The sequence below is a fragment of the Rhodonellum sp. genome, from assembly GCF_030656585.1.
Classification (GTDB): domain Bacteria; phylum Bacteroidota; class Bacteroidia; order Cytophagales; family Cyclobacteriaceae; genus Rhodonellum; species Rhodonellum psychrophilum.
This window is the reverse complement of sequence record NZ_JAUSPP010000018.1, coordinates 1-163,864: the sequence shown is the minus strand read 5'-3', so window position 1 is coordinate 163,864 and position 163,864 is coordinate 1. Positions and strand designations below refer to the sequence as shown.

Below are 163,864 nucleotides of genomic sequence, written 5' to 3'. Positions count from 1 at the left end.
CTTGTACAAGGCTAAATTCAATCTACCGATAGATTCTGGTCAGAAAGAATATTACGCGGCCATCGCTTATTGATATTCCATTTTTTTCCAAAGGCATTGATTGCCAAGGGGGAACCATCCATTTGAAGCAATCAAATGATATAGCCTTTTCTTTTTAGAATGGTTTCAACAAATTTCTTATCATTGTCAGAATTGAAAATCTTAAAGGGAAGGTGAATAAATTGTGCTTTAGACATCGTTAAGATGTAGGCATCCTTGGTGATTTGGGCACGTTTTATCATTCCCCAATTGATCGGCATTCCCTGTTTTACATTCAGCTTCATCAGAATCTGCCTGCTGTCAATTTCATATGCCAATTTTTCGAACATCACCTTGTTTTGCTCCATTTGGGTCACGCCGGCAAACTGGATTACCCAGAAAAGGAGATACAACACATAGGCAAGGATGGCCATGCTTATCCACCACCAGGAAGCTATCCAAAAATATCCGCAAGCAATCGCAACAGCAATAAGAATCACCCACCACTGTTCCTTGAGGACATTGGTAAGTCCCATCTTGATGTAAGTGCCGGTTTCTAATTTATATCTTTTGGTTTTAACTATCATTATCTTAAAATTTCAGTGCGCAAATATCCGATGATATCGCCTATTTAACAAGCCAAATGCAAATCCGTTGCTTTTTTTTTCATTTTTCAAAATCAATATTTGTTATAAACAGTTAATACATTGACTTATAAATACATTTGTATTAAATTACTTCAAAATCGTTCACTATGAGTAGCCTAATCGTTGATCTTGTGCTGTGTGGTATCGCGTATGTCGTGCTCATCTACTTTGTCGCTACCATGACTAGAGCGAGAATCCAAAGGGGAAGAAATCGAAACGATGATGGGGATGGCGGAATAGAAGATTTCACACCTCCAAAAATAGACCTTCCGCCTGGCGTTATTTGGCCTTCGGACATCCCGAAAAGGAGAAAACAAACGGAAATTTTCTGAAAGGTCAATTGCATTTGTCACAAATCCCTTGGATCAAAAGACTCGTCTCCTTGTTTATATAGCCCTTTGGCAATGAAATTTTTGGAAGGATGGCTTCTTCGATACAGATTGTTTTTCCACATTTTTCACATTTAAAATGTACATGATCGTGGTCATGTGAATGCTCGCCGTCAGATGTATGGGAACAAAGCGCATATTTAGTGGCGCCACTGTCATCCATTACCTTATGGATCAAATCATTCTCCAAAAAGGTTTTTAAGGTTCTATATAGGGTCACCCGATCAAAATCCTTTTTCAAAACCTCCTCAAGATCAGAATGGGAAAGTGCGGATTGTTTTTCCAAAAATGTGTTCAAAACTTCCTTTCTGCAATTGGTGATCCGAAGGTGATGGTCCTGAAGAATTTTTAAAGGGGTTAAAGCCATGGTTTACTTTTTTTTCGATTCCTGTAAAAATATGGATAATTTTCACTTCTCGTTGATTTCACAAACAAAAAAAGGGCAAGATGAATTCATCCTGCCCTTTTTGTTTTATGGAATTGAATTATTTTGGTTCCAAGACCATTTTGATTCTTTCTAGGGTATCTTCCAAATGTAGCTTGGAAAGCCTGTCAGATGTTCTTGGGATAGCAGCAGTTATTTGTCTTTGCAAAGTCTTCAACTCTCCTCTTGCCATCGGTCTGATGTCAGACTGGGAAGCATTGATCTGTGGACCTACAAAACCTCTAAACTGGGCGGGCACATTTGGCTCATTGCCGGTCAGCAACAATTCCAAACGTTCTAAATGCGCTCTTTGCAAGCTTCTCCTGTGTACATCAATGGTCCTTCCGGCAGCCAATTCCGTCCAAATCCCCGCTCTAAGATCATCAAATAGCTCGATCATGGTGTAAGCATTCTTGCCGCTTATTGCCTCGTTCTCAATGACTCGGCCCAATCTCCCCCATTCCAAAATACTGTTTAGGTTATTCACCTGCACTGCTCTTACTCTTTCCAAAGCGCCAAAATCACCTATCTGAGAAATGATTTTCTCATCCATCAGCCATTTTGGTGTCGCGAACAATTCCTTGTTCAAGAATGTCACGGCTTCTTTTTGAGTGGCCTTATCGGTGTGCGTATACACCGCTTCGTTTTGACCTGACGATTTGAAGATTTCATAGACACCACCTACATTGGTTCTGACATGACCCATATAGCGGTTGTATTGGCCTATCACCTGTCCATACATCTCGTTCAAATCACTGTAGTCCTTGTAAGGCTTATCTGCTTCAGATACCCACTCATTGAGATTAGGAAGAATCCTTTTCAGGTTATCGATTCCATAAGTGGAAGCTTTCATGGCATTATCCCCTAAGTCTTCACTTTGGGTACTCGGGTCATAGTTATTTCCCTGACGACCAAATCGGTAAACAGGATCTCCATTTTTGGCCAAAATCCATTGATCCAAAGTAGCCTGCTCCTCTTCCGGTGTCTTGGCATCCAAAATAGGACGATATCCCCAGCTGATGGAGTATTTGTCATAAGGGCCTACATCAGGCATCAGACTCACGCCTTTGTCATCAGGCTGTGCAATGTAATTGAATCTTGCATAGTCCATGATGGACGGTGCAGTCCCAAATTCATTTGTGAAGGTAGCGGAACGCAAAGAGTCCACTGGATAGGCATGTGAAGACCCAAAATTGTGGGGCAAACCCAGTGTATGTCCCACTTCATGGGAAGAGACAAACCTGATCAGTCGGCCCATTACCTCGTCTTTGAATTTAACGCCTCTGGCTTCTGGGTTAACGGCTGCAGTTTGGATAAAGAACCAATTTCGCAACAGATTCATCACATTGTGATACCAACCAATGTCGGATTCCAGGATCTCCCCAGATCTAGGATCGGATACGTGAGGTCCATAAGCATTCTGAATGTCTGAGGCAAAATACCTGATGACTGAATATCTGGCGTCTTCTGCACTCCAAGTGGAATCCTCTTCAAAAGTCGGCGCATCCTTGGCCGTGATGGCATTTTTGAATCCTGCTTCTTCAAAAGCTGCATTCCAATCTTCTACGCCTTGCTTCAAGTAAGGTCTCCACTTTTCTGGAGTTGCCGGATCGATATAATAGACAATCTGCTTTTTGGGTTCAACCAATTCGCCTCTTTTGAATTTGTCGTAATCTTCTTCCTTCACCTCGAGTCTCCATCTGTCCAAGTAGGTTCTTTTGGTGGCCTTTTGCTCATCCAAGCCAAAGTCCACAACGGACCTGCTGAACCAACCCACTCTTCTGTCTGTCAGTCGCTGCATCATCGGCTCCACCGGCAACAACACCATGGAGGAGTTCATTTCGACAGTGATCGATCCTGTGCTTCCATTGGAAGGCGGATCAGTCGCGATGTAAGTCATGACATATCTAGACTCGATATTGATCGGATAGGGACTGATTCTTTCTATATAAGATCGGTCTGTATCCAATCGCGTCACTTTGAATTCTGTCCGGCGATTTTTTGGCAAGCCAAGCGCCTGAACATCTTTGGAAAACAAATCCGTAACCTCAATGACCACTCCATTTCCGTCTTTTGCCTTGGCTTTGACGTCAAATTTCTGAAGGATCGGTTCCAAATTTGAATTTCTTACTGCCTCAAAAATTGGAAGGGAATCAGCTGCCGTATTGCTGTAGGAAACAACCTTCAAGAGGATATTGTCTCCATTTTGATCCCATCTTACCATTTGTGTATTGGTTCTTTCTCCTCCATACCCAATTCCGTCTGCGGTCTTGGCAATGGTGGTGACCACAAGCATTTCCCTGCCGATAAGCGTGTCAGGGATTTCATAATAATATTTCCCCTCAACTTCATGGACTTTGAAAAGTCCATCATGTGATTTTGCCTTATTGGTAATCACCTCTCCGTAAGGCTTTGGTCCTGGCTTGGCCTGAGCGGCTGGCCTTGGAGCTGGAGCTGCAGTTTGGGCAGGTGCGTTTTTGGCATCCTTTTTCTTTTTCCTTTGTCCAAATGCATCTTCGGCGAAAAGCATGCTCCCAAGCATCAGTACTCCAACTAAGCCCTGTTTTAGTTTTATTTGGGTAAACTTCTTCATAATTAAATTGGTTGACATTTTGTTAATCTTTGAAATTAACCCAGATTTCAGAGGTTTTATTAATCCAAAAGGATGAATTTTGATAAACGGTGCTCATCTAAAATAAAAGGCGGATACAACTCATGCAGGCATACGACATTATCATCATTGGAGGAGGACTTGGAGGGCTGATCGCTGCGCACCAACTCGCCAAAAACAATAGACGTGTACTCTTGATCGAAAAGAAGGGCTATCCTTTTCACCGCGTTTGCGGAGAATATATTTCCAATGAAGTCCGGGAATTTTTGTTGAAGGAAAACTTGTTCCCCTCGGAATTTGGCCCATCTGAAATCCATAAATTCAGGTTGACTTCCATCAAGGGCAACATTGCCGAAATGAAATTGGATCTCGGTGGCTTTGGCATCAGCAGGTATCAATTGGATCTCTTCCTTTACAAAAAGGCAAAGGCCATGGGCGCCGATTTCTTATTGCAGACCCAAGTGGAGGACATCAATTATTCGGAAACGGAAGATGGATTTACCTTGAGCCTAAGTGATGGAAATACTTTGGTCTGCAAACATGTCATCGGAGCATTTGGAAAACGATCCAAAATGGACAAGTCGCTCGATCGGGAATTCATACGAACGCGGTCACCCTTCATCGGTGTTAAATACCACATCAAAACCGATCACGAACACGACATGGTGGCCCTCCACAATTTCGAAAATGGCTATTGTGGCATCAATCAAATCGAAAATGGCATTTTCAATCTCTGCTATTTGGGTTCCAAAGACCAGCTCAAGGAACATGGAAGTATCCAGGAGATGGAAAAAGCCATCCTTTTCAAAAATCCGCACCTCAAGTCAATTTTTGAAAACAGTGACTTTCTTTTCGAAAAACCCGAGGTCATCAACGAAGTGAATTTTTCACCCAAAAATCCCGTAGAAAACCATCTGCTGATGGTCGGGGATGCAGCAGGATTGATCACCCCCTTGTGCGGGAACGGCATGGCCATCGCCATCCACACCGGAAAACTCGCCGCCGAAGCCATTCTCCGAAACGAAAACCGAAAAGCCATCGAAACCCAATACGAAACCGACTGGAACTCCCATTTCAAAAACCGGCTTTGGCTGGGTCGAAAAGTCCAGCAATTATTCGGTTCCAAAATCGTATCGGAATTTTCTGTGGGCATGATCAAAAGTTCCCCCTTTATCGCCCACCAAATCATGAAGAGAACACACGGAGAGATTTTTTAGGCGAGGAAAAAAGTGCTTGGCTCCAAACATCTATTTTCTGAATCCAAAAGAAAAATGACCGCATTGACACCCATCCCAATTCCATGGATGGCACAGGAGCAGAGGACGAAAATAGAAGTTCCTGGTACTTCATATTTTAACCGGAAATATAAATCAGGTTTCGAAATGGAATTGAAACTGAAAGTAAATCAGGCTATTGGGAAAATAAATCCCGATATCAATAAGGTGAAGTTAAAAATAGCCGAACAAATGGCTCTCTACAGACAAAAAAGCTCAGTTTTCGCGGTTAAAACCTTGAATACCGAGCTTTTTTTGGTTGAAACCGTTTTCCGGACCCAATCTTCAGCAAAATTTTTGGACCCAAATCATCAAAGAAATTTCACCTTTAATGGATTGGCTTCCAATCATCAGGACGCGTTCTTCTTGTATTTCCCCCAATAATAGGCAGGGAAAATCAAAGCCCTCAACTTCCATTCATTCTTTTCATTGACCGTCAGGGATTCATCCTTATGGACCGCCCTATACATGTTTCCCGCAAGCAGCGAATGCGCCATCAAGAGGAGAAAAAGTACCGCGTAGACAATTAATTCCGTCATCGTTTTTCAAATATCAAAGAAGCCCAAGTATCTTTTGTTTTTTTGGCTTGGAGATCCAAACCATATTTTGCCGCGGCGTTTTCAATGTCCACGATATCATGTTCATAAAATCCGCTCAAAAGAAGCTTCCCTTTGGATTTGACCAAAGTCCCGTACACCTCCATTTCATCCAAGAGTACATTTTTGTTGATATTGGCCAATACGATGTCGAATTGGCCTTGTGGATTGACTTCACGAATGGTACCAAGACCCATTTTCACGGAGTGCATGTCATTCAGTTCAAAGTTTTCATTCCCGTTGTCCACACACCAATCATCGATATCAAAAGCCTCGATTTGCTCCGCACCAAGCTTAAAGGCCATGATGGCCAAAATACCCGTACCAGAACCGATATCAATGACCCGCTTTCCCTGATGATCCACGTTCAATTGATGCGAAAGCATCAGATAAGTGGTGGCATGGTGTCCCGTACCAAAAGACATCTTGGGATTGATGACGATTTCGTGCTTCACACCTATTTTGGGCGCATGAAAGGATGCCCTCACATACACTTCGTCTCCAATGGAAATGGGATCATAATGCTTTTCCCATTCCTCATTCCAGTTGACTTTGGCCATCATGCCTTCCTTCACGAGGATGGATGCGGCTTCGACATATTGGTCGATGACGGCTTGATAAGCCTCCCGATCAAAAAGGTCTTCGGCGATATAGGCATCGATCCCTTCGTCTGTCTCCAGAAAGGAATCGAAGCCAACTTCCGCCAATTCTGAAATCAGGATTTCCCGATATTCTTCCAAGCAGGAAATTTTAAATTCCAAGTATTGCATTTAGAAGGATTTGATGATGTCCAAGAAGTCCCTGGATTTAAGCGAAGCTCCGCCGATCAATCCGCCATCCACATCGGGCTTGGAAAAGATCTCTTTGGCATTCCCGGGGTTGCAGCTTCCACCATAAAGGATAGAAATTTCGTCGGCTGCTGCTTGTCCGTATTTGGAGGCAAGGTGTGTTCTGATGGCAGCATGCATTTCCTGTGCCTGATCCGAACTCGCAGTTTTACCAGTTCCGATCGCCCAAATGGGTTCATAAGCGATCACGATTTTTGCAAAATCAGTTGCGCTCAATCCAAAAAGGCTTTCTGTCAATTGTTGTTTCACATATTCCTCATGCGTTCCTGCCTCTCGGATATCCAAGGATTCACCACAGCAAAAAATAGGCGTCAGGCCATTTTCCAATGCCTGTGTTAATTTTCCGGTCAGTAGTGCACTGTCTTCCTTGAAATATTCCCTTCTTTCGCTGTGACCGATGATCACAAAAGTGGATCCGAAAGAAGCCAACATGGATGCGGAAATTTCTCCGGTATAGGCACCTGAAGTTTTGTCAGAGCAATTTTGGGCACCCAAAAACAATCCTGCTGTATTGCCGATCAATTTCTTGACAGGGTGCAGGTGAACATAAGGTGGATTGAGGACAACGGAAACATCCTTGATGTTTTCATCCCGGATCATATTGACAATTTCGGAGGTGAGCTTTTGGCCTTCTTCAAAATTCAGGTTCATTTTCCAGTTACCGGCAACAATATTTTTACGCATGATGGCTAAAGGTTAGGTGAATAGATTTGATTAAAATAACTGATAAAGTTACTTTGGGCTAAAATTACACAAAATGTCCTACCCAAGAAAAGATTATGACTCCGATGCACCCAAAAAGTACTGGTCTCTCGAAGAGGCGAAGCTAAAAATCGCCTCTTATTGTGCCTATCAGGAAAGGTGTCAAAAGGAGGTTCGGGAGAAACTTCATGAAAAAGGGGTCTATGGCACTCCTGCCGAGGATCTGATCGCGGAAATGATCACGGAGGGTTTTTTGAATGAGGAGCGTTTTGCCCAGTCTTTTTTTAGGGGAAAATTCAGAATGAAAAAATGGGGAAGAAATAAAATCCTTCAGGAATTGAAATTCCGCCAAATCAGCCCCAATTGTATCAAATCCGGTTTGAAAGAAATCGAGGAGGATGAATACCTGGAAACCCTCGACCAGCTGGTCGAAAAAAAATGGAATTCCATCTCGGAAAAGGATCTTTTTAGAAAAAAGAACAAGGTTTTCCAATATTTGATCGGAAGGGGCTTCGAATCGGATTTGATTCAGGAAGCCATGGTCCGGCACTTGGAAAACCAATGATCACTCGATCATCTCTGAAACGATTTTTGCTGAGAGCAAACAAAGGGGGATTCCACCGCCGGGGTGCACACTTCCCCCACAGAAATATAGATTCTTGATGTCTGAGGAGAAATTGGCGTGCCGCATAAATGCCGCAAACCGATTGTTGGAACTGTTGCCGTAAAGCGCACCATTCGCACTTGATGTCTTGCTCTCGATCGTCCGGGGCTCTAGGATCTCCTCTACTTCGATCAGGCTTTCGATATCTGTTTTGAGGACGCGGTTTATTTTATTGACGATGTTTTTCCTTGCTTCCCGAATCACGGCGTCCCAATCCTGTCCTTGATTGTTGGGTACATTGATCATCGTGAACCAATTCATGCTGTCCTTGGGCGCATCATCAGCCTTGTGCACCGAAGTGATGTTGATATACACTGTGGGATCTTCACTGATGGTTTTGTGGGTGAAAATGTGCTCAAATTCAGTTTTGTAATCTTCGCTGAAAAGGATATTGTGCAATTCCAATTCCGGAAAGACCTTCTTTATTCCCCAATAAAAAATCAGTGCAGAACTGGATTTGGTTTGATTCAAAAGCAGTCTGGGTTGTTTTTCTTTTTTCAGGATAGTCTTGTAGGCATTGACCATGTCCATATTGTTGACCAGCAAATCCGCAAAATGTTTGGTTCCATTGACGATTACCCCAACGGCCCTTTTTTCCTGTACCAAAATTTCCTCTACTCTGGCATTCATGTGAAAGGAGACTCCGAGACTTTCCGCAAGGCGATACAGACTCATGGTAATGTCGTGCATCCCTTTTTTGGGAAAGAATGCCCCGATGTTAAATTCCAGATGGGGGATGATATTCAGGGTTGCAGGCGTTTCATAAGGGTTGGATCCATTGTAGGTAGCATATCTGTTGAAAAGCTGCACCATTTTGGGATGGTCAAATTGTTTCTCATTGGCCCGGTTCATGGTGCTGAAGATGCCCAATTTCCCCATTTTCAGGTAGGATTTCATGGCGTCTTTATTGGTCCAGGTCCCGAATTTGTGCAGGGATCTTTGCATGAAAAGCGGGGAAAGACGATCATAGATGTAGGCGGACTTTTCTAAGGCCTTCCGGATATTTTCGGCAGGTTCTCCCAATTTTGCTTCCACTTCCTTCCCAAAGCGGTCAATGTCCGCATAGGCCTTTACCTGTTTTCCATCCTCCCAAAAATAATGGCAGGCCACTGGAAGTCTGATGTAATCAAAATGTTCCCGCGGTTGCTTTCCCGCCAGTCTAAAAAGGTCATCTACTTGCTCCGGCAAGGTAAAAAGGGAAGGGCCGGCATCGAATCGATATCCTTGGAGGGTTATTTCCGACAATTTCCCGCCCGGATAGGTATTGGCTTCATACACTTCTACCCGATAACCCTTCAGGGACAATCTGATCGAAGCGGCAATTCCCGCTATCCCGGATCCGATGATGATGGCTTTTTTATTCATTGATTGAGAAAACACTGGATTTGGCTGAATAGTTTTTGAATTAATTATGAACCCTAATAACCAAAAAGATATCCGTTAGAATAATTTCCATCATGGCCTTTTGGGGTAAATATATACGTGTTCAAATTCGAACAACCTGGCGCAATATCTAATTATTTTTTGTTAAAATTACTTGAATCAACCATTGAGCGAGAAAAAAAATCTCGAAATATCATTTTTTTTTAAAGTATTTTTCTAAGGTAAAATTTATATTTTATCATGTTAAATATCAATTACTACCTAAAGAGCCGGGTTTTAGTCAATAGAAAATGCACTGATGAATTACACCATGTATCCACCATTTTTTATTTTAAAATCATTAAAATGCTTTTTGTATACAACTTATTGCTTTTTGTGTTTACATTTGAAGATGTTTTTTAACAACCAAAAAATCAAAAGTATGACAAAAAGCCCTTTCGTTAAAGTGACCACCGGGTTGTGGACTTTAGCAATTATCATTTTTATGGTTAGCTGCAGCCAATTTGAAGCTATGGAACCAACAATGGAAAATCAAAGTGATGAAGTAGCCCGCAATGGCAACAACTTCACCAATATGATCAACGCCCGGACTTCCACAGGAATGGTCACTCCTGTATTGTGGGAAGGTCCTCAGGGAGGTAACGCCGAGTGTGGAGACACAGGAACAAATTATGCATTTAGCTCTTCGAGAAACAATACTCCCTTCAGTGATGCTACTGCTTGGCCAGAAGGTTTCACGATTACGACTGACGGTAAATTGGTGTCATGGTCTTACATCGCTCCTGCCGGCATGTGTGTTGATGGCGTATCCTTTATTGTTAAGGGAGGTGATGCTGCTAACATTTATACCTATGGCCCAGATATCTATGGAGATTCCGGACTTGCTTCTCCGATGAATTCCAGTGGTGGACCTGCGGATTTGAGTAACTTGACAGTTTGCTTCAATTTGAGAGAATGCAAAACCATAGAAGAACCATGTTACAAAGAAGAAACAGCTTGGTCTTTTGGTGCTAAATATGTAACCAAAGGCAATTGGGCTACATTTACGGAATATGCGGATGGAAAAACAGTTGATTTATTTGCAGGTCAATCCACCAAAATCGGAACTGTAAGTTTTGTAGATGCAGGAACAATGGTGAAAATCACGATTCAATTGAATGAGATGGGTGCTTTCCAAAACGTGGCAGAAAATATTAAAATCCAAGGATATGTTTCAGCACCTAAAGCAAATCCAAATCCAGGCTTGTTCACTTCACACAAGGGTCAAGCAGCTGGAGACAAATATGAGATTGAAGTTTCCAAAGCCAAATTCTATGGTATTCACGTGGATGCTGCTAGAATTGTGGAATGCTCTATAAACTGAATCCAATCATACAACCAATAATGTACAAAAAGGGAGACTTCTGAGAAGTCTCCCTTTTTCTGTAATCTATTCTTCTGGATATCCCATCAAAAAGGGTTATCATTTTTATACTTGATAAAGCCATCGGAAAAAATTTTGAGTTGAAATCTTCTTTTTCATCACAAATTGATTTTACAATACCCCTTTTCTGCGATCGAGCAAATCCATTTTATGCGGAAGAACTAACCACCTGTAATCCATTATTTTACCAAAATCAAATGATTTCTTTGGGAAGTCAAGAAAAACAAAAATTTATGTAAAAATTTTACTTCGAGAAAATATTTTACATAAAACTGGTATTTTGTTATTTATTTAGAATTTCTAATATTTTTTACCAACATAATAGAAGAAAAACATTAAGATAATATATAGTTTTTAAATCTATTTTTCTGCATTTCAAATACATATTTTTTGTTTTCACATTACCTTTTTATATTGAAGAGGTAATTATTCCATTTTCAAAATCTTTTTAACAGAATCCTTTATGAAAAAACAATTCCTTAATCCGTTCCGAAACGCCCTAGTCGTTTTGATGTCCTCAGCCCTGCTATTTTCCTGCAGCCAAACTGAATCTTTTGAAACAGCCGATTTGAGCGAAGTTCAATCGAGAATTCCAGTAAGTTTTAAAAGCCTTAATCCCAATGCTAGAGTCGGAACAGGCTATGATGCATGCGGAACTCCTTTGACTGCAAGACTAATGGCAGGTCAAAAAACTCCAATTGGAGAAGTGACTGTATTTAATGATGATACAGATTTTTACGTTACTGTAAGTATCGAAAAAGGAGACGGATTCGACAATGGTGATTGGTTCCTTCAAAATATACAAATTTACGCAGGCCAGACCTCTATTGATTTTGTTTCAAAAGGCAAAAATAAAATAGTTAATCCTGCTCCAGGTAAATTTCCAATCAATGAAGTTGTTCCTATTGACTTTAATGTGGCAGATCAAGAATTCACTTATAAACTTACTATTAGCGATGAATTAAAGGATATGGGTGAATTTGACGTTGCTGTTCACGCTGATGTTATCAATGTAACTGAGTTTAATGCCGATAGAACTGAAGCGATATCCTATAAAAAAGAAGGAGCATGGGCCGAAGGACAAGCATTCAACTCTGACGGTAAAGGGAATTGGGCAATGTTTATGTCCTATACCATTCAAGACTGTGCTGTTGATTGTACTGATACTTGGTTCAGAAGTGTTACAAGAAGTAATAATGGTGAGGGTACTGAAGATTTCGAATCTGATCTATTCATGTTAATGGATGGAACCAATGTAGTAGGTAAAGCAACTTATCAAAGGTCTAGAACAAATACAGGACCAGATCCAATATATAAGATTGAAGTCAAATTTGAAGTTCTTGATACCGAATATTCATTTGACGAATGGGGTGCCTTCTACAGCGCTACTACTATTTCCGGCTTAAATCGAGATAGTTTTAATGATATTAGAGAAACAGAAACAGGTGGAACCATCACGTTTACTAACATAACCGGATCAAGTTATAATTTAGGGCTATATGCTAAAATTACTGGAAAATGTAAATAAATTTTCCTAAGAAGGCGATTAATTTGATAGCCTATCTTTTATAATTGGATATGAATATTTTAGAAGGCCCGAGGTTAATACTCGGGCCTTCTTTGATTTTATCTTACCCAATCTTCTCAAAAACCCTCCTAAAACTACACGCCTCGCTCAATCTGGCATGCAATTCCGAAATCGGAACCCTTTCCTGAGCAGTGGTATCCCTGTGTCGAATCGTCACCATATTGTCTTCCAATGTCTGGTGATCGACTGCAATACAGAATGGCGTACCGATCAAGTCCTGACGGGTGTAGCGTTTTCCGATTGAAGCGGCTTCTTCATAGATGATATTGAAATCATATTTCAATGTTTCCACGATTTCCTTTGCCTTTTCCGGCAAGCCATCTTTTTTCACCAAAGGCAAAATGGCCGCTTTTACAGGAGCAATGGCAGGATGAAACTTAAGATAAGTCCTTTGCTTTCCGTCCACTTCCTCATCCACAAAAGCATTGCAGAAAGTCATCAAAAACAATCTGTCAGCACCGATGGAAGTCTCGATCACATAAGGGATATAATTTTGGTTGATCTCTGGATCAAAATATTGCTGTTTCTTCCTTGAAAATTCTTGGTGCTGCTTCAGGTCAAAATCGGTTCTGGAGTGTATTCCTTCTACTTCCTTGAAGCCAAAAGGGAATTCATATTCAAGGTCCATCGCTGCATTGGCATAATGGGCGAGTTTTTCGTGATCGTGCTTCCTGATTTTATCCTCGGGGATCCCGAGAGCCAAGTGCCATTTGACACGGGTGGCTGCCCAGGTTTTGTACCAGTCCATTTCGGTGCCTGGTCGGACAAAAAACTGCATCTCCATTTGTTCGAATTCCCGCATGCGGAAAATAAACTGACGGGCAACGATTTCATTTCTGAAGGCCTTGCCAATCTGGGCGATGCCAAAAGGGACTTTCATCCTTGCGGTTTTCTGTACATTGAGGAAATTGACAAAAATCCCCTGCGCCGTTTCCGGTCTCAGATAAATCGTGGTGGTATCCTCCGCCACAGAACCCACCTGTGTAGAAAACATCAGGTTGAATTGACGCACTTCTGTCCAATTGCTCGTACCACTGATCGGACAAACAATCCCCTCATTGACGATCAGGTCATGGACGCCCGCCAAATCTTCCGCTTCCAAGAGTTTCCCCATGGCTGCCAACAAGGATTGGGCTCTTTCAAGATCCCCGGATTTCTCATAACCGGCAGCTTTGTCCTCAATAAGGACATCGGCACGGTAGCGTTTTTTGCTATCCTTATTGTCGACCATCGGGTCATTGAAACTGTCGACGTGACCAGATGCTTTCCAGGTGGTGGGATGCATAAAAATCGCTGCATCAATCCCCACAATATTGTCATGGAGGCGGGTCATGGATTCCCACCACAGACGCTTGAGGTTATTTTTCAATTCTACCCCATAAGCGCCATAATCATAAACGGCTTGCAAACCGTCATAAATCTCGGAGGAAGGGTACACAAAACCATACTCTTTGGCATGGGCGATAATATCTTTCAGTTGCGTATTTTCCGCAGTCGTGTCATTTTTTGCCATGGGCGCAAAATTAAAGAAACTATTTCACATGATGCCAAGAAAAAGCCTGCAATTCAGGATGCAAAAACAGAACTTATTTTTAATTCATTCGTTTCAAAAAACCATGTGATTGCCTAATCCTCTTCTAAAACCAAAAAATCCATTTATGAAACAAATCCTACTCTTGCTTTTCTTGGCCCTTGTTTCCAGCCAAACCACTTTTGCCCAACTCCAGAAAGGGAATTTCCAATTGGGTGGTGCCGTAAATTTCAACACCTGGGAGTCCTCCAGTTCACCAGGAGACCCCAATTCCTTCCAAAATTCTTCGCGAAACTTCTCCGCAAATCCTAGTCTCGGGTACTTTGTCACCGATAAATGGGTGCTTGGGATGAGTTTCAAGTTCAACAATGGAAGCAGAGAAGTCCGCTATAACAGCCCAAACTTAGCAAACACAGATTTTAAAAATGAAACTTGGGGTACGGGCATATTTGCAAGGAGGTACTTTCCGATTCATGAAAAAATGGCCTTTTTTGGCGAATTCCAGTCCACTGTCGATTGGAGGACAGAGGAGAATTCAATAGCGTTCCAACAGGGGCTACTCACGAATTCAAATTCCTTCAGGGGTTTCAACAACACTTTGTTTGCGGGATTGTCATTTTTTCCCACCAAGTGGATTTCGGTGGAAGCCTCTGTCAATCCCATAGGATTTGGGGTGTCTAGAAACACTGCCGAGAATACTCCCGGTGTGGAGGAAAAAAGGAACAGCACCTTCTTCAACATGGGCGTCAATACTTCCGCAGTTTTCTTGGGTTTCAACTTCTTCTTGAACCGAAAATGAAAAAATCACTCTTGTTCATCTTCATTATCATGATGGCCATTCCTTATAGCGGGATGGCGCAGATGGAAAAAGGCTCCTGGATGCTTCGCGGAAAATTTGGTTTGAATTATGAAAGAAATAATACAGACATCATGAGCACCCTTCCGAATTACCCAAACCAACCCGATATTGTCGAATCGGTTCCATCTATGGAGATATCACCGGGTGTAGGCTATTTTGTTTCCGAAAATCTTGCCCTTGGCATTGAGGGAATGTATGGAAGAAGTCGGGGAAGATTTTCCAATTCCTTCTCAGAAACCACCAAATTGATCACTAATACCTTCGGTATCGGATTGTTTGTTAGGAAATATGTTCCCCTTAATGACAAAATTTCTTTTTATATGGAAGCAAATGGTGGAAGGGATTGGGAGAAGCCCTTCGGGAAAAATGAGGCCGGAGAGAAGTTCAATTCCATCAAATCCAATTCGGTGAGACTAAACGGCATTCTGGGTTTTCAATACCTGATCACCAAAAACATTGGGTTGGATGTGTATTCCAATCTGATCCGATACACCTCAAAGAATACCATTGACTTAATAAGGGATGAAAAAATAGCGGCTGAAAATCAATTGAGCCTCAATTTGAATTCTCACTTTGGGATAGGACTTAACGTTTTTTTCTAAATCAAAAAATCCCTCAAATCCGACGAATCGGATTTGAGGGATTTTTTTATCTAAAAGTGTATTTTAAACCCAAGCCAGCTCTGAAATAATTACTTCTTTCATCCCGGAATATTGGACTGGCTTCCATCAGAAAACCGAAGTTTTTGGCCGCGAATGGCTTCACCAACACGCCTAAGGGAATGCCAAGATAAAAACCATCCCGATTGCCTTCTTGCCCCAAATGAAACCCACTGTAGAAGTTGACCTCATCCTTTTGGATAAAATTGTATCCGAAGGTACCCTCGATTCCTACATTGCTACCAGTGGATACCCTTGCCTCGCCGAATATTTTGTTGTCCGGATCGGTGCCGATGGCGACGAAGGTAGCAGAACTTAGTCTATAAACTCCCGCACTGACCTGTGCCTCTACGTGATAAGCTGCGCCAATAAAGAGCAGCAGTGAAAAGAGTATTGCCTTTTTCATAAATAATAAGCTTTGATTAAGCCCAAAAAAAGACAAAGACCAAGCCAAAATCAAAATTTTCGATATTTACCAATTCATTTCTTCCTGTGAGACCCTTCTTCCGCCTGTGTTACTGAGGAATGCAGCCTCCAATATTTTCAAAACCAAAATCGCTTCTTCCATTTTTACGGAAAGTGGACTTCCCTTAGAAATAGCATCTGCCACGTTTTGGTAGAAATGTCGGTAATCCCCTCTTTCTGTTGGCATGGGAACTGTTTCTTCTTCGAGGAAAAGTGTTCCCCAAGCCTCAGGCTGTTCCATTCCCCAATCTTCTCCTTCGGGCAACTGTCCAGCCTTGAATGCCTTCTCCTGTACGTCCAGGCCATATTTGGAATAGGATCCTTTGTCACCCAAAACCAAAAATTTTGGCAGCACGGCGTTCATCATCACACTGGCGGTCACGCGTGCTTTGATCCCCTCATACATCAGAGTGATGTCAAAGAAATCATCTGCCATGGCGCCTTTCCTCTGTTTGAGAATTTCGGCATAGACCCATTTGGGCTTTCCGAGAAGCAATATGGTCTGATCCACGAGATGTGTTCCTAAATCATACGTAATGCCGTTTCCTGGAACATCTTTTTCCCGCCAATTGTCCACGATATTGGGCCTGAACCGATCAAAATGGGATTCGAAATGGACGATTTGGCCAAGGGTCTTTTCTTTCAGCAATTTTTGGATGGTTCTGAAATCCCCATCCCACCTTCGGTTCTGAAAAACAGAAAGAACAAGGTTCCGTTCTTTTGCCAAATTGTCCAATTCGATAGCTTGTGCTGAATTCAGGGTCACTGGTTTGTCCACGACCACGTGCTTCCCATGTTCGAGTGCAGTTTTTGCTTGCTCAAAATGAAATTCATTGGGCGTCACAATGACAATCAAATCCACTGAATCTGAGGCGAGCAGAGCTTCAAAGGTTTTGAAAATTTGGACTTGAGGATATTTCCCCTTTGACTTTTCTTGGCTTCTTTCCACCACGGCGACCAATTCAAGGTCCTTGCAAACAGAAATCAAGGGAGCGTGCATTTTTTCCCCGACGGAACCAAAGCCGACCAAGGCAGTTTTGATTTTATTCATGTTTTTTTTAATTATTAGTTGTCAGAGATTCATGTCCATTGCCATCCTTACCAATTCGATGACAGAGCTTACTCCGAGTTTTTTGTGGATTTTTTTTCGATGGGATTCCACGGTCAGTGGACTGAGGTGAAGTTCTTCGGCGATGTCCTTGTTGATTTTACCATCTATGATCATCTTGAGAATCTGCAATTCTCTTTTTGTCAATTTGAATTTTTCCTTGAAAGAATCTCCATAATAGACATCATCACTTTGAAAAAGTACTTTTTGGAAATTCATTACATGGGTATTTTCCATGACCTCGCGGATGGTATAGATCAATTCATCAGGATCTGCATCCTTTAGGATATAAGCACTTGCTCCTAATTTTTGGCATTTTTTAAAAAGATGTTCATCATCATACATGGACAAAACGATGATTTTGGACTTGGGCTTTTTTACTTTGACTGCTTGAATCACACCCACGCCGTCCAATCCCGGCATGTTGATGTCGGTCAGGATCAAATCATAAGGATTGTTTTCAACAAAACTCACCAGATCCAATCCATTCTCGAAGGTGGCAATTACCTGAAAATCCTCCTCCTCTTCCAAAAGGCTTGCAATCCCCTTGGCAAACAATTTATGATCGTCTGCTAATACTATCTTTATCATTTTTGTCATAACGAATGGAAAAGATAGGCTATGCAATCGATAATGGCAAGGTTAGTTTTATTTCGGTGCCGGTTCCTCTTTTCGTTTGAATGACCATTTCCCCACCAATAGTCTCCATTCTTTTACTGAGATTGAACAAACCCAAACCTGAGGAAGGAACGGAAAGATCAAAACCATTTCCATCATCTTTGAACGTGAGTTCGAGGCAATCTGATGTATTCACCATGGACACCAGGATAAGTTGCGCTTCAGAATGTTTCACGGCATTGTTCAGGCATTCTTGGAAAACCCGGATCAAAACCAATTTTTTTTCCTTGATCAACTTTATTTCCTGCCCTTCCACCTTGAATTGTGTTTTGCAAAATCCTATTTGATCCAATTTATTGAGTTCTTTTTGAAAGTACTCTCGCAAGCTTATGCCCTCGACCCAATCTAAATTCAGCGTCTTGGAAAGTGCCCTTACTTCCTTGATGACCATTCCGATCAAATGGCGGCCTTCCTGAATTTTCTCGGGTTTGGAACTGCTCAGGTTCAGTTTGGTAAGTGAAAGCAACTGACCGATGTTGTCATGGAGTTCTCTTCCAACGTATCCCAAGGTTTCTTCCTGGATTTCGAGCTCCACATTGAGTATTGTTTTCTCATATTCTGCCTGAAGGTTTAGGATCTTCTGTTGATTTTGAACCTGTCGCTTCCGATGGATGACAACTATGATGACAATAAAGGAAACCATAAAGAGCATCAAAAAAAATCCCAAGAGGATGACTACAAACAGGTCCTTACCGTCTTTTTCCATTTTATGATTTGTCCAGTGAAATTGTTGTTTAAATTACCAGATAAAAATGATTGCTAAAGATATAATTTTAAAAACAGAAAATTTATTTTTACCTCATAACTATTGTTTTAAACCTTTACAACAAGAAAATCAAAAAATTCAAAAAAATGAAAAGCGCCTATGCTAAAAGCGTAGGAAAAGGAAATCCTGAATTGGACTTTCATGGAAACCAGATCAATTTGGTTTAGCAGAAAAAAAGTAGCGTATCTTCTGGAAAGTACGGATCAGGAAGGAGGCGGTATCAGGATAATTTTTGGGCCAGTATGACGAAAAAAACCATACCTAAAGAGCTCTCACGTTTGAAAGAAAACCTAGTGGGTAGGTTAACCGTGGTGCTGGCATCCTGTTAAAAAAATGAGATACCTGGTCCTTCCGGCTTCTTTTAAAATGGGGGTTCTTTGTATCCCCCTGAATGTAATCCGGGCCGGATTCCCCTGTTTCGGGATTTAGAAAAACGAAAATCAGCGAAGGTGAACTGATATTCTCTTAGGCTTATTAAAAGCAGTTATTTATATTAACAAAGGAGGGAGGATTAACTTCCTCCCCTTTTGCCATTCCTTTTAACCCGTTTTTTTTTTGCACTTCCAATTCCATTCAAGAATTACTTAATAATCATTCTTTGTTTATTGTTTTTGACTTCACCATATCGGTACTACACCTTATTCTCCAATTAGTCTGATTTTCTTGCAGTTTCAACACCCCTTAGGAAACCTACTGCATGATTCGGTTTGAAGTGCTGTTCTTCAAATAACACTCATTTTTCAATTATTTGAAAATGAACATGATTCATATCACCAGGGAAAAATTTCAGGTCATATCTTCTTAAAAATCTAATTTATTGATTTTTGTAAGTCCTGCTAAGAATTACGAATATGAGAAAATTTACCTATCTCATTAGCGAGGTAAAGACTCTTGTTTTTCCTTAAAAATCAAAGGGGCATAAAAAGCAAGCCCCATAACCAGGTACATTGATACACTAATAATTCGGTTTAAATTGCGAATCTGAAGCATTAATTCCCGGTCCATTTCAAAAATCATCCTCATGGAGGAGAAATACAGGAAGGAACAGGAATAAAAAAACAGAATCATGGAAACAATCCAAAACATCGGGACACCCAGCAGGTTCTTTTCGGCGTACCAATCTTTATAAAGGATTCCGTAAAAAAAATAAATACACCATCCGATCAACACCAAACTTCCCATGGCAAAGGAATAAGTCTGAAAAAATAAAATTGATTCAATAAAAAACGAGTTGATAAAGCCCCAGGCAACAAACAAAAGGCCTGAAATTAAAATGATTTCTTTGATTTTTCTTTCTTGAAAAATCAAAGAAAAGAAATAGAGCAACAACAGCGTTTCCGTATAAACAAAAATGAGATTAGCATAAACAGAATTATTGATTCCTCTCCTGGCTATATTTAAACCAACTATTTCCCATACAGCTATCATCACCAGCACCCAAAAAATGATCAGATGCGGTTTCCGATAAGCATGGTTCTTGATGAAGAATGCAGGCAAACTCAAAAACATTCCCAATAAAACCCCATAATGATACCAGGTAAGATACTCCATTCCTACGTATCTTGTGGTTTACAATCCGGGGGGCAAATTGTTCCTCCGTTTTCTATCCCTCCACCAGATCTCGATGGGGAGAAACCTTCTTCCTTATTGGAATCCGGTAAGGCAATGTCTTCAAAACCCGCCTCTGTTTTGTTGGAAGCCGCCAGGGCAAGAGAAATTCTGCCTATATACTCCTCCCGGTTTTTCCGGTCCTTAGGCAGCATCTCTATATTATTTTCATCATACTGGCCGAAATACATTTTAATGCCTCCTGTTTGAGGATCCGTCATCGCCAAAAGTTCTTCAATGACCGCACGATCGAACCAAACCCAGTTCGATTGCTCCTCAATGTCTCTTCCATTTTTACCTTTTCCTTTTATGCATTTTTTGACAGATTTGTCGTAGGCTTTCCTGAAAAGTTCCAGTTCCTTGTGGTCCATGGCTTTTTTTTTCCGAATATACTTTATTGATCCATTATAGACAAGCCTAAAAAACGTGAAACATATGATTTTATGTGTTGAAATTGATTTTTTTGCTTGTAAAATACGGGATAAAATAAGAAAGTCCGAAAAACAGGTACATTATTCCTGCCAGAAACCGATTCAATGAACCTAACATCTTGATCGATTCAATTACTTGTTCAGGAAAAAATTGAAACATCCCGAAGAAAATGGTTGCTTCCAGATAAAAGAAAAGCATCCCTACAACGATCCAAAAATGGGGTAGACTGATGAGGAGTGAGTCGCTGAAAATCTCAAAATTCCAAACCTTCACCAGGAATCTTAGACAAAGAAATATGATAAGGGCTGAAAAAGGAAGCAAGGAATAGAATTGAAAAACGCTGGAAATGGATTGAAAAAAAATAGTGTTGATCAAACCCCAAATCAGAATGCCATAAGTGATGTTCTCGATTATCTTTTTGAAATTTGAATTTCTCTCGATTTTCCAGAAATAAAACAACAACAGCATCGATTCAAGATAAACCCACCCAATATTATACAGCAGTGAATTGTTGATTCCCTTTGAGGCAGTATAGGCCCCTAAGAATTCCATTGAAAAAACCAATCCAAGAATGCCCAAAATTATTATTTGGGTTTTATCCTGATTTTTAGTTTGAATGCCATAAAAAACGAAGGCGGCAACCAAACTAAAGCCTATTGAAATAAGATATAGATTTGAAATCATCAAGCGTACTTTTGTTACGATTGAAAGATAGGCTTTTATGAAAACGAAAAAAATACCCTGAACAGGGTATTTTTTTCGTTTATTGCCAAAATCTCATAAAAAAAAGAGGGTTTGTAGAAACAAACCCTCTTTTTTTCCAATTATTTCAAAGTCTAAACAGCCTTTTTTGAAAGTTCGGCTTTGGCTTCGCTTTCCATTTCACGCTTCATCAAATCCACAACCACAGGAGTTGCTATGTAGATGGAAGAATAAGTTCCTACCAAGACACCGATAAATAAAGCGAAGGAGAAGCCCCTCAATACTTCACCACCGAAGATCAACAGGACAATCACCACGATCAAGGTGGTCGCCGAAGTGATCAAGGTTCTGGCCATGGTTTGGTTGATGGCATCATTAAACATCTTCACAAGTTTGGTAGTACCCCTGTTCTCAATGTTTTCCCTGATCCTGTCAAACACGATCACGGTATCATTGATCGAATAACCTACCACAGTCAGCATCGCAGCGATAAAGACCTGGTCAATTTCGAATGTCGCGCCAAATGCACTTGCGATGGCAAACGCTGCAACCACGAAAAGAATATCGTGAATCAAGGCGATGATGGCCGCAAGCGAGAATTGCCACTTACGGAACCTCAACAAGATGTATAGGAAGATGGCCACCAAGGCAAAAAACATGGCCTCAGCAGAAGATTTCTTGATATCATCTGCCACCGTTGCTCCCACTTTGGATGAACCGGTGATACTGAATTGATTGTCCTTCATGGTGCTGACATTGTCTGTATACTGCAGACCTGTCACTGTAGCAATCCCTTCTTTGATTTTGTTTTCCACTTCGGTATTGGCAGCGTCATCGTCTTCATTGATGAGGTAGGAAGTGGTTACCTTCAGGATATTGTTACCCCCATAGGTTTTGACTTCAATGGAACCGTCAAATTCACTGTCCAAACCAACTTTGAGGTCAGAGGCTACTACTGGCTCGGAGAACTCCACGATATAATATCTACCACCCGTAAAATCAACACCGAACTTCAATCCACTGATCAATGCAATCGCAAGACCGACAATGATGATTCCGGTAGAAATCAGGTAAGCAACCTTCCTTTTGCCCAAGAAATCAATATTCAAGGATCCAAAAAGGTTTTTGGAGAATGGAGTGGTGAAAGAAATCTTGCTTTGATCACCCTTTTTGGTCATCCAATAGACAATTACTCTTGTAATGAATACAGAGGAGAAGAAAGAGCAAACGATACCGATCATCAAAACGATCGCAAAGCCTTTTACAGGCCCTTGACCTAAAGCGTACAGGATGGATCCTGTCAGGAACGTGGTTACGTTGGAGTCAAGAATAGCACTGAATGCCTTGCTATAACCTTGGTTGATGGCAGCCATAAGGCCTTCTCCATTTTTGATTTCCTCCTTGATCCTTTCAAAAATCAAGACGTTTGCATCAATGGACATCCCTATCGTCAAGACAATACCCGCGATACCTGGCAAGGTCAGCGCAGCACCCAATTGGGCAAGAATACCCAGAATAAAGAAAATGTTGAATATCAATGCTGCAATTGCAACAAAACCGCCTTTGGCATAATAGGCTACCATAAATAGCACCACCAATACCAAACCTGCCACCATGGAAATCACACCTTGTTTTTGTGCTTCTTTACCCAAAGTTGGGCCGATGATGGCCTCTTCTACGATTTTGGTCGGTGCTGGAAGGCTACCGGACTTCAGGATATTGGCAAGATCTTTTGCTTCTTCCATCGTGAAGTTACCAGTGATCTCGGATTGCCCGGATGGAATTTCACCCTGCACGTTTGGTGCAGTATACACATAATCATCCAAGACTACGGCAATCCTTCTGCCTGTATTGTCGGCAGTCAATTTTCTCCATTTACGAGCACCTTCAGCATTCATCTGCATGCTTACCGCAGGGCGGGAAGTCTGATCCAATACCTGTCTTGCATCCGTCACTACGTCTCCCTCAAGGGGTGCTTGGTCGGAAGAACGGCTCACTTTAATTGCAAAAAGCTCCAACAATTCAAGTCCGTCTGCTTTCTGCGGCTTCACTGCCCAAAGGAATTTTACATCCCGAGGCAAAACAGCCTTCACATCTTCTCTTGCAAAAATCCTATTGATAGCAATCGTATCCCTGATGTCATAGACCAAACCATAATTGGCTTTGGTCAAAGAAAAGATAGGGGAAACCTGCGAAGAAAAATCATCAGCCGGAACGGTCTGGGAAAGTTGTTTTTCCAAATCAGTGGAATCACTGCTTTCCGATTCCACAGCTTCTGCTGGGGTTGTCGATGTGGCTTTTTTGCTAATGGCTTCAGTCACCAGTAAACTGTTGGCAGCTTCCAATCCAGGCAAATATTCACCTGTTTCTGCCACTTCCCAAAATTGCAGCTTGGCCACGCCTTGAAGTAGATTCCTTACCCTTTCTGGGTTATCCACACCTGGAAGTTCAATTTGAATTCTTCCAGAACCTTGAATTCTTTGAATATTGGGCTGGGAAGTACCGAAACGATCAACCCTTGTTCTCAAAATGTTGAAAGAACGCTCGATCGCATTTTCAACTTCCCCATCAATGATGGAAAGGATTTCACTGTCGGAAGATTCCAAGGAAATCCTGCCTCTGTTCGCAGCAGTTGCGAAAATGGTATTCAGGTTTTTTCCCGGTGCTTTGCTTTTCCAAGAGTTGTAGAAGATATCCACAAATTTCTGGTTGCTGGTTTTGGCAAATTCCTGGGCTTCTTCCAAAGCGGCATTGAAGGCGGGGTCTTTGCTGTTTCCTGAAAGTCCTTTTACGATTTCAATAGGCGAAACCTCCAGGGTTACGTGCATTCCTCCTTGAAGGTCAAGGCCAAGACCCAATTCCGTTTCCTTTATTTCCTGATAAGTATATTTTGCACCCAAGAAACTATAGACGGGCTGTCTGTAGATAGAATCCAGATACGATTGTTTTTTGGAAAAGTCAACGTTGCCGACTTCATCCGTAGCGTAGTCCACAGCATCTTGCTGGATTCTACTGGATACAAATGTGAATGACAGGTAATACAGGCAAAGCGCTGTAATGATTACTGTCAAAAACACAATAATGCCTTTGTTTTGCATATTATAATTAAGTTTGGATTGGTTTTTTAATTGAACGCATTCGATTTTCTCATTGCCGAGAAACAATAAAACTCACTGGAAAGAATCAGGGAGCATTGGGTGAAATAATTCTCTCGAAGAGAATTTTCAAAAATGGATTGGTGAAAGGTGTACTGCTTGGAACCTCAAAAGAAATTTGAGAGGCCAAGCTGATGTTTTCGTATATCAAATAAAAAATTTGCTGGGAAAGTGTGGTCACAAATGGCACCACCGCATCCACTGCTACATTGAGGAAGGTTTGTGCATCTGAACTCGCATCCGGATCTGAAGACACTTCAACCGAAGCCGAAGCTGTGGCATCTTCCTGAGGAAAGTATTCCACCCCTGAAATCAGGCTACAAAACAGCAACACCATCATTAGGGTGATGCGTTGTTTCCAAAGGGTTTTATGGTCCTCAATTTTGTTCATGGGCTGCAAATATAGAAAAATTTAATATTTTAACATGACAAAAGTATAAAAAATCTCTTTCCGGAAAAATCAAAAAGGCGGGATTTCAATCCGCTTATAATCAATTGGTTAAATCACAAACCCAATTTTGATCTCAGGTAGGTCTTGATCACGTCTAGGGCTTTGTCGAAATTGTGGTTGTTGGTGACAATGAGATCCGCATCATGTTTGAAAGGCTCAATGTACTTTTCGTAAGTGGGCATCACGTGCTTTTCATAGCGATAAAGGACATCATCCAGGTCATATCCCCTTTCGACCTTGTCCCTTACAATCCTTCTTTTGAGCTTGATGTATTCCTTGGCATCAATAAAAACCTTCAAGTCCAACAAATTTGCCAATTCAGGATAATACAAGACAAATATCCCCTCCACTACGACCACCGGTGCGGGTGCAAATTCGAGTATTTTCGGCTTTTTGTTCGGGTTGTTAAAAGTGTATTCCTGTCGAAAAACAGACTCACCTGCTTGTATTTTTCGGATATCATCGGCGTACTGCTCAAAATCGATCGAATGGGGAGTGTCAAAATTATGGACCCCTTTATCATCCACCGGTTGCAGATGGCGTGCTCTGTAATAATTGTCCTGCGAAATCAGACAAACCTGATTGGGTTCAAAGGAATTCAGAAGCTTGTCCAAAAAGAGCGTTTTTCCAGAGGCACTCCCTCCCGTGATTCCGACAATAAATGGTTTATTCATTGGGCACAAAAGTAAGGATTTATTTTAAAAACCTTGATAAAGCTTGCACCGCGATGCCTCTATGGCTGATAATGTTTTTTTCCTCCATGCTCAATTCTGCAAATGTCTTTTCGTAACCCTGTGGTTTAAAGACCGGATCATAGCCAAAACCTCCTGCACCTGTCCTGATTTCGGTGATTTCACCCTCCGCAATCCCTTCAAAGGAATATTCTTTTCCTTCCAAGATCAGCGCAATAACGGTCCGGAACCTGGCCGAACGATTTTCTGTCCCCTGCATTTTTTCCAACAATAAATTGACGTTGCGTTCATCACTTCTGGGTTCGCCCGCAAATCTACCGGAATAAACCCCAGGTGCACCGGCCAAGAAGTCCACCTCCAAGCCAGTATCGTCGGCAAAGCAATCCACCCCATAATGCTCTTTTACATACCTGGCTTTTTGAAATGCATTGTGGTCAAGGGTATCTCCGGTTTCCGGCAATTCTTCCAGACAGCCGATTTCTTCCAATGAAACGATCGTGAATGTAGCCCCTAAAGCAGCCTTCACTTCTTCTATTTTTTTCTTGTTGTTGGTCGCAAAGCAGATTTTCATGAAACAAAATTAGGGTTTTTTTTCTTGGAAAGACTCCCTGGCAAAAATGGATGGAAATGGATGGAAATTTTTACATTTGAAAAATTCAAAACACAGGCATGAAAAAAATCACGGTTTACTGCGGATCCAATAAGGGGAAAAATCCAGAATACGCCCAAGGCGCAAAAGAACTCGCTCAAGAAATGATCAAAAGAAATCTTTCCTTGGTTTATGGCGCCGGGAATGTAGGACTGATGGGCGTGATCGCAGATGAAATGTTGAAGGCCGGCCGGGATGTCATTGGCATTATCCCCCAAAAACTCGTCGACATCGAAGTTGCCCACAGGGGATGTACCGAGTTGATCGTGGTGGAGACCATGCGCGACCGAAAATGGCTGATGGCTGAAAAGGGAGATGGCTTCATCGCCATGCCGGGAGGAATAGGCACATTTGAAGAACTTTTCGAAATCATGACATTGAATCAACTGGCCTATATCAGCAAGCCATTGGCTTTATACAATTACAATGGCTATTACGATAAATTGATCGATTTTTTGGAACATTCAGCCGCTGAAGGATTTCTGCACCAAGCCCAAATGGATTTGTTGATTGTATCCTCTGATCCAGGAGAAATTTTTGACAGAATGTTGGCTTTTGAGCCAAAACACAGTGAAAAATGGGAAGTGAAATAAAATTGATTGTAAAAAAGATTGTTGGAATCTGGACCTCTTTGGAAGTCCAGATTTTTTTTTCGACAAGAGAATGGTTTGTCTTACAAAACGGCCTCGACCATTCTCATCAATTTTTCGAGCCAATCAGCATCCACTTCATCAAAGTCATTGAGCTGATCGCTGTCAATGTCCATCACCAAAAATACTTTCCCCTCCTTGAAAGCCGGCAAAACAATCTCAGAACGGGAAGCCGAACTACAGGCAATGTGTCCCGGGAATGCATCCACATCCGGAACCAATTGGGTTTTTCCCTCTTTCCATGCTGCACCACAAACGCCTTTCCCCAATCCGATCCGGGTACAGGCCAAGGGCCCCTGGAAAGGGCCGAGCACCAATTGCTCCCCTTTGACCAAATAAAAACCTACCCAAAAAAAACCGAAAGCCTCTTTCAAGACGGCGGAAATATTGGCAAGGTTGGCGATCAGATCCGTTTCGTCTGAAATCAGCGCTTCTATTTGTGGCAGTATGGCCGCATATTTTTCAGCCTTGTTGGCAGCGGTAGGAATGAATATTGATTCTGACATATGCGTTAACTTTTGTAAAAAACCCGGAGGCGATCCCCCATAATTTCACTTTCTAGATGTTTATGCTTTAAAATTGCCGGTGCAGGAATCCCTCCTCCAAAACTGGCAACACCAGTAAACACCCTTGCCTCGTCCCAAAGTTCGCTTTCGATAAATTTGCCCAGCAAATAACTGCCTCCTTCCACGATCAAGCTCTGAATATTTCTGCTGCGGAGATCTTCCAAGATCTCCGAAATCTGAAATCCATCCTCCAACTTCACATATTCGAGGTTGTCGAAAGTCTCATTCTTTAGGAAATTGTAACAGATAGTGGCTTGGCCTTGATCGAAAAGAGCCAAACTTTTGTCCAGTTCAAGTTTTTTGTCAATGACGATTCTCAACGGATCTTTACCGTCCCAGTCCCTTACATTCAATTTAGGATTGTCATATTTGGCCGTGTTGGTACCCACCATGATGGCGTCTTCTTCGGCTCTCCAGCGATGTACCATTTGTCTGCTGTAGGGATTGCTGATCCATTTGGAATCAAAATTTTCTCTGGCCACAAATCCATCTTGGGACTGGGCCCACTTCAGGATCACATAAGGCCGCTGTTTTTCGATAAAAGTAAAAAACCGCCTGTTTTGAAAACGGAGCTCTTCTTCCAAAACCCCTGTAATTACCTCCACTCCAGCGTCCTTCAATATTTTAATCCCCTTTCCCCCTACCAATGGATTGGTGTCTACGGCACCGATCACCACTTTTTTTACTTGCTTTTCCACCAAAAGATGGGCACAAGGAGGGGTTTTTCCCCAGTGGGCACAGGGTTCCAAGGTTACGTAAACCGTGGATTCCGTCAATAGCTCTTGGTTTTGGACCGATTGGATGGCGACGACTTCAGCGTGAGGGCCTCCATAATATTTATGATAACCCTCTCCGATGATTTCTTCCCGATGGACAATGACACAGCCGACCATGGGATTGGGACTGACAGTTCCCAAACCCCATTCCGCAAGCTCCATGGCCCTTCGCATATGAATTTCATGTATTTTCAAAGGAGGGGAATTAAGGTTTTATTTTTTCAAGGGTTATGTTTCCCAAAGCGGTTGATTTTCCCGGAACGGCTAGGACGGAGTCCACTTTCACCTGTTTATAGGAAACGTCGGTCGGATGAATAAGAAGAACATACTTCCCGTTCAATCCTCGGAAAAGAAATTTTCCGGCATCAAGGGAATCTACGCTTGTTCTTATCGTGTCAGAATTTTGGATCGCAAAGAGAATCGCCTTGAGACCTCTTGGAACCAAAGTCCCACCGATTTCTCCTGTTTCAAGTTTTGAAAAAGCCTTGATTTTTGGATTGATGGTTCGGTTTATTCCTGACCCAGCTGCCGCACTTGGATCCAGGTTTAGATCCAAATAATAGTCATGGGAAATTCCTGGGGACAGGTTAAAGTTTCCGGAAACAGAAGGGGAAGCCCCTTCGGAATCCTTAAAAACCAATGGGGTTCTCACTCCTTTCCTAAGGATGTAATTGTCGGTTCCCAGCTTTAAGGTCATTTTGGTGATGGCGCCCAGCATAAACTCTCCCCTGCCGACCAAGAGTTGATTGCCCGCGAGCAATGCACTCAGGTTGACCTTTTTTTCGGAAGGCGTATAAGGGAGAAATTCCGGATTGGCATTGTCTTGGCCTCGTGTACCCGTGACCTGGACTTCGACTCCCAATAACTCCACCCAAATTTCTTCAAAGGAAACCGTGGAGTCGACCAAATAAATGTTGACAAGTGCCTTGGACCTTTCTGCATCTTCTGTGGTGCAGGAATTGAAAAGAAAAAAGAGGATAAAAATGGAGAGCAGCTTGTTTTTCACAGTCCAAATTTATGAAAGAATGTCAAATTAGACCACAAATTTCAAAAGCCTTGAAAAAAATAACCCTCGGATAGATATCCGAGGGTTCTGTATTTTGTTATTTGGTACTCAAATTCACCGTGGAAATTGTTTTGGTCTCTCCCAAAGTGGTTTGGACCGGTGATATCACCAACTGCTCATAAGGGACTTTCGGGTTGATGACAACAATGTAATTCCCGGCCTTTAGGCCTCTCAATTTGAAGTAGCCATTCTCATCCGTAAAAGTAGAAACCGTATCCTGTCCCACAATTCCCAAAATGATGGGATCGGCATTGAGTGGCAAAACGATTCCCTGAATCCCAGCGGATCCTTCAGCGATCACCCGAATGACGGGCTTAAGGATATACTGGCCGGAGTTTCCGGCTTTCACTATGGATTTTCCAGCATCAAAGTCCAAGACAAGGTCATGGTCCACTCCTGGCTGCAATTTTTGGCTGATTTTCAATTTCAAGCCGCTTTGCTGGGCGCTAGGGGTTTTCAATTCAATTTTTTTGCCATTTTGAATGATATAATTATCGGAACCCAACACCAATCTAATCTGGGAAATTTCTCCTGAGGGCACTTCAACTCCACCTAGGAAAACGTCATTGTTTCCAACTAAAGAAAGAAGGTTGATTTTTTGGTTTTCACTTTGTTGATTGATATTGATCCATGCCGCATCATTCTCTTCCTTTTCTCCTTTGAGAAGAAGTTTGACAGCAAGCACTTCTACCCATACTTCATCATAGTCGGCAGGAGCATCTACCATATAAATGTTGACTTGGGTTTTCCCCTGTGGGGTGTTTGAATTTTCTGAATCGCAGGATGCCGCCAAAACAAGGAGCATGATGCCTAAAGTTGCATTTTTGAGAAGGTTTTTCATATTGTTGGTTTCATTTGGATGATCGAACTTTTTACCGCCAATATTGATGCCACAAAAAATAAACCTCTATTTTTTCCCAAAAGATTCTGCCATTATTTCCCAGCTTTAGTATTTTTGGCGATGATGCAATGGGAAAAGTTATTGGCCTTGGGAAGATTTGATCCAAAATACCCCTCAAAACCGGGTAATGATCAATTCAGGAGTGAATTTGAGAAAGATTATGATCGGATTATTTTTTCGGCCCCTTTTAGAAATCTCCAGGACAAAACACAGGTATTCCCCCTTCCCGAAAATGACTTTGTCCATACACGGCTCACCCACAGCCTAGAGGTATCCAGTGTGGGAAGGTCTCTGGGGAAATCCGTTGGCGAATACCTCATCCAGAAATACCCGGTCTTGGGAGAAAACCAAATCAGCTCCTCTGATATCGGCTCCATTGTGGCAGCAGCCGCTCTCACCCATGATATTGGAAACCCACCATTTGGCCATGCGGGAGAAGACGCGATCTCGGATTTTTTCAAATTCCATCCCTATGGAAAGGTATGGAATGAACACCTCAAACCCGAACAATGGGCTGATCTCTGCAATTTTGAGGGAAATGCCCAAGGGTTTCGCATGTTGCTGTCGAATATCAACGGACTGAAACTTTCCTTTGCCACCTTGGCGGCATTCACCAAATACCCCAGACCTGCTCTTGTTTCGGCAAAAGACCCAGAAAGAAAAAGCCAAAAGAAATATGGTTTTTTCTCGGATCAAATGGAGGATTATAAATACCTCACCGAAAAACTCAGCATTTCAAGTTGGGGAAACGGCACCTGGCACAGGCATCCCTTGGCCTTTTTGGTAGAGGCTGCGGATGATATTTGCTACAGCATCATCGATCTGGAAGATGGCTGTACCTTGGGTTTGGTCAGCCTTGAAGAAAGTGTTGCGCTTTTGGCCGAGATTCTTGGAGACCGTTTTGATCCAAAAAAACTGGAAGGTTATCCCGCGAATTCCCAAAAACTCGCCATTCTACGGGCAATGGCGATCAATCAGTTGATCCGGGAATGTGTGGAAGCCTTCAAATCCAATGAAGCCGAAATGCTTCTTGGCACATTTGACCGCGCCTTGACAGACATTATTCCCTCCAGTGAATCCCTTGCCAAAATCTCCAGGATTTCCATTGAAAAAATCTACCGCTCCTCTCCCGTCTTGGAAAAAGAGGCTGCTGGTTTTCAGGTCTTGGATGGACTGTTGGAGGTGTTTTCAAAAGCGCTTAACCATAAGTTTTACCAAACGGATCTGTTTTCCGGAAAAGACAAAAGCATCCTGAGACTGCTTCCGGAAGGTTTTCCTTTGGAAGGTTGGGAATCACACGTAAACCCTTATCCCATGCTGCGTGCCTTGGTCGATTTCATTTCCGGAATGACCGATAAGCATGCCCTCTCCTTTTACAGAAGGGTAAAAGGAATCGCCTTGCCGGGCGTATAAGTAATGATATTTGGTTGAAACCTTAAGGTCAAAATCTGAATACCCCGAAAAGGAATTGTAGGGGAAATGCACAAATGCGCAATCGGGAGTACAACTCTATGGCTGTGACACGGAGGATCGTTTTAAGGGGCCAAATCCCACTTTCTTTTGCGTATTTGTCGGCATCAATCGCTTGCTTGCAGAGACCCCACGCATCATTTATCAACCCATTTCACCTAAAACCCGAAATAGGCATTGGTTTTCCCAATGGGGTTGAAACTGCAAGAAAATCAGACTGTCCAAAGAACACCCCCTATTTCCATCACGATGAAGTCAAAAATTGTGAACAACTGACTGATTACTAGGCAATTTTGGGCTGAAATAGAATTGGTAATGCAGAACACGGGTTAAACAACCAAAATCTCTTAACTTTGTGCCTGCTTTTGAAAGGGTTCTTCTTTTCCTGATGAATTGATGGGAAAGATGACCAAGTCAAATAAAATCACGCCGCTTTGCTCCACTGGGGGATTTCCCAAGTGCCATTGGTGGTCAAATCAATGAAACCCTACTGAAAATCGTGAAAAAATACCAGGAGTTCAAACAAGTAGATTACCCCGAAATAGGGGAAAGTGTTCTTCAATACTGGAAAGAAAACAACATTTTTGCCAAATCCGTCGAAAACAGGCAAGGAGCTGAATCATTCACTTTTTTTGAGGGCCCCCCCTCTGCAAATGGAACTCCAGGAATCCACCACGTGATGGCCCGAACCTTAAAGGATGTGTTTTGTCGATACAAGACGCTCCAGGGTTTTCAGGTGAAGCGGAAAGGCGGATGGGATACCCATGGACTTCCTGTGGAATTGCAAGTAGAAAAAGAACTTGGGATCACAAAGGAAGACATCGGCAAGAAAATCTCCGTAGAAGAATACAACAGAAAATGCCGGGAAACGGTCATGCGCTTCAAGGATGAGTGGGATGACCTAACCGAGAAAATCGGTTATTGGGTGGATCTGGATGACCCTTATATCACCTTCGAGCCCGAATACATTGAGAGCGTTTGGAGCTTGCTCAAAAAACTCTACGAAAAACAACTGATCTATAAGGGCTACACCATACAGCCCTATTCCCCCGCAGCAGGCACGGGTTTGAGTTCGCATGAACTCAATCAGCCAGGATGCTACAGGGATGTGAAGGACACTTCCATTACTGCCCAGTTCAAAGTGAAAGGAGAGGAAAACACCTATCTACTTGCCTGGACCACCACACCTTGGACTTTACCCTCCAACTCAGCCCTGGCGATCGGGGAGAAACTCGATTACGTAAAAGTCAAAACATTCAATCCCTACACCTTTGCTCCTGCTTCGGTCATCCTTGCCAAAGCCCGAATAGCTGCATTTTTCAATCCCAAAGCATCGGAAATTACCTTTTCGGATTACACCCCAGGGGACAAATTGATCCCCTACGAAATCGTGGAAGAATTCAAAGGAGCCCAACTTTTGGGTCTGGAGTATGAGCAATTGTTTCCGATAGATGGCCTTTCATTGCCTTACCCTGCATTTACGGTGATTTCAGGGGATTATGTGACCACTGAAGATGGCAGTGGCATCGTCCATCTCGCCAAAGCCTTCGGAGCGGATGACTTTCGGACCTTGACCCAGCAAAATGTCCCAGGACTATTTGTGAAAGACGAAAACGGAAACGAAGTTCCATTGGTGGACAAGCAAGGTAAATTTCTCCCTATAGTGGGTGAATATCTGGCCGATAAAATGAAAGAACATGAGATCGTGGCCCATAAAGAATATGGGGTGAATGATTTTTATGTGAAAAACTACACCAATGATGATGAGCAGGCGAAGGACTTCAAAAGCACCGACGTCATCATCACGATTATCCTAAAGAATGAAAACAAGGCCTTTAAGGTCGAAAAATACGAGCACAGTTATCCGCATTGCTGGAGAACGGACAAGCCGATCCTTTACTATCCCATGGAAAGCTGGTTTATCAAAACCACTGCTTACAAGGACCGATTGGTGGAACTTAACAAAACAATCAACTGGAAACCGGAAGCCACCGGCACAGGTCGTTTTGGAAATTGGTTGGAAAATCTGGTGGATTGGAACCTTAGCCGCTCAAGGTTTTGGGGAACACCACTGCCCATCTGGAGAACAGAGGATGGTTTGGAGGAAAAATGCATCGGTTCCATTGCGGAACTCAATGCAGAGATCGCCATTTCCGTCGAAAAGGGATTTATGGCCGCCAATCCTTATGCGGGAAAAGAAATCGACCTGCACAGACCTTTTGTGGACGACGTGATCATGGTCTCTTCCAAGGGAGAAAAAATGAAACGTGAACTGGACTTGATTGATGTCTGGTTCGATTCAGGCGCCATGCCCTATGCGCAATGGCATTATCCTTTCGAAAACGAGGAAATCTTCAAGGCCAACTATCCTGCCGACTTCATTGCCGAAGGCGTCGATCAAACCAGGGGATGGTTCTTTACCTTGCACACCATTTCGGTGATGTTGTTTGATCGCGTGGCTTTCAAAAATGTCATTGCCAACGGTTTGGTATTGGACAAAAACGGCAACAAGATGTCCAAACGTCTTGGAAATGCCGTCGATCCCTTCAAGGCCCTCAAACAATACGGTCCCGATGCACTGAGGTGGTACATGCTCAGCAATGCCAACCCTTGGGACAACCTGAAATTCAATGAGGAAGGTGTCACCGAGGTACAGAGAAGGTTCTTCGGTACACTTCAAAACACATACAACTTCTTTGCCCTCTATGCCAATTTGGATCATTTCATCTATCAGGAGGACAAGAAAACTGCAGTGACCGATCGGCCTGAACTGGATCAATGGATCATTTCCAAACTGCAATCTTTGATTTCAGAAGTGGAATCCTCAATGGACAATTACGATGTGACCAAAGCCACTCGGACCATCATGAATTTCACCGTGGACCATCTGTCCAACTGGTATGTGCGATTGGCCAGAAAACGTTTTTGGAGAGGGGAAATGAATGCAGACAAACAAGCTGCGTACGAAACCCTTCATGAATGCCTCATGACTTTGACGCAGCTCATGTCCTCCTTTGCCCCTTTCTACTCGGACTGGTTGTTCAAGAACCTGACCCAGGGAGCTAAAAAATCAGGTCAGGACATTGCAGAATCCATCCATTTGAGCGATTGGAAATCCGCGGACCAAAGCTTGATCAATGCAGATGGCGAAGCGAGCATGCAAATGGCCCAAGAGATTTCTTCTTTGGTCCATTCCTTGAGAAAAAAGGAAAAACTAAAGGTGAGACAGCCTTTGCAAAAAATCCTGATCCCGGTATTGAGCGAAAAAATCAAAACCCAGATCCAACAGGTGGAAGATTTGATCCTGTCTGAAGTGAACATCAAGCATATTGAATACATAGACGACACTTCCGGCATCGTCGTGAAAAGCGTCAAACCCAATTTTGCTTTGCTGGGAAAACGCTTTGGACCAAAATTGAAAGCAGTTTCTGCAATCATCAATGCTTGGGGCAAGGAAGAAATTTCGCAAATAGAGAAAAACGGGGTTTTGGAAATGGCTCTGGAGGGAGAAACAGTCTCCTTGACCTTGGAAGATGTCTTGATTTCCTCGCAGGATATCCCAGGCTGGTCGGTTGCTTCCAGTGATGGATTGACTGTGGCTTTGGATGTAACCTTGACAGATGAATTGAAGCAGGAAGGAATCGCAAGGGACTTGGTCAACAGAATCCAGAATCTAAGAAAGGACATGGGGCTTGAAGTGCAGGACAAAATCACCATCAAAATCGCAAAACACGATGATTTGGTGAATGCAGCACTTGATAACTTTGCGCTTTACATCAAGACAGAAACGCAGGCTTTGTCCTTGGAGGTAAACGGCACAGTATCGGATGCCATACAATTGGATATGGACGATTTTGAATTGTCCGTGAAGGTCGAAAAGGCGTAAGACATTAATATTTCAGTCAAGAATTCGCGTATTGTTTAAAAAATTCTTAAATCTGTACCCTTCAAGCGCAACACATGAGGTATTTAAAATATTTTGGTATTTCCTTACTCATCATTATCATTGACCAAGCGGTGAAGATGTTGGTCCATTATGAGATGGATTTCGGCACTCCGGGGCAGATCAAGGTCTTTGGTGACTGGTTCAAATTGCACTATACGACCAACCCTGGCATGGCCTTCGGGATGCAGTTGGGGTCTGAATACGGAAAAATGATTCTGACCTCATTCAGGTTGATTGCCATGTTCGGGATCGGATATTATCTGTATTATCTGATCAAAAAAAGAGTCCATTCCGGATATATCTTTTGTATCTCGATGATTCTCGGTGGTGCCATCGGCAACCTGATCGACAGTGTCTTTTACGGAGTTTGGTTGAACAATGCACCCTACAATGCCCCCACACCTTGGTTTCATGGGCAGGTAATCGATATGTTTTACATTGATATTTGGGAGGGTTTTATCCCCGAATGGATCCCGATTTGGGGTGGAAGTTACACTGCCCTTTGGCCAATTTTCAACATTGCGGATGCTTCCATTTTCGTCGGTGTGGCCATCATCCTGATTTTCCAGGGACGTTTTTTCAAAGAGGAAAATGAAAATTCGGATAAAAAATCACTCGAAGAAGATGAGATTCAAAGACAGTTTATAGAGGATAAAAACTAAGTCCAATATTCTGAACTTGGAAAAAAATACCCGGCCAAAGTGTCGGGTATTTTTGTTTTAAAAACAGCTTTAATGAATTTTCTCTTGAAAATATTACCCAAAAACTATTTTTTCATTCCAGAACAACCAAGATAATTCAAAAAAAATCGCTTTAATTCGCCACATGGATTGGCAATGGATTATAGAAGAATTGAAATCAGGTTTGGCCCAAATGACCTGGTTGGAAGGAGTGGCTGTTTTTTTTGGAATCTCCAGCGTATTTTATTCCATCAAGAAAAAAATCCTTGTATTCCCTACCGGGATGATAAGCACCTTGATCTATGTTTATATTTGCCTAAAATTCAAACTGTATGCGGATATGGGCATCAATGCCTACTATTTCGGGATGTCCATTTATGGATGGTATCTCTGGAGCAGACCGCAGAATGGAAAGGAGGAACTGAAGGTCACCTGGCTGGACAAGGGCGGCATCATCCGTTCGGTGCTGCTGTTATTGGGATCCTATTTGGTTCTCTATTTGGTTTTGGCCAATTTCACGGACAGTGATGTGCCCTATTGGGATTCCTTCACCACCTCTACGGCCTTTGTAGGCATGTGGCTGATGGCCAAAAAGAAAGTGGAAAACTGGATTGCTTGGATCATTACGGACATCGCTTCGGTCCCACTGTATCTTTACAAAGGATTGCTGCTGACCTCCTTCCAATTTTTGTTTTTTACCGTTCTGGCCATCATTGGTTTGGTGAGTTGGATCAAAGCAACCAAAACCGATGGAGAAACCACTTAAAAAAATCGTAATCCTTGGCCCCGAATCCACGGGCAAAAGCACCTTGACCCAATCTTTGGCGGAACATTTCTCAGCGCCTTGGGTAAGGGAATACGCAAGGGAATATCTGAAAAGCTTGGATAGGCCATACGACTATCCCGACCTCTTGGAAATCGCCAAAGGACAGATCGCCTTGGAAAAAGAGATGGAATCCAGAGCGGAAAACTTTCTGTTTTGCGACACCAACCTCTTGGTGATTGAGGTTTGGAGCCAACACAAATTCGGGAAAACCGATCAATGGATTCTCGAAACTCTCCAAAAAAGGGAATATGATTTTATTCTTCTGACCGACATTGACATCCCTTGGCAGGATGATCCCCAAAGGGAACATCCCGAACCGAAAATGAGACAATACTTTTTCGATCTCTATTTTCAAAAAATTGAAGCCTCAAAAATCCCATTTGCTGTGGTATCGGGACCTCCCGAAAAAAGATTTGCACTCGCTCTGGAAAAAATACAAAACCTTCTGTCTTAAAAGATGTTAATTTGCTACATGTCAATTTGATAGAATGACACATCTTCCACTTATTCCTCCATTTCAATGATTTATTTTGAACGATTCAAATCCTAAATTCCTTATATTTGTTCAAGTGCTCTCAGTCACCCAGCTGTTGGTCCAAAAAATTTACACCATTCCATAAATATCAAATGGCAATCCCAAGATTCAATACTGCTACTACTTTCCATGCAGATCTTAAAACCCGAATAAAAAACTATTTCTCTGAATCAGGAACAAAACCTACAGGCGACTCCGGCTTATATTTGAAAGCGATCATTTTGGTCGTTGCTTATATTGCGGTATATGCGCACCTGGTTTTCTTCACTCCCCATTGGACTTTGGCCGTATTGGAGTGTATCCTGTTGGGAGGACTCGCATCTGGAATTGGCTTCAATGTCATGCACGATGGCGCCCATGGAAGCTTTAGCAAAAAGGGCTGGATCAATGAACTCGCAGGCGTTTCCATCAATTTCCTTGGTGCGAATGTTTTTATGTGGAAAACGAAGCACAATGTCGTCCACCATTCCTTCACCAACATCGATGAGGTCGATGACGACATGAATGCAAGGCCTTTTTTGAGACTTTGCCCAAACCAAAAGCACCTTAAAATCCACAAATACCAGCATTACTATTTCCTTTTTGTGTATTCTTTATTGTACCTCTACTGGGTTTTTGTCACGGATTACAAAAAATATGTCACTCAAAAAGTGGGGATCATGCCGATCCAAAAAATGACTTGGAAAGACCATGTTTCCTTCTGGAGCTTTAAATTGACCCACTTGATCTTGTTCATCTTTATCCCGATCTATTTTGTGGGGGTCATTCCATGGTTGATCGGCTTCCTTATTTTTGGTTTTTCCACAGGCATTTTCCTGAGTACGGTATTCCAACTTGCGCATTCGGTGGAAGAAGCCTCTTTTCCACTTCCTGATAAGGTAACGAATAAGCTTGAGGACGACTGGGCAGTCCATCAATTGAAGACAACTTCAAATTTTGCCACGAAAAATAAAGTCCTTTCTTGGATGATCGGTGGTTTGAACTTTCAGATTGAACACCATTTGTTTCCAAATGTATCCCACATCCATTATCCTGCCATCAGCAAAATCATCAAGGAAACCTGTCGGGAATACAACATCCCCTATTTGGAACATGAAAAAATGAGATGGGCTTTTGCCTCACATGTGCACCATTTGAAAGCCCTTGGACATAAATAGAAATCAAGCCAAAATCCATTCACGGATGAAATCAATATTAAAAAAAAAGTAAGCTCCCGATGGGGCTTACTTTTTTTTGCCCCTTAAAAAAGGTTTTTATTTCCCCACCAAAGTTTGCGTTCTCTCAATTCATCAAGGATTAAAAAGGATGGATTAAAAAGATTTTTTTTTGCAATAATGGGCAGGACATAGTACCTTCGTAACTTAGATCATTAGGGGTGCCTTAATAATACGGGCTGAGATCATACCCATAATACCTGATCCGGGTAATGCCGGCGAAGGGAAATGAGTAACCAATACAGAAGTAATTGTCACGAAGAAGAAAGCATTGAAGGGAGGAAAATCCCCTTGATCCGTGTGCCTTCATTTTTTGTGCCGGTGATTTTTGTATAGGTCAAGGGTAAACATAAAAAGGAAATCCCCCTTGATTTCCCCAAGTTTAACCACACCGCAATAGCGGTAAATATCTTATCAATACCATGAAAAAATTGACAACGACATTGGCCATTTGGCTGGTGGGGTTTGTGGCTGTATATGCTCAAACCAAAGTGAGCGGAAGTATCAAGGATTCCGCCACTGGAGAAGTATTGGTCGGTGCCAATGTATTTCTGGAAGGCACCGGAAGAGGAACCACCTCAGACCGAGAGGGAAAGTTTGAAATCAAAAACGTCCCGGAAGGATCCTATTCCCTAAAAGCATCCTTTATCGGTTTTGAGAGTTTTTCCCAGAAAATCGAAATGCCATTGTCCGAAACATTGGAAATCGGCTTGGTTCCTACCAACCTATACACGGAGGAATTCATCGTCTATGCCACCAGAGCTTCCGAAACCACACCCACTACTTTCAAAAACGTATCCAAGGAGGACATCAGCAAATTGAATTTGGGACAGGATCTCCCGATGCTCCTCAATTTTACGCCTTCTGTGGTGAGTTTCTCAGATGCAGGAGCAGGAGTAGGGTATACCGGACTTCGGATCCGTGGCTCCGATCAATCCCGGATCAATGTCACCGTCAACGGAATCCCGATGAACGATGCGGAATCACACGGGGTATTTTGGGTAAACATGCCCGATTTTGCCTCCTCTGTGGACAATATCCAAATCCAAAGGGGAGTGGGCACTTCTACCAATGGTGCGGCCACCTTCGGGGCAAGTCTCAATATTCAAACTGATACCCGCCGAGACGAAGCTTATGCCGAAGTGGACAATTCCTTTGGCTCTTTCAACACCAGAAGACATACTGTTAAGGCCGGAACGGGACTATTGAATAACAAATGGGCAGTGGATGCAAGGCTTTCCCGGATCAGTTCCGACGGATATATTGACCGTGCATCATCTGACCTGAAATCCTACTTTGTTTCAGGAGGGTATTATGGCGAAAACCATGTCTTTAAGCTCAACGTTTTTTCCGGTGCAGAAAAAACCTATCAGGCTTGGGAAGGCGTTCCTGAAAATCTATTGGAAACCAACAGGACTTTCAACCTTTACACCTACGACAACCAGACCGACAATTACCAGCAAGACCACTATCAATTCATCTACGCAGGTAAATTTGGCAACAACTGGAAGGCCAATGCCGCACTCCATTATACCTATGGTAGGGGATATTATGAACAATTCCGGGAAAACGATCGCCTGACTAGATATGGATTGGCACCGATCGTCATCGGCGAAACCAGCATTGCAAGAACCGATATCATCAGGAGAAGATGGCTGGACAATGATTTCTTTGGAGGAGTATTCTCCTTTAACTATTTATCCGATGATGGAAAATGGGATGTCCTCCTAGGGGGTGGTGCCAATCGCTACGATGGTGACCACTTCGGGGAAATCATCTGGATGGGCACCAGTGGATCCACCCAGATCAGGGACCGCTACTACGACAACACTGCTGTGAAAGATGACCGGAACATTTATGCAAAAGGCACTTTCGAAGCCCGAGAAAGACTGTTCCTATTTGCCGATCTCCAATTTCGGGGAATCGATTACCGCTTTACGGGCATCAACAATGACCTGCGGGACATCACCGGAGTCCAAGAATTTAGGTTTTTCAATCCAAAATTCGGGTTTTCCTACGAAGCCTCAAATGGTGCAACTTGGTATGCGTCCTATGCGGTCGCCAATCGGGAACCGGTAAGAAGGGATTTCACGGACAGCCCCTTGACCGAAACGCCAAGGCCTGAAAATCTTCAGAACATTGAAATCGGTATCCGTGCCCAAAAGGAGCGGTTTACCTACAATGCCAATTTTTATTACATGAAATATAAGGACCAATTGGTGTTGACAGGCCAGTTGAATGATGTTGGATCTTATATCCGGGAAAATGTCGCCAATTCGTATCGGGCAGGAATTGAGTTGGATGGCGCTTATCGTCTGAATTCAAAGTGGACCCTTGGCGGGAATATTGCCTTCAGCAGAAACAAAATTGCGGCATTCACCGAGTACATCGATGATTATGCGGCGGCTGACTTCAGGCAGGAAGAAATCCAATATTCAGATGTGGACATCGCCTTTTCACCGAATATGATCGGAGCGGCCATTATCGATTTCAAACCCATAAAGGATTTGGAAATCAGTTTTCTCTACAAATACGTTAGCGAACAATTTCTAGACAATACCCAGGATGCCAACAGGAAACTGGATGCCTATTGGACAGGTGACCTTAGGTTCAATTATGCCCTTAGGCCACGGTTTGTGAAAAACATGGAAGTCACTTTGTTGGTCAATAATATTTTCAATAGACTTTACGAATCCAATGGCTATACCTTCAGCTATTTTGTTCCCAATGAAGGGCAAAGTGGCAGGGAACTGGTGACGGAAAATTTCTATTATCCACAGGCAGGGACCAATTTTCTGGCGGGGATAAAATTCCTTTTTTAAACCTGAAATATGCATAAGACGGGTTGAAATAATAAAGCCGTGGGAAATGATCCCACGGCTTTGTTGTTTATGGACGAAGATTTCTTTATGTCAACAGAAAATACTTAAGACAGCCTAATTTATTATGAAGGTTGTTCTGATTTACGATTGAAATTTCTTCCCATAGAATTTACATAAGGCTCTTTGATAAATTTTTAGTTTTTTTTAACTAAAGTTTTGAAAATAGTTTTTTTTTAAAATTGGAAAACTAAATGATAGCGCTAATCAAAGGTTAAAGCGGAATCCGAAAAGCTTAATTAGAGTAGGAAACATTAAAATTAATTGTTACGAAAATTTTAAAATATTATTTAAGCTTATTTCTATTCTTAGTTACATTCAGTATTGGAATGGGGCAAGCATCGGTGGAACCTTCTGAATGTCAAGCTGGCGGTCCTGGAGCTGTATCTTGTGAGACATCTTGGTCTGGTGAGGGTCAAGTCGGGCCGATTGGGGGAGGCGGTTCAACATCTGCTAGTGTTTCATGCGGAGCTGGTTTCCACGCTTGCTGCAATTCGTCCGTATCTGGATCTACAGCAAGCTGTGTTGAAAATTAATTACTTTTAAAAACTATGTATAATTTGAGTCAGGCTTTTACCTCCTTATTTTAGATGAGAATTATTTCCTTAATACTATTTTCATTTTTAGTTGCTTGCCAAACGCCAAAGCTTGAAAATGAAACAGCATCCTTCGTGGTCAAGGTATTTGATGCCGAAGAGAATGGTTTTAACCTCTATGATTTTGTGACGGATATCGAATACATTCCCTTGATGTATGGAGGTGAAGAAAGTTTGACTCAAATTATTTCTAAATTGGAAGTAACCCCAAATTTCATTTATGTATTGAACTCCGACAATCGATCCCAGAAAAACATCCTAGTTTTTGATCCCAAGGGAAATTTCATAAAAAACATCCCTAAAATAGAAGCTGAGAATTACTTCTCTGGTGCCATCTCGGATTTTATTGTGGACGAAAATCAAAAACTCATTATTCTTGATAAAAAAAGCAACCTTATTACACTGAACCAGGACTTTAGCTATTCAAGTCATCATAAATTGCCCTTCCAAGCAGCCCAAATCCATAGAAGTGAGGCAAACGAAATCCTGTGTTACTCAAATGGAATGGCTTATGACCAACAAAGTGATTCTCTTTTTTACAATACCTTCATTTTGGACAAGGATTTTCGGATCATCAACACATTCGACCCTTTTGAAATTATTGTTGGGAAAGCAAGACACCACCATGCAATGTTTGGAAATATCCAGCATTCCGAAAATGGTTTTTTGTATTCTGAGTTTCTCAACGATACCATCTATGAAATTACCGGTTCGGCTAAAAAGGTCAGATACCTGGTGGATTTTGACAAGAATAGATTTGACAAATCAGCCTTTCCTGAAGCCATCATCGCCCCATTTTCACCTATTCTGATGGATCAATTCAAATGGGGATTAAATACACCTCTTGAAACTGATTCCTATTTTATGGCGGTATATTATGACAAAAATATTCCCATGGGCCTGTTGTTTGACAAAATGAAAAGTAAAACATATTTATTCAATCCCCTCAAAGTCCTGGAAAGTGAAAACATGATTCCTTGGCCTCAATTGTCCAGAAAAAATAATCTCTATGGTATTTTTAAGGAGAGCAGTTTTGAGGCCATGGATAAAAATATCATTCTTTCGCATGGTGCCGATTCTAATGTCAAAAAAATATACCAACACGTGCAAAAAAATTTAAATCCTGTAATCGTTAAATATCAACTCAAATGAAAACCCTAATCACCTTGATCTTGATTCTGAATTCTCTGTTATTGAGCTCCAATGACAAATATGAGGTGACCTTTGACGGCCAAACCACCAAGTCAGAAATGTTTGCCAAAATTGAGGAGGCAAAATTGGCAGGAATAGAGATAAAAATCCTCTACAGTTCCTTTACCAAGGAGGATAAATTGTCTGTTATCCAGTTCAAAGCAATCGCAACCAACATCGGTGAAGCCTCCACTACTGTCGATTTCAAGAATAAAAATACCTGTGTGGGTTTTTTCCTTGATAAGTCACCGGAAAAAAATCAACCAGCCTTCGGGGTCCAAGATTGCAAAAGCCAACCCTGACAAGCGCAAGTAAGAAAATCTGAACTTTAATTTCAATTCCTGATCCCTTCCGCAAAGAAATTCTTCTTCCAAAGATTCCTGCTGATCAGGTTGGCTACATCGAGAATTTCATAGATGTTTTTTGGACTGAAGGGCGAAATGACTACCTTGAAATGCCCGTTTCGGTCCTTGTGGATCTCCAAGTCAAACTTGGAATGGAGTGACAACAGTTCTTTTGGGAAGAAAATCACTTTGGACGCAGGGGAGGCGATCTTTGGCTTGAACCCAAAGCGGAGTTTGCTGGCCGTATAATGGTGGCAACTCAGATTTTCCTGAAAACCCCGCTCCTCCAACCTGAGGGAGGAATGGTGCAAAAATTTCGGGTTAAAGTGGTGGACAAGTTCCAGGCCTCCCTTCACAAATCTGTAATTGATGCCATCCTCAAGGGAATGGATCACAGGAAGGTTGTTTTTGATTCCTAGAAACTTCCACAGGTTGTCGATCCTTCGAAGTTCCATTTGGGGTTTATTTTGGGTTATTGATCAATTTAAAGTAATCCACGCAGGTGATCCGAATGGAGTCCCTCTCTTTCTCATCCTGAAGAATTGGCTTCCATTCGGCTCCAATCCACCATTTAAAATCATGATTCGCCAAAACCAAGGGATACAATTCCTCCACAAATGCAAAATGGGCAAATTTATCCCCATTGTCAAAATTCAATTCACCGGATTGGCTCCCATCTTTCGCAGTCCATCTGATCTTGATGGGAAACTCCTCCGGAGTTGGCTCAATATAGATATACGCCTCGTCCTTTAGTGTATTGACTAAAATCGACAAATTGAGCAAGGGAGTTTCTGCTTCCTGAACCCTTTTCCCAAATCTGTAAATGGTCATTTTGGCATCTTCCCTACCCTCTCGATCGTAGTAAGCGGCCCTTACATTTTTGAAATACAAGCGATCAGGATCTGCCATCCGCATCACCGTCGTGCCTTCTCCTGTATTGTTTGCCCTTCTTTCGTTGAAAAAAGAAAGCAAAAAAACCAATAGCAATGAGCCAAACCCAAATATTTTCAGGATTTTGATGATTTCAGGAGAAAGGGTATCATTGCTCGACTTTGGCATTTTTTGAGTTCATGTCTACAGAAGCGAAAGGGGATAAGCAGTCTTCCGGATTTAACTTCTATGGATTGCATCCAGCTTCTCCAACAATAAACCCCAAGATTCCACGATATGTTTTTCCTCGACATCCGTCTGTGCGATTACCCAACGGATAACGAATTTTCCATCCAATTTGGTGTGGGTAAAAAAAGCTCTCCCTGTTTGGTTGACGGACTGCATCCATGCTTCATTTGTGAGATTGAGGGCTTCGGTCGTTTTCGAAGAATCCACATACCTAAAGCAAATGGTATTCAAAGGAACGGGCGCTAAAATCTCCATTTCTGGGTGCTCTTCGATCCATGATTTCGCAAGTTGGGCCAATTGGTTGTGCTTTCTGATTTTTTCCCTTATTCCTTCCATACCGTAGGTTCTGATGACAAACCAGAGCTTCAAGGCCCTGAATCGTCTCCCCAGTTGAATTCCCCAATCTCGATAGTTGTTTACTTCTGCGTCCAGCTGGGTTTTGAGGTATTCCGGGGTCATGGAAAAAGTGTTGACCAAATACTGCGGTTCTTTGACATATAGTACCGTACAGTCAAAATTGGTAAACATCCATTTGTGGGGATTGAAAACATAGCTGTCCGCTTTTTCATGGCCTTTGATCATCCATTGAAACTCAGGAAGCAGGAGTGCCGTCCCGGCATAAGCCGCATCGATATGGTGCCAAATTCCATGTTTTTCACAGATGTCAGAAATGGCTTCGACCGGATCAAGTGCCGTTGAACTGGTCGTGCCCAAAGCCGAAACTACGCAAAGCGGGACGAATCCCTTTTCCAGATCCGACAGGATGGCCGCTTCCAAAGCTTCCGGAACCATCGCAAATGCCGAATCCACAGCAACTGTTACTAGATTCTCTTGACCGATCCCTGCGATTTTCACGGCTTTGTCAATGGAGGAATGCACGTGTGAAGAGCTGTAAATCCTAAATTTTTCATTTCCCTGAAAACCATTTTGGTTGATCTGGTATTGGGAGGCCTTTTCCCTTGCGGTAAGAATCGCAGAAAGAGTAGCCGTAGATGCGGTATCCTGAATCACACCTTTCCAGCTTTTGTCGATACCCTTGGCATCCCGAAGCCAATCCAAGACCCTTTCCTCCAATTCCGTGGCGGCTGGACTGGTCATCCAAGACATGCACTGGGCACCAAGTGTGGCCACCAGCATTTCTGCCAAAATGGAAGGCTCGGAATTGTTGGCCGGGAAATAGCCGAAGAAATTTGGGTGCTGCCAGTGGGTCATCCCCGGAACGATGATATTTTCAAAATCCTTGAAAATGTCGGCAAAAGCCTCTCCTTCCTCAGGCGCATGATTTGGAAATTGATTGTAAATTTCCCTTGGCCGGACATTTGGGGTAACCGGATATTTTTCCTTGTCCTCCATATAATCCGCCATCCAATCCACCAGGAGATGGGCATTTTTTCGAAATTCTTCTTTGGTCATATCGGTAAGGGAAGTACTTTGGGCTTAGGGTTCAATCTATTTTACTGTTGGATAATAAAATCCGACACTAGAAATCCGGTGCATTACAGCGGATTTTTTCTTCGTTTTAATCCCAATCAATGCACATAGGAACCTGCATTGATATCAATGGTGGTCCCGGTGGCATGGTCGGCCATGCCGGAACAGAGCAAGGTGACCATTGGAGATATGTCCTTCGGTTCGGTAAGTTCGGTCAAAGCAATATCATTCAAAGCATATTCCTCCCCATACTGGTCCATAAAATCCTGGGCCATGTCTGTCCTGGTAAAACCCGGCGCAATGATAAAGGCCTTGATCCCCTCTTTTCCATAATACCTGGCAATGGATCGGGTATAACTCACAATCGCTCCCTTAGAAGCTGCGTAGGCGAAGTAGTCCGGTGTATCGCCCCGAAATGCCGCTCTGGAGGAGATGTTGATGATCCTTCCGTTTTTGTTTTGCCGGGCATGTTCGATAAACTCTTTGCAAATAATGGCAAGGGCATTGATATTCACGTCCATGGTTTTGAGCCAGGCACCGGTCCAGTCCTCGGTTTTGGCATTGTCGGGGATGCTCACCGCAATGCCGGCATTGTTCACCACGGCATCGATCTTTCCATAAGTCTTGACCAATTCCGGGATCCAACCCTTGACCAACTCCAAATTGGACAGGTCGCAAGGGACCAAGTGGGAAGGGCCGGACAAGGATTTTTGGACCAATTCGGCCTGCTCCAGGTTGGCATTGAAATGGATCAGCACTTCTGCTCCTGAATTGGAAAGCTGCTCGGTAATCGCCCGGCCGATCCCTCGGGAGGCGCCGGTGACCAAGATCCTTTGATTTTTTAGGGAAATTTCCATGGTTGAATAAATGGGTTTTAAAAACGGTTCTGTCTTCTTTCTAAAATTTGGGAATGCCCTTTGTCAATAAAAATGGAAATGATTTTCAAGCCAAAGAAAACCAGAGATGATCCCTTTCTAAATATAGGTTTTCCAAACAGAAATCTGGATCAAAGTGCGCATTAATCCAGCAGCACTCGGATTTCCGTCGATTGGAGGTGACAATTGAGCCAACCACCTTCCAGGTCGGCGCCGTATTTGTTGTAAAAATTGATGGCGGGACTGTTCCAATCCAAGACCTGCCACATCATTCCCGTGCAGTTTTCCTCTAACGATTTTTTCATGACCCGGTCAAAAAGCAATTTGCCAGCACCATGCCCCCGCTCAGATTCCGTCACCACGATATCTTCCAGATAAAGTCTTTTGCCTTTCCAGGTACTGTATCGGTAATAATAAATGGCAATCCCGATGATTTCTTCCGTGCTCACCTTTTGGGCAACGAAAAATCCAAAAACCGGATGCGGACCAAAACCGTCTTTTTCCATCATTTCGATTGTGTTCGTCACCTGCTCCGGGGCCTTTTCGTAGAGGGCCAGTTCTTTCACCAGCTCCAAAACCCGTGGAAGATCCTCTTTTTTTCCTGCTCTTAATGTGTACATAATCGGAAATTAGGCAAAATTTCAAAAAGCTTAAAATCAATTTTTATATTTGGTAGAATTGTCTTGATTTTTAGCGGGTCCTTTTCTGTACTACAAACCAAAACTAACTGATGTTTCTATCCATTGATGCAGGCAATTCCAATATTGTCTTTGGCTTTTACCAAGAGGAATCGCAATCCTGGGTCCATGAATGCCGGATCGAAACCACTCCTGACCTTTCCTTGCTCCACATCGAAAAACAACTGCATTTGTTCTTTTTGGAAAATGAAATCAAGCCTGATCAAATCCAACGCATTGGTTTCAGTTCGGTGGTTCCGGACGTGAACCTGATTGTGGAGCAATTTTGTCGGCACTATTTGGGGAAGCCTGTGTTTAGGGTCAATGCCAAGCGTTACAAAAACCTTAGGGTCAGCACGAAAAATCCCAATGAAATCGGTTCAGACCTGATGTGCAATGTCACCGCTGCCTATGAAAAATTCGGAAAATCCGTGATCATCGTGGACTTTGGCACCGCCTTGACCTTCACGGCAGTTTCGGACAATGGGGAAATTCTCGGCGTCAATATCGTCCCGGGATTGCATACAGCCGTCAAGGCACTTTCCATGAATACAGCCAAGCTTCCTCTGGTAAAACTCGAGTTTCCAAAATCCGCATTGGGAACAAATACCACCGAATCCATCCAGGCCGGAATTCTCTACGGCTACACCGGATTGGTCAAGGGAATGCTGCAAGCCATCGAGGGGGAATTGGGTTTCCCAAGCAAAATCATCGCAACGGGAGGTTTGTCCTCCATCCTCCACACGCTGAAAGACCGATTTGACCTGGTCGACCGGAACCTGACCTTGGAAGGAATCCGCCTGATCACGCTTGCAAACTGGAAATAACGGCAATCCTATTTGGGGAAAATGCTGGTTTTGATCGATGTTTTTTTCCCATTCCAATCCAAAATCCTTCTTCGCTGATCAGTTCTTGGGAAATCCTATCAGCAGGTTGGGGTCGAGGCAAATCCTGCGGTACTTTTCGATTTCCCTATGGGAACAAACCCCTGGAAAATCCCCCTTCATTCCCAAAAGATCCACCATGACCTGAAAATGCAGATGGGGTGGCCAATCTCCATTTTCCGGGTACGGCCCCAATCTACAAAATTCACTGCCAGCAGCAATCACTTTACCTACTTCCAAATCCCTAATGTCCGCCCTTGACAAATGGCCATACAGCGTGTAAAAAGAAAACCCCTTCAAGGCATGCTCCAAGATGATGGTCGGACCATAATTGCCAAAGCCTGCATTGTCTTGAAAACTGTGGACTTTTCCCTCCAAGGGCGCAAAGACAGGGCTTCCCGCAGCTCCCCAGATGTCAATGCCAAGATGGATATCCCGGAAATCTTCCTCAGCGGTGGCAAAAACGGCACTCCTCCTATAAATCGCTCTTTTCTCAAAATAGCCTCCTATTCCAAAATCTTTTCCTTCCGACTCCAGCAAACCGGACACATAGCCGTCAAAGGCTGCCGTATTGCTGAGATCGAGGTGTTCCAATTCAGGATTATTTGGGGAAAAATCCAGGTTTCGGGTATTCAATTCGGTCAAATTAATACCCATGATGGGATAAAATGGCGTTTGGGCCAGAGTCTCGGGAAGTGATGACATCGCGTAAATTTTTCGCAAGATAAAAATTTTGTCTATTGGATTCCCTTCCTCTATCTTTATTCCCATGAATACGACACCAAAGACCCCTTCTCTGGAGGATATCCGGGAAGCCCACCAAAGGATCCAGCCATTTATCCATAAAACCCCCATTTTGACTTCTTCGGCCATTGATGCGATGGCGGGATGTCAGATTTTTTTCAAATGTGAGAATTTTCAAAAAGTCGGCGCTTTCAAGGCCCGAGGCGCCGCCAATGCCGTGATGAAACTTAGCCCGGAACAGCTTGCCAAGGGAGTTGCCACCCATTCCAGCGGCAACCATGCCGCAGCATTGGCACGTGCCGCCACCATTGCGGGTATCAAATCCTATATCGTGATGCCGTCCAACGCACCGGAAATCAAGAAAAAAGCGGTGCGCTCCTATGGGGGTGAAATCATCGAATGCGAACCCAACTTGATCGCCCGTGAAACAACTTTAAATGCTGTAGTCGAAAAAACCGGAGCCACTTTTATCCCCCCTTATGATGCGATGGATGTGATCGAGGGACAAGCGACTTGTGCCTTGGAAATGTGGGAGGAATCCATTGCTTTTGACACCATCATGGCTCCCGTGGGCGGCGGGGGATTGTTGGCGGGAACGGCTTTGACCACCCATTACATTTCTCCCGACACCAAAATCATCGCGGGAGAACCAGAAGGCGCCGACGATGCCTTCCGCTCTTTCCAAGCCAAGAAACTGATCCCTATGACAGTCCCCAACACAATTGCGGATGGACTATTGACTTCGCTTGGGAAAATCAATTTTGACATCATCATGGAATACGTCGACGATATCCTCACGGTAACCGACGAAGAAATCATTGCCGCCATGAGGTTGGTGTACGAAAGGATGAAAATCATCATCGAACCCAGTTGTGCCGTCCCTTTGGCTGCCTTATTGAAAAACAAGGAGCGCTTTGCAGGCCAAAAAGTCGGGATTATTCTCTCTGGAGGCAATGTTGATCTGGCAAAATTGCCTTTTAAATAGAGATTAAAACCCGTTTCAAGACGTTTAGCAAAATCTAGCGGAATCGGTAACAATATTGCTCACAGAGGGCGCCATGGGATAGGAAAGAAAAAATAAGGGGGGGGTTATCTCGAAAAAACCTCTGCGAACTTCGCGTGAAACTTTGCGCTCTTTGTGAAAAAATACTTCCTGCAGAGCGCGCCAAGGATTTCGGAAAGGACACAAAGAAAAAAACAAAGAAATTCAAGCCCCAAAAAACCTCTGCGCTCTTCGCCTGAAACTTTGCGCTCTTCGTGAAAAAACACTTCCTGCAGAGCGCACCAAGGATTTCGTAGAAGGCCCAAAGAAAAAAATGAATTCTAGTGACAAGAAAACCGCTGTGTGGGCTGCGCGAAACTGTTTCATGCAGCCCACACAGAGTGACATATTTTTAATGTTGGTGTCCACCGGGTCCGTGGACGTGACCATGTTCGAGTTCTTCGGGGTCGGCTTCTCTGACACTGACCACTTCGCCGGAAAAATAGAGGTCAAAACCTGCTAGCGGCGGATTGAAATCCATGTGGATGCCTTTGTAATCCACCTTCAGGATTTCTCCACGGAGTTGGTTGCCCTGATCGTCCTGCATGGGGATGACCCTGCCGACTTTCATTATGTCTTTGTTTTTCTTCCCCTCTTCCTTGAAATTGGACTTCGGAACCACTACCCGCTTGCTTTCGTCGTAATCGCCATAGCCATTTTCAAAATCGATGAAGACTTCGAAAGTTTCCCCTGCCGATTTCCCCATCAGGACCGCCTCAAACTTGGGCAACAAGCCCACGGTACCGAACAGAAACTCAAAGGGTTTTTCTTTGGTCACTTTTTCGTAAAAAACCTTGCCATTTTCGCCGTCGTCCACGTGCAATTCATAGGCCACCGATACTACTTTATTTTTATCTGCTTTCATTTTCTCGTTGTTGACATACTGTACACAAAGAAAAAGAAAATTCACAGAATGAGTTCCCTGAATCGGAAATATTAAAATGGTAAATTAGGCCTAGGCTTATGATTTTTAACACAGTTTCAATCCTAAATCCACGGTATATGGGAAAGGAAATCTTGAATGAGAAAAGTAGATTTTTGGTCAAAAACATTCTCAGGGGCTTTTTATATTTGGCAATATTGATATTTGCTTTTTTGATCATCAAAAACACCATCGGTGAAGAGCAACGGGAACTTTGGTTTGGCGGTATTTATGACAATCCGCCCATGGTAATCACCGTGTATGTGGTTTCGGAAGTACTTTTTGGGATCATTCCTCCGGAGGTATTTATCCTTTGGTCCTTAGAAACGGAACATATGGGTTCCTATCTGACCAGTATTGGCCTGCTGTCCATCCTCTCTTATATTGCCGGATTTTTGAATTTCACTTTGGGCCGCTTATTGAAAAACAATGGGAAAATCATGCAAATAAAAAATAGGCTCCTCAAGAAGCAGATTTATCTGTTCAAAAAATACGGGGCTTTTTTAATAATTGTGGCAGCGGTCAGTCCAATCCCTTTTTCGGCCACTGCACTCCTCTGCGGTGCTGGGGGAATGCTTCCAAGGACTTACCTTCTTTATAGTTTGCTGCGGATTGTTCGTTTCTATGTTTATGGGATTGTTTTGGCAAATATCGAGGAGTTATGAACAAGGTTCCTAATCATTAAAATCAAGCGATATAAGAAGGCTAAAACACCTAACTTTTTAAATCCAGCGGGTTTTACCTACCTGTATGCGGTTAATTTTTCCAACAAATTATCAATTCAAAGGTTGAATGGGTATCTTTGCAAATTATGAGCGTAAGCACAAAAGCCTCCGAAATCGACATCGATTCCCTCGATCCCAGATCTTTTATCATCATCAAGAATGCCCGGGTAAACAATCTCAAAGGCCTGAGCGTGGCCTTGCCCAGAAACAAACTCATTGTTATCACTGGACTTTCGGGTTCTGGTAAATCGTCTTTGGCTTTTGACACACTTTTTGCCGAAGGCCAAAGAATGTACGTGGAAAGCTTGAGTTCCTATGCCAGGCAGTTTTTGGGCAGGATGGAAAAACCAGATGTGGAATACATCAAAGGAGTTTCCCCCGCCATCGCTATCCAACAAAAAGCCTCCACCAAAAATCCCAGATCGACTGTCGGCACCACCACCGAGATTTATGATTACCTGAAATTGCTATTTAGCCGTATTGGAAGGACCTATTCGCCGGTCAGTGGGGAAGAAGTGAAGCACCATACCGTTACCGACGTGGTCGATTTCATCCATGGTTTTGCCGAAGGCGAAAAGGTGATGATCGCCTGCCCTCTCCAATTGATCAATGGCCGGGACCAGATCCAGGAATTGGAATTGCTGTTGCAGAAAGGTTTTACAAGAGTGCTCATTGACGGAGAGGTCCATTTTGTGGAAGATTTGGTCAATGAAAAAAAGACGCCCAAGGGAGATTATGAAATCCTGATCGACCGTGCGGTCATCAAAAAAGAGGATGAGGACAACCAATTCCGAATTGCAGATTCAGTGCAGACCGCCTTCTTTGAGGGACATGGAGACTGTTCCATCATCTTTCCGGGACAGCCCAAAAAGACATTTACAGACCGTTTTGAACTCGATGGCATCAGCTTCGAATTGCCGTCGGTGAATTTTTTTAGTTTCAACAATCCCTACGGGGCCTGCAAGACCTGTGAAGGATTTGGCTCTGTGTTGGGATTGGACCCTGATTTGGTCATTCCAGACAAAAGCTTATCTGTTTTTGAGGGAGCGATTGCCCCTTGGCGGGGAGAGACCTCCGGCAAATGGCTGGAGCCCTTGGTGAAAAAAGGGATCTATTTTGATTTCCCGATCCACCGTTCCTACGAGGATCTGAGCGAAGCAGAGCAACAACTTCTCTGGACAGGAAACCAGCATTTCAGAGGATTGACGGATTTCTTCGAAGACTTACAAACCAAATCGCACAAAATCCAATACCGCGTCATGTTGTCCAGGTTCAGGGGCAAGACCACGTGTCCGGATTGTAGGGGAACAAGGCTGCGAAAAGACGCTTCCTATGTCATCATCGATGGGAAATGCATCACGGACATCGTCCTGATGCCGATCGAAAAGGCCTTGGATTTCTTCGGAAACATCCAGTTGAGTGCGCCTGAAAAAAAATTGGCCAACCGACTTCTGATCGAAATCCAAAACCGATTGTCTTACATCGATCAGGTAGGCTTGGGCTACCTGAATCTCAACAGGCTAACTTCATCCCTCTCGGGTGGGGAATTTCAAAGGATCAAACTGGCCACTTCTCTGGGTTCTGCCTTGGTCGGGTCCATGTATATTTTGGATGAGCCCAGTATCGGCTTGCATCCACGGGATTCGGACAGGCTGATAGAAGTCCTAAAATCCCTCAGGGATATCGGGAATACCGTGATCGTGGTGGAGCATGAGGAAAAGATAATGAAAGCAGCCGACCAGATCATTGATATCGGACCCGAAGCTGGCGTAAAGGGTGGGCATCTGATGTTCCAGGGAAACCTAGAAGAGCTTATGATCCATTCCAACACGTATACTGCCCAATATCTCAGGGGAGAGGAAAAAATCAATATCAAAAAGGGCAACCGAAAATGGAAGGACAGCATCTTAGTCAAAGGTGCAAGGGAAAACAACCTAAAAAATCTGACTGTCAAATTCCCCCTCAATACCTTGACCGTCATCACCGGCGTCAGTGGTTCGGGAAAATCCACTTTGGTCAAAAAAGTACTTTATCCCGCCCTTGGAAAGATTTTTGGAACCGTGATCGATGAAACGGGAAGATTCGACAAGCTGGAAGGCGACTACAAGAATGTCACTCAGGTGGAATTTGTGGACCAAAACCCCATCGGGAAATCCTCCCGTTCCAATCCTGTCACGTATGTGAAGGCCTATGACGCCATCAGAACACTCTTTTCGGAACAACCGGTCTCAAAACAGCGCAATTACAAACCCGCTTTTTTCAGTTTCAACGTGGATGGCGGACGCTGTGAGGCCTGTCAGGGAGAAGGGATCACGACTGTGGAGATGCAGTTTATGGCAGATATTCACCTGACCTGTGAATCCTGCAAGGGAAAGCGTTTCAAAAACGAGATCCTGGATGTCAAGTACAAGGAAAAAAGCATTTCCGATGTGCTGGGGATGACCATTGACGAGGCCATGGATTTCTTCCAGGGAAAAACTGCCATCATCAACAAACTCCAACCCCTGCAAGAAGTTGGTTTGGGCTATATTGGGATGGGACAATCCTCCAGCACACTCAGTGGTGGCGAAGCACAAAGGGTCAAACTCGCTTCATTTCTAGGAAAAGGAGGAACGAAAACCGGAGACCATATCTTGTTCATCTTTGATGAACCCACGACTGGACTCCATTTTCATGACATCAAAAAGTTGCTGCATTCGATCAATGCCCTGATCGAGCAAGGACATTCGGTCATCATCATCGAGCACAATACCGAAGTGATCAAATCCGCGGATTGGGTCGTCGACTTGGGTCCCGAGGGTGGGGAAAGGGGCGGTTATGTCACCTTCGAAGGCACTCCGGAAGCCTTGATGGAAGTAAAAGATAATTTTACGGCCAAATATCTCCGGGAATCCTTCAATTGATCCTTTCCTTGATTTCCTGTAATACAGGATTGGATTTGTAAATTAAATCCAATCCCGTCTGAATCTTCAAGGAATCAGAATAAAGGAATAAAAAGAAAAATTCCGACGCAACCAATTTTGATTGGCAGAATCTGTCTTTGCAAAAAAGCAATTCCCATTTCAATCGCATTTTTACAATTCCCAACACATGGATTTACAATACCCTTTAGAACTCGTAGGAACGTTTGTTTTCGCCATCTCAGGTGCTTTGGCGGTGAGGGATCTCGAACATGATATCTTTGGTGCTGGTTTTACGGGTTTCATCACGGCCATTGGCGGAGGTAGCCTGAGGGACATTTTGCTGGGGAGCTATCCCTTGGTCTGGATTGGGGATGTGTATTTTCTGTACGCCATTTTTGCGGGGGTGTTTATCGCCTTTATTTTTCCAAAAATGATGCTCAAACTGCGGAGAACCATGTTTTTGTTTGACACACTGGGGATAGGGTTTTTCACCATTTTGGGTGTGGAAAAGGCCCTGAGTCTCGGTGTCAGACCTGAGATTGCAGCCATTATGGGGATGTTTTCCGCTGTCATGGGCGGCGTTTTCAGGGACACGCTGACCAATGAAATTCCGATTCTTTTCAGAAAGGAAATCTATGCTTCTGCCTGTCTTGCGGGTGCGACCCTATACCTGATCCTGAATTATTTTGGCTTGGAAAGGGATTACAATATGCTGATTTCCATTTCCGTCATTATCAGTATTCGCCTTATCGCCGTCAAATACAAGCTCAGTTTGCCGAGATTGGACTAAAATATTCCAGTAAAAGGACGGAATTTTGATTGTTTTTTCAGGCTATCTTGAAAATTTATAACAAAATTTGTACAAACTGGATTTGAGGATTCCTTTGGGAGGATTTTTACAGAAGATCAAAAACTCAAGCGGACAAATCCCAATTCATCTTCAATGTTTTTGGCAATCCAGATTTTTCCGTCTTTCACAAAATGGGTGTTGGGTACTTCTTGAAGTCCCGAAACCAAGGCCTCTCCCAAAATCTTGAATTCCTTGTCCAACACGGTTAGGAAAACCCTACTTTTAGCACGCTCCCCCTCCTCCAGTGGAACGTCTGATGGGATACTTTCATAAGAAAACCTGTAGAATTTTTGGTTTTTGGTATCCCAAACCGGCGCCAGAAAGGTGATCTCGGCATTGATGTCTGTCATGACTCTTTGAAATTCGGCATCGGATTCCACCTGATTTTGATATTTTCCGGTTTTGGAATTCTTGGTGAGGGTATTGTTGTATTCTATTTTATAGAGCGAATCCATATCCAAGTCGTAGATCAAGAGGCTGTTGAAAACGGAGTTGGAAAGGATGAGTTTCCCCTCTATTTCCTGTATTTTTTGATCAGCCGCAGAGATCATTGTCATCTGTCCAGTCTGGAGCATTACCGAAAAATCTGCCAATTTTTCAAATCCCGGCAAAGCATGTTTTTTCAGGGTTTTGTTTTTGAAATCCACTTTGGCGAGTGTATGAGTTTTGGAGGTCCAGTTGCCCAATATTCCGTAGATGTCATTGCCTTCGTTGGTGAGGATGGCCCTGCGGTTGAAGCTTTCGTACTGTTCCAGAGAATCCCCTTCAAACTCCTGCCCTTTGAGCGTATATGTTTTTATCTTTTCCTTGTTGAAACCAAACAGGCCCATGTCCTGAAAATTGGCAAAGAGAATCTGGTCTTCACCCAAAAGCGAAATCCAACTGATATAACTTCCGATTCCGTTTGGCCCTTCCTTTTCGAAAGTCAGCTTTTCTTCAAGGCGGAGTTCATCAAGGTTGATTTTCTCCAGAATCGAATTGTCCTGATCCCAGTTGAAGAGGTATTTCTTGTCTTTGGAGATGTCTGAAATCCAGAGGTTGTTTTTTAGGTTGATGATTTCCTGACCCGGATCCACCATCACGGTGTCCATCGAAAAATTCATGGTTTTATAATCTGTAGCAGATTCCTTTTCGGAATTTCCACAAGCCATCAAAAACAGCAGGGAAAAAACAGTCAATGTGTTTTTCATCATCATGATTTGTTTAGTTTATACTCAGTCTTAAAAAGCCCAATTCGTCCTCCATATTTTCGTAAATCCATATCTTTCCGTCTTTCACAAAATGATCATTGGTTTTTTTGGAAAAGGAGGGCACTTCAACAGCGTCCACTACATTTAATTCCTGATCCATTACGGTCAAATAAACCTTGAATTTGCTGGGGTTTCCATTTTCGGCACGCAAAATCTTTTGGTGGGAAAACCTGTAAAATCTTTTGCTTTGCGGATCCCAGATCAGGGGACTGAATTGAATTTCCTGATCCATTCTCCAAGTCTCGTCATTTATTTCCTCTTGGGATTCGATATGCTTTTTGTATTCCCCTTGGATCCCATCGGTGAATATTTTGCTGTCGACTTTTTTCGATAGGACAGTCCGGTCGTCGATATCGTAGCTTTGGACCATTCCACGGGCAGCATTGGATATTAAGATTTTTCGATCCACTTTGACCATATAAATCGGCTGAATGAAATACATCGACCGGTTTCCGGGATTAAAATTGATAACAAAATCATTGACGATGGACAGCTCTGGGATGTCGATTTTTTCAATTTTTTTCTTGTCAAAATCAATTCTCACCAGTGATTGGAAGTCCATGGTTTTGCTGGAATACAGTACGCCAACGACTTCATTGCCCTGATCTAAAAAGACCAGTTGATTGGACAAATATTGGTTGGGAGAAATAAAGTCTTCTTCAAAACCATGATTTCTATACCCGAAGCCAAAAATCTTTTCGCCTTCCAAATTCAAGATGTCGAGTCTCAGAGAATTGTAGAAGGCTACCGCTCCATCTTTTGCAAGACTCACCCTATTGACCATGGTGCCAACGCCATTTGGCCCTTCAGTTGAAATCTTGATTTTTTCTTCCAAGGCCAAAGCATCGAGATTGATGATTTCCAACAGGGAATTTTTGGTATCAAAATTATAAAGGTAATCCTTGTCAGGTGAAAGATCTGATAAAAAAATGGAGGCTCCTGCCATCAATATTTCTCCTTTGGCATCCACCTTCACTGTATCCAGAGACAGAGAAACCTGGCCAAAATCCTCCTTGTCTTCTCCAGATCCTCCACAAGCAATCGCCAAAAATCCAATAAACACCAAAAATCTTCCTCGCATATTTTCCCAATCCTAAATTTGAACTAAAATATATTGCTTTTATTTCGGGAATGAAACCCACTTTCCAAATAAAATTGGGAAATGTGGTTATTGGGGTTTAAAACCAAAGGGCTGAGCTTGGAATGAAGGATGGATATCTCGAAGTGTTTTACATTAAATTAGAACACCTGAAGAATCTGGGTGTTTTCGAGAAAATACCAGGCGAAGAAAACGTTGAGGGCCAAAGCGGAAATGCGGTTCATCCACATGGCCCAGGTGTAGTTTGCATATTCTTTTTGGTCCTTTTGGATAAACCTGAACCAGACCAGAAAATATAGGATCACGGGAAGCATCGCCAATAAAAAACCATAAAAAGCCCAATCCTGATTTCGGCTGAAAAAGAAAGTGCCAAAGGCGATTCCCGCTACCAGAAACCAAACCGAGGAGAACAAAAATGTCCCTTTTATCCCAAGTTTCAGGCTGAGGGTCTGATCTCCTCTTTTGCTGTCTTCTTCGTGCTGATACACCTGGGTAAGTGGATAAGAGCCCAAAAGCATGATGCTGGTGAGCAAGCCCGGAATCACCACATGGGGTTTTGAAAAAACCTCCCAACCAAAATCACTCAATCCAGCATAACACATCACGAAAGTGAAAAAGCCTTGGAAAATTCCCGCAGTGATCCAACTGAGGTAAGCATATTTTTTCAGTCGAATGGAAGGATGGCTGTACGCCATAGAGACAAGACTGTACACCAGCAGCATCGAAACAAAGGCCCAATTGATCAGGGAACCGAGAAAAAGTGCAACCACAAAAAACAACAAGGAGAGATAATACAAACCTTTTGTTACTTTGGGGGGATTTTTCAGTCCTCCAATACTCTTTTCGTCCTTGTCGAAATAACTGTTGTAGCCATTGCTGGAGGGATACAGAAAAAGATGGAGGGCCACGAAAACAATCAAAAGCCTTTCGGGATTATGGTTTGGGGTAAACGCAAGCGCAAAAATGAAGACCGGAAGCAGGTAAAATGAAAAAGGGATGCGGAGGTGTTTCCAGCTGGATAGTTTTAGCATAATTAAATTTTTATTTTTAACCTTTACAATTGGTGCTTGTTTCGTATATACCGTACAATTTATTAAAATTAAGCGTAAATTAAATTGAATGAACAACCATATAGCGAGTATAGGTACGGCCAACCCGGGAGAAGCCATTCCCCAGATGCAAATTGGCCGCTTTATGAAACTTGCCCATGGGCTTGAGGATGCGGAAGCCAGAAAATTAAATTTTGTTTATCGCCTGTCCGGGATTCAAAACAGACACAGTGTATTGGAGGATTTTAAACATGTGACCCCATCGGATTTCAAATTTTTCCCACAAAACGAATCTCTCGAGCCTTTTCCATCCACCCATGCCCGCATGGAGGTTTTCCGAAAGGAAGCCGCTGGATTGGCCATTCGGGCGATCGACAAATGCCTGGGAAAGACCAAAACTTCCCCTTCGGAAATTACCCACTTGATCATGATTTCCTGCACGGGCATGTATGCTCCGGGCGTCGAGATGGACATTATCCATCAAATGGGTTTCAGCACCGATGTGGAGCGGTATGCCATTCACTTTATGGGTTGCTACGCTTCCTTTAACGGGCTCAAACTGGCGGACAGAATCTGTGACAGCGAGCCTGAGGCGAAGGTACTGTTGATCTCGGTGGAATTGTGCACCCTCCATTTTCAAAAAACCTACAATGACAACAATCTCCTGGCAAATGCCATTTTTGGAGATGGAGCGGCCGCGGCCCTGGTCACCAAAAAAGGGACGGGCTTGAAAATCAAAAAATACAAAAGCCAGATCTTGCGGGAAGGGGAAGAAGATATGGCATGGTCTATCGGTGATTTTGGATTTGAGATGAAATTGAGCAAGTATATTCCCGACTTGCTCAACAATGGCATCAAAAGACTTTCGGAGAGCCTGGAGGCCAACTTCAATTTATCCAAAATCCCCCATTTTGCCATTCACCCCGGGGGAAAACAAATCCTACAAAAGGTCGAGGAAGCGTTTGGGATTTCAAGCACTCAAAACCAAGCCTCACATGACATTCTTTCGGCCTTCGGCAATATGTCATCCGCCACGATCCTGTTCGTTTTGGAGAAATGGTTGGATCAGGAAGATAAAAAAGGGGAAATTTTGGCGATGGGTTTTGGCCCGGGCCTTACATTGGAAACCTTATTGTTGGAAAAATGAGCAATAAATTCAGCAAGCGAAGCTACCAAAAGGAAATCATGGATGACCTGGAAGTCGATGGGCCTGTATTGTCCCAAACGCTGAAGGAACTCCGCACGATCAACAAACTCCTTGGGGGAAATTATGTCACCACCAACGGACTGGCCAAGATCATGGGGCAGAATCCCCAGCCCAATTATGTGGTTGCGGATATCGGCTGCGGGGGCGGGGACATGATCAGGGTGATGGCCGATTGGGCCAAGAAAACAAAAAACTCCTGCGCTTTCATCGGCATTGATGCCAATGCCAACACCATTGAAATGGCACAAAACAATCTCAGGGATCTTCCAGAGGCCAGTTTTAAAACCCAAAATATTTTTGATCCCGCATTCGCTGACGAAAAAGTCGACCTGATCACCTGTACACTTTTTACGCATCATTTTACGGATGAGGAACTAATTTTACTCCTAAATTCTTGTAAGGGGAAGGCCAAACTTGGGATAATCATCAATGACCTGCATCGGCATCCCGTCGCTTATTTCAGTATCCGGTTTTTGACACGCCTTTTTTCACGGTCCACAATGGTCAAACATGACGGACCCTTATCTGTTTTAAGAGGATTCAAAAGATCCGAATGGCACCATATTCTGAACAATTCCGGTTTCTCCAATTTTGAAATCCGTTGGAATTGGGCTTTTCGATGGCAGGTGATTTGTTTTATTTGATCAGGATTGGCCTGGCAATTCATATTTCATTCACCAATATTTAAAACATGAAACTAGATTTAACAACTTTAGAAATCATCCAACAGCGGGCCGTTGACTTGGCTTTTCAACTGGGGCCAGCCTTGTTCAAAGCCCTTATTTTATTTTTTATCGGTCGGTATGTAATCCGTTTGCTGACCAATCTCCTGAATAAGGTATTTGTAAAATACGATATCGATGCCTCGCTGACCTCATTCTTGAAAAGCCTGGTTACTGCAATTTTATATGTGCTCTTGGTCATCAGTGTAGCCACGACTTTGGGCATGGAGATGACCTCCTTTGTCGCCATGCTGGGTGCCGCAGGTTTGGCAATTGGTCTGGCTCTTCAGGGTTCATTGGCCAATTTTGCAGGTGGGGTTTTGATTTTGATTTTCAAACCCTTCAGGGTGGGCGAAACCATAGAAGCGCAAGGCACGATCGGGTCAGTGGAAAGCATAGACATTCTCTACACCAAGGTTAGGAATTTTGACAACAAGGTCGTGACGATCCCAAATGGGGCTTTGGCAAATAACTCCATGACCAATTATTCACAGAAACCCACCAGAAGAGTGGATATGTCTGTGGGCGTGGCCTATGGCACGGATTTGAAAAAAACCAGGAAGGTAATCTTGGATACCTTGAAAAAAGATGAGCGGATCCTTGAAGATCCAGCTCCTGTGGTTTATTTCACAAATTTTGGAGACAGTTCCCTGGACCTCACAATACGCTGCTGGGTTGATGCAGCCAACCTATGGCCAGTATTTTGGGACAACATGGAGGCGATCAAAGAAGCCCTCGAAACCAACGAAATCGAAGTTCCCTTCCCACAAAGAGACGTGCATCATTATTATCCCGAAGGAAAACCGGGGGGAAAACCTGAGGGAGATCAAAAGGAAAAGCATGAAGAAAAACCAGATCAGGAAGCTGAGAAAAAAGATACGCTTCCCGAATAAACTAAAAAAAGGTGCTGAAATCGATTCAGCACCTTTTTTGTTCTATAAATCTGAATTGGTATTGATCTACAAAAAATAAGACTGTAAAAAGCATACTTTACTCAATTAACTTCAATATTTCATTCCCCATATTATTTAAACTGCGCAATAATAATCCCAACACGACCAATTATACTCCTGAGAATAACCCTTGGCTATCACTGGATCACATACCTAGACTTTTTTTCCAAGAACACTATTGATTCAGCTTAAAAACTGTAACGGAATGCCATACATCTTTCTTCCAAAATTAGAAAACTCCAGGTGGCATTCTAAATACAGCAATGCCCGGATCTTCATCAGTGGTTAATCCGTAAATCTTATTTAGCTCTTCGTCAACTACTATGGAGTGTACAGACCTGTCAAGATCAAACTTGAGAATCGGTTCACCTTGTCGGGTAAAAACAAATATTTTCTTAGCTAATTCGCTGGTTTCCTTATAATGAGCTTCATTTAAACCCCCGTACAATGCATAAATCCTTTTATCGGAAATATAGACATCACGATATCTAAAAGGATTTGATATGGGAATATCCAGAGGCATAGTGGCTTCATAAAAATTAAATTCGGGAAGCTCTGCGGATGGGCCGTCAATGGTTTTTATTTCTTTTGTTTGTAGGTCAAAAATTTCCAATCGGTCTCTGAATATTGAAGCATTTACAAGCAATTTAAAGTCATCATCAGGCTTAAACCAGCCTTGGTTGAGATGAAAATGATGGAAATAAGACATTCCTTTTTTTCCTTCGACATGTTCCCACTTTCCAAATCCATTGATCTTTTTTCCTTGAAGATTAATTTCCACGAATTTGTTTTCATCGTAAGTGGGAATTCCGATGAAAGTTGAATCCGGTGAAAAGTATATTGATCCCAGTGGGGTTTCAGAAGTAGGTATTCTAAATTCCCTAATCCCAAGCCTGGAACTATCATAAATATGGTATTCGATATATTTTCTATCCATACCACTGTACATGACGAATGTGCTGTCAGAAAGTCCGGGATTATGGACTTCAACTGATTGGGCTTCCAATGGGCCAAATCCTATTTTCCCTTTCGAATTAAAGTAAGTTATTGGGTCTTTTCTAAAAATATGGATTAAGGGTAGATCTGGAGGCATTCGATAATCTTCGATGATAAAAAGAAAGCCACCTTGACTAAATAGTCTCCTTGGATTTAGAATGTTGGAATTATCTGATTTTTCGGATACTAAATAATAGGATACTAATTTTTCGGGATTAAATTCAGTATCATTTTTTGGGGATGGATTGCAAGAAATAATAAATATAGATATATATAGCAGTAGTTTAAAGTGGCTTGGTTTCATTGATGATATGTTTTACGAAGTGGATTAAATGATAGGGGTAGGTTTTACCTCCCCCTATCCCGTAATTGATTTATGGACAGTATGATCCACCATAATAGGTGCGATCCCAAGGAAAGAAGGGATCCATCTTTTGTGACACAGCCCACACCTTGGACCTGACTGCATACCCAAACGTCCATTGTAAGATTTTTCTCCTTTTGATTTCCGGACAAGTTGTAAATATTTGATTTTGAAACAAGATAAGTAGGTCGTTGGATAACCTCCGGTATATTTCACTTATATTCCCTGATCACCCCTTAGACAATCAATTGTACTCCGGACAGAAACACTACACTGGCTACCATGAATGCCCATCCGTGAGCTTTCCTTCCCAGAAACACAATGGTAATAGCCATAACCGAATGATAAGCATCTTTTTTCAAATTTAGAAAACTCCTGGGGGAATTTTAAATACAGCTATTCCAGGATCTTCATCGTTTGTCAGGCCATAAATCTCTCTTTTTTTCTCATTTATGACGAGTCCCTGGATCGACCTATCTAAGTTAAGCTTTGCCAATGGCTCGCCGCTATGAGAAAAAACATAAATTTTTCTTGCTATTTCTCCCGTTTCTCTAATTGCCTGGTCATTAATCCCTCCATAAAGCGCATAAATATGGCGAGTTGAAAACGACACATCCCTATATCTGAAAGGGTTACTGATTGGAATATTTAAAGGAACATTTGGACCATAATTTTCAAATTCCGGTAAATTAAGATCTGGCCCGTCAATGACTTTGAATCCCTTGGATTTATAATCAAAAATTTCCAACCTATCTCTAAAAATACAGGCTTTTACGTAAATGCCCAGTTCTCTATCTCCCTTAAACCAACCTTGATTCAATACAAAATGGTTAAAATTGCTAAATTCTTTATGCTTTTGCATTTTTTGCCACTCTCCGTATTCTGCTATTCGCTTTCCCTCTTTATCAAACTCAATAATTTTACTGGAATCATTAGTTGAAATTCCAATATAGGTGCTGTCGGTAAGAGGAAACATTTTAATTATGGAATTTACATCACCAGGCTGTTTAAACTGATCTATTGAATATCGACTACTATCGTTTATATTAAATTTTGATAAGACTTTATCCATTGAGCTATAAACAAAAAAAGTATTGTCATCAAATCCTTTTTCTATAAGTGTTGTGCTTGGGATTTCTCCAGGTCCAAATCCAATAACTCCTTTAGATTTAAAATATCTCCAATTATTAATATCTATTATGTGGATTAGAGGTAGCTCGGGTGAAATTCTTCGATCTTCCAGGACTATCAGATGTTCCCCTATCATCTCCACTTTCCAAGGATCTATAAATTCCTTGAAATCGTATTTCAAAGAATTTATATTAATCACTTTTATTTTTTTTTCATCTAATACAATATCAGTTTCATATAATAAATCATCATTACATGACATACAAAAAGTCAAGAACAGTATAGAAATTTGTATTTTGGTTTTCATCTTTAAAAAGCAATTCAATTATAAATAATTTTTTTGAGGTCCTAGTTGACCTTTTAAATTTGGTCAACTAGGACGTTTAAAAGTGTAATTAAGGGCAGGTTGAGCTACTAAATAATCTATAATCTCGGTCAAACCACATAGAACCATCATATGTGCCGCAACCTTCACTATTAGATTTACAACAAATCCAACTTTCTCCACCACCACTACTCGAACTAGACTGTGCCAAAGCAGCATTATCTATGGTGATAAAGGGGTTTTCCAATGTGAATTTCACATTTAAGAACAAAGCCATAAAGAAAATCCCCATTGCTACTGCTTTTGCGATTTTGTTTACTTTTGTTTTCATTTTTATTAAGTTTAATTTAAATTTTTTTTAAGAATTGTGGAAATTTCGTTCCCGCTGACGTTTGGGTTTTCTATGTTAAGAAAAGCTAAAATTAAGGCAAAGATCAAGTCATAACCGGCCTCCTTTCTATTGGGTCCGAAGTAAAGCTGTTATTATTCTTGTATTCGGAAGTGCTCATAATATGGGTTTTTCAAAATTTGTAAGGAGGAAAATGAATTAGTATCATTTTTCATCGATATTCCTCTTTGAGCCTCATCAGCAGAATGACCGGATTATCCTCCGGCTGGACAGTTCCAACCCCGGGGATTCCAATTATTTTTCCTTCATTTGTATGCCAAGGTAAAACAATATCTACTAGATAGTCACCATGCAATACTTCATGATTGACAGCATAGAAGTAGGAGCTTAAATATACTTTCTCCGGATACGTTGTTAAATCATTTACAATATCTCTCGTGTGGAAAATTTGATCTGTTTTTTTAAAATGAATATAATGGTGCAGATGATTTCTAATGCCTGTTTTGAAATAGTATGAAAATGCGATAATGTCTGAATCGAAGATATTTAGCACCGGGAACGAAGCTAATCCTTCGGTTTCATTGTTGAGATAGTTTTTTTGTTCTTCGATATTTTTTAACCCAATGGAGTTCTCTATTCCGTACCCTTCGAAGTCTATGGTAAGGACGGGATTAGCCTGCATGCCTGAAAGTTGAAAAAATGTAGTATTGTACATCAAGGAAGCAAATATATCCCCATTTCTATTTGTTGTCATACTTTCGGTGTTTGGTGAGAATGACGATCCATGACTTATGATTTTTTTACTGAATAATGCGACTGGAGGTTGACCTTCTTTGAATGCTATTATATCTGCATTTACCGATTCATTGCCGATTTGGTTCTCCAGCTGTTGTGAGGAAAAGTAGTAGATGTTTTTCTCTTTTTCCTTTCTCATTGAATTTGCAAGTGGTAGATACAAAGGAATTTCCTTGATAATCTCAAAATCAGGAAGAGCATATTTGATTATTCTCGAGTTATTTCCTCTAAAGTCAAAAACATCAATATAATTTTCTTGCTCGTCAACCATGAATCTTTCCATTCTCATGTATTGATCAGGACCATCTCCTTTTTTCTGAAGTTTTGAAATAAATTTTCCCTTCAGGTCAAAAATTAGAATGGCTTGTTGGTCCACATCTCTTACATAGAGGAATTTTTCTTTGATCACTATTTCATGGGCTTTACCTATTATACTTTCTTCGATTGTTTCTAGTCGGATATAGGATATAGTATCCGTTAGCGTTGAAAGGTTTATTGATGGAAGGGCTGTATTGGGGTTGATAAACAAAGTGTTTTCAGAAATATTGTTTTCTTTCCCGCAGCCCAAAAATCCCAATATGCAAGTTGCTAGAATGAGTCCGTTTTTTATTTTCATATATCATTTATATTAATAATTTAATTGTAACAAATAGCTCATCTTCCAACAAAGTAAAAGATGAGCTATTTTCACTAAACACATTGACATCCTGATGAGTCGCACCGAGATCTAAGTAGACCTGGACAACAAGCAGTACAGCAGCTTTGAGTTTGTCCACCAAAGTATCCCTCATAACTGCAGGCACCTCCTGGACAGTTATCTGCATTTGGAGATGTACAGTTCCCGCTACTAGTTTGAGCCATTACAGCATTATCTATTTTGATAAAAGGATCCTCCAAGCTCACCTTTACATTAAAGAAAAGTGCCATAAAGAATATCCCTATTGCGACTGCTTTTGTGATTTTGTTTATTTTTGATTTCATTTTTCTCATGTTTAATTTAATGATTGATTTTCAATTGTTGTGGTATGCCGTTTCCACCCAAGGTTTCGGCTTTCTACATCCTGAAGAATGCCAAAAATCAATTGGATCAAGTCATGGCCGACCTCCTTTCTTTTACGTCCAAAGTAAGTTTATTCGCCTTGCGATTTCTGGACGGGTTGGAAATATTGGTTTTTGAAACAAGATAAGTTGGTCGTTGTGTGACCTCCCGGTATATTTTTCCTATATATTCTCCGATAACCCCCAGGACAATCAGTTGGACACCGGAAAGGAACACTATACTGGCTACCACAGAAGCCCAACCTATAACAGTTCTGCCCAAAAAGACAATGACAATTGCATACAGCCCATAGCTGAAGGCCAAAAAAGCAAAAAACAATCCTACCGCTAGGGCAAAACGTAAGGGTTTAATGCTTAAGGATGTGATGCCGTTGCTAGCCAGATCCAGCATATTGATTAAGCTGTATTTGGTTGTTCCTGCATGTCTTCTTTCCTCTTTATAAAAGGTAAGGGCTTGCTTATATCCGACCCATGAAAAAATTCCCCTTAAATATAAGTTCCGGGATTGGAGTTTTCGGATAATATCGGCCACTTTTCTGTCCATTAGCCGAAAGTCCGCTCCGTTTTGCACTATTTGATGATCTGCCAGCCAGGATAAAACCCTGTAATATACGGTGGATGTCCATCGTTTGAATCCTGATGGTTGCCCTTCGTTTTGGCTTACTGCAGTGACGATATCGTTACCTTCAAGCCATAGGACGATCATTTCAGGAATTGCCTCCGGCGGTTTTTGCAAATCCGCGTCTATGGTGATTATGCAGTCCCCTTTTACGTGATCAATCCCTGCTTTGAGGGCCGCCTGATGCCCAAAATTTCTGGAAAAACATAGGTATGAAACCTTCGTATTTTCCATGGATTCGGCCTCTATTACCTGCTGTGTCGGATCAGTACTTCCATCATTTACCAAAATTATTTCATAGCAGTAACCCTCCAATGCGCTTTTCAATCGGTTCAGTAAAACCGGAATATTTTCGGCTTCATTATAGCAGGGGATCACAACCGAAATCAAAAAGTTATTCATATTCAATGATGTTAAAGGGGTTACCGGCTTCCTGGGCTTTTCGCTTTTTCTCTATAATTTCATTTACATTTGATTTGGTGGTTTCGCTCTCCTTCCAATCGGCTGTTCTGAAGTAGGTCTGTATGCCTAAAAAGAGAAACCAAGTACAACACACCGCCAGTAGGGGTACTTTTGCTTTTGTATGGGAAGTCAGCCATTGATCCAGTTGCCAAACCAACACCAAAGCTATCCCTACCATACTCAGGTACATATAGCGGTCCGCAGAAATCACCGGTCGGGGAAGGGGAATGATATGCAGTACCAAAAGGAGGTTGATGAGGAAAAACAGAAATCCAAAAACCACCAGTTGGTTTCCCTTACGATAATGTTCCCACACGAAATACCCGATAATACCAACCAATACAAGGTATCCCCAATAATAAAGGGGGAGCGATTCTCCGGGTGATATGGGAAAGGGATGGAAGAAATAAAGTTTGGCTGGTGCCAGAAACCGGAAGATATATTCCACAAAACTGTGCATGCCAAATATAAACCTTTGATAAAAAGGGTATCCTACATCAGGATTTATACCTACATTATTGTTGATCCAGGAGAAATACCAAAATGCCAAGGCAAGAAGAAGAAAAGGGGTTTTTTCCAATAGGACTCTGGAGGTTAAGGTATTCTTCCAAGTCAAGTCTTTAAACCGTCCAAACACATAATCGAAAAGCATCAGATTAAGGGGAAGGATAATGGCCTGCTCCTTGGAACCAAAGCCAATAGCATAAGCCAATCCGACTGCGATTAGCCAAGGAAAGTGCATGGTTCGGATATAGCGGATATAGGACCAAAGAGCAGTTAATGTAAAAAATGCGTAGAGCAGGATTTTGGAAGCACTGATCCAGGCTACTGATTCCACCTGGAGGGGATGGATGGCAAAGATCAACGCCGTAAAAAATCCAAAAGCATTGATTTTTGAGTTGGGAGCGGACGGTAGGAATCTTAAGACAAGTTTTCTCACGATCCCATACACCAACATGGTATTACACACATGAATGAGAAGACAGGCAGAATGAAATACTGTAGCCTTCATTCCAAACAACAAAACAATTCCGCTGTAGAAAATAGAATTGACAGGAGAATACTGCTGATGCCAAAAATGAGTGAAATGATAAAATATATAGTCGAATGAGATGTCATGTACCAGAGGGTTTTCCAGCAGCTGCCAGGTGTCATCCCAAGCGAGTTGGAAATCATTAAAGAAAGTGGGAAAAAATACAATGACACAAAACCCAAAAAGTAAAGGAACCAAGCTCTTCCCGTTCGGTAATGATACATGTCTAAAAAGAGTAGATGGTTTTTGAATAATATTCTTTTCCATAGGATTTTTTTGTATTCTAAAAATACAAAAAACAAAATTTTTAAAATTGGACAGAATTGGACATTATAGATTAAAATAAGACAAAAAGAGTAAGCAGTAAAAAAAATTCCATACTTAGAGCTGAGAATCAGGCATATTATCGTTAGCCCGATTTTTAAAAAAAAGCAAATCAATTTGTAGTTTATTCAATAACCTATATATTAGGTAATCATTAATGTTATATTTTAAAGCATACAACTCCTTACTTTTTTATGAAAACACGTGCAAAGTCCAGACAAGAAGTAGCCGATGAGTACGGCATATCAACAAAAACATTCACAAGATGGTTGAAAAAAGAGGGTTTGGTAATATCCAGCGGGTTGCTTACACCTAAGGAACAAGCATTGATTTATGTTTGCTTTGGCAATCCCAGGCAGAAGGTTTAAAATAGAAATATATTCTGTTTACCCCTTCATAACGATTTCTCCTTGGTGAGCATGTAATATAAATTCATTTCAAATCCCTTTTTGAAAAGGTGTTCATGTAAAGAATTGGAAAGAACAAGAAAAACAAAAAATCACCTCCCTAGGCTTAACTTCGTTTTTTTTAATCCAATTCTTGATATCTACTGAAACGTCTAACCAAGGTTTGTTCCCACCAAATCTATTATAAAAATTAACCAACTGAAAAATTACATTTTAAAGCAATTGATTCCGATTGTTTTGCCCCAACACCCACTTATCGATCAAAAGTAACGGTATATGATTTCCCATTGACCGTCACAGTAGCCTCTTTGTCGCAGACACCCACACCATAATCGATATTGTATTCTGTGGTATTGTCCACGATGATTTTTAAAGTTCCGGCACTCGGGATCCAGTTTCCGGTGTCGGTACAGGTTTGCAAATAATTCAAAACATTGCCAATGTTGGCGATATAGTTCTTTCCTTCTCTGCTTGTTCCGATTGAGTTGCCGGTTACCTCGACCTGGATACCCTCTCCACTGGATGGAAGGGATATTTTGCGGGTATGGTTCAGGGTGATTGTTGCGAATTTTCCATCGGGCCAAGTCACCTTTCCATCGGCAATGGTGGTTTCCAGCGTGATGGTTTGTGCATTTAGGTCAACCCCTTTGTTGATCGTCCTTCTAACGCCTTCCAACTTTTTGCCATTCACTTCAAATCCCTCGAAAGTAGCCGTGATGACGGTTCCAGGAATATAAAAAAGTCCGGTATATTGAAGAATGACTTTTCCTTTGCGGATGATGCCGTTTGGACTGGTACAACCCGCACCAAAATCGATCGTGATGCGCTTGGCACCTGCATCGAAATCAACATCGGTATTGGCGCAGATATCACCCTGAAAATCCAAAAGTGTCCTCAAGCCAAGTCCATTGCTTTGCATCGCAAAAAGCGTCAGGTTATCGACATCATTGTAGCTGGAAATCACCTCTGACTCTTCTTTGACAAGGGCGGTATCGTCAGTTGGATCCTGATCTTTGTCGCTGTCGCAGGAAGCCAACAAGAACATGGCCGCTATAAAAAAGCTGAATACGAATGGGTTAAAATAAAAATATTTCATGGGTTTAAGAGATTTTAATACAAAGAAGGTAAAAAAAAATTAAAAATTATACCCATTAAATAAGTCTCGAAATTTTTAAGTTTCCACTGACAACCGATCCTCTATTTTTCTTTTCGGGGATTGGGAGTAACCGCTGCCTTTTTTCCGGAGGAAGCACAACCAATATTCTTGGTCAGGTCGACATCTTGGGGTATTCCGCCAAAACCTTCTGAAAAATCCCATTCTTCCGCCAATTTTTCGGGATTGATTTTCTTTTCCTTTTTCATAGACATTTATACCCTGTTTTTAAAAAAATGTTCTGAATCCCAAGAAAAACAGGGGCAAATGGTTCAAAAACCATAACACGGACAGAAACTTCAAATTTTCTCCAGCAATCAGATAGGCCAATTATCGGTAAATTTCTCTCCGACCAAAAAATCGGCAAGCTCATACTTATTCAGGAGACAGGTTTCCAATTCGGCAAGAATTTCAATTTTGTCGAGGTCCTGACCAATGAGAACCAATTCATTCATGCGATCGCCGAAGTTTTTGTCCCATTTGCTTTCTATAAATTTCTGATTTTCCACGAAGGAAATATAACGGCTCCGCTCCTTGAATGGCATACTGGCCCACCAAACCCCTGCGGATTCAGCTTTCACGGAACCTCCTGCCTGAGACCATGAAAGTGCAGTATCTTTTCGGGAGGCGATATAAAACAAACCTTTGCTTCTGATCACATTTGCCGGCCAGGCATCTGAAATATACGTCCAAAATCTCTGGGGATGAAAGGGCCTTTTGTCCCTAAACACAATGGAAGAAATTCCATATTCTTCCGTTTCCGGATTGTGCTCCTTTTCAAGTTCTGCTTGCCAACCTGCGGAATTGGATGCTGTATCAAAGTCAAAAAGTCCAGTGTTTAGAATTTCTTTCAAGGGAACCACTCCGTGATCTGTTGCAATGATTCTGGCAGAGGGATTGAGTTTTTTGAGAATTGCCTTTAATTCCTGCCGCTGGTCTGCAGTGATCAGGTCAGTCTTGTTGAGCAAGATCACATTTGCAAACTCTATCTGATCGGTAAGGAGGTTGACAATCGACCTTTGGTCTTCGGGATCCTCATTCAAAAGTTGGGAATGGACCGTTTCGGAACTCCCAAATTGTTTCCCGAAATTGAAGCCATCCACTACGGTTACCATGGTGTCGAGTCGACTGAAACGGGATAGGTCTACCCCGTTTTCCTCATCGACAAAACTGAACGTCTGTGCCACTGGAAGCGGTTCGGAAATCCCCGAACTCTCGATCAGCAAGTAATCGAAACGGTTTTCCTTGGCCAAGCGCTCCACTTCTATCATCAGATCTTCCCTCAGTGTACAGCAAATACAACCGTTGCTCATTTCCACCAGTTTCTCCTCCGTGCGGGACAGGGTGTTTTCGTCTCTGACCAGCTGCGCATCCACATTGACTTCACTCATGTCGTTGACGATCACGGCCACTTTCAAACCTTCTTTGTTGTGCAAAATATGGTTCAAAAGTGTGGTTTTGCCCGCACCTAAAAATCCGCTGAGTACTGTAACCGGTAGTTTTCTTTGCATTGTTAATCTGATATGATTTCTGCTTCAAGGAGGATGAAATTGAGTTCTTCGATGTCTTCCTCGTTCAATTTCAATATCCCCCTTACTTTGATGATTTCATCTGTTTTGATTTTTCTCTTTGGGGCATTCTTCAAATAACCCACCACGACGCTTTCCGGGCCGGAACCTCCACAGAAAAAGCATTCCGCCATTGGAAATTTTGAAAGCACTGCAACCTTCGAGTTGTTTATATCCAAAGGAATGTAAAATCCCGAAACAGTAACTTTCTTTCCGTCAAAAGCCTTCAGCTCCTCGGGAAATTTGGGATAGAGAAAATTCATCCCCCATTCCTTGTTTAACTTTTCCACAAATTTGGTTTTGGAAAACATCGCCCACATGTCGGGCTCTGGACTGACCATGCCACTCAAGAGGATTAGCCCTGCAATCAACGTAAATACCTTTTTTTTCATCTTTATGCACCATTTATAGAGAATACCCCGGGGAAATCCCCGGGATACCGCTGTCAACCACAAATTAAATGAAAAGAAAACCACAAACTTGAGAACTCAAATATAAATGATAATTTTTATTAAATGCAACATTATTGCATTTAATAATCTCTGTGACCTGACCCAATTTCTTTATATTTGGCCCATGTTATTAAATTTAGACGATCAAGACTTGGACAAGGCGCTCAAGTCCGCCCAAAGAAAAGCCGCCGGCTTCTCGATTTCCAGGCTTTTTGTATTTTTTCTGATCATGGCCATCCTCATCGTGGGATTGTCCGAGTGGACCCTTTTGTTGCTGACCCTTCCTTTTGTGATTGCGCTTTTCGTCTATCTCATCTTGGGGTTCAACAATGAAAAAGACAAAGAGGCATTTGTCCTCGAATTGAAAAGCATGGAAATCTCCAGGAATAAAAGGGCTGCCCGTGAATTGCAGGACTTTGATGCAGGAGAGGAATTTTTGGAAAAAGCGCATCCCTTCGTCAATGATTTGGATCTGTTCGGGGCCCATTCCCTTTTTCAGATGCTCAACCATACCGTCACCGCTGCCGGAAAGGCATTGCTGGTCAAATGGATGAAAGCCCCAATAAATGCCATGGAAGCACAATCGAGGTATGCTGCGATTGAAGAACTGAGACCAAAAGAGAAATTCCTTGAAAATTTCGAAGCCGTGGGCAGGGCTTTCATCAAAACCGAAAAATCAAAATCTAATTTTTACGAATGGCTGGCGGCAAAAGACAAATGGAAGCACATTTATTTCCTACCCTTGCTTTTGGGCCCGATTGGAGGATTGTTACTCCTTGGCGCCACCCTTTACAATGATCTTTCCCCGGCCTGGCTTGGCATGTGGATTCTTCTGGGGATGTTTTTCCTTTCTTTTATTTTCAAGCGAATGCAGCAAGCCTCTTTTGCGATGCCCAACAAAGGCGATTTGAAAACCTTTGGCTTGTGGGCCGAACTCCTGGAAAAAGAGGATTTTCAAAGTCCCTTGCTCAAAGAACTTCAAATCCCATTTAAGAGCGCTGCTATTGAAGCATCGATGGCGATGAAGTCCCTCGAACAAAAGAGTTTTATGATCCAAAACAGGTTCAATCTCATGTATTTGATTTTCAACCTTCTCTTTTGGCTTGACTTTTTCCTGTGGTGGCGTTTGGCCAAGTGGAAGACCAAATATGGAGAGCATTTGAATAACTGGGAAAAAAGCTTTGAAAATTTACAGGTACTGGTTTCTTTGTCCGCCTTTTCGAATGAGGAATCCTTGGATGGAAAAATCACCTGGACCCACAATGACGAATTGAGGGTAGAAAACATCACGCATCCACTCATTTTGCCTTCCAAAGCCATCGGAAATGATTTTGACTTGTCTTCTTCCCAAAAAATAGTCCTGCTTACCGGAGCCAACATGTCCGGAAAAACCACCTTTATGAGGACTTTGGGCATCAATATGGTTTTGGCAAATTTGGGATTGCCCCCTTTTGCCAAGGAATTTCAATGTGGGGATTTCCAGCTTTTTACCAGCATGCGAAATACCGATAACTTGGGTGAAAGTGTCAGCTCGTTTTATGCTGAGCTTGCCCGAATCAAGGATCTTTTGGATCAAACCGCCGCCGGAATCCGGGTGTTTTTTCTCCTCGACGAAATACTCAAAGGCACCAATACCACCGATCGCATCATGGGCAGTGAGGCTTTGATCCGACAGCTTGCAGATGCTGGAGGAAAAGGGATCATCTCCACACACGACATTGAACTGAGCAGTTTGGAAAAAACGCTGGATTATTTGGTGAACAAAAGCTTTCACAGCGAGATCGACGATCAGGAAATCCGCTTCGATTACAAAATCAAATCCGGGCCATGCCCAAGCTTCAATGCACACAAGCTGATGGAATTGATGGGAATCAGGTTTTAGGGGCAGGGAGGCACTGGCATAGTAATTGTTTATATGGTATTTATTCAATATTATATTTAACTAAAAAAACCTACAACTATGAACTCTTTATTGTATTTGATCGCAGTGATTTTAATTATTGGTTGGGTCTTCGGATTCTTTGTGTACAGTGCCGGAGGATTGATCCACGTACTTTTGGTTTTGGCGGTTGTGGCAGTTCTCCTAAGATTGATCGGCGGCAGAGGCGTATAACCCATTCCCTATTATAAAAATAAAAATTAAGCCCTTTCAGATAGAAGGGCTATTTTTTTGTTTTTTCCCCCCGAAGGAGGTGCTGGGATTCGCAATGAGCGTTGAACCCGAAATATGCAATAGGCTTTCTTTGGATATTGAAACCGAAAGAAAATCAGACAATAGAGACACCATTTCCTGACACCAATAGGGCGAAGTCAAAAACAGTAACGGTCGCCTGATATTTTAGCAATTATCGGTTGGAATGAAATTGGCAATGCATAATCAGGGTTTAATATCCCCTCACCTTTTCCTTATCCTGATAATTGTCTTATTTTTGGCGAAACAAATAAGTTTTCGGTGCAAAACAATTATCAACAAAAAAAACTGGGCATACTTGGCGGGGGTCAGTTGGGAAGAATGGTCATCCAGGCGGCCATCAACTACAACATTGACATCCATATCCTTGATCCAGACCCCAATGCGCCTTGCAAGGCCATTGCCAATCAATTTACGGTGGGAAGTCTTACCGATTTTGATACGGTCTATGCGTTTGGGCAAAATTGTGACATCATCACCATTGAAATCGAGCATGTCAATACAGAAGCACTGGAAGCCTTGGTCAAAGACGGAAAAGAGGTTTATCCACAGCCTCATCTCATCCGCTTGATCCAAGACAAAAGAGCTCAGAAACAATTTTATAAGGACAAAGGGATCCCAACGGCTGATTTTGTCCTCACGGAGAACAAAGCCGAAGTGATGCAATACAAACATTTCTCCCCAGCGGTCAACAAATTGGGAAGGGAAGGTTATGATGGACGTGGGGTGCAGATTCTACGCTCACCAGATGATTTCCACAAAGGATTTGATGCACCGGGGCTGCTTGAGAAACTGATTGATTTCGACACGGAATTGGCCATTATCGTGGCCAGAAACAAGCGCGGGGAAACCGTTGCTTATCCTCCTGTGGAGTGCCTTTTTCATCCCACAGCCAACTTGGTCGAATTCCTGTTTTCTCCCGCAACCATCACAAAAGAAGTCCAAGCCAAAGCAGAAGCCGTCGCATTGGATGTGATCCAAAAGCTTGATCTCGTAGGTATCTTGGCAGTGGAACTTTTTGTGACCAAAGAAGGAGAAATCCTCGTCAATGAAATCGCACCGAGACCGCACAACAGTGGACACCAGACCATAGAAGGAAATTTCACTTCCCAATTTGAGCAACATCTCCGGGCGGTGATGAACATGCCCCTGGGCAATACCGAATTGAGAATGCCGGCAGCCATGGTCAATTTATTGGGCGAAGATGGATTCACCGGAGAAGCCTTCGTGGAAGGTCTGGACGAAGCCATGGCCCAAAAAGGCGTGTACGTCCATCTCTATGGCAAGAAAATCACCAAACCTTTCCGGAAAATGGGGCATGTGACCCTGTTGGACGAAAACCTGGAAACCCTCAAGAAGCGGGCATTTGAAATAAAAGAATTGATAAAGATAAAAGCATAAAACATGGGCGTACAAGTAGGGATTATCATGGGAAGCAAATCCGACCTTCCGATCATGGCCGAGGCCGCAAAAGTTTTGGAAGAATTGGGCGTTGGCTATGAATTGACCGTCGTATCGGCCCATAGGACACCCCTTCGCATGTTGGAATATGCAGAAACTGCAAGAAAAAGGGGCTTGAAAGTGATCATTGCCGGAGCCGGTGGTGCTGCACATCTTCCTGGAATGGTGGCCTCATTGACTTCACTTCCAGTGATCGGCGTGCCGATCAAATCCTCCAATTCCATCGACGGTTGGGACAGTATCCTGTCGATTTTGCAAATGCCGGGAGGTATTCCGGTGGCGACCGTCGCATTGAATGGCAGTAAAAATGCCGGGATATTGGCAGCATCGATTTTAGGGGCTTTTGATGGTGCAATCGCTGAAAAGCTTGACACCTACAAAAAGCAACTGAGGGAAACCGTGGAAGATACCGCCCGAGAAATCGAAACCAAGGGTTGGAGAAATGCACTTGGGGAATAAAGAATTTCAGATTTACTGAGATCAACAAGCGGAAGAAAATCTTTCTTTATCCGAGGTCGATTCAATAATCACCTTCCTTGGGCATTTTCAAATTGAAGACCTCGGCCAAACATCATTTTGATTCCATTTATAAAATCAATCCCATGGATCTGAAAAAAATCATAAAATTCAAAATCGGCAGCGAGGATTGGGAAATGCCCTTGGGGGTAATTCTCCTTTTGCTGGGGATTACCTTTGTCTTGGTCTTTGGTGGTGCTTATTTGGGCTTTAAATTCGGTCAGCGATAAATTGATTTTGTAGAAATTGGAGATCGATTCTTCGAACCCGTTTTATGCATACCGAACCCAATTCAAGATTGTAATTCACGGACAATCAATTAGGTCTTGACTGTTTTTGACCTTACCCTATTGGCATCAGGAATTAGCCTCCCAATAGGCTGATTTTCTTGCAGTTTCGATTCCATTTGGAAACGCAATGCATATTTAGGGTTGAATCAATCTTCAAAAATACCCCAGCCATCCTTCATTTTTTCATTCGGATCAAATCCTCGAATCCATTCCACAAATAGGGTTTTGAAATCCCGGATGGCATCCCTTAACAGTTTCAAATGCTCTTCAGCATGGGCACCTTCCAAAGCAAGCTGATAGGTCATGGTGTTCAATTCCCGGGCATTGACTTTCATGGTCACGGCATTTTCCATCTTGAGGATAAAATCAGACGTGGATTCGGCTTCGGAAAATTTGGAGCAAAGAATGGCTGCACTTTCCACCATCAACCTGCCATAAAGCGTTCTTCTTGCCTCATCCAATGAGCCCACGAGCGCATGCGTGAGTTTGATTATTTCCATTCCTTTTCTAAAAAGTGGATGCTTATGGTTTTCTTCCCGAAAATCATCTGTATCCTCATCATCCCAAGAATTTTCATCAAAATCATTCCACATCGCATTCCAGATTTTGTAGATTTAAAAAAACTTGGAAAAGCAGGGATTTGCTCCAAAGGCTTTTTGGGAGCAAATCCCTGCTTTTATTTGAAATCAAAAGAATTAGAATGGCAAAACATCATCACCACCTTCTTCTGAAAAGGTACTCACATCAGGCATGCTTGCTGATTTGCTCTCCGAAGCCGCGCCACTCTCTCCCTGCTTGTCCACTTTCCAAGCTTTGATATCAGAATACCATTTGCCATTGTATTCCCGGCTTTCCAATTCTATTCCTACATTGACTTGATTGCCTTCTTGTAAGTTGAATTGGTCAATTTTATCTCCCCAAACGGTAAAACAAACCTTTTTAGGGTAATTACCGCCCGTTTCGAGAATGTATTCCTTTTTTCTCCAAACACCATTTCTTCCATTTCCGCTTTGTTCGGCCAGTACCTGAACAATTTTTCCGTTGATTTCCATATATAAAGGTTTATGATTTTCGAACCACGAAGATAAGAAAATCAGATAAGAATAGTAAGGCTACCGCAAACACCTTTTCTCTCTACAAAAAATGAATTTATCGGATTTGCCATCTATATTGTGTAGATTATAATTTTAAACTTACTTTTTTCAAAATAATATTTCATTAAAATACGTAAAAAGTTCAATATATTCTTTTTAATCCTGCTTTTGTCAGAATATAGTTCAAAAAAAATCATATAAAGTATTGCATGAGTGTTTTTGATTCAATACATTTGAATAGACCTCAAAATATGTTTCATCCTTTAAAATTATAATATGGCCTGAACCTCTACGTTATCTTAAAGTAATTTTGTATGAGTAAAAGGATTGGTCCAAAAGACAGTGAGCTAATTGCGCAGTATAGGAATGGAAGCGAAGCTGCATTTGAAATGTTGGTGGATAAATACAAATCAAAAGTATTGACGACCATCTATTTGATAGTGAAAGACCAGGGGGTTGCTGAGGATTTGTTGCAGGATGTATTTATCAAAGTGATCTATACCTTGAATGCAGACGGATACAATGAAGAAGGAAAGTTCCAGCCTTGGTTGATGAGAATCGCCCATAACTTGGCCATTGATTACTTCAGAAAAAGCAGGCGCTATCCCACCATCATCATGGAAGATGGAGAAAGCCTATTTAACACGCTGAAGTTTGCAGAAGAAACCATTGAAGACCTCCAAATAAAAGAGGATACCCTTGCGATGATCCGGAAGTTGATAGAAGAACTCCCAGAAACCCAAAAGGAAGTCTTGATTATGCGGCATTACAATGATTTGAGTTTTCAGGAAATCGCCGAACAAACCGGGGTAAGTATCAATACCGCCTTGGGAAGAATGCGCTATGCACTGATCAACATGAGGAAAAAAATGAAACAACTAAACTTTGCCTATGACAAAATCTTTTACCCCAAATGACCTGCTTAGATATATCTATCAGGAAATGAGTGAGGGAGAGAATGAGCTGTTCGTGCAGGCCCTGCACAAAGATGAAACTTTGATGCAGGAATATTTAGGTATGCTGAGCACAATCGAGCAATTGGACCAACTCATTCTTGAACCTTCTGAAAAAGTAGTAAAGGCCATTCTCAAAAGGGCCAAATCTACGGGACTCGAAAAAGTATGATCGTTTTAGCCCTAAGGTAGACCTGAAAATCCAAAATTTTCAGGTTTTTTTTGCTTCTCGCTATCGAAAACCATCAAAAATCTCTGATTTTTCGCTCAATTCCCTTGACGAAATCTTCACCTTTGCAGAAATCACACTCCCAAAATCTGCAAGGTGTTGCTCCAAAAAATATTTCCAAAAAGCAACATGCTCCTTAAAACAGAAAAGAAACTTTGTTGAAAAACGATTTTCCGACATTGAGGTTATAATAATAAAAATCCAAATGCTTATTTGCCGGCAACGATGGTAAATTACACCCAGAAAGAGCCCCTCCAAAAAATGCTAAAGAAAGAAAGATACGCTGCCTTTATTCAACACTTTTCAGAAAACATGCCCGTCGCGGAGACGGAACTGGCTTATGAAACCCCTTTCCAGCTTCTGGTAGCGGTCGTCCTCAGCGCACAGTGTACGGACAAAAGGATCAACATCGTCACTCCGCCCCTCTTTAGGGATTTTCCCAGTCCGGAACATTTGGCAACAGCCGATTTTGATGAACTTTTCCCCTATATAAAATCCGTATCCTACCCCAGCAACAAAACCAAACACCTTCTTGGATTGGGCAAGATGTTGGTCGAAAAATTCCAAAGCGAAATCCCTTCCACCGTGGATGAATTGACCCAACTCCCGGGAGTCGGCAGAAAAACCGCCAACGTCATCACTTCGGTCATCTGGAATCAACCCAACATGGCGGTGGATACCCACGTATTTCGCGTGTCCAAAAGACTGGGACTCGTGCCCATGAATGCCAAAACTCCTTATGAGGTTGAAAAGCAGCTTGTCAAACATCTCCCCAAACAACACATCCATGTTGCCCATCATTGGTTGATTCTTCATGGCCGCTACACCTGTTTGGCAAGGAGCCCAAAGTGCCATGAATGCCAATTGACCCATTTTTGCAGGTATTACGAAAAAAATGTAGCCAAAGATTCCGCGGCGAAAACCGTTTGATTCCTTTCTTCTTCCAGACATGTGCGGTATCAACCTCCTGATCAATCCAAGCCTAAATGGTGAAGCCAGCATCCAAAAAATGATGCAGGCAACCGCGCATCGGGGACCGGATGCTTCGGGTTTCGAAAGATTGGCGGAGAATGTTTTTTTGGCCGGAAACAGATTGAAAATTCTGGATTTGACAGATGCTTCCAACCAACCTTTTTGGTCACAGGACAAAAACGCTGTATTGGTTTGGAACGGGGCCTTGTACAATTATGAGGAACTCAAAAATGAATTGTCGGAATTGGGTTATACTTTTCGCACCGAATCGGATTCGGAAGTATTGCTCTATTGGCTGATGGCCTTTGGTACAAAAAAAATCGCTTCCCTTAAAGGCATGTTTGCCTTTGTCTATGCAAACATTCAAACCCATGAACTCCTTGTCGCAAGGGATCCATCAGGACAAAAACCTCTCTATAGTTACCATTCAGGGAGTTTTTGGGCTTTTTCCTCAGAAAGCAAGGGGATTTTGGCGGCTTTGGACAAAACCCCTTCCATAGACGAAAATCAATTTTTTCCGTATTTTCATGCACGCCATTCCTTTCCCGACAAAACTTTTTATCGGAGAATCCACCAGGTCTTGCCCGGCCATGGCATGGTGTGGAACTGGAAAACCTCCACATCCAGCCCTTTTCAATGGGACTACCCGATTGAAAAACAAACGGATTTTCATCAAGCCAAATTCGAAACACTATTAAAGAACGCTGTCCGGAAGCATTTTCATGCCGAAAGACCGGTTGGGATGGTGCTCAGTGGCGGTGCTGACAGTAGTTTGTTGTATGCGCTTTGGCATGAGCAATCGGGGATTGCACTGCCCACTTACACGGCCACATTTGATCAGGCGCTCCAACACAAATACGAGGACCCCATTTTTGCCAACAAGCTTGTCCAGAAATATCCGGCAGACCACCATGAAATAAAAATCGACGTAGGGACCGTGATGGAAAATTGGCCGGCATACATCGAAAGTCTCGACCAACCCATCGGAGACAGTGCAGGATTTCTGACTTGGATGATTGCAAAGAAAGCGAAAGAAAAGGTCAACATTTTGATATCCGGAGCGGGTGCCGACGAATTGTTTGGGGGCTACAACCGCCACAAAGCCTTGAAAAATTACCTCAAAAACCCAAAGGCATTTCTTTGGTTGAAGAAATTTTACCAATGGATTCCAATGCCATTGGCTTTGGAAAAAATGCTCAAGGCCATCGCAGAAACACCTGAACAGACTTTTGTCAATTTTTCCACGCTTTTCCCGCTTCCCAAAGATTCACTAAGCCTTTTCAAGCCTTGGTATACCCAGTCCAATGCTCCTTTCAAAAACGCATTGGAATTTGACCGGACCTTCTACCTCGTCAATGATGTGCTCAAAGTCCATGACAATTCCTGCATGGCCCATGCGATTGAGGGTAGATCGCCCTATTTGGACCATGATCTGGTCGTCTTCAGCAAAAGTATGCCCGAAAATCTCCATCTTGAATTGGAGGGAAAAGCTTGGATAAAAGGAGCTTTGGAAGATCGGGGATTGGGTTTTATTGCCAACAGGAAAAAACTCGGTTTCGGTTTGCCGCTGCAGGAATGGTTTCAAAAAGAGCCGGATTTCCGAGAATGGGTTTTCGGGCCGATTCGGGAGATGGCCGTAACATGGGGGGAAATTCTTCCACCTGAAATGCTTAAATTGGCACGTTGTCCAGAAAACGCAAAAACAGCGCATTTCCTGTTGATTTGGAATCTTTTCCTTTTGGCATCCTGGTTAAATCCAAAAGATGCAATAGATTTCCCAATTGGTGTTGAAACTGAAAGAAAATCAGACTATTGGGAGGATCAGGTCTAGCACCGATTTGGCAAAATCAAAAACAGCAAACAATTGACTGATTATCAAACAATTTAAGGTTGGAATAGAATCGGTAAAGCACAACACGGGCTAAAGCAGCAAAACGAATGAGAATCATCTATGTCCACCAGTATTTTTTGACCCCGCAACAAGGAGGAGCCATCCGCTCCTATCACTTGGCCAAGGGGATGGTGGATGCCGGTATAGAGGTGGAAATGATCACTTCACACAACCAAGACTACTATGATTTCAAAATGATCCAGGGCATCAAGGTGCATTACCTTCCAGTGGCATATGCCCAAGGATTTGGGACAATCAGAAGGATCTGGTCATTTCTCAAGTTCGTAAGCTTGGCCAAGCAATGGGTCAAAAAACTTCCCAGAGCAGATTTGCTTTACATAAGCTCCACTCCCCTCACTACGGGATGGATCGGAATGTGGGCAAAAAAGAAATTTGCCCTGCCGTATATTTTTGAGGTGCGGGATCTTTGGCCCGAGGCGCCGATACAAGTCGGTGTGATCCGGAATCCCTTGCTCCAAAAATGGCTCTATCGCATGGAGTCCAACATCTACAAACATGCCCTGAAAATCGTAGCCCTTTCCCCGGGTATCGCCAATTATATTCGTGAAAAATCACCTGAAGCCCACATTTCCATTATTCCAAATTTCTCAGATTTGGAATTTTTTCAAGCTACCTCAAAAGACCCAAAAATTCTGAGAGAATACGGGTTAAAAGCGGTATTCACCATTTGTTACACAGGCGCGATCGGCAAGGTCAATGCGGTGGATACTTTGTTGGATATTGCCAAAATAGCCCAGGAAAAAAAGAAAACCTATCAGTTTGTGGTGATGGGCGAAGGCTCCCACCTGAAAGCATTGGCCCAAAAAGCAGCTGATTTGGGCTTGTCAAATTTTTATCTTATCCCCTTCGGCAACAAAGAAAAAGTCAGGGATTTGCTATCGATCTCGGACATGGCTTTTATTTCCTTTGGCCAGCAGCCTGTGTTGAGGACCAACAGCCCCAATAAGTTTTTTGATGCTTTGGCTGCCGGAAAATCAATTCTGGTCAACCATAAAGGTTGGGTCCATGATTTGGTAAAAGCCAATGCGCTCGGATTATATGCATCGCCATCCAAACCTTTGGAAGCATTCCAAAAACTCGATGAACTGGCCCAAAACCCTGAACGACTATTGAGTTTCCAAGCCAATGCCCGAAAATTGGCCGTCAATCATTTTTCAAAGGAATTGGCTGTGAGAAAAATGCTGGTGGTGCTGGATCCGGAAAAATTCGGGGGAGAATTTAGGGACGGGGCTTATATCCTGATTGCCTGAAAATCCGGTCCGTATCCGTATCCGACATCAACTCATCCAGAGAAACGGAATTGTTGAATCGATAATCATCCACGATATTCCAACCCAACCAGCGTCCGATTCTTCCGGGCGCATCCGGACTGATTTCGTCTGTGGCAGGTGCTTCTCCGGTGTATTTTCTGATGACAAAGGGATTGGTTTCGAAGAGCAATTCATTCTCGACAAAGTGTGCCCAAATCAACTCTTCATTGTCAAAACAAGCCCTCACTTCCTTTTGGCTGTAGCCAATGATATAATCGTCGGCAGTACAAGGCAGCATCATCTTGGTGAAATGAAAGGCTTTTCCGTAGTAAATCATTTCCGATAAGAGCGTGTTTTGCTTTAAATCGGTTTTGTTGAAACGGGAAGAAATTGCTGTGACAATCATGGGGATTAAATAGTCCCTTTCATACCGCTTGGTGATATAATTGGGCAAATCCGGCGGTTGAAAACGATGCGCGGCCGGTAAAAAGTAATCCAATCCAATGACAATGATGTCCTCGTGAACCAATAAGTCCAAGCTGAATCCGCTGACGAAAGTGTACACCTTCGGCACCTTGAACTCGGGGAAATAATACCGAATGTACTTGAAGGCATTGAGCAACTCAGTTTCCAAATCGGAGATGTCTTCATAATTCTTTTTGACCTCTGTGTAAAGTTCTATCATCAAGGTGTCTTGATGTATTGCAAAGAGTTCGGTGGCCAAAACCTCCTTGGATTCATAAAGTTTTGCCTGCAAATAAAGATCGGTGAACTCCGGATATTCCTCCAACAGAAAAAGCAAATCCTCCGGTTTTTCGGCTTGGAAAAATTGATCTTCCAATCTTTCGATTTTCAGTTCAATATTTTCCTTCAATATTTCAGGGTCCAAACTACATGCTTCCTCCTTTTTCTTACAGGAAAAAAGGAGTATTCCCACAATAAGACAAATAACCGCTGAACGTAATTTCTGCATCTTCACTATTTTATTACCTTGTTTCCAAAACCAAATCTACAAGAAAACAGCCAAATTGATGTTGTTTTTTCCCATTCGAGACGCTGTCAAATTTCCCATTACACCAAACAATCAAATTTATTGGCTTAATCGACCCATTTTAACCCCATTCCATCACACTTGAACTGCCCTCCAAGCTGTGTTTATCCCAGAATTCCTGGGACAGCTTCCAAGTCGATCCTCTTTGGACTTTTCAAAACTGAAACTTTCCCTTACCCTGATTTTTTGGGTATAAACTGAGCAACAAAATGTAAATCAAAAGGGTAAATCCGACCACAAAATGCCATAAATAAAGGCCTAAAAATTATAAACCATTGATGGTCAGGTGTTATTCCCCAAAAAACAAACGATTTTTTTATTTCCAAAAGGGCGTTTTTCAGTTACATTTAAAGGCAGTTCATTTACATTTTTTGCTTTTTTCAACACAAGCAATAACCAATCACCCTCGGATCTGGTTTAGCTAATGTTCCACAATTAAACTAAACCAATATATACTATGAAAAAATTCATGATTTCAAACTTCAGTAGAATAATTCCGATGACGGCGTTGGCCGCCACCTTTGGTTTCTATTCCTGTGGAGATGATGATCCGACACCTCCGATCCCCGAGCCAAATATTGTGGAAGTAGCCGCTGCAAATGCCAGCTTTACAACATTGGTTACTGCAGTACAAACTGCAGGATTGGTAACAACATTATCCGGAACAGGTCCTTTTACTGTCTTTGCCCCAACCAACGAAGCCTTCGGTAGATTTTTGACTGACAATAATCTCACTGCAAATCAGCTGTTGGCCGCAGACAATTTAGATGACATTCTTACTTATCATGTCTTGGCAGGTGAGGTACCCGCTTCAGTAGTTACCGCTGGAAAAAAAACCACTGTTGCAACAACTCCATTTTACGTGAGCGTGGCGCCAAACAATGATATTTGGATCAATGGAAATTCCAAAATCATCCAAACGGATGTCAATGCTTCCAATGGAGTGATACACGTTTTGGATTATGTCATCACTGCACCCACTCAAAATATTGCTGAGATCGCAGTTGCTGCTTCTACTGCTGCCGCGCCACAATTTACGCAACTGGTGGCTGCATTGACTCGTGCCAATTTGGTGAGTGCTTTCACTGGTGGATTTGATGATAACTTTACTGTTTTCGCTCCCACTGATGCTGCTTTTGCAGATTTATACGTTGCCTTGGGTGTTTCTGGGATCAATGAAGTTGATTTGGAAACCTTAACAGCGGTATTGCAATATCACGTGGTACCTGCAAGAGCATTTTCTCAGGACCTTAGACAAGGAGCATCTTTGCCAACATTGCTTACTGGTTCTAATCTCACAGTAGATCTTGCCAATCTTCAAATTAATGATTCAGGTCTTGTACCGACAGCATTGAATATTCATGGTACAAATGGTGTCATCCATGCCATAGACAAGGTTTTGTTGCCAGGTTAATTTGATATTGATAAATTCCAAAAGGGGTAGACGGTTAAGTTTACCCCTTTTTTTATGCTATTTCCGGAAAAATTTTTGAATAAGGCATTGTGGCCAAGCCTTTTTTTCTCTGATCTCTTCGTACCACTAAGTCCTTGCTAGGACCACAAAGGGGCAGCGCAATGAAATCTTCGTTGCGGAAGATTTTACAATAAGGGCGAAGAGTTTTTCGCAAAGGTATGATTGTAGATTGACCAGGATTGCAAATATCGAACAGCAACACAGAAGCCCCATAGCTTATTTAGGGCTTTTCAATACTATTTCCTTTAGATTATTGTTGTGTCATTGGTGGTTAAATGGATAATCAACTCGGTCATCAAAGGATAAACTGCGTAGAAAACCAGTTCGGAAAGACAAGCATTACTAAAAAAACATTATTTTGTATCAAAATAAATATGGACAAGCGATTTACCCACATTATTCAACTTATTAAGCAATCTCGGACGATTGCTCTTAAAGCCGTAAATTCTGAATTGATTAACCTTTATTGGAACATCGGAGAATATTTAACCAATAAGATTGAACTAGCCGAATGGGGCGACGCTGTGGTGACTGAATTAGCAAAACACATTCAACAAAACGAACCCGAAATAAAAGGCTTTTCCGACAAGAATATTTGGAGAATGAAGCAGTTTTACGAGACATACAAGGACTTTCCAAAACTCTCAACACTGTTGAGAGAAATAAGTTGGTCTCATAATTTGGCGATATTTTCAAGATGCAAAACCGTTGAAGAACGAGAGTTTTATTTGAAACTAGCCAAACAAGAAAGTTACAGTTTCCGAGAACTCGAACGACAAATATCTGCTAGCCTTTTCGAGCGCACTTTGATAGGAAACTCAAAACTCTCAGCAGTGCTGAAAGAAAGTAACTTCGACATCACAAACACATTCAAAGACGGCTATGTGTTAGAATTTCTAAACCTGACGGAGCCACATAGTGAAAGTGAGTTACAAAGTGGACTTGTAGGACAAATGAAAAACTTCATACTTGAACTTGGCAAGGACTTTTTGTTCATAGATAAAGAATACAAGCTACAAGTTGGTAATAGCGACTTTTTTATTGACTTGCTTTTTTATCATCGTGGACTGCAATGCTTGGTGGCATTTGAACTCAAAGCCGACAAGTTTAAGCCTGACCACTTAGGACAACTGAATTTTTATTTAGAAGCATTAGACCGAGATGTTAAGAAAACGAATGAAAATCCAAGTATTGGAATTTTGTTGTGTAAGGACAAAGACAGTGAAGTTGTTGAATATGCTTTAAGCAGAAGCCTATCCCCCACTATGGTTTCAGAGTACAAAACCCAACTACCTGACAAGAAACTTTTACAACAAAAACTACACGAACTGTTTGACAATGAAACAAACGAGAATTAGAATTACTGTTGCTTATCAAGGCGCTGTAAAATAATTTAAAGATGTTTCTTTAATTTTCATTAGCGAAAAGAGGGGTCGAAGGGTCCTCGGAGAAAAGACAGGAAAAGTAACTGGAGTTTCCTGGTTGGTTGGGTTGAATTTTTTCTTTGACCAGGATTACAAATCCTGATTATCTGAAGTACGGGATTGCAAACCTCGAACAGCGGGATAATTTCCGAAGATTAAAATACACGCTTAAGATTTTCACCTTCGTTACGCGATTGAAAAAACCACCTCTCAACAAAAGCTATAGGCTTGGTTCAAATCTTAACACCGCAATTCATTGTTAAGCGGCAGGACGAAAATCGACCCCTATCACAAAGCTTCTCAATTATCCCTCCCCAAAACTGGGATTGGGAAATAAATCATACTTTTGCCTTAAGCCAACAGGGAACGAGCAAAAACCATCAGTGATTTGAAATCTTATGGGCTCCAATCACGTTCCATTTTGGAAGACCAAATTTCGAAAAATGAAAAACAGACGACGCTTCTTCCTTCAATCTCTCCTTTGGGCTTCCCTCGCAGTAATGGTAGTCGGTTCCTGCAATGGCGGATTTGACCTTCCCCCCACGACTGAGCAAAACATGATCGCCACGGCGGCAGAAAATCCGGAACTCAGCACCTTCCTCTTCGCCATCAACAAAGCCGGATTGACCAATGCATTGTCCACCCAAGGGCCATTCACCGTTTTTGCACCATCTAACCAGGCTTTTTTAGAGTCCCAATTGAACCTCAATTTGATGACCGCTGATTCCCTCCAGGACATTCCGGTCTATCATGTATTATCCGGAAGATATTTGACATCCCTGTTAGAAAGAGACTCCATTCCAACATTTTCACCGGACAACTACCTGTTTTTTCGGGGGCAAAATAACAGGATAAGCATCAATGAAAACACAAAGATCACCACCGCCAACATCGAAGCGACTAATGGAGTAATCCACATTGTGGATCGGGTATTGATTGCTGAACAAAATTGATTAAGACCAGACCTTTGGTTTCTTTTTTATCCAAAATTTTATTTCTTTCTTGAACGCGTGAAAAACAAATTGATCAACGGTTGGGCATTTTTCAGGTACCTGAACAAAAAAAAACTATCCAATTACATTCTTTTATTCGCCTCTTTTCACCTTAGCCGATGGACCAAAAAACCCATCATTTGGGGGTATCCAAGCACACTTTCGATAGAGCCGACTACGAGCTGCAATCTTCGCTGTCCAGAATGTCCAAGTGGACTGCGCAGTTTTACCAGACCGACCGGCATGCTGAGCAACACCTTATTCAGGTCCATCATTGACCAATCGGGAGATTACCTCAGCTACCTCCACCTCTACTTTCAGGGAGAACCGTACCTGCATCCGGAATTTTTGGATATGGTCAAATACGCAGACCAGAAAGGGATTTTTACCGCCACCTCCACCAATGCCCATTACCTCAATGCCGAAAATGTCCACAAAACCCTTGATTCTGGACTTCGACAGTTGATCGTCTCCATGGATGGCATCACTCAGGAAGTGTATCAGGATTATCGAATCGGAGGAAAACTCCAAAAAGTCAAAGATGGACTGGCGCTTTTGGTCCAAACCCGGAAGGAAAGGGACTTGAAATTTCCAAGAATCATCCTCCAGTTTTTGGTCACGGGAAAAAACGAACACCAAATCCCGGAACTACATGGTTTTGCGGCGGCACTCGGGGTGGATGAGGTCCAATTGAAAACCACCCAAATCTATGGTTTCGAAATGGGATCTGAATTGATTCCCAAAAACCCGGAATATTCCCGTTATCTCCCTTCCGGAAACGGGACCTGGAAACTCAAGAAAGAAATCGAAAACAAATGTTGGCGGATGTGGCAAGGTGCCGTGGTCACTTGGGATGGCAAGATCGTCCCCTGCTGCTTTGACAAAGATGGCAGCCATGTCATGGGCAAAATCGGGGAGGCAACACTTCAGGAAGTCTGGAAATCTCCCCAATACAATGCCTTCCGGCGGCAACTTCTGGAAGATCGTCAGCAAATCGAAATGTGCAAAAACTGCTCGGAGTAATCTTGAATTCCACCATATAGAAATCACCGCTATTTCATTACAGCTTGGAATAGTTATCTTTACGCTAGTTTACTGATATTTCACAGCGAATCAACACCTTTTAAGCGCTTCTTTTTTCAAGTTTCCTTGAAAAGGGAAAAGCTGAAATCTGAAAAAACACAGAGAATTACCCATGAATTTTCAAATAAAAATGACTTTAAAAACATGCTGGTCGGTACTATTGCTGTCCCTTGTTTTGTTTTTTGCAGTTCCGCCGACGGCTCACTCCCAGTCGATGGCGGATATCGCCAATATCAAGGTGGATGAGCTCTCGGATGAACAAATCAAGGAATTGGTCCGACGGGCAAATGAAGCCGGTTTGTCCGAATCAGAGTTGCTACAAATGGCTCAGGTAAGGGGGGTTCCCGCCACGGAAGTCGAAAAACTTAGAATCCGTCTCGAAAAGTTATCCTTGACTGGATCTGGGACCAGATCCACTGCAACCGCTTCCAAAAGGGAGCCAAGAAGTCAGGCAGATCTCAACTTCATCGCCCAAGACATTCTTAAATTCCAACCTGATTTTAGTGGAGTGAAAGATGAGATCTCCGCAGTTTTCGGCTCCAATCTTTTTTACAACAAAAACAGGAGATTGTCATTTGAACCCAACCTGAACATGGCCACGCCAAAAAATTATGTGGTCGGACCGGGTGACATGCTGTACATCGATGTCTATGGACAATCCGAGCAATATTATGAAGCCACGGTAAATCCAGACGGATTTCTTTTATTGGACAATATCGGTCCGGTGAGTGTTTCAGGAAAGACCATAGAAGAATCCACGGGAATCATCAGAAACAGGCTTTCCACGTATTACTCGGGCCTTCGTGGCGCCAACCCCAATACTTTTCTTCAGGTGACTCTGGGAAATGTCCGGACGATAAAAGTGCATTTGGTGGGTGAACTGAGACTTCCAGGCACTTTTACGCTGAGCGCTTTCAGCTCGGTGTTCAATGCACTTTATGCAGCAGGCGGCCCAAATGACAATGGCACCATGCGAAACATCAAAGTCATCCGGGATGGCAAAATGGTTTCGACAATCGATATCTACACTTTCTTGGTAGAAGGAATCGCCAGCCTGGACTTCCAACTTCGGGATCAGGACGTGATTTTGGTCGAACCCTTTATTTCCAGGGTTTCCGTGATCGGGGAAGTCAAAAGGCCGAAGATTTTTGAGGTGAAGGAAAACGAAAACTTTGATCAACTGCTGAAATATGCAGGTGGATTCACGGATGAGGCCTTTCGAGACCGAATCAATGTCACGCGGATCACAGGAAAAGAGCGGGCGGTTTCAGACATTTACCAAAATCAATTTGCCATCTTCTCCGTAAAAGGCGGTGACCAATATACCGTAGGAAAAGTACTCAACCGCTTCGCCAATCGGGTTCAGATCAAAGGCGCTGTATTTAGGGAAGGCAATTACGCCTTGACCGAAGGCCTCACCTTGGTCCAATTGATCCGAAATGCCGATGGGGTCCGTGGAGAAGCCAATCTGGAACGCGCGAGTATCCTCCGGACAAATGAAGACCTCAGCACGGAAGTACTTTCCGTCAATCTTAGAAACATCCTCAATGGCAGCCAATCAGACATTTCCCTTCAGCGGGAAGATGTGGTTCGGGTGTCAAGCATCTACGACCTCAAGGAGGAAATTTATGTGCAGGTAACGGGTGAAGTAAGGAATCCCGGAACCTATCCCTACTCCAGCGAAATGACCGTAGAGGACCTGATTGTCCTTGCCGGAGGCTTAAGGGAAGCTGCCAATATCAATGACATTGAAATCGCCAGAAGATTGGTAAATCCAGAAGTAGGCGCTTTCTCAGAACTGGTGCCTGTGCAAATCAATGCAGATCTTTCCCTACGCGCAAACCCCATTGCAATGGCGCCTTTTGACAATTTGATCATCCGGAGAAAACCGAATTTCACCTTGGAAAAATTGATCCAGGTCGAAGGACAAATCAATTCCCCGGGGGTGTTTGCCGTGAAGTCTGCCCAGGAAAGGATTTCAGATGTTATTCGAAGAGCGGGAGGTTTGACAGCTTTCGCCTATCCCAAAGGGGCAACCTTGATCCGGAGAACGGAATTTTACGAAACAGAATCCGAACAAATCCGGAGACAGAGAAACCTTTCAGACCTCCAGCAAAAAATGCTTCTGGACCCCAACAATACCGAAGCCCAGGAATTGCTGCTCGCACGTTTGTTTCAAGACCTCGGAAAAACCCCAGCGCTTGATGCCATGGAAACTGCTTCCGCCTCTCAATCCAAGAGAGACGCCATCACGGGAATATCCGAAACCAAAAGCAATCTTTCTCCCATTAAAATCAAACAAACGGAAGCCGTCGCCATCGATTTGGAGTCCATACTCAAAAATCCGGGATCTGAATACGATCTTATCTTGGAAGAGGGCGACATTATTTCCATTCCTAGACAACTCCAAACCGTCAGAATGCGGGGAGATGTCGTGTATCCAACCACCGTGCGGCATGAATCTGCCAGGGGAATGAAGTATTATATCAACCAATCGGGCGGTTTTGACAACCGCGCCAATCGCAAGCGGACTTATGTCGTCTATGCAAACGGGGAAGTTGCCCGGACAAAAAGTTTTCTTGGCTTGCGGGTTTTCCCCGGTGTCGAGCCTGGCGCTGAAGTGATCGTGCCGACCAAAGGACCCAGAATCCCGCTTCGACCGGGAGAATTGGTAGGAATTTCCACTGGATTGGCAACCCTGCTCCTGATCTCTTCCCAAATCAACTGGTAATCAGCATGGCAAATCAAGAACATATATTGGACGATAAAATCACGTTTAGGGAGGTTATCCTGCGCATTCGGAATTGGGTCAGGTTTTTTGTAGGTCAGTGGAAATTGATATTCTTGGCTGGAGTGCTCGGAATTGGAGTGGGATATTTGGTTTCAAAGTTCAAGAAGCCCGTCTACATTGCCGAAACCTCTTTTGTATTGGAGGAATCGGATGCCTCAGGACTTGGGCAAATGTCAGGTTTGGCCTCTTTGGTGGGTGTCAATCTCGGCTCCTTGGGCAGTTCCAGCGGTTTGTTTCAAGGGGACAACATCATGGAGCTCTACCGCTCGGACAACATGATGGGCAAAACCCTGTTGAGCCCTTTCGATTCAAGTCAATTGCTCATCGACCGATTCATCACCTTCAACAAGCTGGATCAAAAATGGAAAAACAAGGTGGATTTCAGTGCGATCGATTTTTCAATTGATCGCGAAAAATTCAGCATCACCCAGGATTCAGTCGTCAAAGAGGTCTCTAAACTTATCCGCAAAAGCCAACTTGCCGTTGACAAACCAAACCGGAAGCTCACCATCATCCAGGTAAACATTTCTTCCAAAGATGAAGCTTTCGCAAAGGTCTTCAATGAGGCCTTGGTGGAGAATGTCAACAGTTTTTATCTGGAAACCAAAACCAAGAAAACCGCTGAGAATCTAAGGATTTTGCAGTCGCAGGCCGACAGTGTTAGGGTGATCCTGGACGGAAGCCTTACCGCTTACGCGAGCAGCACGGATCGAATCCCAAATCCAAACCCCTTGCTCCAAGCGGGCATCGTGGATGCCAAGAAAAAACAGGTGGATGTGCAGGCATCTTCTGCCATCTATTCAGAAATCGTCAAAAATCTGGAAATCGCCAAGGTCAACCATAGAAACAATTCGCCATTGATCCAGCTCATCGACTCCCCGAGATATCCATTGACCCGTTCGGAAATCCGACCACTCAAAGGGATGGTTTTGGGAGGACTATTTGCGGGGATCTTGATGGTGATTTTTCTGTATGTTACCGCGCTCTATCGCATTCACATCAAAGCATCTTGATGGGCCTGACATTTTTTAATCATGTTTGAAAAAATAACCTCATTTCCATTCAGCCACCTTATTCGGAACAAATCCATTCAGAATTTCGCTTTTTTGGTGACCATTCAAGCATCGAATATATTGATTTCGCTGATTTCCATGCCCTTGTTGATTCAGTCAATCGGCGTGGATCAGTTTGGCTTGGTCAACCTTGCTCTATCTGTGATCATATTGGCCAATATTGTGGTAGATTATGGATATAGTCTAAGTGCTCCACGGGCGGTCGCCCTCCAAAGCAATGACAAAGAGGCGCTGTCTCATATTTTCTCCAATATTATTTCGAGTAAGATGTTGCTGGCTTCCTTGACTTCGGTGGTTATTCTGATCAGTGTTTTTGTTTTTAATCTTTTTCAAGGCTACCAGACGATTCTCATTTTATCGATGTTGATCCTGTTTTCGGAAGCAGCCCTTCCTCTCTGGTTTTTTCAGGGTCTCGAAAAAATGAAATTGGTTTCCATTACCAATATTTTCAGCAAGCTACTGTTTCTGATGGGGATAGTATTTTTTATACAATCTCCCGAACAATCAAAATGGGTGAATTTCATTTTTGGAGGATCCGCACTGGTCATCAATCTTTGCCTCTTGCTTTACATTCATTATGAACTGGAAATTAAACTTTTTAAACCTCGACTTAAGGCATTGGTTATTTCTTTTAAAGAAAATATTTTTCTTTTCTTGTCCAATCTAACATCCCACTTTTCAGTGAATGGGGGATTGATCATCCTGAGTTTTTTTTCCAATGCGGAGACTTTGGGAATGTTTAGTTTGGCGGAAAAAATCTCCTTTGTCCTCAGAATGTTTCCCGCATTGGTGATTCAATCCATTTATCCAAATGCTTCCAAGCTTTATCAAAATGATAGACCGGGGTTTTATCGATATCTGAGAAAGATATATTATACCGCCATTATCCTCAGCGTGATTATATCAATGATGACCTTCCTGCTTGCACCCTTTATCGTCAAGGTCATGACCAAGCAGTATTTGGAAGAATCCATCTTATACCTTAAAATTTTGTCTTTTATCCCTTTTGTAGCCTGCTTGAATATTTTGAACATCACTATTCTTTTGGTCACAGATAGAAAAAACCTCCTTTTCAAATTGTCTTGGACGATGTGTATCTTTATGTTGGTGGTTTCAATTGTTCTGGGATCAAATTTTGGCGGCACCGGGTTATGTTTTGGTTTGTTGGCCAAAGAATTATTTGTGTTTTTCGTGGGTCTAGTACTCATCTATAAAAATGAAAAAGCGATCTTCAATGGAATCACCTCAAGTCTCTTCGGTAGCCATCATCATCATTAATTGGAATGGCTATCCTTTTACACTCCAATGTCTTCAGTCATTGGAAAATACATTGTATCCTTCTTTCAAAATAATTGTCATAGACAATGGTTCCACGGATGACTCTCTCCAAAAACTCCGGGAGGCTTTTCCCGCCCACCATTACATCGGTCTTGCTGAGAACATCGGTTTTACAGGTGGCAACAATGTGGGAATGGCCTATGCTTTGGAAAATGGATTTGACAATATTTTATTGCTAAATAACGACACGGAAGTTTCCCCTGATTTTCTCGATCAATTGATCTTATTCCAAAAACTTCAGCCCAATGCAGGTCTGATCCAACCTTTGATATTTTTCAATCAACAACGAAAAATCATCTGGAGTGCCGGAGGAAAATACAATTCCCTTTTGGCAATCCCCACCACTCTTCACGACCGAAAAACAATCGACCCACAGCTCATTCCTGATCGGGAACTCGACTGGGCAACCGGTTGCTGTTTGCTGATTTCCAAGGAGGTATTACAGGATGTGGGTTATATGGTGCCGGGATATTTTGCTTATTTCGAAGACGTGGATTGGTCTTTGCGAATGAAAAAAAAGGGATATCAAATATTCTTGGCGAGTAAGGCTATAATTTTTCATGAAGCGGGTGCTTCCTCTAAAAAAACCCATAGTGAAGGCACATTGAGTGCAACCGTGTTTTACCTCCATGCTAGAAACCAAATCTTTTTGATTCGCAACCATGGCCTTTTTCCTTTTGCTCTTTTGGCCTTTGGCTATCAGTTATTGAAATATATGGTTTGGATCTCTTATTTTTGCCTGAGAAAAAGATTCAAGAAAGCAAAAGCTGTTTTGCGCGGAATCAAAGATGGGTTTCAATTGAACCCTGAATCTAATACACCATTATGTCCATAATTTTTTTCTTAATTCTAGGAGGAAGTTTTGTTATCTTGACGCTTATCGTCTTGCAGCAAATCTTCCTAAAGGCAAAATGGGAATACAGCATTTATTTCCTTTTGCTGTATCTGCCTATTTATATCACGATTTTAAGCCTTACCCTTCAAGCGACAAATTCAATTTTATTAGTCAAATTTTTTCAGATTTTAAAGGAGTTGGTGGTGGTTTGTAGTGTCCTTGGCTTTTTGGTCTACCAAAAGAATGTCTTGGAATTCCCTTTTAGACTCCATCTCGTGGACAAATTATTTTTAGCCTTTGTCGGGCTTGCAATGCTTTATCTTTTTTTGCCTATCGGGGCTCCCTTCTTGAATAAGGCACTGTATATGAAAAGTATTCTGATTCCTGGATTCGTCTACTTTATTGGGCGCAACACAAATTTTTCGGATTTGGAAGTAAATAGAGTTTTTCAATTGATTTTCTTTGTCACCATCGCGGCCTTTGTGGTCAATATTTTTGAAAAATCCATCGATACCCATCTTCAATCTTTGACGGGTTATGCAAATTACAATGCGGTAATCAGCGATATTGAACCTGCGGGACATTTCGGCTTAACATGGACCTTTGAAACTCAGGCGGTAACCAAACGCTTGGCTTCTTTCTATGCGGATCCATTGGAATTGGCCAGCTCCGTGTTGATGGGCTTTTCGGCAGGACTGATCTGGTTTTTGACTTCCAAACGAGAAAAATGGTTTCTTTACACCGTTGTGATGTTTTGTGCAATGATGGGCTTGTTTTTTTCAGCTTCCAGAGCAGCTTTTGCGGCCTTCTTTCTGATGGTTTTCTTCATTGCCTTGATTTTCAAACTAAATAAGCTCATCGTTTCTGGAGTATTACTGGCTGTATGTTTTTCGGCCTATATCCTCTTCTTTGCCACAGATGATCTTTACTATTATGTATTGGATACTTTGACGTTTGAAAACACTTCCAGCATGGGCCATGTCATCGAATGGCTTCTGGCCCTGGACTCTATGGTCGCCAATCCTTTGGGAATAGGTTTGGCCATGAGCGGAAATTTCGGCAGCGTGGAGGATGAACTTCGCATAGGTGGCGAAAACCAATTTCTAATCTTTGGCGTGCAATTGGGTTGGATAGGCATGCTTCTTTACATCTTGCTATTGGCTTACAGCATCCGATACTCACTTAAGGTATTCAATCAAACGCCCAATACAATGACTGCGCGAATCGCATTTGTGGCGGCAACTGTCAAATTCGGATTATTATTGCCGCTTTTCACTGCAAATGTAGAAATCTACACGTATGTTTCCTGGGTGACATGGTGGATGGTCGGCTACAGTATTCGGGAATACCAAGCCCTCAACACTCATCAACCGACCTTGGCAATATGAAAAGAAAAGTATTGGTCGACTTATTTTACCTCAATACCGCACTTACGGGAATCAAAACCTATATGGTGGAGTTTTGTCAGGCGGTCCTTGAAAATGAAGAGAAAGAAATCCAATATATCTTCACCCATGATTTTCAAAAACAAGCCAACAAATCTACTTTTAGGGGAAATGTTGCCTATTGGAAAAAGTTATATTATCACCTCTATTATTTTTTTTGGAAGCAGGTTTTGCTCCCGTTCAGGGTCTGGAAAGAAAAACCGGATGTACTCATTTGTTTTGATTTTCTTGCACCCGTCATTCCACTCCCCACCAAAAAATTGGTTGTGGTTCATGATGCTTTTTTCTGGCAAATGCCACAGAATTACAATGCTATCTGGAGGAAGTATTTCCTGAAAATGTTTTTTTGGGGAATCAAGGGAAATACCACACTGATCACCACCTCCAATTATTCCAAGAATTCCCTTCAACGAATAGCAGGGATCACAAATCCCATAAATGTAATTTACCAATGTCCCAAATTATTGCCAGAAACACCAGAAACAAACGTTATCGCTACGCATGACCTGCATCGTCAATCCTTTTTTCTCCATGTCGGCAGTTTTGACAGAAGAAAATTGCTTCCAGTTTTGGTTCAGGCATTCGGTATTTTTGACCAAAAATATCCTGGAAAATTGAAATTGGTGTTGGCTGGGGAAAAAGGACTTAGCACCAATTTGGATGATTATCAAAAAGTGGTGGATAAAATAAAAGAATTAAATTTGGAGGGAAAAGTAATAATGACCGGGTTCCTTTCGGATGAAAGTGTCAAAACACTCTATAAAAATGCTTTGGCTTACGTATTCCCTTCTTCAAATGAAGGGTTTGGAATTCCCATCATTGAAGCCATGTGCAATGGATTGCCGGTCATCCTCTCTGACCAAGAAGCCTTGGTGGAAGTAGCCGGAGGAGCGGGATTGATTACGGGAATGGGTGATTTTCAGGATTTGGCCATGGCAATGGAAACCGTATATATTCGGCCTGAATTCTGCATCCAAATGATCGAAAAAGGATACTTGAGGAAAAATGAATTTACCCGAAAAGCTTTTTATAATGAGTTTCGCAAACACTTATGAAAACCAGCACTTTTCTTAAAAAAAATTAGTCCAAAAACTTTATGATTTTATATCGGGAATGCCCCATTTGTAATTCTTCAGACCTGAAAGGTTATGCAATCGACTGCCACAGACCGGGACCGCATATTTCCAGAGTTGAGTGTCAAAAATGCAAATTGGTATTTGCCAATCCCATGGCAGATGCTTCAGAATTGTCGACATATTACTCCAATTATTATGAGAAACCCCAATATGAAAAAACGCATTATAAAAACCTGATTTTAGATCACTTTCAGAGAATCAAATCCTTGAATCCCCAAGAAATTTTTAAAGAAGCCGCTTATATGGCGCATTATCCCGACAATGAACGTTTTTTGGATGTGGGCTGTGGATTGGGATTGGGCCTAGCATATGCAAACCGATTGGGGTTTGATTTGTACGCCACAGAATTTGATTCCGGTGCGCTGGAATTTGTCCAGGAACAATTTAAAGTCGAAGTCTTTCAGGGAGAGTTGTTTGACGCAAATTATCCAGACAATCATTTTAGTTTTGTCTATATCTCCCATGTGATCGAACATGTACTTGACCCCATCCAATATATCCGGGAAATCCACCGGATATTAAAACCAGGTGGTACCATGGCAATCGGAACCCCAAATATGTCAAGCAACCTCTACAAATGGTACCGGATGATAAAACTGCTCTCCTTGCAGGTTCCTTTAATCATCGACGGGGTGGAGCACACCTTTATTTTCCCCAAAAAACTACTTGCACAAATCTGCAAAAACGAGGATTTTGAGGTGGTTCAACACTTTACTCACGGCATGGGGGAGAAGCTTCAAAACTTACTCACCTATAAAATTTCATTCCAAAAAAGAATGGCAAAGCTTATCCAAAATTATTTCCAAGTCAACCAATGGATTATTTGTAAAAAACCTGAATTGTAAAAATTCATCTTCATCCCATGATAAAAAGAATCATTTGGGAAGCTGAAATTAAAACAGAACGAACCTCATCAAAAATCTGAATTTCGCGTCTGACCATTATTTTCCTGAAAAATTCAATAGTTTTGTCCCATCATTCTTTTCGATTCACGCCGTTTTTTTGAAACAAAAGAGGATGAAAAAATTAAATCAAAACCCATATTATTTTGAACGAAGCCAAAATAGACAAATCCAACACCTGTGTGGCTTGCGGAAATTCTCGGGACAATAGGATTTTCCAATCCACCGAAAGAATGTTCGGTCTCGGAGGTTCCTTTGATTTTTTGGAATGCAGTTCCTGTCAATCGGTCCAGCTGATTGCCGTTCCGAAAAAGATGGATGCGTATTACCCCAATAATTACTACGCCTTTGGCAATCTGGTCAAAAGCGATCGTCTCAAAAATCTGATCAAGAAAATTCGCTGGTCCCTCGCTTCAGCAAACCTGCTTGCTTCTGGAAATCCGGCGTATCTCACTTGGCTGAAAACCCTGCGCGCAAAAACAAATGAGCATATCGCCGATATCGGCTGTGGAAACGGTCAATTGGTATACGAAATGAAGAGCTCGGGTTTCAAAAACCTTTGGGGCTTTGACCCCTATCTTTCCCAAGAAACCAAAACCAATGGTTTTCAACTGCTGAGAAAAAGCATTGATGAGGTGTCCGGAAAATTTGACGTCGTCATGATGCACCATTCCTTTGAGCACATGGAATTTCCAGGGAAGGTTTTCGAAAAATTATCCCAGATTGTAAAAAAAGGCGGGAGGCTACTCATCCGGGTACCCGTCACAGATGGGGAAGTTTGGAAACAAGAAGGAATTTATTGGTTTCAACTGGATTCTCCCAGACACTTTTATATCCCCAGCGTAAAAGCCATGAAAATGATTTCATCCGATTTCGGGTTTTCGATGAAGCAGGTTGTGTTCGACAGTGGTGCCAACCAATTTTGGGGACCCATTCTCTACAAAAAAGGGATGAAATTTGCGGGCACAGACCTTTCGCTGGAGTTTACCGCAGAAGAACTCTTGGACTATGAAAACAAGGCCATCGCCCTCAATCAGGAAAACAAAGGAGATCAGGCCTGCTTTTATTTTGAGAAAATTTAAGGCTGGATTGGGAATTTGAGGTGCTTGTAAGGCACGGAAATTTGTCCCATCCCTATGGGATTTCAATAAAGAGTAACACGTATTTCAGGGGATTGAAATCCCCTGTTAAGATTTCTGGCATCGCTACGCGATTGAGAATACGATCCCCCCAACAAAAGCCGTAGGCTTGATTCAAATCTTAACCCTACAATTCATTGTGGGGATAGCAGAAAACAATCTCCTGATCAAAGTGCCAGCGGCACGAAGGAAAATTTCGCCCAATATGATCAATACCCGAAAGAACTTCCGAAATCCCCTGTTAAGATTTCTGGCATAGATAAACGATTGAGAATACGATCCCCCCAACAAAAGCCGTAGACTTGGTTAAAATCTTAACCCCACAATTCATTGTGGGGATAGCAGAAAACAATCTCCCGATCAAAGTGCCAGCGGCACGAAGGAAAATTTCGCCCTATATGATCAATACCCGAAAGAACTTCCGAAATCCCCTGTTAAGATTTCTGGCATCGCTACGCGATTGAGAATACGATCCCCCCAACAAAAGCCGTAGGCTTGATTCAAATCTTAACCCCACAATTCATTGTGGGGATAGCAGAAAACAATCTCCCGATCAAAGTGCCAGCGGCACGACAGGAATTTTACCTAAAAAAAATCAATACCTAGGCAATTCCTTTTTCCAACCCTGCTTCTTTTTGACCCGAACGATTATTTCCAATTCCTCGGATAGGAAGCCAGTGAGATTTCCGATTTTTGAGAGGATCTTGAACATCAAAAAAGGCCCTTTCATTTCAAATTTCTTGTAATGGTATTTGTGGATCTCCACCTCAAAATCGTCGCTGAGCAATTGAAAATATCTTTGGACCTCTTTGGCAGAGTATTCTTTCCAATGATGGCCATAGGTCACCTTGTCCAAAATGTCCTCGGCTGAAATCCCTATTGAATTGAAAGTGACCATGTTTTTCACACTTCTCACAATATTGGGCAGATTGAAACTGTTGGGCGTGGAGATATAGATCATCCCACCATCCGCGGTTTTATGATGGATTTTTTTCCAGAAATTCACCGGGTTAAAGGTGATATGTTCCATGATTTCGGTGAATAAAATCAGATCATATTCTCCCTCAATGGCATCCAATGCATGAAAATTGGCAAGGTCATTTTCGGAAATTTCTTTAATACCCAGTTTTTTTGACCGCTCTTTCACAAAATCCAGTTCCCAAAATTCAGAAACATCCACGCCATGGAGTTCATGACCCAATGCATTGATGATGTAGGAAGTATGCAAATAATGGCTTCCCAGTTCAAGAACCCTTAATTTTTTCCCTGTCGGATTTTTACTCACCACAAAATCATAAAGCCTTTCGAATCGCCTTTTATGAAAATTAAAATATTCGGTATCCTGGGGCTTATTCGTATTCAACACCTCCACTTCGAGGCTTTTAAAAATATTTTCTTTTGTGTTCATTTTGAATTTTTGGAATTAAAAATGATAAAGCCGGGGCTAAAGATGAATCTGTTTCTGGGTGAATGAACAACAAAAATATAAATTACCGTCCAGCTTATCACCTTTTCAGATTTATTTCAATAAATTTTAATGCCTACCTTTGCCTTCTGAAGTTCGAATTCGGTTTAATCTTCACCAATTTCTTTCCCTTTTCATGAGGCAAATCAAGTGCCCTGTCTGTAATGCTCCCGCAAAAAATTCCCCGCCGGAATTGGCTTTGGTTCCTTGCCATCAGTGTGGTCTTACCTGGACCTTTATTGAAAAAGCGATCGATGCGGAAGCCCTTTATGAGGACGAGGTGTATGCAGTGGTGGACAACAGGAAATCCATTTTTGAAAAAATCATCTTTGGGGAAGCGAAGAAAGTAATCGCAACGGTCTCCACTTTGCTTGGCCACAAAAAAAAGACCAAGGTCTTGGATTTTGGCTCCGGCAAGGGGCAGTTTTTGGTACAGGCCAAGCTTTCGGGCTGGGAGACTTTGGGAATCGAGACATCCCCTTCCCGAGCGGCTTTTGCCCAGGAAAAATACGGTTTGGAAATCCAAACGGGCTTTTACCAAGGAGGAAAAATAAATGCCGGAGAATTTGACCTGATCACGCTTTTTCACGTCTTGGAACATCTTCCTGAACCGGTAGCACTCCTGCATGAATTGACCAATAAAAACCTGTCAAAGTCTGGAGTTTTGGTGATCGAGGTACCGAACTACGGCAGCTGGCAATCCCGGATCGCGGCCAAGGACTGGATGCACTTGGATATTCCGAGGCACTTGAGTCATTGGACAGCTGATCAGCTGAAAAACCAAATGAAGACCATCGGGTTCATCCCCGTAAAACAACAGGGATTTTCGATTCACTTGGGCGTTCTGGGCATGTTGCGGGCAATTTTGGGAAAATTCAGGTACCGAGGCAACATCATCTTTGACCTGAAAAACAGACGAAAACCGCTGCTTTTGGCAAGCATTCTTGTGACTTTGCCCTTGGCTTTTGTTCTGGAAAGTCTTTCCACGCTTTTCCAAAAAGGAGGTGTTTTGCGAATCTATTTCAGGAAAGACTAAGGATGTATTGCCCTGGAATCCTGATCGACCGGATCTCCTTAAAATCGATTATCTGTGAAAAAAAGCCGGTTTTTATACCAAAAAGATCAATCAGATAATGACTTATTCACATATTCTCTGCTTTTTTATTTTATTCCTCCTATTTTTGCAAACCCAAAGAATTTAATAGGCAATTGCTAAATGCAACAGAGAGGTAAAGTCATTTTTTTACATAGTTCATCCGAACTTTATGGAGCATCCAAAATCCTGCTTTATGTGCTTGAGATTTTTAGGAAATCGGGCTTTGACGTTTTGGTGATCCTTCCGGGAGAAGGCCCTTTGAAAACCGAAATTGAACAGCTGGGCTTCAGCGTACAAATCACCAATCTCGGCATTCTCCGGCGGAAACATTTCCATCCCATGGGGATTTTGAACAGATTCAAAAGGCTTTTTATTTCTTACAGATTTCTCAAAAAAATACAAAAGCAAGGGGAAATAAGTCTGATCTATTCCAACACCCTTGCAGTGCTCGTCGGGGCCATTTTTGCAAGAAGAAAAGGAATTCCGCACATCTGGCATATCCATGAGATCATCAAATCCCCAAAAATCATGATCAAGTTTTTGGCCAGATCCATCGATGCCAGCACCTTGTATCCAGTGGTGGTTTCGGATGCCGTGGCCAAACATTGGGAGGGTTATCTAAAAAAAGCCAAACCGCAAGTCATCTACAATGGACTGGACTATGGTCCTTTTTTGGAACCTGAAATCGACGCAAAATATTACCTTCAAGTCCCCATCAACAAGACCGTTATCACGATGGTGGGCAGGATCAATCCCGGAAAAGGCCAACTGTTTTTTTTGGAAATGGCCAAAGAATTGGTTCAAAAACACAAAAATGTACACTTTTTGCTAGTGGGGGATCCGTATCCCGGATACGAGGGAATACATGATGCTATAAAATCCTTTATCGAAGAGAATGGATTGGCGGCAAGTGTCCAAGATTTGGGTTTCCGATTGGATATCCCGGAGATTCTAAAAGCAACAGATATATTTGTCCTTCCCTCCATCCTGCCGGACTCTTTCCCCACTGTGGTCCTGGAAGCCATGGCTACGGGATTGCCCATCGTGGCCACCAAATCCGGTGGCGCCGAAGAAATGATCGACGAGGGAGAGACAGGATTCCTTATCGAAATCGGTGACCGTAGCGCAGGAGTAGAAATGCTTGACCGGTTGATAACCAATCCTGAATTGGCAAGACAAATGGGTAGAAAAGGGCAAATTAAGGTCCAGGAAGAATATAGTTTTGAAAAATTCAACCAAAACATACAGCAATTGATATGTCAGATATCTCCAAAGAAAAGAAACTAAAGGTAGCCATGCTCGGTGCCAAAGGCTATCCTTATGTATATGGGGGATACGATACCTTGATGAAGGAAATGGGAGAAAGACTGAACCGAAAAGGAGTTGAAGTAAGGATTTACTGTCACAGTTCCCTTTTTCCGGTAAAGCCTCCGGTAGTAAACGGCATCAAACTGGTTTATATACCCGGGATCGAAACCAAAAGTCTGAGCCAATTGTCCCACTCGTTTTTTTCCATCCTCCATGCCTGCTTATCGGATGTGGATGTGATTTTCGTGGTCAACAGTGCCAATGGCCCCTTTGGCTTTCTCACCAAGTTTTTTGGCAAACCAACCGCCATCAATGTGGACGGTTTGGAATGGTTAAGACCAAAATGGAAAGGTTTTGGTGCCAAATACTTCTTGTGGGCATCCAAATTGGCAACAAAACTTTACGATCGGGTCATCACGGATTCTGTAGAAATGCAGAAAACCTATCTCGAACTTTTTGATGCGCCCTCCACCATCATCGCCTACGGTGCCAATCCCGCACATGATTCCAATCCCGAAAGAATCAGGAATTGGGGTTTGGAACCTCAGGGCTATTACCTTATCGTGGGCCGTTTGGTTCCGGACAACAATGCCGATTTGATCATCGAAGGATTTGTCCAATCCAAAACCAAAAGGAAATTGGTGATCGTCGGAGACATTCCCTATACAGATGCCTATGTGGAAGAATTGAAGGCAATTGAGGATGATCGCTTGTTGTTTACAGGTTATATCACCGATCCCGAAGAATTAACGGCCTTGTATCACCAATCTTTTGCCTATTTTCACGGTCATGAATACGGCGGCACCAATCCGGCAATGCTCAAAGCATTGGGATATGGTTGCGCCATTTTAGCCCTGAACACCCGATTCAACCAGGAAATGCTCCAAAATGGAAAACATGGCTGGTATTTCGAAAAAAGCCATACCGCGGTTTTGGAAATCATCGACAGGGCGGAGCAGTCCCCAATGGAATTGGATACGTTGAGATCCACCTCAAGGGATGGCCTCACCCAAAAGTACAACTGGGACTATGTGACGGATCAATATTTGGAAGTCTTCAAATCCCTAAAAAAATAAGCTATGGAAAAGGAAATCATCTATTCACAAGAAGCACCAGCACCGATAGGACCCTACAGCCAAGCGGTAAAAGCAGGAAATACCCTGTATGTTTCTGGTCAAATCGCATTGGATCCGGAAACCGGCGAGTTGATCAATGAAAACATCACCGAAGAAACCCATGCTGTCATGAAAAATATGGAAGCAGTCCTTAGGGCCGCAGGCTTTGGCTTTGGCGATGTGGTCAAATGCACCATCTTCATCAAAAACATGGATGAATTTTCAACCATCAATGAAGCCTACGGACAGTATTTCAAAAACAATCCCCCAGCCCGGGAGACCGTAGAGGTCAGCAGGCTTCCCAAAAATGTAAATGTGGAAATTTCCTGCATTGCAGTGAAGGGCTAACGAAATATTCAGCTCCCGGGAGAATTCAGAAATACATGCTTCCGGGAGCTGATTTTTTTATCCTCAATTCACAGATTGAAAAAAATCATTTTCCAAGCCCGAATCAAGGCAAGGTCGTGCCACAGTATTTGCAATACAAAGCGTCAAAATCGTGATTGCCCGCATGGCATTTTGGACAGCCAACTTCTTTTTCTTTATTCCGTTTTCTTTTGGCTTCCGTCAGTTCTGAGGAGACTATTCCCGTCGGTACTGCGATGATCGCATAACCCAACAACATGATCAAAGAGGCCGCAAACTGACCCAAGGGCGTATTCGGGGTGATGTCGCCAAAGCCGACAGTCGTCAAAGTAACAATGGCCCAATACATGGAAACCGGAATGCTGGTGAAGCCATTGGCCGGACCTTCGATCAGGAACATCAGCGTTCCCATCACCAAAACAATGGTGAGTACAGAGCCCACAAAAATCTGGATCTTAAGCCGACTGCTGTGCAATGCAGCAACCAAAATCTGGGCCTCTTGCATGTGTTTGCCCAATTTTAGCACCCGAAGTACCCTCAAAAACCGCAATGCCCTGACCACAGCAAATAGCTGCGTATTGGCCACCAAAAGACTTAAAAAAGAAGGCAGAATCGCAAACAAATCCACCATTCCATAGAAGCTGAAAATATAACCTTTTGGCTTTCTGCTCAACCATATCCGCAATCCATATTCAATGGAAAAGAGAATGGTGAAGCCCCACTCCAGTTGATACAAAAATTCTCCGTAATCCAGATGGATCTGCCGAACAGAATCCAAAATAGCGACGCCCACACTCAAAAATATCAAGACCAAAAGAACCACATCAAAGGTTTTGGAGGCCCAATCATCCGATTCAAAAACGATATGGGCAAGTCTGGCTTTAGTGGGAAATTTTAGCATGGATTCCTGGGATTGTTCCAGATTGATGATTTTTTAAATTGGTTGAAGGATTTTTATCCCGCAAATTTAGACTCAAATTAGAAAATAGAACGGATATTGGGAAAAGATTTGAATCTACCTACTTTATTTTATAAGTAAAAAGGAGAATCACCATAACTTTTGGAAATGATGCCATCCCAAGCACAGTTTGAAAACCTCTTCCATTATTTCAAGAAATTCAATTCGATTTCAAAGGCCGCAGAAGAAGCCCTCGTGAAACTATGTTCCCACATTAAGGTACCGAAAAACAAAGACCTCCAACCGATTGGCTATACTTGTAAGACCATTTATTTTATCGATAAAGGAATTGCCCGTATCTATTATTATAGAGAAGGTATAGATGTGACCGAATTTTTCGCCTCCGAAAACAGCATCATTGTGCGCGCGGAAAGCCTATTTACGGGGAAACCCAGCCGAAAAGCCATCCAGGTATTGGAGGATTCGGAAATAATCGGGGTGGATGCTGTGGCACTTTTCAAATTGTATGACCAGTTTCCAGAGATCGAAAGGCTCTTCCGGAAAATCTTCGAAACTGCCTATGTGGAAACCGTAAACCGAATAGAAAGCATTCAGTTTCATTCCGCAAAAGAACGATACGAAGCCTTGCTTTTGGATTCCCCAGACATCCTTCAAAGGGTCCCTTTGAAACACATCGCTTCTTACCTTGGCATTACGCAGGTAAGCCTAAGTCGCATCAGGGCACAGCGGTGATTATTTAACATATGTAAAAGGAATCGGCTGCCCATAACCCGAATTTTGCAGGACAATAAACTGCAAGAATGGAAAAGATACAGCTGGGACTGAAGGAAAACTGGAAACAATTTGCGCTATTGGTCATCATCAATGCCTTTGTGGGCGGTATGGTCGGGTTGGAGAGAAGCATTCTCCCTCAAATCGCCGAGATAGAATTCAACCTTACTGCCAAGACAGCCATTCTTTCCTTCATCATCGTCTTCGGCATCGTCAAGGCCATCACCAATTATTTCGCCGGGGTTTTTGCCAATAAAATCGGACGAAAAAACCTGCTGACCATCGGCTGGATATTTGCCATACCCGTGCCTTTTATCCTGATGTTTGCGCAGGACTGGAATTGGGTCATTGCGGCCAATGTGTTTTTGGGTATCAATCAGGGACTCGCCTGGAGCAGTACCGTGGTCATGAAAATCGATTTGGTCGGTGAAAAACAACGGGGTTTTGCCATGGGTCTCAATGAATCGTCTGGGTATATTGCCGTGGCTTTGGTCGCTTTTTTAACGGGCTATATCGCATCTGATTTTGGCCTAAGGCCTTATCCCTTTTACCTCGGCGTGGTCATGTCTTTTTTGGGGCTTTTTGGAAGTATTTTCTTAATCAAGGACACAAAACACCATGTTCAGGCAGAAAAAAACACCAGCACCACACCAAAGCTCAAAAACATATTTTGGGAAACCACCTGGAAAAACAAAAATCTTGGTTCCGTCACCCAGGCCGGACTTGTCAACAATCTGAATGATGGCATGGCATGGGGAATCTTTCCGGTACTTCTGGCCACCAAGGGTTTCAATTTGGAACAAATCGGAATCGTCACCGCCATCTACCCCGCTGTCTGGGGGATAGGGCAGTTGTTTACCGGAAAGATGGCGGATATTTTCTGTAAGAAAAATCTTCTTTTCGTTGGAATGCTCCTTCAGGGACTGGTCTTGATGGTTTTTCTTTATGCAGAAACAATGACCCATTTCATCGTGCTCTCCGCCCTTCTCGGCTGGGGAACGGCCATCGTTTACCCCACTTTTTTGGCGAGTGTCGCGGACAACACCAATCCGATAGATCGGGCAGGCAGTATTGGTGTATTTAGACTTTGGAGAGATTTGGGCTATGCGATCGGAGCGATCCTAACCGGTATTATTGCAGACTTTTATGGAATCAATTCCGCCATCCTTTTCATCGGGGTCTTGACGCTGATTTCCGCGGGGATCATCCTCGTCCGGATGCAGTGCACAATTCAATTGGGGACAAAGGGTATTGCTTGCGCGAACCTACCTGGTTGATCAGGCGTGTTGGCCTTTGGGGACCAGGCCATGGTCGGAGATTGATATTTGTGGGGTGATGGTCTGTGAGGACACAGACCATGGTAGTAAAAACTAGAATCCAGACCATGGTTCAGATGGAAATAGAATGATGGTCTGTGGGGACACATACCATGGATTCGGATCTTTTCGAGACTGATAGAAAGGGGTTTCAATCCAGGTAATACACACGCTTCACCCTGCTGCTGATATTGGTCAGCAATTCGTAGGGGATGGTTCCGATGCGCTGGGCAAGTTCCTTTAATGAAATTCCGGGACCATAAATCGTCACCTCATCCCCTTCCTTTGCTTCAACACCCGTGATGTCAATCATACACATGTCCATGCAGACATTCCCGATTACCGGGACGGGATGTCCATTGAGTAGGACGATCCCTTTTCCATTGCTGAACCTCCGGTCATATCCATCTGCATAGCCAATGGCAATGGTGGCTATTTTTCCGTTTTCGTGCATTTCTCCCTTTCGACTGTAGCCCACAGTTTCCCCTTTTTTCAGTTCTTTGATCTGGGAGATGGTTGTTTTCAGCGTGCTGATGGGCTTGAGCGCTTGGTCAAATTTTCCGTTAACCTCAACGCCATACAAGCCGATTCCCAAGCGGACCATTTCCATCTGGTACTCAGGATATCGGATGATTCCAGCCGAGTTTAGGGCATGGCGAAGCGGTTGATAAGCAAGATTTTCGGTGATTTGCGCACTCATGCGGATGAATAATTCCAATTGCTCCAGGCTATAGTCCTGATGGGCGCCCTCATCTGCTCCCACCAAGTGGGTATAAAGACTTGCAATGGTCAATTCTGGATAATCTTTGATCAATTGAAGCAAATCCTCCACCTGATTTTCCTCAAAACCCAATCGGTGCATTCCCGTATCAAGATCCAAATGAATTTTCATGGACAAACGGTTGTTTCGGCAAAACTTCCCCAGCTGAAGAAAAAACAAGGGGCTGTACACCACCGGTTCAAGGTCAAATTTCTGTAAATTCACAAAGGATTCCTGCATGGGATTCAGGACCATTATCGGCAAAGTGATCCCTTGTTCCCGCAATGCCACACCTTCATCGGTGTAGGCGACTGCCAAATAATCCGCTTTGAGTTGTTGAAGATGGTTGGCAATCTCTGTGGCTCCGCCTCCGTAGGCAAAAGCCTTCACCATCACCATCACTTTGGTATCAGGCAAAAGCTTGGTTTTATAAAAATTGTAATTGTGGGTCAATGCGTTCAGGTTGATTTCCAAAACGGTTCCATGGATCCTTTGCTGAAGGCTGTTGACTATTTTTTCAAATCCGAAATTCCTTGCCCCTGTGACCAAAATCAGGTCATTGTCAAACTGGTTTTGATCCAAATTTGCCAAAAGGCTTTCCGTGTCTGGGTAAAAAACCGATCCCTCCGAAAGTTTGTCCTTCAGCACAGGGATTTCCTTTCCTACCCCAAAGACATAGTCAATCTGATGGTGATTGATCAATTCTGCAACTTCTTCATACACCGTCTTGGCATCTCCGACCTGTAACATGTCGGAAAGAAAAAGAACCTTGCGTTTTTTGGACCGCTGGGCAGCCATAAAATCCAATGCCAAGCGGAGTCCTGCCAGATCATTGTTGTAGGTGTCGTCAATGACGAGGCTATCATTTGGTCCGGTTTTCAGGGTCAGCCGCATGTCTACCGCCTTGAGGTGGTCCAGACCTTCTTGGATCTCGACCGCTTCCATGCCCAAGGTCAATGCCGCAACAATCGCATGCCTGACATTCTCGAGGGAGGCCGCATCGGTAAAAGGAACCCAAAAAGTGAAAAGACTCAAGTCCGGTTTCAAAAGGAGTATCTTTGACTTGTCGATTTCTTTTTTGACCGATAGGGTGTAGGTTGCCCCCGGTTCTTGGGACCAGCTGACCAACCTTTCGGCTTCAAAATTGGCTTCCAGATACCGGGCGGATTTTACCTGGTCCTTTCGGTAAACGATAAACTTTGACTTTTCAAAAAGCTTTGTTTTCTCTTCGAGTTTTTCGTCTTGGGAGGAAAAACCCTCCTCGTGGGCGGTTCCGATATTGGTGAAAATCCCAAGACTTGCTTGGATCATATTGGCCAATTTGACCATTTCGGCAGGCTTGGAAATCCCCGCCTCCATGACCGCTACTTGATGGTATTGCGCTATTCCGAAAATGGAAAGTGGCACGCCCACCTGGCTGTTGTAGCTTTTTGGGCTTTTGGCCACGGCAAACCGCTGACCAAGAATCTGACCCAGCCATTCCTTGACAATGGTTTTGCCATTGCTGCCGGTGATGCCGACGACTGGATTTTTGTAGAGCTGACGTTGGTAGGCAGCCAAAAGCTGTAACCCGGAAAGGGGATCCTCACAGGCGATAAATGTTCCTTCCTCTTTTCCGGCAATATTGATTCCCGAGTCTTTCCTGATCAAAAAATGGCGAACGCCTTTTTTATAGAGTTCCTCTATAAAGTCATGTCCATCCGATTTTGCCCCCTTCAGGGCCACAAATAAGGTGGTTTCGGGATAGACCACATTCCTGGAATCCACGATGATCTGGTTGATGATTTGTTCCTGGGATCCATGTAAAAGAAAACCTTGGACTATTTCGCAAACCTGTGAAGGGAGAAGGGATTGGATCATACGCCTAATTTAACCTTTTGAAATCAATCGGCTTTCTTTTTGAAAAAAACCTGTCGAATCCACCTTGGTAGAAATATCGCTCCCAATATCAAATACGGATAGTAAGAAAGAAGCCTCCACAATATACTGGTGACAAAGGTATATCCGGTCAGGAATTCGCTGAAGAATTGCCCAAAGAAAAACTCCGCCGTACCACTACTTCCTGGCGTGGGCGAAATCATCATCACAATCCACATGATCACCTGACGGGCAAAAATGATGACGTGCTCGATGGAGGAAAGGCTTTCATAAGCCCCAATCAGGGCATTGAGCATCAAGTAGCGGGAGCACCACACGAAGATGGTCGCTAAAATAATAGGCAACCAATACCTAAAATTCTTCCCTCTCAATTCTTTGGAAGCCTCCATGATCTGATTGCCATATTCATTGGCAGCATGTTTCCACTTTCTCAGCCACTTGATGGAATACAATTTTAGGAGGAGCCATTTGAAAACCCTGGGCCTGAAAAAAAGTGCCCCAGCCATGATCAGGGTATAAGAAGCATAAAGCCCATAGCTTGACCAAAACAATATTTCCAGGCTTTTGCCGAATTTCATCTCCATCACTTTGCTTGCGGGAAAAATATTCCCCTGAGCAAAGTACATGATGATCGGCGCGCCAATGACAAAGAACAAATTGTCCAGTATGGCGGTAACCATCACAAAAGCAATGGCCTTGCCCAACTTAATTCCTTCTTTGTTCAGGATAAAAACCGCAACCGCTGTCCCCCCAACCACAGAGGGCGTCACTGCGGAGGCAAATTCCCAAAGAATAATGACATAAATGGCCCTCGTCCAACTGAGATGTCGGTCCGTAATTTCCCTAATTCTGTACACATAGCCCGCATCCCTAAACAAAATCACCACAACAGCCAATAAAATCCACGCTGGGGAAGCATCAAATACAACCTTTAGGGTTTTTGCATTGACGGTTGGATCCAAATAAAACAAGAGAAAAACAATCCCAAGGCCGATCAGGACGGGTACCCAAACGCGGTTTGGGTTGAGTGTCTCAAAAATCTTTTTATTGTCTATCTTCATATTTACACTATTGGCAAAGCTTGGGTTTTTTCAACCCAAAAATTATTAAATCCCTCCCCGATCCTGATCGTGATCAACGATAACTGAAGGAGTTCCAAGATGGCCAAAAATGTATAAATGACAAATATTTTATCGGCGTTATACCCGATAAAATCTGTGAAAGGAAGCGTGCTATTTAAACCGATTTTTTCCAAGACAAAGTCTTTTTGTTGTTCGATGGTATAAGGATACTGGATGACCGTATGTGTCGTTTCATCTGACCGCACCGCAAACTTGGCCATTACTTTTTGATAAACCTTGAGAAGCTTATACAAATCTATGTCTTGCATTTCGGATTCCACGTCATCGTATTTGGAAAGTTGCCTGATTTCTTCGAGGATATTGCCCCTTTTTTCTTTCCCAATGCGGTCCGCCTCCAAATCGGCAAGATCACCGATGATGGATTTGTATTTCTTGTATTCCAATAAATGCCTGATCAACTCTTCCCGGGGATCTATCTCAGTACCCTGATCATCCAATTCCGGTCTTGGAAGCAACATCCTTGACTTGATTTTCATCAGTGTCGACGCAAAAAGGATAAATTCACTTGCCATTTCGATATCCAATTTTTCCAAATGATGGATATAATCCAAGAAGTCGTTGGTTATCTTCGAGATGGGAATGTCATAGATATCCAATTCGTCTCTCTCGATAAAGAACAACAATAAATCGAAGGGTCCTTCGAAAAGAGGTAATTTGATCCCGAAACTCACTGGATACAATTAAATTTATCTTATTTTTGCATTCAAATATATCCAATTAATACTATATTAACCTTTTGGATAGAAAGAAAGCTTGACACAAACTTTGAGGATATGAAAACAAACAAATCCAATCATGGTTTATATTTTTATTAAAGACAACATTCGCTGATGATTATAAAACCCGGTAAGTTACTCTCCCAGATCGATTCCCCAGCCGACTTAAAAAAGCTTCCAAAAGAACAGCTTGTTCAGGTGTGTGACGAACTTCGTCAATTTATCATTGACAATGTATCTGTATATGGGGGACATTTTGGCGCAAGTCTTGGCGTGGTAGAATTGACCGTGGCACTGCATTATATCCTGGAAACACCCGAGGACCAGTTGGTCTGGGATGTGGGACATCAGGCCTACGGACACAAAATACTGACCGGAAGAAAAGAAGTTTTCCATACCAACAGGATTTACGGGGGCATTTCGGGATTCCCAAAAAGAAAAGAAAGCGAATATGACACCTTTGGTGTCGGTCACTCCAGCACCTCCATTTCGGCGGCTTTGGGAATGGCCTATGCTTCCAAATATAAAGGAGACAAGAAAAAGCAACATGTTGCCGTCATCGGAGATGGTTCCATGACTGGCGGAATGGCATTTGAAGCCATGAACCATGCTGGCGTTTTGGACACCAATCTGTTGATCATCCTCAATGACAACTGTATGGCCATCGACCCCAACGTCGGTGCGCTCAAGGATTATCTCACAGACATAACCACGTCCAGAACCTATAACAAGGTCAAAGACGACGTTTGGCACATTTTAGGCAAATTCAGCAAATTTGGAAGCTCCGCGCAGGAAATCCTTTCCAAAGTGGAAGGTGCCGTCAAATCCGCGGTACTCAAACAAAGCAATCTTTTTGAATCCCTCAACCTCAGGTATTTCGGACCGGTGGATGGCCATGATGTCAATCACCTTGCTGAAGTCTTGGCTGACCTAAAAAATATTCCCGGCCCAAAAATCCTTCATTGCGTCACGATGAAAGGAAAAGGCTACGGCCCAGCCGAAAATGGAGATCAAACCACTTGGCATGCACCGGGGCTTTTTGACAAGGTCACAGGAGAAATTTATAAAAAAACCATTACCAGCCCACAGCCGCCAAAATACCAAGATGTATTTGGCCACACTCTTGTGGAATTGGCAAAAGCGGATCCAAGAATCATGGGTATCACTCCGGCCATGCCTTCCGGCTCCTCACTCAATATCATGATGGCAGAAATGCCGGACAGGGCCATTGATGTGGGGATAGCGGAGCAGCATGCCGTTACTTTCTCCGCAGGTTTGGCAACACAAGGCTTGAAGCCTTTCTGTAATATCTACAGTACCTTTATGCAGCGGGCCTATGATCAAGTGATCCATGACGTTTGCCTCCAAAATCTTCCCGTAGTCTTTTGTCTGGATCGGGCTGGATTTGCCGGCGCAGATGGTCCAACACACCATGGGGCCTATGACATTCCCTTTTTCAGGTGTATCCCAAATATGGTTGTGAGTGCCCCGATGGATGAGGAAGAACTTCGAAACTTGATGTTTACAGCATCAAAATTTGAAGGGCCTTTCTCGATACGGTATCCAAGAGGTCAAGGCGTGATGCCGGACTGGAAGAGACCGATGCGGGAAATTCCAATCGGACAAGGAAGAATTATCCGGGAGGGAGAAGATGTTGCGATTCTGACCATAGGACATATTGGAAACTATGCCACCGAAGCGACGGATGCACTTGCCAAGAAAGGTTTCAATCCTGCGCATTATGACATGCGTTTTGTCAAGCCGCTGGATGAATCGCTTCTCCATGAGATTTTTAGCAAGTTCAAAAAAGTGGTCACCGTAGAGGATGGCGCTGTAATGGGTGGATTTGGAACAGCCGTTTTGGAATGGATGATGGATCATGGCTATTCCGCTCAGGTGAAACGCCTTGGCATTCCCGATGCCGTGATCGAGCATGGGGAACAATTGCAACTGCACCACGAATGTGGTTTTGATCCAGAAGGAATCGCCAATGCTGTAAAAGAATTGGCAGAAGTCAAAGTTGGAAGCTTTCATTGATGGCTTGCTTTTAATTCCCATAACTTAAAGAAAACTTCAAATCCCAGCATTCCTGCTGGGATTTTCTTATTTTTCAGGGATGATAAAATTTAGCCAAAAAGGGAAAGGGCCAGCACTGATATTACTTCATGGATTCTGTGAGTCCAAAGAAATGTGGAACACTTTTGCAGAACGATTTTCAGAAGATTTTGAGGTTTTTTGTCCGGATTTGCCCGGATTTGGGGAGACCCGTTTGGAACAAGATCACATTTCCCTTGAAGAGGTCGCTGTGATGCTGCAGGAATGGATGGCTGAACAGCAGATCGAAAAACCCATCCTCATCGGTCATTCCTTGGGTGGCTATGTCGCATTGGCCATGGCGGAACTGATGGGTGCGGAACTCAAAGGAATTGGCCTTTTTCACTCGACTGCTTTTCCTGATGAGGATGAAAAAAAACAGACCAGAAACAAAACCATCACCTTTGTCAAAAAATACGGTGTGGATAAGTTTATGGATGCCTTTGTTCCCCCATTATTCTCGGAAGCGCATCGGCTCACCCAAGAAGACCAAATAGCACAACTAGTCTCTTCAGGAAAAAGGAGTTCAAAAAAAGGCATCCTCGCCTTCATCGTCGCCATGCGGGACAGAAAGGATCGGATAGACATTTGGCAACATTTTTCAGGAAAAAAGCTTTTTATCGCAGGGGAAATTGATGGTGCCATCAAAATAGAAGCCAGCCGCAGACACCAAGCATTTGCCACACATTACCACGAATTGGAAGGAGTTGGCCACATGGGTATGTTCGAAGCGGAATCTGAATGCTTGGAAATCGTCGGAAAGTTTTTGGAAAACCAAGTTTAAAATTATATTTTAATGCGTAATTTTTTTAATAAACACAATCTTAAAGGTAATGGGATGTCGAAGGAAAAATCCGAGAAATGGTTAAATCTGTACCCAAACTACAAGGCTTATTTTTTCAAAAAAAGTCTGCCTCTGAACGTGCTTGGTGGGGTTTTATTCTACCTTTTGATCATCAGGTTTGATTTCAACAATCTGATCCAAATTCAAAAGATAAACACGGCACTTCTGTATTTGGTGTTCATGTTGATAATCCATTATTTTCTCCTATACAAGCCCAATAAAAAGATTCACGAATACAATTCCTGATACACAGCACCCTCCTTAGACCACAGGAATCTTGACCACGGGATGTGGATAAGTATGACCAGGATTGATCCCCAATTGCTTTAATGCTTTGGTAGACAGCTCAAAAGGCTGGTGAATATCAAATCCCTCGATCTTTTCCAATTCAGGGATCCAATGTCTGACGTAACGCCCTTTTGGATCGTAATTGGTTGCTTGCCTGAGGATATTGAAATACCGATTTTCCCTGGGATCATTGCCCACACCGGCCACATACATCCAATTCCCCCAATTGCTGCACACATCGTAATCGATCAGAATGCGCTCGAAGTAAGCTGCTCCCCAGGTCCAGTTAATGCCTAGATCGTTTACCAGAAAGCTAGCCACAATCTGACGGCCACGGTTGGACATAAAACCCGTTTGATTCAATTCCCGCATATTGGCATCCACGAAGGGAATACCGGTTTTGCCCGCTGTCCAGGAAGCAAAGATTTGTTCGTCTTGACTCCAGCTATCCACATGGTTTTTGATTCCAGACAGCTTGAAGACCTTGCTTCCATGCTTTTTGCAGATAAACCTGAAGTAATCCCTCCAAATCAATTCGAAGACAAGCCAATACGTGGATTGATTTTTTTTCACTTCCCGCTCATAGCGCAGCACTTCCTCAAAAATATATCTGGGAGAAATGCAGCCCAGTGCCAGCCAGGGAGAAAATTTGCTGCTGTAATCAGCCCCTAACAAACCGTTCCGGGTTTCCTTGTACACTTTTAGACAATCATTGTCCCAGAAGTAGGCCTGAAGTCTTTTTTTGGCTTCGTCCTCCCCCCCTTTGAATTCCAAAACCGCTCTTTTGTCCTTGGGCATTTCCCTTAATCCAAATGTGGATAAGTCCGGAAGTACTCCTTTTTGAATCTCCAATTCAGGATAGGGAATATTGGTGGGGGTTGGAAAAGTTTTCCTGATTTGAGAAAGTTTTTCACAGTCTTTTCTGAAATGGGTAAATACTTCAGGAGTTTGTGTAACGGGAAAAGGTAGGTCTTGGACATTGTAGAGCGTACTTTGCCAGAAGGATTCCGTGGCGATCCCGTTTTTCCATGCGTATTGCTCCAAATCTTCCTCAACCTGTTTTTCCTCAAGGGTCACTTCTTCCGAGAAAAAAATGGCATTGGCCTGGATCGAGATGGCTAAATCCACCACTTCCTTCTCGGGAAGCCCTTGTAAAACAACAAGATCAGCGCCTAGGATTCGGAGATTTTCCCTGAGGTTATCCACAGCTTCCAACAGGAATTTTGCCCTGAATTCCCCGGTTTTGGAGAGCCCTAATTTACTTTCCCTAAACATCCAGGGATCGAAACAAAAAACAGGAAAAATCTCCAGCCCCTTTTCTATTGCAGTGGACAACACCGCATGATCATGAACCCTAAGATCATTTCTAAACCAAACCAATATTCTATCGTGCTTCATTTGACATTTTAACAGCTTGTGGAGGAAAAGTGTTTATGAAGCCCATGGCTTTAATCCATAATTTGGTTATGTTTGAAATCCATGACTACCCAATCCGATTCCATGTACAACAAAGCCTCCCTATTTCTTCTTTTTTCCCTATTCGTAGGGACAAGCGCTTTTGCCCAAAGTCAAAAATTAGACATCAAAAAACTTACCTACCAAGGTCTAAAGTACCAAAGCTCCCAGAAGCAAATCGAAAAGACTTTGGGAGAAGCCTTTCGGGTTTATGTACCGGAAGAGGAATGTGGTGTACTTGCCAACAAAAATCCAGAAGCTCAAATCTCTACCCTGGATTATGGCTTTATTTCTTTTACGGGAAATGAAAAAACAAAATTTATGCTCAGCGAGCTCAACTTCCTGTTGAATCCAAAGGCGGTTGTCGTCTATGAAAACTCCCCCATTTCCAATCAAACCAATAAACAAGAATTGATTGACCTGTTTGGCTTGGACCCAGAAGTGGTCAAGGAAAAAGGATTGTTTTTTTGGTTGGAAAACAAAGACGCTTATGTTTTTCAATTTGAAGATGAAAAATTGGCAAGAATCTCCTATTGGTCCCCTTGTTGATAAGCCTATTTATATTGCCCAAAATTAAATTTTACACATTTATAATAACCCTATGAAAAATTACATCTTCCTCTTTTTTGCAATCCTTACACTACCTGCCTTTGCACAGGAAAAAACAGGTTCCCAAATGTTTATGGAAACACTCAAACAACATTGTGGAAAGGCTTATGAAGGCACTGTCGTAACACCACTAGCGGACAATGATCCTTTTGCTGGAAAAAAATTGGTCATGCATGTGCGAAACTGTGACGACAACGTGATCAGGATTCCGTTTTTTGTGGGCGAAGACAAATCCAGAACTTGGGTTTTGACGCTGGAAGACGGCTTGATCCTACTCAAGCATGACCACAGACACGAAGACGGGACCGATGACAAGGTGACCATGTACGGCGGTAGAACGGCCAATACAGGAATGGCTGGGATCCAGTTTTTTCCAGCCGATCAAGAAACTGCGGATTTGATTCCCTATGCAGCCAACAATGTCTGGTGGATCACAGTGGATGAAACCTCCTTTACCTATAATTTAAGAAGAATCGGAAGTGATCGTTTCTTTTCCGTAAAATTTGATTTGACAAAGGAAATAGAAACTCCGGATGCCCCTTGGGGATGGAATGATTGAGATTGAATTGGGCTGTCCGCAATTGGAATTCTGAATTGCGGACAGCCCTTTTGACATGAAATTCTCTCGGTTTCGATATATTTCGACCGTCAATTCGAATGGCTCCTTTAAACCCAATCTACCCGATGAAGAAAATCCTCCCCGCTCTCTTTCTGATTTTTTTGACCTTACCGATCCACGGCCAAGAAAAAACATTGGCTGAAAAGTTAGGCTATTCGAAAACCGACAAATTGCTGATCATCCATGCAGATGACATCGGCTTGGCCCATTCCGAGAATGTGGCCACCTTGGCCTCTATGACCGAGGGAATCGTCAATTCCACCAGCATCATGATGCCCTGCGCCTGGTCAACGGAGGTCGGGGAGTTGATTCAAAATTTTCCCAATTTGGATGTCGGGGTGCACATTACCCTGACCAACGAATGGTTCAATTACAAGTGGCGCCCAGTGGCATCTGCCGAAAAAGTACCGGGATTGATTTCAGAGAGCGGCTTCATGCATTTTGACTGTGCCACGGTTTCTCAAAATGCAACACCAGAGGAAGTGGAAACGGAAATGAGGGCTCAAATAGAAGCTGCGCTGAAAATCGGCATCAAACCCACCCATTTGGATTCCCATATGGGCTGTGTTTTTTATGGAAGACCGGAATATGTGGCTTCCTACCTGAAATTGGGCCAGGAATATGGGATTCCAGCGATGATCACACCAGAAATAGTGGAATCCATCATCAAGGCCAATCCTTCCCTTTTCACTGAATTTGATGTGGATAACTTGCCTATCATTACCCAAATTGCAAGCGCATCCCCTCAGGAATACGATGAGAAAGGAATGGAAGGGTATTACACAAGCTTGCTGAACAACCTACAACCCGGAATCACCGCCCTTTTGATTCATGTAGCTTTTGACGATGCAGAAATGCAGGCCATTACCCTTCGCCATCCTTACTGGAATTCGCCCTGGCGGCAGGCTGACTATGATTTTTTCACAAGCGAAAAAGCCAAAAATCTTATTGAAGAAAACAACATCAAATTGGTCACTTGGCGGGAAATTGGGGCTTTATAAATAAATGATCGCTTGCGAATTTTTCGACCGCAGCGAGTCCTTCGAAGGAAGCGTTAAAACCAAAAAATGCATTAGGCTTCCCAAGGAGGTTGGAAACCATAAGGAAAATCAGATTATTTGAAATATAAGGCGTGGCGCCAAGATGGGGAAGTCAAAAACAGCAAAAAACCGACTGCTTATTAGGCAATTTTAGTCTGAATAGAATTGATACTGTATAAAACGGGTTAAATAAGCTGAAATTCATAAATGGGGTGGTCCGAAACGCCTACCTTTATTCAATAACCATTCATAACAATCTCCCAATGAAAAGCCTTTCCAAAATCCTAACGACTGTCACTTTGCTGTTGGCAGTCTTTGCTTGCGAAAAAAAACCAGCAGAAATCGTCCTTTTCAGCATGATGGATGGGGTCGAAGGACTTTCAGGAAAGACTGAATACCTTGCATCCCCCTATGTCACGGCAGGAGACCGCGTGTATATGGTCGGTCATCAGGATGGAAGTTTCCCTGATTTGGGTTGGCACGTGGAAGGTGAAATGGGAGGGATCTGGAACCATCCCATCAAACTCATGGATGGATTCACCAACGCCATAGAAATCGAGGGCAATCGCTTTTGTTTGGACAATGCCAGTGCATTCATCAACTATCCCTTTGCCAACAAGCATGAATTCAAGAATTCCGTCCCTGGCTTGGAGGTAGAACGGTTCCAATTTGTCCCAGATGGAAAGCAAGGATTGGTCATCGAATACCTTTTTAAAAATGTGGATAAGTCCAAAAAAAGCTTTGTATTTGAATTTGACGGTCATACTGACCTGATGCCAGTCTGGCTCGGCGATCGGGCAGGCATGATTGACCATGTGGATAACTTGGTTTTCGATGACCAAAGACAAGCCTGGAGAGGCAAGGACGAGGGAAATGAATGGTATGTATTGTTTGGTGCCAACCAGACGGCCAGCCATTCTCAGGGGGATTCTTCCCTTTGCAATTATTTCCCACAGGGAAAGGGAAAGTCCGCCAAGCTCAGCTATGAAATGGAGCTTTCGGCAAACGGGGAAGGAAGCCTTAAATTTTTTATTGCAGGATCTTACTCCGGTTTGGATGACGTGCAAAAAACCTTTGACCTGATCAAGACACATCCCGAAACCTTTTTGAAGGACAAAAGAACAAACTACGACAGAATAGCCTCTTTGTCGAAAATCACCATTCCGGACAAGGAACTTGAAAAAACCTTTGAATGGGTCAAATACAATACAGAATGGCTGGTGAGGGATATACCGGAAGTTGGCCGGGGACTCGGCGCCGGGATGCCCGATTACCCTTGGTGGTTTGGCGTGGACAATGAATACACGCTCAAAGGCGCCATTGCCACAGGGAGGAAAGACTTGGTGTACGCCACGGTTGATCTTATCCACAAACTGTCCGTACAGGAAAATGACAACGGCAAAATCGTACATGAAGTGAGCACCAATGGAGTAGTCTTCAATCCCGGAAACATCAATGAAACCCCTCAATTTGCCTCCTTGATCTGGTATGTTTACCAATGGACAGGAGACAAAGCATTTTTGGAAAAATATTATCCAACAATCAAAAAAGGTCTGGTATGGCTGATGGAAGAAAACGACAAGGATGGCAATCTTTTTCCAGATGGCTATGGCATGATGGAAATCCACGGATTGGAATCCGAAATGATCGACGTGGCTGTCTATACCCAAAAAGCTTTTGCAGATGCCGCCCAAATGGCCCTCCTGATGGCGGAACCAGAGGTCGCCAGAAGTTATCAACAGACCGCTGACCTGATGAAAGCAAAGATCAACACCGATTTTTGGGTGGAGTCTGCCAACTCCTACGCTGATTTTATCGGGACTGCAGCGGAAACATTGCCTTTGGTAGATGCCGCGATCATCCGCGCAGACACCTTGGGCAAACCTTGGGCAGTGGAGGAATTAAAACTCTTGCGAAAAAAGTTATCCACATACCCAAGAAACAAAAAACAGGGATTTGTGCTCTTTCACAACTGGGTGGTCAATACACCGATGGAGATGGGAATCGCCGATCCCGAAAAAGCCATCAAGGCACTTGACAAGGGCAGTAAGTTCGTCAATCCTTTTGGGGTTTTTGTGACCGGAATAGACCGGGACGAGGCCTCCAAATCCGAGGACGGCTCCTTTACGGGGAGCAAAGTGTTCTCTTATACGGGTGCTGTCATGACCTTGCCCACGGGCGTTCAGGCCATTTCGGAAAACAATTATGGAAGACCTGACCAAGCACTTGCCTACCTTCAAATGATGGTGAAATCATTTGGATTTGCACTTCCGGGATCGATTTATGAGGTTTCTCCAGATTATGGAATGATGGCTCAGGCTTGGAATCTCTACAGCTTTGGGGTCCCTATTGTGACTCAGTTTTTTGGAATCCAGCCGGATGCAGGCAATAAAGTTATCCACATTTCAACCCAAATGCCTTCGGATTGGGACTCCGCAAAAATTGAAAAGGTATTGATCGGAGACAATGTTCTGACCTTGTCATTCCTGAGAGTGGAAGGGGAAATCCAGTTGCAAATCAACCAAACGAAAGGGGATTGGCAAATCGATTTTGTTTTCCCGACGGGGAAATACAACGTTTGGAAATTCGGCGGAAAAGAAGTGGAAAAAACAAGGGTTGGCAATCAGGAAGTCTTCCGAACGTCTGGTACCAGCATTTCTGCAAGCTTCAAATAAGGAAATCTTGTGATTCGCTAGGCAAAAAACAGGATTTAAACCATGTGGGCTGAAACATCCCCAAAAAAGAATTTTGCTGAAAAATGGCTGGTAAAACACTGTCGACCAATCTGATTGACAAATAGAGGCAAGGGGTTCACTGAAACGCGTTTCGGTGAACCCTTTTTTGTAAGGTAAACCACTGAGCCGATGGTGGGATGGGGCGATTCGACGGAGCCAAACCAGCTCAAATATTCAACCAATAGTTGAGCTTCATCACAAAAGCCCGTTGCTTGGAGGCAAAGGTATTGGGAAAATAATTGTCCGTGTAGACGATAAAGAGATCCGACACCGGGGCATACCGCCACTGAAGTCGGGTATTGATATTGATGTTGTCAATCTGATTGTTGTACTGGAGGAAAGTGGTCCAAAAGAGATTTTTTGTCATGGTGAAATCTATCCTTGGACCGACCAGCAGCAAATCAGCATTGTTTTGCGGTGCAGGCAACCGGATTTGATTGAAGCTGAAATTCATGGAAATATTTGCGAGATACCCCATTCGATAGTTCATTGTACCTCCCAATCTTTTGATAGAGCCGGTAAAATAATCCCCAAAATCCCCATTGGCTGTGACAAAAAATGTGTTTCTGGGATTACCCAGGTATCGGAAACTGAAAAACGTATTCCTGTAATCGGTACCAGACTCCAACTCCGTCCCATTGGTTCTCGTCGGATCAAAGGGGGAAAAAAGATAGGTGTAGCGATTGTTCAGCGCAACCGTCAGTGTGGATAAGGATTGAAACTGTACCATATAGAAAGCGGTATGCAATTCGTCAGTCACCCCGAGGTTTTCATTCCATAGGGTTTCGGATTCAAAGCCCGGACCGTGCCTGTTGATCAAATCGGATTTTGGAAAAAATCGAAAAGCCAATTGCGGCGCGATTCTTTGGTAATCTTTTCTAGGAGTGAAGCCAACCGCAGGGTTGTAATTTTCCCCGATATTGGAATAGGCCAAGCTTGCTGAAAAATTGAGGTTATTGTAGTTCAACTGGGCATGCCCGGTTCCGGAATTACTCGGATTTTGGTATTCGAAAGTCTTGTGGTAAAAGAATTTTCCTGACCACCTGTTGTTTTTGGAGGCCAGATTGTAATCAATACCAGCCAAGCGGTTAAAATCAAAAGGTTTGAAACTCGCCCCGCCCTTTTCGGAATCGAGGCTCTCTCTGCTGACCAAAATGATACCCAAATTAGATCTGCCAAAAACCTTTTTCTGAAGGGCGGCGACCGTGTAGTTTTTTCCCTCAATATTCCTTTCTGGATCATTGCCCGTCTGCATGTTCATCAGACCGATTCTCCAATCATCGGTGAGTTTTCCACTGAGCCTCGCACCATAGACGATTTGGTTTTGAACGTTTTGGCCTGTGTTTTCGTCCCGATCCACACCGATCCTTCGGGAGAAGAATGGCCGGATTTTTTCGGTCCCGAAATCGGAAAACAGATCGGCATTCTCCAGAAAAAACTGCCTTCTTTCCGGAAAGAATATCTCAAAACGGTCCAGATTGGTGACCTGTTCGTCCACTTCCACTTGGGAAAAATCAGGATTAAAGGTCAGATCCAGGTTAAGCGCCGGACCAACACCGATTTTGGCATCACCACCAAAGGAGGGCTTGAGCGGATCAGATGTGCCCTCCAGCGAATTTCTGGCTGTCCCCATAGCAGCATAGGGAATCAAGGAAATATTGGCCCCGGATTTTTCCAAGGGTTCCTCAAAAAGTAATTTCCTCGAGAAGGCCAAGGCAATGACGGAGAAATTTCTGGGAATAGGGGTCCAGGTACTCCTTTCGTTGTATTCGCTGTCAATTCGATAGAAATTCACGTTCCAACTTGTCGCCCGCTCCTTGAAGCGCAGCGTGGAAAAGGGGATCGCTGCCTCCACCACCCAGTAGTCCTCGTAGATTTTGGCTGTGGAAAACCATTTGTTGTCCCAAGCTAGGTTCAGGTCCGCAGAGACACTACCACCGTTGGCAATCAGGGATTCCCGCTGGACTCCGTAGGGATTGACTCCGAATTGGAAGGCATTCGTTTTGTCATTGAAGGTATCGAACACAAAGCTGATTCCATCATTTTGTTCCCCCCGGAAATCCCTTCGCAGGGAGGTGCTGACATATTTATCCCGTGGCCCGAGGTTGTACATGACTGCGGCGATATAGATGAATTTGTCATCATAGGCGATTTTGACCCTGGATTGGGCCTTGGCCAAAGAGGTGTCAGAGGGGAAGAATTGATAAAAATTGGTTGCCCAGCCTTCCTCCAGCCAAACGGATTCATCCAAAACACCGTCCAAGGTGATGGGGAAATCGATTTTTACAGCTTGCAAGCCGGGCAGTATTTCGGTCTCTCCCTGCGCAAACAAGAAGGAACTGGAAAAGAACAGAAATACAAAAAACAAAGGCTTCATGGCAGCAGGTTGGGTTTTTAAAATTGCACATTGGAAGCGTTAATTGATTTGGCTTTTTTACCAGTGGTAAAAATCATTTTTGGGCTAGGAAACACCAGTGTAATTCCAGCAATCCTTCCTTCCATAAAAACATAAATCCTAAAAGGAATTGTATCAATATCAACAGATTATCTTCCAATATTTTTTATTCCAATAGGAAAAATTTAAGTAAACCGAAGGCCAAAGTTGTCCACCGAAATCTTAGGTTTTTTGTCTATTTTCGTAAAATGTGCATTTTAAGCGTGCAATGCGCCTATTTTGATCGTCTAAAATGTGGATAACTAGTGGATAACAACACTGAACCGTTCATCTACAAATGTTTAGAGGCATGGATTTTTTACTTAATCTGATTTCCAGGAAAAAGCAACCAACTTCATATTGCCGGATGCGTAAAACAAGACATGTCTGGGAAGCGCTATACCGAAGCCAAAATCACAGTTCCCAAGTTCTGTGAGGAGGAGGGTTTTTATACAACCAAACAGCGCTCTTACAACATGTCCCAAATTCGGGGAAAAAACACCAAACCGGAAATCCTGCTTAAAAAAGCCCTTTGGCATGCTGGACTGCGGCACCGGAGCAATAAGCAAAAATTGCCCGGAAAACCCGATATCGCCTTTCTCAAATACAAACTTCTCATCTTTATCGATGGCGCTTTTTGGCATGGTTACGATTGGGAAAACAGAAAGGAAAGCATCAAGTCCAACCGTGCCTTTTGGCTGCCTAAAATCGAACGCAATAGGCAGCGCGACAGGGAAATCAACCAACACTATGTCCAGAAAGGCTGGACCGTCCTCCGGATATGGGATTTTGAGGTGAAAAGGGAAAATATTGATGCCTTGATCGACCGCATCCGAAAAGAAAAGGAAAAAGTCCAAAAGAGAAAAATCTAAGCGAATGTTAATTGAAAGGGCTAAACCGATCTGTTTTCACAAGTTTTGTTAAAGCTCACGGTTAATGAAAGTTAATCGTTTTTAATATATCGTGAAAACCTGGAATTTAATTGGAAATCAATTTCCAGGTTTGCGATGGTCCTTTTTTCTATTCTTTTACTTATGCTCCAAACCCTCCCAAACGAAAAAGTCTGGAAGGCAAAATTAGTGGATTCCGTGACCGGAGAACCTATTGCTTTTGCCCATATCCTCCACCAAAAAGATCAGGCGATCTCAGACCTTGAGGGTAATTTTATCCTTCGCTTTGAGGATGCATATCCTGTCACCATCAGGCATGTGGGATACGAAACCTTGATTTTGGATCTGAACCTGGATTCATTACCCAACACAATTCAATTGCAAGCAATCGTGTTTCAGTTGGATGAGATAGAAATAAGGCCTTATCCAAGCGAGGAGGATTTCAAACGCCTGTTGCTGGACAACAGCTTTATTCCCTCCCAAATGCACCAAAACCTCCAAAACAATGTCACCTATATGAAGTCCATTCGGAATTTGGCCAAACATTACGACATGAGCAGTTACAATTCCTTCCTTTCCCGGGTCCGTCAAGAGGGTGGTGCCACTTTTTTTACCAGCACAGGAGGGGGCCTGATCCAGGCCTTTCGGGACTTGAAAAAGCCAAAGGTCCCTACATTTCCTAGTAGTTCACAACCCGTGTACCGCTTGGATCCGAGTGGACTTAAAAATTTGAATCTGCCGGATTCCCTAAGATCTATGCGGCGGTATTTCTAGAGCAAGATGAAACGTGATGGGTCAGAAATAAACAAATGAAAAAACCCTTAGCCGAAAAAACAGCCATAAGGGTCATCACTGATTTCCTTCAGGATCTCTTCGAGCGTATTTATTTTTTTATCGGGCTTGTACAATTCCCATTTTCCACTTGCCCGCATCCAATAGATTTTCCACTCATTCTTGGCGTTGACAAAGGTGATTTTGGCAAGAGGGATTGTCAATTTTATTGTTGGTGACCTAAAACTTGGACTTATTTCTTCCAGGATAATATTTTGATCCTTGATGGTGCACTGGAGATCCATCTCCTCCCTTAATTCCACTGGCGGTCTTTTCTCTTCCAGCCAAGGGTTGAGGATCGATTGGATTTCTCGGAGGTGAAAGGGGTTAAATTCCATAAAAGCTTATGTTCATTTTTGATTTACAAAAATACTGGATATTTCTGTTTTTTTAAGAGGAATAGGATGTTTTGATCCTTTTAGAATTTCAATGGAAAGCATTCCGATCCGATTTCTTCCTGACTCTAAAATAGGAAAAGGACAATTTTCAGTCGCCAATTTTCATGCTTTTCGGGAAATGTTTGGAGAGGGATAAGGATTAATAACGGATAAATGAGGTCTGTCAATCATTCCATTCTTACCCCATGACTATGCCTTCTAAAAACTCACCTAAACTCCTGCTATCACTTTGCACAGCATTGGTTTCCTCAAAATCCTCAAACGTATGCCAATCATGGTCAATTTCAGGATCATAGGGATAAATCCTTAAACTTGGAAAACCCCAATCCTCAGACACAAAAAACATCTCCTGAATCAGTTTTTCTTTTATCTTATGCGTTGCCGCAGCGATGCTGATTTCTTCTGGATTTTCGAATACAATCTCCCCAAACTGCTTGTAATTTGCACCATCTCTGTACATGTAATTGAGTTTGATGTTTTTCATCATTTAGAAAAAGCTTTTAAGCCTGCGATGATTTGATTGATTTTTAAAACCCCTTTATCCAAGCGAAAGTTTGGCTGAGGCGCTCCATAGATAAAGTGGTATAGGCTCATTTAATTCCCAATTGATACTCATTGGTTTTGAGCCATAATAATCCTTGAATGTACCTTCTCCTATGAATACATACCCCATCGTATTTTTAAACTCATTCTGTCTTTGTTCCCGAACAAACAATAAAATTATTTTCCCAATTTCTTCATGCTGAATATAACTCAATCCTTTCCCCCTATCTGGTCGTGAAGCATTTTGGGATTGCCAATGAAAAAGGTTTTCCTTTATGGCATAATCCTGATACATGGTTGTTGGCGAGTAATTCTCTTCGGATTTTATCAAATCAATAAACAAAATCTCGGTATTTAACGCTCCATTTTCTGCCACTCCCTCTCTGTTTGAAGATCTAGTTTCAAAACTGCTCAATCTAAAAGCAGATAATATCTGATCTCTGGTATATCGGGCATGTAGCCTAAGAGGTTGGTTATAAGACAGTTTAATATCGATTTCTTTAAAGGAAACATCATCCAGAAGAAGCTCTAATACTTCCTTCATTTCCTCGACAAGATTTTCATTTCTACCGATCGCCTTGATGCTATCCTCCAAATCATCAAAACCACCTTCTTTTTGCCAAAAATCATAATGAAGCATCAAACACATTGCTTTTTCATTTTCGGAAAAATTCTCCAATTGTATTTGAAATCCAATTTTGGCTTGCGTCAATAAAAATTTAAAGTAGGACGAAGAGTCTGTGGACAGCCATTTCTTTGAAATACAGCTCACCATTTCTTTTTCATTCAAATTATCCAAACTGCTCAACTTCCCTGCTTCATAACAGAGTCTTTTCCAAGACCCTCTTTTGTAGATGGTTGCCAATGGAAGGTGGAAAAACTCTGAAAAATTCTTAAGGTTTAATGGCTGTGTGGATTGGTGTTGGAAATTCCTGATTTTTTGGATAATCTGATTTCTATTTGGACTGGTGGCCGATTTGATATTGTTTAAGATTGTCTCCTTCGCCTGTTTTTCTAAAATAATAGAACAACCCAGTGGTAAATGCGGGAAATTTCGTTCGACCTCATTTTGAATGGAGGTGTTTGATTTTCCAATGAGGGCTCTAAATTTCCCTTCAAAATCGTATTCAGCACGGGCATTTCCAACAAAATCCAAAACCGTCAGACAGTCTTTGTTTTCTGATAACCGAAGCCCACGGCCCAATTGCTGGAGAAAAACAGTCAAACTTTCCGTAGGTCTCAAAAACAAAACCGTATCGATCTCAGGAATATCAACTCCCTCATTGAAGATATCAACCACAAAAAGATAATTGATCTCTTTTTTCAGAAGCCTATTTCTAATTTCAGCCCTATTTTCATTCCTACCACTGACCAAATAATCGGCTTTTAACCCAGCCAAAGTGAATTTTTCAGCCATAAATTGCGCATGCTCCTGAGTGACACAAAATCCAAGCGACCTCACTTCATGAATATTAGTAAGGTATTTTTCCAGATTGGAAAGTATGTGACTAACCCTATGGTCATTGTTGGTGTAAATTATTGTCAGCTCACTGGGTAGATACCTTCCTCTTGACCAGGAGACATTGGATAAATCTACATTGTCTGAGATTCCAAAGTAATTAAATGGACACAGTAGCTTTTGGTTCAATGCTTCTGGCAACCTGATCTCAGCCGCGATGTGGTCACAAAAGTCTTCCAAAATATCTGTCCTATCCATTCTTTCTGGCGTTGCAGTCAATCCCAATAGAATCTTCGGGTTGAATTTTTTCAGAATCGGTCGATAACTTTCAGCCGTGATATGATGGACTTCGTCAATGATGATAAAATCATAATAGTCTTCCGAAAGATCCAAATCCTCAATTCTGTTGTTTAAAGTCTGTACAGAAGCAAAAACATGATCAAGTTTTTGGGGATTAATTCCATCCACCCAAAGCTCTCCAAAATTCTGGTTTTTCAGGATGCCTCTAAAAGTTGCAAGAGACTGCTGCAAAATCTCTTTCCGATGTGCCACAAAAAGTAGATTTGCCTGAGGATTGGCATTAAAAAAGTTTTTGAAATCAAAAGCAGAAATAACAGTTTTTCCCGTACCCGTGGCAGCAACAATCAAATTCCTAAATCTATTGTGGACACTCCTCTCTACCTCAAGTTTTTCCAAAATCTCTTCTTGGAACTTATAGGGCTTAATGTCAAAAATCGTGAAGGAATTATTTTCAAATCCTCCACCGAATCGCCCTTCTTTTAAGGCAATTACTAGTTTTTCAGAATGGGTTTCATGCACATAGGTTTCAAAATCTGAACTTTGCCAATAGGTTTCAAATGTTTTTAGGGCCGTTTCTATCACATGCGGGACCTCTTTGCTGGTGATCTTTACATTCCACTCCAAGCCTTTTGTCAAAGCTGATTTAGAAAGGTTTGAAGAACCAATATAGGCGGTGTTGAATCCTGTTTTTCTAAAAAACAAATAGGCCTTGACATGCACCCTCTCGTTCTTGGTGTTATAAGAAACCTTTACCTCGCAATTCTTTAATTTGGAAAGGAATACAACGGATTTCGCATCGGTGGCACCAACATAAGTGGTGGTAATTAATCTTAATTTCCCACCCCTATTCGTAAAGTCTTCCAATTCCCTCATCAAGAGTCTCAGACCCTCCCATTTGATGAAGGAAACAATCAAATCAATTCTATCGGAGGATTTGATTTCTTTCTGAAGTTCCCCATCCATTTGGATTTTTTTTGATCCTCCTCCTCCCGTAAAAAGAGAACTGAAAATCAACCTGGATTCAGGAGTTATTTCTTTCAAAAAGGTATCGAAATCCAGGATTCCAAAATTAACTTTGGAATAAATGGCTTTCAGTATTTGACCATTGAGTCCTACAAGATCTTCTTCAAAATCCCCTTCATTCAACTCATCCCTAATCAATAAAATAAGCTTATTGACCAATGCGATCTGGTGGTCAAGCGAATCTTTTTGTGAATAAAGACTCAAGGCTTTATTCAGAATATCGGAGAAATATTGTGAAAGGACAGTTTTGGCCTCCTCCTTATCGATGACCTTTTGGGCAATTAAAAATTTCTCTCTGTCCAACTCATCCAGTTTTGACTGAACAAGTTTCGTGATCAATGCTTCGTAAATTCCTTGATTCATAAAAAAACGCTGTAATTAAACAATTAAGGCTTAAGGTAAATAAAATAATAGCCCAATGGATAGAATCGTTTTAAATTGACATCAACTGACCAATTCTTTTTTTTTCAAACGGGTAAAAAATCCCATTTCATGCTTGAACATAAATCTCAGCATTCACTATTTAGATGGCAAAAAAGCCCAATCCTTCCCAAAAAATCCAAATAAAAACCCCGGTTGGTTTCTCTCCCAACCGGGGTTCCGATTATTCCCCAAACAATCCCTGGTACAATTCCTCCAGCTTGCTGACGGGAATGACCTTGATGTTGTATTTGTCCAAATCCACACCCTTCACCGAATACTTGGATACCATGATCCTTTTGAACCCGAGTTTCTCCGCTTCCGTGATCCGGTTTTCGATCCTGTGCACTGCCCTGATCTCTCCCCCAAGCCCCACTTCTCCCGCAAAACAAATGTCTTCCGGCACGGGACTGTCCTCGTAGGAGGAAATCAAGGAAGCACACACCGCCAGATCCAATGCTGGGTCGTCCACGCGCATCCCTCCGGCCACGTTCAGGAAAACATCCTGCTGTCCCAATCGCATCCCTCCCCTTTTTTCCAAGACTGCCAAAAGCATATTCAGCCTCTTGGCATCGTGCCCGGTACTGCTTCGCTGTGGCGTGCCATAAGTCGCCGGGCTGACCAAAGATTGGATTTCGATCAGCAAAGGCCGATTTCCCTCCATCATGGCGCCGATGGCCACCCCATTGAGTGCCTCATCCCGCTGGGTAAGCAGGATTTCGGAAGGATTGGCCACCTGTCTCAGGCCATCTGACCGCATCTCGTAGATCCCCAACTCATGGGTGGATCCGAATCGGTTTTTGGTGGTCCTCAAAATCCGGTAAGCAAGGTGTCGGTCCCCCTCAAATTGAAGGACAGTATCAACCATGTGTTCCAGGACCTTGGGTCCTGCGATGGCGCCATCCTTGGTGATGTGCCCTACCAGAAAGACCGGCGTGCCGGTTTCCTTGGCAAACTTCATCAACTCGGCGGCACATTCCCGAACCTGGCTGACAGATCCGGCAGCGGATTCCACATAGTTGCTGTGCAGCGTCTGGATGGAATCGATCACCAAGAGCTCGGGTTGCAAGGCCTCGATCTGTTGAAAAATACTCTGGGTATTCGTTTCGGAAAGGATGTAGCAGTTCTCGGATTTGTGCGGCATCCGTTCGGCCCGCATCTTGATCTGGGATTCGCTTTCCTCCCCGGAGACATACAGGACCTTGGTATTATTTAGGATCAAAGCGATCTGGAGCATGAGGGTAGATTTCCCAATGCCCGGTTCTCCCCCGATCAAAATCAGGGATCCTGGGACGATTCCTCCGCCCAACACCCGGTCCAATTCTGCATCTTGGGTGACCAACCTGGATTGCTCCTCGAAATTGATCTCATGCAATCTTTTGGGAACAACGGCCCTTTTTTGCTTACCCGATCCTTGTTTCCAAGTGCCGACTGTGCTTTCCTCCTTTTGGATCACTTCCTCCACGAAGGTGTTCCACTCCCCACAGGAAGGACATTTCCCGATCCATTTGGGACTCTGCGTCCCACAATTTTGACAAAAAAATGAGCTTTTTACTTTGGCCATTCGGAATGCTTCAATGATGGTATAATTTGAATAGAGTTGTTAAGTTGGAAGTACTTAGTACCAAGTACAAAGTCCGAAGTATAAACTCCGGAGTCCATAGTTCGATGTTTAATGGGCTTCCAGCCAATCTTTCCCGACGCCCACCTGCACTTCCAAAGGAACGGCAATGGTGACGGCATTGGCCATCAATTTGGGGATTTCGATTTTCAAGAGTTCGACTTCATCCTTGTGCGCATCAAAAACGAGTTCATCATGTACCTGAAGGATCATTTTGGACTTCAGGTTCTCTTTTTTCATCCATTCATGGACGTTGATCATGGCCACTTTGATCATGTCGGCTGCTGAACCTTGGATGGGGGCATTGATGGCGTTTCGTTCTGCAAATCCCCTCATGGTTTGGTTGCGGCTGTTGATGTCCCTGAGGTAGCGTCTTCTTCCCAAAATGGTTTCCACATACTCGTTTTTCTGGGCCTTTTCGATGCAATCGTCCATGTATTGCTTCACGGCAGAGAATTCCTTGAAGTATGCATCGATGATTTCCTTCGCCTCTCCCCTGGAGATGTTGAGGCGCTGGGCAAGCCCAAAGGCGGAAATGCCGTAAATAATCCCAAAGTTGGCCGTCTTGGCCTTTCTTCTCATGTCGGTGGTGACTTCTTCCAAGGGGACTTGGAAGATCTTTGCCGCAGTGGTGGCATGGATATCACGGCCGTTTTTGAAAGCTTCAATCATGGATTCATCCTGCGAAAATGCAGCCATGATCCGCAGTTCGATCTGTGAATAATCCGCTGCCAGGATCACGAAATTTTCGTCACGCGGGACAAAAGCCTTTCGGATTTCCCTGCCTCTTTCGGTCCTGATCGGGATGTTCTGGAGATTGGGATTGATGGAAGATAGCCTTCCAGTGGCTGCCACGAACTGGTTGTAGGTCGTATGGATCCTTCCGGTTTTGGGATTGATCATGGTGGGCAATGCGTCCACATAGGTGGACTTGAGCTTGACCATCTGTCGGTATTCCAAGATGGCAGAGGCGATTTCATGCTCTCCGGCCATCCTGCTGAGCACTTCCTCGCCGGTGGCAAATTGGCCGGTTTTGGTCTTTTTGGCCTTCGGGTCAAGGTCCATCTTGACAAAAAGGATTTCGCCCAATTGTTTTGGGGACGATAGATTAAAAGTCTGTCCTGCGAGTTCGTACACCCTTTTTTCGATTTCCTTGCTGTCGTCCTCCAGAATTGTGGATAACTCTGCCAGGCTGGCGGTATCGATCTTGACACCTTCAAATTCCATTGCGGCCAAAACTTTGATCAAGGGGTTTTCCACATTGTGAAAAAGATTGTTTAATCCATTGGACTTGATGATGGGATCAAAAACCTGCTTCAGTTTAAGGGTGATGTCTGCATCCTCGGCGGCGTAGGCGACGACCTCGTCCACGTCCACGTCGCGCATATTGCCTTGATTCTTTCCTTTTTTCCCGATCAGAGATTCTATCGATACGGGTTTGTAATTCAGGTATTGCTGGGCGAGCCAATCCATGGAATGCTTCCCTTCGGGTTCGATCAGGTAATGGGCCAACATGGTATCGTAATATTCGCCTTTGACTTCCATCCCATAATTTTTCAGCACCAGCACATCGTACTTGATGTTCTGTCCGATTTTCCGGATGCTTTCATTTTCAAAAATCCCTCTGAACAATTCCAATTTGTCCTTGGCTTTTTCCTGATCATCTGGGAATGGAATATAAAAAGCTTCTCCTATTTGGTAAGAAAATGAAATCCCAACCAATTCCGCCACATTGGGATTGAGGGAGGTCGTCTCGGTATCAAAGCAAAATTCTTCCTGGATTTCGAGATAGGAGATCAATTCTTTGATGTCCTCCTCACCCTCGACTTTGTGGTAGTCATGTGCACTGCTCAAGATGCTGTCTTGCAGGGACGCTTCCGGGAGAGGATTTTCTTCCACTGCCACTTCCACCTCGGCTTCTTTTTTCACACTGCCTCCGGCAAAAAGATCCATTTGGTCGCTGACCTTCATTGTCGGCTTTTTGAGACTTTCTCCAAAAACCCTCTGGGTAAGCGTTCTGAATTCAAGTTCCGCAAAAAGCGCCTTCAGCTTCTCTTCATTGGGCCCACTGTACCGCAGGGCAACTTCATCAAAGTCAATGGGAACATCCTGGTTGATGGTCGCCAGTTCCTTGGAAAGTAAACCTTGTTCGCCAAAGTTTTCCACATTTTCCTTTTGCTTGCCTTTGAGTTTGTCCGTGTTCTTCAGCAGCTCTTCTACGCTTCCGAATTCCTTCAGGAATTTGACGGCTGTTTTTTCGCCGATTCCGGGAATCCCCGGAATGTTATCCACAGCATCTCCCATCAATCCCAGGATGTCTCGCACCTGTTCCACATGTTCGATATCCCATTTGGCGCAGATTTCCTTGGGACCCATGATGTCCACCGCATTGCCCATGAAGGCCGGCTTGTACAAATAGATATGGTCTTCGACCAACTGCCCGAAATCCTTGTCCGGTGTCATCATGTACACGACAAAACTCGTGTTTTCAGCCTTTTTGGCGATGGTGCCGATGATGTCATCTGCTTCAAAACCATCCAGCTCAAGAATGGGAATGTCAAAACCCTCCACGATTTGCTTGACCCATGGTATACCAACCTCAATGTCTTCGGGTTGGGACAGCCTGTTTGCTTTATAGGGTTCATACCGCACATGCCTAAAAGTCGGGGCTTTGGTGTCAAAGGCAACGGCAATATGGGTCGGTTTTTCTTTTTCAAGGACCTCCAAAAGCGTATTGGTAAATCCAAGCATGACGCCTGTATTCAATCCTTTTGAATTGATCCTGGGATTTTTACTGAATGCAAAATGGGCTCTGTAGATCAAAGCCATTGCATCCAGAAGAAACAGTTTTTTATCTCCTTTTGGGGGCATGGGGTGGGTTTTTACAAGTAAAGAAATGAACCTTCGGTTTTATTATGCTTAAGGTGATCCTGATCGCACTGAGAAAAGGCCAGGGCTGCAAGATTTCTCCCCTGTTTCAGGATCAGAATCGGAAAACACATTGGCAATGGTAAAATTAAGGATTCTTCAGGGAAAGAAAACTGGTTTCCGAAGATTGGCTAAATTACAAAGAATAATGAAATTAGTTTTAGCTGCTATTTGTCGAATATTGAATTATTATCTTATTTTTGAATGCTTGCCCCTCTATTCGGCCTGACTTTTGTATTTGACAGCAATGCAGGAGTATAGATCCCTGGTGGTACATTTATTTTATTTTCAACCAATTAAATACATTATTATGAAGAAGATCGCTTACCTATTATCGTTCATGCTTTTATTCAGTGCTTTTGCACCCGCAGCAATGGCTAAAGGCGTGAAAAAAGAAAAAACAGAACTCACTGCCGAACAATTGGTTCGTGTTGGGGAAATCGAGTCAAGAGTAGCAGAAATCAAATCCATGGACTTTTCCAAAATGTCCAAATCAGAAATAAGCAGTGTCAAAACTGAGCTGAAGGAAATGAATAAGGAAGCTAGAGCAGCCAACAATGGCATTTACCTTTCAGTTGGTGCCATTATCATCATCCTTTTGATTGTGATCTTGCTTACCTAATCGCATAAAACAACTCAAAAACCCGAGACGAATGTATCGGGTTTTTTTATGCCCTTTGCGCCAACTTTTGTTGACTGTCTTGTTCTTTGGCCTGTATGTGAAGGCTTAAAAAATTATTTAATTAGTTTAGGTAGAATTTTGTCATTGTTTGAATGCTTCAATATCCATTCGGCCTGTCATTTGTATTCCTCAATACTGCTTAATCACCGTTACTTGGTGGCACATTTCGTTTATTTTCAACCAATCAAACACACAATTATGAAGAAGATCGCTTACCTATTATCAGTAATGTTTTTATTCAGTGCTTTTGCACCCGCAGCAATGGCTAAAGGCGTGAAAAAAGAAATAACAGAACTCACTGCCGAACAATTGGTTCGTGTTGGGGAGATCGAGTCAAGAGTAGCCGAAATCAAATCCATGGACTTTTCTGAAATGTCCAAAGCTGAAAAAAACAGTGTCAAAACTGAGTTGAAGGAAATGAACAAAGAAGCTAGAGCCTTGAACAACGGTGTTTATCTTTCAGTGGGAGCCATCATCGTCATTCTATTGATCGTGATTTTGCTTACCTAATCACACAAAAACAAATAAAAAACCCCCCAAGACAAATGTCTTGGGGGGTTTTTTATTTGAGCTTAAGCCCAATTTTTGCTGAATATCGTGATCCTACTCCTATGTGTTAAGCATTCTAAATTTAGGCCAATTCATTTGTCTGATGGCAAGGAAGTAGTACGCATAGATTTCCGGAAAAGAGATTTACAGTTTCGGATCGGATTAGCTTTTCTTGCCATTCATGGCATCCACGAGCTCTCTTTTCAATTTCCGCTCACGCTCCAAGGTGTTTTTTCGGTGTTGTTCGAATTCCTCCACCGTCTCGTTCAGGTTATTCTCTGCACGGGTGATTACTTTATGGCTTTGGCTATATTTGAATAAAAAGAAACCCAAGGCCACGGCCAATCCAGCAACAATGGTCCACATGAGGGAATTATAGGCCGATTTGTGGATCGCCATCCCCATAAAGGAGAAACTGTCTCTCGCCTCTTCTGCCGCCTTCAATTCCTCCAGGTTTGCATTCATCTCTGCCTCAATTGTCAGCATTTTTTCCCTTTTCTCTGCCAATTGTTGATTGACGGCTAGGAGTTGATCCTTGAATACTTTGAGAGAGTCCAGTACATTTTTCTCGATTTTATCCAGATTAGTACGCTTTATGACCTTGTATTCCTGAAAATTGTTGGAAACACTCTTCAGATAATCAAATTGACTCGAGATGGTTCCGCTGTTGAGGGACCCTGTTGTAGGTTCTTCGACTGGTGTAGTGTCTTGTGCAAAGCTGGCAAATACGACTAGAAAAAAGGTGAAAAAAGTAATTGTATAGGATTTTTTCATGCTTATATGGATATAATTTGATCCGATTCCGGTAAAATTTATTGGTTTTAAATATTGGTGTAAAACCGTGCAAATATTATGCCCGTTAAGGTCAGAATTTTTTTAAAATCCCCTGAATGAATCTCCCCCCTTCCCGACTGAAAAATATTGTGTTTTGATTCATCCTTTTGAAGGATTGGCAATTTTGTTGATTTTGATTTGGGAATTCAAGCCCATTTTATGCATTACCAACCCATTCCATCCCAAAAACGCTTCATTATCAGTCGCTTGTTTACTGTTTATGACTTCCCCATTTTGGCACACTGCCTAATTCTCCAAATCATCAGATTTTCTTGCAGTTTATACAGCTATTGGGAAGCCTATTGAATTTTCGAGTCAAATGCTCCATCCAAATTTTCGTGGAAATGAATGTCTTGAATTCCTGAATAGAACCAAATAACACAGCTGCATACACAACTGGAATCAAGGAAGACAAAGTATTCAGCCGAATTCCCCTAACTTTGACCAATCCTTTATTTTCAAATCAAAGACCATGAGGCACCAAATATTCCAAAAGCTCTTTATTCTGCTTCTTTTGCCCATTTCGGTTTGGGGACAGCAAAATAAGACCATTTCCCAATACCTCAATGACTTAGACAAAGGCCTGGAAGTCTCGCTGCTCGTCCAACAGCCAACAGGGGAAATACTATTCAGCATGAATGCGGAAAAATCGGTCCCTTCTGCAAGCATTATCAAAATCCCGATCCTGATGGAATTTTTCAGACAAATCGAGTCAAAAACGCTCCACCTTGATCAAATGTATGCTCTGAAAGCGAAAGACAAAGTAGGCGGAGCGGGAGAGCTTCAAAACTTGGAAGAAAATTCCACACATAGCCTTGAGTTTCTCGCCCGGGAAATGATCCGCATTTCCGACAACACCGCCACCAATGTCCTGATTGGTCTTGTCGGGATGGAAAATGTCAATCTCCTGATGGAAGAATTGGGACTCAAAACCACCCGCCTCAACAGGTACATGATGGATTTTGAGGCGATTGAAGCGGGTAAGCAAAACTTCACCAGCCCGGCAGAAATCAACAAACTCTTAAGTATCATCCTTTCGGGTGTTGAGTTATCCACATCCTCCAGAGAATCCATGCTCAATATGCTATTGGCTTGTGCAGACAAATCGACCATCCCCGGCAAGCTTCCAGAAGAAACCAGAGTGGCCCACAAAACCGGGACCTTGTCCTATGTACGTGGAGATGCAGGGATTATCCTCAACCAAAAGCCCATCATCCTCAGCATTTTTGTGGAAAACTTTGAAACCCTCGAGCAGGCGGATGAAATCATCGCCAATATTACCAACTTGGCTTTTGAAGCATATGCGAACTGAGCCATTGACCATCAACTGCTTTCCGTTTCATTTCCTCAAAATAAGGTTCTTATAACCCGTACAGATTTTTTTCCAAAAACGCATTGCGGAATTTTCCTTGTGGATCATATTTGGCCACCAGATTTTTGAAATCCGCCAACCGCTCATATCGATTTTGCAAAACAGGGGGCGCCATGGCAAACAATTTTCCCCAATGGGGTTTCACATTAAAAGGCATCAATTCCTTTTCAATAATAGGCAATAACCGCATCACCTCGGGTATTTCCTGTTTCCACGTAAAATGAATCGCAACGGAATCCTGTGCATAGCAGGGGCTCATCCAAAGCTTGTCCGCTTTGATGCTGCGGATTTCCGAAATCAATAAATGAGGACCGACTTGCTTCGCCAATCTGGAAACCGATTGAATGGCTTCGACGGCATCCGCCTTCGGTACAAAATATTCGGATTGAAGTTCTTTGCCGCTGCTTGGCGTGAAACCCATCCGGAAATGGGGCAGCCGCTCAAACCATGCTCCAGAAACACCCATTTGTTCGCTGCAGTTTTCGGCTGAGATTTCAGCAATGGGATGCAGATTTTTGGTGGCGGCTTTCCCACCAAAAAATTCGGGAATCTTGCCATAATCCACCGGGTCGTTTTCCAGGGCTTTCACCCAAACTTCATTGACAAATTCTCCTTGCCAATCGGTAAACAAGCTGACGCTATAACCCGCTGACATGATCGCATCAAAATTGTCCAAGAGTTGGGACATGGGAAGGTTTTCATATACAAATTGTCTGATGTTGAAAGTTGGCTGAAGGTCCAAGGTGATCTTGGTGACAATCCCCAAAGCGCCCAAACCCACCACTGCCCCATGAAAATCCCCACCGTCTTTTTCTCTGGACAACTGATGGATCTCCCCATCTGCTGCCACAAGTTCCAAAGCGGCGACTTGGGAGGATAGATTCCCGTTGTTTACTCCAGAGCCATGCGTGGCTGTCATGCAACCACCTACCACAGAAATGTGGGGCAAGGAAGCCAAGTTGTGCAAGGCAAATCCATTTTCCTGAAGGATCGGGGCAAGCGTCCCATAATTTATCCCTCCATCCACGGTCACCTGCTTGGCCTCCACGTCGATGTCTATCGACTTCTCCATCTTTCCTGTAGCCAAAAGAAAATCCTTGCTGTCTGCGATGGTATTGAAACAATGCCTTGTCCCCAGGACTTTCAGTTTTTCCTGTTTTCGAACGAACTGTTGGATATCCCCAACAGCATTGGGGTAGGCGACTTTATCGGTACTGTAGGTAAGATTTCCAGCCCAATTTTTAAGATTTTCCGAGTTTGCCCAAATTTTCATAGGTGAGATCAAGGGGATTGCAACAAGCGTTGAAGATAACTTTAAAAAGGTCTTTCTCTTCATGGTTTATCGGGTTTTGTCAATGTGAAATATTGTGTCTGCTTTTCCGCAAGATGTCTGTTCTTTTTACGGATGAAGGATTTGAAGAAAGATGAAGCTAAACTGAATCAATCTCTTATTAGGGTAAGCCAATAATTTTATTGATCTAGACCTCTAGTGGAATCACAGCACATCAGAATCAATTTAACCCGAAATTTGCATTATCTCTCCTAAAAACGGTTGAAACTGAAAGAAATTCAGAAGATTCGGGAAATAAAGGAATTTCACGATATGGTGAAATCAAAATTTAAGCCTGTACGAGAAATGGAAATGCATCGCAAGGGTTAAATGATTCCTTTAAACAAACGAAAACAAAACCTCGAAAAACCCCGGAGGAACCAAAATTAATTCCCGGGGAAGGAAAATGGTGAAAAGGAACCTGCATTTAGGCCCATTTTTCTGTGGAAATTATACATTTGGGAAAAGAAAAGTACGAAATGCACGCTAAAAGAGGCTGCAAGTACGGAAAAAACGTTTCAAACTTGAAAGGCATTGGAAATTTACATATTAACTGGACACAAAATCACCATGCTGAACCTCCACATGCTCCAAATGGCCGATTATTTTTTTGTGCTGTTTCACACCTGTCTGATCCTTTTCAATCTTTTTGGCTGGCTCTGGAGACCGCTACAAAAATGGCAACTGCTCACCATCTCCCTGACCTTTGCTTCTTGGCTGGGATTGGGGATTTGGTATGGTTTAGGGTATTGTCCGCTGACGGATTGGCACTGGGATATTCTCCGGAAAATGGGGGAAACGAATCTCCCAAATTCATATATCAGTTATTTGTTCCAAAGACTGCTCGGCTTGAAGCTCCCTGATCTTTGGGTTGATGTGCTGACAGTCAGCATGGCAATTTTGGCCTTGGCTGCGTCAATTTGGGTCAATTTTTTCCAGAAAAGGAAAGGAAATTCAATCGCCTAGATCATTTTCCTTGTTGTTGACAGTTGGTGATCGATGGGAAAAAATGAATTCTTGCCAATCCGAAATGGAAATGGATCAATCCCCAGATTCGGCGGGGTTATTCTTCTCCACTTCTACTTTAGGCATATCTGCGGGCAGGGTAAAATAAAAGGTCGACCCAACTCCTTCAATACTTTCAACCCAGATTTCCCCTCCGTTTTTTTCCAAAAAGCCCTTCACCAAAAGCAGTCCAATACCCGCCCCTTTGTTTTCTTCCCTCGGGCTTGAAAGACTCTTCAATTGGGGGGCAAAAAGCTTCTCTTGGATTTCCTTGGACATCCCCACTCCAGTATCCTGTATTTTTACGATAATTTTGTCTTCTTTTCTTTTGGCGGAAACGGTGATCTTTCCACCGGGACTGGAATGCTTGATTGCGTTTGAAACAATATTGTGAAGGATTGAGAGCAACATTTTACCATCTGCAAAAACACTTTCATTCGCTTCGATTTCTTGGTGAAAATTGATCGTGTTCAATTCCGCCGTTTCATTCAGGATATCAAAAACCTTTTGAACATAAACGGAAAGCTCGATTTTTTCGGGTGAAAACACCTCTGAGGCATATTTTATCCTTGCCCATTCCACCAGATAGTCCAGCATGTTCAATTCCTCTACGGAAGAGTGATGGATAAGCTCAAGCATCTCCAAAACTGTCTTTTTCTCCAGTCTTTCAAAATTAGATTTCAAATATTCCGCTGCGCCGATGATCCCGGTCAGCGGACTCCTTAAATCATGGGAAAGAATGGCAAGAACGCTGTCTTTATGGGTATTGAGTTCCTTAAGGTCCCTCATGTACTTCCTAATTGCATCTTCGGACTTCTTTCTTTCCGTCAAATCCTGAAGAATTTTTACATAACCCAATTTCTCGCCACCCTTTCCGATGAGTGGGAATACCAAACCAAAGGCATAAAAGGTTTGGCCATCTTTGCAGAGATGCCATCTATTATCCGTTGCTCTTCCATGGCTTGTTGCCCTATCGATTTCATTTTTAGGAACCTCATTTTGGATATCTTCCTCGGTGAAAATAATATCAAACCCTTCTCCCAAGACCTCCTGTTCTTCATAACCAAATATTTTTTCCGCCCCAGCACTCCAACTATTTATTTTCAGCGCATTGTCCATGGTGAAAATTGAATAATCCTGGAGGCTGTCAATAATTTGGCTGTAAAAATCTGCTGAAGGAACGTATCTGTTCTTGGAGATTTTAAAATCTTTGGGCTCTTTTTTCATCGGATGAAAGTATTTCTGTTTCAGAAACCATGAGGTCATCTGTTGGAGATTAACAATATATTGTGGAAACAGCTTCTTATTTACCTAACGATCTAAACATTACTGGCGATCGCTGTTCCAAAGCTTTGTAAAAATATGCTATTTATCCCCAATACAATATTTGGGTGGAAAAATTTAAGTCAAAAGGACTATTCTATACCCATCAGACATCAATTTATTAAAACCCCAAGATGCAATGGCTTTTCAAAGGAGATTGAAATTGCAAGTAAATCAGACCATTTGGAGAATCGCTTACAGTAGGGACATGATGAAGTCAAAAATTATTGATAACGGAATGATTATTAAGCAATTAAAGGCTGGTTTAGTATTGGTAATGCATTATAGGGGTTAAAACAAAAAAAAGTATGGCCTAACCAGCCGACCTTTTTCTATTCGCTTGGTCCTTATAAAAAATTATTGTCTTCAAATTCTGACAAGGTCTGCACTTCTATAGGTAGGGACGGGGATTACCTGTTTTCCCCTCTCATTGACCCATAATCCATTCCAATCGCCGGTTGGCAAAAAAAATGATGATTGCCCATATAAATCATTAAATTAAAATTCCTTTTGTCCGTTCTGAAAAGAATTATTGAATGCACATCTCCACAAATGCTTTCCATTGTCTTATTCCGAATTCAACCCGCAATATGCCATCAATTCCCTAATGGAGTTATCACCACAAGAAAATCAGGATATTTGAAAAATAAGGACTCGTCCCGATATGGTGAAATCAAAAACAGAAAATATCTGATGATTATTAAGGAATTATAAGCTGGAAAGGGATTGGGCATGCATTAAACGGGTTAAATCAGACAGAAACAATCTATAAAACACATGGTTTGATCTTGAACCGTCAAACAATTAACAACCAAAATAATGGCAGAAATTAAAAAAGAAGATTTAAAACAGGAGATTTTTGACATCTACGATGACTATTGCCACAGCAAGATCGCCCGGAGGGAATTTGTCAGCAAACTGTCCGTTTATGCGGTCGGGGGATTGACGGTTTCGGCGCTACTTGCTTATTTGATGCCCAATTACGCAGAGGCCAAACAATTCAAACAAGATGACCCGAGATTGACTTCGGAATACATTGAGTATGATTCTCCCAAAGGAGGAGGCAAAATGCGGGGGCTCTTGACCAAGCCTAAAAACAGTGTGGGAAAATTACCCGGTATCATTGTAGTCCATGAAAACCGAGGCCTGAATCCATACATCGAAGATGTTGCCCATCAGGCTGCACTGGATGGCTTTATTGCATTTGCACCAGATGCATTGACCCCACTGGGCGGATATCCGGGAAATGATGACGAAGGCAGGACGATGCAGGCAAAACGGGACAGGGATTCCATGCTTGAGGATTTTATTGCTGCCTATGAATTGTTGCAAGCACATGAGGATTGCACGGGAAAAGTCGGTGTGGTAGGCTTTTGTTTTGGCGGCTGGATTTCAAACATGATGGCTGTTCGGATTCCGGATTTGCCTGCGGCGGTCCCCTATTACGGAGGACAAGCTGCCGCCGAGGATGTGCCCAAGATCAATGCCGCGGTACAATTGCATTTTGCTGAATTGGATACTCGGGTGAATGAAGGTTGGCCAGCTTATGAGGCTGCCTTAAAAGCAAATAACAAAGAACATACCGCCTACTTCTACCCGGGAGTCAATCATGGTTTCCACAACCATTCCACCCCAAGGTATGACAAGGCTGCCGCAGATTTGGCTTGGAGTAGGACCATTTCCTTTTTCAGGGAAAAATTGAAATGATCTACTCGAAAGGGGATTTTCCTGCATGAAACCAGTGCAATCTCCGAGCATGAAACCAATATCGAATTGGATATAAATGAAATGAGACCTAAGTCTGGCCGATAACCAGACCTAAGTCTCATTCACCAAATCCAAAAAATGGATGTGATATAAAGATTCAGAAGTAATCCATCATAATTCCCAATGAAGATCTGGCAAATCTTTCTGCCTGAAACTTTATCTACTCAGAACAATACCTCCGTACTGGGGCAGATCAACGAGCATGGAGAATGGAAAACCTTCCATTTCAAAAGGCTCAGCATGGACTTCCAACAATTCCACCTCAGAGAAATCCTCATCATAACCCTTCCAGCCACTGTTGAACCTGACTTTCCAAATCCCTTCATGTGGAAGCCCGATCCTGTAACCTTGATAGAGTTGATTGGAGAAATTCAAAATAACCAAGACAGGCTTGTCTTGGTGCTCAAAATGTACCCGCTGAAAAGCCAAAACCAAGGATTCTTGGCTGAAATGGAAAGTATCCGTCATGCTTCCAGTCAAACCAACACAATCCTCATTCCTCCCATTCCGCAGCTGGATAAGATCCCTGTACATCCTGGCAATGCCATTCAATTCAGAATACCGGTTCCAATCCAGTGGGTTTTCCACATTGAAATGGCTGTCGGTCAGAAATTCCTGTCCCTGAAAAATCATGGGGATGCCTGGTGAAGTGAATAGGGTAATTGCCCCAAGCGTGGATTTTTTCTTGGCATACTCCCCATCTGCTTCACCCGGTTGAATTTCCTCAGGCAACCTTGAGGATCCATTTGCAACTTCATCGTGCGATTCGGTGAAGATTACCCTTTGGAATGCGGAATTGTTGAAGGAAAAAAAGAGCGACTCTACCACTTCTTGAAGATTTCGGTGCTCGTCTTCAATTTCCAACAAAACACGTTTGATGGAATGATTGAATCCAAGTCCCCACTGACTATGAAAACCCAAGCCATTGTGCGCAATGTCTGCGGTGACTATCGAGTCGGCCTTCAGGTCCTCGGCAATCAGGATTTTTTGCGGATATTTCTCCCTGATCTCGGCATTCAGTTGCTGTAAAAATCGGTACCCTTCTTCGAGTTCGGATCTCTCCTTAAGGTCTCCACCCTCCACAAATCTAATATAAGCAGTAGCATCGAATCGAAGTCCATCACATTGAAAGGCCTCCAACCACATGAAGGCATTGTCCCTTATATAATTCCTTACCTCTTTTCTTCCAAAATCTGGCCTGTTATCTCCCCAAGGTGTGGTGGATTTATAATCGTTATAAAAATAAATGCCCCCTTTGTCATTTTCCTGCCAGCCATCAAACTGCCAAAGGTCAGTATCCCCTGGTCCAAAATGGTTGTAAACCACATCCATCAGTACAGCGATTCCCTTGAGGTGCGCTTCTTTGACAAAATGGGCCAAGCCCTCGGGGCCGCCATAATCGGATTCAATAGCAAAGGGATAAGAAGGATTATAGCCCCAGGATTTTGCTCCTGGAAATTCCATCACGGGCATCAACTCAATCACATTGATTCCAAGCGCCTGAAGGTAATCCAGTTTTTCCGCAGCAGAATAAAAATCACCAACGCCATTTTGGCTGTCCTCTTTTTTGTAGAAGGTACCGATGTGCATTTCATAAATGACCAATTCGTTGAAAGGGGGCAATTGAAATTGATGGTCCTCTTGGTTTTCTTCCGGCTGATAGACCATTGAATTTCCACCACTGTGGGTCATTTTTCTCGCATAGGGATCATTCCTTGAAAGCTTCTGATCACCATTGACAAGGACATATTTATATTCATCCCCATTTCCTGCATTTTCGAGGAAAAGTGCCCAATACCCCTCCCCTTCGTGTTCAAGTTGAAATTCATCATCCTTCCAATCATTGAAAGATCCCATGACAAATACTTTTTCGGCATTTGGCGCCCAAAGCCTAAAAGTGACGCCTTCATTCCCAACAATAGCACCCATTCCGGAATACTTTTCGATATTTTCGCTCATAAATAAAAGAATATTAAGTTAAACCCGTGTTTTGCATTCCCAATTCCATTCCATCCTGAAATCACTTAAAAATCAAACAGCTGTTTCCTGTTTTTGGCTCCGCTATATCGGTAATACGTCTTATTCTCCAAATGGTCTGATTTTCTTGCAGTATCCACCCTTATAAGGACACCCCATGCATATTTCGGACTGGACATCAATTCTCAAAGGCTGTGCCTATCTTGATCAAAAATAGTGTTTATTGCACCTTAATGCTTATTATTTTTTTCTTGTTTGCAACATCAATCAAAATTTCTTCGTCCTGTCTTTATAAAAAATCCATGACTTATGAAAACTAAATTCGCGATAGTATTATTGACTTTTTTTTCTATCTCCTGTATGGATCAGGGACAAACCGAGGTCATGGCCGGGCACTTTTTGGTAGGCAACTGGACCAATTTTGAGTATGAGATGGATGCTTTTACGATGGAAAAATCCAAGAATTTGGCCTCTAACGTGTATGGTTATTCCTTTCGAAAGGACGGTACGCTTATCCAAAGAAGCAATTCGGGCTGGTGTGGAACACCTCCAGTGGTCACTTCTGATTTTCAGGGGACTTGGAGGATCGTAGGGGAAGAAGTCATCATTGAGGCCAAATATTGGGGCGGGATTTCTGTTCAAACCTGGAAAGTGACCCAACTTTCCAACAAAACATTGAGGATAGAAATCCTCAGCAGCGAATACAGGGAAGAATAAAGAAATGAAAATGAGCATCTTAAACCTGCTCGTTTTTTTCTATCTTTATTTTATGAAAATCATCACACTATTGGCGGTAGTGCTGTTTCCCTATTGTGTGCATGCCCAACATCCGCATGCCGATGGGCAGATGCGTGACGCCATTAAAATCTCTGAAAAAGGAAATCCTAAGCAAGCGGAGTGGATATTTTCGAAAATCATCAGCGACCATCCATTTTTTGCGGAGCCTTATTTCCAAAGGGCAGGGGTCAGGGAAAAGATGGGAGATCTCGAAGGGGCCCTCACCGATTATAATATTTTGCTGGAATTGTCTCCTACGCACACAGAGGGAATATTCTCCAGAGGAATCGTCCGCTATGAGATGAAGCACTATGAATTGTCAAAGGAAGATTTTCTAAAGGTCTTGGCATTGCCACAAGGAGAAACCAACTCGGTGCTGTACCGAAAATCGCCCTATAAATCAGGAATAGATAGGATCACTACCCTCCAAAATGGGCAACAAGACTACATCTACCAGCATTTAGGACTGATCTGCATGGAACTGGAGGATTACAACGAGGCCCTTCATTACCTGGAAAAAGCCATAGCGCTTCGCCCAGATGACCCGGACCATTACCTCCATCGCGGCAAAATATTCCAATCCTCCGGACAGGTCGAAAATGCGGAAAAGGATTACATCAAGGCACTCTCCCTAAATCCCTATCATCCCATGGTCCATCAATATATGGGGATATTGGCCAATGCATCAGGAGATAAACTCAAAGCCGATCGCTATTATTCACAAGCCATTGCCGAGGCACCTGACGTCCCCTATCCTTATAAGCAACGGGGTTATCAGCGGTTGATCGCTGGACAAATCGAAGGTGCTCTTGAGGATTTTCACAAAGTATTGGAATTGAAAAGAGATGATGTGGAGACCTTACTTTATAGAGGCTTTGCATTTGAAAAAAAAGGAGAACTCGGTGCTGCACAAAAAGACTTTGAACAGGTTCTCGTGCTAGAGCCCTCTCGTTCCCAAGCCTGGATAGGACTGGGCGATGTGCAGGTCAAATCAGGGAAGCTTCCTGAAGCAGTAAAATCTTACACATTGGCCATTATTTACCAGCCTGAAAATCCCCAAGCCCATTATCAAAGGGGAATCGCCCATCACAAATTAAAAGATGTGGACCAAGCCTGCATCGATTTCCAGCAAGCTGCGCAATGGGGTTTGGAGCCTGCGCTAAAAGCTTTGGAAAAAGCCTGCCAATAATCCCGATGGCAATGGCCTATTTTTTTTGATTTCCCTCCGTACGTCCTTTCCCATTCACAGAAAACACAATCAACTTGGCTACATTCTGATTCGCCTAATGAAGGTTACCGGGTCCCTTATCGAAACAGGAATCCCAATGGCTGAGGAAAACAGGAAGGATAGCTTCGATAGTTTGTCCCCAATTGGATCAAAACCGCATTTCCATATTCATAATTTAAAAATAATTCGAAGGATAGTTTTTGCGTATTCAATAACAATTACAGCTTTTTTATAAATTATATGTATTTTTTTATTTATTTCTTTGAATTATTTTTAATAAAAGGAATGTTTTGTTAACTTTGAAATATCAAACAAAGACAAATGGTCTTTTACAATGTAGGATGTTGAAACTGGCAGACAAGCCCTCCTGTCTCGGGGGTGGGGATCACAGTATAAAGCAAATATCGAGCTCGTGTTTTGCCTAATTGCTCCGTGGAGGTTCGAATCCTTCTCCTACAGCTATATTGAATCCGAAATATGCATCAGGCTTCTTCGATGGGAAAAAGCCAAAACATGGCCCAAACACTGATTATTTATAAATTACATGTTGTAATGGAGTTGGTCATGCATATAACGGGTTAAATTGAAAATTTTAGCATGCACATATTGTAGGATGTTGAAACTGGCAGACAAGCCCTCCTGTCTCGGGGGTGGGGATCACAGTATAAAGCAAACATCGAGCTCGTGTTTCGCCTAACTGCTCCGTGGAGGTTCGAATCCTTCTCCTACAGCTGGTTATTTTGGGTTTATTGTTAATTGACTAAAGCTGTGAGATTTTATTTCACGGCTTTTTTAATTTTAACCCTTGTCGTCATGCATTGTCTTTTCCCTTCCAGGCTGAAATTACTTAGGAATCAGGGTTTGTTTTTTGAACCCACTCAATCGGCAAAAGACCTTATGCTCTCAATAGTCTGATTTTCTTCCAGTTTCAACTCCAATAGGAAACTTAATGCATGTTTTGGGTTCAAGATCTGAATAACCGCAAAAAACCCAATTTTTTCAGCGCAGTCAACCAGGTGGCTTTTTTAAAAAAAATGCTTTGGGATAAAGACCCCTTTCAGGAGTGATTTACTTTTGGGTTTTTTCCTGAATAAAAGAAGACCTTAAATATCTCCTGCCTTCACCTTGGAAGCAATCAATGCCGGTCTATAAGATGCGATGAAGGTAATGGCAATGACGGCCAAACTTGTCCACAAAAAATCTGTCCAGATCATCTTCACAGGATAATTGTCCACCAAGGAAGAGGCAATGCCCAAAGAAACCAATCCAAAAGTATCCTGAACCCAACACACCAAGAATCCCAGCACCAATCCTATTGTGGCACCGGTGAAGGCAATGATGGCACCTTGTTTCATATAGATCTGGCGAACCAATTTCTCCGTAGCCCCCAAGGCCATCAGCACGGCAGTATCTTTCTTTTTTTCTATCGCCATCATCGAAAGCGAAAAGAAGATATTGAAAGATGCCACTGCCAAAATGAAACTCAAGGTAATAAACACAAATAACTTCTCCACTTTGATGGTCCGCAGCATGCCGGCATGTTGTTCATCGGTATCCTTGACGGAAAATTCCGGCCCCAACAAGTCCCTTAATCTCGATTTAACCGAAGAGATTTTTTGGCCTTCCTTTAATTTGATTTCCAGGGAAGTTCTTTTTTGGCCATAGTTGAGCAGTTTGCTGACAAAATCAATCGGGGCCAACACATAGTTTTCATCGAATTCTTTTTCGATACTAAAAAAAGCAACTGGCTTAATTACATCCCTGCTGTACATCTGCCTGGGGTCGATCGTGCCGGCGCTACGAGGGGCTTTCGGGTAAAAGACCTGTAGGAGGTCAAAGTCATTGTCCAAGTCAATGGAAAGAAAGAAGGCTATACCCCGACCGATTATAGCTCTCGGCTGCTCGGGCGTGCCGAGGTTCAGGTCTCCCCAGACATATCCCTTCTCAAAGCGGCCTTGATCGACGAAATTATCGGAAACTCCTTTGATTTTGGCCAAGTGTTGGTCTTCCCGGTACCTAAACAAAACATTGTCTTCGATCACTTCGGTCACCACTTCCACCCCTTGGATGCTGCGGATACTGTCCAGCCAATCCTCATTTACCTCAAAGGATTTCCCTTTTACAGCTTCTATTTTCAGTTCAGCATCGAAGGAGGCATAAAGTCCACGGACCAAATCCTCCAAACCATTGAAGACAGAAAGCACGATGATCAGCGCCATAGTGCCCACAGCCACCCCTACCATGGAAATCCTGGAAAGGATGGTAATGAAATTTCGCTTCTTTTTGCTGCGAAAATACCGAGTGGCGATAAATGTGGACAGATTCAAGGCTTGACTGGAATTGTTTTAATCCTCTTGATCGTCGTCGTCTTCTTCTTGCTCTGGTGCTTGGGGGATATCCAAAGCCGAAATGACCTTATCCATATGTTGGGCATAGGCAGAGGATTCATCCAGAAAGAAGGCCAGCTCGGGCACAATTCTGACATTTTTCCCAATCCTGTTGCCAAGGTGTTTGCGAATTTCTTTTTTATGCTCGTTTATTTTTTCGAAAAGCTCCTGATTGTTTGCCAAAAGGAAACTAAGGTTCACTTTGGCAACACTCAAGTCAGGGCTGATTTCGACCCGTACTACTGTCACCATTGCCCTACCAACCAGCAGCTTGGCTTCTCTTTGAAAAATTTCGCCCAATTCCTTTTGGATGAGCTTCGCATATTTTTGTTGTCTTTTACTTTCCATAACAGATAATAATTGATACAAATTTAGTGAATTAAATGCGTAACCTTTAATTTTGGAAGTCTTGTTTGTCCCACACTTCAATATCCACTAGCCTTGTTGAGTTTTTTTAGAATTAATGATCCTTTTAGATTTATTGGGATCTTCTTTTTGATGCTCTTGTTCGGGGGTATCTATATCTGGGTTTTGGATGTGCCGATGTTGCAGCCAGAGTTGATTTGGATGCTTGCCGGGGAGCGGATGTCTGAAGGTTTTTCCATGTATATTGACATCATTGACGATACAGGACCGCTTTCTGCTACTGTATACTGGATGATCCATGTGCTTTTTGGCAAAAATCTTTTTGCATACAAATTATTGGGCGGGTTGGTCATTTTCTTCCAGATAGCGTATATCAACGGTCTTTTTATCCGATACAAATCCTTTGACGAAAACACCTACATTCCAGCCTTGGTCTTGGTAGTTCTTTTCCATTTTTCATTTGACATCCTCACCCTTTCCCCTGCATTGATGGGAAGCACGTTTATCGTGCTGGCGTTGGGTCAGTTGTTTTCCCAGACCGTGCTTCAGAAAGAAGGATCAGACTCCATCCTCCTGGTGGGTATTTTCGGGGGGATTGCAGCTTGTTTCCACTTTCCCTTGGTCATCTTCCTTCCCTACTTGATCGTTGCGGGAGTTACCGTCAGTGGTTTTAATTTCAATCAGTTTCTGCTTTCCCTTCTGGGCTATTTCCTGCCCATTATCGGCTGCGGGCTTTATTATTTTTGGATTGATGGGCTTCCCGAGTTTGTCATTCAATATATTTTTGCCACCCGCGTCATCGATGTGTATTACCATGTTCAGTTTTTGGATTTGATCCTGCTGCTCATTGCCCCTTTTTCTTTTGCGGCAGCGGGATATTTCATTGGAACAGTTTTCAAATTGATCACCGTCAACCAGCAAAAACAGAAACAGCTCATCATTCTTTTCCTGCTTTTTGCCTTGTTGACCATTTTCTTGACCAACAGGCGAACACCCTATCAATTTGTCATCCTTTTGCCTGGACTAACCTATTTCATCACGCAGATTTTCCTATATCTCCAACGAGGTTTTTTACTCCAATTCTTTTCTATTTCCTTTTTGATCAGTATCCCACTTATCGGATTTGGATGGACCAATTACCAAAAGGCTTCCGGTAAAATCGACAGTTACGCCGTGGCTTTTTCCGAAAAACACAGGGAAACTGCAGGCAAATCCATTTTGGTATTGGGAAATGACCTTGGCTATTACCAACAGGCAAAACTGGCAACCCCTTATTTGAACTACAATCTTTCCAAGGGAATTTTGCGGGACTTCAACAATTTCGCAGAGATGGCTGCCGTTTACCAGGATTTCCTAAAGGAAAAACCAGAAATGATCATAGACGAGGATGGCCTCTTCGAACAATTGGTAGAGAGGATTCCTTTACTTGAGAATTCTTATTTGAAAAAATCCGAAGGAATATATGTGCTGAAGTGATCCAATAAAGATCAATCGGAATGGTTTCCTTTCAAAAAATGATTTTGCAAACCCTGCTCCAGTTTTAACCCGAATTCTAAGACATGGAAAAAGTAACGTAAAGCATCAAACTTGATTAAGTAAGCTGGCAATAGGCATGAGGTTTCTTAATGACATAGAAACTATTAGAAAATCAGACTATTTGGAAAATAAGACGAAGTCCCGATAAGGCGGAGCAAAAAACAGAAACAACTTACTGATGATGAATTGATTCCAGAATGGAGTTAATTTGGGAATTCATCATGCGGATTCAATTGCCAGTTACCAGTAAAAGTTAAGGCCAGGAAAAACCTGGCCTTTTGCTATTATTTACAGTTGATTTTGTCCACTCTGGTTCCATGTCTTCCCCCTTCAAAATCGGTGGAAAGAAAGATCTTGACGAGTTTTTCCGCCAATTCGGATGGAATGAATCTTGCTGGCAAGGCAAGGACATTGGCATCATTGTGTTGACGAGAAAGTGCTGCCAATTCCTCATTCCAGCAAAGTGCCGCACGGATTCCTTGGTGCTTGTTGGCCGTCATGGCGACACCGTTTCCGCTGCCACAGACCAATACGCCCTGCTTGAATTCTCCGCTTTCGATCGCTTCGCACAAAGGATGTACAAAATCCGGGTAATCCGCTGAGGCATCCGAATAGGGTCCAAAATCCTTTACTTCATAACCTTCGGATTCCAACATTTTGATGATATCTTTTTTGTAGGCAAATCCTGCATGATCACCACCTACTGCAATTTTCTTTGACATGGCTCAATTATCTCTATTTTCTGCTGCTTCTTTTTTTGCTCTTTTCTTTTCAAGTCTTTTGGCAATCGTTATCCCCACTTCATACAAGACCAAAATAGGCATCGCTATCAAAACCTGGCTGATGATATCGGGTGGAGTGATTACTGCCGCAATGATCAAAATAACCACAATGGCGTGTCTTCTGTAAGACCGCAACATGGCCGCGGAAACCAATCCTGACATGGACAGGAAATAGATCACTACCGGCAACTGGAACATAATGGCCGAGGCCAGTACCAGCATGATGAGTGTGGTCACATAGGACCCGATGTCAAACTCGTTGAGAATACTTGGGTCCAATTGGTAATTGGACAAGAAGTTTATGGAAAGTGGTGCCAGGATAAAGTACCCGAACGAAGCCCCCGCAAAGAACAGCAAGCTGACAAAGAAAACTGCCCCTCTAGCGGCATTTTTTTCCTGCAGATGCAATCCGGGACTGATGAATCTCCATATTTCCCAAAAAAGATAAGGAAACGCCACGACCAGACCCACGACCATACTGGAGGTAAGGTGCATGGAAAACTGACCTGTCATCTGCCTACTCTGGATGGTGAAGGGAAGTACATCGATACACAAGGCCGGAATATTAAGCCAATTCGAAACTTTGCAAAGAGTTTGATAGGTAACGAAATCCACTCTGGAAGGCCCTAAAATCACCTTTCCGAAGACGATGCTTTTGGCTAGGAAAGCGGCTACCGTGAAGACCAATACTGCGGCCACCGACCGAAGCAAATGCCATCGTAACTGCTCCAAATGGTCCAAAAAGGACATTCCTCCCTCTTCTTCCTCTTCTTCTTCTCTATATTGATCTAATGCCACTTGAATTTTGCTATTTAGTATAATGGAAACTGAACCATCCAATCGTTGACCTCAGTCTTGATTTTGGCAAGTTCTGCTTCATTGTCGTGATGGGTGAGTGCACTGTCGATCAGCTTCACAATACGTCTCATGTCATCTTCCATCAATCCTCTGGTCGTCACTGCCGCTGTGCCAACGCGCATTCCAGAAGTCACAAAAGGTGAGCGGGTATCGAAAGGCACCATGTTTTTGTTGATCGTAATATCGACTTTACCCAAGGTTTCCTCTGCAAGTTTACCGGTTAGGTCTTTGTTGCGAAGGTCGATAAGCATCATGTGGTTGTCTGTACCTCCTGAAATAATCTGGTAACCCAAACCAACGAAGGTTTCTGCCATCACCGATGCATTCTGTTTTACCTGGAGCACATATTCCATGTACTCATCTGAAAGTGCTTCTTGGAAAGCAATAGCCTTTGCCGCGATGATATGCTCCAAGGGGCCGCCCTGTGTACCCGGAAATACCCCGGAATCCAACAGGGAAGACATTTTTCTCAATTCTCCTTTCGGCGTTTTCAAACCAAATGGATTGTCAAAATCGGCTCTCATCAAAATCAAACCACCACGCGGACCTCTAAGGGTTTTGTGTGTGGTGGTGGTCACGATGTGACAAAAATCAAGGGGGTCATTCAACAATCCCCTCGCAATCAATCCCGAAGGATGTGAAATATCAGCCAATAAAAGCGCTCCTACCTGATCGGCAATGTCTCTCAAACGCTCATAATCCCAATCTCGACTATAAGCAGAAGCACCACAAATCAACAACTTTGGTTTTACTTCAAGTGCCGTAGCCTCCACTTTATCATAGTCGATCACACCTGTTTCCTCTTCCACGCCATAAAAATTGGCCTGATAAAGTTTTCCTGAAAAATTAACGGGGGAACCATGTGTGAGGTGTCCTCCATGGGAAAGGTCAAAACCTAATATTGAATCTCCTGCATTCAAACAAGCCAAAAATACAGCTGCATTCGCCTGTGCACCGGAATGGGGCTGCACGTTTGCCCATGAAGCTCCAAAAAGCTCCTTGGCTCTATCGATCGCCAACTGCTCGATTTGATCCACAACTTCGCAACCACCATAATATCGCCTGTTGGGCAAACCCTCGGCGTATTTGTTGGTGAGTACACTTCCAGCAGCTTCCATTACCTGTTTGCTGGTGAAATTCTCAGAAGCAATCAATTCAATACCGGTTTTTTGACGGTTTTCTTCTTTTGCAATGAGGTCGAAAATGATCTGATCTCTTTTCATGGGGATATTTTTAATAGGTGGCCCAAAATTAGTTTTATTCGACGGATTATCCAATTGAATAAAAATGATATTACAGGGAAATGCAGATATCCAATCTCTCATTTCCCATAAAATAACCACGCGATTTGAAATAAGTTTTGATTCCAATTGTAATCCGATTGGCTAATTCCACAACCTCATCCAATGTTTTGGATTAAACTCGTGTTCTGCATTACGAATTCAATTCTATCTTGAAATTGCTTCATCATCCGCTTTTATTTTTCTGGTTTCGGCTTCAGCAAATCTGTACGTCACTTATTTTCCGATGATGTGATTTTCTTGCAGTTTCAAACCCGATTGGAAAACCCAATGCATATTCCATCTAACTTCTCTCAAGTTAGCTGCTTTCCGTTACTTTTCCGCTGTCTTGGAATTCGGGTTAAAATGGTATCCTAACATTCAAAGCCACATTTCTACCCATTTGATTCACACCAAAAGGTCGGAAAAGAGACAAGTGATCAATGTAAGTTTTGTTTAGAATATTGGATCCACTGATGTAGATATCAAGTGCTTTTCCTCCCATCATCACCTGACTTCCCACATTCAATCCTAACAAATAATATCCCGGAGTAGCTTCTTCCAAAGGTGCTTCTCTGTTTTGATCAAAAATAAATGAACCCAAAACACTGATATATGGGTTTTTCAAAGCTCCTACATTACTCAGCCTGAAATCTAATGATTGATTCCATCTAAATGCTGGGATATAGGGCAAATAACTCATATTTGATCTTCTTTGGCCGATAACCATGCTGTAGGAAGTTGAAGCTGAAAACCACTTGGCTGAAGTAGGATGAATATCCAATTCCAACTCACCTCCATATAATCTTGCGTCTTCTTGCTCAAACTCCCAAACTGTCAAATCGCCAACAAACGAATTTGTTGGTGCGAAGAATATATAATTGTCAATGTGGTTGTAGAAGACCTCACCTGAAATAGAGAAGTTTGACCTGCTGTATCTGATACCAAAATCAGACTGAATATTCTGCTCTCTGACAAAATCAGCACTTCCTCTTTCAAATCTATTTGTTCCTGGATGTGGTCCATTGGAAAATAACTCACCCAAATCCGGTGCCCTGAATCCTTGTGCTACATTCAATCTAAATCTCCATGCAGAATTCGGTCTGAAAGTGGTCCCGGCACTTGCTGTGACACCATCAAATGTTCTTGTCAATGTTCTGTCTGCTGGGTCTCCAGGAAGTAAAAACCCATAATCAACAATATGGTCTGCACTGGCATCTGCAGTTACCTTTCTATAATCATATCGGATACCCCCTTGCGCCACCCACTTGTCTTTATTGTAATTTAACAAGAGATAAACCGATCTGTCATCTTTCATGGCATCGGGGATCAAAAATTCATTTGCACTTTCATAATTCACATTTTGCAAATAAAATCCCTGAACACCTAAAATCGCTTCCACATTTGGGAATAGCTCTTTGGCGTATTTGATATCATACATGAAGTTGGATTGTCTCAAACCCAAATCCACTTGATCCTCGGCTGTTTCGACTTCTTCTCTAAAGTTAAAATGATAACCGAATGAAGCCTTCAAGCGGTCTTGCCCAATATTTATATTTGTCTCTGAATTGATAAAGTGATCTCTCACATCTTGAAAGGGCAGTTGTACTTTTCTATCTCCACGGCTTGTTACTAACTCACTGACATTTTCCTCATCTATGATTCCAAGGTTTTGTCTCAAATAAGTATAGCGTAATCTGGTATCTCCCCATTTTTTACGTAATCCAACACCCGCTTTGATATTTTGTGTGTTGAACCTGGTATTGCCGACAGCATTTCCATTACCATCCAAATAATCAGCATGTGATTCTGCTGCTGCTCTAAAAGACCATAAAAACCCGTTTTCGCTCGCTCCTTTGGCACCGGCATCAGTTCGGAAACCTAAAGAATTGCTGTATCCTCTCAAATTTACATCCCCCTCAACAGTTCCTGCTGCGGCATCTTTATCTTCAATCAAATTGACAACACCTGCCATGGCACCTGAACCATAAATGATCGATGCTGGACCTTTGATCAATTCAATGTTACCAATACCTGTTTCAGATAAGCCCAAACCATGATCGGCACCCCATTGCTGGTTTTCGAATCTTGCTCCCTGATAGACGGACAAGACTCTGCTGAATGACAAACCTCTAATTACCGGCTTGCTTATCCCTGGACCCAATGATATTTCATTTACGCCAGGTGTTCTGGTTAGTGAAGTCATCAAACTTGGAGAGGGCATTTTGAGAATGGCATCCCTGCTTACTTTCTCTATAGAAATGGGTGAGCTTTCCTTACTCATGATATACGCTCCTGAGACGACCACTTCATCGATATTGGTGGTGGCCTCTTCCAATTTAATCACCAAATCCCGGTCTTTCGATCCCGGCTTGAGCACCTGAATGATGGTAGAATATCCGATAAAAGAAAACTGAAATGTCAGATTCCGATCAGGCAAAGTACCGATGGAAAAACTTCCGTCAAGGTCTGTGACCACCCCTCTGTTCAATTCAGGGATGAAAACCGAAACTCCCGGAAGTGGAGACTGTGTATTTTTGTCAATGACTTTACCAGATAGGGAAATGTCTTGTATGGCCATTGTCCCGGCAGAAAGCAGGGACAAGACGATTAGTAAAATGAATCGCATTGCTATAATTCTTAAGATTTTAATAAAAAGAGAGGGGCATACCCATCAAGGGGTATGCAGGTAAAAATGAGAATTATGCGTTTGCAGGTGGTCCGCGGTGTTCAAAACCAATGAGCGATTTTTGATAGCTGTTTTTGAAATAATAACCAGAGGAAACAGTGGTTTCAAAAACAGGGTTTTCAGGTAAATGGAACTGGTATTCAAAAACAAAATAATCGGCATGGGCGATCAGATCGAGAATAATGAGCTCAGATTCTGTATGCCCATGATCAGGGAGGTTCTCTTGTTCTTCGGTAAGAATGGGATGGGCATGGGTAATGATTTTGCCATTGTCCAACTCATGTGAATGGAAAAAAAGCATCCCATTGGCGATTACACTGAGTATAAGCACCAAGCAAAAATGACTGAAAAGGGATATTATTTTCCTAAAGTGGTTCACGCTACAATTGGAATATCGAGATAATAAATCAAAAGTAATAAAGAATGTTTTGTCAACGGTACCTTTTGAATAAAAAAAATCCAATAACCAATTTTGAAGTCCATTCAATTCCTTGATTGGAATCTAATCCCTATTTTTGAAACATGATAAATTTTGATTACCAACCCTCAACCTATTTTGATGGAACGGGCCCTTCTGCTTTATTGGTCAAATTGACCTACCCCGAAAGTCAATGGGGTGAGGAAATCAGCATTTTCGCCAATACCGTAGATGGAGAGATTTTATTTGAGGCGGTTGATTTCTATGGCAATGACTTTAAAATCGTTCCTGAAAAATATAGCCAAACCCTTTCCCTTCAAGCTTTGATCATTATGATCGAAACCATGGATGTGGCTCCGGATTTGGCACAAGGCAATGTGGAATGGACACTTGCAGGCATACCCGAAGCGGAAAGCCTGCTTTATCCGGATCTGAAAGCATATTTCAATGAAAAAAGAAGAAGTTTTGGCCTTTCTTAGAAATCCAAAATCGTTTCATAGTTTCTGGATAGGATATGATTTGATCTAAACCAGTACTCATAGGTTTCAAATAGAATACATTCATGGAGTTCAAGTCCCTGAAAAAAATAATTGCGGAGCTGGTTTCCAGGCAACCAGCATCTCAGGTCATTCGCTTGATCGATCCTTAACTGGGACAATTGGATGATTTTTTGCCCTTCAATAACAATGGGAATTAATTTGACCATGACATTAAAACTTATCTTACAAATTAAGTCATTTCGTTCAAGCATTTGATGAACAAGTCATTACGCTTGTGTTAATTTTGCATGACCTCAATAATCCTACTTCCTTGAGATTCCTTTCTCCAAAGCAGCATTTTAAAACGATTTTTCTTTAGCTTTAATTCGCGAAGAACGCCACCCATTTTTACCGGATTTAGGTATCCCAAAAAGAATAAATGGTTGAGTTAGAAATTGGCGAGCCTATTTAATTCCCTATATGAATGCTATTCTTCTGATCATTGTCTTTCTTTTGGTTGGCGTTATATTACAGAAGGTCAAATCCCTTCCGCCCCAAACACCAAAATTTCTTAATTATTATCTGATTTACATCGTCCTTCCAGCCATGGCCTTGCGCTATCTGCCAGGAATCGAGATGAAGTTGGAACTCCTCCTGCCCATCCTATCAGCATGGATTGGATTTGGTCTTTCCTGGCTGCTGTTTGGCTGGCTGGGAAAAAAATTCAATTGGGGAAAGTCTGTCACGGGCTGTCTCGTGATCACTGCCGGGCTCTCGAATACTTCGTTTGTGGGTTTTCCCATCGTCAATGCCTTGTATGGTGAGGAGGGGATCAAAATCGCCTTGTTGATCGATCAGGCGGGGTCTTTTATTTTGGTGAGCAGCGTGGCGATTGTCGTAGCTTCCATTTACGGAACTGAAAAAAAACGAAAGCGGGACATTACCAGAAAAATATTGACCTTCCCTCCTTTTCTGTTTTTCTTGATTGCCATGTTCATGAATCTCTACCAATGGCAAGTCGGCGGTTTTCTAGCGCAAGTTTTGGAAATCATCGCCATGACACTGACCCCAGTGGCCCTGATCGCCGTTGGATTGCAAATCAGGATAAATCCGGAAGCCATGCGGTCAAAATTCCTTTGGTATGGACTTGGCTATAAGCTTATCCTGATCCCAGCCATCGTTCTTTTGCTTTTCAAGGGGGTATTTAATCTGGGGGGACTGCTGTTGAAGATTTCGGTGATAGAAGCGGCCATGGCACCCATGATCACCGCCACGATCATCGCCATATCCCATGATTTGGAACCAAGATTGGCTTCTTTGATGGTCGGCGTGGGAATCCCACTGTCTTTTTTGACAGTGGGAATCTGGTATCTTATCTTGGGTTAATTGTCTTCCTTTTTGGTGGTGTCCGGTTTTACCACCGGCTTGGCCTTATTTCCCAAAACACCTCTTAACAAGCCCTTGGCTTCTTCCAAAGCCTTTGACTTGGTTTCGGTCACTTTTTTCTCGGCTTCTTTCTTCACACTGTCCTGAAGGATTTCAGCTTTGAGCTTCAACTCCTGTTTCAAACTGTCCTCGGCTGCCTTGAACTGCTCGGTTGCCTTTGCGGTAAGGTTTTCTTTTTCTGAAGAAACCCTTGATTTCAAGGCATTGGTCAACAAGCTTTCAAGGCTGTTTCCTCCTGCCAATCCGATTTTGGGACTGCTGTAGGTTCCTCCCAAACTAATGGCAACAGGGATCAGGGTAGATTCATTGGCCTCGGTTTTAGAAATGGTGGCCAACAAAGTATTGGCTTGGGCACCAAATTTACCCGCCGGAACCTGCATATTGACGAGGTAATTGATGCTTCCATCAAAACCGGTGCTTCCTTGGACATTCGCTTGATAATCCCAAAGCTTCAGGTCAAACGGTTTGACGTTGAGCATCCCATTGTTGATTTCAATCGGCAGGGCCAGGTTCTTCAATTGGAGTGTTCTGGCATCACTTAATTTTGTCAGGCTTGCGATGCCTTCCAAAATAGCGCTGTTCTGAAGAGAGGCTTCCAATACTTTCATCAATCCCTTCCCATCCAAGGAAGAAAGAATCGGCATCATATCCTGTCCCAAAATCCCAGAGAAATCCATACTGGTGGAGAAATTTCCAGAAAGGTGTTGTGCTATCGGGGCAAGGATTCTGACGGTGTTGAAAGATTTGAAGGCTTCTTGAATGCTGAGGTTGACGACATTGAAGTTGAAATCAAACTTAGGGTTGGATAAATCCCTTGGATCATACTTGCCATTCAGGACCATTTGACCCCCTAGTGTACTCATAGAAGCATCGGTGAAGTTCAAAACCCCATCTTTCAAGGTGAGACTGCCCTTTACATCTTTCAGGTTAAGATTGTCATAAAGCACTTCGGCTGCCTGAACTTTCATGTTGAAATCAATATTCTTTGGCAATTCGATGACTGCCAAATCCGAAGAATCTGCCTCACCCGATTCAGTCAACCATTGGTTGGCATTGAATCGCGTGGAATTCAGGGTAAGCTGACCTTTGAGAGTTTCATTTTCCTTCAGGAAAAAATTCATGTAGTTGGATAGAAAACCACTTGCGACCAAGGGACTTTCACCTACCCTTGCATCGAATTGGGTCAAGTTGATTCTATCGGGTGAAAAATCCGCTTTTGCATCCCTGATCCGGATTCCCTGGGGAAAATCAACAGAAGTGAAATAAAAACCCGTTACTTCTACATCTCCGCGAGTGTCCAATTTGTCAAACCTACTTTTTTCCACATCCTCATAGGATCCTTTTGTGAGGAGATCTGTCTTGACTTTTCCCTCCATGATCACATTTTCCATCGGAAAGATTTTCAGTAATTTCCCCAAATCGACTGTCCCTTTCACGGCCCCATCCCATTTGAGCAAGGCAAAATCATTGACTTTTAACTTTCCATTGATGGCCTCATCCTCCAGTTCAAAGCCAAAGGCCGTTAAATCGACCTGAAAATCATTCATTTTTCCGGTCGTATTCAATACCGTGGCATTCACCCGAAGTTTTTCGATTGGTGCGGGATACTCTGCGCTTTTCACATAGCCATCCGTCAACAACAACTTTGCATCGATCATTGGGATAATTTTTGCAATGGAATCATACCTTCCTTTTGCCGTGGCGTTGACATCCAAAACCCCCTTGAGGGTCATGCCTTCGATGGGAAAAATAGAGGTCATTTCTTCCAGATTCATTTTCCCTTTCAGCAAGCCATCAATATCATAAGTCACCAGGTTCTCGAGTAAGAACCGGCCTGAAATCGGGTTGCTGCCAAAGTCGAGGTTAAAGGCGGGAATATTGATTTTGGTATCATCCAAATTCCCGGACGTGTTGATCACCTGCATATCCAAATTGATATTGCTTACCGGTCTTGGCAGGTCAGGATACTGGAACATTCCGTCTGTGATGTTCAGGGAAACATCAAAAGTGGGAATACTGGCTTCATTGTATTTCCCTTTCAAAAACCCCTTGAAATCCATATTTCCCGCAGTATTGAGCGTAGAGAAACTTTCGGTGTAAATCCCCGGGACCAATGACAGGATACTTTTGAAGGAATTGTCTTTCCCTGCAAAGACGAGATCAAAATCGATGTCCTCTTCTGGAAGCGCTACGAAACCTTTGAGATCAAACAGAAATTCATTCAGGGCAAAGTTCCCTTCCCCAAAAGTGAACTTCATTTGGTTCAAATCAATGTTCATCTGGGTTTCTCCGGAAAACTTTTTGTTCCGCATGTAATTGGTTCCCTCGTAGGTGATGTCAGCGATCAAAGCCTCCATTTTCAAGGTGAGATCATAAACATCCATGGTAAAATCG

Annotated in this window: 141 protein-coding genes and 1 riboswitch; of the genes, 72 read left to right on the top strand and 69 right to left on the bottom strand. The window is 42.7% G+C overall.

The window, feature by feature from the left end:
* Positions 1-131 precede the first annotated feature (131 nt).
* Positions 132-605: a YcxB family protein gene (locus tag Q7J63_RS04270; protein WP_019596516.1), complete on the bottom strand. Its 474-nt coding sequence runs from the start codon at positions 603-605 to the stop codon at positions 132-134.
* 167 nt (positions 606-772) lie between these two features.
* Here Q7J63_RS04270 and Q7J63_RS04265 point away from each other — a divergent pair, with 167 nt between their 5' ends.
* Positions 773-997 carry a hypothetical protein gene (locus tag Q7J63_RS04265; RefSeq protein ID WP_304884223.1) on the top strand — a complete coding sequence of 75 codons (225 nt, stop codon included), beginning with the start codon at positions 773-775 and terminating at the stop codon, positions 995-997.
* Positions 998-1,001: 4 nt separating this feature from the next.
* On the opposite strand, the gene Q7J63_RS04260 is transcribed toward Q7J63_RS04265, so the two are convergent.
* The gene (locus Q7J63_RS04260; protein ID WP_019596514.1) at positions 1,002-1,421 is read right to left on the bottom strand and encodes a Fur family transcriptional regulator; all 420 of its coding nucleotides are present in this window, start codon (positions 1,419-1,421) and stop codon (positions 1,002-1,004) included.
* Between the two features lie 118 nt (positions 1,422-1,539).
* Positions 1,540-4,071, bottom strand: a complete 2,532-nt coding sequence (locus tag Q7J63_RS04255; protein WP_304884220.1) for a zinc-dependent metalloprotease — start codon at positions 4,069-4,071, stop codon at positions 1,540-1,542.
* 122 nt (positions 4,072-4,193) lie between these two features.
* Here Q7J63_RS04255 and Q7J63_RS04250 point away from each other — a divergent pair, with 122 nt between their 5' ends.
* Entirely contained in the window at positions 4,194-5,306 is a 1,113-nt protein-coding gene (locus Q7J63_RS04250) for an NAD(P)/FAD-dependent oxidoreductase (RefSeq protein ID WP_304884218.1), read from the top strand.
* A 407-nt stretch (positions 5,307-5,713) separates the two neighbouring features.
* Here Q7J63_RS04250 and Q7J63_RS04245 read toward each other — a convergent pair whose 3' ends face one another.
* The 3 genes from Q7J63_RS04245 to tpiA are packed head-to-tail and all read right to left on the bottom strand — an operon-like array spanning position 5,714 to position 7,491.
* Complete coding sequence (locus tag Q7J63_RS04245; RefSeq protein WP_304884216.1) at positions 5,714-5,902, bottom strand: hypothetical protein; 189 nt, start codon at positions 5,900-5,902, stop codon at positions 5,714-5,716.
* Positions 5,899-6,729, bottom strand: a complete 831-nt coding sequence (gene prmA / locus Q7J63_RS04240) for a 50S ribosomal protein L11 methyltransferase (protein ID WP_019596508.1) — start codon at positions 6,727-6,729, stop codon at positions 5,899-5,901. Before prmA ends, Q7J63_RS04245 begins: the two co-directional genes overlap by 4 nt.
* Positions 6,730-7,491 carry a triose-phosphate isomerase gene (tpiA, locus tag Q7J63_RS04235; protein ID WP_019596507.1) on the bottom strand — a complete coding sequence of 254 codons (762 nt, stop codon included), beginning with the start codon at positions 7,489-7,491 and terminating at the stop codon, positions 6,730-6,732.
* 73 nt (positions 7,492-7,564) lie between these two features.
* Here tpiA and Q7J63_RS04230 point away from each other — a divergent pair, with 73 nt between their 5' ends.
* Entirely contained in the window at positions 7,565-8,074 is a 510-nt protein-coding gene (locus Q7J63_RS04230) for a regulatory protein RecX (RefSeq protein WP_304884212.1), read from the top strand.
* On the opposite strand, the gene crtD is transcribed toward Q7J63_RS04230, so the two are convergent.
* Positions 8,075-9,538: a 1-hydroxycarotenoid 3,4-desaturase CrtD gene (crtD, locus tag Q7J63_RS04225; protein ID WP_304884210.1), complete on the bottom strand. Its 1,464-nt coding sequence runs from the start codon at positions 9,536-9,538 to the stop codon at positions 8,075-8,077.
* A gap of 541 nt (positions 9,539-10,079) precedes the next feature.
* Here crtD and Q7J63_RS04220 point away from each other — a divergent pair.
* Complete coding sequence (locus tag Q7J63_RS04220) at positions 10,080-10,919, top strand: hypothetical protein (protein WP_304884208.1); 840 nt, start codon at positions 10,080-10,082, stop codon at positions 10,917-10,919.
* A gap of 523 nt (positions 10,920-11,442) precedes the next feature.
* Complete coding sequence (locus tag Q7J63_RS04215; protein WP_304884206.1) at positions 11,443-12,507, top strand: hypothetical protein; 1,065 nt, start codon at positions 11,443-11,445, stop codon at positions 12,505-12,507.
* Positions 12,508-12,610: 103 nt separating this feature from the next.
* On the opposite strand, the gene Q7J63_RS04210 is transcribed toward Q7J63_RS04215, so the two are convergent.
* Positions 12,611-14,080 (bottom strand): glycine--tRNA ligase, encoded by a 1,470-nt coding sequence (locus Q7J63_RS04210; protein ID WP_304884205.1) that lies wholly within the window; start codon positions 14,078-14,080, stop codon positions 12,611-12,613.
* A 145-nt stretch (positions 14,081-14,225) separates the two neighbouring features.
* Between Q7J63_RS04210 and Q7J63_RS04205 the strand changes: the two genes are divergently transcribed.
* Complete coding sequence (locus tag Q7J63_RS04205; RefSeq protein WP_304884203.1) at positions 14,226-14,897, top strand: outer membrane beta-barrel protein; 672 nt, start codon at positions 14,226-14,228, stop codon at positions 14,895-14,897.
* Complete coding sequence (locus Q7J63_RS04200; protein ID WP_304884201.1) at positions 14,894-15,559, top strand: outer membrane beta-barrel protein; 666 nt, start codon at positions 14,894-14,896, stop codon at positions 15,557-15,559. The genes Q7J63_RS04205 and Q7J63_RS04200 overlap by 4 nt, the downstream gene beginning before the upstream one ends.
* 46 nt (positions 15,560-15,605) lie before the next feature.
* Here the strand turns inward: Q7J63_RS04200 and Q7J63_RS04195 are convergent, their stop codons facing one another.
* The 10 genes from Q7J63_RS04195 to Q7J63_RS04150 all read right to left on the bottom strand — a co-directional run bounded on the left by Q7J63_RS04195 (position 15,606) and on the right by Q7J63_RS04150 (position 26,244).
* Positions 15,606-16,022 (bottom strand): outer membrane insertion C- signal, encoded by a 417-nt coding sequence (locus Q7J63_RS04195; protein ID WP_304884199.1) that lies wholly within the window; start codon positions 16,020-16,022, stop codon positions 15,606-15,608.
* Between the two features lie 66 nt (positions 16,023-16,088).
* Positions 16,089-17,132: a Gfo/Idh/MocA family oxidoreductase gene (locus tag Q7J63_RS04190; protein WP_304884197.1), complete on the bottom strand. Its 1,044-nt coding sequence runs from the start codon at positions 17,130-17,132 to the stop codon at positions 16,089-16,091.
* Between the two features lie 21 nt (positions 17,133-17,153).
* Complete coding sequence (locus Q7J63_RS04185; protein WP_022582168.1) at positions 17,154-17,780, bottom strand: response regulator transcription factor; 627 nt, start codon at positions 17,778-17,780, stop codon at positions 17,154-17,156.
* A gap of 28 nt (positions 17,781-17,808) precedes the next feature.
* On the bottom strand, positions 17,809-18,573 hold the full coding sequence (locus Q7J63_RS04180) for a sensor histidine kinase (protein WP_304884194.1): 765 nt from the start codon (positions 18,571-18,573) through the stop codon (positions 17,809-17,811).
* A 1,613-nt stretch (positions 18,574-20,186) separates the two neighbouring features.
* The gene (locus Q7J63_RS04175) at positions 20,187-20,612 is read right to left on the bottom strand and encodes a hypothetical protein (protein WP_019596492.1); all 426 of its coding nucleotides are present in this window, start codon (positions 20,610-20,612) and stop codon (positions 20,187-20,189) included.
* 70 nt (positions 20,613-20,682) lie between these two features.
* Complete coding sequence (locus Q7J63_RS04170) at positions 20,683-21,357, bottom strand: hypothetical protein (protein ID WP_304884192.1); 675 nt, start codon at positions 21,355-21,357, stop codon at positions 20,683-20,685.
* A gap of 152 nt (positions 21,358-21,509) precedes the next feature.
* The gene (gene secDF, locus Q7J63_RS04165) at positions 21,510-24,473 is read right to left on the bottom strand and encodes a protein translocase subunit SecDF (protein WP_304884191.1); all 2,964 of its coding nucleotides are present in this window, start codon (positions 24,471-24,473) and stop codon (positions 21,510-21,512) included.
* A gap of 85 nt (positions 24,474-24,558) precedes the next feature.
* Complete coding sequence (locus tag Q7J63_RS04160) at positions 24,559-24,921, bottom strand: hypothetical protein (RefSeq protein ID WP_304884189.1); 363 nt, start codon at positions 24,919-24,921, stop codon at positions 24,559-24,561.
* A 113-nt stretch (positions 24,922-25,034) separates the two neighbouring features.
* A complete protein-coding gene (gene udk, locus Q7J63_RS04155) occupies positions 25,035-25,655 on the bottom strand; it encodes a uridine kinase (RefSeq protein ID WP_019596487.1) in 621 nt (206 codons plus the stop codon).
* Between the two features lie 19 nt (positions 25,656-25,674).
* A complete protein-coding gene (locus Q7J63_RS04150; protein ID WP_304884187.1) occupies positions 25,675-26,244 on the bottom strand; it encodes a non-canonical purine NTP diphosphatase in 570 nt (189 codons plus the stop codon).
* A 98-nt stretch (positions 26,245-26,342) separates the two neighbouring features.
* On the opposite strand from Q7J63_RS04150, the gene Q7J63_RS04145 reads away from it, so the two are divergent.
* On the top strand, positions 26,343-26,915 hold the full coding sequence (locus Q7J63_RS04145) for a TIGR00730 family Rossman fold protein (RefSeq protein WP_304884185.1): 573 nt from the start codon (positions 26,343-26,345) through the stop codon (positions 26,913-26,915).
* Positions 26,916-26,995: 80 nt separating this feature from the next.
* On the opposite strand, the gene Q7J63_RS04140 is transcribed toward Q7J63_RS04145, so the two are convergent.
* From Q7J63_RS04140 to Q7J63_RS04125, 4 genes are all read right to left on the bottom strand, one after another.
* Positions 26,996-27,478, bottom strand: a complete 483-nt coding sequence (locus Q7J63_RS04140) for a GAF domain-containing protein (protein WP_304884183.1) — start codon at positions 27,476-27,478, stop codon at positions 26,996-26,998.
* A 5-nt stretch (positions 27,479-27,483) separates the two neighbouring features.
* Positions 27,484-28,509, bottom strand: a complete 1,026-nt coding sequence (gene ribD / locus Q7J63_RS04135; RefSeq protein ID WP_304884182.1) for a bifunctional diaminohydroxyphosphoribosylaminopyrimidine deaminase/5-amino-6-(5-phosphoribosylamino)uracil reductase RibD — start codon at positions 28,507-28,509, stop codon at positions 27,484-27,486.
* Positions 28,510-28,519: 10 nt separating this feature from the next.
* The gene (locus Q7J63_RS04130; protein WP_304884180.1) at positions 28,520-29,320 is read right to left on the bottom strand and encodes a DUF4382 domain-containing protein; all 801 of its coding nucleotides are present in this window, start codon (positions 29,318-29,320) and stop codon (positions 28,520-28,522) included.
* Positions 29,321-29,417: 97 nt separating this feature from the next.
* On the bottom strand, positions 29,418-30,221 hold the full coding sequence (locus Q7J63_RS04125) for a DUF4382 domain-containing protein (protein WP_304884178.1): 804 nt from the start codon (positions 30,219-30,221) through the stop codon (positions 29,418-29,420).
* Between the two features lie 120 nt (positions 30,222-30,341).
* On the opposite strand from Q7J63_RS04125, the gene dgt reads away from it, so the two are divergent.
* The 9 genes from dgt (at position 30,342) to Q7J63_RS04080 (ending at position 43,920) form a co-directional block, all read left to right on the top strand.
* Positions 30,342-31,694: a dGTP triphosphohydrolase gene (gene dgt, locus Q7J63_RS04120; RefSeq protein ID WP_304884176.1), complete on the top strand. Its 1,353-nt coding sequence runs from the start codon at positions 30,342-30,344 to the stop codon at positions 31,692-31,694.
* Positions 31,695-32,250: 556 nt separating this feature from the next.
* Positions 32,251-35,637 carry an isoleucine--tRNA ligase gene (gene ileS, locus Q7J63_RS04115; RefSeq protein WP_304884174.1) on the top strand — a complete coding sequence of 1,129 codons (3,387 nt, stop codon included), beginning with the start codon at positions 32,251-32,253 and terminating at the stop codon, positions 35,635-35,637.
* Between the two features lie 74 nt (positions 35,638-35,711).
* Complete coding sequence (locus tag Q7J63_RS04110; RefSeq protein WP_019596478.1) at positions 35,712-36,359, top strand: lipoprotein signal peptidase; 648 nt, start codon at positions 35,712-35,714, stop codon at positions 36,357-36,359.
* 163 nt (positions 36,360-36,522) lie between these two features.
* Positions 36,523-37,143, top strand: a complete 621-nt coding sequence (gene pnuC / locus Q7J63_RS04105; protein ID WP_304884171.1) for a nicotinamide riboside transporter PnuC — start codon at positions 36,523-36,525, stop codon at positions 37,141-37,143.
* Positions 37,127-37,657: an ATP-binding protein gene (locus Q7J63_RS04100; RefSeq protein ID WP_304884169.1), complete on the top strand. Its 531-nt coding sequence runs from the start codon at positions 37,127-37,129 to the stop codon at positions 37,655-37,657. The genes pnuC and Q7J63_RS04100 overlap by 17 nt, the downstream gene beginning before the upstream one ends.
* 173 nt (positions 37,658-37,830) lie before the next feature.
* A complete protein-coding gene (locus tag Q7J63_RS04095) occupies positions 37,831-38,895 on the top strand; it encodes an acyl-CoA desaturase (RefSeq protein WP_019596475.1) in 1,065 nt (354 codons plus the stop codon).
* Between the two features lie 204 nt (positions 38,896-39,099).
* Positions 39,100-39,196: riboswitch (TPP riboswitch) on the top strand.
* 178 nt (positions 39,197-39,374) lie between these two features.
* Complete coding sequence (locus tag Q7J63_RS04090; RefSeq protein WP_304884167.1) at positions 39,375-41,774, top strand: TonB-dependent receptor; 2,400 nt, start codon at positions 39,375-39,377, stop codon at positions 41,772-41,774.
* 728 nt (positions 41,775-42,502) lie between these two features.
* Complete coding sequence (locus Q7J63_RS04085) at positions 42,503-43,579, top strand: 6-bladed beta-propeller (RefSeq protein ID WP_304884165.1); 1,077 nt, start codon at positions 42,503-42,505, stop codon at positions 43,577-43,579.
* The gene (locus Q7J63_RS04080; protein WP_304884163.1) at positions 43,576-43,920 is read left to right on the top strand and encodes a hypothetical protein; all 345 of its coding nucleotides are present in this window, start codon (positions 43,576-43,578) and stop codon (positions 43,918-43,920) included. The genes Q7J63_RS04085 and Q7J63_RS04080 overlap by 4 nt, the downstream gene beginning before the upstream one ends.
* A 32-nt stretch (positions 43,921-43,952) precedes the next feature.
* On the opposite strand, the gene Q7J63_RS04075 is transcribed toward Q7J63_RS04080, so the two are convergent.
* The 5 genes from Q7J63_RS04075 to Q7J63_RS04055 form a co-directional block, all read right to left on the bottom strand.
* The gene (locus Q7J63_RS04075) at positions 43,953-44,417 is read right to left on the bottom strand and encodes a hypothetical protein (RefSeq protein ID WP_304884162.1); all 465 of its coding nucleotides are present in this window, start codon (positions 44,415-44,417) and stop codon (positions 43,953-43,955) included.
* 7 nt (positions 44,418-44,424) lie between these two features.
* On the bottom strand, positions 44,425-45,021 hold the full coding sequence (locus tag Q7J63_RS04070) for a hypothetical protein (protein WP_304884161.1): 597 nt from the start codon (positions 45,019-45,021) through the stop codon (positions 44,425-44,427).
* Between the two features lie 51 nt (positions 45,022-45,072).
* Positions 45,073-46,494: an aminotransferase class I/II-fold pyridoxal phosphate-dependent enzyme gene (locus Q7J63_RS04065; protein ID WP_304884159.1), complete on the bottom strand. Its 1,422-nt coding sequence runs from the start codon at positions 46,492-46,494 to the stop codon at positions 45,073-45,075.
* A 116-nt stretch (positions 46,495-46,610) separates the two neighbouring features.
* Entirely contained in the window at positions 46,611-47,369 is a 759-nt protein-coding gene (locus Q7J63_RS04060) for an SDR family NAD(P)-dependent oxidoreductase (RefSeq protein WP_304884157.1), read from the bottom strand.
* A 161-nt stretch (positions 47,370-47,530) separates the two neighbouring features.
* A complete protein-coding gene (locus tag Q7J63_RS04055; protein WP_019596464.1) occupies positions 47,531-48,007 on the bottom strand; it encodes a GNAT family N-acetyltransferase in 477 nt (158 codons plus the stop codon).
* A gap of 110 nt (positions 48,008-48,117) precedes the next feature.
* On the opposite strand from Q7J63_RS04055, the gene Q7J63_RS04050 reads away from it, so the two are divergent.
* Positions 48,118-48,891 (top strand): type III pantothenate kinase, encoded by a 774-nt coding sequence (locus tag Q7J63_RS04050; protein WP_304884155.1) that lies wholly within the window; start codon positions 48,118-48,120, stop codon positions 48,889-48,891.
* 78 nt (positions 48,892-48,969) lie between these two features.
* Here Q7J63_RS04050 and Q7J63_RS04045 read toward each other — a convergent pair whose 3' ends face one another.
* Positions 48,970-49,719, bottom strand: a complete 750-nt coding sequence (locus Q7J63_RS04045; RefSeq protein WP_304884153.1) for a peptidoglycan DD-metalloendopeptidase family protein — start codon at positions 49,717-49,719, stop codon at positions 48,970-48,972.
* Between Q7J63_RS04045 and Q7J63_RS04040 the strand changes: the two genes are divergently transcribed.
* The gene (locus Q7J63_RS04040; protein WP_304884151.1) at positions 49,718-50,677 is read left to right on the top strand and encodes a pyridoxal-phosphate dependent enzyme; all 960 of its coding nucleotides are present in this window, start codon (positions 49,718-49,720) and stop codon (positions 50,675-50,677) included. The two genes, Q7J63_RS04045 and Q7J63_RS04040, sit on opposite strands and share 2 nt — an antisense overlap.
* 409 nt (positions 50,678-51,086) lie before the next feature.
* Here the strand turns inward: Q7J63_RS04040 and Q7J63_RS04035 are convergent, their stop codons facing one another.
* Positions 51,087-51,599 carry a peptidylprolyl isomerase gene (locus tag Q7J63_RS04035; RefSeq protein ID WP_304884149.1) on the bottom strand — a complete coding sequence of 171 codons (513 nt, stop codon included), beginning with the start codon at positions 51,597-51,599 and terminating at the stop codon, positions 51,087-51,089.
* A gap of 137 nt (positions 51,600-51,736) precedes the next feature.
* On the opposite strand from Q7J63_RS04035, the gene Q7J63_RS04030 reads away from it, so the two are divergent.
* From Q7J63_RS04030 to Q7J63_RS04020, 3 genes are all read left to right on the top strand, one after another.
* Positions 51,737-52,321, top strand: a complete 585-nt coding sequence (locus Q7J63_RS04030) for a VTT domain-containing protein (protein ID WP_304884147.1) — start codon at positions 51,737-51,739, stop codon at positions 52,319-52,321.
* 146 nt (positions 52,322-52,467) lie between these two features.
* Positions 52,468-55,284 (top strand): excinuclease ABC subunit UvrA, encoded by a 2,817-nt coding sequence (gene uvrA, locus Q7J63_RS04025; protein WP_019596458.1) that lies wholly within the window; start codon positions 52,468-52,470, stop codon positions 55,282-55,284.
* 187 nt (positions 55,285-55,471) lie between these two features.
* A complete protein-coding gene (locus Q7J63_RS04020) occupies positions 55,472-56,074 on the top strand; it encodes a trimeric intracellular cation channel family protein (RefSeq protein ID WP_304884144.1) in 603 nt (200 codons plus the stop codon).
* 116 nt (positions 56,075-56,190) lie between these two features.
* On the opposite strand, the gene Q7J63_RS04015 is transcribed toward Q7J63_RS04020, so the two are convergent.
* From Q7J63_RS04015 to Q7J63_RS04005, 3 genes are all read right to left on the bottom strand, one after another.
* Entirely contained in the window at positions 56,191-57,330 is a 1,140-nt protein-coding gene (locus Q7J63_RS04015; RefSeq protein WP_304884142.1) for a DUF4221 family protein, read from the bottom strand.
* A 7-nt stretch (positions 57,331-57,337) separates the two neighbouring features.
* A complete protein-coding gene (locus Q7J63_RS04010) occupies positions 57,338-58,465 on the bottom strand; it encodes a DUF4221 family protein (RefSeq protein ID WP_304884141.1) in 1,128 nt (375 codons plus the stop codon).
* A gap of 158 nt (positions 58,466-58,623) precedes the next feature.
* Positions 58,624-59,514 carry a UbiA family prenyltransferase gene (locus tag Q7J63_RS04005; protein WP_304884140.1) on the bottom strand — a complete coding sequence of 297 codons (891 nt, stop codon included), beginning with the start codon at positions 59,512-59,514 and terminating at the stop codon, positions 58,624-58,626.
* A gap of 88 nt (positions 59,515-59,602) precedes the next feature.
* Here Q7J63_RS04005 and Q7J63_RS04000 point away from each other — a divergent pair, with 88 nt between their 5' ends.
* Genes Q7J63_RS04000 through Q7J63_RS03990 form a run of 3 tightly spaced genes read left to right on the top strand, consistent with a single transcriptional unit; the run spans position 59,603 to position 62,354 of the window.
* On the top strand, positions 59,603-60,679 hold the full coding sequence (locus tag Q7J63_RS04000; RefSeq protein ID WP_304884138.1) for a type III polyketide synthase: 1,077 nt from the start codon (positions 59,603-59,605) through the stop codon (positions 60,677-60,679).
* Complete coding sequence (locus Q7J63_RS03995) at positions 60,676-61,383, top strand: methyltransferase domain-containing protein (protein ID WP_304884136.1); 708 nt, start codon at positions 60,676-60,678, stop codon at positions 61,381-61,383. Before Q7J63_RS04000 ends, Q7J63_RS03995 begins: the two co-directional genes overlap by 4 nt.
* Positions 61,384-61,430: 47 nt before the next feature.
* Positions 61,431-62,354, top strand: a complete 924-nt coding sequence (locus tag Q7J63_RS03990; protein ID WP_304884134.1) for a mechanosensitive ion channel family protein — start codon at positions 61,431-61,433, stop codon at positions 62,352-62,354.
* Positions 62,355-62,643: 289 nt separating this feature from the next.
* Here the strand turns inward: Q7J63_RS03990 and Q7J63_RS03985 are convergent, their stop codons facing one another.
* From Q7J63_RS03985 to Q7J63_RS03940, 10 genes are all read right to left on the bottom strand, one after another.
* A complete protein-coding gene (locus Q7J63_RS03985; RefSeq protein ID WP_304884132.1) occupies positions 62,644-63,714 on the bottom strand; it encodes a BF3164 family lipoprotein in 1,071 nt (356 codons plus the stop codon).
* A 424-nt stretch (positions 63,715-64,138) separates the two neighbouring features.
* The gene (locus Q7J63_RS03980) at positions 64,139-65,212 is read right to left on the bottom strand and encodes a BF3164 family lipoprotein (protein ID WP_019596449.1); all 1,074 of its coding nucleotides are present in this window, start codon (positions 65,210-65,212) and stop codon (positions 64,139-64,141) included.
* Between the two features lie 88 nt (positions 65,213-65,300).
* Positions 65,301-65,561: a hypothetical protein gene (locus Q7J63_RS03975; RefSeq protein WP_304884129.1), complete on the bottom strand. Its 261-nt coding sequence runs from the start codon at positions 65,559-65,561 to the stop codon at positions 65,301-65,303.
* A 229-nt stretch (positions 65,562-65,790) separates the two neighbouring features.
* Positions 65,791-66,990 carry a 6-bladed beta-propeller gene (locus tag Q7J63_RS03970; protein WP_304884128.1) on the bottom strand — a complete coding sequence of 400 codons (1,200 nt, stop codon included), beginning with the start codon at positions 66,988-66,990 and terminating at the stop codon, positions 65,791-65,793.
* A gap of 471 nt (positions 66,991-67,461) precedes the next feature.
* A complete protein-coding gene (locus tag Q7J63_RS03965; protein WP_304884126.1) occupies positions 67,462-68,454 on the bottom strand; it encodes a glycosyltransferase family 2 protein in 993 nt (330 codons plus the stop codon).
* Positions 68,447-69,814 (bottom strand): hypothetical protein, encoded by a 1,368-nt coding sequence (locus tag Q7J63_RS03960; protein ID WP_304884124.1) that lies wholly within the window; start codon positions 69,812-69,814, stop codon positions 68,447-68,449. Before Q7J63_RS03960 ends, Q7J63_RS03965 begins: the two co-directional genes overlap by 8 nt.
* A 717-nt stretch (positions 69,815-70,531) precedes the next feature.
* Complete coding sequence (locus Q7J63_RS03955; protein WP_304884122.1) at positions 70,532-71,374, bottom strand: hypothetical protein; 843 nt, start codon at positions 71,372-71,374, stop codon at positions 70,532-70,534.
* A gap of 101 nt (positions 71,375-71,475) precedes the next feature.
* Positions 71,476-71,646, bottom strand: coding sequence for a hypothetical protein (locus tag Q7J63_RS03950; RefSeq protein ID WP_154654322.1), 171 nt, complete (start codon positions 71,644-71,646; stop codon positions 71,476-71,478).
* A gap of 102 nt (positions 71,647-71,748) precedes the next feature.
* Positions 71,749-72,942 carry a GTP-binding protein gene (locus tag Q7J63_RS03945; protein ID WP_304884120.1) on the bottom strand — a complete coding sequence of 398 codons (1,194 nt, stop codon included), beginning with the start codon at positions 72,940-72,942 and terminating at the stop codon, positions 71,749-71,751.
* Between the two features lie 2 nt (positions 72,943-72,944).
* A complete protein-coding gene (locus tag Q7J63_RS03940) occupies positions 72,945-73,391 on the bottom strand; it encodes a hypothetical protein (protein WP_304884118.1) in 447 nt (148 codons plus the stop codon).
* A gap of 184 nt (positions 73,392-73,575) precedes the next feature.
* Here Q7J63_RS03940 and Q7J63_RS03935 point away from each other — a divergent pair, with 184 nt between their 5' ends.
* From Q7J63_RS03935 to Q7J63_RS03915, 5 genes are all read left to right on the top strand, one after another.
* Positions 73,576-75,333, top strand: a complete 1,758-nt coding sequence (locus Q7J63_RS03935; protein WP_304884116.1) for a DNA mismatch repair protein — start codon at positions 73,576-73,578, stop codon at positions 75,331-75,333.
* A gap of 78 nt (positions 75,334-75,411) precedes the next feature.
* The gene (locus Q7J63_RS03930; protein ID WP_019596434.1) at positions 75,412-75,564 is read left to right on the top strand and encodes a lmo0937 family membrane protein; all 153 of its coding nucleotides are present in this window, start codon (positions 75,412-75,414) and stop codon (positions 75,562-75,564) included.
* Positions 75,565-75,903: 339 nt separating this feature from the next.
* Positions 75,904-77,043, top strand: coding sequence for a 5-(carboxyamino)imidazole ribonucleotide synthase (locus Q7J63_RS03925; protein ID WP_304884114.1), 1,140 nt, complete (start codon positions 75,904-75,906; stop codon positions 77,041-77,043).
* Positions 77,044-77,046: 3 nt separating this feature from the next.
* Entirely contained in the window at positions 77,047-77,562 is a 516-nt protein-coding gene (gene purE, locus Q7J63_RS03920; RefSeq protein ID WP_304884112.1) for a 5-(carboxyamino)imidazole ribonucleotide mutase, read from the top strand.
* 143 nt (positions 77,563-77,705) lie between these two features.
* The gene (locus Q7J63_RS03915; RefSeq protein ID WP_169368202.1) at positions 77,706-77,849 is read left to right on the top strand and encodes a hypothetical protein; all 144 of its coding nucleotides are present in this window, start codon (positions 77,706-77,708) and stop codon (positions 77,847-77,849) included.
* Between the two features lie 206 nt (positions 77,850-78,055).
* On the opposite strand, the gene Q7J63_RS03910 is transcribed toward Q7J63_RS03915, so the two are convergent.
* Together Q7J63_RS03910 and Q7J63_RS03905 are read right to left on the bottom strand one after the other, a co-directional pair.
* Positions 78,056-78,502: a hypothetical protein gene (locus tag Q7J63_RS03910; RefSeq protein WP_304884109.1), complete on the bottom strand. Its 447-nt coding sequence runs from the start codon at positions 78,500-78,502 to the stop codon at positions 78,056-78,058.
* A 102-nt stretch (positions 78,503-78,604) separates the two neighbouring features.
* On the bottom strand, positions 78,605-78,961 hold the full coding sequence (locus Q7J63_RS03905; protein WP_304884107.1) for a DUF3127 domain-containing protein: 357 nt from the start codon (positions 78,959-78,961) through the stop codon (positions 78,605-78,607).
* Between the two features lie 356 nt (positions 78,962-79,317).
* Between Q7J63_RS03905 and Q7J63_RS03900 the strand changes: the two genes are divergently transcribed.
* The 5 genes from Q7J63_RS03900 (at position 79,318) to Q7J63_RS03880 (ending at position 84,319) form a co-directional block, all read left to right on the top strand.
* Complete coding sequence (locus tag Q7J63_RS03900) at positions 79,318-79,920, top strand: RNA polymerase sigma factor (protein ID WP_019596426.1); 603 nt, start codon at positions 79,318-79,320, stop codon at positions 79,918-79,920.
* Positions 79,895-80,128: a hypothetical protein gene (locus Q7J63_RS03895; protein ID WP_019596425.1), complete on the top strand. Its 234-nt coding sequence runs from the start codon at positions 79,895-79,897 to the stop codon at positions 80,126-80,128. Before Q7J63_RS03900 ends, Q7J63_RS03895 begins: the two co-directional genes overlap by 26 nt.
* A gap of 318 nt (positions 80,129-80,446) precedes the next feature.
* A complete protein-coding gene (gene nth / locus Q7J63_RS03890; protein WP_304884105.1) occupies positions 80,447-81,115 on the top strand; it encodes an endonuclease III in 669 nt (222 codons plus the stop codon).
* A 19-nt stretch (positions 81,116-81,134) separates the two neighbouring features.
* On the top strand, positions 81,135-82,988 hold the full coding sequence (gene asnB / locus Q7J63_RS03885; protein ID WP_304884103.1) for an asparagine synthase (glutamine-hydrolyzing): 1,854 nt from the start codon (positions 81,135-81,137) through the stop codon (positions 82,986-82,988).
* A gap of 107 nt (positions 82,989-83,095) precedes the next feature.
* The gene (locus Q7J63_RS03880; protein ID WP_304884102.1) at positions 83,096-84,319 is read left to right on the top strand and encodes a glycosyltransferase family 4 protein; all 1,224 of its coding nucleotides are present in this window, start codon (positions 83,096-83,098) and stop codon (positions 84,317-84,319) included.
* On the opposite strand, the gene gldB is transcribed toward Q7J63_RS03880, so the two are convergent.
* Entirely contained in the window at positions 84,288-85,292 is a 1,005-nt protein-coding gene (gene gldB, locus Q7J63_RS03875) for a gliding motility lipoprotein GldB (protein ID WP_304884100.1), read from the bottom strand. The two genes, Q7J63_RS03880 and gldB, sit on opposite strands and share 32 nt — an antisense overlap.
* A gap of 535 nt (positions 85,293-85,827) precedes the next feature.
* On the opposite strand from gldB, the gene Q7J63_RS03870 reads away from it, so the two are divergent.
* From Q7J63_RS03870 to Q7J63_RS03815, 12 genes are all read left to right on the top strand, one after another.
* Positions 85,828-86,784 carry a fasciclin domain-containing protein gene (locus Q7J63_RS03870; RefSeq protein WP_370691863.1) on the top strand — a complete coding sequence of 319 codons (957 nt, stop codon included), beginning with the start codon at positions 85,828-85,830 and terminating at the stop codon, positions 86,782-86,784.
* Between the two features lie 335 nt (positions 86,785-87,119).
* Positions 87,120-88,202, top strand: coding sequence for a YhcG family protein (locus Q7J63_RS03865; protein WP_019596417.1), 1,083 nt, complete (start codon positions 87,120-87,122; stop codon positions 88,200-88,202).
* Between the two features lie 509 nt (positions 88,203-88,711).
* A complete protein-coding gene (locus tag Q7J63_RS03860; protein ID WP_304884097.1) occupies positions 88,712-89,221 on the top strand; it encodes a fasciclin domain-containing protein in 510 nt (169 codons plus the stop codon).
* A gap of 57 nt (positions 89,222-89,278) precedes the next feature.
* Entirely contained in the window at positions 89,279-90,283 is a 1,005-nt protein-coding gene (locus Q7J63_RS03855) for a radical SAM/SPASM domain-containing protein (protein ID WP_304884096.1), read from the top strand.
* A 274-nt stretch (positions 90,284-90,557) separates the two neighbouring features.
* On the top strand, positions 90,558-93,074 hold the full coding sequence (locus tag Q7J63_RS03850) for an SLBB domain-containing protein (protein ID WP_304884226.1): 2,517 nt from the start codon (positions 90,558-90,560) through the stop codon (positions 93,072-93,074).
* 5 nt (positions 93,075-93,079) lie between these two features.
* Positions 93,080-94,147, top strand: coding sequence for an exopolysaccharide biosynthesis protein (locus Q7J63_RS03845; protein ID WP_304884094.1), 1,068 nt, complete (start codon positions 93,080-93,082; stop codon positions 94,145-94,147).
* A 21-nt stretch (positions 94,148-94,168) separates the two neighbouring features.
* On the top strand, positions 94,169-95,485 hold the full coding sequence (locus Q7J63_RS03840; protein ID WP_304884091.1) for an oligosaccharide flippase family protein: 1,317 nt from the start codon (positions 94,169-94,171) through the stop codon (positions 95,483-95,485).
* Entirely contained in the window at positions 95,442-96,380 is a 939-nt protein-coding gene (locus Q7J63_RS03835) for a glycosyltransferase family 2 protein (protein ID WP_304884089.1), read from the top strand. Before Q7J63_RS03840 ends, Q7J63_RS03835 begins: the two co-directional genes overlap by 44 nt.
* Entirely contained in the window at positions 96,371-97,768 is a 1,398-nt protein-coding gene (locus Q7J63_RS03830; RefSeq protein WP_304884087.1) for an O-antigen ligase family protein, read from the top strand. The genes Q7J63_RS03835 and Q7J63_RS03830 overlap by 10 nt, the downstream gene beginning before the upstream one ends.
* Complete coding sequence (locus Q7J63_RS03825; RefSeq protein ID WP_304884085.1) at positions 97,765-98,880, top strand: glycosyltransferase family 1 protein; 1,116 nt, start codon at positions 97,765-97,767, stop codon at positions 98,878-98,880. The genes Q7J63_RS03830 and Q7J63_RS03825 overlap by 4 nt, the downstream gene beginning before the upstream one ends.
* Positions 98,881-98,921: 41 nt before the next feature.
* Positions 98,922-99,806 (top strand): bifunctional 2-polyprenyl-6-hydroxyphenol methylase/3-demethylubiquinol 3-O-methyltransferase UbiG, encoded by an 885-nt coding sequence (locus Q7J63_RS03820; RefSeq protein WP_304884084.1) that lies wholly within the window; start codon positions 98,922-98,924, stop codon positions 99,804-99,806.
* 203 nt (positions 99,807-100,009) lie between these two features.
* A complete protein-coding gene (locus tag Q7J63_RS03815) occupies positions 100,010-100,945 on the top strand; it encodes a bifunctional 2-polyprenyl-6-hydroxyphenol methylase/3-demethylubiquinol 3-O-methyltransferase UbiG (RefSeq protein WP_304884082.1) in 936 nt (311 codons plus the stop codon).
* A gap of 652 nt (positions 100,946-101,597) precedes the next feature.
* Here the strand turns inward: Q7J63_RS03815 and Q7J63_RS03810 are convergent.
* A complete protein-coding gene (locus Q7J63_RS03810; protein ID WP_304884081.1) occupies positions 101,598-102,410 on the bottom strand; it encodes a bifunctional 2-polyprenyl-6-hydroxyphenol methylase/3-demethylubiquinol 3-O-methyltransferase UbiG in 813 nt (270 codons plus the stop codon).
* 193 nt (positions 102,411-102,603) lie between these two features.
* On the opposite strand from Q7J63_RS03810, the gene Q7J63_RS03805 reads away from it, so the two are divergent.
* The 4 genes from Q7J63_RS03805 to Q7J63_RS03790 all read left to right on the top strand — a co-directional run bounded on the left by Q7J63_RS03805 (position 102,604) and on the right by Q7J63_RS03790 (position 106,334).
* Positions 102,604-103,503 (top strand): class I SAM-dependent methyltransferase, encoded by a 900-nt coding sequence (locus Q7J63_RS03805; protein ID WP_304884079.1) that lies wholly within the window; start codon positions 102,604-102,606, stop codon positions 103,501-103,503.
* A 180-nt stretch (positions 103,504-103,683) separates the two neighbouring features.
* The gene (locus Q7J63_RS03800; RefSeq protein WP_304884077.1) at positions 103,684-104,850 is read left to right on the top strand and encodes a glycosyltransferase family 4 protein; all 1,167 of its coding nucleotides are present in this window, start codon (positions 103,684-103,686) and stop codon (positions 104,848-104,850) included.
* The gene (locus tag Q7J63_RS03795) at positions 104,820-105,947 is read left to right on the top strand and encodes a glycosyltransferase (RefSeq protein ID WP_019596401.1); all 1,128 of its coding nucleotides are present in this window, start codon (positions 104,820-104,822) and stop codon (positions 105,945-105,947) included. The genes Q7J63_RS03800 and Q7J63_RS03795 overlap by 31 nt, the downstream gene beginning before the upstream one ends.
* A 3-nt stretch (positions 105,948-105,950) precedes the next feature.
* Positions 105,951-106,334: a RidA family protein gene (locus Q7J63_RS03790; RefSeq protein WP_304884075.1), complete on the top strand. Its 384-nt coding sequence runs from the start codon at positions 105,951-105,953 to the stop codon at positions 106,332-106,334.
* A gap of 103 nt (positions 106,335-106,437) precedes the next feature.
* On the opposite strand, the gene Q7J63_RS03785 is transcribed toward Q7J63_RS03790, so the two are convergent.
* Positions 106,438-107,253, bottom strand: a complete 816-nt coding sequence (locus tag Q7J63_RS03785; RefSeq protein ID WP_304884073.1) for an ion transporter — start codon at positions 107,251-107,253, stop codon at positions 106,438-106,440.
* A gap of 165 nt (positions 107,254-107,418) precedes the next feature.
* On the opposite strand from Q7J63_RS03785, the gene Q7J63_RS03780 reads away from it, so the two are divergent.
* Positions 107,419-108,003, top strand: a complete 585-nt coding sequence (locus Q7J63_RS03780) for a Crp/Fnr family transcriptional regulator (protein ID WP_019596398.1) — start codon at positions 107,419-107,421, stop codon at positions 108,001-108,003.
* A 68-nt stretch (positions 108,004-108,071) separates the two neighbouring features.
* Positions 108,072-109,319, top strand: a complete 1,248-nt coding sequence (locus Q7J63_RS03775) for an MFS transporter (protein WP_304884070.1) — start codon at positions 108,072-108,074, stop codon at positions 109,317-109,319.
* A 190-nt stretch (positions 109,320-109,509) separates the two neighbouring features.
* Here the strand turns inward: Q7J63_RS03775 and Q7J63_RS03770 are convergent, their stop codons facing one another.
* From Q7J63_RS03770 to Q7J63_RS03760, 3 genes are read right to left on the bottom strand one after another with little or no spacing between them, the layout of a single operon-like run.
* Positions 109,510-111,978, bottom strand: coding sequence for a bifunctional UDP-N-acetylmuramoyl-tripeptide:D-alanyl-D-alanine ligase/alanine racemase (locus Q7J63_RS03770; RefSeq protein WP_304884068.1), 2,469 nt, complete (start codon positions 111,976-111,978; stop codon positions 109,510-109,512).
* 23 nt (positions 111,979-112,001) lie between these two features.
* Positions 112,002-113,057, bottom strand: coding sequence for a lysylphosphatidylglycerol synthase transmembrane domain-containing protein (locus Q7J63_RS03765; protein ID WP_019596395.1), 1,056 nt, complete (start codon positions 113,055-113,057; stop codon positions 112,002-112,004).
* A gap of 2 nt (positions 113,058-113,059) precedes the next feature.
* The gene (locus Q7J63_RS03760; protein ID WP_026333462.1) at positions 113,060-113,809 is read right to left on the bottom strand and encodes a ScpA family protein; all 750 of its coding nucleotides are present in this window, start codon (positions 113,807-113,809) and stop codon (positions 113,060-113,062) included.
* Between the two features lie 159 nt (positions 113,810-113,968).
* On the opposite strand from Q7J63_RS03760, the gene dxs reads away from it, so the two are divergent.
* From dxs to Q7J63_RS03745, 3 genes are all read left to right on the top strand, one after another.
* Complete coding sequence (gene dxs / locus Q7J63_RS03755) at positions 113,969-115,891, top strand: 1-deoxy-D-xylulose-5-phosphate synthase (protein ID WP_304884064.1); 1,923 nt, start codon at positions 113,969-113,971, stop codon at positions 115,889-115,891.
* A gap of 79 nt (positions 115,892-115,970) precedes the next feature.
* Positions 115,971-116,732 carry an alpha/beta fold hydrolase gene (locus Q7J63_RS03750; RefSeq protein ID WP_304884062.1) on the top strand — a complete coding sequence of 254 codons (762 nt, stop codon included), beginning with the start codon at positions 115,971-115,973 and terminating at the stop codon, positions 116,730-116,732.
* A gap of 12 nt (positions 116,733-116,744) precedes the next feature.
* Positions 116,745-117,038 (top strand): hypothetical protein, encoded by a 294-nt coding sequence (locus Q7J63_RS03745; protein WP_304884060.1) that lies wholly within the window; start codon positions 116,745-116,747, stop codon positions 117,036-117,038.
* Between the two features lie 15 nt (positions 117,039-117,053).
* Here Q7J63_RS03745 and Q7J63_RS03740 read toward each other — a convergent pair whose 3' ends face one another.
* Entirely contained in the window at positions 117,054-118,478 is a 1,425-nt protein-coding gene (locus Q7J63_RS03740; RefSeq protein WP_304884058.1) for a DASH family cryptochrome, read from the bottom strand.
* An 81-nt stretch (positions 118,479-118,559) separates the two neighbouring features.
* On the opposite strand from Q7J63_RS03740, the gene Q7J63_RS03735 reads away from it, so the two are divergent.
* The 4 genes from Q7J63_RS03735 (at position 118,560) to Q7J63_RS03720 (ending at position 123,478) form a co-directional block, all read left to right on the top strand.
* Entirely contained in the window at positions 118,560-119,084 is a 525-nt protein-coding gene (locus Q7J63_RS03735; RefSeq protein ID WP_304884056.1) for a hypothetical protein, read from the top strand.
* Positions 119,085-119,136: 52 nt separating this feature from the next.
* Complete coding sequence (locus Q7J63_RS03730; protein WP_304884054.1) at positions 119,137-119,703, top strand: hypothetical protein; 567 nt, start codon at positions 119,137-119,139, stop codon at positions 119,701-119,703.
* Between the two features lie 125 nt (positions 119,704-119,828).
* Positions 119,829-120,764: a polysaccharide deacetylase family protein gene (locus tag Q7J63_RS03725; RefSeq protein WP_304884052.1), complete on the top strand. Its 936-nt coding sequence runs from the start codon at positions 119,829-119,831 to the stop codon at positions 120,762-120,764.
* Between the two features lie 302 nt (positions 120,765-121,066).
* Entirely contained in the window at positions 121,067-123,478 is a 2,412-nt protein-coding gene (locus Q7J63_RS03720) for a glycogen debranching protein (RefSeq protein WP_304884050.1), read from the top strand.
* A 226-nt stretch (positions 123,479-123,704) separates the two neighbouring features.
* Here Q7J63_RS03720 and Q7J63_RS03715 read toward each other — a convergent pair whose 3' ends face one another.
* A complete protein-coding gene (locus tag Q7J63_RS03715; protein ID WP_304884048.1) occupies positions 123,705-125,915 on the bottom strand; it encodes a DUF5916 domain-containing protein in 2,211 nt (736 codons plus the stop codon).
* Positions 125,916-126,355: 440 nt separating this feature from the next.
* Here Q7J63_RS03715 and Q7J63_RS03710 point away from each other — a divergent pair, with 440 nt between their 5' ends.
* Both Q7J63_RS03710 and Q7J63_RS03705 read left to right on the top strand, forming a co-directional pair.
* Positions 126,356-126,844: a very short patch repair endonuclease gene (locus tag Q7J63_RS03710; RefSeq protein ID WP_019596380.1), complete on the top strand. Its 489-nt coding sequence runs from the start codon at positions 126,356-126,358 to the stop codon at positions 126,842-126,844.
* A 162-nt stretch (positions 126,845-127,006) separates the two neighbouring features.
* A complete protein-coding gene (locus Q7J63_RS03705; protein ID WP_304884046.1) occupies positions 127,007-127,636 on the top strand; it encodes a hypothetical protein in 630 nt (209 codons plus the stop codon).
* A 47-nt stretch (positions 127,637-127,683) separates the two neighbouring features.
* Here the strand turns inward: Q7J63_RS03705 and Q7J63_RS03700 are convergent, their stop codons facing one another.
* The 5 genes from Q7J63_RS03700 to polA form a co-directional block, all read right to left on the bottom strand.
* Positions 127,684-128,031: a DUF3024 domain-containing protein gene (locus tag Q7J63_RS03700; RefSeq protein WP_304884044.1), complete on the bottom strand. Its 348-nt coding sequence runs from the start codon at positions 128,029-128,031 to the stop codon at positions 127,684-127,686.
* A gap of 238 nt (positions 128,032-128,269) precedes the next feature.
* Positions 128,270-128,578, bottom strand: coding sequence for a hypothetical protein (locus Q7J63_RS03695; RefSeq protein ID WP_304884042.1), 309 nt, complete (start codon positions 128,576-128,578; stop codon positions 128,270-128,272).
* Between the two features lie 51 nt (positions 128,579-128,629).
* Positions 128,630-131,779 (bottom strand): DUF3427 domain-containing protein, encoded by a 3,150-nt coding sequence (locus tag Q7J63_RS03690; protein WP_304884040.1) that lies wholly within the window; start codon positions 131,777-131,779, stop codon positions 128,630-128,632.
* Between the two features lie 241 nt (positions 131,780-132,020).
* Entirely contained in the window at positions 132,021-133,400 is a 1,380-nt protein-coding gene (radA, locus tag Q7J63_RS03685) for a DNA repair protein RadA (protein ID WP_304884038.1), read from the bottom strand.
* A gap of 108 nt (positions 133,401-133,508) precedes the next feature.
* Complete coding sequence (gene polA / locus Q7J63_RS03680) at positions 133,509-136,328, bottom strand: DNA polymerase I (protein ID WP_304884036.1); 2,820 nt, start codon at positions 136,326-136,328, stop codon at positions 133,509-133,511.
* A 367-nt stretch (positions 136,329-136,695) separates the two neighbouring features.
* On the opposite strand from polA, the gene Q7J63_RS03675 reads away from it, so the two are divergent.
* On the top strand, positions 136,696-137,007 hold the full coding sequence (locus Q7J63_RS03675) for a hypothetical protein (protein ID WP_019596371.1): 312 nt from the start codon (positions 136,696-136,698) through the stop codon (positions 137,005-137,007).
* Between the two features lie 258 nt (positions 137,008-137,265).
* On the top strand, positions 137,266-137,577 hold the full coding sequence (locus Q7J63_RS03670) for a hypothetical protein (protein ID WP_304884032.1): 312 nt from the start codon (positions 137,266-137,268) through the stop codon (positions 137,575-137,577).
* 201 nt (positions 137,578-137,778) lie between these two features.
* Here the strand turns inward: Q7J63_RS03670 and Q7J63_RS03665 are convergent, their stop codons facing one another.
* Positions 137,779-138,390: a hypothetical protein gene (locus Q7J63_RS03665; RefSeq protein WP_304884030.1), complete on the bottom strand. Its 612-nt coding sequence runs from the start codon at positions 138,388-138,390 to the stop codon at positions 137,779-137,781.
* 532 nt (positions 138,391-138,922) lie between these two features.
* On the opposite strand from Q7J63_RS03665, the gene Q7J63_RS03660 reads away from it, so the two are divergent.
* Positions 138,923-139,762: a serine hydrolase gene (locus tag Q7J63_RS03660; protein WP_304884028.1), complete on the top strand. Its 840-nt coding sequence runs from the start codon at positions 138,923-138,925 to the stop codon at positions 139,760-139,762.
* A 49-nt stretch (positions 139,763-139,811) separates the two neighbouring features.
* On the opposite strand, the gene Q7J63_RS03655 is transcribed toward Q7J63_RS03660, so the two are convergent.
* Entirely contained in the window at positions 139,812-141,158 is a 1,347-nt protein-coding gene (locus Q7J63_RS03655) for a D-arabinono-1,4-lactone oxidase (RefSeq protein WP_304884026.1), read from the bottom strand.
* Between the two features lie 528 nt (positions 141,159-141,686).
* On the opposite strand from Q7J63_RS03655, the gene Q7J63_RS03650 reads away from it, so the two are divergent.
* Positions 141,687-142,118 carry a DUF2784 domain-containing protein gene (locus Q7J63_RS03650; protein ID WP_304884025.1) on the top strand — a complete coding sequence of 144 codons (432 nt, stop codon included), beginning with the start codon at positions 141,687-141,689 and terminating at the stop codon, positions 142,116-142,118.
* Between the two features lie 75 nt (positions 142,119-142,193).
* On the opposite strand, the gene Q7J63_RS03645 is transcribed toward Q7J63_RS03650, so the two are convergent.
* On the bottom strand, positions 142,194-143,384 hold the full coding sequence (locus Q7J63_RS03645) for a PAS domain-containing sensor histidine kinase (protein ID WP_304884023.1): 1,191 nt from the start codon (positions 143,382-143,384) through the stop codon (positions 142,194-142,196).
* A gap of 915 nt (positions 143,385-144,299) precedes the next feature.
* Here Q7J63_RS03645 and Q7J63_RS03640 point away from each other — a divergent pair.
* Positions 144,300-145,187, top strand: coding sequence for a dienelactone hydrolase family protein (locus Q7J63_RS03640; RefSeq protein ID WP_304884021.1), 888 nt, complete (start codon positions 144,300-144,302; stop codon positions 145,185-145,187).
* Positions 145,188-145,403: 216 nt separating this feature from the next.
* Here Q7J63_RS03640 and Q7J63_RS03635 read toward each other — a convergent pair whose 3' ends face one another.
* Positions 145,404-147,206, bottom strand: coding sequence for an alpha-amylase family glycosyl hydrolase (locus tag Q7J63_RS03635; RefSeq protein ID WP_304884019.1), 1,803 nt, complete (start codon positions 147,204-147,206; stop codon positions 145,404-145,406).
* Positions 147,207-147,533: 327 nt separating this feature from the next.
* On the opposite strand from Q7J63_RS03635, the gene Q7J63_RS03630 reads away from it, so the two are divergent.
* Together Q7J63_RS03630 and Q7J63_RS03625 are read left to right on the top strand one after the other, a co-directional pair.
* Positions 147,534-147,941 carry a hypothetical protein gene (locus Q7J63_RS03630; RefSeq protein ID WP_304884017.1) on the top strand — a complete coding sequence of 136 codons (408 nt, stop codon included), beginning with the start codon at positions 147,534-147,536 and terminating at the stop codon, positions 147,939-147,941.
* 10 nt (positions 147,942-147,951) lie between these two features.
* On the top strand, positions 147,952-149,190 hold the full coding sequence (locus Q7J63_RS03625) for a tetratricopeptide repeat protein (RefSeq protein WP_304884015.1): 1,239 nt from the start codon (positions 147,952-147,954) through the stop codon (positions 149,188-149,190).
* Between the two features lie 1,142 nt (positions 149,191-150,332).
* Here Q7J63_RS03625 and Q7J63_RS03620 read toward each other — a convergent pair.
* Both Q7J63_RS03620 and rbfA read right to left on the bottom strand, forming a co-directional pair.
* On the bottom strand, positions 150,333-151,556 hold the full coding sequence (locus Q7J63_RS03620) for an FtsX-like permease family protein (RefSeq protein WP_304884013.1): 1,224 nt from the start codon (positions 151,554-151,556) through the stop codon (positions 150,333-150,335).
* Positions 151,557-151,574: 18 nt separating this feature from the next.
* Complete coding sequence (gene rbfA / locus Q7J63_RS03615; protein ID WP_019595790.1) at positions 151,575-151,964, bottom strand: 30S ribosome-binding factor RbfA; 390 nt, start codon at positions 151,962-151,964, stop codon at positions 151,575-151,577.
* Between the two features lie 93 nt (positions 151,965-152,057).
* Between rbfA and Q7J63_RS03610 the strand changes: the two genes are divergently transcribed.
* Positions 152,058-153,458: a hypothetical protein gene (locus Q7J63_RS03610; RefSeq protein ID WP_026333392.1), complete on the top strand. Its 1,401-nt coding sequence runs from the start codon at positions 152,058-152,060 to the stop codon at positions 153,456-153,458.
* 344 nt (positions 153,459-153,802) lie between these two features.
* On the opposite strand, the gene rpiB is transcribed toward Q7J63_RS03610, so the two are convergent.
* From rpiB to Q7J63_RS03585, 5 genes are all read right to left on the bottom strand, one after another.
* Complete coding sequence (rpiB, locus tag Q7J63_RS03605; protein ID WP_019595792.1) at positions 153,803-154,240, bottom strand: ribose 5-phosphate isomerase B; 438 nt, start codon at positions 154,238-154,240, stop codon at positions 153,803-153,805.
* A 3-nt stretch (positions 154,241-154,243) separates the two neighbouring features.
* Complete coding sequence (gene tatC / locus Q7J63_RS03600) at positions 154,244-155,098, bottom strand: twin-arginine translocase subunit TatC (RefSeq protein WP_304884011.1); 855 nt, start codon at positions 155,096-155,098, stop codon at positions 154,244-154,246.
* Positions 155,099-155,112: 14 nt separating this feature from the next.
* Positions 155,113-156,381 carry a serine hydroxymethyltransferase gene (glyA, locus tag Q7J63_RS03595; RefSeq protein WP_304884010.1) on the bottom strand — a complete coding sequence of 423 codons (1,269 nt, stop codon included), beginning with the start codon at positions 156,379-156,381 and terminating at the stop codon, positions 155,113-155,115.
* 418 nt (positions 156,382-156,799) lie between these two features.
* Positions 156,800-159,067, bottom strand: a complete 2,268-nt coding sequence (locus tag Q7J63_RS03590; RefSeq protein ID WP_304884009.1) for a TonB-dependent receptor — start codon at positions 159,065-159,067, stop codon at positions 156,800-156,802.
* A 73-nt stretch (positions 159,068-159,140) separates the two neighbouring features.
* The gene (locus Q7J63_RS03585) at positions 159,141-159,458 is read right to left on the bottom strand and encodes a hypothetical protein (protein ID WP_236613169.1); all 318 of its coding nucleotides are present in this window, start codon (positions 159,456-159,458) and stop codon (positions 159,141-159,143) included.
* Between the two features lie 191 nt (positions 159,459-159,649).
* Here Q7J63_RS03585 and Q7J63_RS03580 point away from each other — a divergent pair, with 191 nt between their 5' ends.
* The gene (locus Q7J63_RS03580; RefSeq protein WP_304884008.1) at positions 159,650-160,024 is read left to right on the top strand and encodes a UDP-glucuronosyltransferase; all 375 of its coding nucleotides are present in this window, start codon (positions 159,650-159,652) and stop codon (positions 160,022-160,024) included.
* 480 nt (positions 160,025-160,504) lie between these two features.
* Positions 160,505-161,410, top strand: coding sequence for an AEC family transporter (locus Q7J63_RS03575; RefSeq protein ID WP_019595801.1), 906 nt, complete (start codon positions 160,505-160,507; stop codon positions 161,408-161,410).
* Here Q7J63_RS03575 and Q7J63_RS03570 read toward each other — a convergent pair.
* Positions 161,407-163,864 (bottom strand): AsmA-like C-terminal region-containing protein (locus Q7J63_RS03570; RefSeq protein ID WP_304884007.1); only part of this gene is annotated, 2,458 nt, incomplete at its 5' end. The genes Q7J63_RS03575 and Q7J63_RS03570 overlap by 4 nt on opposite strands.

Bases quoted from the DNA above. Each gene is read 5' to 3' on its own strand.
- Q7J63_RS04270 (WP_019596516.1), bottom strand. From the start codon at position 605: ATGATAGTTAAAACCAAAAGATATAAATTAGAAACCGGCACTTACATC.
- Q7J63_RS04265 (WP_304884223.1), top strand. From the start codon at position 773: ATGAGTAGCCTAATCGTTGATCTTGTGCTGTGTGGTATCGCGTATGTC.
- Q7J63_RS04260 (WP_019596514.1), bottom strand. From the start codon at position 1,421: ATGGCTTTAACCCCTTTAAAAATTCTTCAGGACCATCACCTTCGGATC.
- Q7J63_RS04255 (WP_304884220.1), bottom strand. From the start codon at position 4,071: ATGAAGAAGTTTACCCAAATAAAACTAAAACAGGGCTTAGTTGGAGTA.
- Q7J63_RS04250 (WP_304884218.1), top strand. From the start codon at position 4,194: ATGCAGGCATACGACATTATCATCATTGGAGGAGGACTTGGAGGGCTG.
- Q7J63_RS04245 (WP_304884216.1), bottom strand. From the start codon at position 5,902: ATGACGGAATTAATTGTCTACGCGGTACTTTTTCTCCTCTTGATGGCG.
- prmA (WP_019596508.1), bottom strand. From the start codon at position 6,729: ATGCAATACTTGGAATTTAAAATTTCCTGCTTGGAAGAATATCGGGAA.
- tpiA (WP_019596507.1), bottom strand. From the start codon at position 7,491: ATGCGTAAAAATATTGTTGCCGGTAACTGGAAAATGAACCTGAATTTT.
- Q7J63_RS04230 (WP_304884212.1), top strand. From the start codon at position 7,565: ATGTCCTACCCAAGAAAAGATTATGACTCCGATGCACCCAAAAAGTAC.
- crtD (WP_304884210.1), bottom strand. From the start codon at position 9,538: ATGAATAAAAAAGCCATCATCATCGGATCCGGGATAGCGGGAATTGCC.
- Q7J63_RS04220 (WP_304884208.1), top strand. From the start codon at position 10,080: ATGGAAAATCAAAGTGATGAAGTAGCCCGCAATGGCAACAACTTCACC.
- Q7J63_RS04215 (WP_304884206.1), top strand. From the start codon at position 11,443: ATGAAAAAACAATTCCTTAATCCGTTCCGAAACGCCCTAGTCGTTTTG.
- Q7J63_RS04210 (WP_304884205.1), bottom strand. From the start codon at position 14,080: ATGGCAAAAAATGACACGACTGCGGAAAATACGCAACTGAAAGATATT.
- Q7J63_RS04205 (WP_304884203.1), top strand. From the start codon at position 14,226: ATGAAACAAATCCTACTCTTGCTTTTCTTGGCCCTTGTTTCCAGCCAA.
- Q7J63_RS04200 (WP_304884201.1), top strand. From the start codon at position 14,894: ATGAAAAAATCACTCTTGTTCATCTTCATTATCATGATGGCCATTCCT.
- Q7J63_RS04195 (WP_304884199.1), bottom strand. From the start codon at position 16,022: ATGAAAAAGGCAATACTCTTTTCACTGCTGCTCTTTATTGGCGCAGCT.
- Q7J63_RS04190 (WP_304884197.1), bottom strand. From the start codon at position 17,132: ATGAATAAAATCAAAACTGCCTTGGTCGGCTTTGGTTCCGTCGGGGAA.
- Q7J63_RS04185 (WP_022582168.1), bottom strand. From the start codon at position 17,780: ATGATAAAGATAGTATTAGCAGACGATCATAAATTGTTTGCCAAGGGG.
- Q7J63_RS04180 (WP_304884194.1), bottom strand. From the start codon at position 18,573: ATGGAAAAAGACGGTAAGGACCTGTTTGTAGTCATCCTCTTGGGATTT.
- Q7J63_RS04175 (WP_019596492.1), bottom strand. From the start codon at position 20,612: ATGGACCACAAGGAACTGGAACTTTTCAGGAAAGCCTACGACAAATCT.
- Q7J63_RS04170 (WP_304884192.1), bottom strand. From the start codon at position 21,357: ATGATTTCAAATCTATATCTTATTTCAATAGGCTTTAGTTTGGTTGCC.
- secDF (WP_304884191.1), bottom strand. From the start codon at position 24,473: ATGCAAAACAAAGGCATTATTGTGTTTTTGACAGTAATCATTACAGCG.
- Q7J63_RS04160 (WP_304884189.1), bottom strand. From the start codon at position 24,921: ATGAACAAAATTGAGGACCATAAAACCCTTTGGAAACAACGCATCACC.
- udk (WP_019596487.1), bottom strand. From the start codon at position 25,655: ATGAATAAACCATTTATTGTCGGAATCACGGGAGGGAGTGCCTCTGGA.
- Q7J63_RS04150 (WP_304884187.1), bottom strand. From the start codon at position 26,244: ATGAAAATCTGCTTTGCGACCAACAACAAGAAAAAAATAGAAGAAGTG.
- Q7J63_RS04145 (WP_304884185.1), top strand. From the start codon at position 26,343: ATGAAAAAAATCACGGTTTACTGCGGATCCAATAAGGGGAAAAATCCA.
- Q7J63_RS04140 (WP_304884183.1), bottom strand. From the start codon at position 27,478: ATGTCAGAATCAATATTCATTCCTACCGCTGCCAACAAGGCTGAAAAA.
- Q7J63_RS04125 (WP_304884178.1), bottom strand. From the start codon at position 30,221: ATGAAAAACCTTCTCAAAAATGCAACTTTAGGCATCATGCTCCTTGTT.
- dgt (WP_304884176.1), top strand. From the start codon at position 30,342: ATGATGCAATGGGAAAAGTTATTGGCCTTGGGAAGATTTGATCCAAAA.
- Q7J63_RS04110 (WP_019596478.1), top strand. From the start codon at position 35,712: ATGAGGTATTTAAAATATTTTGGTATTTCCTTACTCATCATTATCATT.
- pnuC (WP_304884171.1), top strand. From the start codon at position 36,523: ATGGATTGGCAATGGATTATAGAAGAATTGAAATCAGGTTTGGCCCAA.
- Q7J63_RS04100 (WP_304884169.1), top strand. From the start codon at position 37,127: ATGGAGAAACCACTTAAAAAAATCGTAATCCTTGGCCCCGAATCCACG.
- Q7J63_RS04095 (WP_019596475.1), top strand. From the start codon at position 37,831: ATGGCAATCCCAAGATTCAATACTGCTACTACTTTCCATGCAGATCTT.
- Q7J63_RS04090 (WP_304884167.1), top strand. From the start codon at position 39,375: ATGAAAAAATTGACAACGACATTGGCCATTTGGCTGGTGGGGTTTGTG.
- Q7J63_RS04080 (WP_304884163.1), top strand. From the start codon at position 43,576: ATGAAAACCCTAATCACCTTGATCTTGATTCTGAATTCTCTGTTATTG.
- Q7J63_RS04075 (WP_304884162.1), bottom strand. From the start codon at position 44,417: ATGGAACTTCGAAGGATCGACAACCTGTGGAAGTTTCTAGGAATCAAA.
- Q7J63_RS04070 (WP_304884161.1), bottom strand. From the start codon at position 45,021: ATGCCAAAGTCGAGCAATGATACCCTTTCTCCTGAAATCATCAAAATC.
- Q7J63_RS04065 (WP_304884159.1), bottom strand. From the start codon at position 46,494: ATGACCAAAGAAGAATTTCGAAAAAATGCCCATCTCCTGGTGGATTGG.
- Q7J63_RS04060 (WP_304884157.1), bottom strand. From the start codon at position 47,369: ATGGAAATTTCCCTAAAAAATCAAAGGATCTTGGTCACCGGCGCCTCC.
- Q7J63_RS04055 (WP_019596464.1), bottom strand. From the start codon at position 48,007: ATGTACACATTAAGAGCAGGAAAAAAAGAGGATCTTCCACGGGTTTTG.
- Q7J63_RS04050 (WP_304884155.1), top strand. From the start codon at position 48,118: ATGTTTCTATCCATTGATGCAGGCAATTCCAATATTGTCTTTGGCTTT.
- Q7J63_RS04040 (WP_304884151.1), top strand. From the start codon at position 49,718: ATGAATACGACACCAAAGACCCCTTCTCTGGAGGATATCCGGGAAGCC.
- Q7J63_RS04045 (WP_304884153.1), bottom strand. From the start codon at position 49,719: ATGGGAATAAAGATAGAGGAAGGGAATCCAATAGACAAAATTTTTATC.
- Q7J63_RS04035 (WP_304884149.1), bottom strand. From the start codon at position 51,599: ATGAAAGCAGATAAAAATAAAGTAGTATCGGTGGCCTATGAATTGCAC.
- Q7J63_RS04030 (WP_304884147.1), top strand. From the start codon at position 51,737: ATGGGAAAGGAAATCTTGAATGAGAAAAGTAGATTTTTGGTCAAAAAC.
- uvrA (WP_019596458.1), top strand. From the start codon at position 52,468: ATGAGCGTAAGCACAAAAGCCTCCGAAATCGACATCGATTCCCTCGAT.
- Q7J63_RS04020 (WP_304884144.1), top strand. From the start codon at position 55,472: ATGGATTTACAATACCCTTTAGAACTCGTAGGAACGTTTGTTTTCGCC.
- Q7J63_RS04015 (WP_304884142.1), bottom strand. From the start codon at position 57,330: ATGATGATGAAAAACACATTGACTGTTTTTTCCCTGCTGTTTTTGATG.
- Q7J63_RS04010 (WP_304884141.1), bottom strand. From the start codon at position 58,465: ATGCGAGGAAGATTTTTGGTGTTTATTGGATTTTTGGCGATTGCTTGT.
- Q7J63_RS04005 (WP_304884140.1), bottom strand. From the start codon at position 59,514: ATGCTAAAACTATCCAGCTGGAAACACCTCCGCATCCCTTTTTCATTT.
- Q7J63_RS04000 (WP_304884138.1), top strand. From the start codon at position 59,603: ATGAACAACCATATAGCGAGTATAGGTACGGCCAACCCGGGAGAAGCC.
- Q7J63_RS03995 (WP_304884136.1), top strand. From the start codon at position 60,676: ATGAGCAATAAATTCAGCAAGCGAAGCTACCAAAAGGAAATCATGGAT.
- Q7J63_RS03990 (WP_304884134.1), top strand. From the start codon at position 61,431: ATGAAACTAGATTTAACAACTTTAGAAATCATCCAACAGCGGGCCGTT.
- Q7J63_RS03985 (WP_304884132.1), bottom strand. From the start codon at position 63,714: ATGAAACCAAGCCACTTTAAACTACTGCTATATATATCTATATTTATT.
- Q7J63_RS03980 (WP_019596449.1), bottom strand. From the start codon at position 65,212: ATGAAAACCAAAATACAAATTTCTATACTGTTCTTGACTTTTTGTATG.
- Q7J63_RS03975 (WP_304884129.1), bottom strand. From the start codon at position 65,561: ATGAAAACAAAAGTAAACAAAATCGCAAAAGCAGTAGCAATGGGGATT.
- Q7J63_RS03970 (WP_304884128.1), bottom strand. From the start codon at position 66,990: ATGAAAATAAAAAACGGACTCATTCTAGCAACTTGCATATTGGGATTT.
- Q7J63_RS03965 (WP_304884126.1), bottom strand. From the start codon at position 68,454: ATGAATAACTTTTTGATTTCGGTTGTGATCCCCTGCTATAATGAAGCC.
- Q7J63_RS03960 (WP_304884124.1), bottom strand. From the start codon at position 69,814: ATGGAAAAGAATATTATTCAAAAACCATCTACTCTTTTTAGACATGTA.
- Q7J63_RS03955 (WP_304884122.1), bottom strand. From the start codon at position 71,374: ATGAAATATTTTTATTTTAACCCATTCGTATTCAGCTTTTTTATAGCG.
- Q7J63_RS03950 (WP_154654322.1), bottom strand. From the start codon at position 71,646: ATGTCTATGAAAAAGGAAAAGAAAATCAATCCCGAAAAATTGGCGGAA.
- Q7J63_RS03945 (WP_304884120.1), bottom strand. From the start codon at position 72,942: ATGCAAAGAAAACTACCGGTTACAGTACTCAGCGGATTTTTAGGTGCG.
- Q7J63_RS03940 (WP_304884118.1), bottom strand. From the start codon at position 73,391: ATGAAAAAAAAGGTATTTACGTTGATTGCAGGGCTAATCCTCTTGAGT.
- Q7J63_RS03935 (WP_304884116.1), top strand. From the start codon at position 73,576: ATGTTATTAAATTTAGACGATCAAGACTTGGACAAGGCGCTCAAGTCC.
- Q7J63_RS03930 (WP_019596434.1), top strand. From the start codon at position 75,412: ATGAACTCTTTATTGTATTTGATCGCAGTGATTTTAATTATTGGTTGG.
- purE (WP_304884112.1), top strand. From the start codon at position 77,047: ATGGGCGTACAAGTAGGGATTATCATGGGAAGCAAATCCGACCTTCCG.
- Q7J63_RS03915 (WP_169368202.1), top strand. From the start codon at position 77,706: ATGGATCTGAAAAAAATCATAAAATTCAAAATCGGCAGCGAGGATTGG.
- Q7J63_RS03910 (WP_304884109.1), bottom strand. From the start codon at position 78,502: ATGTGGAATGATTTTGATGAAAATTCTTGGGATGATGAGGATACAGAT.
- Q7J63_RS03905 (WP_304884107.1), bottom strand. From the start codon at position 78,961: ATGGAAATCAACGGAAAAATTGTTCAGGTACTGGCCGAACAAAGCGGA.
- Q7J63_RS03900 (WP_019596426.1), top strand. From the start codon at position 79,318: ATGAGTAAAAGGATTGGTCCAAAAGACAGTGAGCTAATTGCGCAGTAT.
- Q7J63_RS03895 (WP_019596425.1), top strand. From the start codon at position 79,895: ATGACAAAATCTTTTACCCCAAATGACCTGCTTAGATATATCTATCAG.
- nth (WP_304884105.1), top strand. From the start codon at position 80,447: ATGCTAAAGAAAGAAAGATACGCTGCCTTTATTCAACACTTTTCAGAA.
- asnB (WP_304884103.1), top strand. From the start codon at position 81,135: ATGTGCGGTATCAACCTCCTGATCAATCCAAGCCTAAATGGTGAAGCC.
- Q7J63_RS03880 (WP_304884102.1), top strand. From the start codon at position 83,096: ATGAGAATCATCTATGTCCACCAGTATTTTTTGACCCCGCAACAAGGA.
- gldB (WP_304884100.1), bottom strand. From the start codon at position 85,292: ATGCAGAAATTACGTTCAGCGGTTATTTGTCTTATTGTGGGAATACTC.
- Q7J63_RS03870 (WP_370691863.1), top strand. From the start codon at position 85,828: ATGAAAAAATTCATGATTTCAAACTTCAGTAGAATAATTCCGATGACG.
- Q7J63_RS03865 (WP_019596417.1), top strand. From the start codon at position 87,120: ATGGATAATCAACTCGGTCATCAAAGGATAAACTGCGTAGAAAACCAG.
- Q7J63_RS03860 (WP_304884097.1), top strand. From the start codon at position 88,712: ATGAAAAACAGACGACGCTTCTTCCTTCAATCTCTCCTTTGGGCTTCC.
- Q7J63_RS03850 (WP_304884226.1), top strand. From the start codon at position 90,558: ATGGCGGATATCGCCAATATCAAGGTGGATGAGCTCTCGGATGAACAA.
- Q7J63_RS03845 (WP_304884094.1), top strand. From the start codon at position 93,080: ATGGCAAATCAAGAACATATATTGGACGATAAAATCACGTTTAGGGAG.
- Q7J63_RS03840 (WP_304884091.1), top strand. From the start codon at position 94,169: ATGTTTGAAAAAATAACCTCATTTCCATTCAGCCACCTTATTCGGAAC.
- Q7J63_RS03835 (WP_304884089.1), top strand. From the start codon at position 95,442: ATGGAATCACCTCAAGTCTCTTCGGTAGCCATCATCATCATTAATTGG.
- Q7J63_RS03830 (WP_304884087.1), top strand. From the start codon at position 96,371: ATGTCCATAATTTTTTTCTTAATTCTAGGAGGAAGTTTTGTTATCTTG.
- Q7J63_RS03825 (WP_304884085.1), top strand. From the start codon at position 97,765: ATGAAAAGAAAAGTATTGGTCGACTTATTTTACCTCAATACCGCACTT.
- Q7J63_RS03820 (WP_304884084.1), top strand. From the start codon at position 98,922: ATGATTTTATATCGGGAATGCCCCATTTGTAATTCTTCAGACCTGAAA.
- Q7J63_RS03810 (WP_304884081.1), bottom strand. From the start codon at position 102,410: ATGAACACAAAAGAAAATATTTTTAAAAGCCTCGAAGTGGAGGTGTTG.
- Q7J63_RS03805 (WP_304884079.1), top strand. From the start codon at position 102,604: ATGAGGCAAATCAAGTGCCCTGTCTGTAATGCTCCCGCAAAAAATTCC.
- Q7J63_RS03800 (WP_304884077.1), top strand. From the start codon at position 103,684: ATGCAACAGAGAGGTAAAGTCATTTTTTTACATAGTTCATCCGAACTT.
- Q7J63_RS03795 (WP_019596401.1), top strand. From the start codon at position 104,820: ATGTCAGATATCTCCAAAGAAAAGAAACTAAAGGTAGCCATGCTCGGT.
- Q7J63_RS03790 (WP_304884075.1), top strand. From the start codon at position 105,951: ATGGAAAAGGAAATCATCTATTCACAAGAAGCACCAGCACCGATAGGA.
- Q7J63_RS03785 (WP_304884073.1), bottom strand. From the start codon at position 107,253: ATGCTAAAATTTCCCACTAAAGCCAGACTTGCCCATATCGTTTTTGAA.
- Q7J63_RS03780 (WP_019596398.1), top strand. From the start codon at position 107,419: ATGATGCCATCCCAAGCACAGTTTGAAAACCTCTTCCATTATTTCAAG.
- Q7J63_RS03775 (WP_304884070.1), top strand. From the start codon at position 108,072: ATGGAAAAGATACAGCTGGGACTGAAGGAAAACTGGAAACAATTTGCG.
- Q7J63_RS03770 (WP_304884068.1), bottom strand. From the start codon at position 111,978: ATGATCCAATCCCTTCTCCCTTCACAGGTTTGCGAAATAGTCCAAGGT.
- Q7J63_RS03765 (WP_019596395.1), bottom strand. From the start codon at position 113,057: ATGAAGATAGACAATAAAAAGATTTTTGAGACACTCAACCCAAACCGC.
- dxs (WP_304884064.1), top strand. From the start codon at position 113,969: ATGATTATAAAACCCGGTAAGTTACTCTCCCAGATCGATTCCCCAGCC.
- Q7J63_RS03750 (WP_304884062.1), top strand. From the start codon at position 115,971: ATGATAAAATTTAGCCAAAAAGGGAAAGGGCCAGCACTGATATTACTT.
- Q7J63_RS03745 (WP_304884060.1), top strand. From the start codon at position 116,745: ATGCGTAATTTTTTTAATAAACACAATCTTAAAGGTAATGGGATGTCG.
- Q7J63_RS03740 (WP_304884058.1), bottom strand. From the start codon at position 118,478: ATGAAGCACGATAGAATATTGGTTTGGTTTAGAAATGATCTTAGGGTT.
- Q7J63_RS03735 (WP_304884056.1), top strand. From the start codon at position 118,560: ATGACTACCCAATCCGATTCCATGTACAACAAAGCCTCCCTATTTCTT.
- Q7J63_RS03730 (WP_304884054.1), top strand. From the start codon at position 119,137: ATGAAAAATTACATCTTCCTCTTTTTTGCAATCCTTACACTACCTGCC.
- Q7J63_RS03725 (WP_304884052.1), top strand. From the start codon at position 119,829: ATGAAGAAAATCCTCCCCGCTCTCTTTCTGATTTTTTTGACCTTACCG.
- Q7J63_RS03720 (WP_304884050.1), top strand. From the start codon at position 121,067: ATGAAAAGCCTTTCCAAAATCCTAACGACTGTCACTTTGCTGTTGGCA.
- Q7J63_RS03715 (WP_304884048.1), bottom strand. From the start codon at position 125,915: ATGAAGCCTTTGTTTTTTGTATTTCTGTTCTTTTCCAGTTCCTTCTTG.
- Q7J63_RS03710 (WP_019596380.1), top strand. From the start codon at position 126,356: ATGTCTGGGAAGCGCTATACCGAAGCCAAAATCACAGTTCCCAAGTTC.
- Q7J63_RS03705 (WP_304884046.1), top strand. From the start codon at position 127,007: ATGCTCCAAACCCTCCCAAACGAAAAAGTCTGGAAGGCAAAATTAGTG.
- Q7J63_RS03700 (WP_304884044.1), bottom strand. From the start codon at position 128,031: ATGGAATTTAACCCCTTTCACCTCCGAGAAATCCAATCGATCCTCAAC.
- Q7J63_RS03695 (WP_304884042.1), bottom strand. From the start codon at position 128,578: ATGATGAAAAACATCAAACTCAATTACATGTACAGAGATGGTGCAAAT.
- Q7J63_RS03690 (WP_304884040.1), bottom strand. From the start codon at position 131,779: ATGAATCAAGGAATTTACGAAGCATTGATCACGAAACTTGTTCAGTCA.
- radA (WP_304884038.1), bottom strand. From the start codon at position 133,400: ATGGCCAAAGTAAAAAGCTCATTTTTTTGTCAAAATTGTGGGACGCAG.
- polA (WP_304884036.1), bottom strand. From the start codon at position 136,328: ATGCCCCCAAAAGGAGATAAAAAACTGTTTCTTCTGGATGCAATGGCT.
- Q7J63_RS03675 (WP_019596371.1), top strand. From the start codon at position 136,696: ATGAAGAAGATCGCTTACCTATTATCGTTCATGCTTTTATTCAGTGCT.
- Q7J63_RS03670 (WP_304884032.1), top strand. From the start codon at position 137,266: ATGAAGAAGATCGCTTACCTATTATCAGTAATGTTTTTATTCAGTGCT.
- Q7J63_RS03665 (WP_304884030.1), bottom strand. From the start codon at position 138,390: ATGAAAAAATCCTATACAATTACTTTTTTCACCTTTTTTCTAGTCGTA.
- Q7J63_RS03660 (WP_304884028.1), top strand. From the start codon at position 138,923: ATGAGGCACCAAATATTCCAAAAGCTCTTTATTCTGCTTCTTTTGCCC.
- Q7J63_RS03655 (WP_304884026.1), bottom strand. From the start codon at position 141,158: ATGAAGAGAAAGACCTTTTTAAAGTTATCTTCAACGCTTGTTGCAATC.
- Q7J63_RS03645 (WP_304884023.1), bottom strand. From the start codon at position 143,384: ATGAAAAAAGAGCCCAAAGATTTTAAAATCTCCAAGAACAGATACGTT.
- Q7J63_RS03640 (WP_304884021.1), top strand. From the start codon at position 144,300: ATGGCAGAAATTAAAAAAGAAGATTTAAAACAGGAGATTTTTGACATC.
- Q7J63_RS03635 (WP_304884019.1), bottom strand. From the start codon at position 147,206: ATGAGCGAAAATATCGAAAAGTATTCCGGAATGGGTGCTATTGTTGGG.
- Q7J63_RS03630 (WP_304884017.1), top strand. From the start codon at position 147,534: ATGAAAACTAAATTCGCGATAGTATTATTGACTTTTTTTTCTATCTCC.
- Q7J63_RS03625 (WP_304884015.1), top strand. From the start codon at position 147,952: ATGAGCATCTTAAACCTGCTCGTTTTTTTCTATCTTTATTTTATGAAA.
- rbfA (WP_019595790.1), bottom strand. From the start codon at position 151,964: ATGGAAAGTAAAAGACAACAAAAATATGCGAAGCTCATCCAAAAGGAA.
- rpiB (WP_019595792.1), bottom strand. From the start codon at position 154,240: ATGTCAAAGAAAATTGCAGTAGGTGGTGATCATGCAGGATTTGCCTAC.
- glyA (WP_304884010.1), bottom strand. From the start codon at position 156,381: ATGAAAAGAGATCAGATCATTTTCGACCTCATTGCAAAAGAAGAAAAC.
- Q7J63_RS03590 (WP_304884009.1), bottom strand. From the start codon at position 159,067: ATGCGATTCATTTTACTAATCGTCTTGTCCCTGCTTTCTGCCGGGACA.
- Q7J63_RS03580 (WP_304884008.1), top strand. From the start codon at position 159,650: ATGATAAATTTTGATTACCAACCCTCAACCTATTTTGATGGAACGGGC.
- Q7J63_RS03575 (WP_019595801.1), top strand. From the start codon at position 160,505: ATGAATGCTATTCTTCTGATCATTGTCTTTCTTTTGGTTGGCGTTATA.